Raw genomic sequence first — 230,686 nt, 5'->3', positions numbered from 1 at the left:
CGCAGATATTATTGTCACAGACGATGGTATATACGCACCATTAATCAGGGGTTTGGTGGGGCAATTAAATCGAGCCTGTTATTACCGCTATATCAATGAATACTTATATTTTGACTAAAAGAGCTTTTCTTAACGTATAGAGATGGTAATCTAAAATCTGTTCAAGTGTAGTTTAACTGCTGTGTAGGCATAAGTATTCGTCTTAACACAGTCAATTTATCTCACTGACGATGTAGGAGGTATCATTTGAAACGCTTTGAAAGTTTAAGTTACCTGATTTCCCATCTTAATATTGCCTTGCAGCAACAGCTTGATGTGCGTTTAAAGCGCTACGAGTTAGACAGTAAACTTTGGCCGGTGCTATTTACCTTGTGGCAAGAGGAAGGCTTAAGTCAAACTGAGTTGTCTAAGCGTTGTGATGTGGCCAACTACACCATGACGCGGCTGCTGGATAATTTACAAGTTCAAGGATTTATTACCCGTCATCAAGAAGCGGACAACCGCCGCGCATTTCAAATCTTTTTAACTGATAATGGTAAAGCACTCGAACAAGACTTAATTCATGAAGCCGAGTGGGTTAACCAACACTTTTTAGCCGCATTAACAGTCAGTGAGCAAGATGAATTTATGCGTTTGTTGAATAAAGTAAATCAGTTTAGCCAATAAATAGAGTCGATAAGGTTAATTAGTCAGTTGAGTTAATCATATCTCAGGGCTGTAGCCGCTTTTTATTGTTTATAGCCTACGACCATTAACGTCTTGGCCCTTGCTACATTTGATGTACAGATCAAAAGGGACGTTATCCCCCTCGTTACTTAAACAACAGATACGAAAGTTTCGCGATGGAATTAGTTAGCACTTTTACCCTCATTTTTAATATCCTCGGGTCATCTTATTTGTAAAGCGTTAAAATGCTAACGCTTGTGCTGATGCATGTTGTACTGAATGAATCTTATTGATTAAAACTAAACTTCTTAAAAGTCATTACTTATTAAAATCTATCTTTTCGGCCTAAAAATCATCATAAAAAGCTTATGTCATCTAGGCTGCAGGTTTCTATATTGACTACCCTAGTACAGCTAGTTAAATGGGAGCATATTAAACAGTATGGCTTCAAATATTGCCCAAGGTATTAGGTTGCCAAATTACCCAGAAATAGTAGACATCTCACCACAAATTGATGAGGGTTTTACTATACTTATCAAGACAAAAGATTATAGGACTATTTATTATGGTTAACGTCAAAAGGATTGTTCTGGATGTGCTTAAACCTCATCAACCTAATGCACTTGATTTTGCACGAACCATTGCAGAAACAGGTGTCGATTATCGAGTTAAACTGATTGTTCTTGAGATAGATGAAAATACCGAAACGGTTCAAATACAGCTGTTTGGGAGCGAAATCGATTTTAATACCATTCAATCTGCCATTACCAATATGGGAGGGTCTCTTCACAGTATTGATGAGGTTGAAGTACATAATGAAACGGTTGCTGGTTAATATATTATGAGTCTGTTAACGCAGGCCAATTTTTTATTAGATATCACTCGTACTCGGGGTATTGTGCGTCGTTATTTTGTGGTCAACGGTTTTGATGGTGCACTTACCATGCTAGGGCTGATAATGGGTTTTATTGTCAGTGCACCAACGGATTTATCAATGGTTGTTGGTGTCTGTCTGGGGGCGGCGATTGCGCTAAGCATGAGTGGTATTAGCAGTGCTTACATCAGTGAATCTGCCGAGCGAAAGTATGCTTTGGGGGAGCTGGAGAAGGCAATGATTAGTGATCTCCATAATAGTGCGCATGGCGTCGCCTCGCGGTGGGTACCCTTGTTGATTGCATTGGTGAATGGCTTAGCCCCGCTGGTCATTTCACTGTTAATATTGTCACCACTATGGCTATCTATTGCCGGCATCAACCTTCCTGTTCCACCTCTTTATGCTGCCATCTTAGTGGCACTGCTACTCACTTTTTTATTGGGGGTATTTCTTGGCCGGATATCAGGGGTCACATGGTTACGCAGTGGCATACAAGCTTCGCTAGTTGCGGTAATAACCGCCTCGCTTATTTACTTCTTTGTCGGAAACTAGAATGTCCTCAGCAAAGTGGCACAGTTTACAATCTGCAGATGTTCTACAGCGGCTTGATTCTTCGCTAACGGGCCTGACTACGGAACAAGCAAAAAAACGCCTGATTGAATATGGTCATAATACTATTATCCAAAAAACCCGACGTTCTTTGCTGTTCATTTTACTCGGGCAGTTTTCTGATTTCATGATAGTTGTGTTGTTGGTAGCAGCGGTGATTTCGGGTTTTCTTGGTGAGCCACAAGATACCATTGCTATTATGGTGATCGTATTACTTAATGCAATTATCGGCACAGTACAGGAATTTAGGGCAGAGCGCGCTGTGGCGGCACTGCGAAAAATGGCAGCGCCAGATGCTTATGTATTTCGCGATGCACTTGAAGTGACTATTGACGCAACAGCATTAGTGCCGGGTGATGTTGTTATGCTTGAAGCCGGAAATCTTGTGCCTGCTGATGTGCGCTTACTGGAAGGGGAAGAACTGCTGGTCGATGAATCAACCCTGACTGGTGAATCACATGCAATAGAAAAGCAAACAGAACCGCTAGCTGATAAAGAATTAGCCATTGGTGATCGTTTGAATCTAGTTTTTAAGAACAGCATGATTATTCGTGGACGTGGTAAAGGTGTGGTAGTTGCCAGCGGCATGGAAACCGAGATAGGCCAAATAGCTGGACTGCTACAAGATGAAACGAGTGTAAAAACCCCCTTGCAAACACGATTGTCTCGTTTTGGCCGATACCTTGCCTTGACTGTACTGGCAATATGTATAGTGGTGTTTGTTGTCGGCTTGCTGCAAGGACAGTCAATATTATTGATGTTTTTAACCTCGGTGAGCTTGGGTGTAGCTGCGATACCGGAAGCACTCCCTGCGGTGGTGACCATTTCACTTGCTTTGGGTGCACGTAAGCTGATCCGACATAATGTGCTCGTGCGTAACTTACCCTCTGTCGAAACCCTAGGTTCAGTTACCTATATATGTACAGACAAGACCGGTACCCTGACACAAAATCTCATGACAGCGGAGTTATTTTTTGTGGCTGGAGAACTGCGACAATCAATGCCTGAGTCAGAAGCCAGTATTCCATGGACAGAGCTTGGCCAAGCCATGGCACTAAACAATGACATCATGGATAAAGACGGCAAACCTGCAGGTGAGCCGACCGAGCTAGCACTTTTCGAAGCCGCTCACATGGTCGGTTTTGATAAGTCCATCTTAGAGCAGGCAAAGCCTCGTATAGCCGTTATTGCGTTTGATAGCGAACGAAAACAGATGACAACCTTGCATCAAACATCCAATGTTGTGACTGCGTACATCAAAGGCGCGCCAGAGCAGGTACTACAGCAATGTATTCAGACATTAAATACTGATGGGGTTACAGCATTTGAATTAGCGGCCGTGTTGGCTGAAGCGGCACAGTTAGCGAATAAAGGTTACCGCGTACTTGCATTTGCAAAACGTGAATTTAGCCGTTTACCTGAGCTGTTAGACGCAGACATTGTAGAGAGAGAACTCACTTTTTTGGGGCTAGTGGCGCTGATAGATCCGCCGCGGTCTGAAGTCCCTCAGGCCGTAAAAGATTGTCTTACAGCGGGAGTTATTCCGGTAATGATCACTGGCGATCATCCGGGTACCGCGTTTGCGATAGCACAACGTTTGGGAATTATAGATAACGATAGGGCGATGCTAAGTGGTGATCAACTCGCTAAAATATCCGATGACGAATTCTCTCGCCTAGTAGACTCGATACGGGTGTACGCAAGGGTGACGCCGGAACAAAAATTACGTATCGTTAAAGCATTACAAGACAAAGGCGAATTTGTCGCTATGACCGGCGATGGCGTCAACGATGCACCGGCATTAAAGCATGCCAGTATTGGTGTTGCCATGGGGCAGAAGGGAACCGATGTGGCCCGCGAAGCTGCGGATATGGTGTTATTGGACGATGACTTTTCTTCTATCGTGCGAGCGATATGGTCGGGGCGCCGTACCTTTGATAATATTCGCAAATTTATCAAATATACTTTGAGTTCCAATACTGGTGAAATCTGGACCTTATTCCTAGCACCGTTTATCGGGTTGCCTATTCCTTTACTGCCGATTCATATCCTGTGGATTAACCTAGTGACCGATGGACTGCCGGGTCTTGCATTAACCACCGAGCCAGCCGAACCGAATATAATGAGTCGTGCGCCCAGCCCTCCAAAGGAAAGTATTTTTTCTCATGGTATGTGGCAACATATTATCTGGGTAGGATTGTTTATTGGTGGAATATCCATTGCGACTATGGCGTGGGCTATTTCCCGTGACGTTGTTTATTGGCAGACAATGGTGTTTACGGTATTAACGGTATCGCAGTTGTTTCATGCCCTAGCGGTCCGCAGCGAGAGTACTTCATTATTGCGCATTGGTTTATTCAGTAATTTACCGATGTTAGGGGCATTTCTGCTGACGTTGTTATTACAGATGGTCGTGATTTATACACCTGCGTTAAACACCATTTTCCATACACAGCCTCTGCCAATGGTCGATCTTATTGTCTGTCTGTTGCTGTCTTCACTTATTTTGTTTGCCGTCGAGATTGAAAAATGGTTAATGCGCCGTGGTGTTATTTACGCATAGTGTTATATATGGATAGTGCGTTACCGCAATGGTCTGCGGCCACTAACGTCGTGGCGCTTTGCCACACCAGAACAAGAGGAAATCAACGGATGTTTCCTCTTAACTCTTCTAAAAAAATTGGCTCAGCCGCCCTGCAACATTTTTCTATTTTCTTCAACGGCCTCAATTTAAATATTGAATTTGTCCAAAATATGTCAGCTAATTAGATTGGAGCTTTTCCTATTTGGCTTTTCCCTGTGATCGCTACATTTACAACGTCCTGTAGCTCACATGTTGCAGGCAATAAGTTCAAATGAAGCTACGTTATAAATCAAGCTAAACCAATACCAAGTAAGCTGGGTTAATCAATACCTCAAACACACTTTTTTCCATCTCTCTGCTAGCTGGCATGGCTAGCCAAGATCCGCCTCAAAGCAATTTAGAGCGACTATTCATTCACAATAAACTTATATCGGTTGGCCATACATTTACTCATGCTAGGAATGGGATTGGTTTCAATATCAATTAATTTACAAGAATGAATCTAATAAAATGACTAACCTTACTTAGCTTATAAAGTAAGGTTAGTACCAAAGGTAAAACGGATATAAGTGGCTAGTTCATTTTGAGAGAGTCGCTAGAAAATGGCATCTTTTTCTACGTTTCAGCACCATAAAACCTTCCCATAGAGTGTTATGTTTATTTGTACTGTTATAAATTGATTTGTGCTAAAAATCCGCCTAAGTTTATCGTTATGAAAACACAGAAATGTTAGTAATGGCATGTTTAACCCTAGCCTTCAGCCCCCACAATACCCATCTTCAACGCGTGTAAGCGTCACTATCTGATCTGAAAAATTACTATGCCAAATGGAGTCAAGTGAAAAATTTGTTCCCAGTGCTGCTAAAGGTAGTACAACAACACGTAGGCTGATAGCAACCCAGCGATCCAAAGCACAGTGGTGCCCACGGGCCAAGAGCGCGCGAACACGCCGCGCTCTTGGCTATCTGCTGTATGCGGTTGGCCAAGATAACGCACTGCCATACGTTGTAAGAATTTCTGCAAGCGGTTTCGTTGTTGCGTAACCATGTCACCTAGTGAGCTAAGCGCTCGTTCGATCAACTTAACCAATGAAAAGGCCGCACGTCGCCAAAGCCAATCTGTGTCGAGGCTAATCGTCATGGTACGTTTCATTAGTGGCAATAATACGAAGAAAGCCAATCCTGAAAATAGCAGCAACTGCAGGTAGAACAGCACTTTACCAATAGAGTACGGTTGGTAGTCAACAGGGTAGGGTAATAGGGCATAAAGCGTTTCTGGGAATACACCCAGTAAAATGCACATGCTAGCAAAAATGATCATCGCCAACCCCATATTCCATGGCGCATCTTTTGGCCTTAAACCTGAGTCTTTTTGGAAAAACACAAACCATGGGAATTTGATACCAGCATGAAGAAATACACCGGCCGACGCGGCGGTTAACGCCATATAAACCCAAACTAAATCCCCATCGACAGCTGCCTGGGAAATCATGCTCTTTGTGGTAAAACCTGAAGTCAGTGGAAAACCTGAAATGGCTAGCGCGCCAATAATACCGCAGACGCAGGTAAGTGGCATGGTGCGAAATAGACCACCCAGCTCCATACATTTATTTTTCCCCGTGCGGTATATAACAACCCCAGCACTCATAAACAGTAGCGCTTTATATATAATATGTGCAAAAGCATGAGCCGTAGCCCCATTAAGTGCCATTTCGGTACCAATACCTACGGCAACAACCATAAAACCGACTTGGTTAACCACGGAGTAGGAAAGGATACGTCGCACATCATTTTCCAATAATGCGAAAATAATACCGTACATAACCATAAATAGACCTATGCCAATCAGCACTGGTTCGCCTGGGAATAATAATATCAGTGCCAATACAGCTGTTTTAGTTGTAAATGCCGACAGAAATACTGAACCAGTGGGTGTGGTTTCTGGGTATGCATCAGCTAGCCAAGCTGACACTGGTGGTGCCGCGGCGTTTATCAATATGCCAATAAGTATCATCCATGTACTGAAATCTGTTGCCAGCATAGGTTGGATTTTGATAGAACCAGTCCCAAGTACAACACCTACAATTCCAACTTTAAGTATTACGCCACCGAGAAAATGCATGATGGCATACCGTATTCCAGCAGCGCGTGAATCGGGCGTACCACCACACCAAACCACAATAGTAGAGAATATCGCCATTAGTTCCCAGTAGACGAACATGGTAATAAGATCGCCGGCAAAACAGACTCCTATAGCACCTGCAGCGTATGTAAAGGCTGCGGCAAGTTCATACCAACGTGCTATACGGAAAGAAAAGAGACCTCCAACAAAGACCATTATTGTAAAAATAGTCGCAAACAATCGCCTTAGCGGACTACCTTCGACAGGTTCAATGTTGTAAGTAAGAAATTTTACCGTACTCTGGACTCCGTCAGGGATCTGCCATATGGCCAACAGGGTAATAATTGGGGCGATTAATATGACCGCTGTTCGTGCGTGCCCTTTAACCAAACATATCAGTACAGCAGCAATTAGCAGGATAAATGCTGGAGAGAAAAATTCAAACCCCATTGCTATTCTCCTTTACCTTGTCATGACTAGGTTCTGAGGTTTTTATTTGCTCTGGTTCATCATAATAATCCAGTGGACGTTTTAGAAACAGACCTAATAATTTTGCTATTAATACCATCACCAGGCAACTGACAAATCCGTAAATGGCACCGAACCCAAACCAGGCATCAAAGCCGAAATAACCCTTAACGTATATTACTGTCTGCGCAAGAACCACCAAGGTCAGTACAACACTGAAACCAATCCAGAGCTTACGAATAGTTGACGGCCGTACTAACCAGTGTAATTGTTTTTCGTCATTCATTTTAACTGAGCCCCTTAACAACTTGGCTTGCCAATTCAATTACTGGACCGTTAAACAAAAAGAAAGCGAGTGTCAGTATGGCGGTCAGAGTCAATGCCAACACAGCTAAAAACGGTGCTTCACCGTGTTCCTTGTCACCTTCTTTTTCGTGCTCAAACCAAACTATGTATAAAATAGGCAAAAAGTAAGCTGCATTAAGAAGGGTACTGACAATTATGGTGAATACTGCCACTAGATTGTTTGCTTCGAAAGCTCCTGCCAAAATGTACCATTTGGAGACGAACCCCGCAGTGGGAGGGACACCAATCATACTTAATGCACCAATTGTAAACGCCGCCATTGTCCATGGCATACGTCTACCAATACCACGTAATTGATGAATTTCGGTCTTTTTAGAGGCAACATAAATTGCGCCAGCAGCAAAGAACAATGTGATCTTACCAAAAGCATGAGCGACCATATGTAAGGCGGCGCCAACCTCAGCGAGTGGTTTGAGAATGGCTGAGGCCATGACTACATACGATAATTGGGCAATAGTGGAGTAGGCTAGCAGGCGTTTGATGTTGGTTTGGCGCATTGCAACAAGACTAGCAACAATGATCGTAAATGCCGCAACATATAACAGCCAACCTGAGCTGGGTGATTCAAATAGATATTCAATCCCAAATATATAAATGATTATCTTAGTGATAGCAAAAACACCGGATTTAACTACCGCAACGGCATGTAGTAAGGCACTCACTGGGGTGGGGGCTACCATAGCCGCGGGTAGCCATTTATGCATCGGCATGACAGCCGCTTTACCGATACCAAATACAAATAGTGCCAGAAGTAACCCTATTTCTGGGTCATTCAACTTACCAGCGAGGATCCCACCGGTAGTAAAATCACCTGTACCTGCCACTGTATAAGTCCAGATGATAGCAGGAAGGAACAAACCAATAGATGTACTCAGTAAAACACCCAGATAAATCCTTGCCGAACGTATCGTAGCTGCATCGCCTTTATGTGCTACCAGGGGGTATGTCGAGAGTGTTAATAATTCGTAGCATAAAAATAGAGTGAATAGATTGCCAGCGAAAGCAACACCAACAGTGGCTGAAAGAGCTAACGCGAAGCATACAAAAAATCGAGTTTGGTTTTTCTCTTTATTACCGCGCATGTAGCCAACGGAATATATCGAGTTGATCAGCCAAAGCCCAGATGCTAATGCCGCAAATAGCATGCCCAGAGGTTCAACAGTAAACGCAATACTTAGCCCAGGCATCACCTCGCTTACTTCTATTGAGGGTCTCCCGCCTTCCATAAGAGTAGGAATGAGTCCCCATACCACCCAGATTAATGAAACAGACGTAATAGCCGTTGCAGCTTCGCGAATATTAGGACCTATACGCCCAGCAAGAGAAATAGCCAGAGCTCCTACTATTGGAAGACCAATGGCGACTAATATGGTAGTTTCTGGTGTCATTGTGAACCCTCCAATAGAAGGGCTGCAGCACTATTTGCGAGTTCTAATGGAACCTGTGGAAACAGTCCGAAGTATATATTGAGTAGTGCAACAAAACCGGTAACTAATAACATTTGTATTGGTGCTTCAGATGTTGGGCCTTCTCCTTCGACAGGAGCCTGGAAGTAAAGCGCCTCAACGATGCGCCAAACATAAACCACCGCCATCAAGGAACTGACTAGGATAATTGCTACTAGCGCACCCCCCCAAGGACCGCTTTCCAAAGCTGCGGTGATAAGGAGCCATTTACTAATAAACCCTGCAGTACCAGGCACGCCGATTAAGCTCAAACCACACACAACAAAAGCAGCACAAGTCCAGGGCATACGAGCTGCAGCACCACCGAGTTGATCTAGGCGCAAGTCACGATACTGATAAGCTAGGCAAGCAACTGCCAGGAACAACCCACCTTTCGCTAGCGCATGGTTGAACATATGCATTGCGCTGGCGCTTAGTCCAGCCATGCTTACAAAGCTAACACCAAGCAAAATATAGCCTATTTGTGCTATAGATGATGAAGCAAGCCGCCTTTTAAGATGTCCTTCGAACATCGCAACGGCAGAAGCAATAAGTATTCCGAGAATTGACAATGGCATCGCAAACAATGCGAACTGAACTTCGTGATCCTCAAGCGTGGCTTGAAATACCATATAGTCAAATCGGATAAGTACATACAGTGCAACCTTGGTCGCGCAAGCAGCGAGAAACACGGTCACCATGTGCGGAGCATGTGTATAAGCGTTTGGCACCCATACATGCAAAGGAAACACAGCAGCTTTAAGGGCCAACCCAATAGTGATGAATCCAGCTGCAACTAGAACTGGATTTATATCGGTCACATCACCGAGGCGATCTTGAATATCGGCTAAGTTAAGCGTGCCGGTCATCATGTAGATTAGACCTACACCAATTAGATAAAAGGTTGCGCCAATAGTGCCCATCATTAGATATTTGAAAACGGCTGGAAGAGCCCGACGGTCTGGACCTCCAGCTATTAATATGTAGCTGGCAAGAGATGAAATTTCCATGAAAACAAAAATATTGAAGGCATCTGCTGATACGACAATACCCACCAGTCCAGATAAAACCAAAAGCCAGGCCGCATAGAAAAGTGGTTGGCGTTCTAATTCTATTTGCTGATCAATACTTGGTTTGGCAGCGAGTAAGGCAGCAGTGCAGGCTCCCGTGATCACCAGCAAAATAATGGCACTAAACGTATCAACCGACAGTGCTATGCCATAAGGTGCCGGCCAGCCCCCCATAGCGTATTGGAGGGTTTGTCCGTCTAAAACAGCCAAAGTAAGCGCAACGGCGATGGAAAAACTAACTAGTGCAGCAGCAGTTGCTCCGGCCCAAGCTAAACCTCGCGGTTGTAACATGACGATAAGTGGTGCCGACAACATCGGTATCACAACTTGCAAAGCAGGAAGGTGTGCTAATAAATCCATAGTAGTCAGTCGGCATCCAAAATTTCGTTTTCTTCGATCGTGCCATAACATTCCTTGATACGTACAACCATGGCCAGTCCCAATGCGAGGGTCGATACTCCCACAACGATGGCTGTTAGTATCAGTACCTGTGGTACTGGGTTTGAAAATATTTGATCTTCTACACCGCTTTGTATGATGGGGGCTGTCCCGCCTTCTACCTTGTCCATAGTAATATACATAAGGAATACAGCAGATTGAAAAATGGATAATCCAATGAGTTTTTTAATCAAATTGGTTTTGCTAATCACGGCATACAGTCCCACCGTTAAAATGATAGCGAATACCCAATAATTGAAGTAGCCCAGCAGTTCTAATAGTTTCATGACAATCTCTCACGGGCAGCGAACGCATGGAAAATGGCCAAAAGTGCACCACATACCGCCATGCCAACGCCAGCCTCGATAATTAAAATACCCAGCTGTTGCCCAAACACAGGGTCAGCGGCTAGTACTGAATAATCTAGAAATGTTCCTCCCATCAACATGCAAGCCACACCCACGCCGCCATATAACAATGCACCGCCTATAACCATACCCAACAGCACCCCGCGAGGTATTGCTCGCAACGCTTCGGATTCGCCTTCGAGCAGTGCGTAAAGGATTATGCCTGTGGCAATAATTGCACCAGCTTGGAATCCTCCGCCCGGGCCATATTCGCCATGGAATTGTACATAAAGACCAAATAACACGATAAATGGTATCAGCAGCCGGCCGACTACTTGGGGGATAAGATGGTGGCGTAGACCACTACTTTTTTTAATCACTGGCTGATTTTTTCGTGAAGGGCTCACACCAAGGATGAATAAAACCCCGATACAAGCAGCGAAAACAACAAACACTTCGCCCAGTGTGTCATAGCCTCGAAAGCTGCCAAGAATTGCGGTGACCACATTGGGAATATCAATATACTCAGGCGTTTTTTCTAGATACCAAGGCGCAAGATGCTGATGCACTGGGGCATCAGGGTCGCCGAGCCGTGGTTTGTCGAAAGTGGCGTATATTATTAGCAATGCCAGAATGCCCACAGTACTTAGAGCTATCCACCGACCTCCAACTCGAGCTTTTTCCCGGTCACCAGTCAGCTCCAATGCACAGAGGAAGATTACCGTTGTCACTCCAGCACCCACCGCGGCTTCTGTTAGTGCTACATCAGCAGCGTCCAAAATAAAAAAGTTGGCCGCCATTAGTAAACTGAAAATAGAGGTCAGCATTACCGCGACAAACAGGTCGTCGGTGCGCACTATAGCAATAGCGGTAATGACGAGAAGGGTCAGTAGGAATAGCGCAAAAATTAAGATCATTCTCCAGCCCCCTCTTTGGGTAAGTTGTTAGCCTTGGGTGCGTCGCTAGCGCTTCCATCGTCTGGCTTGAGACCGGATAATAGCGCGGCATTGGCCAACGCATAGGTAGCAGTTGGGCCAGTCAGCAGCAAAAACAGCATAATAGCAAACAGTTTAATAGCGGCTAGAGACAAACCTGCTTGTAGGATCATACCAACAAAAATTAAGATAGTCGCCATGGTATCAGTAAGACTGGCGGCATGAATTCTGGTGTAAAAGTTTGGCAGGCGCAGGCCGCCTATACCGCCGATTAACACGCAGGCACCACCTAGAACGAGTAAAATCCAACTCAGAATATCTAGCGCGACATCAATCATTTTCTGCCTCGGAATCAGATTTTCTACGGGAACGATTTTGGAAAAAATTTAATACTGCAAGAATCCCGACCATATTGACCAGAGCGTAGGCCAACGCAAGATCAAGAAAATCAGGCCGACCGTAAAGAAATGCAATGACGGACAGTAATAATACGGTCTTGGTACCAAACACATTGACTGCCAGTACGCGATCGTAAACGCTTGGTCCTTTAAGAGCTCTCACTAGGGCCAATACCATGGTCACCAAAATGGCTATAGAGACAACAATATACATAATTAGCGGGGCTCCAGAGCTGCTACTCGACGATTCGCTTCGCCTTTTTGTAATTCTTTTGCGCTTTCACTGGTTAGGCAATGAATCAATACTTTCCCCTCGTGTAAATCCAACGTGACGGTTCCCGGAGATAGGGTAATGGAATTGCCAAGAATTACTTGGCCCACGTCCGTTTTGGCTTCCGCTTCAAGTACAACAACGGTGGGGCTTATAGGCATAGAGGGTTTCAGGATTAGCTTGGCTACGTCCAGACTCGAAATAATAATCTCTCGCAACAGCCACAACCAATAGCCAGGCAGGCGAGGCATAAGTCTAAGCAAATTTGTATGATGCCGGAAAAAGCCCATACGATGTGCTAAGAAAACGCTGAGCAAGCAGGACAAAGCCCCCAAACTCATGACGAGTGGTTTGTAGAGTCCCGACCAGAGAAGCCAAGAGATTGCTAAAATAAACAGAAGTAGCAAAACAGACGAGAGTCTTGTTTCGCCGCGTTGAAACGTATGCTGGGCTAGAGTTAAGCTCATAGTTTGCAGGGGTAGTTTTTCAGTAATGATTTATAGACGACTTCCATCGCCGGTTCATTTTCTTCGCTGTTATCTGTTTGGGCTGTTAGATCGGCGACGATAACGTTAACAACATCGCGCAATGGCAGCGGATCTCCGAGGCAAAAACCGGCTAGGCCTGCTGCTCTGGAACGGTCTAAACGGTTTGGCATACGAGTGCGAATCGCGCGTTCCGTGAAAGTCTCTTTACTTGCAAGGGCACTTTCCGCATTTAGCATGACTCTTGCATCGGTCGCTATTGCACCATCTATAAAGCCTTGAATATAGCGGACACAATACTGACCATCAACGCTTTCTGGTTCAGAGTTAAACAGTGCGCAGTGCGATGAAAGTTCTTGAGCCGTCAGTACCTCTACAGCCTTAGCTGGTGGTACTGACAATAATTGAACGGCCAAGAAAGCGAAAACCATTAAGGGGAAACTACTTTTTGACATATAAATCCTTTTTCTCTAATGACTTAACTTTATACAATTAATCATAGTACTAAAAGTCTATTTTAGTTTTTTTTTCATCAATAAAAAATTGATAATGTGTTTTGAGAAAATAAACATTAGATGAGAGAAAGTACATTAGGGAATCATATGGTAAGTTCAATTATCATTCCTTGCAGTCTTTTCATATGATAGCGACATATGGGGGTATCGCTCAGGCATCAAAAGTCATGCATATTTCGCCACAAACGCTTAGTGCTCAGTTAAACTTATTAGAAGTTCAATTAGGATATTAGTGGCCGCAGGCCATATCTTAAACCAACGCCGATATTTTCACTGCGTAGTTCTATATGGTCACTGAATAATGGGAGGTCACAAATGAGCTACCATCAAGGCACGTTATGCAAACCATTTAAAAGTCATCGCGAATAAGCGACTAATGTTGAACTCGGTTTTGCTTCGCTACATATGCTAACAGACTAACTATTAAATACTCCATAGCGGAGCAAGTGCCAAAAGGATTTTGAATGCAAAGGAATGGTTTACTCGTTATTGCTGGCTGCTTAAGCATCTTTGCTGCCTTGCTACATATCAGTTGTATATTTGGCGGCCCAGACTGGTACCACTTTTTTGGTGCTGGTGAACAAATGGCTAAAATGGCTGCTGCCGGTGATATTTATCCTACCATTGTCACATTAATTATCGCTGCTGTTCTTTGTGTTTGGGGGCTTTACGCATTTTCGGGCGCGGGCTTAATTGTTAAGTTACCGTTTCTAAAAACATGTTTAGTGTTAATCACTGCTGTATACTTAATTCGTGGAGTGGCGGGGTTAATTGTGCCTTTTTTCACGTCATCACCCGATATCCATCAAAATTCTATGGCTTTTTGGTTAGTGAACTCAACAGTTTGTTGCATCTATGGTATTTACTATTTACTTGGAACAAAGCAGTTATGGCGCTAGTTTTTTAAGAGTACATAACAAGCCTCTATTTATAACAGGAAAACCATCATGGCTTTTAATGACTTATTTAGATTGAGTTCTCACGCGGTCATAACCAATACAGTAGGGGAAGTCTTGCTGTTAAAAGCCACTTATGGTGACAAACATTGGGGCTTGCCGGGTGGTGGGCTTGACCCTAATGAAACGATTCATCAGGCATTACAACGTGAATGTTTTGAAGAGTTGGGCTGTGAGGTGGATGTGCAATATCTGTCTGGAGTGTATTTTCACAGTGCGTATCAATCGCAAGCGTTTATCTTTCGCTGCGAGTTACCCAAAGGTGCCCAAATAAGTTTAAGCGATGAACACAGCGAGTACGCTTTCGTTGCTGTTACTGAATTATCTAACATTCAGCAACAGCGAGTAAGCGAATGTTTAGCGTTCAGTGGTGTGGTTCGCAGCGCGGCTTTCTAAGGCGGCTTTATGCCATGTGGTTAACATTTGCATAATATCAACAGAGTCACTGACCTGTACCAAAGGTCTAGGTACTGTGTATTGCTTAGTGTCTAATGCGTTAAGCACCGCTTCTACTTGATAGTAAAACCCATTGCCTTTAGCTTCAACGTTTACTACTTCAACATCTATCACTTCAGCTTCTTGTTCATATAATCTAACGGTAAAATGATTACCCTGAGATTCTGGTAACCAAGGGTTTGAGGTGAACTCAATACTTCCTAAGCTGCCTAAAATAGTAAAGCCTGCGTGCAGACCATAGTCTTCAGCGGTATGCAGATGACATTGCACGTCGTTGCTGTAACTGACAATGGCGGTTGATTCGCAAATATTACCGTCTTGGCCGCGTCTACCGGTCGCTTCAATTTGGTATTGTTGGCTTTGCTCGGTACCAAATTGTTGTTGCATGACTAACTGCATTAATGATGCAGGGTAGCAACCTAAGTTAAATAATGCACCAAGGCTGGCAGGGTTAACAAACTGGCTAATGGATGCACAGTATTGGCCGCGAATACTTTTTACTTCACCAATCACACCAGTGGCTAATGTTTTACTTAGCTGTTTCATAAAGGGGTGAGCTAAATACATTAATCCTTCAAGGAAAAACACCTTATTTTGCGTTACAGCATCAAGGCTTTCGATGGTTTTTGGCATGTCTACGGACAATGATTTTTCACATAAAATGGCTTTGCCAGCATTAGCCGCTTTGATTATGTATTCATGATGTAGATGATTTGGCAGAGCAATGTAGATAACATCGACTTCAGGGCTGTTGATTAACGCATCAAAATCCGTAAATTGATGTGGAATTTGATACTGATTGGCAAACTCTGCCAATGTTGTGGTGTTGCGTCCGGCAACACCATAAATTGTGCTTTGACCTTGTGCTTTAATCGCATCAGCCATTACCCCAGAGATAAAACTGGTGCCTAATATGGCCCATTTAATCGATCCAGACATTAATTATCCCTCAGTGGTTAATTTTTGATAGTCAAACGCTTGCTTTAGATCGGTTAACGCCGATTTGATAAAGGCTTGAGTATGATCAGCTGCAAAGTGGGCATCAAATGCCGCTTGGTCGTTATAACGTTCCCAAAACACAAATTGTTTAGGATTGGTTTTATTTTGCAGAGCTATTGCAAGTGAACAGCCTGGTTCGCTATTCATATCTGCACAGAATTGACGGACAGCTGCGATTCCTTGTGCCAAAGGCACTTGGTCTTTAATGTGAATTTCAGCGGTGATAAACACGCCTTGTTGATCCAGTTTGTTATCCATATCAACCCCTTAATAATAATGGGGCATCGTAAACCAGTTAGGCGCAAGGCAAAATGGCCTACTGGTGTTTACAGAAAACACCATAGGTTTATAATCAACACTGGTTTGATGCTGTATTAAGGATATTCGGTGGATAAATTAACTGCGATGCAGGTGTTTAGTCATGTGGCTGAGCAGGGCAACTACGGCACAGCTGCGCATAAATTTAATATCAGCCGGACTATGGTGAGTAAACACATTAATCAGTTAGAGGCCTACCTTGGGGTTAAGCTCATTAACCGTACTACTCGTCAACAAGAATTAACGGAATCGGGCCACGTTTATTACCAAGAATGCCAGATAATCTTGATGGCTATTGAGCAAGCTGAAAACACGCTGCAGTCGATGAGTTCGACGCCAAAAGGCACCATTAGAATTAATGCTCCAGTGAGTTTTGGCAATATTGTGCTGGCACCGATAGTGAATCAATTTTTACTGCAATATCCGCAAATTGATGTAGAGCTGCGACTTGATAATAATCTAATCGATCCCATGGTCGATCATGCTGATGTGGTGGTCAGAATTGGCAATCTTGATGACTCTGCGTTAATTGGCAGGCATATTATGAATTATGAAATGTTATTTTGTGCTTCGCCTCACTATTTAGCTCAACATTCGCCAATAGAGTCAATTAGCGATTTACCTCGGCATGATTGTTTAGGCTTTCGCTATTCGAAAAGTGCTTCATTAGCGGTTGCCCATAGCCAGTTGTTTGGTAAACGCAGCTTTAGATTGTTGTCCAATAGTGGCTTGGTATTAATCCAAGCCGCGATAGATGGACTGGGCATTATTTTACAGCCACAGATTGTGGTGCAAGAGGCAATTCAAGCTGGATTGTTAATAAATGTCAGCGCATTAATACCTCCAGATGCGATGCCAATACACTTATTATATAAAGACAAAAATCTGCCATTAAAAACACGAACCTTGATTGATTTTATTATTCGCCAGCTCGAATAACCACATGTGCATAATATAGTAGATGCATATTATGACTTTGCTATCATGCCCTTAAGCACAATATTGTCATAGGTGACAAAACCTAAAATCTCACCTGCTTCAATCACGGGGGCCTTATTGATATTAAAGCGCTCAAAAAGCCGTGCGGTATAGCGAACATCCATGTCAGCAGACAATGAAAGTACTGGCTTTATCATAACTTCGTAAATGTTGGTGCGCTCAGGTGACTTGTCTTTGGCTAACACTTTGCGAGCTATATCGCTCATGAGAACCATGCCGTATTCGTCATGTTCATTGCGTTTATTAACGACTAATATATTGACGTTATTGCTAATGGCTTCTTGGATCGCTTCGGCCACAGTGTGCATTCCATCAACCATGACGTAATGGTTATTCATGACGTCACGATTACAAATAGGGGTTGTGCTACTCATATTTGATCCTCAATGTCTTTACTCAATTTTTGAACTTGATGGGCCACTCCAACGGCATCTTCAACATCAATTTGAATCGCAATACCTTTGCCTGAATTGGTGTCAAATTCACCTACGTTAGATATGGTTTCGAGAATGTTGCGGCTCATGTGTTCTTCTACCAACCACAAAATCACATCACGCTGAACATCTAGGGTAAGCCCCATAAAGGTTTTCTTTTTTTCTAGCCCTTCACCGCGAGCATGATTAATCACAGTGGCACCCGTTGCGCCTGCAACACGCGCTGCATCAAGTACCTTATCGGTACAGTCATCGTCGACAAAGGCGACAATTAATTTAAAGCGCATAGGTTACTCCTTAGTGGCTTTTCGTTTGGATAAATAGTCAACCGCTTGGGCGTAACCCATAACGGTGATCATCGGAAATAAACTGGCAAAGGCAATCAAGCCAAAGCCATCAATTAATGGATTACGGCCTTCAACATTGGTGGCCAGTCCAAGTCCTAATGCCGCAACTAATGGCACTGTTACGGTTGAGGTGGTTACGCCACCAGAGTCATAGGCTAGAGGTACAATCATTTTTGGGGCATAAAAGGTTTGAATGACCACCACTACATAGCCGGCCATAATGTAATAGTGAATGGGATCGCCAACCACAATACGAAAACAACCCAACGTAATACCAATCGCGACGCCAAACGCCACTGACATTCGAAGGCCTTGGATACCAATGGTGCCACCCGAGACTTGGTTGGCTTTGATGGCCACAGCAATTAATGACGGTTCTGCAATTGTGGTACTAAAACCGATTGCGGCAGCAAACACATAAACCCAAAAATAATCTTGCCAAATAAACGGCTCGTTGCCACCATCTGGGTGTAAAAACTCGCTGGTGGTCAGTTGATTTGCCATGCTCTCACCAATAGGGAATAGCGCTAATTGCAAACCAACAAGAAAAAAAGTGAGGCCGATAATGACATAAACAAATCCGAGCAATACTTTACGCCATTGGTTGATAGGGCGTTTAAGCACGCCCAGCTGAAAGCCAAATAGAATTATCGCGATAGGAATGACATCACGAGCAGTCAGAAATAAAGTGCTAATCAGTTCATTGAGCAAAACAACTCCTCATTTTATTGGCGATATCGATCACTGTAAAAACACCATGCCGTACAGTAGTACAAAAATCATTGGGCTTAGGCTGGCAAATGCAATTAATCCAAAGCCATCAATCATAGGGTTGCGGCCTTTAATAACACTTGCTAGGCCAACCCCTAGGGCTGTTACTAAAGGCACTGTAATGGTCGATGTGGTGACGCCGCCAGAATCATAAGCAATGCCGATAATGTTGGCGGGTGCAAAGCTGGTGAGGATCATCACCAACACGTAACCACCAATAATAAGGTAGTGGATTGGCCATCCTTTAAGAATGCGGATCACACCGAGTAAAATAGCCAAACCAACCGAAATGGCGACGGTTAATCGTAAGCCCATCGCATAAGAACTCATGGATTGTTGGTTTGACTCTATCGCACCAGCGTTTGCGGCAACTTGTGCCGCTTCGTTTGCCACAGCCGTAAGAGCAGGCTCTGCTAATGTGGTGCCAAAACCTAATGAGAATGAGAAAATAACTAACCAAAACACACTGCCTTTTCGTGCTAATGCTTCAGCAAGTGATTCGCCGATGGGAAATAAACCCATTTCCAAACCAAATACAAAAAAGGTCAGCCCTAATACAATAAACACTACACCCACAAGAATAGATCCAAGTTCTGCAGGCGCTTGATGAAGCACAAATATTTCAAAAAAACTGACCACTAAGATAATCGGAATAAGGTCTTTGAAGCTACTTAACATCGCTTGGAGCAATTTGGTGATGGCAGACATCTTGGCTCCTGTATTATTTTGCGCTGAGATAAATAACAAGCGGGATAATTTAGTGTGCCTATGGGACAATATTTCGCAACATATTGTTTACAATGATTTTCATTAAGTTGACCTAAGTCATAAAAATGGGTAAAAGTAGGGGGTATTTACTTCAATATTACTCGACCAGTATTTTGCGCAGTGCGAGAAAAGGTTAAGGATAAAATTAAAAAGGATTTAGAACGTTATGAAGACACTTTTACGCTTATCGATAGCGGCGGCTTTTGTTAGCCACGTAGCTTATGCTGAACCAACCGATGTAGAGGATTTTTCACAAGCTTATCAACAGTACAATGCTTCTGTTGAAAGTAATAACAACCAAGATACGCTGAAATATGCGCAGCAAGCCTATGAGTTAGGTCAAATTAAATTCGGTCAAGACAGCTTTGATAGCGCTAAGTTAGCCATCAATTATGCAAATGCGGTAATGGTTGAACCTAAGAAAAAGAATCAAGGCCGTGTTATTGAAGATGAAGCGACGCTTAAGGCGCATCAATTATTTACTTCTGCATTAGCTGTATACCGTGAAAACGTGACCGATAATGGTATCGAGTTAATCGATCCTTTGATTGGGTTAGCTGAATCGACAACAGATGATAAATACGCGAAAATGTTATTATTTGAAGCAATAGAGATTGCAGAAAAAGCTGACAATGAGTTAACGGTTGCAGAAGTAAAACTCATTACGTTTCACCGATTATCGCGCACCGAGTATTATACCCGCACAGTGAGAACTTTGGCGTTTGACGCTTACGATATTTATACCAGTAAGTTGCCAGAGGATGCCATTAAACGAGTTGATGCTACTTATCTAGTGGGTGCGTTATATGAGACTATGGGTAAGCCAACTCAAGCTATTACAAATTTAGTTGAAGTTATCAAACAATATCGGGCATTACCTTATAGCCATCCGTATGAGCTTCGTGCGCATGCCTTGTTAGTGAAACTGTATGAGCAAAAAGGCCTAGGCGATAAAGCCACTGAGCATTGCATTGCGATTGGTAAAATGACGCCATGGAGTGACCAACAAGAACAAACCCCGTTATTTAGAAAACCACCAAAATACCCGCAATCATATGCTCAAAGAAGAAAATCTGGTTGGGTGCAAGTTGAGTTTACGGTAGATGAAAATGGTTTTGTTAAATCACCTGAGATCATTGACTCTAAAGGTGGCACCCAGTTTGAAAAAGAATCGATAGAAGCGCTCAGTCAATGGCGTTATGCACCTAAATTTGTTGATGGTAAGCCAACAGAAGCAAAGTCTACCGTTCAGCTTGATTTCACCATAGGTTAATACCCAAGTCTGCTTGTGTTATACCAATCTCATTGGTTATGTTTAACTTAACCAAAACAAGCTGAGCATGCCGACACATGCAACAACGAAGCTAGTTTCGATAAGGAACTGGCTTTTTTGTAGCTGTTTTTTACCTTGATTTAAAATAGTCACTAATTGGTTTTGTTTGTAAATACGGCAAGAGACTAATTCTGTTTGTGGATCGAGAACTAATTGAAAACGACACTTTTTACCATTATTGAGTAATACATCATGCATGCTTTGTAAACCAAAATTGAACTTGCGTGACACCACTTTACCATTAATAAATACCCGTTCTAGTCCGCACCAATTACTCGCTTGCAACTCAATATTGTCTTGATTGAGGTGGTATGTAAACTTAATCATAATGCTGTCCTTATCACATGATAGCCACGAGCCCTGTGTCTAATAAAAGCAGAGTAATGTGACATTTTCCAGCATATAAATATGAACAATTTACGAAATGAAGCTATCTAGTTGGCAGGCTTAGTAATATTTATTTTTTGAAAAGGCTATTGCCAAAATTTGTTTTTTCGGCACTTCAACATTAGCGGTTGATGATAAATAAAGCAGCAGATTGTATGTCAGATTATACGGTCAATATACGGAACTTATACGATGAGTATTCGATCTAAAGGACTGCTTAAAAGGGCCGTTCAAAAATACTGTAGTAACAGGCAGGCTATTTTTTTGTTAACGATTAAATAGATGAAAAGCTAACCATTTACTTAACGTAATAGGCATTCAATAGATCTTTCCAAGTAATAATGCCCACGATAATATTGTTGTCTAATACCGGTAAACATCCTATATCGTGGTCTAAAATAAGCCTGGTTGCTTGATTGATATCGCAATGAGGGGCGATGGTGAATGGATTGTGAGTCATGACTTGATGAACTCTTTTTTGCAGGGTTTCAGTGTCTCGCATTAATTCAGCAGCGGTACCGATATTAGGACTGAGCGCTCGTAGAAAGTCCCGATGAGACAATATTCCACTCAGTTGCTCGTTATCAACCACTAATAAATGATGGAAGCTGACGTTGTCGAAAATTTCTTTTGCCAGTATTAACCGATCATCCATTTCAATGGTAACCACTCGCGTAGTCATGATGTCCGCGACACAGAGATGTTTAGTCGGGGTATCAGGTAATGTCTCAGCTAACATTTCAGTAGAAGTTGTCATAAGCGATTCTCCACGTATTTATACTTTTATATCAGATAAACATCAGTGTAACAATCATTTAACGCCTAATGACAACCTCTTATTAAGCTTAGCAGCTTGTATTTGGTCAAGATGCAATTTTGTTTTCGGGTAAATGTCCCGCCAAGTATTTTTGATATTTAATCGGCTTTAACTCGTGAATGTCGACTAATACTAAACCATCGATACAGTCGCCAAACTCTGCATCAATACCAAAATCGAGAAACTGTACGCCATTGTTGTCGCACAATTCGCCATACTGCTTAAATAACGTCGGTACTGATACACCCATATTCGATAGCGTCCGTTTGAGTATTTTAAAATTATCAGCATAGTCATTGCCATTGAATAACTGGTGTAATTGATGCTGACGTTCGTCGGTGAATTGATATGAATTAAATGAAGTCGCTAAAACGTGTTTAGTAGCGAAGTGATGTTGGTAAAAAAACACTAACATCTCTTTGGCTGGTACCGGCAGGCTATCGCTTAGCGACACGGGCCCAAAGAGGTAACGATACTGCGGGTTTTTAATCAAAAACGCACCAATACCTTGCCACAAATATTCTAAACTCCGGCGGCCCCAATATTTAGGTTGGACAAAGCTGCGGCCAAGTTCGAGCCCCTGGTCAAAATAAGGGGCAAAAGCATCGTGGTATTCAAAAAGTGATTGGCTATACAGCGCATTTTCACCAATAGATTCGTGGAGCATTTTGGCACTGGCAAAACGATAAGCACCTACAATCTCTAATTCGTCTTTATCCCATAACACTAAATGAAAATAGTGATTATCATATTTATCGGTATCGCGACGTTTACCGGTACCTTCACCCACGGCTCTGAATGCGATTTCACGAAGTCGGCCAATCTCACGCATAATCGCACTGCTGTGGGTATGCTTGTATAAATAGATTTGTTTATTGTCTTGGGTTTTACCGAGCAATTCGCATTGTTGTAATGCTTGTTGTAGCTCACTGCGTTTTTCAGGATGAGCAATGGCATTTTGGGTAATGAATAACGGACTGCGATTTTTACCAATGCGGTATAAATGATTTTTAAGCAGATTCACTTTGGTTTTAAGTGGGAAATCTTGAGTGCTGACGACTTCTTTTGCAATCAATTGGCCAATCCGTACTGGCATGACATGATCCATTTGTTTAAACATTTCTTTGACCAGCAATAACGTCGCTAATGGTTTGTAAATCATTGAAGCGCCATAAAATGTAGCTGAGTTCTTCGCATCTACATACATGGGTAAAAGCGGCGCATTACAGGCGCGAGCCATTTTTAAAAATCCGCTGTGCCAATGTAAATCTGTGACGCCAGTAGGGCGTAAACGCGACACTTCACCCGAGGGGAAAATCAATACCGCACCTTCACGTTTAAGGTGATGATGAATTTCATTTAAATGTTGTTTCGGTGTTCCACCAGTCATGTTACGTACAGGCAATAAAATGGAGTGAAGCGGTTTAATGGCCATAAGTAATTCATTGGCAACGACCTTTATGTCTGGTCTCACTTGGCTAATCAATTTGATTAATGCCAGCGCATCAAGCGAACCAATAGGGTGATTAGCGTAGATCACCACTCTGCCTTCAATGGGTATATTTTCAATTTCGTTATTGGGGACGCTGTAGCTGAAATTTAAACAGGCAAGAATTTGTTCAACAAAATCGACCCCGGATAAATGCGCGTGTTCGTTCGCAATGTCATTACACTGCTTTTCATGAAGTAAGTAGCGCAACATGGCTTTAGTCGGCACGGCTAACCAAGGCTTGTTATGCACATTTGGCAGGTTTTTTTCAACCACATTATCGACAGTAAATATCATATTTTAGCCTTATTTATGCAACGTGCTGTTTTTGGGGCGTGATGATTGATGTCGCCTCTGAACTGCCGAAGTCAATCGTGTTTACTGCGGTAGCTTGTAACGTTTGTTCATCCCATTTGAGTAACTGCACATCTCCAGATTCTGTTTCTGCAATGAGAGTACAATTTTCAACCCAATCACCATCATTAGCGTAAGTGATGACGCGATCATTAATTGTATGCTGTGATAATTCTGGCTGATGGATATGGCCACATATCACCATGTCGACTTGTTTTTTAATGGCATAGCGCAGTACGGCATCTCGGTATTGGTTAATGGCTTGCTGAGCTTTGTTGACGCGAAGTTTGATGTAGCTCGCTAATGACCAGTACGGATAGCCAAGACGGCTTCTTACTACATGCAATAGCCGGTTTAACCACAGTAAGACATCATATAAATGGTCACCTAATTTTGCGTAGGTACGGCTAACACACACTTGTGAATCAAATTGATCGCCATGTAACATTAAAAAGCGTTTACCGCTAAGGGATTGATGAATATGCTGCTTGGCAAGGGTAATGCCTCTGAAATTACTGTCGGCATAAGCTTTGAAAGCCTCATCATGATTACCTGGTATATAAAATACTTGGGTGCCATTACTGGCCAGTTCGAGGATTTTTTGTATCACTTTATTGTGGCTATCGGGCCAATAAACACGTTTTTTCAACGCCCATATATCAACAATATCGCCGACCAGATATAAGTATTGGCTTTGGCTGTGATTGAGAAAATGTAATAAAAAGTCGGCTTTACAATCAATGCTGCCTAGATGAACATCCGATATCCACAATGCATGAAAATGCTGAATTTTGTCACTGTGAGTTAAGTGCGATAAAGGTTGCCGTTGTTGATTGCTTTTTTTGCTGTGTGAGATCATCCGTCATTCACCCTAATACACAGATTGCGTCAGTGTTGATTTAGAGTAGGGCAGCTATTTGACGATAAGGTGAACGATTTGTTGCAACTTGATGAACCAGTCACCAACAATATCTGGAGAGATGGGTAATAAAAAAGGAAATGCATAGGCATTTCCTTTTTAGCTTTTTTTATAATTCATGTTTATAAAATCATGTTTATAAAATCATATTAAGGGATTCAAGATCCTTAATATCAAGCTGATTAACTATCTTGCGGCATCAATAATTGCTTTAGCCATTTCATCGGCTACTGAACCGGTAGTGCGGTTCTCGCTATCAGCACGTTCAAAAATAGTCAGCAGTGTATTGTAAATCTGCTCAACCTTGGCAGTGGAAGCCGCAGCATCATAGTTTTTCTCAAATGACACATTGATAATGCCGCCAGCATTAATCACGTAATCTGGCGCATATAAAATACCCATTTGCTTGAGTTTTTCACCGTGACGAACCTCTGCTAACTGGTTATTAGCACAACCGGCAACGATGGTGGCTTTTAATAATGGCAAGGTTGTGTCGTTAAGTGTTGCACCTAATGCGCAAGGTGCATAGACATCAACATCCTGGGTATAGATATCTTGCGGAGCAACAACGGTTGCGCCAAATTCGGTTGCAATACGGTCAAGCGAGGCTTGATGAATGTCGGTAACAATCAGTTCAGCGCCAGCATCATGTAAATGCTTACATAAGTAATAACCAACGTGTCCCACGCCTTGCACAGAGACTTTAATTCCCTTAAGGCTATCAACACCACGTTGATGCTTTACGGCAGCTTTAATACCAAGATAAGTGCCTAAGGCGGTAAGTGGTGATGGATCGCCTGATTTACCTTCAAGACCGGCAACAAATTCAGTTTCACGGCTGGCTATCATAATGTCTGATGTCGATACGCCAACGTCTTCAGCAGAATAATATTTACCACCTAAACTGTTCACAAAGCGTCCGAATGCAAGAAATAACGCTTCGCGGTCGGTTGTTTTAGGATCGGCGATGATCACTGCTTTACCGCCACCCATGGTGAGACCCGCTAACGCATTTTTATAAGTCATTCCACGAGAAAGACGTAATACGTCTGTTAAGGCTTCATCATCCGATTGATAGTTCCACATACGACAACCACCTACGGCAGGGCCTAGGTTAGTGTTATGGACCGCAATAATGGCTTTTAAACCACTTTGTTTATCATGACAAAAGACCACTTGTTCGTGTTCATCGAACGAAACATGATTAAAAACTGCCACGTGATATCTCCGCTTGCTAGCTTGTTGAAGTAAAGTTCTCACACCTTCTGTTAATTGAGTACAAAAGGCGCAAACGACTGCTTGTTATATTTATTGCAGCACGATAGCATTTAGCGATACTCTCAACAAAGCATGATTTAGTTATTTTTGTCATTGATGTGGAAATTTAGCTTGCCACTTTACGTAAACGTAAAGTAACGTATGTTGCATCAGTGTTTTTGAGATTGAATATCAGGTTGCATTTTTGTTCTAACCTGCAATATAACAATAAGATAGGAAGTATTATGACTGAAGAAGTAGCAGAGTCGGTTGCACAGCCAACACCAGACCCAGAGGCATTAAGACAAGAGTGGGTTCGTACTCAATTTCAAAAGGCGAACCGTTTTTTGGCTGAGAAAGGGGTGATCCCAAGCAAAGTACTTGCTGACGAAAGCCGTTATCTTGCTCCTTATTTAGCCATTTGGAAGATGGAATCGAAGCAACCTAAAAAACAAACATTTTGGGTAATGTCAGGTGATTTACCTTCTGATTATGTTGATGTTAAAGTCGCGGCGACGGCTCGTGATGCGATTAGACATTTTTCTATGATGTGGCAACTTAAAGCTGAGAACTTGCATAAGTCGGGTGTCACCAAAGATCCTACTCAACTTAAGTTTGCGCAATTATTGGTGTCGCGTGCAGAAAGCTTATATAAAATGAATCAAGATGAGAAACTGTGGGGGTAATGCCCTAAGCCAGTGAGTAACTTGACGTAATAAACATAAAAAGGCACTCATAGTGCCTTTTTTGTTATCTTGAGCTTGATGGATCATATTGATGAGATATTGTTGAAAGCGGCCATCAAGCTCAGTGACTTATATGCTAACGATTATTCGTAATCGTCTTCGGCTAAGTAGAATAACCCTTGATTGAGTAATCCAGTCAGAATATCCAATGCCGCAGCGTTGGCTGTGAATACACTTGCCTCTTCAGGCGTGATCCTTACCTGGTTAGCCAATAGCTGTAACATGTCATTTGTGACATTAGCAAAGGTGTACACTTCGCCATTGATAAACAAACGCTGCTCGTTATCATTTTCTAACTGCAATACTTTCAAACCACCAATACGTTGAATTATCGCGCCTTGCTCAATCGCTTCCAATAACTCATCGGCTGTTAATGGTTCTTCGCCTTCACAGATATCAAGTTCGAAACGATTTTGACTCAGTAGTTTACCTAGCATGGTTTGATAGCTGGCCGGATCTTGAGCCAATTGGGTCAATAAATCCATAATACCTTGCTGGTGAGATTGGCTAATCATCCCTGGTGTTGCTGGCTCATCCACAGAATTAAAGCGTTTGTGGCCTTGACTGCTGTCGATTAAACTATCCGCGAGTTCAGTTAATAATTCTTGCTGGCTAGGGGCTCTAAAACCAATCGAATATGACAAGGCGAGCGATAATGTTTCGCCGCAGTGTGGGTATCCTGGTGGAATGTAGAGCACATCGCCTTTTTGTAATACCACATCGATGATAGGTTCGAAGTCGTCAACTAGCGGTGAGTTAGGGTTATCACCACGACGCTTATGTTGACCTTTGTCGCCCACTTTCCAACGACGTTCGCCATCACCTTGAATGATAAACACATCGTAGTTATCAATATGCGGCCCAACACCACCACCTGGCGTGGCAAATGATGCCATTAAGTCATCAAAACGCCAGTCTGGTAAAAATCGAAATGCTTCGACTAAAGCCTGTGAGTCAGGGTACCAATGGTTGACGGCTTGAACTAATAGCTGCCAGTTGTCTTCACCAAATTGGTCGTAGTCTTCAAATGGACCTTGGACTACGTCCCAGTCATCACCTTTTGTGACCACAACGCGTGATGATATTTCTTCTTCACAGGCTAGGCCTGCAAGTTCATCTGCGGCGATAGGATCTTCAAAGTCGATAAAAGCCTGTTTGATAACAAGTGGTTTTTGCTGCCAATGCTGTTTAATAAAGGCTTGGGTATCAATATTTAATGTGTACATCATTGACCTCAGGTCGAGATAATTAACGAGTGGTAATACAATAAAAAAGCGGCCACATATGCGACCGCTAATGTTATGTATAAGCTTATAAGACTATTTTAGCTCATCAACAAAGGCTTCTGCGCGGCCAATGTAGTTTGCTGGGGTCATCTTTTTCAATTCAACTTTTACGTGTTCTGGTAATTCAAGACCATCGATGAATACTGCAAGTTGTGCTGCATCAATACGTTTGCCACGCGTCAGTTCTTTTAACTTCTCATACGGTTTTTCAATACCGTAACGACGCATTACGGTTTGCACTGGCTCGGCCAATACTTCCCAGTTTTTGTCTAGTTCTGCTAAAAGTTGTGCTTCATTCACTTCTAACTTGCTAATGCCTTTCAAGGTTGCTTGATATGCAATTAACGAGTGAGCCATACCGACACCTAAGTTACGCAATACGGTTGAGTCAGTTAGGTCACGTTGCCATCTTGAAACGGGTAATTTAGCAGCTAAGTGCTGCATTAGCGCGTTAGCGATACCTAAGTTACCTTCAGAGTTTTCAAAATCAATTGGATTGACTTTGTGCGGCATCGTTGATGAACCTATTTCGCCTGCGATAGTACGCTGCTTAAAGTGGCCTAGTGCAACATAACCCCAAATATCACGATCAAAATCGATTAGGATGGTGTTGAAACGAGCAATGGCATCGAACAATTCAGCAATGTAATCATGCGGCTCAATCTGAGTGGTATATGCGTTCCAATTAATGCCAAGGCTGGTGACAAAACGCTGTGACAACTCATGCCAATTTACTTCTGGGTATGCAGAAATGTGTGCGTTGTAGTTACCGACTGCACCGTTAATTTTACCCATAATTTCAACAGCGTTGATTTGGTTTAATTGACGCTCTAAACGTACCGCAACGTTAGCCATTTCTTTGCCTAACGTTGATGGCGATGCTGGCTGACCATGAGTACGTGACATTAATGGCACGCTTTTATTGTCATGCGCTAACTTTTTGATGGCATCAATAATTTGCTGACAATGCGGCACTAACACTTGTTCACGCGCTTCTTTTAACATTAAGCCATGAGATAAGTTGTTAATGTCTTCAGAGGTACAGGCAAAATGGACAAATTCATCAATGGCGACTAACTCGGCATTATTGGCAATTTGTTCTTTAATAAAATACTCAACCGCTTTAACGTCGTGATTGGTGGTGCTTTCAATCGCTTTAACGCGTAGAGCGTCTTGTTCGCTAAAGTTGTCCTTAATGCTGTCTAGCACGGCAAGGGCAGTTTCGCTAAAAGGGGGAACTTCTTCAATCTCTGGGCAGCTAGATAATAGCTTTAACCAGTTGATTTCAACTTGAACACGGTACTTAGTAAGACCGAACTCGCTGAAAATCCCTCTTAATGAGGCGGTTTTACTACCATAACGACCGTCTACCGGAGAGATAGCAGTTAGTGCGGAAAGATCCATTTGAAGCTCCTTGATGAACTTTGTTGTAGGGTGATTCGATTAATTGTTATTTTGGCTTTGTTTTGCTGTATCAAATATGGCCTTACGGGCAAACACTAAATGGCGGCGTTTGCCACCTAATTGGCGCCATAATACCGCACTGCGCATTGCCGCAAGTAGTAACGCACGAATTTTGTTTTGCACCTGAGGCTGCTTTAAGCAATCGGGATTACCTGATATTTGTAATTTAGGGCCTAACTCACTGATGATATCACTGTAAATACTAGCAAAATTGGCAAGTACTTGTTCATCGGTAATCGCAAAATGTGCCAGTTGGCGATGCACTTGATTGATGCGCTCTGCCAGCATACCCAAACCATTGGGCGAGCGGGCAAGCTTACGTTCAAGCGCTAATACGCCAACTAAGTAACGAGTGGTTTCGACATCTTTGTTACTGCCATCGCCGAGCTGATTTTGAATCAGTTGGTAGCCATTATCTAAAATGGCTTTATCTTGATAGACCTCAACTGTCGATTCAGGCTCTGTGACTAAAATAGTATTAAGCGTAGCAGCTAAGGCGTCTTTGTCACTTTCGCCGTGGCGTGCTAAATACTGCACTTGGCCAATCGCTTGTAAAATACCCGCGAAGGCCATAGTGCGTTCAAACAAGATGTTGTCTGGAGTTTGGCTCACGGATTATCCTCGAATTAAAGTATCGATTATGCCGCCACCTAAACAGATGTCACCATCATAAAACACGGCTGATTGCCCAGGGGTCACTGCGGCAACCGCCTCATCAAACATCACCGTAATATTGTCTGCGTCATCATAGGTGAGGGTACATAAAACATCACGTTGACGATAACGGGTCTTTACTGTAATCGTGCTGTTATTGGCTGGCCCCGTACGATCAACCCAATGGAGTTGATTGACGGTCATACCTGTTGACATTAGGCGAGGGTGATTACCGCCTTGCGCCACAATAAGCACATTACGGACTAAATCTTTTTCAACCACATACCATGGGTCTTCATTGCTGTTTTTCAGTCCACCAATGCCAAGGCCTTTGCGTTGCCCAAGCGTGTGGTACATCAACCCTTGATGTGTACCAATTACTTCACCTTCTGATGTTTCGATATCACCAGGCTGAGCAGGTAAATAAGTTGCTAAGAAGTCAGTAAACTTACGCTCACCAATAAAACAGATGCCGGTGCTGTCTTTTTTGTCGTGAGTAATGAGTCCCAATTTTTGGGCTATTTCGCGTACTTGATGTTTTTCAAGTTCACCGACAGGGAACAAACTACGGGCAACTTGTTCGTGGCTTAACGTGTATAAGAAGTAACTTTGATCTTTATTGCCATCAACCCCGCGGAGCATTTCAACGCTGCCATCGCTATTATCACGACGACGAACATAATGGCCCATGGCGATATAGTCGGCGTCTAAAATGTCGTCGGCAAATTCAAGAAATGCTTTAAATTTGATTTCTTTATTACACATGATATCGGGGTTGGGCGTTCGACCGGCCTTGTATTCTGCTAAAAAGTATTCGAATACGTTATCCCAGTATTCGGCAGCAAAATTGACGGTGTGCATTTTTATACCTAGCTTGTCGCAAACCGCTTGAGCATCTTTTAAATCATCTGCTGCAGCGCAATATTCATCAGTATCGTCTTCTTCCCAGTTCTTCATAAATAGACCTTCAACTTCGTAGCCTTGCTGCATTAACAAGTAAGCTGATACTGAAGAGTCCACACCGCCGGACATGCCGACAATGACTTTTTTACCGTTTGAAGTAGGGCTGAGTGATGTCATAAATCCTAAAAACCTTGAAGAAAGATAATGTATATATTGTGCCGCAATGCCGATGTTTCAAGGCGATTGTGCTAGATTTTTGCTAGTAGTGAATCTGAATACTATTAATTGCGAATATCGCAGAGATTATAGTTGCACATATCGAAGAAATTAATTGGTAAACGGCCAATAAATACGACATTTGTGCGGCGCGTATTCTATCACGCATTCACTTAATGGGCTATCTTGAGGCGCATACAAATAGCCTAAGACAAGCCATTAAAAATAATCGACATTGAGCAACGATAATGGTGTGTGCTGTGCGGGATGGTTTTTATCTGATTGTTGTAAAAAATCTTCAATACTTTTTAGCACTAATGGGCTACGAAGCTGGTTGCCAAGGGCGGTGATGTCTGCAAGATTAAGCCAATGGGTAGCGGTAATGGCATTATCACCGGGTGTGGCGTGTTGTTGCTCGGCCAGCTCAATACAAAATGTATAACGAACAAAGGCTAAATCTGTAGCTGCCCGAAATTGATAGATCCCTACTAAGGCTTGTGGTGTGAGCTCAAGCCCCGTTTCTTCAACAATTTCACGAGCGCATGCTGCAATAATCGATTCATTGGCCTCTAAATGCCCCGCTGGTTGGTTAAATTTAACCTCACCGTTGATGCATTCTTCAACCAATAAAAATTTACCTTGGCAGTGGATCACGCAAGCTACAGTAGTATTAGGTTTATAGCGTTCGGTCATATTTCCCTCTTGTATAAAGCGTCTGCCAGCGATTACTTTGCCGTGCTGATCACTTTGTATTCACCATTAGGTAAATCATCTAGACACCATTGACCTATTTTATAACGGATTAATCTTAAGGTTGGATGACCCACATGTGCGGTCATTCTTCTGACTTGGCGATTTCGACCTTCACAAATTTGCACTTCAAGCCAGGTTGTTGGAATGGCTTTACGTTCTCGTACTGGCGGGGTTCTTGGCCAAATATCAGGAGATGACATTACGCAAACTTTAGCCGGTAATGTCATACCGTCTTTTAATTCAACCCCATTACATAAGGCATTGATTGCTTCATCCGACGGTTCGCCTTCCACCTGAACCCAATAGGTTTTAAAGGTTTTTTGCGATGGTTGGGTAAGCTTTGCCTGCAATTGTCCGTCGTTGGTAAGCAATAGCAATCCTTCACTATCACGGTCTAAACGTCCTGCTGCGTAGACATCGGCTACAGGAATAAAGTCTTTTAATGTTTGTCGGCCTGCTTCATCGGTAAATTGGCACAACACGTCAAATGGCTTGTTGAATAATACAATGACGGGATTTTCAGGCCGTGGTTTTTGTGGGGGACGCGATTTTGCCCTGCTACGATTGGCTGTCGCACTTGTTGCCTCTGAATTAACTGGTTTTGTAGACGCGCCAGTTCTGTAAGTAGATGTTTTTTTAAATGAACTGAATTTACCGATTTTTGACATAAAGGTATGGTTAACATCCTTTGCTAATACAAGTGAGTAAAAAGTGAACGAATATAAATCTATTTATGGTAGTTTACTGCGTATTCGCCCTTAGTGGAATTTGAAAATTACTAAGAATGATCTATGATGTCCGCCTAAAAATTGTGATCTGTACCTAATTTATCATTCTGAGATATCGGCTTTAACCGCCAAATCTCAGAGGTTTGAGAACAAAATATAATAATAAATGGGATAGGGGATTTCACATACTTGGCTTATAAAAAAGTGTGCCATGGTCATTGATCACGGTCCACTTGTGCGAGTGTTATCCACCAAAACCCGTCAAAAGCTTACGCAATTTATTCTAATAAATTATTAATTTACAATAATGTAGGAAATAAAATGAAAGATAACACTCCAACGATCATATACACAGAAACCGACGAAGCACCGGCACTTGCCACGCTGTCTTTATTACCGATTATCCGTACCTTCACTAACGCTGCAGGCGTAAAAGTTGAAACGCGCGATATCTCTTTGTCAGGTCGTGTTATTGCTAACTTCCCTGAAAAATTAACTGCAGAGCAAAAAATTGCTGATGCGCTAACCGAATTAGGCGAATTGGCTAATAAGCCAGAAGCTAACATCATTAAATTACCTAACGTTAGTGCGTCAATTCCGCAGTTAAAAGCCTGTATTACTGAACTTCAAGCAAAAGGTTATGACATTCCTAACTATCCTGATGAGCCTAAAAATGACGCAGAAGTTGAAGCTCAATCGCGTTATGACAAAATTAAAGGCAGTGCGGTAAACCCAGTATTACGTGAAGGTAACTCAGATCGTCGTGCACCGACTTCAGTGAAAAACTACGCCAAGAAAAACCCACATTCAATGGGTAAATGGGCCAGCGACTCTAAGTCTCACGTTGCTCACATGAATGAAGGCGACTTCTACGGTAGTGAACAGTCTGTCACTCTAGCGGCAGCTGATAAAGTCAATATCGTGTTGACTCAACAAGACGGCAAAGACGTTGTATTGAAAAGTGGCTTAGCGTTATTAGCTGACGAAATTATTGACTCAGCAGTGATGAGCAAAAAAGCATTAGTGGATTTTTATGCTCGTGAAATTGAAGCGGCAAAATCTGAAGATGTTTTATTATCTTTGCACCTTAAAGCGACCATGATGAAAGTGTCAGACCCAATATTATTTGGTCTTGCAGTTAAAGTGTTCTTTAAAGATGTGTTCGATAAGCACGGTAAATTATTTGCTGAGCTAGGCGTTGATGTAAATAATGGCTTTGGTGATGTTTATGCCAAAATCAGTACGCTGCCAGAAGCTAAACGTAACGAAATTGAAGCTGATATTGCTGCTGTTTATGCTGCTCGTCCAGCACTTGCAATGGTCGACTCAGATAAAGGTATCACTAACTTACACGTACCTAGTGACATTATTATTGATGCATCAATGCCAGCAGCAATTCGTTCTTCGGGGAAAATGTGGGGCCCTGACGGCCAGTTACAAGACACTAAAGCGATGATCCCAGATCGTTGTTACGCTGGTGTTTATCAAGAAACCATTTCGTTCTGTAAAAAGCACGGCGCATTTGACCCAACGACTATGGGCAGCGTGCCTAACGTGGGCTTAATGGCTCAAAAAGCAGAAGAATACGGTAGCCACGATAAAACGTTTGAAATTAAAGCTGCTGGTACGGTTAACGTGATTAACCAAGCTGGCGATGTGTTAATGAGCCATAACGTTGAAGCTGGCGATATCTATCGTATGTGCCAAGTCAAAGATGCACCAATTCGTGACTGGGTTAAACTTGCGGTTAAGCGTTCACGCTTAAGCAATACGCCTGCGGTATTCTGGTTAGATAGCAACCGTGCTCACGATGCTGAGTTAATTAAAAAAGTCACTCAATATTTAGCTGAACAAGATACTGCTGGTTTAGACATACAAGTGATGTCACCAGAAGATGCAACTCGCTTTACGTTAGAGCGCATCATCAAAGGTGAAGACACTATTTCGGTAACGGGTAACGTGTTACGCGACTACTTAACCGATTTATTCCCAATTCTTGAACTGGGAACAAGTGCGAAAATGTTGTCTATCGTGCCGTTAATGAATGGTGGCGGCTTATTTGAAACTGGTGCCGGTGGTTCAGCGCCTAAGCACGTGCAACAAGTCGAAAAAGAAGGTCATTTACGTTGGGATTCATTAGGGGAGTTTTTAGCTCTTGCTGCGTCTTTAGAGCATTTAAGTCAAACGACCAACAATGCTAAAGCACAAGTATTAGCAGATACCTTAGATGTTGCTATTGGTGTGTTTCTTGATACCAATAAATCACCGTCTCGTCGTGTAGGTGAACTCGATAACCGCGGTAGTCACTTTTACCTAGCGATGTATTGGGCACAAGCATTAACTGAGCAAACGGCTGATCCCGAGCTTGCTGCACACTTTGCACCTTTAGCTAAGTCATTGGCTGCAAATGAAACCGTTATTCTTGCTGAATTGAACGGTGCTCAAGGCCCTGCAGTTGATTTAGGCGGTTATTACCGTTTAGATGCTGCTAAAGCCGAACAAGCAATGCGCCCTAGTGCAACTTTAAACCAGTTTGTAATTGGTTAATCTGCACAAAAACTTTCCTAACTAGGTGTGAGTTATTCTATTAATGAATACATCTTCAAGTGAAGGTGTATTAAATTGATTGAGGCGATATTTTTTTAGGCAATAAAAAAGACAGGGATTAAAATCCCTGTCTTTTTGTTTTATAGTCTCACCAATTAAATTGTTGGCGAGATGGCTGAAGCATGCATTCCTTTAGGGCCTTCTTCAACTTCGAAGCACACAGGTTGACCTGCTTTTAAGGTACGATAACCTTCCATTTCGATAGTTGAATAGTGCGCAAATACATCTTCGCCACCCTGATCAGGGCAAATAAACCCGAATCCTTTGGCGTTGTTGAACCATTTAACAGTTCCGTTTGCCATACTTCCACTTCCTTCTGTTGTCTACTTACCAGTAAGATAGTAAAACTTATTATCCAGCGGTCTAGTATTCGCCGCCTAACAAACAGAATGAAATTTGTACGAAAATATGTCAAGTAGTAATTAACAAAAAACCAACATTTAATTAATTTAATGATATCAAGTGGTCGGGAACCAAACGAGAGGCTAGTATTAAACAATGGCTAAATTAGGCAATGTAGAACATATTGAAGAAAAGGTTGAATCTGAACTACAACCACCCCATATGTATAAAGTGGTGCTAAACAATGATGATTACACCCCGATGGACTTTGTGGTAGAAGTATTACAACGTTTCTTTGAGAAAAATGAACAGCAAGCTGTAGATATTATGTTAGCGATCCATAACCAAGGCAAAGGATTGTGTGGTGTATTTCCATTTGGGATTGCAGAAACAAAAGTTTTTCAAGTAAATCAGTTTGCAAGAGAAAACCAACATCCGTTACTGTGTACTTTAGAGAAAGTATAAAATCGATATCTCACAGTCTGTGGTTAAATTTAGGGGGTGCTTATGCTGAACAAAGACCTGGAAGTCACCTTGAACCTAGCGTTTCAGCAAGCTAGAGATTCACGTCATGAATACATGACGGTAGAACATTTATTATTAGCGCTGATTGATAATCCTTCGGCCTATGAAGCATTAATTACTTGTGGGGCGGATGTTAATCGTTTACGAGAAGAAGTGGCTAATTTCATTCAACAAACCACGCCCATTATTGCAGAATCAACCGAAGAACGTGAAACCCAACCCACCTTGGGATTTCAACGTGTTTTGCAAAGAGCCGTGTTCCATGTGCAATCGTCTGGTCGTAACGAAGTTTCTGGTGCCAATGTACTCGTTGCTATTTTTAGTGAACAAGAGTCGCAAGCGGTATATTTACTGCGTCGTTGTGATATTACCCGTTTAGATGTGGTTAATTTTATTTCTCATGGCATGTCAAAAGAAGATGATTCTGGCGAACCACAAGATCAAGAGCGCATTGACGATCAATCTGAAAATGTCGAAGACCGCAGCATGTTGGCGCAGTTTGCTGCCAATTTAAACCAATTAGCCCAAGACGGCAGTATCGACCCATTAATTGGTCGTGATGCTGAAATTGAGCGTGCAATTCAAACTTTGTGTCGTCGACGTAAGAATAACCCATTACTTGTGGGTGAAGCTGGCGTGGGAAAAACGGCTATCGCAGAAGGTTTGGCTTATCGTATCGTCAATAAGCAAGTGCCTGATGTTATGGCCAACGCGACGGTGTATTCGTTAGACTTAGGCTCATTATTAGCGGGCACTAAATACCGTGGTGATTTTGAAAAGCGTTTTAAAAGCTTATTAAAAGAACTCGCAGCTGATGAGCATGCCATTTTATTTATTGATGAAATTCATACCATTATTGGTGCTGGTGCCGCTTCTGGCGGTGTGATGGATGCATCTAACTTGCTTAAGCCATTGCTATCGAGTGGTAAGTTACGTTGCATGGGGTCAACCACGTTCCAAGAATATCAAAGCATTTTTGAGAAAGACCGTGCTTTAGCGCGTCGCTTCCAAAAAATTGATATTAATGAGCCTTCAGTTGCCGAAACCACCAAAATTTTAATGGGACTTAAATCTAAGTACGAAGAATACCATGGGGTGCGTTATACCCAAGCTGCCATCAGCAGTGCAGCCAGCCTTTCGGCAAAACACATTAATGATCGCCATTTACCTGACAAAGCGATTGATGTGATTGATGAAGCGGGCGCTCGAATGGTGATGATGCCGCAAAGTAAACGCAAGAAAACCATTGGCCAAGCTGAAATTGAAGCAATCATTGCTAAATTGGCTCGCATCCCTGAGAAGTCGGTATCGTCGACTGACAAGGATATGTTACGCAACCTTGAACGCAACCTAAAGATGGTAGTGTTTGGGCAGGACAAGGCGATTGAGAGCCTTAGCGCGGCTATACGCTTGTCGCGCAGTGGTTTAGGTTCAGAAAAGAAACCTGTTGGTAGCTTTATGTTTGCTGGCCCAACTGGGGTAGGTAAAACCGAAGTAACCAATCAATTGGCTAATTGTCTCAACCTCAAACTCATTCGCTTTGATATGTCTGAGTATATGGAGCGTCACACCGTATCGCGTTTAATCGGTGCTCCTCCAGGTTATGTGGGTTATGACCAAGGTGGTTTGCTTACCGATGCAGTGATTAAAAACCCACATTGTGTGGTGCTACTTGATGAAATCGAAAAGGCGCACCCAGATGTATTCAACTTGCTATTGCAAGTTATGGATCACGGTACATTGACCGACAATAACGGCCGAAAAGCTGATTTTAGAAATGTAACCTTGGTGATGACAACCAACGCTGGCGTACAAGAAACAATTCGTAAATCGATTGGTTTTAGACAGCAAGATCACACTCAAGATGCCTTAGCTGAAATTAATAAAGTCTTTTCACCTGAGTTCCGCAATCGATTGGATTCGATCGTATGGTTTAATCATTTGGATATGACCGTTATCGCCAAAGTGGTTGATAAGTTCTTAGTTGAATTACAGGCACAACTTGATGATAAACATGTCACGCTGGATGTCAGTGATGAAGCGCGGACCTTGTTAGCTGAGAAAGGCTATGACAAATCGATGGGCGCGCGCCCAATGTCACGTGTTGTAACGGAATTGATTAAACGTCCGTTAGCAGATGAGATTCTGTTTGGTGTGCTTGAACGAGGTGGTATTGCGCATATTGACGTTAAAGAAGGTGAGATCAATATTGATTGCGAGTCGTTAGAAAAAGTCTCGTAATAATCAATTCATATGCTTGAAAATATACCATTAAAAAAGATGACCCATAGGTCATCTTTTTTTATGTTTGTTAATTGCGCCCAATACCATTAATTATAAATAAGCCTTCAACTCAAAGCATTTCTTACTGTTCAATTCAATGGGTATTGATAGCAAAATGGGTATTCCCTTTTTAAATCAATAAACATAGTAGTGGATCGTATGAGGTGCTTCTGCAAAACGGATTACAACCATCGCGATGCTTGGTTGAATGCTCTGATAAAGGGATACCCATTACGTTGAACATTCGTCTTGTTTGATGCGTGTTGCTTTACGTTGAATACACTTTATTTATGCAGTTTGGTATAACAACAAAAAAACCGACAGGCAGTCGGTTTTTACATTGTTGAGGCTAGCGATTAACGTGCGCGGAAGACGATACGACCTTTTGATAGGTCATAAGGAGTCAACTGTACAGTGACTTTGTCACCCGTTAAAATACGGATGTAGTTTTTGCGCATTTTGCCAGAGATGTGGGCTATCACCACATGTCCATTTTCAAGCTCTACGCGGAACATTGTATTTGGCAAGGTCTCAAGGATAGTGCCCTGCATTTCAATGTTGTCTTCTTTCGCCATTAATTAGTTATCCCATTAGCCTTCAAATATGAAAAAATCGGGCGTATCATGCCCCAAAAACACTGAACTGTAAAGGGCGTTAACGAGAAAGAGCTGTAAGATTTTCACCAACTTGCCAACCGAGTGCTGTTAAAATTTGATATGGGCGATATTGGCGTTTGTAGTTCATTTTCCGATTTTGATCAATTTGATAGCCCAAATATAAAAAACGTTTACCCAATGATTTTGCTAATTGGCATTGGATTAAAATCATCAGCGAACCTAATGAACGGTCGGCATAATCAGGATCAAAATAACTGTAAATTGCCGAGAAGCTGCTCATCATTTCATCGGTTACGGCAACCCCAATTAATCGGTCTTGATCAAACACCTCAATAAACATGGGCGGTAACCAATCCGATAATAAAAAATCATCATATTGGGTTGGCGATGCAGGAAACATTGGCCCATCATTGTGACGTTCATTGATATAACGTTGATACAAATCATAGTGCTCAGGCCGTGAGGTATGAGTGACTTTCCAATGCAAATCTTGATTGTTTTTTAAGGTTCGTTTTTGTCGTTTTGATAATATAAAATCATTAACATTCAATCTAATAGACTGACAAGCTTGGCAGCTCGGACAACGAGGTTTGTAAATAGCATTGCCGTTACGACGAAACCCCATCGTTAGAAGTTGTTCAAACAGCGCCGCGTCTATTTGCGGTTCTTGGATCACCAGCAATTGCTCTTTATTACCTTCAATATAATTGCAATCAAAAGGCTGGCTTATTCCTACGCTGACAGATTTAGAATTCAATAAACACCTCTTGTTTGTTCCACATTGACGCTGAAGTTGCACGATCTCTGTACTGATGAAGTATCGTTAAAAACTCGCTTCTAGGTAAGGCTTTAGCCCCAAGGCTCACTAAATGAGGATTCATTACTTGCGCATCAATCAATTGAAAATCGTGTTTGACCAAGTGTTGATTCAGTATAGCAAAGGCTGCTTTTGATGCATTTGTTTGACGGTGAAACATCGATTCACCGCAAAAAATACCGCCCACCGGAATACCATACAATCCACCCACTAGCTGTTCGCCATCCCATACTTCAATAGAATGAGCATGCCCTTGAAGATGCAGTTCATAGTAGGCCATTTGTATTTCGGCCGAAATCCAAGTGCCATCTTGGGTGTTACGGGGCCCAGCACAACCGGCAACAACATCTAAAAATGCCTGATTAATGGTAAAACGCCATGCAGACTTTTTAAGAAATTTTATTAAGCTTTTACTGCCAAAAGGATGGCTCGGTGTGAACACCGCTCGAGGATCGGGTGACCACCATAAAATGGGGTCATTAGCGTTAAACCAAGGAAAAATACCTTGGTAATAGGCTTGTGCTAGGCGATCTGGATGTAGGTCTCCTCCGATGGCTAATAAACCATTCGGATCGGTAAGAGCTTGCTCTGGCGGCGGGAAGCCGATGGATTGATTTAAATAAGACAGTGAGTTCACAATTGAGTATATTATTTGTAATACCTTATCGTTAACTTAGCGGAAAATGGCCATGTTTAAAATCATAACTGTAAGTGTGAAGAGTATTTTTGCAGTATTGCTGACTATTTGTTTGTTTTGTGGTCAAAGCCAAGCTGCTTACGAGCGTAATCAAGCCGTTCCAGTTGAAAAAGTGTTATATGGACACATTGAATCTGTGAAACATGTAACAGAGAAACAGTTAGTAGAAGACAGTCGAAGTGGTTGGAAAACCTTTGGCGGTGCTTTAATTGGTGGTGTTATCGGTCATCAATTTGGTGGAGGTTCAGGTCAAGATGTTGCCACTGTCTTGGGGGCGTTGATTGGCGGTGGAATTGGCAGCCAGCACGGTAACCAACAATATTATCTTGAAACTAAGTTAGTTGAACTAATGATAAAGCAAGAAGATGGTAGCCAAGTTATGGTGATCCAAGATGCGGATCCAGGCATGAGTTTTACTGCCGGAGATGAGGTTAGGGTGGTTTACTTAACCGGTTATGTCAGGGTCGACCTCGCGATGTGATTATTTACGGTGTGATTATACAGCTAAAACAAAAGGAGCCTAGGCTCCTTTTGTTTACACACTGTGGTCAATATTCGCTAACGATACAGTTTGATCTGTTCTCGTTAATTAGAAATTAGAAACCACGAGGCAAAGTTTGATTACCCGCTGTGCTTTCGAGTTTTTTACGCCATAACTGCTTAGGCGTTAATCCGCCTGAGTTTGACTGTGCTTTTTTACTCGGTTGTTTATTCGGTGCAGTTTTTGCGGTTGCCTTTGCTGCAGGCTTAATAACTGCTTTGCTCGCAGTAGGTGCTTTTTTTACTGACGATGCAGTTAGTTCAGCATGCATGGATTCAAGTTCGCTAAAGCGCACTGATTTACCGCCGTCAATTTTGTACCAGCTACCAGCTTGCTCAATAGAAACTGCTTGTCCAGACTGCTTTTCAAGAGCCATTTGTAGTTGGCTGATGACCTCTTCTTTAGTCAATGTTGTCATAGTTAATAACCTATTTGTTATCATGTTAAATTAAGGTTGTTACTAATTTTAATGTGTTAAGGCTACAAAAGTCCAATTAGTGGCGCAAATTGTCGATTTCTCACTCATAAAGACCGATTTATCAGCATTTATGACTGCTATTGTTGAAATTTTTGAGCATGAGTTACCCTAAATTATTAAGTTCATCTCTAGTGAAGGTATTGAATAAATAAGCTAAAATTAGCTCGATACCGTTTATAATCCAGATCTGAGGTTGATGAGTATCACCCCCTAAAAAAGCGTTCAACTCAGTGGTTAATTCGCTTGCAGTTCAACATCGGATTGTAAGTAATAAACGGTCCGTTATTTCCGGAGTTAGTTTCAGAGGCTTTTATCCATTTTTGTTAGGAAAATACTATGTCAACACATCATCAAGGCTCTTCTACCATTACTCGCCAAGCGTTAAGCTCATATTTAGACAGTTTTTTAAATGTGTCAGCCTTTAAAGACTACGCTCCTAATGGATTACAAGTTGAAGGTAAGTCTGATATCCGCACGATTGTGACGGGTGTAACTGCATGCCAAGCATTAATTGAGCAAGCGGCGGCTGTTAATGCCGATGCAATTCTTGTTCATCATGGATTTTTTTGGAAAAACGAGCCAGAAATTATCACCGGGATGAAGTATCGCCGAATTAAAGCGTTAATGGACCATGATATGAGTTTATTCGGCTACCACTTACCACTTGATGCCCATCACGGAATTGGAAACAATGCTCAACTAGCTTACCAATTAGGTGTTATTAGCCCTCGAGTATATGAACCAGTCGCACAAGATTTACTGTGGCATGGTCATTTAGAACATCCTTTAAGCGCCAGCGAATTGAGTCAATTACTGACTAAGGTGCTTAAACGTGAACCATTACATATTGGCGATAACAGTAAGCCTATCTCAACCCTTGCTTGGTGTACTGGTGGTGCTCAAGATTATATTGATTATGCAGCCCAAATGGGTGTAGATGCGTTTATAAGTGGTGAGGTGTCTGAACGTACTTATCATGCAGCAACGGAACAAGGGCTGCACTATTTTGCCGCAGGGCATCATGCTACTGAACAATTTGGTATTCAGGCATTAGGGCAGCATTTAGCCAGTAAGTTTGATTTAACCCATCATTTCATTGATATCGTTAATCCAGTTTAATGGATTAAAGGCCTCGTTAAATATTGGCGTGCACTTGCACTTGTAATGGCAGTGTAAAAGTCGATATTAATTTTTTCACCCGATAAGGACCCTCAATGACAGAGTACTTTTTACAGGCTTTTATTTATCTCACCGCTGCAGTCATTGCTGTTCCGTTAGCGAATAAATTGGGCTTGGGTTCCGTGCTGGGGTATTTGATTGCGGGTGTCGTCATTGGCCCCATTGTGGGTTTAGTGGGCAGTGAAACCAACACCATTCAACACTTCGCCGAATTTGGTGTGGTGATGATGCTATTTTTGGTCGGCTTAGAGCTGGAACCTAAAATGTTGTGGGCGATGCGTAATCGTTTACTGGGGCTTGGTGGCTTACAAGTAGTGGGGTCGGTTGTAGCTGTGATGGCCTGTGCCATTTATGCTGGGTATCAACTGAGTATTGCATTAACAATTGGATTAATTTTTTCCCTTTCGTCTACCGCAATCGTGTTACAAACCTTATCTGAAAAACGCCTTAATAAAACCCATGCCGGACAAAATGCATTTTCGGTATTGTTGTTTCAAGACATTGCTGTTATTCCCATGTTGGCCTTTATTCCGTTATTAGCTTTACCTGAATTAGTTGATAAAGCCCAAGCTGCGGTGAGTAGTATGAGTGAGCAGTACGAGCAGTTAAGCCTCGTGGCCTCATTACCCGGTTGGGCATATGCCATTGTACTGGTATTAGCGATTGGTGCTGTTGTACTAGGGGGGCATTATCTCAGTAGACCTTTATTTAAAATGGTTGCCGAATCTGGTGCGCGTGAAATATCTACCGCCGCAGCACTTATGCTGGTTATCGGTATTGCAGCATTAATGAGTTTAGTGGGTATATCCCCCGCATTAGGTACCTTTTTAGCAGGTGTTGTACTGGCAAACAGTGAATTTAAGCATGAGCTTGAAGCCAATATTGGTCCATTTAAAGGTCTATTATTGGGATTGTTTTTTATCACTGTCGGCGCCGGAATTGACTTTACGGTACTGTTTGCTGATTTTGCTGAAATAATAGCTATCACCTTAAGCGTTATGTTGATTAAAGCGTTTGTGCTGTATTTATTAGCGTTGATTTTTAGAATTAAGGGCAGCGATCGTTGGCTGTTTGCATTATGTTTGGCTCAAGCGGGAGAGTTTGGTTTTGTACTGCTGAGTTTTAGTGTTCAACAGCATGTTATTCCAACTGATTTAGCGCAAACGTTATCAATCGTGGTCGCATTATCGATGTTTTTAACCCCAGGATTATTTATTTTATTTGATAAAGTCATTTATCCACGCTTTCAGGTAAAAACCAACCAGCGTGAACAAGATAGTATTGATGATGAAGGCACGGTGATTATTGCGGGTATTGGTCGTTTTGGCCAAGTGGTTAATCGCTTTTTAATTTCGAATAATATTAAAACGGTAGTGCTTGATTATCAGGTGTCACAGGTCGACACTATCAGGCGTATTAATACTAAGGCCTATTATGGTGATGCCACTCGTCCAGATTTATTAAAAACCGCTGGCATTGAACAAGCCTCGCTTTTTGTGGTGGCCATCGATAATAGAGAAAGTAGTGTGGAGTTAGTTAAATACTTACATAATACCTACCCCAAACTTAAGATTGTTGCCAGAGCATTTGACCGTGGTCATGGACATTTATTAAAAGAAGCAGGTGCAGACGTGGTTGAGTCGGAAACGCATCATTCAGCACTGGAATTGAGTTTGTCATCGTTACAGTTATTAGGTCATTCAGAAGAATATGTGTTGAGACGAAAGGCAACCTATAAACGGGTTGAAAAAGAAGCTTCAAAACGTTTATATGATTTTTGGTTGAAAGAATCAGCGGGTGAACGCTTTAGTAACGATTTTATTAAACTGTTTATGTTGTATGAAGAGCGATTAAAGCAAGCAATGGATGAAGATAATGCCGCTCACCAACAAGATATCGATAATCAAAACGATGCTAATGCCAAGCAAACAAATGATAGTAATAGTGATATCCAGAGCTAATGCTCGACTTACCACATGCTGGCTAACCACGTTTTAAATATCAGTCGCTTTGTTTGTTTGCAATCCGCTAGATTGAAAACTCAATAGAGATAAAAAGACCGCCGAAGCGGTCTTATTTTATGGTTTTAAAGCTAGATTACTTAACTCGCATGCCAGGCTGTGCACCTTCATGGGGTTCTAGTATAAACAAATCTTTACCGCCAGGACCGGCAGCTAATACCATACCTTCTGAATCACCAAACTTCATCGTGCGTGGGGCAAGGTTAGCCACCATTACGGTGAGTTTACCAACCAAATCTTCAGGCGCATAAGCTGATTTAATACCCGCAAATACTTGTTTGGTTTCGCCGCCTAAGTCTAATTCAAGACGCAGTAATTTATTGGCTTTTTCAATATGTTCCGCTTTGCTGATTCGAGCAATACGTAAATCAATTTTAGCAAAATCTTCAAAGCTTATTTCAGGGCTAATTGGATCGAGTTCTAATTGATTAACAGCTTGTGTCGGCGCTTCGGTTTTAGGTGCATCCGTATTAGTCGCTTGCAAGTTCTCTTTAGAGGCATCGATGATAGCTTCAATGCTCTTAGGTTCGATACGCTGCATTAATGCTTTGAATGTCGCGATTTCATGACCAGCAAGATCTTGACCTAAATTGTCCCACGTTAAGGTTAACTGTAAAAAACCTTCAACATTTTCGGCCAATTTAGGCAATACAGGCTTAAGGTAAGTGACCAAGATTCTGAACAAGTTTAATGCATTACTGCAAACCTGATGTGCTTCATCTTGTTTATCGTCTTGCTTCACTAATTGCCAAGGTGCTGCGTCGGCAACATAGGCGTTAGCAATATCAGCTAATGCCATAATTTCACGCATCGCTTTGCCAAATTCGCGAGTTTCATATAATTCGGCAATCACTTCGCTTTTAGCTAAGAATATGTCGGTTAAGCTGCTGTCTGTTACCTTGGCTAATTTGCCGTCAAAGCGTTTGCTGATAAAGCCAGCAGTTCGCGATGCAAGGTTTACCAGTTTACCGACCAAGTCTGAGTTAACTCGTTGGGCAAAATCTTCTAAATTTAAATCTAAATCATCAATACGACTGTTTAATTTAGCTGCGTAATAATAACGTAGGTATTCCGGATCTAAATTATCTAAATAGGTACGCGCTTTAATAAATGTGCCTTTAGACTTAGACATTTTTGAACCGTTTACGGTGACATAGCCGTGAGCATAAACACTGGTCGGTTTACGAATACCTGCGCCTTCAAGCATTGCTGGCCAGAATAAACTGTGGAAATAAACAATGTCTTTACCGATGAAGTGATAAACCTCTGCGGTTGAGTCTAGGCTCCAAAAATCGTCAAAGTTCAAATCATCACGCTTGTCACATAGGTTTTTAAATGAACCCATATAACCAATAGGCGCATCTAACCAAACATAGAAAAATTTACCGGGAGCATCAGGGATTTCAAAACCAAAGTAGGGTGCATCACGTGAGATGTCCCATTGTTTTAGCCCTTGCTCGAACCATTCGTTAAGCTTGTTGGCCATTTCTTGTTGTAAAGAGCCTGATTGGATCCACTCTTTTAACATGCCTTCAAATGCTGGCAAGTCAAAAAAGAAGTGTTCGGTATCTTTCATTATTGGTGTCGCACCAGAGACTGCCGATTTAGGATTTATCAAATCGGTCGTACTATAAGTTGCACCACAGTTGTCACAGTTATCGCCGTATTGATCTTCAGACTTACATTTTGGGCAGGTGCCTTTAACAAAACGGTCCGGTAAGAACATTAACTTTTCAGGATCATATAATTGTGAAATGGTTTTGGTTTTGATGTAACCACCATCACGGAGTTTTAGATAAATATCACTGGCTAAAATGCGGTTTTCTTCACTGTGAGTGCTGTGAAAGTTATCAAACTGGATATTGAAGTCAGCGAAATCTTGCTGGTGCTCTTTTTGCACTTGGGCAATCATTTCTTCTGGCGTAATGCCCATTTGCTGTGCTTTAAGCATAATCGGCGTGCCGTGAGCATCGTCGGCACAAATGTAGTGGCATTCATGTCCACGTAACTTTTGAAAACGTGACCAAATATCCGTTTGGATATATTCAAGCATGTGGCCTAGATGGATTGGGCCATTGGCATAAGGAAGGGCACTTGTGACCAGTATTTTACGCTGTGATTTTGTCATTTTGTCTCGATATCAAATTACACCAAAAATATTGCCTGATACTAACTGATTAGCAGACTTTTTTCACCAAAACATGACTTAAAAAGGCTTATTAGTCGCTATTTTTTTACCAAGTTCTGATACACTTGTGCAAATTTCTGGTTCGGAGTTGCCGTTTTGGTCAATACGCATACAAATTATCAATTAAGTGATGAATTATTGTCACCAGTGTTAGATATTTTAGAAGCATTTGAAGATCCTTATTTGCATAAAGGCTTAGTCAGTGCAGGATGTGTTACAGCATTGTCGATAGAAGGAAAACGCCTACAATTAGGCTTAGTTTATCCCTATCCATGTATGACACAATACCGCGACACCGTGATGGCTATCACCAATAAATTGGCTGTACTTGACGCCATTGATGAAGTGGAATGTGAAATCGATTTCCAACCACGGGTTTATTCCGCGCTGCCAGCAATTGCACCTATTCCTAACGTAAAACAAGTTATTGCTGTGGCTTCTGGTAAAGGCGGTGTGGGTAAATCAACCACCGCAGTAAATCTCGCATTAGCGTTGAAAGCTGAAGGCGCCGAAGTGGGTATTTTAGATGCCGACATTTATGGCCCGTCTATTCCATTGATGTTAGGAATTCCTAATTTTCGTCCACAATCGCCAGATGGCAAGCACATGACGCCGGCTTTAGTGCATGGTATTTCTGCGCAATCTATTGGCTTTATGCTAAGCGGTGATGAAGCCGCGGTGTGGCGAGGCCCTATGGCTGCGGGGGCTTTAGCACAGTTACTTAACGAAACTCAGTGGCCTGAATTAGACTATTTAATTATCGATATGCCACCTGGAACCGGTGACATTCAACTGACATTATCGCAAAAAGTACCCGTTAGCGGTGCCGTGATAGTGACAACGCCGCAAGATATTGCTTTAGCTGATGCCAAGAAAGGCATCACCATGTTCAACAAAGTTAACATTCCAGTGCTTGGGATTATCGAGAACATGAGTTTTCATCTTTGCCCTGAATGTGGTCATAAAGAACACCCATTTGGTACTCATGGTGGTAGTCAAATAGCGGAACGTTATAACGTGCCATTATTAGGATCATTACCATTACACATCAATATTCGTGAATCAATGGACAATGGTACGCCGAGCGTGATGAGCGAACCAGAAAGTGAAGTGTCAGGGATCTATCGCGAAATTGCCCGCAAACTTGGGGCAGAATTAGCACTTCAACAAGTACAATCAACCGTAAAAATTAGCATATCAGAAGACGAGTAAGGTTAAGAGATGAATTCTCAGCAGTGTGTCATTATTGGGATTGCCGGTGCGTCGGCTTCAGGTAAAAGTTTAATTGCTAAAACAATTTTTGAAGAATTGTGTCGTGATTTAGGTACAAATCAAATTGGTGTGATCAATGAGGATGCTTATTATCATGATCAAAGCCATTTGACGATGGAAGATCGTGTCAAAACTAATTACGACCATCCAAAAGCGTTAGACCATCAGTTATTAGCGTCTCATTTAACTCAGCTTAAACAAGGTGAGCCAGTTAGCATTCCATGTTACAGCTATACTGAGCATACTCGTATTAGCGACACGTTGACCATGCAACCTAAAAAAGTGATTATCTTAGAAGGCATTCTATTATTAACCAATCCTAAATTACGTGATTTAATGGATGCCAGTGTGTTTATGGATACGCCATTAGATATTTGCTTTTTACGTCGGTTAACTCGTGATGTTGCTGAACGTGGTAGAACAATGGAATCGGTTATTTCACAATATAAGCGAACCGTACGCCCGATGTTTTTACAGTTTATTGAACCGTCAAAACAATATGCCGATATTATCGTTCCCCGGGGCGGTAAAAACCGTATCGCAACTGATATTTTAAAAGCTAGAATTCAGCATTTATTGGCGAAGTAGCCTTATCTAAAAGAGAGTGCAGCATGCGTTTAACCGATATAGAAATTGAGCAATGTTTAGATAATGGCACCATTATTATCGATCCTCGTCCTGGTATTGAAGCCATTTCGGGAGTGAGCGTGGATGTACGTTTAGGCAGCCAATTTCGTGTATTTAAAGACCATACTGCACCTTACATCGATTTAAGTGGTCCTAGTGCAGAAATGCAAATAGCACTTGATCGGATCATGAGCGACAAAATTGAAATCGCTGATGATCAAGCTTTTTTCCTTCATCCTGGAGAATTAGCATTAGCCGTTACCTATGAAAGTGTAACCTTACCTGCTGATATAGTGGGTTGGTTAGATGGTCGCTCATCACTTGCTCGTTTAGGATTGATGGTACATGTGACCGCACATCGTATTGATCCAGGTTGGCAAGGCAAAATCGTACTTGAGTTCTTTAACAGTGGTAAATTGCCGTTGGCTCTTAGCCCTGGTATGACGATTGGTGCGCTAAATTTTGAGCGCTTAAGCTCTGCGGTTGCTCGTCCATATAACACGCGTAAAAGCTCGAAGTACAAAGATCAACAAGAGGCTGTAGCAAGCCGGATCAGCCAGGATAAATAATGGCTACGGTTTGGGTTAATTACGTTGAAAACGGACTAATAAGTCCATTTGATCGTGGTGTTGCTTATGGTGATGGTGTGTTTGCTACCATGCGCACAGCATCATCTGATATGCCTGCAGGGATCCTATTCCTTGACGGGCATATTTCTCGTTTGCTGCAAAGTTGCGAGCGCCTAAGTATTAAGTGGCATCCAAGCGACTTATTAATACAACAATTGATCCTACTCGCCCAACAATACCCACAACATTGTATAAAGCTATTGCTGACGCGTGGAGTCGGTGGCCGCGGTTATCAGGCTCCTTTGAGCTCAAACGTTACAGAAGTCGTGTCAGTGCATCCCATTCCTGAGCATTATCTTGATTGGCAGCAAAGCGGTATCTCGCTAGCATCATCACCCATATGTCTTGGCAGGCAACCACTTCTGGCTGGAATAAAACACCTTAATAGATTGGAACAGGTGCTCATAAAGTCACAACCGCTGCCTAGTACTCATCAAGATTGGTTAGTGTTTGACTGTGACGGTAATGTGATAGAGTCATCCATGGCCAACATTTTTGTAGTCAAAAATGGTCATGTGTTTACCCCAGCAATAACCCATGCAGGTGTAAGTGGTGTGATGCGTGAAACATTAATTGATACTCTGCTCTGTAAGGGCATATCTGTTATGGCTACACAATTAACACTTGGTGATATTCAGGCAGCGGACAATATATTTATAACAAACAGTTTATTTGGCATTGTTGATGTAACTGCCATTGACGATTTTCAATTTAGCCGTTGGACGCAAACATCGCGATTCAGGCACATTTTGAGTGTGAATTTATCATCATGATTAAAACCATAAAAACCTTTTTTTTAGCCAGTCTTATTCCTCTATTTACAGTCGTTTGTTTTGGAGGATATTGGCTTGTCTCTGGCTTAATCGCTTACCAAAAACAGCCACTACAGTTAACTGAAATTCAAACGTTAACGGTTGAACCTGGCACCAGTGTGATTAAGCTTGCGCAACAACTAGAACAACAATCATTGATTACTGATAGCTGGAAAGTTAAATATCTGGTCAAACTTGAACCTAAGCTTGCTCATATAAAAACCGGTCTGTATCAAATGATCCCTGGCGATACATTAGAAGCGTTATTAAAGCGATTATATTTAGGCCAACAAGTGGTTTTTAGCATCACCTTAATCGAAGGTAAAACTATTACCGAGTGGCAGCAAACATTGTCCACTACTGAGCATTTGGCAAAGAATACCGACGACTTTAATAAAGTGTTATTACAAAATGGTGATACTTCTGGTTTGCCTGAAGGTAAGTTCTATCCAGAAACATTCCATTATCATGCAGATGATAACTTACAGACGATTTTAAACCGCAGCTACACCATGATGCAGCTAAGCTTAGCGCAAGCATGGGAAGGGCGCGATCCTGATTTAGCCTTATCATCACCTTACGAATTATTGATTATTGCATCTATTATTGAAAAAGAAACGGGCAAACCTGAAGAGCGTGATTGGGTGTCTGCAGTGTTTAATAATAGACTTAAAAAAGGCATGCGTCTTCAGACCGACCCCACGGTAATTTATGGCATGGGTGAACGTTATAAAGGTAATATTACTCGTAAAGATTTACGCGAAGCAACGGCATTCAATACCTACAAAATTGATGGTTTACCGCCAACGCCTATCGCTGCACCCAGTCGCGCATCATTATTTGCCGCCGCTAATCCAGCTAAAGTAAATTACTTGTACTTTGTTTCACGCAATGATGGCAGTCATGTGTTTTCATCTACGTTGAAAGCCCATAATAATGCCGTAAACGAATTTCAGAGAAAAAGAAAATGAGTCAACAACAAGGCAAGTTTATTGTAATCGAAGGATTAGAAGGCGCGGGTAAATCAAGCGCGATAGCCCTCGTTAACGATATTATTAAGCAGCATATCGGTCAGGCTCCTGTATGTACTCGTGAGCCGGGCGGGACTCCTTTAGCAGAAAAAATGCGCGATTTAGTTAAAATTGCCGATGAGACAGATCCATTATGCGATGAAGCAGAATGCTTACTCATTTATGCAGCGCGAACACAATTAATCGCCAATGTTATTAAACCAGCGTTGTCTGCGGGTCAATGGGTACTTGGCGATAGACACAATCTGTCATCATTAGCTTACCAAGGTGGTGGCCGAGGGTTAATGCCATTAGTGAAAGCGGTCAGTGATGCTTGCTTACGAGGTTTTAAACCCGATCTCACTTTATATTTGGATATTGATCCTACGTTAGGCTTAAGCCGTGCTGCCAGTCGTGGCGAGCTTGATAGAATAGAGCAACAAGCGATTGAATTTTTTGAGCGAGCCAGACGAACCTACTTACAATTAGCGCATGAAGATGACAGCATTGTGGTGATTGATGCCAGTCAATCCATGGAACAAGTGCATAATGATATTGGTATACAATTACAACGCCACTTATCCACTCTGATGAGTGAGCTGTGATTGATATTAAAAGGGATAATGTGCCGACATGAGTGATTATCAGATTGACCAGCTACCTTGGTTAGCCGATCCACATCAACGTTTTGTTGACCAGCATTATCGTGGAAAGAGCAGTCATGCGCATTTGTTCAACATCGATAAAGCATTAGGGGGCGATAAGCTCGCTAAGGCGGCAGCGCAAACTGTGCTTTGCCAGCAACTCACTCCAGTTGGTGCCTGTGGCCAGTGTAAAAGCTGTTTGTTATTGGCTGCAGGTAATCACCCTGATTTATACATTATTGAGCCAGATGGCAATCAAATTAAAGTCGATCAAATTCGTCAGCTCTGCCAAGCATTAACTCAAACGGCTCAGCAAGGTGGTGCACGCGTAGCAATAATCGTTAATGCAGAGCGCTTAAATTTGGCGGCGGCTAATGCATTATTGAAAACCCTTGAAGAACCTGGTGATGATGTTGTGCTCATTTTACAAACCAATACATCTGCCCAGTTATTAGCGACTATCACCAGCCGCTGTCAAACGCTTAATTTTGTTGAGCTAACTAAGCATGAAATCCATCAATGGTTAGCGACGCAGCAGTTGTTACCGCCAGCCAACGCCGATGGCAAAATCCATGATGTTACATGGTGTCTTAGTGTTGTTGGTGGCCCTCTTGCGTTAGCAAACAGTTTAACCAGCCAGCATTATCAGCAACTGCTGACATTTCGCCAAGATTGGGCTCAAAGTTTACAAACGGGTCATTTAAGCAATAGTTTATTAAAGGTGTCTGAGCAACAAATTGTTGATGCACTTAATGTTTTGTATTTGTACTTGCGCCAATATGTGTTAAAAAGTAATAAGGTAAAAACTAAAAATACGAGTCGTCAGTCATTAAATCCACTTGTTCAATCGAAAGTCATTGAACTCGCTGGGCGGGTGATGACCATGTGCCATAGGCTTGAAACAATGCCGAGTGTGAACGCGCCTGCCTTGTGTCAACAATATGTGCTCACATTTAGACAGTTGACTCATTAAAAACGTTTGATATTGATTTTTAACCCGTTTATGGAAAGAAAATAATCATTTATGGTCGATCTTGTTGTTAATTACGATACATTACACAAACTTTACCGTGCTTATATGCCTTTTATTAAGCCTGCAGGTTTATTCGTGGCGACTACAGAAAGTCATTTCTTAGGCCAAGAGCTTACCATTGCTTATCGATTGCCTAATGCCACTCAAACTAATGAATTTAAAGGCTCTGTGGTATGGATTAACCCATTAGGCGCATCCGGTGGGCGCCCAGCAGGTATTGGGGTTAAAATTAAAACTGATGTTGAAAGTCATAAACATCATATTGAAAAGTTATTATCAAGCGAACTTGCCTCTAGCGATTTGACCTGCACTATGTAGCTAGGTATTCTTGCGCATCTGTTTTATTTGTTAATGTAGTTGCGAAAGAATTCTCATGCTAATTGATTCACATTGCCACCTTGACCGCTTAAAAGCGGCCCCAGACTCAGCCAGCTTACAATCCATTATGGACAATGCCAAAGCTCGAGGCGTTGACTATCTATTATGCGTCAACGTTCGTCAGCAAGGCTTTGAAGCCATGCGAGATAAAATGTCTGCCTTTAATAATGTTTTTTTATCTTCTGGCGTACATCCTCTAGATGTACAAGAAGGTTTGAACATCGAAGATATTAAACGTTTCGCAGAAGATCCTAGAGTGGTTGCCATTGGCGAGACAGGCTTAGATTACTTCTATTCAAATGATACTAAAACCTTGCAACAGCAGTGTTTCGAACAACAAATTGCGTTAGCTGTTGAGGTGAATAAACCATTAATTGTACATACTCGTGATGCCCGTGAAGATACCATTAATATGCTAAAAGCTGGACACGCCGACAAAGTGGGCGGAGTGTTACATTGTTTTACTGAAAACTGGGAAATGGCCAAAGCCGCCATTGATTTAGGCTTTTATATTTCTGTTTCAGGAATTGTAACGTTTAAAAATGCAGGTGAATTACGCAGTGTTATTCGCCAAGTACCTAAAGACAGATTACTGGTCGAAACCGATGCACCTTATTTAGCACCAGTACCGCATCGTGGCCAAGAAAATCAGCCTGCTTATGTACGTGATGTTGCCGAGTTTGTAGCAGAACTGCGCGGTGAAAAATTTGAAGAGTTAGCTCAATACACCACTGATAACTTTTTTAATTTATTTAAAGATGCCGCTAAGTTAGTTGGCCGCTAATTTAATTCTAAGACTAATAGCAAATTAACTTATTAGTGGTTTACCGCGTAGCAATTTAACCCTTCTAGGCAAACAAAATAACCGTAGGTGCAGTTGCATTAGGCAAATGCGCCTACGGTTACTCAAATACATTCATGCTAAATGATGGTTTAACATTATTTAACCTGAACTCGGGATAAGGGATTAACTGAGCTATTAAAAATCAGCATGTTAACCAAGCTCACTTTCAAGCTTGTCATTTGTTATGCTATCAAGGCGAATTGACGCGACAATAGCTAGTCTATTGTAAGTCGATTCAACACAGTTAGCAGGAAAAAGGGCTGTTTGAAAGGCGTTTATTATCCCGAGATCAGGTTATTTAAAGCCATTAAAAAAGCTTTCCCCCGCATTTTTTGTAGCACAATATATTCTACTGCGTTGGAAGCTTGTCTTTTAATACCGCACTTTTAGATTCGAATCAGGCCTGTTAACTGAACAGTTGATGTGGACAGTGAGTTAGAAATATAAATGTGTGGTTAATCTAGAATCTTCCATCTCTTATCTTGAATTCAGGTTAAATTGATAACCACATTTTAGGACTGGATCGTGGTTGAAAGATAAAAAAAGGCCCAAAACTATCCAATTGTTTTGGGCCTAGGGAAAGGGCTCGATTAAGAGCCTTGCGCTACTGTTGTGGCATCTTAAGATAGCTTAGGATGCCAAATACTGAATCGAACATAGATTAATTATAGGCACTCTAATTGTGTTGTGCATAAAATTTAATCAATAATATTGGTTCGGCACTCTGTTTTACAGTAATTCATTGATAAGAATGTTTTATATTCTTTATTTTTGCTCATCGAAATAGTGTTGCGTGTTATAGGCATAAGTTAACGTTATCGCGTACCAAATCACGCGGTAAATTGTTTTTCAGTCTATGACCTAAATGTTTTACGACCCCAAGCACGACTTTATGATAACTCACTAACATTTCGCCTTGTGGCATGATGGCTAACTGTTGCTGTGTCGGTTGATCAAAAGTACTTGTGGCAATATCACGACCCATTAAAAAATCTTGTGTCTGCGCCGCACTTAATTCCATGGTTTTTGCTGGATTATGCGCTGCTGCTGATAAAGCAATGACGGCTTCATGTTTAGCTTTGTAGCCTTTTTTCATCGTATCAGCGAGCTTAATACCAATACGCTGAAAGCGCATTTTGCCGATAAAAGGCATAAATTGGGCTGGAAACAACCAATATTCATCGTCACGCAACATGATGACGTCATCGCTAGGTAACTCGAGACAGAAGCTGTCGTAAAAGTATTGTGTTAATTCCGCTTTTTGCTTTTCATTTGCGAGATTAAAAGGAAAGTTTTTTTGTAATTTAGGCTGTTTTTTTACTCGTTCAACCGAGGCGGTTTTACGAATTTTGGCGACAAAAAAACCTTCACTGTCATAAATTTGTGGCCATACATGTAAAAAACCTTCTTCAGTGCACGCTTTGTCTGCACCATCGAATAATTCAGCCAGCGACTCAAACTCAACTGCATCGGGGTAAGTTTGCTGTAAGTGATAACAGATATGTTGGTTTTCTAACTGGCTCAGAGTACAAGTTGAATAGACTAAAATTCCGCCTGGCTTTAACGCTAAAAATGCAGATTCAATAAGATCTTTTTGAGTTTCACCAATCGCAGTAACATCATCAATATCCCAGTGTTTTAATGCCAAAGGATCTTTACGAACCGTACCTTCGCCGCCACAAGGAGCATCTAATAAAATAGCATCAAACGATTCATATAAATATTCACCAAAAACTCGACCATCAAAATGGGTTAGGGCGGTGTGGCTGGCTCCCATGCGCAATACGTTAGCGTGTAATACTTTAACGCGGCTGGCTGAATATTCATTAGCCACTAATAAGCCACTGTTATTCATTAAGGCTGCTATTTGAGTGGTCTTGGAACCTGGAGCTGAGGCGACATCCAAGACAATTTCAGCGGTGTTACCATTAGAAAATAATGCGGTCGGCGGCAGCATGGAACTGGCTTCTTGGATATAAAATAGCCCTTGAATATGTTCAATAGCATTACCCAGTTGGATATCATCTTTACCCTCAATCCAAAATCCGTCAGCACACCAAGGTACTGGAGACAGTTGCCAGCCTGCGCTAGTCATGATGTGGACAAATTGTGCGGTACTGATTTTAAGCGTATTGACCCGAATGGATTTACGAAGCGGTTTATCGCAATAGGCAATAAACTCTTGTAAAGATAAGTGAGCGGGTAACTCTTTCTCAATGTGATTGATAAAGTTTGTATTTAATTGGGCCATAATAATAAACGGTAGGTTATTTTTGCTGTAATTGAAGCGATCATATCACGGAATTGTACACCCTGATCGGCAATGATTACTGTATATTGACGTTAATAAAACCGACTGGCTAATGGAGTGGTGTGTGTTAAATAGAGTGTGGTTATTATTTTTTATCATTGCAGCGTTGTCTATCACGATTCAATTAGTGAATGGCAATGTCGATGTATTAAGCGAATCGGTGACGGCATTGTTTGCCAGTGCTAAGTTAGCCGCTGACATATCACTTGGCTTAATTGGTGTGTTAGCGTTATGGATGGGATTGATGCAAGTCGGTGAAAAGGCCGGTGTGGTAGGGTTGTTTGCCCGCATATTTGAACCTTTATTGTCGAAGTTGATGCCAGAAGTTCCTCGTGGACATGTCGCCTATGGCAGCATTAGCATGAATCTTACAGCTAACATGCTGGGACTGGACAATGCAGCAACACCTTTAGGCTTAAAAGCGATGCATGATCTGCAATCTCTTAACCCTGTAAAATCAGTAGCAACCAACGCCCAAATTTTATTTTTAGTGTTAAATACTTCATCAGTTACCTTAGTTCCTGTAACAGTATTTCTTTATCGTGCCCAACAAGGTGCGGCTAATCCTGCGGATATCTTTTTACCCATTTTATTAGCCACTAGTGTCTCCACCGTTGTGGGATTATTGGTTGTCGCGTTAGTGCAACGAATCTCGTTAATCAATAGTGTTATTTTGGCTTATGCTGCAACCATTATGAGTGTATTCATGGCTGGGATCGCTTATTTGGTGACATTATCCGCCGAGGCGATAGGCCAAGTGTCTATGGTGTTAGGTAACGGTATATTGTTGTTGCTGATTTTAAGTTTTATTCTAGTCGCGGGTTATCGCAAAATTGCTGTGTATGACGAGTTTGTTGATGGCGCTAAACAGGGCTTTAGCCAAGCAATTCAGCTAATCCCTTATTTGCTGGCGATGTTATTAGCCATTGGATTTCTTAGGGCTTCAGGGGCGCTAGATTATGCCTTACAGCTGTTAGCGAGTGGCGTGAGTGCATTAGGCGCAGATACGCGCTTTATTGATGCGATGCCAACCGCGTTCATGAAACCTTTTAGCGGCTCTGGTGCGCGTGCGATGATGTTAGAAACGATGAGCCATCACGGAGTTGATTCTTTTGCGGGCCGACTAGCGGCTATTTTACAAGGCAGTACCGAAACAACGTTTTATGTATTGGCTGTGTACTTTGGTTCGGTGGGGATCCGTAATGGACGTCATGCACTGGGATGTGGTTTAGCAGCAGATTTTGCAGGTATTAGTGCCGCCATCGGTGTGTGTTATTGGTTTTATGGTTAATCATCATTATCGAGATTAACCATAATATAAATAGAAAGGCCGATATATTTATCGGCCTTTGCTTTTGTACTAATTGTATTATCGCTAGATGAAATTACTTAGCTTGGGTAGGTCGCCATTGTGACCATTCTTCCTGCATGTTCTCCTGCAATGGGAAACGGTCGGTGGTGTTGATACGGTTACTGTCTGATGTGGTATCTTGGGTTGCAAATGCAATACCACCGGCGAGTATTGTTTCTAATGAGCCAGTTTCTAACTGTGCACCAGAAAATAAACCAACGTCTAACTTAATACCAGATGCATCCCAAAACTGGCTAGTCTGGTTAATTAAGTGACCATATTCAGCATTAACATGGGCAAACAACGTAATTTCTGTACCTGAGTCATCCAACCTATACCCATCAATTTGTCCTACTTTAATTCCACGGAAAAACAAGGGTGTACCGACCTTAATTGAACCTAGCTGGTCATCGACTAATTGGAATGCTAACGCATCTTTAGGTACGGTAGCCTCAAAGCTCGAGTGAGGTTGGGCAACAAAATTATCGATAATCTCTGTGCTGTTACCTGGAATAACTCCAATATAAGGACCCGTTAACAGTGTTTCGGGGGCATTAATACCCGCTAAAGAAATTTGGGCATCGACGATGAAGTATTCCGTATCGCTAGCACTAAAATGGTTTGCGTAATGACCATAAATATACGCTTGTGCATTAAGAGTGGTTAAATCTTGGTTTAGCTTAACCTGTGACACTTCACCAATTTTATGACCTTGATAACGAATAGCGGCTTTTTCTGCCACTTTTGTACTCACAGGCAGAGTGAGGTTAATGACCTTAGCCTGCATGAGTGCGAGAGACTTTGTATCATATAATCGTAGATTAGGTTGATTATTTGCAGTATCAACTTTGTCGTCAATATGACCAAGAGTAATGCTACCATTTATTGCACCTTTTAATGGAGCAACATTGATATCGACACCGGCTAAACTGGCATTGATGGCTACTGCATCATTACGCCAAAAAACCGTAGTCGGCTTAATTAACGGAACAAATTTATTGTCTATATTGATATCGATATTAAATTTGTCTGTTTTCGCTAACCAATTGACTTTATTCACTGAGCCTATTTGCATTTTTTTGTAATAAATTGGCGATCCTTCAGCTAAGTCCGCACCATCAATACTGGTTAAGGTAAAGGGGGTAAGCTGTTGTTGAGCGTAAAGCGTTTGGGCCGATTCAACTGATTCATGCAGCGTTAAGGGGCTGTTATCTGATATCAGTATTTTGCTGTTACCCGGAATGAGGCTAATAGCCCCTTCTAGCATTGTAGTGAGGTCGCGAGTTTTAATATTGACGCCTTCTAATGAAGCATTAATGGCTATGGCGCTTTCAGGAACAAAGAAACTACCTTTAGTTAGCAGACTTTTAAATTCTGGTTGAATTTCGATACTATATTCAACAGTTGAAAAGTCTTTACTTAAACCAATACTGGTTATCTGTCCGATTGGCAATTGCTTATATCGCACTTGCGCACCATTGCTGACTCCAGAGTGGGTAGTGGCAACTACAGTCAATTTCAGTTTGTCTTGACTGAGTAAATCAGGAGCATGTGATGCCAATTCAAATTGCATCGGATCTTCAGCTTTTTGAGTGCCAGGTAAGACATTAATAACACTTCCTGTAACCAGTCTACTGACGTTTTTGACACCTTTTAATGATAACTCAGCCCCGCTTATCCAAAATTGGCTATCACTGGTAATTAATGCTTTGTAATGATGCTCTACTCGAGCGATAAACTGCACCCCTGCATCAGTTAAGGTGACTTTTTCAATCTCACCGATAACAATACCGCGGTAGGTGATAGCGGTGCCTTCATTAACATCTTCACTGCTAGATGCGGTTAAACTAAACTGAACGCCTCCAATTGCGGTGAGCTCATCTTCATAAAGGTTGTAAATATCACCATTTTGGGCTTTTTCAGTGTAGCTGCCGGTATCAAAGCTGATACCGCCAGCCAAAATAGACGCGATACTTTCAGTGCTGACTTTTATCCCCGCTAAAGATGCATCAATTTTTAAGCCAGACACATTCCAAAAATGGGAGTCTTTATTGACTAAATGGGCATATTGTTCTTGAACAAATGCGCTGATAATAATTTGTTTATTTCCGTCGAGGCGATAACTCACAATGCTTCCGACAGGTGCTTGACGGTAAAAGACCGGTGAGCCAACATCAATCGAACCCAGTTTAGGGGATTTTAGTTCGATCATTAGCCCTTCACTGCCGGGGAGTATCGCAGGCGCTTCACGTTGTGCTTCAAATACGGTCGCCGAGCGGCCATCACCAGGTTGAAGGGCAATATAATTACCTGAAAATAATGTATCGAGTCCTTCAACACCGGTAATGCTGGCTTTAGGTTTTACTAACCAGAACAGGGTGTTTTTATTGAGAAATGGGTCGGCACGGTAATCCATAATAACTTTAACGTTAACCCCTTTAAGATCATCGTCTATACCAATATCAGTGACTTTACCAACAGTCAGCCCTTGGTATTTCACCAGCGTTTTACCGATATCAATACCTGTAGCGCTAGGAAAATGAATTAATATTTCAATGCCGGATTCTTTGATGCTTTTGACCCCTAACCAGGCACCTAATATCAAAGCAACAACCGGTAATAACCATATTGGCGAGAATAACTTTTTCTTCACAATTTTAGGCGATTCAATTTGTGTCATTAGTGTTTTCCAAGCGGTCCCAAAGTAATCGAGTATCTAACACTTTTGCCGCGAGTTGCGTTAGTAAGATAACTAGCGCAAATGCTGTCGCGGCAGGTGCAGGTTTTGCGTCTAATAATTGCCCCATATTAACTAAGGCAACGGTTAATGAAATAACAAATAAATCGAGCATTGACCAACGTCCAATCCATTCAATGATATGAAATCCAACCATTAATTTTCTTTTTGATATTGGTAAGTTAAAACTGATAGCCGTTAAATAAGTCGCTAAGCCAAATATTTTAAGCCAAGGTACTAAAATACTGGCAGTAAAAACAATAATAGCAATCGGGAACATACCGGTTTTGACTAAATGACTAATACCACTAAAAATGGTGTCATTGGTGACCACTCCACGATTAGTCAGCAAGGTAATAGGGTAGATGTTGGCGACCACAAGTAAAATAGTCGCTGTCACCAATAAAGCCCAACTTTGTTGGATACTGGCATAATTACGGCTACTCAATTGACTAAAACAACGTCGACAATGACTGTTGCTGGTGACATTCAGTTTGCGACAAACAGGGCATAAACATAAGCCAATTTTCTTGCCCTGAATATGAGGCAAAACCTCAGTTTTCGCCTCGTTATCGGTATTCGCCGTTTGCTTAGTGCTGTCCACTATATGTTCATTGGATGGTGTAATTGGAGTACTAGGCATCTACATAACTCCACATGTGTTCTAGATTATATTCACGTTGTAAAAATAATATGATGATAAACAACATCGTAAAACTGAATGTCCCCATACCAAAATACACATCTGAAAAGTCTGATAACTGAAAGGCCGACACGAGAAAACTGATGACATAAATTTCTAACATGGTCATTTGTGATATCAAACCATGATTTTTTAACAATGTAGTATAGGTTCTTTGCCAAAATGAGTTGTGCAGTTTTAATTTTACAATTACAACTTGAGCCATAATTGACAAAATCAATAACCCAGGCGCGATAACTGCAGCAACCATTACCGCTAGGCCTACAACCCAATATCCTTCGGCCCAAACCGTCACGGCAGCTTGCAGCACCGTAGTGGTTCGTACACTGCCAAGGAAGTGGATTTCGAGTACTGGCAATAAATTAGCAGGAATAAAAATAATTAACGCAGCAACGCATAATGCTAGCATGCCATTAATAGAGCAATAAGGAGAATCGTAGAGTGCCGTGTGGCAACGCGGACAAAGCGCGCGAGCGCTAGAAGGCAAAGCACGTTTTCTCACTGCCAAATCACATGATTGGCATAAAATTATCGAATCATGATCATCAAATTCATGCATGAAGAATTAATCTAATCCATAGTAAAACACATTATTGGGTAGCGAAGAGTCAAACCTCTTTGCTTGGCCTTATATTGGCAGACAAATGAGTTAATTGTTAAATAATCTCGATTTTGTTGTGTTTGATAATATCAGAATAATCAGAACACTTGCATCATAAGTTAACTATGTGAGATTCTATGCACTGTATATAAAAACAGTGAGGATTACATCATGGCAGTGATAACCCAATTTGTCGTGGTCAGAGAAGGGGTGGAAAAGATGACATTTATATCGAAGAAAGAGGCTGATGCCTACGATAAGATGCTTGATATTTCCGATAACCTAGTGCCATTTCTTATTAAGGCAGACCTCGGACTTGATGAAAATAAATGCGAACAACTAGCATTTTATCTAGCAAACAATAAAGATGAGCTTTCTAACTTGCTAAAAGGCATAGTACAGGTTAAAAACGCTCCTACAGCGAAAACTAAAAAGACTGCGGCTAAAAGTACATCAGTAGAATAGTCGTATTCATCACTCATTCTTGGAGTGGGTGTCAGCTTAAGGAATGAAAATGAAAACCGAATTTTACCAAACATTAAATCGTCAAGCACAAGCCTTACTTGAAGGCGAAGATGATTTAATTGCTGCCATGGCTAATTTTTCAGCGTTGTTAAATGACAGCCTAGAAGACCTAAACTGGGCTGGTTTTTATATCAAGCGTGGTGAACAATTAGTCCTTGGTCCATTCCAAGGTAAAGTGGCTTGCACCCGTATTAATATGGGCAAAGGTGTTTGTGGCACTGCCGCAGCAGAAAATAAAACCCAACGAGTTGCCGATGTTCATCAATTTGACGGCCATATTGCATGCGATTCTGCCAGCAATTCAGAAATTGTGATCCCTGTTAGGCAGGGCAATGAGGTTGTGGCAGTGTTAGATATTGACAGTCCATTACTGAATCGATTCGATCAAGATGATCAAATTGGTTTAGAAAACATGGTAAAAAGTTTCGAAACTTGCCTATTTGGTTAAATAGCGAACAAATTAGATTAAATCATGGTCGCATTCGCTGTCGCTGGCTTTATAATATGCCGCTATACGCATTTGTGCTGGATTTACTGATGAGCGATGATTAAGCTGAGAGTAAGTTTGGTTAAATTGTTAAGGTTTGTTTCAATGACTTTAGCAAACTGGCGGATAGTGATATTTTGTACGTTAAGCCTTAACAGTAAGGTTTAACGAAAGATGAACGACTGCATGGCAACTTTTATGCCGCATAATCAGTCCCTTTATTAACGTGGAAGTAAAAATGGAATCAACAGACAAGTTGACCGACACCAACGCAATTTTAGCGTATTTATATGAAACCTTTCCTTTATGCTTTATTGCAGAAGGTGAAACTAAGCCATTAAAAATTGGTTTGTTTCAAGATTTGGCTGAACGGTTAGCTGATGATTCTAAAGTCAGTAAAACACAATTACGTGTAGCGCTTCGTCGTTATACAAGCAGCTGGCGCTATTTGAAAGGCGTAAAAGCAGGTGCTAAACGTATAGATCTTGACGGTAATGAATGTGCTGAATTAGAACAAGAGCACATTGACCATGCTATTTTGACGCTTAAAGAAAGCCAAGATAAAGCCAAAGCAAAACGTCAAGCCTTAGCGCCTAAAAAGCCGGCGAAGAAAGTGGCACCTAAACGTGCTCCAGCCGTTAAAAAGGAACGTCCTGCACCGGTAGCAGCTCCTGTGATTAAACTTGTGCCTGCTAAGCTAGAAGATTTAAAACAAAAACAACGCGTTAATGTTAAATTAGGTGCCACACCTGTTCCTGGTGTTGTAACTGATATTAATAAAGAGGATGTGCTTGTTCAATTAGATTCTGGCTTATCCATCAAAGTACGTGCAGAGCACATACTATTATAGAAATTTAAGGAGTACTTGTTGATGCGAAAACTTACCTTGGCCGCGTCAATTGCCAGTTTATTTGTCGGCTTTTCGGCATGGGCAATTTCACCAACGATTCAAATCAGCGAGTTACCTAAACTAGCACAAGAGCCACAACATAAAGTGGCTAGCAAGCGAGTAACAACTTTGTTTACTCGCTCGCATTATCATCGTTTTGTACTTGATGATGCATTCTCTGAACAAATATATACCCGTTTTCTTGAGCAACTTGATTATCGTCGTAATGTGCTGACAGCGGCAGACATTGCGAGCTTTAGTCAATATCAAAACCAGTTTGATAACATGGTCGAATCAGGCGATATTAGCCCTGCATTTACCATGTACGATCTAGTACAAAAACGTCGTTATGAGCGTTTTGCTTATGCTTTGTCTTTGCTTGATAAAGAGTTCGACTTTACTCAAGCTGGCGATGCGTATGAATTTGATCGCAAAGATGCGCAGTGGCCAAAAGACGAAGCCGAAGTGAATGAACTTTGGCGTCAGCGCGTTAAATATGACGCACTAAATCTAAAGTTAACCGGTAAAAAGTGGCCTGAAATTGTTGAAGTGCTCGAGAAGCGTTATAACAATGCCATTAAGCGTTTAAGCCAAACACAAAGCGAAGACGTGTTTCAAACAGTCATGAATGCGTTTGCTCGTAGTGTTGAGCCTCATACCAGTTATTTATCACCTCGTAATGCAGAACGTTTCCAAATGGAAATGAATTTAAGTCTCGAGGGGATCGGTGCTGTGTTGCAAATGGATGATGACTACACTGTCATCAAAAGTTTAGTGGCCGGAGGGCCGGCGGCCAATAGCGAGAAATTATCACCAGAAGATAAAATTGTTGGTGTTGGTCAAAAAAACGGTGACATTGTTGACGTCATAGGTTGGCGTTTAGATGATGTTGTTGATTTGATCAAAGGGCCAAAAGGCAGCGAAGTCGTATTACAGATTTTGCCGAAAAAAGGCGGGGCGAATGCTAAACCTTTTGAAGTTGTCATTACCCGAGATAAAATTCGTTTAGAAGACCGTGCTGCGACGTCAAAAGTGGTTGAGCCTAAAGAAGGCCAGTATGCCAATCGTAAAGTCGGGGTGATTCAAATCCCTGGGTTTTATATGAATTTGTCACAAGATGTAGCTAAAGAAATCACTAAACTTGAAAAAGACAATGTTGAAGGGATTATTATTGACCTTCGTGGCAATGGCGGTGGGGCATTAACCGAAGCGACATTGCTCACTGGCTTGTTTATTGATATGGGTCCAGTTGTTCAAATCCGTGATGCTAATGGTGGCATTAATCAAAATCGTGATAATGATGGTGCCAGTGCTTACAATGGCCCACTTACTGTGATGGTTGATCGTTATAGTGCATCGGCTTCAGAGATTTTTGCTGCAGCTTTACAAGATTATGACCGTGCACTTATTGTCGGTGAATCGACCTTTGGTAAAGGGACTGTTCAGCAACATAAAAGCTTGGGTCGAATTTATGACATGTACGAAAAGCCAATCGGTCATGTACAGTATACCATTGCTAAGTTTTACCGTATTAATGGCGGCAGTACTCAGTTAAAAGGTGTCACACCTGATGTGCGCTTACCGAGTGCTTTAGAGCCTGGTGAATATGGTGAGTCGGAAGAAGAAAATGCATTACCATGGGATAAAGTACCTGTAGCGCAGTACACTACTTTAGGGAATATTACCCCTATGTTGATTAACAATCTTGATGTTAAACATAAAGAGCGTATCAGCAAAGATGTAGAGTTCAGTTATATTTACCAAGATATTAATGAGTTTAAAAAACATCATAAAGATAAAACAATATCGCTAGTAGAGAGTGAACGTATTGCTTCTCGTGAAGACGATGATAAGCGTGCTCTAGATCGAGCAAATGCGCGTCGAGTTCACGAAGGTTTAGCTGCTGTGAAGTCTTTAGACGATATTGAAAAAACAGATGATAGCAAATTACCTGATGCCTTTTTAGATGAAACGGCTTATATCACTCTAGATATGGCCGACGTAGAAAAAATAGCTAAAACTAACTCAAAGTAATTTTTTATTACTGTTAAAAAACGCGCTTAGGCGCGTTTTTTCTTAATCATAATAACTAAAAATAGTACCAATTCGATAAAGACTACACATTTAATCATATTGGCATTAGTACCGCTCAAAAGGATCATGTATGAACCAAGCGCAAGAAAAACACCTAAAAGATTATACCAAGCCTGCATTCACCATTTCTCATGTTGATTTGAACGTTATTCTGGATGGCAAAAACACTAAAGTTACTGCCGTCAGTAAGGTAATCCGTAATGGTGAGCATCTGCATGATTTAGTGCTTGATGGTGAGCAACTTTCGCTAAGTACAGTGAAACTTAATGGTGTAGCGGCTAATTATCGTCAACATGATAACCAATTGATGATTAGTACGGACCTAAATGAATTTGAATTAGAAGTGGTTACCTTGCTTGACCCTGAGGCAAATTCGAGTCTTGAAGGACTTTACATGTCAGACGGTGCTTATTGCACTCAATGTGAAGCTGAAGGATTTCGCCGGATTACTTATTTCTTAGACAGACCCGATGTTCTCGCTATTTATACTGTGCGTATCGAAGCGGATAAACAAGCATTTCCATTTTTGTTAAGTAACGGTAATTTAATTGAGAAAGGAGAAATGCCTCGTTCTGGTCGTCATTTTGTCAAATGGCATGATCCATTCCCTAAACCAAGTTACTTATTTGCCTTGGTTGCTGGTGACTTTGATTTACTTAATGACAGTTTTACCACTCAATCTGGTCGTGAAGTCAAATTGCAAGTATTTGTCGATAAAGGCAATTTACATAAAGCAGATCACGCAATGGCATCACTGAAAAAATCAATGAAATGGGATGAAACCCGTTTCGGTCTTGAATATGATCTTGATATTTATATGATTGTTGCGGTAGATTTTTTCAATATGGGTGCCATGGAAAATAAAGGCTTGAATGTCTTTAATACCAAATACGTGCTCGCAGACAAAGCCAGTGCAACAGATGATGATTATCATGGTATTGAGTCTGTCGTTGGCCATGAATACTTTCATAACTGGACTGGTAACCGAGTCACATGTCGTGATTGGTTTCAGTTGAGCTTAAAAGAAGGTTTAACGGTATTTCGTGACCAAGAATTTAGTTCCGATGTTGGGTCTCGCGCGGTTAACCGAATTCATGCTATCCGAGTGATGAAAAACCAACAGTTTGCTGAAGATGCTGGACCTATGTCTCATCCTATACGCCCAGAAAGTGTGATTGAAATGAACAATTTCTACACCGTGACGGTATATGACAAAGGTGCTGAAGTTATCCGTATGATGCACACCATTCTTGGTGAAGAAGGTTTTCAAGCTGGAATGAAGTGCTATTTTGAACGTCATGACGGGCAAGCGGTAACCTGCGATGATTTTGTAAACGCTATGCAAGATGCTAGCGGTAAAGATTTAACCTTATTCCGTCGTTGGTATAGCCAAGCAGGCACACCCGTTGTAACGGTTAAAGACAGTTTTGATGCGGATAAAGGCGAGTATCATTTAACGATTACTCAACAAGTGATGTCACAAGGTGTGAAGGGGCAAACACTGCATATACCGTTCAGTGTTGAGCTGTTAGACAGTGCAGGGCAATCAATTGTTAATAAAGTCCTAGATGTGACTAAAGCCAACCAAACTTTTGTGTTTGATGGACTAGAAAGTGCGCCTATAGCATCTTTACTGCAAGATTTTTCTGCACCCGTTAAATTGGTTTACGATTTTAGCATTGATCAACTTGTACATCTTATGCGCCATGCTTCTAGCGAAGTGGCCCGTTGGGAAGCATCAGTACAGTTAGTGAGCCACGCCATTTGGAATAACGTTGCACAGTTGCAAAAGCAACAAGTCATGATGGTTGATACTCGTGTTATTGAAGCATTCAGAGGTGTCATTTTAGATGCGAAAATAGACCAAGCATTAGTAGCTGAAATTTTGTCTATTCCAACTGCTTCAGCATTAATTGAGCAGGTAGATAACGTTGATTTAGATGCTTTAGCCAAAGCCAGAGAGTTTGTTGTTGAAGAACTCGCATCAGCTTGTGAAGATGAATTATTGGTACGTTATCGTGAGCTGATACTTCTAGATAATGCAGGTGCGCGTGCATTTAAAAACATTGCCTTGTCATTATTATGTCAAGTGACCGATACTCATGAATCATTAGTTGAAAAACAATATTATTCAGCAAAAAATATGACCGACAGTTTAGGGGCTTTGAAAGCGGCAGCTACAGCAAAATTAGCCTGTTTACCTATGTTATTAAGTGATTTTGAGTCTACGTGGGAATCAACGCCATTAGTGATGGATAAATGGCTGACATTACAAGCGTTAGTTAATAGCGATGAAGTGATAGAGCAAATTAAAACGCTGACAAAGCACAGCAGTTTTAGTTTTTCTAACCCGAACCGTGTACGTTCATTGATAGGGGCTTTTGCAGCTGCAAACACTTACCAATTCCATCGCGCTGATGGCGAAGGCTACCGTTATTTGACCAAAATTTTAGTCAAATTGAATAAGTCGAACCCACAAGTTGCATCGCGAATGATCACACCATTAATTCAGTTTGCCAAATTTGATCAACATCGCCAGCAATTAATGAAACAGTGTTTAGTCGAATTAAAATCTTTACCGGATTTATCGAAAGATTTATATGAAAAAGTCACTAAATCATTAGCAGAATAATGACAAAAATGGCTGCTCATCTAGTGTGAATAGGCAGACTGTTTAGTATGTTAAAAAGGAGAGCTTGCTCTCCTTTTTATGGAGTAAATGATGGAGTTTTTATTTTCTCTTAACGTAAGTTATGAAGCATTTCTACCGTATTACCAAGGACTTGCAGAGAAAGTGCAGGTCAGAGACCATCAAGGTCGCGTATTGCACATAAATGGTAAGTATTTTAGACCTTATTTAACCCCTCAAGGTATTCACGGACAGTTCAAATTAGTCCTAAATCGAGAAGGGAATTTCAAATCACTTAATAAATTATAGAGTATTTACTTCAAACGTTTGATTGATTAGTAGTGTGTGAAGTAGCAACTTGTGAATATTTATAAGTATATGAAAATAAACTTTTTTCGTTAATGGTTAAATGATTGTAAATATATCGTCTGTGTTAATTCAAATATAAGCTGGTTTTATTTCGTCATATTTAGCCAAACATCGTTAATTTTCTTAAACATTTTCTTTTTTTTGACCTTGCTCAATATAGTTAAATGCTGTAACAATGGTGTTGCCTGTGGGCTAACAAGATGTTGGTTAAATTCCTATAACAACTAATCCAACAGGTTACGGAGATGAACTAAAATGAATATTGTTAAAAAAAGATTTAACAAGTCGGCTCTCGCTTTGGGGGTGGTGTCGGCATTATGTTTGGGAATGAGCACTTCAGCCTCAGCTGTTTCTTTTGATTGGGGTGATGTACGAGGTACATTCGACTCTACATGGACTGCAGGCGCGAGTTGGCGTGTATCAGACCGTGATTGGAGTAACCAAATCGGTAAGGTGAACCAACCACAATTTGATTGGTCTGGTTATTCTGCATTTGGTGGTGCATTTGGCTCTACCAAATATACATCAGCGGAAATTTGGGCTCAGCCGGGTTCTTATTCAAGCAACAACGATTTAAGTAATTTGTTGTATGCGCAAGGTGATACTACTTCTGAGATTGTTAAAGGTCTTCACGAGTTATCACTGAAGTACGAAAATTACGGTATCTTTTTACGCGGTATGTATTTTTACGATCGCAAATTAAATGATGGTGATTATGGCTTTAACGATCCATTAACCGGAAAAGAATTCGATCCTTGTGAAGATAACAAAGCATCAGAAGTGCAATGTAAAGACATTCGCTTATTAGATGCATTTGTTTACGGTAACTGGGACTTAAATGACGGTGCTAACCCATTAAGTGTTCGCGTGGGTAACCAAGTAGTTTCATGGGGCGAAAGCACCCTGATCTCTCACGGTATTGCTGAAATCAATGCTGTCGATTTAAATATTCTTAATGCACCAGGTGCGGAGCTTAAAGAAGCATTTCGTCCGCAAGGCATGGTTTGGGCATCGTTAGGGTTAACTGAAAACCTAAACCTTGAAGCATTTTATCAATATGATTGGCAACCGATTTGGATCCCTACACCGGGTTCTAACTTTGCAACCAATGATTTTGCTGGGTATGGTGGTTACAACCAAAATGCACAATTAGGTTTCAACTCAAATCCGGATATCAACCAAGACTTCCTAATTTCAGAATACACACGTTTATATGAAGCTGCAGCTGCTACTGGGTTTAACCCGGCATATGCCGCTTACATGACTGCTTATTCAACTAAGGTTGCTTTAGTTCAAGATGCTGCAGATCCTAGTGACGATGGCCAGTTTGGTGTTAAATTAGGCTATTACTCTCCAGAACTAGGCGAAACAGAGTTCGGTCTTTATTACATGAATTACCATAGCCGTCGCCCAATCATCAGTGGTACTGCCTCTAACTTTAATGCAGATGCTATAGGTCGTGATTATGGACGTTTGGCGCAAAGTGGTGGCGTTATAGACCGTGAACTGTTGTTAAGCATGGAAACCTTTACCAAGTCGCAAATCGTATACCCTGAAGATATTCAGTTATATGGTTTTAGCTTTAACACATTAGTGGGTGACACATCTGTTGCTGGTGAAATTTCACACCGTGTTGATGAGCCATTACAAATTGATGACGTTGAATTACTTTTCTTAGCGATGCCTCAACAGCTTGCAAATGCAGGACTTCGTCCTGATTTAGATGGTATTTCACAAATGGATAATGTGGAACCTGGCTCAAACGCTGAGGGGTTTATACTTACCGATACGACTCAAGCACAGGTAACCTTTACTCATTTATTCGGTCCAACACTTGGTTTAGATAACTTAACCATGCTTGCTGAAGTGGGTGGTGTGTGGATCCATGATATGCCTGGTTTTGACGAATTACGTCTAAACGGTCCAGGAACCGCTCGTTCTGGCGGTAACCCAGAAATGACGGGTATTATTGCCGCTCTGCACAATGGTCCAGAAACCAATCCATTCCCAACAGATTTTGCGTGGGGTTATCGTTTAGTGGCTAAAGCTGACTTTAACAACGTGTTTGCTGGTGTGAACATGTACCCAAGAGTGATTTTCTCTCACGACGTTGATGGTATTACACCGGATCCAATGTTCTTATTCACCGAAGGCAGAAAATCTGTGGCTTTAGGTGTGAACTTTGATTATCAAAGTCGCTGGGGCGCAGACATTTCTTACAACAGCTTCTTTGGTGGCGTAGGAACAACAAATGCGATGACAGACAGAGATTACATCTCTTTCAACGTCAAGTATTCGATTTAGAAGGATATTTATAATGAAGAAACTGACGATATTATCGGCAGCAGTGATGCTAGCACTGAGTGCACCTGCTGCGCTGGCGAAAGTATCACAAGCTGATGCAGACAAATTGGGTACAACATTAACCCCTATGGGTGCAGAAAAAGCGGCTAATGCCGATGGTTCAATTCCAGCCTGGACTGGTGGTATTAGCAAGCCTATTGCAGGCTACACTAAGGGTATGCATCATCCCGATCCATTCCCAACTGATAAAGTGTTATTTACCATCACTAATGAAAATAAAGCCCAATACGCTGAGTTTTTAACTCCGGGTCAGAAACAGTTATTTGAAGTATATCCAGATACTTACAAAATGAATGTTTATGAAAGCCGTCGTACTGCAGCTGTACCTCAATATGTTTATGATGCGACTAAAGCCAATGCTGTTAGAGCTGAGTTAGTTTCACAAGGTAACGGTATTACTGGGGCGACCATTGGTGTGCCATTTCCAATCCCGGCTAACGGTTTAGAAGTGATTTGGAATCATATTTTACGTTATCGCGGTGTCGATGTAGAAACATATCGTAGCCAAGCCGCGCCTATGTCAAATGGTTCTTATACTCTGGTTGAAAACGCTGAGGAAATTCGTTTTGAATATTCTCGTCCAGAGGTGACCTTAGAGAAGCTTAAAGAAACAAATACGTTGTTTTACTTTAAACAAGTTGTTACTCAACCAGCGCGACTCGCAGGTACTGCACTACTTGTAAAAGAAACCATGGATCAAGAAGCGCTTCCACGCCAAGCTTGGACTTACAACACTGGACAGCGCCGCGTTCGTAAAGCTCCTAACGTAGCTTTTGATACTCCAGGTACTGTATCTGATGGGTTAAGAACAACAGATGATTTCGATATGTTTAACGGCTCTCCAATCCGTTATAACTGGGAATTAGTCGGTAAAAAAGAGATCTACATTCCTTACAATGATTATCGTTTACATTCAGATGCGTTGAAGTATGACCAAATTTTAAAACCTGGTCATATTAACCCTGAGTATCCACGTTATGAAAAACATCGTGTATGGGAAGTCAAAGCGACGTTAAAAGAAGGCATGCGTCATACTTATAAAAGTCGTGTTTTCTATATTGATGAAGATTCATGGCAAGTTGCGGTAACTGATATATATGATAACCGCGATGAGCTTTATCGTGTGGGTGTAGCTCACCTTATCAACTATTATGAAGTGCCTGCGCTTTGGAGTACATTGGAAGTGTTCCATGATCTTCAATCACGCCGTTATTTAGCGATGGGTTTAGACAACGAAGGCCGTATGTATAATTTTGATGCATCACTTTCAGAGTCTAACTTTACCCCAGACGCATTAAGACGTGCTGGTATTCGTTAATAAGCCATAGATAAAATGGGGCGCCGTAGCGCCCCTATAAATTTTAAAGGAAGTTTGTATGACGTTTAGCATGCTTCGCAGTGTAGTGGCGATTGGGATTAGTGCATGTTTATATACTACTTCAGTAGATGCTCAACTCGATCCACTCTCTGTTCAAATTCAACCCCGAGCTCAATCCTCTTTATTGCTTGATATTGCTAATGCGGGTGACAAACTTGTCGCGGTAGGTCAACGCGGTAATGTGTTGCTATTAGACGATAATCAATGGCACCAAGTTGCAACTCCTGTATTGTCTCAATTAACCAAAGTGTTTTTTTTCGATGACAAGCAAGGTTGGGCCGTCGGCCATGATGCAACCATTATCCATACTCAAGATGGTGGATTAACGTGGTCTGTGCAGATGCAATCTGCAGAAATTGAGAAACCGTTATTAGATATTCGTTTTTATAGCCCTGTCGATGGTATTGCGGTAGGTGCTTATGGATTATTTTATCGCACCGCAGATGGCGGAAAAACATGGCAACAAGAGTTTCATCAAGAATTATTATTTGAAGAAGACATCGCCTATTTAAATGAACTTAAAGCAGAAGATGAAGCATTATATTTGTCTGAACGAGCATCATTATTACCCCATTTTAATCGCTTAATTCGCCTCAAGGATAGACGCTTATTGCTTGTGGGTGAACTTGGCATGGTTGCGGTATCAAGTGATAACGGCCAAACATTCTCGAAAACTAACTTCGATTACGATGGTTCAATGTTTAATGCCATTGAAGTTGGTGAAGATGTTTATGTCATGGGATTACGCGGTCACGTGTTTAAATCAGACTTAACACTATCTTCATGGCAAGAGGTTGATTTACCTGTCCAATCATCAATTAATAGCGCACTGATTAACGCTAATAATGAGCTATACCTAGTCGGAAATGCTGGGATAGTGTTGTCAGTAGATGATGGTAAAGCAACAATTGTGGCCAGACGCCAAGGCGAGAATATAGTGGCAATAGCTAAAGACAGTAAAGGCCAGTTATGGTTTGCCGGTTCTAAGGGACTGTTCCAGCTTGACTAACCTTAAGGTTAGATTGGACAATTAAAACAACAATAATAGGGCCGAAAAGATGTTAGAAAAACTGGTCAATGGATTTGAATCTCATTTATTCCGTAATCGAAAATGGGTCATCATTTCGTTTATTTTTATTACCTTTTTCTTAGGGTATCAAGCCAGCCAATTAAAAATGGATGCCGCTTTTAGTAAAAATATCCCACTCAATCATTCGTACATGCAAACGTATACCAAACATCAAAAAGATTTTGGTGGTGCTAACAGTATTATGGTGGCGGTAGAAGATACCAGTGGCAATATATTTAACCCGGTATTTTTTGATGCGCTGAAAAATGTTCACGATCAATTATTTTTTATTCCAGGTGTAGAACGTTCTCAGGTTAAGTCGTTATTTTCACCTTCAACACGTTTTACCGAAGTTGTAGAAGATGGCTTTGCTGGCGGTCCGGTGATCCCCGCTGATTTTCGTAATGATGATTATGGACTTAAAATAGTTCGCGATAATATAGAAAAAGCGGGCATTGTAGGCCGACTTATCGGCAATGATTATACCTCTGCCATGGTGTCTGCGCAGTTAATGGAGTTTGACCCTCAAACGGGTGAGGCCATTGATACTATTGCGTTTGCAAATCAATTAGAACAAGAGCTTCGCGGCAAATTTGAAAACGATCAAATTAAAATTCACATCATCGGTTTTGCCAAAATGGCTGGCGATGTTGCCGAAGGTGCTAAAGGCGTATTGCTGTTCTTTTTAATCGCCATAGCCATTACTGCTGTGATGGTGTACTTATTTTCAAAATCGATAATGCTCACTATCTTGCCATTAATGTGTAGTTTGATTGCTGTTTTTTGGCAGTTAGGGCTATTAACTGTGGTCGGATTTGGTTTAGACCCCATGTCGATTTTAGTGCCATTTTTGGTGTTTGCTATTGGTGTGAGTCACGGAGTGCAGATGATCAATGCTGTACGTCGTCGGGTGCTTGATGGTCAAACAACTAAAGCCGCAGCAGCGTCAGCTTTTCGCAGTTTATTAGTACCCGGTGGTGTTGCTTTATTGTCTGATACGGTCGGTTTTTTAACCTTATTGGCCATTGATATTGGTATTATTCGTGAGTTGGCAATTTCTGCATCGCTAGGAGTTGCAGTCATTATTTTAACTAACCTTATATTACTACCATTGGTTATTTCATATTTTGAATTACCCAACAAGCAAGATGATCCTGAGAAACGCCAAAAAATTGAAAATATTTGGCGAGCATTGTCTAAGTTTGCGACGCCAAAATATGCCGTTGTAGTATTAATTTCGACAGTAATTCTTTATGTGGTTGGTTTTCAACAAGCTTCAAAAATGCAAATAGGTGATTTACAAGGTGGGGCACCAGCACTGCATCAAGATTCTCGTTATAACCAAGACACCTTCTTTATTACTGATCACTTTTCTATTACCACCGATGTGATGACAGTGATTGTCGAAGCAACACCAGAAGCTTGTACTTATCATTCTGTCCTAACACAAATAGACCAGTTTGAATGGATGATGGCCAATACTGTTGGTGTAGAGTCAACGGCGAGCTTGGCATCTATTGCTAAAAAAGTGAATGCAGGTTTTAACGAAGGTAACCCAAAATGGGAAATTTTACCTCGTACCACTGCCAGCTTAGTACAAGCCGTTGGTCAAGTACCGACAACGTCAGGTTTGCTCAATAGTAACTGTTCAGTGATGCCAGTGTACTTGTTCTTAAAGGATCACAAAGCTGAAACCATTGAGGTAGTTGTCGATAAAGTTAAAGCCGTTGCTGCGCAACTTAACTCGGACACTCTGCAATTTAAGTTAGCTTCAGGCCCAGTTGGTGTCATGGCAGCCACAAATGAAGCCGTGAGCGAAGCTCAGCTACCAATGATGTTATATGTTTATGGTGCAGTGTTTGTGTTGTGTTTAATTAGTTTTAAATCTCTGAAGGCGACTATTGCAGTCATTATACCGCTTTATGTGGTATCTACATTGGCGCAAGCATTAATGACCCTGCTTGATATTGGACTTGCGGTGAGTACCTTACCTGTTATTGCATTGGGTGTAGGTATTGGCGTCGATTACGGTATTTATATCTTGTCGACGATGTCTAATAAACTCAGTAATGGTATGCCGGTTCAACAAGCGTATTTTGAAGCTTTGGTTGAGCGCGGCAGCGCGGTTATCTTCACTGGCTTGACGTTAGCTATTGGGGTGAGTACTTGGTTCTTTTCAGATCTTAAATTCCAAATGGATATGGGTATTTTGCTTACATTTATGTTTTTAGTGAATATGTTGGGAGCAATTATTATTCTACCCGCACTATCAGCGATGTTTTGGCGAAAAAAGTAACTAAAACATGTAATTAAATAAAAAAGGGAGCTTAGCTCCCTTTTTTATTTTGCATAGTTACTCTATGCAAACGACTTAAATGTCATTTTAAACACTAATCTATGCTGTCGACTGGATTTATAGAGGATGTACCACTAAAATTTTCCTCGATATAGCAGCAATTTAGTAATAAACTTTGCACCAGATCTCAAATATGAGTTTCTATTGTTAAACGAAAAACAGTTATTTACGTGATAGACACAAAATGACTCGGACCGACTGAATCAACAAGCCGAAGCATCCATATAATGATAAGAGCGCTGCCATAGACGCTTAAGGAATCTGCAACATGGCCTTGAAAGATGCAATGCCTTCAGTACTACTGGAAAATGTAGTCAATTTAATTCACACAAAAATCCCTAATTCTCAAGCCAAACAAGTTGAGCAATTTGCTAATTGCCTCTATGCCCATATGTCAAAAGACGATCTCAATGCTCGTAATGACAGTGATTTATATGGTGCTGTAGTGAGCCTTTGGAATGCGCTGAATAAAACGGCCCAGGATGAAACCCACATCCGTGTATTTAATCCAAGCCAAGCAAAACATGGCTGGCAGTCAACTCACAGCATTATTGAGGTTATCCAACTTGATATGCCTTTCTTGGTTGACTCGCTCTCAATGGCGTTAAATCGAATGGGCATCACTGCTCATGTGATGTTGCACACGCCATTAGCCGTAGTACGCAGTAATAACAACAATGTGTCAGATGTGTCATTTGTTAATGACACGACAGACAGCAGCAATAATGTTGCTGTATTTTTAGTCGAAATTGACAAGCAAAATAGTGATGCTGACATTAAGGCGATTGAAAAAGAAATTCAATCTGTTCTTGCTGATGTCTCTGCGTCGGTCAATGATTGGCAATTAATGTCAGATACATTAACCGATACTATTAAACAATTACCTTCACGTCCTTTCCCGGGTGATAAAACGGAACTGAAAGAGTCAGTTGATTTCTTAAACTACTTGAACAACCATCATTTCACTTTGCTTGGCTATCGTTATTACGATCTAAAACGTGTTGAAGGTGATGTTGAGCTTGTTCCTAACATTGAATCTAGCTTAGGGCTAATGAACCGTTCAAAAACCTCCAATAGTGAGCGTGGTTTATTACTTTCAAGTTTATCTGATTCAGCCCGTAAAGAGGCGTTAGATGAAAGCTTACTCGTTCTCACCAAAAGCTCTGCTAAAAGCCGTGTACATCGTCCAGCTTATGTAGATTATATTGGTGTTAAACGTTTTGACAAAAAAGGCAACGTAATTGGTGAAGATCGTTTCATTGGTTTATATGCTTCTAATCTTTATAACCGTAGTCCACGCGAAATCCCATTATTGGGTGAAAAGGTTCAGCGCATTCTTGATAACTCAGGGCTAGCACCGCGCTCTCATGATTATAAAGCGTTAATGAATATTCTTGAGAACCTACCTCGTGATGAGCTAATTCAAGCTAAAGATCCTGAGCTATCAAACATCGCTCACGGTGTTTTAGAAATGCAAGATCGTGACAAGTTAAAGTTATTTGTGCGTAAAGACGGTTATGGCCGTTTCTTGTCGTGTTTAGTTTATGTGTCTAAAGACCGCTACAACACTAAATTACGTCAAGATACTCAACGCATTCTGGCACAACATTTTAAAAGTACAGAAGATGTTGAGTTCACCACGTACTTCTCAGAGTCTACATTGGCTCGAACTCACTATATTATCAAAGTTGATAATAACAATATGGATGTTGATGTGGCCGCCATTGAAAGAAATCTTATCGAAGCTGCTCGCTCATGGGACGACAAACTGCACACAGCATTAAACAATGCCGTTGGTGAGCAAGCTGGAACGGGACTGACAAAACGTTATTTAAATGCTTTCCCACCTAGTTATAAAGATGATGTGCTTCCAAGTTCAGCTGTTGTTGACATGCAGCACCTTGAAGCATTGGATGACGAACACAAATTAGGTATGTTGTTTTATCAACCGCAAGAAACTGCGTTGAATGACAATAAAGTCCGTTTGAAACTGTTCCATAAAGACGAGCCTATTCACTTGTCTGACGTACTACCAATGCTTGAAAACTTTGGTTTACGTGTGATTAATGAACGTCCATACGAAGTCAAAACTAATGATGGTGCGACATTCTGGATTTTAGACTTCTTAATGACAGTGCAGGGTGCAGCGACAGAAAACTTAGCTGATAGCCAAGACCGTTTCCAAACGGCTTTATTGCAAGTGTGGCAGAAGAAGTTAGAAGACGACGGCTTTAACCGTATGGTACTGTCAACAGGCCTCAGTGGTCGTGAAGTGTCTATTTTGCGTGCTTATGCTAAGTATATGCGCCAAATTGATGCAACATTCAGTCAGTCGTACATCGAAGAAACGTTTAGCCGTTATCCTAAATTAGCGGACTTATTGGTGAAAATGTTCATCCGTAAGTTTAACCCTAAACTAAAAACGCGCACCTTAAGTAAGTTCCTTGAACAGGTGAACATACAACTTGATGACGTTTCAAGCTTAGATGATGACCGTATTATTCGTCGTTACTTGGATTTAATTAACGCCACATTACGAACTAACTTCTATCAAACTGCCATTGGCGGAAAAGCGAAAGACTATATCTCGTTTAAGTTTGCACCGGGCTTAATTCCTGAAATGCCTAAGCCGTTACCGAAGTTTGAAATATTCGTGTATTCGCCTCGTGTTGAAGGTGTGCATTTACGTGGCGGTAAAGTGGCTCGCGGTGGTTTACGTTGGTCAGATCGTCGTGAAGACTTCCGTACCGAAGTATTAGGCTTAGTAAAAGCACAGCAAGTTAAAAACACCGTGATTGTGCCTGTGGGCGCAAAAGGTGGTTTTGTGTGTAAACAACTGCCGACAGAAGGTGGCCGCGAGGCATTATTTACGGAAGGACAAGAATGTTACCGTATCTTCATTCGTGCGTTATTAGATATTTCGGACAACATTGTTAATGGTGAAGTGGTTCCACCCGTAGATGTTGTACGTCATGATGAAGACGATCCATATTTGGTCGTTGCAGCTGATAAAGGCACGGCAACATTCTCAGACATTGCTAACGCTATTGCGATTGAATACAACTTCTGGTTAGGCGATGCATTTGCCTCTGGTGGTAGTAACGGCTATGACCATAAAAAAATGGGCATTACTGCCCGTGGTGCGTGGGAGTCTGTTAAACGTCATTTCCGCGAAATTGGTGTTGATTGTCAAACCACTCCATTTAGTTGTGTGGCTATTGGTGACATGGCTGGTGACGTATTTGGTAACGGTATGCTGCTATCTGAGCAAACTCAATTGGTTGCTGCATTTAACCATATGCACATCTTTATTGACCCTACGCCAAAAATTGCCGAAAGCTATGCTGAGCGTCAGCGTTTATTTGTACTGCCACGCTCAAGCTGGGAAGACTATAACGCCAAACTGATTTCTAAAGGCGGCGGGATATTCTTACGTTCTGCTAAGTCAATTAAATTGACTCCAGAAATCAAGCAGATGCTAGACACTGACAAAGACACCATGAACCCAACTGAACTGATGAAAGAACTACTGAAAATGCCAGTAGACTTGATTTGGAATGGTGGTATTGGTACCTACGTTAAGTCGAGCAAAGAATCGCATGCTGAAGTAGGTGACCGTGCAAACGATACCTTACGTGTAAATGGTAAAGAAGTACGTGCCAAAATCATTGGTGAAGGCGGTAACTTAGGTTGTACACAATTAGGCCGTATTGAATACTGTGCTAATGGTGGCCGTATGAATACTGACTTCGTCGATAACGTTGGCGGTGTTGATTGTTCAGACAACGAAGTTAACATCAAAATCTTCTTAAACACGTTAGTGGCAGAAGGTGAGTTAACGGTTAAACAGCGTAACCGTTTACTTGAAGATATGACTGACGAAGTCAGCGATATTGTGATTAAAGATTGTAAAGACCAAACCCGTACTATTTCGGTTACCCAAGTACACGGTGTGTCACAACTTAAAGAGCAAATTCGTTTTATTCAGTATCTTGAAAAAGACGGTAAACTTGACCGCGCACTTGAGTTCTTGCCAACTGATGACGATCTAGCAGAACGTTTAGCCAACGGCCGTGCATTAACTCGTCCAGAGCTATCGGTATTAGTTGCTTACGCTAAAATGGTGCTTAAAGAGCAACTAGTGACACCTGAAATCACTGAAGATGCATTTTTAAGCAAGCTATTAGTGGCTTATTTCCCTAAAAAGTTACAAGCAAAATACGCTGACAAAATGATCGCACATCCTCTACGTGGTGAAATTATTGCTACCTCATTAGCCAATGAATTGGTGAATGATATGGGCTTTAATTTTGTACAACGTATGCAAGATGAGACCGGTGCAACAGTTGCCGAAGCGGCTATTTGTTATACTATGGCCCGAGAAATCTTTGGTCTTGATGAGTTAACCGCTTCTATTACTGACTTAAACGGTGTTACTCCGGCACATGTGCAGGGTGAAATGCTACATCAGTTGCGTCGTAATATGCGTCGAGCATGTCGTTGGTTTATTCGTCATCGCAATCGTGCTCATGATATTGATCAAACAGTGGCATTCTTTAAGCCTGTATTTGAACAGCTTAAAGCCAATGTTGACCAGTATATGATTGCTGCTGAAGTGAAAGTGATTTCTGCTGAAATTACTGCACTAACGAAAGAGAATGTCCCTAAAGCAGTTGCACAAGTTGTCGCTAAAATGAGTACATTATTCTCTGCGTTAGACATTGCACAAATTGCTCAAATCGAGAATAAGTCAGTTGAGCTGGTATCAGAAACTTACTTCAAACTCGGTGCTAAAGTTGAATTACATTGGTTCTTAGAACAAATCAGTGCTCAACCTGTAGCTAACCATTGGCAAGCACTTGCTCGTGCTGCATTCAGAGAAGAACTTGATTGGCAACAACGTGCATTAAGTTCTGCAGTATTACGTACTTGTACAGATACTTGCGATGCAGATAGTGTTATTAATCAATGGATTACATTAAACAAACCATTGCTTGAAAGATGGTATCACATGTTAGCGGACTTCAAGGTTTCTCAAACCCATGAATTTGCTAAGTTCTCAGTCGCCTTAAGAGAACTGAACTTGCTGATTTTGCATTGCGAAGGTCAGAAGTAGTTTTTATAATGTGAATAAGCCCTGGCAATTGCTGGGGTTTTTTTTAGGTCTAGGAGAAAACATGTTTTACAAACTCGCGCAAAAAGTAATGTTTCAGATGGACCCTGAGTTAGCCCACAATATCGCGATTGGCAGTTTGAAAATGACCGGAAACAATCTGTTGAATTGTTTTTATCGTCAACAGGTTAAATCTTCCCCAGTAACCTGTATGGGACTGACGTTCCCCAATCCTGTCGGTTTAGCAGCAGGATTAGATAAAGACGGCGAGTCAATTGATGCTTTTCATGCGATGGGTTTTGGCCATGTTGAAGTAGGGACAGTAACACCACGCCCGCAAGCTGGTAACGATCAACCTCGTTTATTTCGATTAAAACCTGCCAAAGGCATTATTAATCGTATGGGCTTTAATAATAAAGGTGTCGATAATCTGGTTCGTAATTTAATGGCCAAAAAGTCTGACATTATGGTTGGCGTGAACATAGGTAAAAATAAAGACACTCCAGTAGAGCAGGGTAAAGATGACTACCTAATTTGTATGGAAAAGGTTTATCAATATGCGAGCTATATTGCAGTTAATATTTCCTCTCCTAACACTCCTGGTTTACGTTCAATGCAATACGGTGAGTTACTTGATGACTTACTTAGCTCAATTAAAGCCAAACAAACTGAATTAGCCGCTAAACATGGTAAATATGTCCCTGTTGCGCTAAAAATTGCTCCTGATTTAACCTCAGAAGAAATCAGCGCGATAGCTGACTCATTGATGAGTAATCAGTTTGATGGTGTTATCGCGACCAACACCACCTTAAGCCGAGATACTGTTACTGGTTTAAAACATGCCGAAGAAATGGGTGGCTTAAGTGGCAAACCATTGGCTGATTTATCAACACAAGTGATCAAACAATTAGCGATCTGCTTACAAGGCAAGATCCCGATCATTGGTGTGGGTGGGATCAATAGTGCAGCTGATGCTTTGGCTAAATTTGACGCTGGCTCAACCATGGTGCAGATTTACTCTGGTTTTATCTACCAAGGACCTAAACTGGTTGATCAGATCGCTAGAGCTTATTGTGCAAAATAACGACTAAAACATAATATTATCGATCAAAAATCATGCCGCGATCGAATTTCAGATCGTTCGATCGCGCTAACACTATGAAATTTATGTTATAATTTATAATTAAATTTTGATATTGGGTGAAAAATAAACTATTATGCACAAGTGTTCAACATTTAGGTGCAAATTGCCATGTTATTAATGCCAAACAAGGACTGGCATTGGGAATACAATGAGACTTGCAAGCAGCTAAGTATTTCATTGGGTTCCGAGATGGAGTTCTTGACCCCATACAAGACAAAACTATTAATTCCAGATGCATTAAGCGCAACTGAATTTAATCTTGAACACGCAAAATTCTACATTAAAATGCTTGAAACACTTCCTAAGGTTTTACATATCTCTGATGCCGGTATTGTTCAAACTGCTTTGAATGCCACCGCCGCCCATTTTTTATTACAATCACAAATGCCGAAGTCTTGGTTTTTTGATGTGAGTGATGAGTGTGTTTATTGCGAAGTCGGTAAATTATTTCAACTTAATTGCGGCTATTCAAAAGTATTAGCATTAGTCGTTGATAATGGCTTACAAGCTGCCACAGTGATGATTTTATCGCAATACTGTCAGTTATCAGACAGCAAGTCGCTAGTACAATTCGACACCATTAAAGTGATGCATAATCGTTTGCACCCATTGCGTAAAGCCAGACAAGTCGTGGCAGCTTAATATCGCTTAAGTTAATGTGCGTAATAAAAGAATGCCAAACATAGAGTTTGGCATTTTTGTTTTAGCTCATTTTCTTAAAAACATTTAGCTCATTTTACGGATCACACTAAGCGGGGCTATACGTAATACCCAATGTAAAATAGCCCATGGATAACTCGGTACATAAGCATTATCTTTCTCTTTTTGAATCGCTTTCACCATCGCTTTACAACCTGTCTCGGTGTCGACGATAAACGGAACCGTTTTCACTTTTTCATTAATCTCACTGCGAATGAAGCCAGGGTGTATACAGGTCACTTTTATTGGTGTGTTCATCATATCGATACGGATACCTTCAGATAACGACGTTAAGGCGGCTTTAGTCGCCGCATAAACCGTCATGGCTCGTCTAAACCCACGCACAGCACTAATGGATGAAATGGTAACTAAATGACCACTATTTTGTTCACGAAAAATAGCCATCGCAGCTTCACACTGGGCTATTGCAGCAATAAAGTTGGTTTGCGCCGTTTGTAAGTTAGCTTCAAAAAAACCAGTACCGATAGAGGCACCTTTACCCATGCCTGCGTTGACAATGACGCGGTCAAGTTGACCGAACTCTTGTTTGAATTGACTGAAAACGTCGAAAACTTGCGGATGGTCATTAACATCCAATGATTTAATCAATACTTGGATATTGGGATTAATCACTAGTAACTCTTGCTTTAATGCTTCAAGACGGTCTATTCGTCTCGCGCACAAAGCAAGATTATGATTTTGCTTAGCAAACTCAATTGCCATACCGCGGCCTAAACCTGAACTCGCCCCTGTGATTAATATGTTTGTCCGTTTCATAATGTGCTCTTTATTTTTGTTTTAATTGTTTTAATTGTTTTGCTAAACGTGTTGAACATCGTCACTTAACGATACTCACAAAGTGAATATAACTTAAATTAAGCTGTGTAAATGGCGTTGTGATCCATCAAAAAAGCTATGCTCATTTAAGGTGATTAAACTCAATCGTTGCCGTTTCAACTGTAACTGGGTCACGCCGCAATTAACTAGCTGTTTATTGATATTAAAAAATTGACCTTCTGGCACTGTTAATATTTGCATCATCGCGGCACTAATGACGCCACCAGAGGTGAATACAAACACAGTGTCATTGTCATTTGTCTGCTCGATGAGTTGTTGTAACCCTTGGTTGACTCGTTGAGTAAAGTGTTGCCAAGATTCGTTGTAGTTACTGTTATCGTTAGCGGAATTTGATTGTTGTTGCCATTGTTCAATGGCTTGACTGAATAATTCGATAAAGGCTCTTGTGGGTGAAGCTTGTTGTTGGAGGTAGTACTTCATTGCATCTGGGGTTGCCAAGTCTGGTCGATAAACCGCAATCACATTTTCATGATCAAACTCATTCCAAGGGGTACTTATCTGTAATGACTCATGCAATAAAGGCGGTGACAACGTCGATAAACAGGCATCTCGTGTTTGTTGATGTCGAGTCATGTTGCCGCAAATAACATGGCTAGGTTGAATTAAGCGCAGGTTAAAATACTCACCTAAATGCCTTGCTTGACTATGGCCTAAACTTGATAAGTTGTCATAGTTATTAGCGCCAAAGCTGGCTTGCCCATGACGGATTAAATAGATATTCGCCATGGTTATCCTTTTTGCTTCATTGTTTGATGACAACGCCACAATAAATAATGTGAAAAAATCCAAAATTGTTTGAATGCAGGATTGCGTGTTTGTTTATGGTGATAGCGATAATAAATTTGCTGCACTATGCCTGCTAAACGGAATAAACCGAACACCTCATAAAAATGAAAATCATCAATGGTGATATTCATTTTATCGCAATAATATTCAACAACTTGTTGTCGAGTTAGCATACCGGCAAGGTGTGTGGGTTGGCGGCGAGTCATTTGTGCTAAAAAGTCATCATCTGCTTCAACCCAATAGGCGAGGGTATTACCCAAATCCATTAATGGGTTCCCCAGCGTCGCCAGTTCCCAGTCGAGTATTCCATTGACCTTACTGATGTCATTTGGATCTAACACTACGTTATCAAACCGAAAGTCATTGTGGGTTAGGCAAATGCTTTCTTGTGCTGGTTTATGTTGTTGTAGCCAAGCCATCACTTTTTTGCCAGAGGGCACATTCCAGGTTTTAGCTTGAGTGTAGCGTTGGCTCCAGCCATCAATCTGGCGTTGCGTATATCCTTCGCCTTTGCCGATATGGTTAAGATTAGCGGCATCTACATCCACTTTATGTAATTCGATTAAACAATCAATTACATTAGTGCAAAGCGTTCTGGCTTGCGTCTTATCGACTTTTAAGCCTTTAGGGAGGTTTTGTCTTGGGATAATGCCATTGAGCTTTTCCATGACATAAAATTCAGTTCCTAATACATTTTCATCTTCACAATGTGCCAGCATTGCAGGTACATAAAGGTAAACAGGTTTAAGTGCTTGTTGTAATCGATACTCGCGCCCCATGTCGTGAGCACCTTTAGCTTTAGTGCCTTTGGGCGCGCGGCGTAAAATAAGCTCGCGATTGGCGTAACTTAAGCAGTAAGTCAAATTGGATGCACCTCCAGTGTACTGGGTTATGGTTAAGTCTCCCTCAAGTCCGTCGATATGTTGTTTTAACCACGGGTCAATTATCGCAGCATCAAGCTCCTCGCCGGTACGAACCGCTTTGGCTTTATCCAGATATTGTTGGTTCATTAAGCTTATTCCTCCCTTAACAATTGCCTAAGACGATGTGTTTGTTTCAATACTAATTTAAAATACCAATGCAAAGGCAATAAGCGTTTTAACTGATAAAGCCGTTTGCCTTGTTGATGTGTCAGTAAGAGGAATTGTTTTTTACTTTCACCTTGATAAGCAATGTCGGCGACTTGCGTTGCATTTATGGGTGACTTATCAAATAGCTTACCCAGCAGCTTTTCCATTGTGGGCAGTTGAGTACGCAGACTGCTGCCTAAGTTGGTTTTAAAGAAGCCTGGGCATAACACGCTAACATTGATATTGTCATCGGCAAGTTCTAAGCGCAAGGTTTCTGACAACGACACCACAGCCGCTTTTGATGCGTTGTAACTAGACATAAATGGGATTGGAGTCAGTCCAGCTTGTGATGCGACATTGACAATACTGCCAACGCCTTGCTGTTTAAAAATGGGAACAAACTGTTGGCACATATTCACAATACCAAACAGGTTGATTTCCATTACCCAGCGCCATTGCAAAATAGATTCAACTTCAATTTTATCTGCTGACGCAACGCCGGCATTATTGATTAAGACATCGATATGTTGCCAACGCTCATTCAGTACTTGTACGAGCGCTGTAATGCTGTCTGTGTTGGTAATATCGCAAGGTACGAAAAATGCCTTACCTCCTAACGCTTGGATTTCTTGACACACCTGTTCTCCAGCTGGTTGATTAATATCTGCAACGCACACTTCGGCGTGCTGACTCGCCCATTTTAGTGCCAGTGCTTTACCTAAACCCGATGCCGCGCCAGTGATCACTACATTTTGTGATTGTGTTATTGGTTTCATAGTCATCACCATTACTTGTACTTAGCTAACTCAAGACGTGACACCATGGCCATATGCACTTCATCCGGTCCATCAGCTAAACGTAAACTGCGGGCCATTGCTGCAAACCCTGCTAATGGTGTGTCATGGTTAATCCCTGCGCCACCATACATTTGAATCGCCATGTCGACGACTTGGGTCAGCATATTTGGGACAACCACTTTAATTGCCGAAATATCGGTCATGGCGTGCTTGACGCCTAAGTTATCGATTTTCCATGCGGCATTCAGTGTCAGTAATCGTGCTTGTTCTATTGCCATGCGCGCTTGGGCAATACGTTCAAGATTGCCACCGAGCTTGATAATAGGTTGACCAAAGGCAACTCTAGATTGTCCGCGCTCAATCGCTAATGATAAGGCGCGTTCTGCTGCGCCAATAGCCCGCATGCAATGATGAATACGACCGGGGCCTAATCGACCTTGAGCTATTTCAAAGCCTTTACCTAAACCCATAATGACATTACTTTTAGGTACACATACATTAACGAGTTCCATTTCTCCATGGCCATAAGGGGCATCATAATCACCATAGGCGGTTAACATACGTGTGATGCTGACCCCAGGCGCGTCCATCGGCACTAATACCATACTATGACGTTGATGTTTAGGTGCATCGTTATGTGACAAGCCCATAAAGATCATTACTTTACAGTTTGGATGACCTAAACCCGTTGACCACCATTTACGGCCATTAATCACTACATCATCACCGTCTTCAATGATGGTAGCTTGCATATTAGTGGCATCCGATGAGGCGACATCAGGTTCTGTCATCGCAAATACTGAGCGTATTTCACCAGCAAGTAGCGGCGTTAACCATTGTTGCTGCTGTTGCTTATCACCAAAGTGATAAAGCACCTCCATGTTGCCGGTATCGGGTGCATTACAGTTAAAAATTTCGGGTGCTAAAATTGAGCGTCCCATTTCTTCAGCCAAAGGGGCATATTCAACACAGGTTAACCCTTTACCTAATTCGGCATCAGGCAGAAATAAATTCCATAACCCCTCTGCTTTTGCTTGTGCTTTAAGCGCTTCTATTTGCGGTAATAATTGCCATTGAGTCCAGTCGCTACTGTGATTAAGGCGTCTATTTTCTGCAAACAATTCTGCTTCAATGGGTAAAATTTTGTCATTAATAAATGAGGTTACTTTCGCTAAATATTGTTGTGATTTTTCTGTAGCGTAGATATTCATGTAAGCATCCTGCGTGACGTAAACCACAATTATTGTGATTACGTGACCGAGCTATTATTTGTGTGGTTAGCATATCGCAGTAATATAAGTGAATAAAATGAAATAACATGTTAGGTTGCAATGAATACTATTCATAGTTGTGTGTTGCAAATTCATTTAACAATAGAGACCAAAATGGCAGATACCAAAGCAATTCAGCAACTTGACCTTAATTTGTTAAAAATATTTGAAGCTCTTTATTTGGAGCAAAACATGACTTTAGCGTCAAAGTCGTTGTTTATAACGCCTTCAGCAGTGAGCCATGCGATAAAACGATTACGTTTAGTGTTAAACGACCCGCTGTTTGTACGCCAAGGTCTGCAAATGCAACCAACAGCAGCTTGTCAACGTATGGCTCCGCAACTTATTAGTGCGCTAAATCGAATAAGGCAAGTACTGCAGCAATGTGGTGAATTTGACCCGCTTACTACGGAGCAAACTTTTAAAATAGCCATTCATGAAGCGCTAGAAAGCCAAATAATGCCAACGCTGATTAAGCAAGTTGTGAAGTTAATTCCGCATGCGAAAATAGCCAGTATGTCATTATCTCGGGAAAATATAGCGCGTCAGTTAGCCAATGGGGAGGTGGATTTAGCCATTGATGTTGCGCGAGCGGTGAATGCCCCTTTAGCTCACAAAACCCTATTGTCAGATCCATTTTGTGTGTTGATAGACCGTCGACAACATGCAATGTATTTAGAGCCTAGTACCAAATTGACTCCGACTGATTATGCTAATGCTGAACATGTAGCCGTATCAAGCAGACCTATTGGTCGAGTGATGGAAGATATATTGTTACAACAACAAGGTGTAAATCGGCACATTAAATACCGATGCCAGAGTTACCAAACCGCTGCTAAAATTGTCATCGGGTCGCCTTTAATGTTGACTTTACCGCGCTCTATAGCGGAGCAGTTTATACATCCAGATTTACATGTGTGCACCATGCCATTTGAACTACCGGACATTGATACTCATTTATACTGGCACATGAATACTGAAACGGATCCCGCTTTTGTTTGGTTAAGAGCACAAATCGAGCAGGCTATTATTGCGAAGTAATAAGCTTTATTACGGCATAGGAATGCTATAGAGCAGAAATATCGCTTGGCATATTGAACCGGATCAAGCTGCATTATTACAATAGATTCAGCATGAAAAAACTAAATGGCCATTTTTAACAATTATAACAAAGTCTACTATATTTACCGGTAGTAAAGCACTATCGTTAACAACTTCTAAACAAAACACCTCAGTGATAAAACAGTTCTATTACTGATCATATTTTATACTATAACTAACATTGCTGAGTTCGTGTCAGTTTTCATCTCATAACCATTTTAATAATAATCATAATGTCATGGTGCCTGTATGAACCCAATTAATATGTTTTTTCGTAAAACGACAATTGCAAACCGTTTATTAGGAATGTTGGCATTAGCGATCATTGCTACTGTTATCGTGTTCTGGTTTTCATTAACACGAGTTGAAAACGTGTTAATTAATGAGAAAGAAGCCAAACTGAATGCTTTGGTAGACATCGCTACCACCATCGCGGATAAATATTATCAAGATGCTCAGTCTGGAAGCCTGAGCGAAGATGAGGCCAAAGTCATGGCTTTGGCGGCAATTGATAAATTACGCTATTCAGGCAATGAGTATTATTTCAGTATTGATACTCAAGGGACGATGATCCAACATGCTTTTGCTAAGCAATTAGTGAATACCAAGGTATTAGCAATGCAAGATCCAAATGGCGTTAAGCTGTTTGAACAAATGATCCTACGTACCGAACAGCAGGATTCGGCACGAGTAGATTATATGTGGAACAAACCACAACAGGAACAACCCAGTCCAAAAATGTCAGTGGTCAAGCGTTTTAGACCCTGGGGATGGATTATCGGGACGGGTATCTATGTCGATGACATTCAAAATGATAAAAACCAATTTATTACGCAATACTTATTGTTATTGGCACTGGTTTGGCTGCCAGTCATCTTACTGCTGTTTTTTATCATTCGCAGTATTTCAGGGCCAATGATTGAAACCATTAGTGCGTTTAAAAACATTGCCAAGGGCGAGGGGGACTTGACCTTACGTTTGTCTGAAGAGGGTAATGATGAACTCAAACAAATCGCACATCATTTCAATGCCTTTATTGATAAAATCCAGAAAGTCATTATTTCTGTCAGCCATTCGGTTGATGAATCGAGTCGCTTAGCACAAAATATGTCGACGATTGCACAACAGGCCAATCAAATTTCATCCAATGTGCAAGCCGAAACTGAGAATGTGGCAACCGCGATAAATGAAATGTCGATGACCGCATCAGAAGTGGCTTCTAATGCGCAACTGGCAGCAGACAGTACCCACCATGCTGATAAAGAGGCAGACAAATCTGCTAACGTTGTTGATAATGCAATGAAAAAAATATCTGAATTATCCAGTGAATTAGCCGCGACAGAAGAGGTTGCTAAAGGCTTACAAGTAAGTTCAAGTAAGATTGGTCAAATTCTGGATGTGATTGTGGGAATAGCAGATCAAACTAATTTGTTAGCGTTGAATGCTGCCATCGAAGCCGCTAGAGCAGGTGAGGCTGGTCGTGGTTTTGCTGTTGTTGCTGATGAAGTTCGAACGCTTGCTAGCCGAACTCAAGCTTCAACAAGTGAAATTAATCTTATCATCGACGCAATCAGAAGTGCCATTGACAGTGTTAATGCTTCTGTTGCTAGGGCTAAAGTTAAATCATCTGAAACGGTCAATGAAACTCAACAAGTTGTAGTTGCGCTTGAAAATATTAAGTCTTCAATTGAGCAAATATCGCAAATGAATGTTCAAATAGCAGCAGCCACAGACGAGCAAAGCACTGTTATTGGCGAACTGAATATGAATATTACTCGCATCAATGATATGTCGTTAGAAAACCGAACTCAGAATGAGCTCATTAATAAAGGCAGTATAGGTATCGAACAAGGTGCAATTCAGTTACATCAACTTGTGGATCAATTTAAAGTAAAATAGCCCACTGATAGTCAGGTTGATTAATTCAATTAGCCTGACTAGCTTCCGTTAGCGATAATCAACGATGTCTAAATGTTCTCTATCTCACTGAATCTCTCATTTACTATCTACAGTATTTTTAGTTAAATTAAGACTGTTACTCGTATGACAAGCACCAAGCGAAAACACCTTGTGAGCAAATCACATAACAAGTTTAATATTGCAGAATGAGAATAAATTCATTTTCTTTACGAAGTTGATTCAATTAGTTAATCGTTATTAACGTGATATTTGCACCATTATATTGATGACATCTTGATATGAGATATTGTACTGGCGTGAGAGGTTAATAATTTTAGTTTTATAAGTTTGAATATGCTCTTGTTTAAGCAGGTTTACTTGTTTTTGCTCAACAATGGTATTTACCGTGTCTTGCAAAATTAATAAACGGCGCAGGCTAAAATCTAACGACTCAATATACGCTGTCATTTGCTGCTTATTACGGGCATTTTCAAGGTTTGTGGTTGTGCGTTGTTCGAAATCTAGCTCATCAAACGCATCCATCATTTTCTGTAAATTTAAATCTTCACTCATAAGTATGATTTTCTACGTTATTTTTAGAAATTATATTCATTTTTATTGAATAAGTCACTCTTTTACTTGATTTGTGGATGTGTTGATATACTAAGTTAACGATACTTTCTGAGTGTAATAATATATCGTTAACAATACTTTCTGAGTGTAATAATATATCGTTAACAATACTTGTTGAATATACTCATTCTCGGTAACCTAAGATTTTGATCTACAAGGAGGAGTCATGTTAGATCTATTGCCAGACTTATTTGATCACTACCCTGAACAATTGACGTTGTTGTCAAATCCATGGAAAGCATTTGGTGCAAAATCGATATTCTACGGTGAAGTCGTGACCGTTAAATGTTTTGAAGACAATTCAAAAGTAAAATCTGAATTAGCCAAAAAGGGTCACGGTAAAGTATTAGTTGTTGACGGTGGTGGCTCAACAAGACGAGCATTGCTTGGTGACATGATAGCCTTAAATGCATGCGATAATGGTTGGGAAGGTATTATCATCAATGGTTGTATTCGCGACGCTGGAACCATCAACACTATGCTAATTGGTGTGCAAGCTTTAGGCACTAATCCCATTAAAACAGACAAAAAAGACGTAGGTGAGGTCAATGTCACAATCGAGATTGCTGGCATCAGTATTTTTCCTGGAATGATGATCTACGCTGATTTAAATGGTGTTGCTGTCAGTAGGCAGGCACTGGATTTAGCTATTTTAGCTTAAAGTAGCGACAGACAAGGAAGCAAAAATGAAAGTAGTAAAGTGGTTGTTAGCGATAGTGCTAACCATAGTGGTCGGTATAACCGTCTACCTCACAATGTTTTTCGATTTAAATAATTTTAAACCGCAAATTGTTGATGCGGTAAAAAAACAAACTGGCCGTGACTTACAAATCAGCCAAGATTTAAGCTGGAGCGTGTTTCCATCTTTAGGCATCAAGCTCGGGGGCATTTCGTTATCGAACCCAAATGGGTTTACGCCCGCTTCGATGCTTGATGTTAATGAGGCCGTGGCCAATGTGGCGTTGATGCCATTGTTTAGCCAACAAATTGAAGTTGATTTATTAAAGCTAGATGGCTTAACACTTAACTTAGTCACTCAAAAAGACGGCAAGACTAGTTTTGATGGTTTGACTGCTGAAACATCGGCAGAAAAACCACAATCAACCTCAAGCAATTCAGAGGCAATGTCTTTACAGACGTTAGATATTGGCGGTATTGAACTTACCAATACGAATATCAATATTATTGATATGGCCAGCAATACGACTCAAACTTTCAGTCTAAAAAGTTTTACTTTAGGACAGTTCAGCCTAGGACAATTCGCTGATTTTGCTTACGAGTTTTCAGCGACACTGCCTGATATGCAGTTAGCGTCATCTGGACAAGGCAAAATTAAAGTCGACCAAGCATTACAGAATGTCACGATTAATGATTTTGACATGGTGCATAAAGCCCAAGGCGATAGTTTGCCAGGCAAAGCGATTACCGCTGAGCTGAGTACACAAATGAAGATGGCATTAGATGCAAAAACCATTGAGCTGCAATTGACTAAAATGTCAGCTATGGACTTAGCCGCCACTGGCGATATTAAGATCAACTATGGTAATAGCATTCCTAAAATTGCGATGAATCTTGATGTTGGTGATATTGATGTCGATGCATTACTGCCAAAGCAAGAAGGCGATGCCAAAGAAAATGAGGCAACTCCCGAAACTTCACCAAGCAAAGAACCTGATTTGTCGGGATTAAAGAGTGTCGATTTAACCCTAAACTTAACCGCTAAATCAATTAAAGTCAGTAATATGCTAACGCAAAATTGGCAAATGAAAATGGCCGTTAATAAAGGCGTATTAACGTTGTCGTCGCTGACTGCCGATTTATATGAAGGTAAGCTAGCACTTAGCGCTAAGCTTGATGGTCGTAAAGCGGTACCAACTTATGTGTTTGATAAAAAGTTGACTGGGGTGCAAATTCGTCCGTTATTAACCGATGCCGCTGAAGTAGATTTGCTTTCTGGAACAGCGAGTTTTGAAGTTAAAGGTAGTGGTGCCAGTTTGATTGTCGATAATCTTAAAAACAATCTTAATGCCGTGGGTAAGTTTGAAGTAGCAGATGGATCATTGTATGGAGTTAACATTCCACAGATGATCCGTAGCGCACAGCAAAAGCTGAAAGGTGATTTATCGGCGGATAAGAAAGAAGAGTTGAAAACCGATTTTACCAGTTTAACGGGAAGTTTCACCATGAAAGATGCTGTTGTAACTAACCCTGATTTAGCGATGGCTTCACCGTTAATTCGCTTAAATGGTAAAGGTACGGCAAACATTGCTACTGAAGCGTTAGATTACACCTTAACAACCAGTGTCGTTGGGTCATTATCAGGACAAGGCGAAGCTGCTGATGAGTCTCTTAAAGGTATCGACATTCCGTTAACTATTAAAGGTACTTTCCAAGAGCCTAAGTTTGGCATTGATACCAAAGCGTTATTGGAAGGCCAATTTAAAGATGAAGCAGATAAAGCCAAAGAAAAGCTAAAAGAAGGATTGTTTAAGAAGCTTGGAATTTAAATCATCCATTAATAACAAAGGCTGTAGATGATTCGATATGAGGACTACAGCCTTGTCCAAAGCGGCTTTTGTTACTGCTATATGGTATGCAGTTAACTAACCTCAACTCGTGTTAAGAAGTGGGATATGTGAGTCGAAATGACAATATTCGGCCTATTTTATATCAAACTTGTCTTTTGTTTTGCTAATAAGGCAAATTGGTACGTCAATAGCTAGCCTATTGCAAGTCAATGCAACACAGTTAGCGATACAAAGGACTGTTTGATAAACGTTTATTATCCCAGTTGAGGTTAACTAGGTTAAAAATGGATAGTAATGTGCTGTAATGGCAGTATGGTTAGCCTAATCAAATTATTGAACACTGCGAAACAGTTGATTTATTAATGTTATGCCATAAAAAACGGACAAGTAATAACTTGTCCGTTTTTTATGGCTGAATTTAACTGAGTATTTAATTCATACCAATAGCGATTCTAATACCAATAACCTTTGTTGAGTTACAGTCCCTTATAGGCAAAGCTAACTAGCTATTGGTCACAATCAGTTTCAGTATCTGTCCAGGTTGGATCAATTTACTATTTTGTAAACTGTTCCATTCGATTAACTCTGCAACGGTAACCTTATATTTAAGTGCTATACGCGCTAAAGAGTCACCTGATTGGACGCGATAGCTAACCGTTTTATCATTGCTTGCAGTGTTAATGGCGACTTCATTAGGAAAAATAACTAATGATTTACCGATGGCTAACGTGGATTGTTTTTTAAGATTATTCCATTTCATTAATTGTGCGACAGTCACTTGCTGTGACTGCGCTATCTTCCATAATGAATCACCAGATTTAATGATATAAGCTTGCTTGTTTGGGCTTGATTTGACCACCGTTTTGCGTGCCAGTACTTGGTCTGCGGTCATGGTGGCTAAATCTGGATCTTTTGCCGCAACAGGAATAATTAAAAATCGACCAGCAATAATATTATTGCCTTTAATACCGTTACTGCTTCTTATTAATGTAGCCGTGGTTTCAAATTGGTCGGCAATTTCACTGATGCTATCACCAGACTTAATTTTATAACGAACCCAGTTAATACGGGAGTTTGGTTCAATAGTGGCTAATGCTCGTTTAAAGGATGCCGCTTTATCACTAGGCACAATCAATTGATGTGGACCTTGTGGGGCTGTTGCCCAGCGCTTTAAACCTGGATTAATCGCTTTTAAATCATTTATGTCAATTTGAGCCAAATCAGCCGCTAAATTAATGTCGAGTTGGCTTTCAATATCGACTACCTCTATTTGAGGTGAGTTATCTATAGGCGTTAAATTGATGCCGTACTTATCTGCATGTTTAATGACATCTGCCAATGCTAATAACTGGGGGACATAGTGAGCGGTTTCTCTTGGCAGCGATAATGACCAGAAATCTGTCGATTTTCCGCGGGCTTGGTTATGTTTTATGGCATTGAATATTCGACCTTCACCAGAGTTATAAGCGGCAATGGTATATAACCAATTGTGATCCATTTTGGCGTAAAGGTATTCCATTAAATCTAAAGCTGCTTTTGTCGATGAGGCAACATCACGGCGTCCGTCATACCACCAATTTGTCTTTACGCCAAACGACATGGCCGTTGGTGAGGTTAATTGCCATAAACCCGATGCATCACTTGGTGAATGGGCTAGTGGGTCAAAACCACTTTCAACAATAGGCAGCAATGCTAGCTCTAAAGGTAAATTGCGTTTTTTTAACTGTTCAACAATGTAATACAGATATGGCTGAGCACGTTGAGTCACGATTTCTAAATGCATAGGATTATCGATGTACCATTGGCGGTACTGAGCAACCAAAGCATTATCGACAACAGGAAAGCGCATTTGGTTGCTGATCCTGAGCCATAAATCGTTAACTTGAGCAACTTGTTCTTCAATTTGCTCAAGGGTTACGGTCGCTGATTTTTTGTTTTTAGCGTTAGCTGTAACAGTCTGGGTTGTACTATCAGAACTTGGCTCTGCAGTATGGAGTGTCTGGCACCCCGTTATAGCCAGCATACTGCCAGCTATAATAATCAAGTTTGCTTTCATTTGAAGATACACTTCCTCAAGTTCTCAGGGCGTAAAAAAAAGGGCGAACATACCAAATGCCTATGAGACTCTTTTGGACATGCTTTAGTTCAGTTTGGCATTGTAGATTAAATTATTTGGCATGTCTTATTAAAGTGTTTTCATGTTAATCTAAAATTGATTTTTCCATTCCCTTAATAATGTAAATGTCTGAATATCATCTATATTCGCTATTTTGTATTCTGTTGATATTGCGACTTGAGTCTCATTTATATGACAACGTAGGAACGGGTTTATGGCTTTTTCTGTCGCGATTGTGCTAGGGATGGTTGGTATGTTTTGTGAGCGTAATTGATTAACTTTATGGGCATAATCAATCAACTGTAAATTATTGGGTGTGACATGTAAGGCGAAATTAAGGTTGGATTGTGTGTATTCATGAGCACAGAAAACTTGGGTTTGGTCGGGTAAGTTTGCCAACACGGTCAACGATTGCAGCATTTGCGTCGGAGTGCCTTCGAATAACCGTCCACATCCGCCACTGAATAAGGTGTCGCCACAAAATAATTTATCATCAATATAGTAGGCAATATGACCTAAAGTATGTCCTGGTACGGCTATCACCTGAGTAAGCCCTAAATGAGGTATCTCAATATTTATATCCGATGTAACTGTTAATGGGTGGGTTAAACCATCGATACGTTCGTTACTCGGACCATAAACAATAAGACTATTGTTGAAGTGCTGTTGCAGTTGTTTTATACCGCCAGTGTGGTCGCTGTGGTGGTGGGTAATGAGAATACCGACTAAGTTAAGTTCTGTGGTGGCTAAATAATCGATAACACTTTGGCCACAGCCTGGATCAACTACGTAAGCATCAAGGCTACTTGTTTGATGAATTAACCAAAGGTAGTTGTCATTAAAAGCTGGAATGGCGTGAACGTTAAGCATAATCTGACTCGAGTGATGATTGACTATCTGTTAGGGTAACGGATATCGTTAAATAACTTCAAGTGAAGTTATTCTGAAAGTATCAATGATGGTTAGCTGAACATCAAACAAGCTATGGTAAAGTTGATGGGTTGAGAAAATATGACATTTTTGCAAAGTATTAGTTGGCGGGCTCCATGTTAAAACCCCTTATTTGGCAAGATTTGCCTTTTGGTGAATTATTGCAAGCTGAGATTGAAGCTAAATTAGCCCCTTGGTGGCCGCGAATATTTGGCTATCATTTTCTTAAAGCCGGGGCGTTAAGTAGCCAGTTAAACAGTTTACATTGCAACATCGCACGACATTTTTCTGTCTATGACGGCTCAGATGCGAATATTCAGGCTGATCCGCATCATTTACCCGTACAACAAAGTGCAATTGATGCGGTGTTAAGTTGTTTTCTATTAGAATTTGAATCTGATCCTTATCAAATTTTACGAGAGTTCGACCGAGTGCTCATCAGCAGTGGTTATATTTTTATTGTCGGCTTTAATCCCATCAGTCCAGCTTTTATAGGCAAAATCTTGCCAAAATATCAAACTAAATTACCTTGGAACGGGCAGTTTTTTATGCCATCAAGGGTAAAAGATTGGCTTGGGTTACTGGGATATAAAGTATTAGCAGATGAACGGTTAATGTACCATTCGTTATTAGGCCAACGCGGGGTCAGCACACCTAATCAACCGAGCAAGCCTCAACAAGCACCATTGTGGCAAAAAAGTATCGCTAACTGGCTACCTAGTACCGGCAGTGTTTACTTAATTGTGGCTCGCAAAATGACGACTCCACTTACACCGATTAAAGATAAGTCGAAGGTAAAAGCACCCAACTGGTCAACGGCGCCATCGGCTGGCCGTAACGGATTAACTCATACTCCGAGTATTGAGACCCAGACATTGAACCGTTCAAAATCATAAAAATAACCTCCGCTCGGTTTAAGATATGAAGTCCGAAAGCCAACACCTGAATATTTGAACTATTTTCATATCAATATGCCATTTTGTACTAACAGGGCTGATTGACGAGTCAATATCTAGCTTATTGCAGGTCAGTGCAACCCTGTTAGCATGGCAAAGAACAGTTTGATAACTGTGATCATCCAGCGCGAAGGTTAAATAACTAAAACCGAATTATTCAGGATTATAACCAGTATCAACTTGTTGAGGTTTAGCTTCGGCTGCTTTGCGTGCCAATACGTCGCAACGTTCATTTTCAATATGGCCTGCATGGCCTTTTACCCAGTGCCAGTCAATCTTGTGTAATTGACTTACCGCATCTAGACGCTTCCATAAATCGACGTTTTTGACCGGTTGTTTAGTTGAGGTTATCCAGCCTTTTTTCTTCCAACCATGGATCCAAGTCATAATACCTTGGCGCATATACTGGCTATCGCTGGTTAAAATAATATTACAGGGTTCGTATAACGTTTCTAACGCGATAATTGGGGCTAAAAGTTCCATACGATTATTGGTTGTTAATGAGAATCCATCGGCGATTTCATGTTGCTGATGTTTATATTTCATTACCACGCCATAACCGCCAGGTCCTGGATTTCCTAAGCAAGAGCCATCAGTAAAAATATACAGCTGTTTGAGTTCGGCCATCAAGTTGTTACCATAGCGAAATATTCGCGCCAGTATACTCAATTTATACAAAGGCGAGGGCTGAATGAGTAAAAAATATGAACATTATTTCTAGTGCAAGTCGTCAAGTGATCCTCGATACCGAAACTACCGGTATGAACCAAGCGGGTGGACCTATTTATGTGGGCCATCGCATTATTGAAATTGGTTGTGTTGAAGTGATTAATCGTCGCTTAACAGGTCGAACGTATCACCAATATATTAATCCTGGTCAAGCGATTGATGAAGAGGCAATTCAAGTTCACGGTATTACCAATGACCGTGTGGCCAACGAACCGCGTTTTCATCAAATAGCCAAAGATTTTATCGATTTTATCGATGGTGCTGAAATTGTCGCTCATAACGCCAACTTCGATGTGAGCTTTATGGACCATGAGTTTTCAAAACTCAATCCAATTGGGCCTAAAACCAAAGAAATTTGCAGTATTCTCGACAGTTTGGCCATTGCCAAACGTCTGCATCCAGGCCAAAAAAACAATCTAGATGCATTGTGTCGACGTTATGGTATCGATAATGGCCGCCGCACTTATCACGGCGCATTACTCGATGCGGAAATTCTTGCTGATGTTTATTTAATCATGACTGGTGGACAAATTAAGTTTAATTTGTCTAATGAAAAAGCGGGTCAAGAAGGTGGCGGAATTAAAAATATCGATCCTTCGGCGTTTAATCTTAAAGTCGTTGGTGCATCTGCCGATGAAATACTATTACACGAACAACGACTTGACCTCATTGCGAAGTCAGGTAAATGTCTCTGGAGAGGGTAAACCAACCTTTATGAGTGCTACTCGCGCCGGTTATCTTGCTATTCTTTGTTTATTGTTGCTGAGTCTTATCTTAGCGTGGCAACCTAATGCCCAGGCTGCAGTGGTCAATGCATCGCAAGCAGCAGAACTTAAAAATCGTTTTCGAATCGATCACATGGTCGATCATTTAACGTTGGTTATCCAACGAAGCTATGGTTCCGCCCCTGTCGTGGTCATTTTACCTGATGGCAGTAAATGGTACTCAAATCGTCATCCTCAAACGGTAAAATGGGTAGACGGTATTGCTGCTGATATGATTTATATCGAAAAACCAATGCCAGGGCCTTGGCAGTTATTGGGAAGTGTGGTTGAAGGGTCGACAATAAAAAAAATATCTGCATTAGACATTGCAGTGCAACCGTTACCGCAACCACTTTATCAGGGCGAAAGGTTGAAAGTAACAGCAAGACTCTTGGGTGATAATTTAACCATGAGAATGCCGGGTTTGGAGTATATGGTTGAATGGACTGCTCGGTTTGCGAGTGAGCATCTTCCTACTGACGATAACTTTGCAACGGGCACTATTATTGTCGGTGCCTATAAAGACAATGGTGAATTGTTAGACGAAGCCCCTGATGATGGCATCTTTACCGGAAACCATAATTTACAACAACCTACCGGTCATTATGTACTGAATGTTACTGCCCGAAATAATATATTTGAGCGTGAATATGTGATGCCGTTTGCTTTATCGCCACAACCAATTACAGTCAAAATGGTGCCTAATAGTGATCCATTAAAAGGCATATGGCAGATACAATTAACCGTTGATGAATCTGTGGTGAAATTAGCAGAAACGCATTTTGAGTTTGATTTAGTCGGCCCTGCAGGATTGTTGCTGCCTATCACCTTGCAAACCATGACCAGTGCAGATCAAATATTATACTTACCTAAAGTGACTGAGTTTGGCAGTTATCGTGTTAAAGGCAGTGCGGTTTCTACGACGGTTGATGGCCGAGAAATTGTGCTCAATTTACCTGAAATGTTTTTTAATTTAGTAGAGCCGCCAGCTCCACCTCCATCAGTTGAAGAACTTGCTGAAAAAGCGGCCATTCAAGCAGAAATTGAAGAGAAAGTAGCTAAAGACGATGCAATGTTCTGGATTATTACCATTAATGGCGTACTCTTTTTTGTTGGTATTATCGGTTTGGTTATATGGCGTAAAAAACAAACGCTGGCAAAGGCGATGGCTGCGGCGGAAGAAAGGTTAAAGCAAAACCCCGTTAATGAGGATAAACCTAAAGACAGTATTCTAGAAAGCGTCGACCTAGATGATATTGATTTAAGTATGCCTGATGACAAAAACTAACCCACGGAAGTGAGTGCTTTTTGTACTAAAACTTGATAGTTGTACGTTTTTTAACTAAATGAGCAAAAACAATTAAAAAACTGTTGACGATTAATTATCACAACTTTATTATTCATCGCACTTGTGTGGAGCGGTAGTTCAGTTGGTTAGAATACCGGCCTGTCACGCCGGGGGTCGCGGGTTCGAGTCCCGTCCGCTCCGCCATTCAAGTGACTGTTTACACTTAATAAAACAGATAATATTTATACTATTGTTAGTTTTATTAAGTGTATACAAACCGTTTTGGAGCGGTAGTTCAGTTGGTTAGAATACCGGCCTGTCACGCCGGGGGTCGCGGGTTCGAGTCCCGTCCGCTCCGCCAAATAAGAAAAAAGCCTCTACAGTAATGTAGGGGCTTTTTTATTATGAAAAATCAAAAGATTTGGTTTTTTTACTTAGCCAGAAACCAGCCATATGAGCTAATGTTAGTGTATTTATGTAATTCCATCGCAGATCAATAGAATCCGGCCAATCACGCCGTAGGTCGCGGGTTCACAGTTTCAACATTAGCGTCCGCTCCGCCAAATAAGATGAAAGCCTCTACAGCAATGTAGGGACTTTTTTCTGTTCAAAAATTAACAGAATTGGTTATTCAGACTAGGATGCAATACCTACTAGATTATCAAATGTCAGCGCATTAATGTTATTCCATCGCAGAACAATGGAAACCGGTCTGTCACGCCGGAGGTCGCGGGTTCACTGTTTCAACATCAGCGTCTGCTTCGCCAAATAAGACAAAAGCCTCTACAGCAATGTAGAGGCTTTTGTCTATCTTAACATCAGCAGAACTGCCGTTTCAGGTTAGCCAATAATGTGGTAATTATTACAGGGCATCGGCTTATTACTTATAGCTGGTTAACTAGAATACGTAACTGACATTGAGCTCCAGTGAGCGACCCGAACCGGCTATTTGTTGAAAACCGTTACTGCTGTCAGCCTTATATTCAGCGATACTGACACCCCCCAGAGGCAGTTGATAATACTCATCCAGTAGATTTTTCACTGCAATGGTCATTGTGGCATCATGCCATTGGATACTACTGCTTAAATTAAGCAGTGAATAACTATCAGTTGTGTTTTCTAAACGCTGTTCATCAACGCGATCTTTACTTGCAACCCATTGCCAACTGAACCTATTTTGCCAATCACCTAGCTGTTGTTGTAAAGCTAGCTCTGTTTGCAAAGGTTTTATTTGATACAGCGGTTGGTCATTGTCATCTCTTTCGCCGCGAGTTGCGTTGATGTTAGCGTTAAAGAGCCATTTACCAGTGTCATTGTCTGCTAGTTGATATTCAGCATCTATGCGTGCACCAAACAAGTTAGCGTCCACATTTGTAAACTGTAAAATATGACGACTATTACTATCGATGCTTGTGCGATTAAAACTGCTGACCACATTGGCATCAATAAAATCGTTAATGCTGCTGTACCAAGCTGTTGCACTAAATGCTAAATCATCTTGTACTAGCTTGTAAGCCATACTCAATGTATGTGCAGTTTCTGCACTAAGGTCTGGGTTGCCTATATAGCCGTTTGCATCGCCATACCAGCCAATCATCGTTGTGGCCATGGTGCTTTGGCCCCAACTGTATCGCTCATATAAATTGGGTGCGCGGTTCTTTTGGGCTAAACCAAGCTCTATCACTTCAGTATCGCTGAGTTGATAGCGAGCAAGAAGGGTCGCATCGATGTTATTGTCATTGCGCTTTCGATATAGGCTATTAAATTCATCTGCGGCTATGGCATTAACATTGGTCATGCCCATCATGCTCATGGTGTTATAAGGCTGAACCTCACCTGTGCTGGTTGATACGTATTCATAACGAACACCTGCAGACAGCCACCAACCTGTATTAAGTGCTTGTTGCCACTCGCCATAAAGAGCTGCACGTTGGCGTTCGCCACCATTAATATTGACATAGTCATTGGGACCCATCATGGCTGAACCTTCAATCGCAGGCCATGTATCATCAAGTTGATAAACATAATATTCTTGGCCAATTAATAAGGTGCTGTCTGAGCTCATTGGTAGCTGCCAATGCAGTTGGTAACTGTAATCTTTACCCTTAGTTTTCATTGGCATCATGCCGGTTTTTTCATCGGTAAAGAAGCCCATTTGATGCTCTACATTGTGCCAGTTTGCTTGGGCTGTGAACTCGCCTTCGTTTTCAAGTGTTCGTTGATAACGTACTAATGCGCCATAACTGTCATTATTCGTCATGTCCATATACTGGTTTGCAAAACCTTGAAAGGGGATATGTTGATGAGTCAGTTTGACAGCAACTTGTTGAATGTCATCTTGCCAAGCAGCGGTTAATGCATGATTTTGTGATTGGTATAAAGTGTCTAGTACTTTATCACCATGGGCATCTGTATAGCTGTTTGCATCTTCAAATGATCCTTGGTAATTAAAGCTTAATGTTTTACTAGCAACAGTGGCATTTACACCTGCGAGAATGGCGTCATTGGTGCTTCGATAACCGCTAGATATGTTACCACTTTGCCATGTCACTGTGTCGCTATCGGTAAATACAGGGGTTAAGCTAGTGACGTTAATTACGCCTGCAATGTTATCGCCACCGGCGCTCACCGGAGAGACTCCAGCAACCACTTGGGTCGAACTAATTTGATTGGCTGACACATATGAAAGTGGCGGGTTCATCTGGTTTGCACATGATGAGGTAATGTCGCTGCCATCAATGAGCACTTTGATCCGATCACCCATCATGCCATTTAAAATCGGTAATGCAGATACGCCACCCGCTTCAGAAAAATCTACACCTTGTTTATTTAATAAGTTTTGGGCAGAACCGAGTAAATCGTTATTGGCCGCTTGTCCATGTACTTCAACCCGCTCAATGCCTTCACTATTTCGCTTATCATACTGTTCAGCCATCACTGGTTGCGTAATAGCAAACATTATAGCCAATGCAATTGATGAGTAAACCCATGGGGAATTAGTATTTAATTTAATGGTTTGCATTACTTTATTTGTCAATGTCATCACCTTTATTGTTATTTTATCAACCTTTGATGAATATATTTCAAAGGTGTTTATTAGTCTGTTAAATTATAACCTGCTAATAAATATGATGAATGCGACATAGTGTCGCACCTTGATGAATAGCTGTCTGTGGTGATGAATGAATCATGGAGATATCAATGACACTGCATCAGTTTCTGACATGTGGATTGATGACTTTTGTATGAAATGATTATTTTAGTGCTTGTTATTTAGCGACAAGCTTGCTTATACTGCGTGACATCTTGTCGGAGTGCCATTATGGCTGAGACCGTTTATTCGGGATCCGTTGAACCTGATCAGGCTAGAACCTGCGAAGGAAACAAGCGTAATAATCATGATTATTGGGACTATAAATAACGTATTAACACGATTGTAATTGGACGTTTACCTCCGAGTTTTTTATCGGTTTATATTCCAGTTACGTTATTACATTAGTATTTTTCTATGTGATTATTGACGTAAGCAATAGCTTTTTTATTGTTTACTGCTGCTATCAACACCTCTCCAGACAAGCAACTCTACTCTTAATATTGAGGTTGCTAATGTCAAATCCAAACCGTCGTCAAACTCGAGCTAACGCTCAACAATTTATTGATACCCTTAAACCGTTACAACATCCTAACTCGGAAAAAGTCTATTTAGCGGGTAGTCGTGCTGATATCAACGTCGCTATGCGTCAAGTTAATCAAACTGATACCGTTATTGGTGGTACCGACGCTGCACCCATTAAACAAGCCAATCCACCAATCATGGTTTATGACTGCGCGGGTGCTTATTCTGATCCCCTTGCCGATATTAATGTGCGTGAAGGCTTACCTAAAATCCGTCAAGCATGGATTGATGAGCGACAAGATACTGAGCAATTAACGGGTGCAAGTTCGGGTTTTACCCAACAGCGGCTGGCCGACGATGGACTCGATCATTTACGCTTTGACGCCTTAGTCGCGCCTAAACGTGCCAAGAAGGGCAAATGCGTGACCCAAATGTATTATGCACGCCAAGGTATTATTACCCCTGAAATGGAATACATTGCCATTCGTGAAAACATGGCTCGCGCTGAAGTAACCGATAGCGTGTTGACTCAAAAAGCCCCTGGTGAGGATTTTGGTGCGCATATTGGGCAACTTATCACTCCTGAGTTTGTCCGCGATGAAGTCGCCCGAGGTCGAGCGATTATTCCGCTGAATATTAACCATCCTGAAACTGAACCTATGATTATTGGGCGTAATTTTTTAGTGAAGGTGAATGCCAATATTGGTAATTCGGCGGTGACATCTTCGATTGAAGAAGAAGTTGAAAAACTGGTGTGGTCAACCCGTTGGGGCGCCGATACGGTCATGGATTTGTCGACTGGACGTTATATTCATGAAACGCGTGAGTGGCTTATCCGTAATTCGCCTGTGCCAATTGGTACCGTGCCTATTTATCAAGCATTAGAAAAGGTTAATGGCGTTGCCGAAGACCTCAGTTGGGCGGTATTTAGAGATACATTGATTGAACAAGCCGAGCAGGGCGTAGACTATTTTACGATTCATGCTGGGGTGTTATTGCGTTATGTCCCCATGACAGCCAAACGCCTTACCGGTATTGTGTCGCGTGGCGGTTCAATTATGGCTAAGTGGTGTTTAAGTCACCATCAAGAAAGTTTCTTATATGAACACTTTCGCGATATTTGCCAAATTTGCGCCCAATACGATGTGTCGTTGTCGTTAGGGGATGGTATGCGCCCAGGTTCAATTGCCGATGCCAATGATGAAGCGCAATTTGCGGAATTAGAAACCTTAGGTGAATTGGTCAAAATTGCATGGGAATACGATGTGCAGACCATCATCGAAGGCCCAGGTCATGTGCCAATGCAATTGATTAAAGTCAATATGGAAAAGCAATTGGCCCTTTGTGATGAAGCGCCATTTTATACCTTAGGCCCACAAACAACCGATATTGCCCCAGGTTATGATCACTTCACTTCAGGTATCGGTGCAGCCATGATGGCTTGGTACGGCGTGGCGATGTTGTGTTACGTCACCCCTAAAGAACACTTAGGTTTGCCTAACAAAGAAGATGTAAAACAAGGCTTAATTGCTTACAAGATTGCTGCCCATGCTGCTGATGTCGCTAAAGGTCATCCTGGTGCACAAGTACGTGATAATGCATTATCAAAAGCCCGCTTTGAATTCCGTTGGGAAGATCAATATAACCTAGGTCTTGATCCTGATACGGCTCGTGCTTACCACGATGAGTCGTTACCACAAGAATCAGCCAAAGTGGCTCATTTTTGTTCAATGTGTGGGCCTAAATTCTGTTCGATGAAAATAACCCACGAAGTGCGTGAATATGCCGCGAATCTTGAACAAGCTGAAGCACTTAAGATTGAAGTCTCTTCCGTTAGTGCTTATCAAGCTCTACATACGACTCAAGCCATAAATCCGTCCGAAGCGATGGCGCAAAAGTCGGCAGAGTTCAAAGCGTCGGGCTCGGCGCTTTATCACGACGTCAAACCAGCAGCACAAGTTGATACCAACTTAGCGGTAGAGGTTGAATAATCGCCATGAATTCATCGACATTTGTCAGTGAATCCATAACGCAAATCCCACCCATTGTCTGGACCATAGCCGGTTCAGACAGTGGTGGTGGTGCGGGGATTCAAGCTGATTTATTAACTATGCAAGACTTGTCGTGTCACGGGTGTAGCGTAATAACCACAGTAACTGCGCAAAACTCAGTCAGTGTGAGTCTTGTAGAAACCGTTTCTGAATCCATGTTGTTGGCTCAGTTCAGCAGTTTACTTGCCGATCTGCCGCCAGTGGCGATTAAAATTGGCCTGTTGGCATCCCAAGCACAGGTGGACATATTAGCTGGCTGTTTAGCTCAAATGCGTGTTATTCAGATGATGGTACCTTTTGTGGTGCTTGATCCTGTCATGGTCGCCAGTAGTGGTGCGCACTTTAATCCTATCGATCTCGATTTTAGCCCTCTCATTGGTTTAATTGATTTACTAACGCCTAATCAGCACGAATTGAAACGTTTATGTTCTCAGTATGCGTTAGCGCAAGATTGTGCTGATGTCGGCAGCAATGGTTCTCAGCAACAGCAAATGATCCGCGATGCCAAATTGTTATCCGATACATTTAAATGTCATGTGCTCGCTAAAGGCGGTGATGCTCAGTGGCAGCAACAGCAGGCGATAGATGTATATGTGAGTAAAAGCGTTAAAGGCGCCAGCCTTGCACACAGTCATGCGGTGTTTACGTTAAGTAGCCCGCGGATAGCAACGGCTAATAATCATGGCAGTGGTTGCACATTATCATCTGCAATAGCGTGTTTTATTGCCCATGAGTTCGTGATCCATGATGCTATTGTGCTGGCAAAAGCCTATGTCAATAAGGGACTCACTTTAGGTGTAAGCCTTGGCCAAGGACCTGGTGTATTAGCCCGTACTGGTTGGCCTGCTGATTTAGAAATGATGCCATCAATCAAGTTAGTCTCTTCTGACTATCGCGCTCAAGATCGGTTTAAGCCAGCTCCACTGAATGGTTTTAAAGCGCTGCATCAATCCTTGGGGATTTATCCTGTTTTAGATGATCTTGGAATATTAAAAAATGTCTTAAAAGCGGGCTGCAAGACGGTCCAATATCGTGCCAAGCTAGCGACTAATACCGATACCGATAATCGGCAACGATTAACACTCGAAGCGAATATCATTGAGGCCATCAAACTCGGTCGCGAATATCATGCTCAGTTGTTTATTAATGATCATTGGCAACTGGCGATTAAACACGGTGCTTTTGGGGTTCATTTAGGCCAAGAGGATTTGGTCATTGCAGATTTAACCGCGATAGCGGCAACAGGAATGGCGTTAGGGTTATCGAGTCACAGTTATTTTGAAGCCTTGTTAGCCCACCAATGTTCGCCTTCATATATTGCTCTTGGGCATATTTTTGCTACCACGACCAAGCAAATGCCTTCCGCGCCTCAAGGGCTCAGCAAACTTAAACGTTATGCCAGTTTATTTGCGCGCCATTATCCTACTGTTGCAATTGGCGGGATAAATCTAAATAACCTTGAGTTGATCGCTGAAACCGGCGTTGGTGATGCTGCTGTTGTTAGAGCGGTAACTATGGCTGACGATCCTGCAAAAGCGTATCGAGCCTTGCATCATAAATGGTTGCAGCTTACGCGGCCTTTAGCAAAAGCCTGTTCACCTCAGGAGGGAGTATGAATTCTCTATCTAGTCTGGATTACATTCAGTATTCACGCACCATGCTACTGGGTGATATTGGAGAAGCAGGGCAGCTTGCCATTATGAATAGCCCTGTAGTGATCATCGGTGTAGGAGGCTTAGGAAATGTAGTGGCGCATTATTTAGCTGCTGCGGGTGTTCAGCAAATACTGTTAATTGATCATGATGTGGTGGAATTATCCAATTTACCAAGGCAACTCCTGTTCAGGGCATCTGATATTGGCCAAGCAAAAGTCAACATTGCAAAAAGTGCACTGAGTGATGCTTACCCTCAAATCAATATCGACGTGTTAGCACAACCCATTACCTCAGCGCATTTTAATCAGCTTGTTAAACGATTTACGGTAAAACCTGTAGTGTTCGATTGCACAGATAATGTCAGTGCGAGGCAATTGATAAACCAACTGTGTGTACAGCATCAGTTAACCTTGGTTAGTGGTGCTATCAGTGCATATCAGGGGCAATTATTTTGTATTGATTTTTCCCACTCACATTCGCATTCATACAGCGGTTGCTATTGTTGTTTATATCCACTTGATACCCCCATTATGCAAAATTGTACTCAAGCAGGCGTGTTTGGGCCCGCCGTGGGCATTATAGCCAGTATGCAAGCGCTGGTGGGCCTGCAGCACATCTGCAATACCTTTACGAAATACGGTGTTTTACATCGATTTAATGCTCAGGATTTACGTTGGCAGTATGCCAACATGAGTCAAGACCCACAGTGTGAAGTGTGTCATCAATATCCATTTACTGATCATCAGGAGCGGTCTAATGACACAAACTGATCCCCATGGGGTAATAACTCTGCACCTCAATGGTGTCGAGCAACAAGTTCGGGCTAATTTAAACTTGGCTGAACTACTTATACTGAGTGATTTGCCCACTCAAGGAGTGGCCATTGTGGTCAACGATACTGTTGTGCCTCGAAGTCGTTGGATGCATGCAGTGTGTCAAGCCGATGACAATATCACCGTCTTTTCTGCCGTTGCTGGAGGTTAATGATGTTAACTATAGCCGATCATCAATTTTCGTCTCGGTTACTCACTGGAACGGGAAAATTTTCAAATCACAATACAATGTTACAAGCGATAGCAAGTTCTGGGTCGCAGTTAGTTACTTTAGCGATGAAGCGGATTGATTTAACTCGCGGCCATGACAACTTACTCGGTCCTTTGCAAAGTATGGGGGTTAAATTATTACCTAATACCGCTGGTGCGCGTAATGCCAAAGAAGCTATTTTTGCCGCTGAACTCGCTTATGAAATGTTGGGCACTAAATGGATTAAACTTGAAATTCATCCCGATCCTAAATACCTCATGCCCGATCCTATTGAAACATTAATAGCGGCTCAACACTTATGCGAACAAGGCTATGTTGTCATGCCTTATGTGCATGCCGATCCAGTCTTGTGCATGCGTTTAGAAGAAGTCGGTTGCGCTGCGGTGATGCCACTCGGCAGTCCAATAGGCAGTAATCAAGGATTAGCAACGGAAACATTCTTAAGCATTATTATCGAACAGGCTAATATTCCGGTAATAGTGGATGCCGGCATTGGTGCACCTTCACAAGCTTGCAGAGCTATGGAAATGGGCGCAGCTGCAGTATTGGTGAATACCGCGATTGCAAGTAGTGCCAATCCTCAGCAAATGGCTAAATGTTTTGCTGATGCTGTTGCCACTGGAAGACAAGCTTATCTTGCTGGATTAGGGGCCGTGAACAACCATGCTCACGCGACTAGTCCTTTGACCGGATTCTTGTCAGAACCAACAATCAATTCACTTGCAAAGTCTGTGAATAGTAAGGGGGGCTAGCATGACTTATTCAAGTGTATTTGCGCAATTAGCCCCCGATGCGTTATCGATGAAGTTGTATTCAACAACCGCCAAAGACGTAGAGCTGGCTTTGAAAAATCCAAGCGGTAATCTTGATAGCTTGTTGGCATTATTATCTCCTGCCGCAATGCCATACATTGAACCGATGGCGCAGCAAGCTGCTCAGCTGACTCGGCAGCGATTTGGTGCCAATATCGGCCTTTTCTTACCCTTATATTTATCAAACTTGTGCGCCAATGAGTGCGATTATTGTGGATTTAGTATGAGCAATAAGGTCAAGCGCAAAACTCTTACTCGTGATGAACTAGCAGCGGAAATGGCTATCATTAAACAACGTGGTTTTGATTCGATATTATTGGTGTCTGGCGAACACGAAACTAAAGTTGGAATGGAGTATTTTGAGTCGGTGCTACCGTTAGTTAGCAGGGCTTTTAATTACGTGGCAATGGAAGTTCAACCATTGGAGACTGATCAGTATCAGCGTCTTGGCAAACTAGGTGTTGATGCCGTTATGGTATACCAAGAAACCTATCGTGCTCATACTTATGCTCAGCATCATACTCGCGGTAAAAAACAAGATTTTATCTATCGCTTAGATACCCCTGATCGAGTGGCAAAATCGGGTATCGATAAAATTGGCCTCGGGGTATTACTTGGGTTAGATGATTGGCGCTTAGATGCATTACTTATGGGCTTTCATCTAGATTACTTGGAAAATACCTACTGGCGCAGTCGCTACAGTATTTCACTACCTCGTTTACGTCCATGTACTGGCGGCATTACACCGAAAGTTGAATTAACCGATGCAGGATTAGTACAAATGATCTGTGCATTTAGGTTGTTTAACCCCCAGCTTGAAATCAGTTTATCCACGCGAGAGTTACCATCATTAAGGGATAATTTACTCCCTTTAGGAATTACCCACATGAGTGCTGGAAGCTCTACTCAACCAGGCGGTTATATGGCGCCAGACAGCCAACTTGATCAATTTGAAATCAGTGATAACCGTCCAGTAGAGCAAGTTGTTGAACAAATGAAGCGACGAGGAATTAATCCAGTATGGAAAGATTGGGAGATGGGTTGGGTTAACAGCTAACTTTTGTTTGAAAACTGTACATATTAGTCGGTTTAGGCCATAATAAATCGACTTTTTTAAAATCAGGAGCAGTATTATGCAAGTTCAATCAGCCTATGCGTCAGGTATGCAGGGATTGCAGAGTGCTCAACAAGGTTTAGCGCAAGCAACAACATCTGTTGCCACTCCAGATCAACAAAAACCTGCGGTGCCAAATACATCGGCACAAGATACTGTGACCTTAAGTTCTCGTGCTGTTGGGCAAACTGACACCACATCTGCTTTAGTGTCTGCGACTGAATCATCCAACCAAGCTCAAGCATCTGCTAAAGTGATTGAAGTGGCTTCTGAGACTGTTGGTAGCTTGATTGATATTGAAGTGTAATCATGAATGCGGCGATGGTTTCTGCTAACACTGGGTCTGTTAATAATACTGCCCAACTTAACCACCGCAATTCTTTATCTGCACCACAAGCTCAACCGGCATCTGCTAAAGTGATAGATGCTCGGCCTGAAATCATCCATTCAAATCAAGTTAGAAACAGTTCATTAAAAAGCAGTTCGCTCAAATCTAGCCCAATTCAAACTACAGTCACATCAGCTTTTAAAGCATCAGTCGACTTTAACCCCAATTTAAGTACGGATACTCATCAGAACGCTCCGTCAAATTCTGTTTCTGCAAATACAAATGGGGTTAAGCCGCCACAAATAGTTGCTGCAGATCCCTTCAATAGTTACAGCTTGAAAAGTGGTCCGCTCAATCTTACTGGTGTATTGAATCGTTCAGCTATTCAAACCCAGGCTACTGATGTCGCTGCTGGAACATTTGTGAGCACAGCTAAACCCACAAGAACGAGTAATGGTGAAGTTGTTAATGCTCAACAGCCTATAGTTAATATCTTTAATCAACCCTCGGATGCTTCAGCGACAGAAACAAATACTTCAGCAGTAGCGACAAATAGGACGGAAGAAAATTCATCCGTAGACGAATCGTCAGTTAATACAGAACCTCAAACGTCAAACAGTCAGGATGATTCAGCAGAGCAGCAAGTTGAGCAGCAGGTAAAAGACAAGCAACAGCAAATAGAACAAGCTGAAATTAAGCAGATTGATCAACTTGCACAGCGAGATACCGAAGTTAAAACTCACGAGCAAGCACATGCTGCAGTCGGTGGAAGTTTAGCGCAAAGCCCGAGTTATCAATATGAAAAAGGCCCTGATGGACGTCGTTATGCTGTGGATGGTGAGGTTAATATCGATGTGTCTACTGTTGATGGTGACGCCCAAGCGACCCTAACTAAAATGCAGAAAGTGTATGCAGCAGCAATGGCTCCTGTGCAACCGTCTATGGCGGATATTCGCGTCGCGGCGCAAGCATTACAAAACATGAATGAAGCAAAGAAAGAGTTAATAACAAATAATTCAGATTCTGTGTCATCTACAAAAATGAATAATTCTAGAGCTCAAAACAGTCAAACTTTAACCAATGATCCCCTTAATGCCGATGATTCAAACATAAGTCTATTGTCTCCTAATCATTCAGTATCAACAGAACAGAGTCATTCTACTATTGCAAACGACACAACAGCAGTTAACGATTCAACTAGTCAATCTCTACCTTCCCCAGAACGTTATTCACAACAACATCAATCCATCGAAATCTACGTATAATATTTTCTATGTCTCTACAGTATTCATACAACACTGATTAAGTTCGATAATTTAGCGCTGCTATATAATCTGACTCAAGATAACAAACGCCAATAAACAGCCCTTTGCCTTGCAGACTGCATTGAATTGACTGTAATAGAACAGTCATTTAGTTATCTATTTACTCTGTTATTCGCTTGTAAGCGACTCGTCTTGCCTGAATTCGGGTTTGAGTAAAATGCCCAGTTTGAAAGTGGTTAATAACTAAGTTTTGATATTTCTCACCTATTATTCCAAGTTCTGATCAAGTCGTTAAGCAGAGCTTGGCTGAAAGCATCCTAGTAGCGCAAACCAAATCATAATGGCCTATGTTTTTTTTTGCCAAATGAACTAATTTATATGGATGACAAGATGCTTAATTGGAAGTGCAGGGCACAGGGATTGACAGAGACGTGCAGAAAGAGAAGGATTCACGAACATGACAAAAATCATGTGTTATGTAGAAGCTGACTTGAATAAGTCGCCATATTGATTAAATATCTACAACACCAAATCTAAGTAAACTTTTTTTGCTGATAATTAACCATTAAAAGGTAAGTTATGCTGTTTTAACATTAAGCTTTCTAATAATTTACAGGCAGGGCCTTGCTGATCTCTATTAGGGACAACCAGATTCAATATTGCTTTTCGATTATTACCTCCACGTAAATGCAGGCGGATGAGTTGTTTATTTTGCAATTCTTGCTGCACAACAAAGTTCGGGATCCAACAAAAACCGATGTTGCGCGCTAAAATGGATTTTGCTTCATGAAAGTTCGATACTGTCCAACGTTGTTCCGCTTTAAGCCAACCAATATCATTGATTGCATTTATTCCCGTATCTTTAATCACAATTTGTAAATGTTGGGCTAATTGCTTGTCATCATCTATGCGTTCTAATTGCGCAAGCGGATGGTCTGGATGGCACACAAGTTCAAAATTTGATTCACATAATGGCTCTGCAATATGACCTTTAGGTGGTGTAGCACAAATAGCAATGTCTACTTCATTATTAAGCACAAGTTCATGAGTACCGGTGATCACCGAGTCGATAATCGTTACCCTTGTACCACGACTTAGTGGTAAAAATTCGTTTAGAGCTGCCACTAGCGTGTCCATAGGATAAATGATTTCTCTGGCGATCGTTAGGTTAGGTTCCCAGCCTTGACCTAAATTATTGGCGAGTTGTTCAAGCTCTTCAACCGATTGGGTTAAATGACGAGAACGACGTAATAACACTTCACCTTGCTCGGTTAAATAGGCTTTGCGACCTTTGACTTCGAGTAAGTTTATACCCAGTTGATGCTGCAGTTTGGCCACTGCATGGTTTAGCGATGATTGACTCTTATTGAGTTTTTCTGCTGCCTGAGCATAACCTCCAAAATCAACGACAGCTTGGACAATTCGCCATTGTTCTAGGGTTGATTTGGCTCTGCTCATTAAGTGTTCTCTTTATTATTGTGTAAAAATGACGAAAAATAATATCATTTTTTGAAATAAAAAAGGCAAATGCACTGCATTTGCCCCAACTTTTCACTGTTAACATTTAGTGTGATTTGGCATCGTTCATAGACGCTTTAGGCTTAACCAGTTTAGGTAAGTATTTCTTAGTACTAGGAATATTATTTAAATATGGTCCTTTATGTAACGTTTCAGGCCAATCTAGTAACATCATTGCTAATACGTTTCTGTGTTCACCAGAAGATAATTCAGCTTTGCCATGTGGTGACGGGATCATCATCAGTTTAGGATCGTAAGCTGCAATCACATGCTTTTTAACTTTATCTACCACTGGGTTATCACCGTTGCCAGTAATTAAGAAACTAATACCTACTTCAGTAATAATATCTTCGGTAGTATCGGTCAAAATGCGATCAATGTTTTTTTCAAAGTAATTTAAAATCCACTGATATTCTTTTGGGTCAACCGAATGTTGATAATACTCGCTAGCTGAAAAAATAAAGTGAGTCATACCATAAACTTTGTTTTTATATTGACTCTTTTTGAGCTTAGCATCATTGCTGTCAGGATAAGTGTTAATGAAGGCTTTTTTGTAAGCTTCATAATAATCACCGACACCAACTTGCTTAGCCCAGTACACATAGTTAATTAGCTGTGCCGCCCAAGCTCTGATCATCTTCTTATCTGTTAAAGCGGGTTCTAAGTTGGCATTTTTTAACGTTTTAATCATTAAATCATGACACGGTCCGGTAAAACCAAACTCGTCTACACGACTGGCGTAACGTAATAAAACATCGCTATATAACATAAAATTCGGGTAAGGGGCGATGGCTTCTTTACGCGCGATACCGCGAGGACCTTTGCCTAACTTATCCACTTCAATTTGTGATTCGCTTTTAATAAAACCGGGTTTATCAAGATTACAAGAATAGTAAGCTTGGCGCTCTGCAATGGTTAGTAAATCGATTAATGAGCCATTAGCGTATTTGGTTTCGCCCGTCATACGAAATTGACGAATAGCATAATGCCCTTGCACACGCGGAGGTAATGAATAAAGGTTGGTTTCTAAATTGGTTTTAATTCCTTGATAAACTTGATCAGCCGTTAAATTATGTGATGTTTTTTCAACTGACTCTTTAGCGAACGCCACACTACTAAACAACGTAGCTGACAATAGTAAATACGAGAGTGTTTTACTCTTGCGTAGTTCCAGCATGTTTAAATCTCCTGATAAGTGAATGTGGGTCAATTGGTAGGCCAATAAGCCGCTCAAGTTGATCGTTTAAGGTTAAATGTGTTTCGTTTACAACCAATAAATCAAATATCTCATTAGGCGATATTTGGGCTGGTGTCTTTGCAATGATTAATTGAGCCAATGCCGTTTGCCATAAAGGAAGATAATGATTAATACCTTGATTAGCAATAGCTTGATAACTAAATATTGCATCCGTTGCGTTTGGCCATGGTAAGCCAAAGCTTTGTTCAAAAGCTGTAGACAGAGATTGATTATGGCTTAACCAAACCTCCTGCTGCGCACCTTTGAAATCACCTTTATATTGATAAAAAGCTAGCGAAACCTTTGCTCTAAATACCCATAATTGTTGTTGATATTGCGCCACTAATCGATGACGTTTAGACAATTTTGGTAGGTTTAGCTGCTGCTCAAGGTAGTATGCGAGCCATTGCGTGGCAATCGCATGGGCCTCAGTGTTTTGTGCTCTATTGGTGAGGAAATAAAACTGACGACCTTGCGCCAAGGATACTATTGCTCGACTTAATGCGTTAATTAATTTTTGTTGTTGTTTTACGTGGGTTAATTGTGATGGAAAGTTTAGCGAATATTGACCGAATTGATGACCTATAACAGTTTGTTTTATCAATTGACTATCTACGTTTAAAGGATCGTGTTGTTCATCTTGTGTATATGTAAAAATTTCTCCCATTAATCGCTGTTGGTGCCAAACGCGGATGAGTTGCGTATCACTAAGGCTGTTTTGTTGACTATCACTAGGCGACGTCGTTTTGTCTATTTTAGAATGATCAACTCTAGCATCACCTACTGTGATGAATTCAAACTTGAGATCTAAAGCTTTTAGGCTTTCGAAGATTTTCTGTAAAAATGCATCCGTAGCAATCGGCTTTATGGTCGATGAATTACTGACTCGGCTAAGAGCATTGGCGATATTCCATGGCGCAATATCAAGGTTAATTGTTTGGCTTGCTAAGAATTGCGTTAACAACTGTGGCGTTAGGTCATGTAATGAGAGTTGTGCCTGTGCGCTATTATCATAGTCTTGAGCAATAGCATGCTGTTGTTGTAATTGATGGATTAATGCAAGCGCTGAAGCTTGTTTGTCTTTCGCTCGAATTTGATAGGCAAGCCAAGCCTGTTTTCTACAATGTTCATTGGGCTGTTTAAGTAAATATTTGGCAATACGAATTTCAATATTGGTATTGTTGCTATCCGCATTCAGTTCATTAGTTAATGCACAGTCCGGCTGATTAAACTGCATGGTAAATTGCTGCTGTGATAATGCTTGATTATTGCTTGCCTGGGCGCTGTGCAGTTTTGACTTTTGGATTAACTCCCACTGCGATTCTCTTATGGCGACTAAGCGTTGTCCTAATTGATCATAAGGTGGTCGAAGCTGTAGCAACTGATCAATTAAGCGTTGGGTATTGGTTGCTGTAGCTAGCGCATAAAGTTCATCGGCAAGGTGTAATTGACACCATAATAAGCCTTGTCTATTTAGGCTGTCGTTGGCGAAAGGGCGGTAATATTGAATTCTGTCGTTGATATTATTTAACGCAAGTGTGCGTTTTTCAAATTCAACAGCTTGTTGTTCAACAGACTGAAAAGAAACAAGCTTGTCTTGTCCTAAATCAGGTTGATATTGTAAGCACTGTTCGACGAACAGTGCTAAGGGATTAGCCACAGCGCTTGCTGTGGCCAAAATATTAAAAAATAGGGTTGCTACAAAAATGCTTTTTAGCATAAGCCACGCGTTCCTCAACTGACATTGTTGAGCTTTTCATCGCTTCGACATGCTTAAGTCGAGGTAAAATCCCTCTACCGTTGGCAATTTGAATTGTTAGACCTGGTCGTGCATTCAATTCAAGTAGCAGTGGGCCTTTGTTTTTATCTAACACCATGTCAGTACCTAAATACCCTAACTCGCACATTTCGTAGGCACTCGATGCTGTGTGGAGTAAGGTTTCCCAATGAGGAACTTTGATGTTCGACAGTGGAAAATGAGTATCAGGATGCTTATCAACGGGTAAATCAAATTGCACAGCATGCAAACTGCTTCCGGTAGCGATATCCAAACCCACACCTACAGCGCCTTGGTGTAAATTTGCTTTACCATCAGATGCAGCAGTTGATAAACGTAACATTCCCATGACAGGAAAGCCTTTAAACACAATTAAGCGGATGTCAGGGACACCTTCATAACTTAAGCCTTCAAAAACTGGATCAAATTCAATTAGTCCTTCAACAATCGCGACATCAGGCTTACCGCCGAGTGAGAATAAACCACTTAAAATGTTAGATACATGACGATAAATTTCACTATGAGTCACTTCGTGGCCATTGGGCTTGTAATAACAGCCATTGCTCACTCTGGTGATTACCATAATGCCTTTACCGCCAGAACCTTTTGCCGGTTTTATGACAAAACCGCTACGGTCAAGAACCATAGCTGGAATTTCTTGGATTTTATGTTGTTCATGAACAACCCCAATTAAATCGGGAACCGCAATGCCATTAGCAAGCGCAAGTTGCTTAGTAATTAGTTTGTCATCAACGCGTTTATAAAACTTACGCTGATTATAACGACCAATATAGCTAATATTGCGCCTGTTCATGTTGAGTACACCGCTACGGCTCAATTCCCAGGGCCAGGCGTACTTCATTATTGCTCTCCAACTAATGGTTTAAAGCGTTTTAGCTCAGTTAAACGGTAACCAGTGTACTGTCCCATCACTAATACCAAGGCTAAAATCACTAAATGAATGCCTAAGAAGTTGAATACCCAATGTTGAACTAATTGGTTGTCCATAGCTAAGTACGCCAATGTCGCCACAAATAAGCTACCGCCACCCGATACAAAGACTTTTTTAGGACCTTCTTCTTCCCACAGAATAGACATACGTTCAATAGTCCAGGCAAGAATGATCATCGGGAAGAAGGTAATGGTTAATCCTTCACTTAAACCTAACTTGAATGAAATTAAGGTAAACAAGCCGATAATAAAAATCACCACTATAATGACCGCCGATATTCGGGATATGAGCAGTAAGTTGAGTGTGGACAGATAGGAGCGGATCATTAAACCAAAGGCAACAATCAATAAGAAACCGATTAAGCCAGTTAATAGGGTAGTTTGGATGAACGCTAGCGCAATCAAAACAGGCATAAAGGTACCTGATGTTTTGATGCCAACAATGACACGTAAAAACACCACGACTAATACGCCGATTGGGATTAATAGAATGCCTTTAAAGGTGCTTTGTTCTTCAAGTGGTAACTGATATAGGGAGAAATCCCATGCATCGTCATTCATCATCATGTCGATAGATGTTGCTAATGCTGAACGAGTATCTTGTAGCATTGAGAAATTAACTAATGAATTATTTCCTCCCATGACATCTAGCACAGAGTGACCAGTATATTCCCATAGCACTAGGGTATTATCACGGCCTTTTTTGTTGTTTGGGACGTCAAAAAGCTCCCATGCTCCATCGTTATAAACTTGCACATATGATGTAAGCTGTTGACGACGTCGCTGATCTTCAAGTTGCAAACCATTAACGATACGTGCAGGGACACCTTTTGAATGCAGCATGCGTACAAACAAATTGGTTGAAGTATTAGCAGATAATAACAACGCCATATTCTGGCTTTGATCGTTATCGTTAATCAAATTCATCAATTGTTGAGCAAACGATAAATTAGTCGCACTGCGAGCCCATACTTCTTCAATGACTTGCTCTGCTGCTGATTTTTCTGTTGCAGGCCATGAATATAATTCTGGCGTGGCAGGTTCTTCGACAGCTTCAATATTAAGCTTGCCTGTCGGTACTAAAGTCACTCGGTAATATAATGCTTGTGAGCCAGAAGCATCACGTATTGACCATACTGCGCGACGATTATGGGCATCAGCTGAAATATTTAAGCCATAACCTGGTGATGATGCATTTTCAACTAAGATGTCAAATGCAGGATCGTTCGGTAATGAGAAATTGACCTCAGCAGGTTGATTCGTTCCATTAAAACTGATTTTGGCATCCACAGCCCAGCTTTGTACCTGTTCACCAGGTAAAAAAGGCACATTGTGTTCAACACCACGATATATGCTGGTGCTAATACCAATGATAAATAGCAACGCAACGAATATGTAAAACGGTTTACGAGAATGCATTACGGATCCTACTTAATTAACGTGGTAATTTGGTTTTTGGCTTTACCATGAACGTAGATTTGGCCTACATCAACAATGGCAATATCTTTCATAAACTTACGACCTAGTAACAAAGGATAATCTAGGTGGCTTCGATCCGTAAGGTTTAAATCCGTTTCGGCTGCATATTTACCTATTTTTAAATGGGCGTGGATAACTGGGCGGCGATCATCACCTGTATCAGCATCTTGTTTTATACGGACAAAGCGCTCAACTTTAGATTCAAATGTATTGACGGGTTGGTCTATTCCATTAGTCATCACGTCATAGCGAACCCATTGTTCGCCTTCTCGTTCAAACAATACGATATTGCGCGCATCTAAAGATGATGACTCAGCACCAGTATCGATGCGAGTCGCAAACTTGGCTTTGACTTCATCAACAAATACACTCTCGACTTCACCAAGTAAAAACTTCTCGCCAATCATAGCTTCCGGACATTGTTGTGGAACCGAGACTGGTTTTGGCATTGGTGGTTGAACAATGATGGTTTTTGGTTTTTGACTCATCGCGGTGCTTATCTGAGTCTTCAACTTACGCATTTCCTCAGAAAGAGCGCTTATGTCGCTTGCTTGCTGACTATTCTGTGAATTAATTGCATCAATAATGACGGTTTGCGAAACTTGCAAACTGCTATTCAAGTCAGCATTTGTCAGCGGAGGTGTTATTGGTTTTTGGATGGTTGTACAACCCGATATTAGGGCCGCTGCAACGGATAGAGCAATTACCTGCTTTAACATGTCAATTCCTGTTGAATAGTAATATTTATACTAGATCGTGATTCGGTTGGTTCTTTGTTGCAATAATGATGGCCCTCTTGGGCGCGGGATAACCTTCTACGGTTAAACTCACATCATTAGGATCGAGATAATCGACTAGAGATTCATTTTTCATCCAGTGGGTGCTGCGTTGTTCTGCCAGTGAGGTGATATCGATGTCAACACAACGAATATCAATAAACTCACATTTCTTTAACCATAACATTAAGGCAGCAACAGATGGTATAAACCAAACGTTGTTCATTTTGCCATATCTATCTTGTGGAACAAGTACTGCATTTTCATCGCCATCAATCACCAGTGTTTCAAGTACCAGTTCACCACCGACTCTTAATTGGTCGCGTAATTGTAGTAAATGGTCTATCGGTGAGCGACGATGGTAGAGCACGCCCATAGAAAACACCGTATCAAAGGCATCTAATGGAGGTAATTCTTCTATGCCCAGAGGCAACAAATATACTGGGTGCTGATTGCCGGCCACTCGTTTGATTGCTTCAAATTGGCATAAAAATAACGGTGAAGGATCAATGCCTACAACGCGAGTTGCACCATCACCTAACATCCGCCACATGTGGTAGCCACTACCACAACCCACATCTAACACAGTGCGATTTTTTAATGGCGAAATAAAATTTTTGACTCGATCCCATTTCCAATCACTGCGCCATTCAGTATCAATTTGAATACCATGAACGGAAAATGGACCTTTACGCCATGGTTGAAACACCGCCAGTAAATTAGTGAGTTTTTCAACTTGTCCGGGGCTGAGTTGTTCTCCTGTTCCAATCGTTACACTGCTACTAAAATCGATATTATCCGGTTGAGGATAATGTAATTTATTGAGCACTTTTTCCCATTTAGGTAAATTACCGTGTTTATGATCTCGTTGCCATTTACCTAAAATTGCCGGTAAAGTTTCTAACCAGTGTTGTAGGTTCGAATCAGCAATGTCTTTATAAAAAGAGCTAAAATTGATCATTTAATCGCTACCATAGATGCAAAGTTAAAACATTGAAACCAAACTGAGAAGTGACTAAAGCCGTTTTCGGTTAAGCGTTGTTGGTGTACATTTAAGCTGTCTGGACGCATAACGTTCTCTAATGCACTGCGTTTCTGACTTATCTCGAGCTCACTATACCCATTTGAGCGCTTAAAATCTAAATGCTGTTCATCTAGTAATTGTTGGATATGGTTATCTTCAAAGAATAATTTTTCTGAAATGACTAAAATTCCACCCGGTAACATACCATCGTAAATACGTTTAATTAAAGCATCCCGATCATGAGTGGGTAGAAATTGTAGGGTAAAGTTTAACACCACCATAGAGGCATTCTTGATGTCGATATCTCTGATATCAGCACACAATAAATTGACTTTGATGTCGCTGACATACGCTGCAAGATTTTCAGTGCAACGTTCAATCATCGACTGACTGTTGTCTACCGCATAAATTTGACATCCGCGCCCTTCAATTTGGCGACGAATGCTTAACGTAGCTGAGCCTAATGAACTGCCAAGATCGTATATATTGCTTTGGGGTGTGACAAAACGGTTAGCAAAATCACCAATGGTATTGATGATTTGTGCGTAGCCAGGAACGGAGCGACGGATCATGTCATTAAATACACCGGCAACACGTTGATCAAATTGAAAATCTGTAATTTGGTCGGTCACATGAGCGTATATCGTATCTTGTTGAGAGTTCATCAGCTGTAATGTGGAAAAGTTAGAAATGTATTTTAGCTAATCATGGTGAACTGCAGCAAGTATCTAGCTGGTAATTTGTGAGTTTTTTTTCAATTTGTTGACAATCATGTTAATGAGGCTGGTTTTGAATGCTCATGAATGCTGGTATTATGTACATAAGCTTCAGATTATTAATTTCTATTCATAAAATTAGCATGACTCAAGACTGAATAATGATATTATTTATCATTGTTACAAAATAGCAACAAAAGATGTTTGCTATGCCTTTCAAGCATTTTACGCTCCTTCATGATTCATATCGTGCCTAAGGGGTAAGTAAATTCACCTGAAAATGGCAATGACTAAGCTTATTAAATAAATAAGTATAAAAAGTGAAAGTATTAGGGAAAAAACTTGAAATTTATACCTTGGATATTAGCAATGTTATTTGCGTGGATATCATTACCCGCGCAGGCAATACATTCAGATAAAACCGAACTGTCAGTAGATCATGTACCCTTAGTCATCGTGATGGGTGAAGATACTTATCCATTTGAATATTTGGATGAGAAGGGCACTCCAGCAGGGATTTTGGTCGATTTATGGCGCGAGTGGTCCATCATTACTGATACTAAGGTACAATTTGTGTCTCGGCATTGGCAACAGTCACTTGATCAGCTGGAACAGAAAAAAGCTGACATACATATTGGTATGTCTCAAAACCAAGCACGGTTGAAAAAGTTCGATTTTGCAAAACCATTTACTTCCTTAAATACCTATTTATACATTCATAAGTCGCTGAGTAGTAAAAAACAAATTAGCGATTTGGTTCCCTATCAAGTCGGTATCGTCAGTGGATCATCCCATGAAGCAACATTACTAGCGCTAGAACCTAAGCTTAGTTTTAAGCGTTATCAAAATCGTGAACAATTATTACAAGCCGCCGTAAAAGGTGAGCTATTTGTTTTTGCCGGTATTGAAGGATACCAGCGCAATTTGGCGCTTGAACAAGACATAGCCGCCAACTTTTACAGTTCATCGCGTATTCTCATCAAAAAAATCAACCTAGCCCCTGCGGTGGTAAAAGGGGATTTGGATCTTCTCAACAAGATTAACCAGGGCTTTAAATTAATACCTGCAAAAGTTATTCAGCAAATAGAGCGGCGGTGGTTAGGTTATCATCGACAAACTACAGGGGTGATTATCGCGATGCAAAACGGTGTCGAACCTTATGCGGATATCGGTGCTGATGGATTACCACATGGAATGTTGGTGGATTTGTGGACTTTATGGTCTGAAAAAACCGGTATCAATATTGATTTTGTCGCTGGTGACATGAGCAGTACAATTGATGATGTTAAACGTGGTGTCGCAGATGTTCATATTGGTTACCCTGAAAGCCAAGATATGCGCACTGGTTTGAAACAAGCGTGGCATATTATTTCGGTTAAAAGCCGTTTTTTTAGCTCAAACTTAACATTAAATAACATTGAAGACATTGCGATGCGGATTGGCGTTTATCCTACCGCGCCTTATATCAGTGATATTAAAAAAGCTTTTCCTAAGGCGCAATTACGCTTTTATGATTCATTAGATGCCATGGTTAAAGCCGCACGTAACGATGAAATCAGCGGTTTTGTTTCATCTGCAGCAATGACGTCTCATTATTTATTGGCTAATAAGTTGTGGGCAGAATTTCGTCAATATACTGATATCGAATTTTCGACAGATATGTATGTATTAACCCGTATTGACGACAGTGGTTTAGCCGATCGGATTCAAGCTGGATTTAATTTAATTTCTGTTGAAGAACAAGTTCAGGTTGAGCGTAAATGGTTAATTAATCCAGATGACCGCTTTTTTGCGAATTCTGCCAATAAAATAAAATTAACAACGCAACAAAAGCAATATGTTAGTAGTTTAGGAGCCATTAAAATGGGTTACCTGAAAAATTGGGCCCCTATGGAATTCCAGGGCAAAAATGGTGAGTTTTTAGGGGTGAATGCAGACATTAAAAACTTACTAGTCAAGCAACTCAATTTAACTATTATCCCAGTGGCTTACGATGATTTTGGTAACATGATGAATGACCTAATTAAAGGTGAAATTCATTTAGTGGCCAGTATGGCTAAAACGGTTGAGCGCGAAAACAAACTAGCATTCTCTTTAGCATATTGGCCATCACCTTGGGCGATAGTCACGTCGCTAAGCCAACCTCCCATTTTTAATATTTCACAGGTCACAGGTAAACGTCTGGCTGTTGTTGACGGTTACCATATTGTCGATCAGCTTCGCCAACAATACCCAGGTATAAAATTAGTGCCCGTTGCAGACACTAAACAAGGTATGGAAGCCGTTATCACCGGTAGCGCGGATATGTTTGTTGAACAAGTTGCAACATTGGCGACTACGTTAAAAGGTGGCCAATATCCGAGTTTGAAAATGTCTTTATTAGCAGAGTTAACCGAGCAGCACAGCCACATAGGGTTATTCCCAGGCGTGAAAAATTTAGTGCCTTTGATTGATAGAGTAATTGCGACTATCGATGAAACCGAACAACAGAACATGTACCAAAAATGGGTCTCGCTAGATCTTAATAGTGACACATTACGCTATCAACGGTGGTTGAAAATATTAGTGATTGGTTTGTTAATTATCACCCTAATAGCCATTGTAATATTAATGTCGAATCGGCGCCTAAATGTCGAAATTCAAAAACGCCTTAAAGCTGAAGAAAATCTTCGATTTATGGCCAATCATGATAATTTAACCGCATTGCCAAATCGCAGTTTACTTGACGATAGATTAGCGCAAGCCACATTGACTCATCATCGAGATAAATCAAAATTTGCACTGTTGTTTATTGATTTAGATGGTTTTAAAGCAATAAATGATCAATATGGTCATCATGTTGGGGATAAGTTATTACAGCGTATCGCCCTATTATTAGGCAAGCATGTAAGAGAATCTGACACGGTTGCTCGCTTTGGTGGCGATGAGTTTGTGGTGTTATTAAATCATATCGAAGCCAAAGAAAATGCCCGTCAAGTGGCTGAAAATATCTTATTAGGATTAAAGAAACCGTTATTAATCGATGATATTAATGTCTCTATTTCGGCCAGTATTGGTATCGCTATTTTTCCTAATGATGCCGATACCGCTGCTTCATTATTGAAAAAATCAGATCAGTTAATGTATCAAGCTAAAAAGGTGGGCGGTCATCAATATAAAATGAGCTGATTTTAGTTGCTGATTTTTCCGTCAGTTGATCCAGTTTATTCGCTATAGGTCTGGTTAATTGATGCAATCTGCCTGATACTTCAATGCATAAGTTTGAGTCACGGTATATAATGCCGTTTTTATCGTTTTCGATTTCCAAAATACCGCTTTGTGGATAAAGGATAGAGTTCAATGCGCAGTCATTATTGTGGAGACATTAATCAGTCTCATCTAGGTCAAGAAGTTACTTTAGTCGGTTGGGTCAACCGTAGTCGAGATTTAGGCGGAGTTGTATTTTTAGACTTACGCGATAGAGAAGGGCTAGTACAAGTTGTTTATGACCCAGATCTAAAAGATGTTTTTGAAATGGCAAGCACATTGCGCAGTGAATTTTGTGTTCAAATAAAAGGTGTTGTTCGCGCTCGTCCACAAAGCCAAATCAATTCACAAATGAAAACCGGTGAAATTGAGATTTTGGGTAAGCAACTGACCATTATTAATGCGTCAGCTCCTTTACCATTAAGCATGGATAACTATCAAAACAATAGTGAAGAACAACGTTTAAAATACCGTTATTTAGATTTACGTCGTCCAGAAATGGCCGAGCGCCTTATTTTTCGTGCAAAAGTGACCAGCTCAGTACGTCGCTTTTTAGACGGCAATGGCTTTTTAGATATCGAAACGCCTATTTTGACTAAAGCCACTCCAGAAGGTGCGCGTGACTATTTAGTGCCAAGTCGAACTTATAAAGGTCAATTTTTTGCTTTGCCTCAATCACCACAGTTGTTCAAACAGTTGTTGATGATGTCTGGTTTTGATCGCTATTATCAAATCGTAAAATGCTTCCGTGATGAAGATTTACGTGCAGATCGTCAGCCTGAATTTACTCAAATCGATATTGAAACCTCATTCATGTCTGCCGAACAAGTCATGGAAAAAACTGAACAAATGATGCGCGGTTTATTTCAAGATTTATTGAATGTAGATTTAGGTGATTTTCCTCGTATGACCTACGCCGAAGCAATGAAGCGTTATGGTTCAGATAAACCTGATTTACGTAATCCACTTGAATTAGTTGATATTGCTGATTTGGTTAAAGATGTTGAATTTGCGGTATTTAATGGCCCTGCAAATGATGTTGAAGGTCGCGTTGCGGCACTTCGTATTCCAACTGGTGCATCTTTATCTCGTAAGCAAATTGACGATTACACTAAATTTGCCGGCATTTATGGTGCTAAAGGCTTAGCGTGGATGAAAATAAATGACTTAGCTGCAGGCATGGATGGTATTCAGTCGCCTGTACTTAAGTTTTTAACAGAATCTATTGTTAACGACATTATTAGTCGTACAGGTGCACAAACCGGCGATATCATTCTATTTGGCGCAGATAAAGCCAATGTCGTGGCAGAAGCTTTGGGCGCATTGCGCTTAAAAGCCGGTGAAGATTTCAAGTTACTTGAAGGTGAGTGGCGCCCAATGTGGGTTGTCGACTTCCCGATGTTTGAGAAAATTAACGGTGGATTCCACGCTGTTCATCATCCATTCACTGCGCCTCGCGGTATTAGCCCAGCAGAATTAGCAGCAGATCCAGCAGCAGCTATTTCAGATGCCTACGACATGGTATTAAATGGTTGTGAATTAGGTGGCGGTTCAGTGCGTATTCATAACGCCGAAATGCAAAGTACTGTATTCAGTATTTTAGGTATTGAAGCTGAAGAAGCACAAGAAAAATTTGGTTTCTTGCTTGAAGCATTACGCTACGGAACCCCACCACACGCTGGTTTAGCATTTGGTTTGGATCGTATTATTATGTTGATGACCGGCGCAAGCTCAATTCGTGACGTAATGGCATTCCCTAAAACAACTACCGCAGCATGTCCATTAACTAACGCTCCTGGTTTTGCAAACCCAGTGCAGTTAACTGAATTGGGTATAGCGGTGATTGAAAAGGTTAAAACTGAAGAATAAACATTATTGTTCAGCGTAATAGGCTCTTAAAAGAGCACCACATACCGAGGCTGCTGCCTCGGTATGTTTTTAACAGGTATGGTTTTCTACTTGAATGATCCAATTGGATAACAGGAGTTTAAGATGGCAGGACACAGTAAATGGGCCAATATAAAACATCGTAAAGCCGCACAAGATGCTAAACGCGGTAAGCTGTTTACCAAATTTATTCGAGAGCTTACCGTCGCCGCTCGTGAAGGCGGTTCAGATGTTGATGCCAACCCCAGATTACGCGCTGCAGTTGATAAAGCCTTATCCAATAATATGACCCGTGACACCGTTGAACGAGCAATCAAACGCGGTGCCGGTGAAATGGATGGTCAGCAATTAGAAACCATTATTTATGAAGGCTATGGTCCTGGTGGTACAGCGGTCATGGTTGAAACGATGACCGATAATCGAAATCGCACCGTTTCTGGTGTGCGCAATGCTTTTAATAAGTCGGGTGGTAATTTAGGTACCGATGGCTCAGTGGCGTATTTGTTTACAAAATCTGGCATTATTTCCTATGACACCGATATTGATGAAGATAGCTTAATCGACAGTGCATTAGACGCTGGTGCCGAAGATGTCATCACGCATGATGATGGCTCAATCGATGTATTCACCACTCCAGAGACTTTTGGCAAAGTCAAAGATGCACTTGATAGTGCTAGTTTTGGATCTGTTCATGCTGAAGTGACTATGGTTGCATCATTAAAAGCTGAACTTGATGCTGATACCGCCGAAAAATTTTTACGTTTAATCGATATCTTAGAAGACCATGATGATGTACAAGAGGTATATCATAATGCTGAGATATCAGATGACGTTATGCAAGCGTTAGACAACGCATGAGGCATGAATGGCCATTATTTTAGGAGTCGATCCCGGCTCCCGCATTACAGGCTACGGTGTGATCCAATGCCAAGGCCGTCAACAGATTTACCTTGGTAGTGGCTGTATTCGTACCTCTGCTGATGATTTACCACAACGATTACAACAAATTTATGCAGGCTTATGCGAAATCATTACCCAATATAAACCAGATGAGTTTGCTATTGAGCGGGTATTTATGGCTAAAAATGCTGATTCAGCCTTAAAGCTTGGTCAAGCCAGAGGCGCGGCAATTGTTGCAGCTACTTGTGCTGGACTGCCCGTTGCGGAATATAGCGCAACTCAGATTAAAAGTGCTGTAGTGGGGACCGGCCGAGCTCAAAAAACGCAAGTTCAACATATGATTAAGCAATTACTTAAACTACCTGCTTCTCCTCAAGCTGACGCGGCTGATGCATTAGGGGTAGCAATATGCCATTTTCATACTTATCAAAGCCTTATCGCTATGGGCGGTAAAGCTAGCAGCAGAACATATGGAAGATACAAATGATAGGTCGTCTAAGCGGAATATTAGTAGAAAAACAAGCGCCTGAAGTGGTGCTTGATGTCAATGGCGTCGGTTATGAGTTACAAGTGCCGATGACCAGCTTTTATGAATTACCAGCGTTAAACCAAGCTGCTATGTTATTTACTCATTTTGTGGTGCGTGAAGATGCTCAGCTACTTTACGGTTTTATCACTAAACAAGAACGTGCATTATTCCGTTTATTGATTAAAACCAATGGCGTTGGGCCTAAACTGGCATTAACTATTTTGTCGGGTATGACAGCGTCTGAGTTCGTGTCATGTGTTGAACGTGATGATATTGCGACTTTAGTAAAACTGCCTGGCGTTGGTAAGAAAACCGCAGAGCGTTTGGTGATTGAAATGCGTGATAAACTTAAAAGCTTACTTGAAGCTTCTGCAGGTTCAGAGCGCGAGTTTATGCTGCAAAGTAATTATACTCCAGCAGCGGCTGTTGATAGTGCAGAAGAAGATGCCATTTCAGCTTTATTGTCGTTAGGTTATAAACCAGCTCAGGCCAGCAAGTCAGTTTCTGCGGCTTTTAAAGAAGGCATGAGTTCAGAAACGCTAATTAAAGCTGCATTAAAATCAATGCTATAAATATGATATGCATAAACAGGGTACGTAAAAATGATTGAAGCTGATCGACTAATCCAACCGCAGGTACAAGGTCAAGATGAACTGATTGATCGTGCTATGCGCCCTAAAATGTTGGATGAGTATACCGGTCAAGATGATACTCGAGCTCAGCTTAAGGTTTTTATTCAAGCCGCGATAAATCGTCGTGAAGCCCTCGATCACATGCTGATTTTTGGTCCTCCAGGTTTGGGGAAAACAACGTTAGCCATGATTGTGGCTAATGAAATGGGCGTGAATATCAAATCCACTTCTGGCCCTGTGCTTGAAAAAGCGGGTGATTTAGCTGCATTATTAACCAATCTTGAAGAAGGTGATGTGCTGTTTATCGATGAAATCCATCGCTTAAGTCCTGTAGTGGAAGAAATTCTTTATCCAGCAATGGAAGATTACCAACTGGATATTATGATTGGTGATGGTCCAGCCGCGCGTTCAATTAAATTAGATTTACCGCCATTTACTCTTATCGGCGCCACGACTCGTGCTGGTGCATTAACCTCGCCATTGCGGGCTCGTTTTGGTATTCCATTACGTTTAGAGTTTTATAACGTCGCAGACTTAACCACAATTGTAACTCGTTCAGCCAACGTAATGAATCTTGATATAGATGAACAAGGGGCTATTGAAATTGCTAAACGTTCACGCGGAACTCCGCGAATTGCCAATCGATTATTACGTCGAGTACGCGATTATGCCGAAGTAAAACATGACGGTAAAGTGTCTCAAACAGTGGCTGAATATGCATTGGATTTATTGGATGTAGATGACCAAGGTTTTGATTACTTAGACCGTAAATTATTATTGGCCATTATTGATAAATTTATGGGTGGCCCTGTTGGATTGGACAATCTAGCGGCAGCCATCGGTGAAGACCGCGAAACAATTGAAGATGTATTGGAGCCTTTTTTAATTCAACAAGGGTTTATACAACGCACGCCAAGAGGGCGTATCGCTTCTCAAAGAGCCTATGATCATTTTAGTTTGGTTAGACCTGAAAAAGCTTAACCTGTTTATTTCTATTTTAGCCATACATTAATGACGTTCAGGTATACCGTCATTAACAGTGATGTGTTGGTACAAAATCTCGGTCATCAAAATAATAAAACCAGCTTATGCTGGTTTTATTATATCTAGCGTTTCTAAAGCGTACTTTAAGCAAAACTAATGCTGCAGCAAGGCAATATTAACCAAGTGCTTTGGTCGCCGATTTCTTTTGAATTAATTCGATTTTGTATCCGTCAGGGTCTTCTACAAAGGCTATTTCAGTTTTACCGCCAGCTACTGGGCCTGGGGCTCGAGTGATTTTACCGCCAGCAGCAGCGATGGCTTCACAGCGCGCATAAATATCGTCTTCGCCAATGGCTAAATGTCCAAAACCATTACCTAAATCGTAACTATCGACATCCCAGTTATAGGTTAATTCGATAACGGCCTGGCCTGTGGTTTCTTCACCAAAACCAACAAAGGCGAGGGTGTACTTATATTCTGAGTTTTCAGATTGACGCAGTAGCTTCATGCCCATCACTTGGGTATAAAATTGAATGCTGCGTTCTAGGTTGCCTACTCGGATCATCGTATGAAGTAATTGCGACATGATATGCTCTCTTATAAAAATTTATCTAAGTTTAACAAGCTCGGATGACAATGAAAATATTAGCGGTTGATACCAATAAAATTTTGCTTTAGCTCACATTTGTGAGGATATTTTTTGGGTTAAACGCTAAAAAGCGTTATTGTTGCCATATACACATTTGGAGGCAAGACAATGAATACAGAATTGAAAATGGCATTAGGTACTACTGTTGTTATTGCGATTTGTTTTAGTGCATTTTTTGTGTCGTTGTTTTAAGCGTCAGCAAAAAATAGATAGTCCCATTTGCGCCATCACGAAAGATGTATTGGATATTAATTGATGAGTTAATATCCAATATATTGATACAAAACCCTCAAAGTGCCTTCGGTGCTTTGAGGGTTATTCTTCTGGGTATACCTTGTCTTTAAACTCGCATAAATCTTCAATTATACAGCTGCCGCATCGTGGTTTTCGTGCTAAACAAGTATAACGTCCGTGTAGAATAAACCAATGATGCACATCTATTTTAAACTCGCTCGGCACCACTTTAAGCATATTCAATTCAACTTGGTCGACATTTTTGCCAGGGGCAAACTTAGTTCGATTTGCTAACCTAAAAATATGAGTATCGACGGCAATAGTTGGCCAGCCAAAGGCGGTATTGAGGACCACATTTGCTGTTTTACGTCCTACGCCTGGTAAAGCCTCTAATGCTTCACGATTCTCTGGTACTTCACCAGCATGTAAATCAATCAACATTTTACAAGCGTTAATCACGTTAACAGCTTTGTTATTGTATAAGCCTATGGTTTTGATGTATTGCTTAAGCCCGTCAATCCCTAAGTCATATATTGCTTGAGGCGTATTGGCAACCGGAAACAACTTATCAGTTGCTTTGTTGACACTCACATCGGTTGCTTGTGCTGATAGCGTGACCGCAACGAGTAGCTCAAATGGACTCGAAAAGTTCAATTCAGTTTCAGGCTTAGGGTTATTGTCTCTTAATCTGCTAAGTATCTGGTATCGCTTATCTTTATTCATAATAATCGGTCATTTATCGTTAAGTTTACGGCCGCTCCAGATTAACTGTGCAGTCGTGTTAGTTGACTTTAGTGATCCGCGCACGCGTTACGCTAACACTTTCAACTTTAGGTTGCATGGCGTTAACTCGGCTATCGATGACATTTTTAAGGGCTATTAATAATCCCATGCCAATAAATGCTCCCGGCGGCAACATAGCCAATAAAAATGGCGTGTCCACATGCCATACATGAATGGTTAACACACTTGCCCAATCACCTAATAGTAAATCTGCACCGCCAAATAACGTTCCTTGGCCGAGCAATTCGCGGCTAGCACCTAAAACAACCAGTACAGCGGTAAAGCCTAAGCCCATCATTAATCCATCGAATGCCGAATGCGCTAATGAGTTACGCGAGGCAAATGCTTCTGCGCGGCCGATAATGACGCAGTTGGTTACAATCAAAGGTAAGAAAATACCTAATGACAAATATAAATTATAGGCATAAGCGTTGATCAGTAATTGCACGCAAGTAACAAGTGCGGCAATGATCATGACAAATACTGGTATACGAATTTCTTTAGGTACAAAATCGCGAACCAAAGAGACCAAAACATTGGAGCCAATTAATACCAACAATGTAGCGACGCCCAAACCTAATGCATTGGTGATGGTAGCCGTAACAGCTAGTAGCGGACACAACCCTAATAGTTGCACTAAACCGGGGTTATTTTTCCATAGCCCCTGAGCTGCAATTTCACTGTATTTACTCATGGTTGGCCTCACAGGCATAATGACTTTGATAAAGTGCTTGGCGATGTTGTTCGACAAATGTCAGTGCATTGGCGATCGCTTTAACATAAGCACGCGGAGTAATCGTGGCACCCGTAAATTGATCGAATTGGCCACCATCTTTTTTTACTTTCCACATGTTGGTGTTGTCTTTAAATAATTTACCACTGAAATGAGTGACCCAATCAGATTTTCGAAGGTCAATTTTATCACCAAGCCCTGGTGTTTCTTGATGGGAGAGGGTACGGACACCTAATATTTCTCCCTGATTATTCACGCCAACAATGAGTTTTATTTCACCGTTATAACCATCTGGTGCAATAGCTTCTATCGCGATGGCTACGGGCAGTTCATTTTTATAGGCAAGATATGCCGGTAAGTCTGCTTTAGTGCCTAAAAGCTCCGGAGAGTTAACCAAAATGCATTGCTCACTGAGTACATTGTCGTGTAATTCAGTTGGAATAATTTGGTTCAGCGTTAAGGTTAATTGTTTTTGCTGTTGCAATAATATGGTGTCACTGGTTAGCGCATTGACTAATGCAACTAGGCCTGTGCAACATAAGGCAAACAGGCCCAGTAACAGACCATTTTTAATCATCGGGTTAGTTGTTAAAATAGACATTATTAATTTCCTACTCGATGACCATAACTGCGTGGGCGCACATAATAATCAATAAATGGTGCGCACATATTGGCTAATAACACCGCGAATGCGACAGCATCAGGATAGCCACCAAATGTTCGTATTAAGTATATGAGTAAGCCGATCATGGCACCAAAAATAAGTCGACCTCTAGGGCTTGTTGCAGCGGTAACGGGATCTGTGGCTATGAAAAATGCCGCCAGCATGGTTCCTCCCGAAAATAAATGCATTATCGGGCTAACGAAGGTATCTGGGCTTATCAAAAAACCAATACTGGCACAGACAAATAATGTCAGCACAATAGCGCCGCTAATGTGCCAGCGTATCACCTTAAGCTTTAGCATCACCAGGCCACCCACAAGATAGGCCATATTGACCCAAAACCAACCTTCGCCAACACTGCCAGAGAAGATGGTTTTAGTCATACTTTCTGTTGTGGTAAGCCCCATAGAAAGGTCTGTTTTTAATGTGTCTAGCGGCGTTGCCATGGTGGTGCCATCAATCGCCAAATGGAAAAAATCTGCTGCATAACCTGCATTTAATTGAAAAATACTGTTGAAGGTATGCAACATATCAGCGTAATTGACCGTTAAGGTTTGAGGGGCAACCCAAGACGTCATTTGTACCGGAAATGAAATCAGTAACAGGACGTAAGCGGCCATAGCCGGATTAAAGACATTATTACCCAACCCACCGTAAAGTTGTTTAACAATAACGATAGCAAATAATGTTCCTATGACAATTAACCACCAAGGCGCTAATGGCGGGATTGCAACCGCAAGTAAGCTTGCGGTAACCAATGCGCTGTTATCCTTTAAGGTGGCGGTAATATTTCTATTGCGTAGTTTCATTACCGCCGCTTCCGCTAAATAAGCCACCGTAATTGCGAGTAATAATTGAACTAACGTGCCATAACCAAAATAATAGCTTTGTACTGCAATACCTGGAATAAGGCATAGCGCCACACGCTTCATTACCGTATTGGTGTGTAACGTTGTGCTGACATGTGGAGATGAGGCAATTTTAAATGCCATAGTTATAGTTCCTCTTGCTTAGCACTGTTAGCGAGTTTCTTGGCTTTCGCTTTAGCAACCGCGGCAGCAATTCTAGCCTTTTTGTCATCAACTGGGATTGCTGCAATTGTTGTATCCATTTCGATTGCTGGGTTCACTTCGTTTACCGTATCGCGAGTCTGAACGCCGTCTACGTCATTTGTCGCGCTAGAATCACTAGCTAATGCCGCTTTCTTGGCTTTAGCTCTGGCAATGGCAGCTGCAATTTGTGCTTTTTTGTCATTGGCGCGATCGATGGTGTCGACAGGCATATCAGTTGTTACCGTAGCAACATCACTTTGATTATCTTTCTGAGACTGAGTAGCCAAGGCGGCTTTTTTAGCTTTCGCGCGTTCAATCGCAGCATTAACCGCTGTTTTCTTCGCGCTGGTAGCGTCTATTGCTGCTTTTGTTGTAGTGGTATCAGGTGTTGTTGCCGCAGGATCAGCAGTGATGCCTTCTGCTGCTTGTGCTTTTTTAGCAGCGATGCGTGCCATTGCAGCCGCTACCGCATCTTTATCACCGGATTTCATATTCGCTTGACGTTTAGCGGCTGCTTGTTTTGACTTTTCTTCGCGAGCATTTTTTTCATCTTCAAGTCGTTGCAAGCGTGTTTCGAAGCGAATTTTTGCTTGTTCAGCTTGTAGCTTTTCTTCAGCAGCATTTTTCAATGCTGATTTTGCGACACGATAATATTCAACTAAAGGAATGTCACTTGGGCATACGTAGCTGCAACAACCGCATTCAATACAATCTTTTAAATTGAAACTAGCAGCTTTGTCGTATTCTTCGGCTTTTGCGTGCCAGAATAGTTGTTGCGGTAATAATAATGCGGGGCAAGCGACTGCACACTCACCACAACGAATGCAGGCTTTTTCATCTGGATCTGGGGCTATTTCTGCTTGGCTTGGTGTTAATAAACAGTTGGTGCCTTTTAATATAGGTACATTAAGATCGGCTAATGCGAATCCCATCATGGGGCCGCCAACGATAACTTTTTGTGAACTTTCTGGCTGGAAGCTGACTTGACTAAGGGCATCTTCAACTGTTGTGCCTATTCTAAGCCAATAGTTTCCGGGTTTACCGATGGATTCACCGGTTAACGTCACCACTCGTTCAATGAGTGGTTTGCCTTGTAATACCGCTTCTTGAATGGCATAGGCTGTGCCGACGTTATGCACCACAATACCAAGTTGAGCAGGAATGGCGCCACTGGGTACTTCTTTGCCAGTAATAATTTGAATAAGTTGCTTTTCGCCACCAGAAGGGTACTTAGTCGGAATAACGGTGACACGGATCATGTCGTTAGGCAATGAACTGCGACGAATAGCAGACTCTATTGCTCGGGCCGCTTCAGGTTTATTATCTTCAATAGCGATGATAATACGCTGTGGGTTAAGCAAATGATGAATAATACTAATACCCGTTAATATTTCATCACTGAATTCACGCATTAATCGATCGTCAGCACTAATGTAGGGTTCGCACTCTACTCCATTAATAATGACTAAATCGATTTCACTCGCTGGATTGAGTTTGACATGGCTTGGAAACGCCGCGCCGCCCATTCCTGCAATACCTGCTTGCTTTATTTTGGCTAAAATATCGGCTTTGGACAGTTGTTCAATTTTACTTGAGGTAAGTTCACACCAAGTATCAAGACCATCAGCTTCGATAATGCAACTCAACACGGGCAATGATGAGGCATGGTTGCTACCATGTTGCTCAATCGCGACAACGGTCCCTGAAGTAGGAGCATGAACGGGTAAATAAATAAAACCAGCACCTTCAGTGAGTGGTTGTCCTTTTAAGACCGAGTCGCCGACCTTGACACTCAAGGTCGCTTGTTGACCAACAAGAGGAACCGGTATCACAAATCGCGATTGCAGTGGCAAAGATGCGATGGTGCTTTGATTGGAAAGTGATTTAAGTTCAGGTGGATGGATCCCGCCAGGAGAGCGCCACAAAGTACCTTTATCTAATTGCTCTAATAACGTTAGCACCGTTTGTCCTCTTGCTCAGGATTAATCACGTTGACAGGGATAGCACGTAACTTCCAATCCCAATTTTGTATTGTGGTTTCAACTGGGATCATATCAATACAATCGACAGGACAAGGCTCAACACATAAGTCACAGCCAGTACAATCTTTGGCAATAACGGTGTGCATTAATTTACCGGCGCCTAAAATAGCATCAACCGGACAGGCTTGAATACATTTGGTACAACCAATACATTCATCTTCACGGATGTAAGCGACTTTTTTTACACTGGCTTGCGCCTCTTCGCCTAATGCTTCAGGTTCAACCCCCATAAGCTCAGCAATCTTTTCCATGGTAGCAGTACCACCTGGAGGGCATTTATTGATTTTATCGCCATTCGCTATTGCCTCAGCATAAGGGCGGCAACCTGGGTAACCACACTGGCCGCATTGAGTTTGCGGTAACAGGGTTTCAACTTGATCAATAATAGGATTTCCTTCAACTTTGAATTTCTTTGAGGCAAAACCTAAAATGACGCCAAACACTAATGCTAAAACGCTTAATACAGCAACAGCAATCAATATACTCGATATCATTAGTTAACTAGCCCCGCAAATCCCATAAAGGCTAATGACATTAAACCGGCAGTGATCATGGCAATAGCGCCACCTTTAAAAGGTAAGGGCACATCTGCAGCGGCTAATCGCTCACGCATGGCCGAAAATAAAATTAATACTAAGGAGAATCCAACCGCCGCACCAAAACCATAAATAGCAGATTGAATAAAGTTATGGTCTTCATTGACGTTAAGTAAAGCTACACCTAATACCGCGCAGTTAGTCGTGATCAGCGGCAAGTAAATGCCCAAAGCACGATGTAAAGATGCACTAGTCTTTTGCACAACCATCTCAGTAAATTGCACTACGACTGCAATAACCAAAATAAAGCTCATTGTACGTAAGTAGTTGAGGTCAAATGGTTGCAGTAGAAATTCATTGGTGAGATAACTCAGAATAGAGGCCAGGGTCAACACAAACGTGGTTGCCATCGACATGCCAATTGCTGACGCCAATTTGCTCGACACCCCCATAAAAGGGCATAGACCTAAGAATTTTACCAGAACGAAGTTATTCACCAGCACTGTGCCGATCAACAGGAGAAGATACTCTGACATTGCTACAATTTTTTGACCAATAGATCCCAGTATTATCTTAGGTTTGGCGCCGATAAACAACGGATAAAAAATAAGGTTAAACATAAAATGTTTAACCTTGGAATAAAATGGCTATTTTTACCGTCTATTAACGACTTTTTTACTGTTTAATTAACAATGCTTCAGGTTTAGCAATATAATATCCCTGTAGACCATCCACTAATAGTTTTTCTAGGACAAGCTTTTCATCTTGTTTTTCAACTCCGGTGGCAATGACACGAATACTGATGCGTTTAGCGATATCAACAATCATCCGTATAAAGAATTTATTGTTGTTATCCTGTTCAATATTATCACTATAACTGCTGTCCAATTTGATAAAGTCAGGACGGACCTCGCGGAAAAATTTAAATGAGGTAAAACCTAAACCAAAGCGTTCGACAGCGACTTTAGCGCCAACTTTATGGATCTCAGTAACAAATTTATGGCTAGACTCTAAGTTAGCTTGCATTCCAGACTCATTGAGTTCAAATACTAAGCGGGCAGCAGTACCACGGTGTTTAGATAATATATCCTTCAACCACACGGTAAAACTGTCTTGTAGTGCTGAGGATGCACTAATATTCACCCCCATTTTTCCTGAAATACTCGGATTTTCACTTAACACTTTAATGGTTTGAGTGACTATCATTTTATCGAGTTCTACACTCATTCCATAACGCTCAGCCATTGCAATCACTGTGGTTGTGGGTAAATGTTCACCTTCGGAGTTATAAAACCGAGCCAAAAGCTCACGGTAAACTTCGGTGTCATTATTACAGGGCTGAATAGGTTGTTGATAGAATTTGATACTTCGACGGTTAATCAAGTCGTCAATGGTGACTTTCCAATGGTCATTACCGAATTGCTCATTAGCGGATAATTTTTCCAATTGATAGTAGCGATTGGGTCCTAGTGTTTGTGCCACGCTGACGGCTGTATCAGCTAAAGTCATCAATGCTACTGGTTCAATTCCTTGTTCGTACGGAACCATACCGGCATGTGCAACAGAGTCACTTTTTGTGCTTTGAGCATATTCATCAAGATGGCGCTTAAGTTGCTCTAAAAATCGTTCACCCTCTTTAAGAGTAATACTTTCAATGAAAACAGCAAAATCACCGCTAGATACCCGAAAACATTCACTCAATCCGAGGTTTGTAACTGATTTTCGAATACAAGTAGCCAGTTTAGCTAAATAATCATCACCAGCAGCACGGCCATGAAGTTCGTTAATCGTTGCCAGTTCTGCGGCCTTAATAACAACCAGAACACCATACTGTTGCTTATCTTTTTTGCTAATGGCTTCAATATGTTGTGTAAAGCGTTGTCGAGTAGAAAAGCCACTCACGGGATCTTGATAAGCCGCTTTAGTTAATTGTTCATTTTCTTTGCGTACGCGATCTAGACTGAGTTTTAATTGACTACGACATATTTCTAATGCTTTGCCGATGGGGTGTAGCACCCCTGGGAAGCGAGATTTTTCAATGGCTAGGAATGATAAGTCTGGAATATGAGTAATGTATTCGGCGGCATAGTTAATTCTTTTACGATGTAATTGCATTAACACTGCAAATAACAACATCAAAGCGATATAAGCGGTAATCAATAATGTTGCCGTTTGTTCTAAGTCATTAAAACTAGGTGACAACACACTCGCAGTGTCTAATCTAACTTGTAAGCGCCCGTCAGGAAAATCTTGCACATGACCTAATTCAACATTAAAAATCTCGCTGGCAAAATCGTCAGCAGGACGAAGTAAGCTGCCATGAGTAAAATTTTCATTGCTGTCAGTATTATGGATATATTGGAAAAATTGAAAAGAAAACACTTTAGACATACGTTGGTATAGCGCTTCTCCACTACCATGCCATTGATCTATGGTTTGCACATATTGCTGGTAATTAGCACGTGCTATTTCACCTTGTTCTTGTACTTCGTTGTTTTCCACCGTGTAAATTCGGTAAATTAATAAACCGAAAACGATAAAAAGGACAAGCTGAAAGGATTTCGATAAGCCCATAAAACAACCATTCCCATGAGTGTGTGGCTAAACTTTCTCGGCCTTGCACAGATATTGTGCAATAGATGTTCGACCGTGTTGTCTAGCCAATAATATAATGCTTTAAATAATAATGCTTTAAATAATAATGCTTTAAATAATAATGCTTTGAATAGTTTATATAATAACCAATATCATTATAGCAGAAATGAGAATAAATAATTACTAATCTAAGGTATTATTAATAATAGAAAAACTAGCAATATAGTACTAATCAATACCGTTAAATTAACGGTTACAGAGACGGTAAATTAAACTATTGATTAAGATATTGAAATTATAGGGTAGGTTAGGCTGTTTTGTGCTTTAGTAGGGAATGTTGCGGGATTATTGTGGATAATGTTGCGTTTAATAATGGCTCCCCAGACTGGACTCGAACCAGTGACATACGGATTAACAGTCCGCCGTTCTACCAACTGAACTACTGGGGAAACGTATTATTACTATTGACACTTATGTTGAAATGGCTCCCCAAACTGGACTCGAACCAGTGACATACGGATTAACAGTCCGCCGTTCTACCAACTGAACTATTGGGGAAGCGTAATATTTCAAATGTGTTATCTCGATGGCTCCCCAAACTGGACTTGAACCAGTGACATACGGATTAACAGTCCGCCGTTCTACCAACTGAACTATTGGGGAATTATTTCGATAACGGTAAACGTTGGCTCCCCAAACTGGACTCGAACCAGTGACATACGGATTAACAGTCCGCCGTTCTACCAACTGAACTATTGGGGAATTACGCTTACTTCTCAACTCTTAACACTAAATTGGCTCCCCAGACTGGACTCGAACCAGTGACATACGGATTAACAGTCCGCCGTTCTACCAACTGAACTACTGGGGAAACGTTTTTAGCAATGTATTGCTGAGAACGGAGCGCATAGTAAAACGCTCTGGTAACTGAGTCAACTCGAGTTATAAAAAAAAACGCATTTATGTGACTAATTGGTTACCAAACACACATCGTGAACGACTTTTGGGCATTTGTGTCGATTTTTAAACAATGAAAACAAAATGAATCACTTACTCTAAACATTCGTTTTCATGATTTTAACGGCAATATTTTGCGCATATCATGTTTTTGGTGTCAATTTTTGCGTTTGTAGGTTCATCCGCTGTAGCTCGATGTGATTTTATTTTGGAACTTAACACTTTATCAGTACAACTTGGTCTAGGGAGATAGAGTAAATCGGATTAATGACTAGTCAGTAATATCAACTTACCAATTGTTGGTACTTATTAAGCCGAATTTAAATGCGAGCAAGGGCCTTATTGCAACCCAATGTCGTTTTAAACAAACTGATAGCCGCATACCTTGCTATTTGATAATTGTTTTATTTTCCTGAACAGGGATTGATTTGATGAAGCTTGATAGATGTTGTTATCGACGGTTTCTTAAGGAAAGGTACGTTAATGATATTTTAGTTAGTGAAGGAATGGATACATTTAGCTAGTAAGCTTCGTCACCGAGTATTACATTGTTTTTGTTGATGAGATTACACGGCTATTACTGGTGACATTACTCATCTATCGTCACATACGGGATGAATACTATTGTACTGCTACGACTACATACGAAGTTGTGACTGAAAGATAACTGTTTGAGTATGGATATTATCGATGAGACGGAGTGTGTAGTTAGTCAATGATGTTTAGCGATACGGGGGAGTTGAATGTGTAGGGTAATTGGTCAAAGATCGCCAAGTTGATCGGTCCTCAATGCGTTGCTAAAATATGAGCTGACAACAATTTTAAAATAATAGCTGAACTATTGTCGCTATCTTTCGTATTAATGCGCAAATGTAATTAAATTTCATCACAACTTTCTTACGTTTTTATGAAACTCACTCTGGCGCTACCCCGCAGTAGTATTGGGCTTTAGTGACTTATCCACTAAATCTGTGGATAAACTTGTGGACTTCTACTGTAAATGAGCTGCTAACCCTTGTAGTGCTTGAGTTGGACTTAAATTGGTACAATTATTTAGCGATAAGTTAAGTTGTTTATTATCAGTTAGATACTAAAATCAACTACTTTATTTATTCACTGTTCTCTCAAATGCAAAATTGTAATCTCTTTGGATAGCCGATTGTGTATTAAATTGTGGTTTAAGCTCGGTTTTTAGCGCATTTATGGCCTTGTATACTGATCTAATCGATTTGTTGATAACTTTCATATTACGATCATTTTGTTGTCATATTGATGAACTAAGTGACGGATGTTGATCTGAATAAAGCCGGTCGAAATTAAAAAATGTGATGTATTTTTTTCACCAATAGAGTCATTATTTTAAACTAGGTCAGAAGATGTTCAGTGCTATTATGTATCGCCATTAACCTGTGTTTAGGTATATGATAAATGGTTAAATAGAATAGGAAATCATGTTGTGTCAGAGTCAGTATTTTCCCTTGAGTCCAAATTCGAACCCGCCGGCGATCAACCTACAGCGATAAAAAAATTAGTAGATGGCTTAGAATCTGGCGTTGCTAGCCAAACGTTATTAGGCGTAACAGGGTCAGGTAAAACTTACACTATCGCGAATGTGATTAAGCAAATGGGCAGGCCAACTATCATTATGGCGCCCAACAAAACACTTGCTGCGCAACTTTATGGTGAGATGAAAGAATTTTTTCCGCATAACGCGGTTGAATACTTTGTTTCTTATTATGATTACTATCAACCAGAAGCTTATGTACCCGCTTCTAATACCTTTATAGAAAAAGATGCATCGGTGAATGCCCATATCGAACAAATGCGTTTATCGGCCACTAAAGCGCTATTAGAGCGTAAAGATGTGGTGCTTATTGCCTCAGTGTCTGCCATATATGGTTTGGGCGATCCAGATTCTTATATGAAGATGTTATTGCATTTGCGCCAAGGTGATTTTATGGGCCAACGTGACATCCTCATTCGGCTTAGTGAATTACAATACAAACGTAATGATATTGAGTTACAACGCGGAACATATCGTGTTCGCGGTGAAGTGATAGACATTTTTCCGGCAGAATCTGAACGCGAAGCTATTCGAATAGAATTATTTGACGACGAAATAGAACGCTTAAGTGAATTTGATCCTTTGACCGGGCAGATTAACAAACGAATAGCACGCGCCACCATTTATCCCAAAACGCATTATGTAACGCCAAGAGAGAAAATATTAGCGGCAACTGAAGAGATCAAAGAAGAACTCAGAGAACGTCGTCAATATTTACTCGATAACAACAAATTAATTGAAGCTCAACGGATCACCGAGCGCGTTCAATACGACATTGAAATGATGGTCGAGCTAGGATATTGCTCAGGGATTGAAAACTACTCTCGATATTTATCAGGCAGATCCTCTGGAGATGGGCCACCAACATTATTAGATTACTTACCTGCCGATGGTTTGCTGATTATTGATGAGTCACATGTGACAGTACCGCAAATAGGGGCGATGTACAAAGGCGATAGAAGCCGGAAAATGAACTTAGTGGAGTATGGGTTTCGATTACCATCAGCATTGGATAACCGGCCGTTAATGTTTGAGGAGTTTGAACGGTTGATGCCGCAAACTATTTTTGTTTCAGCAACACCCAGCTTATATGAGCTTGAAAAAAGTACCGGCGAGATAGCAGAGCAGGTGGTAAGGCCAACTGGGTTACTCGATCCTGTGCTGGAAGTTCGGCCCGTGGGCATTCAAGTTGACGATTTGTTGTCTGAGATCCACAAACGCGTGGCGGTTAATGAACGTGTGCTGGTAACTACATTAACCAAACGGATGTCTGAAGATCTGAGTGAATACCTTGATGAACATGGGGTTAAAGTTCGTTATTTACATTCGGATATTGATACTGTTGAGCGCGTAGAAATTATTCGTGATTTACGCTTGGGGCGTTTTGACGTACTGATTGGCATTAACTTATTACGTGAAGGTTTAGATCTACCTGAAGTGTCATTAGTGTGTATTTTAGATGCCGACAAAGAAGGCTTTTTACGTTCAGAGCGCTCACTTATTCAGACCATCGGCCGCGCTGCTCGTAACGTTAACGGTAAAGTCATTCTGTATGCGGACCGAATAACAAACTCAATGGCTAAAGCCATGGGAGAAACTGAGCGTCGCCGTGAAAAGCAGCATCAACACAACCTTAAACTGGGTATTGTGCCTCGTGGAGTAGTGAAAAGTATTACCGATGTAATGGATGTGGGTGATACTAACTTCAGTAAAGGTACCCGTAAAAATCACTCTAAATTTGCTGAAGTGGCAGAAGAACGCGCGAAATACACCAGTATTGCCGACTTGAGTCATCAAATTGATAAACTGGAAAAACAAATGCATGAACATGCTAAAAACCTAGAGTTTGAGCAAGCTGCCGCAGTGCGTGATGACGTCAAACATTTACGCGACCTGATCATTGTAAATAGTTAACCGACTGAAAAAGTGTAGTTTAAGGTAAAAAGATGGCCAGTTTATCAATTAAAATCTGAAAAACTGGCCGAAAATGTTATTTAAAATGACAATACAATATCAGCTAATTTATCTTGAATTGACCAATTTGAGCTCGTTACTGTTGCGATAACAGACCGACTTGGATACTGGCAGTATTTGATTGCTGGAAATTCTAGGCAGAATGTATTATGGAAACTGTGAACTAGATAATACATTTTGAACAAACAAGATAAATTTTGTTCATAAAAAAACGCGCCAATTGGCGCGTTGATATGGTTCTATTTTATGGAGATAATTAGAAACTGGCTGAGCGTGGGGCGCGTGGGAATGGGATAACATCACGAATGTTGTTAACGCCAGTCACATACGACACTAAACGCTCAAAACCTAAACCAAAACCTGAATGAGGTACGGTGCCATAACGACGTAGGTCACGATACCACCAGTAATCTTCTTGGCTTAAATCCATTTCAGCTAAACGTGCATCTAACACGTCTAAACGCTCTTCACGCTGTGCGCCACCGATAATTTCACCAATACCTGGTGCTAACACGTCCATTGCGGCAACGGTCTTACCATCATCGTTTAAGCGCATGTAGAAAGCTTTAATGTCTTTCGGGTAGTTCTTAACTACAACAGGCGCTTTAAAATGCTCTTCAGCTAAGTAGCGTTCATGCTCAGATTGTAAATCAATACCCCATTCAACTGCGAATTCAAACTTCTTACCACAGTTTTTAAGGATTTCAACTGCATCAGTGTAATCCACTTGAGCAAAATCACTGCTTACGAATGCTTGTAAACGTTCGATAACGGTTTTATCAACACGTTCGTTAAAGAAGTTTAAATCATCCATGCGTTCTTCAAGCACTGCGCTAAACGCGAATTTAAGCATTTTTTCTGCTAACTCAGCCGCATCATCTAACGTTGCGAATGCCACTTCAGGCTCAACCATCCAGAATTCTGCAAGGTGGCGAGTGGTGTTCGAGTTTTCAGCACGAAACGTTGGGCCAAAGGTATATACTTTAGATAATGCACAAGCATACGTTTCAGCGTTTAACTGACCCGACACGGTTAAGAATGATTCTTTACCGAAGAAATCTTTATCGTAATCGACTTTACCTTCAGCTGTGCGAGGTAGATTTTCCATGTCTAAAGTAGACACACGGAACATTTCGCCAGCACCTTCACAGTCAGAAGCCGTAATTAACGGGGTAGATACCCAGATAAAACCTTCTTGATGATAGAAGCGGTGAATCGCTTGCGATAAACAGTTACGTACACGAGCTACGGCACCAATAATGTTGGTACGTGGGCGTAAATGGGCAAGTTCACGTAAATGCTCAATAGAGTGGCGTTTGGCCGACATTGGGTAAGTATCTGGATCGTCAACAAAACCTGTGACCACAATTTCAGTGACTTGTAATTCAAATGCTTGACCAGCGCCTGGAGAGGCAACTACTTCACCCGTCATTACGACAGAGCAGCCAGCAGTCAATTTCAATACATCGTCATTGTAATTGGCTAGGCTATTAGGCAAGACACCTTGAATAGGGTCGAAACATGAACCGTCATACACGGCCAAGAAAGAGATACCCGCTTTTGAATCACGACGAGTTCTTACCCAGCCACGGACAGTGACTTGCGAACCAACGGCGTGTTCACCTTTAAATACAGAAGCGACAGATGCAATGCTCATTGTTGCTTTATTCTCCAACGTATCGAATATAAATATAAAATTGGGGTTTATCTTACCTTGCTGGTGGCTTTTCTCAAGCTGAAAACGCTATTCTAGGGTGATTAATGTGATACTTTTGAGTAAGTCGGTTAAATATATGGCTAATTAGCCTTTATATTCTCTCGTAAACCAAGGAAAGGCCATGTCTCGTTTAGGAATTATACAGGTTGTATTGACCGTTTTGTCGTTATTAGGCTGGAGCTTAGCCATTTATGCTTTGATTATTTTTGGAGAAGCCAGACCTGATCGCGCGGTAGGTTATTTTTTGAGTAAAGGTGCATCGGTACGATTAAACTGGGATCCTGAGTTAACCATTAAATTAGAGTATTTAATATGGTGGTGTGCTGGGGTTAGCTTTTTGAATCTGCTGGTAAACTTTTATGCAAAAGCCACCACTCGAATTGGTTTTTGGGTCAATATTCCGTTGTTGTTTTTGGTATCACTCGCAGCAGGTTTGTATATTCGCTATGTGGTGTAACATCACTCTGTGGATGCTTGGAACAATAGAACTAAGCTGAATAGATAAAAGTTGATTATTTCAACTATCAATCTCAATCATCAATTGGGTATTACATCATGCGTGTGGTGTGATTAATTATCTTCTATGTGATAACACAGCAAATCGATAATGGCTGCCGTTACTCCCCAAATAAATTTGTCTTCAAATGGCATAAAGTGAACTTGATAATGTTCGCCGTGGCGATAATGAAATATTTTGTGACGGTTACTTCGCTCAATAAAAAAATTCAATGGTACTGAGAAACAATCATCCACTTCACCGGGGTCGAGCACCAATTCAAATGGCTGCTTTACCATCGCCACGACAGGGGTGATCTCAAAACCGGTAAAGGTTTTATGGGCTGGAAACACGCCTAAAACATCAACATTTTCTGACAATAAGCCAATTTCTTCGTGAGCTTCGCGCAACGCAGTGTGGATGGCATTAATATCATCAGGCTCAACTTTGCCGCCAGGAAAACTAATTTGCCCTGGATGGTGACGTAAATGCATTGGGCGTAGGGTTAAAATTAGATGTAATTGTTGCTCTATTTCAATAACAGGGATTAACACCGCAGCTTTGCGGCCAAGGTATGATGGGGGCGCAGAAGGGATGATTGAACCCAGACGATGTAAATTATAGCGTAAGGTAAATTCGTGTTTATTCATTGATGTTTTTAAATCCAATTAATAGCCTATTCGGTGTCATACCTATTCGATTAATTATGTGCTCAATCAGAGTCACTCAGTTTTTCAGTTTGAAACGCATTGTTGAAAGAATGGTTGTTTCCTTGTAAAACAATTCAACAAAGAAATGGAAAGCCTCTGTGGCTCTCAAGGGCGGGTTTCTGCACCTCCTATGCTGCTTAATATGCTTTTGACGTACGATTACATGGTCTATTTTTTGCCATAAAAATAAGACATTTCCACCATCCATGGCGGTCAGATGCAGGAGATAGAGCAACGCAGCAGCAGTTGCCCAGAACAACGATGCCTAGCAATCCTATTATTTACCTAGAAGCCACAGAATTCCCACTGAATGACCTGATAGTTAATCGAATTGGTATAAACATCCTGCAATGAGTAGCGCCCAGCAACTCATTGGATAACGATTTAATAAGCCTATCAGAATGCTCAATAGTTTGTGTAATTTGTTTGCTGCACGATTAACCGCTCCTACTTGATATCAGCCGTCTACACAACAATCCGAGTAACAATAATAATAGTGACATTGATTGCTTAATTGCGCCATTTTGTGACGCGCGCCCGATTATCGTGCATTTAATAGTCCTAAAATGATTGTGTGTGTAAACATTTGAATGTCAACATCGATTGGTAAGTCACTGATTTTTAGTTAGTAATCGTTGTCATTTTATTGCCATTAATCTGTCTTCAATTTGTTATGATGAACTGGCATGGTAACTGCTGGAATTAATGCAGTTAATTATCGCGAGGGAGACAAATATGGGACTAGAGAAGTTGCTATATTTGCAAGGCGTTGGGGCAGAGTTTATCGATTGTTTCGGTAATATTGTTCACATACCCGCTAGGGACAGGCAGGGGATTTTAACCACGATGTTATTGCAATCATCGTTTCATCAACATGAACATCTTCATGATGAGTCCGACCCGCAATCATTTGATGTACAGGATTTTACTCAGCAGCAATTATCACAACCAAGGATAGACGCACGAATAGAGCTACTCGATGTACAGCCTTGGTTGCTTCCGCTACATACTTTTCAATGGTGTACTATTGATAAGCCTCATGTTGATGTCTATCTGCCAGAGAATTATGCATCTGGGTTTGTGGTGACTATCAGCGGTGAAAATATTGACACAATCTCGGTGAGTGCCAATGTATGTGATTGTGTTATTGCTGGCGAATATCATATTAATGATCAACGTTATTGCCAATATCGCTTAATGCTTGATAACGCTACATTGCATTTAGGTTATCACCAAGTTGATTTAGCGTTTAATCATGATCCTCAGCGTAAAGACACCTTACATGGACAGTTGATGGTTGCACCGTCTTCGGCTTATCAAGGTCGTTCAGCGCAACCATTTAACAACAATAAGGAATCATGGGGACTTAATGCGCAACTGTATGCTTTACGTAATGAGGCGCAATGGGGCATTGGTGATTTTGGCAATTTAGCTGAACTTATAGAGTATGCTGCCAATGCCGGTGCGGATTTTATCCTTCTTAATCCACTACATGCTGTAGACATCAGCCAGCCAGATAACCCTAGTCCATACAGTCCAACGGACCGCCGTCGATTAAACCCTTTATACATACAAATTGAAGCCGTTGATGAATATAAGGCCCTCAATGGGGAATTATTATCACAGAAGTGGCAGCAAAAAAGGTTAGTGCTGAATCAAGCGCATCTTATTAATTACGATGAAGTGCATAGCCTGAAATACGCAGCCTTCGAGAAAATGTATCAAATATTTTGTTCTCACCACGTCAAGCTCGAAACGCCACGGTACAAAGCCTATAAGGCGTTTTTAGCACATGATGAAGCTGCACTGATGCAGTTTGTTACCGTTGAAGTGGAATTGGTATCTAAATATTTCACTCAAGATGTTGGCTTTTATTTGTATCTACAATTTGTCGCTAATGAGCAATTACAAGCTTGCCAGTTGAATGCAAAACAATGTGGTATGAGTATTGGGCTTATTCGTGATTTGGCTGTCGGGGCGGTGAGTCATGGCGCCGAAATTAGTGCCAATGCCGATTTGTTTTGTGACAACGCCAGTATTGGTGCACCGCCAGATCCTTTTGCTGAACATGGCCAAAATTGGGGTTTAACCCCATTCGATCCGGTTAAATTAAAACAGCATGATTATAGTCATTTTATCCAGTTGGTTCGCAGTAATATGCAAAGTTGTGGGGCATTGAGAATTGATCATGTCATGGGATTACTGCGTTTGTGGTGGTGGCCACTACATGAAGAACTCGGTAATGGTTGTTATGTCTATTATCCGTTAGAAACCTTGTTAGCCATTGTTTGTTTAGAAAGTCAGCGCGCTCGTTGTATCGTGATTGGCGAAGATTTAGGCATAGTACCACCGGAAATTGTGGCGTGTTTGCAGGAAGCAGGCATTTTATCCAATGAATTATTTTATTTTTGTAAAGACCACAATCGCTTCAAATCACCACAAAACTATAAGCGTCAAAGCCTGATGATGCTGGCTAATCATGATGTACCAACGCTTTCTGCGTGGTGGTTTGGTGCTGACTTACGTCTACGACGTCAGCTCGAATTGATTGAAACCGATGACAAATTACAACAGGCCATAGACCAGCGTCAGCAAGAGAAACTGCAATTGATTGACTTGCTTATCCGCGAACAGGAATTTGAACTACCAACCTCCATTACATCGGTTGAACAATTAGATTTTGACAGTGTGTTATTGGCCTGGATACGTGTTGCCGCAAATGGCAATGCACAACTGTTTAGTGTGCAATTAAGTGATTTAGTCGCCGATAAACATGGGGTAAATATTCCCGGCACCTGGAAAGCATTCCCTAATTGGCAGCGTCGATTACCCCTTTCAATCAAACAAATGTCCCAAAGCCCTAAAGTACAGCAACGTCTAGAAGCGATAGCATCAGCCCGAAAGTCCCGAACTCAAGCCAGTGCAGTTAACACAAGTGCAGTAAATACAAGAACAGTAAACACATCGTCATCCGATAAACTTGCCTATTAATGGATCATTGAATATGACTGTAGCGACCCCGTATTTTCAACAAGGTAGTGAAATAGCCTTATTAAATGGTGAGTACACAGATGTGTTTTCACTGCTTGGCATGCACAGTGTTAATGATGGTAAAGCGCTGGTTGTCCGTTGCTTAATACCTGGTGCGATCAGTGTTGATGTGTTGAGCGCTAAGGATGGACGTAAAGTGGCAACACTTGAGCAAGTGAACGATCACGGTTTATTTGCCGGTAAAATGGGCCGCAGAGTGAAATCTTTCGCTTATTTATTACGGGTACAATATCCCTTGTGTGAGCAACTTATTAACGACCCATATCAATTTGACAGCTTACTCAACCCTGATGACGTGTATTTATTTGGCGAAGGAAGCCAGTTGCAAACATACCATTTTCAGGGGGCTAATTGGCGCGAGCATCACGGTGTGAAAGGGGTTCATTTTTGTGTTTGGGCGCCTAATGCTAAGCAAGTTGCGGTGATGGGTGATTTTAATTTATGGGACAATAAGCGCCATATATTGCGTCACCATCCAGCCAGTGGGCTGTGGGATATTTTCATTGCTGAGGTTGAGCCCGAACAACACTATAAATACGCCATTAGCGATATGCATGGCAATCAAGTTATTAAGTCCGATCCTTACGCGGTCGCCATGCAACCATCACCTCATAATGCCTCGAAAATCCCTCATGCCGAACGTTATGACTGGCAAGATAGTCAATGGTTAGCAGATCGGGTAAGTCATCAGCCACACGTACAACCTATGTCTATCTATGAGGTGCAATTAGCATCGTGGCGACGCAAGGGGGATGACGGCCAGGAATATACTGATTACTCGCAGTTAATTGCCGAGTTAGTGCCTTATATCAAAGAGATGGGTTTTACCCATTTACAGTTAATGCCAATCAGTGAATATCCGTTTGATGGCTCTTGGGGATATCAACCCGTAGGGTTATTTGCCCCTACGTATCGCTTTGGTGATGCCAATGGCCTTAGAGCTTTTATTGATGAATGCCACCAGCAAGGCATTGCGGTGTTACTCGATTGGGTGCCAGCACATTTTCCTCGCGATCCTCATGGCTTGGTGCGATTTGACGGTAGTTGCTTGTATGAACATGATGATCCCCGCAAAGGCGAACAACCGGATTGGGACACACTAATTTATAATTATGGCCGCGCAGAAGTACGCAGTTTTTTATACAGTAATGCCCATTACTGGTTAGATGAATTTCATTTTGATGGCTTAAGGCTTGATGCTGTGTCGTCTATGCTTTACCTCGATTACAGCAGAAGAGCCGATCAATGGATCCCAAATAAATTTGGCGGCCGTGAAAACCTTGAAGCTATCAGCTTTCTACAAGAATTAAATGCGCGCATGTACCAATGCTTCCCAGGCATTAACATGATTGCTGAAGAGTCCACCGCATGGCCAGGTGTGACGCAAGCCACCAGCAATAATGGCTTAGGATTCGGTTTTAAGTGGAATATGGGCTGGATGAACGACACTCTGCGATATATCAGTTGCGATCCCCTTTTTAGGCGTTATCACCATGGTGAACTTACTTTTAGCTTGGTGTATGCCTTTACGGAACAATTTATTTTGTCACTCAGTCACGATGAAGTGGTTCACGGCAAGGGGTCGTTACTGCATAAAATTCCGGGTGATGACTGGCAGAAGTTCGCCACATTACGTGCTTATTATGGCTTTATGTGGACTCATCCTGGCAAAAAATTATTGTTTATGGGTAACGAATTTGCCCAGCGCAACGAATGGAACCATAACCAGAGCCTAGACTGGCATTTATTAACCTATGCACCACATCAAGGTGTGCAAGATTGGGTGCGCGATCTCAATCAATGCTATCAACAATATCCTGCATTATATCAACGCGATCATCATAGCGACGGTTTCCAATGGCTCGACTGCAACAATGCTGACAATAACATTTTGGTGTTTTGTCGTTTTGGAATGGACAAGCAACAACATGTCGTGATTGTGGTCAACATGTCTCCACAGGTTTATTACGGCTTCAGAGTGGGTGTACCCACGGCGCAAAACTACCGCGAATTGCTCAACAGCGACCATCGCCACTATGGTGGCGGTGATGTCGTCAATGATAATTCCTGTGAAGCTCAGGCTACTCCATGGCAGGGCATGTCACACAGTATTGTTATCACAGTACCACCGTTGGGTTGCAGTATTTGGGTTCCAGAACTAGACGTACAAGATCAGCCTACGCAATAAGTGGGTGACGAAATAATGGTTTCAACTTTACAAGGGCATGTTATATGGATATGACCAGCGGTTATCCTTATCCACTTGGGGCAACACTCGATGATAACGGGGTGAATTTTTCGTTATTTTCGGCGCATGCAACAAAAGTAGTGCTGTGTATTTTTGACTCCACAGGCTGTGTTGAAATAGCGCAATACATTATGCAGCATCAAACACGACAAATTTGGCATTGCCACTTATCGGGTGCTAAAGCGGGACTGCTTTATGGCTATCGAGTTTTTGGGCCTTACCAGCCTGAACTCGGGCACCGTTTTAATCATCATAAATTTCTGCTCGATCCTTACGCCAAAAGATTAGTCGGGGAAGTGACATACCACCCTGCGATTTATGGTTATGACATTGATGCCTTAAATGAAGATTTGTCATTTGATACTCAAGACAGCGCACCATACATGCCCAAATGTATGGTGTCAGACAGTCGATTTGTAAACGATATTCCAATTGCACCCCTTAATATTAGTCTCGCTAGAAGCATCATATTCGAGACTCATGTAAAGGGTTTTACTCAACAGCACCCCAATATTCAATTGTCCCAACAAGGGACGTTTGCTGGGTTAGCTAGCCAACCGATAATCGACTATTTACAAAACTTAGGGATTACCTGCATAGAGTTGTTACCCGTGCATGGCTTTTTTGATGAACCCTTTTTGGTGCAAAAAGGCCTGACTAATTACTGGGGTTACAACAGCATTGCTTTTATGGCTCCACATTCTGCTTATTTATCGGATGAGGGAGATATTGGCGAATTCAGACGAATGGTTTCTACACTTCATCTTGCTGGGATTGAAGTGATCCTCGATGTGGTTTTTAACCATACCGCCGAAGGAAACCATTTGGGACCCACTTTCAGTTTTCGTGGTATCGATAATGCTAGCTACTATCGGTTATTACCCAATGAAAAACGTTTCAACATTAACGATACTGGCTGCGGTAATACTTTCAACCTTAATCATCCCCAAGTGCTGATGCTGGTCATGGATTCGCTGCGCTACTGGGTAGAAGTGATGGGAGTGGATGGGTTTAGATTTGATTTAGCCAGTTGCCTTGGACGAGAAGCTTATGGTTTTGATCGTGGAAGTGGCTTTTTTGATGCCATCACTCAAGATCCTGTGTTGTGCAAAGTCAAATTGATTGCTGAGCCGTGGGACATTGGCCCAGGGGGGTATCAGTTAGGCAATTACCCAGTGGCATTCAGTGAGTGGAATGACCGTTATAGAGATGCTATGCGCAAATTCTGGCGTGGCGACAGTGGTTTATCACCTGAGTTTGCCAAGCGGTTCCACGGTTCAAGCGATTTTTTCGAACATAACGGTCGTGGCCCTGCCGCCAGCATCAATTTTATTACTAGCCATGATGGTTTTAGTTTGCATGATTTGGTCAGTTACCGTGATCGTCATAACTTGGCCAACGGTGAAGAAAATCGCGATGGTCATCAAGAAAACTGTAGCAGCAATTACGGCATAGAAGGTGAGTGCGACGATGTCGATATTAATGCAATCCGCAGCCGACAAAAACGTAACTTATTAACGTGTTTGTTGCTGTCTCAGGGGGTGCCAATGTTGTTGGCCGGCGATGAATCTAGCCAAACTCAGCAAGGTAATAACAATGCCTATTGCCAAGACAATCCTATTGGTTGGTTCGATTGGCAACAAATAGATTGGTCATTGGTGAATTTTACCGCTCAGTTGATCACCTTACGTAAACGCTTTCCTATGTTATGTCATCAAGCATTTATTCATAAACCTGAAGCACTATTCGATAATGGTCTAGCGTGGTTTAACCGCCAGGGTGAGGTGATGAACAAATGCCATTGGGGTGAGTATCAAATCCGGACTTTGAGTGTCATCTTAACGGGAAATTTAGCTCATGCTGATGTTGGCGCTGTCGCTGAGAGTACAGAAGCATTGTTATTGATGATTAATACAGACGAGTTAGCACATACCTTTACTCTGCCCCAATTACCTCATCTTCGATATTGGCATTGTTTATTACATACCCAAGAAAGTGAGCCTTCAGTGGATGAGGATCAGCAAGTCAGTTTAATGAGTCGTAGTTTAATCCTATTCCATACCGAGTTTACAAGGAGCAATTGATGACCACAGCGAAAGATAACGCCAGTGATAATATCAGTAAAACCAATAGTAAAGTTGAAGTCACTGCCGAGATATTAATAGACGAACAAGATTGTTCTCACGAAGAACCTTGCGATAGCTTAAAAGCCTTATTAGCAAGACATATGCGCTACGAGTTATGTAGAGACGATCACGATAAACATGAATTGTTTAATGCCTTAGCACAAAGCGTTAAGGAACAAATGCTTGATGACTGGCGACAAACACGGCTCAAGGATAATCAATATCAACAAAAACAAGTGGCCTATTTGTCATTAGAGTTTCTGATGGGCCGAGCATTAGGCAATGCATTATTAAGTTTAGACATTACCGAGGATGCTCAACAAGTACTCACAGAGTACGCCACTAATTTAGAACATATTGAACAAGTTGAGCATGATGCAGGGTTAGGAAATGGTGGACTTGGACGCTTAGCGGCTTGTTTTCTCGACAGTTGTGCTAGTTTGGATTTACCCGTTACAGGTTATGGTATCCGATATCAATACGGCATGTTTGTACAAAAAATAATAGATGGCTATCAGGTAGAGCGACCCGATCGTTGGTTACGAAATGGTAATCCCTGGGAAGTCCGAATTTCTAATCATATTGTTTCTGTCCCTTTTTATGGCCATACCGAAACCCATTCTTTTAAGCAGGGACATCGGCATCATGTTTTGGTTAACACTCAAAAAGTATTAGCTATTCCATATGATATGCCTATTCCTGGTTATAAAAATAATCGTATTAACACCTTACGTTTGTGGAAAGCGGAAGCCAATGATGATTTCGATTTAACAGAGTTTAACGAAGGTGATTATGCAGAAGCGGTAGCGACTAAAAACTTGGCTGAACAAATTACCATGGTGTTGTATCCCAATGACGCTAGCGTTAATGGTAAAGAGTTACGGCTGAAGCAACAATATTTTTTATCTTCAGCCAGTTTACAGGACCTATTAATCCGTTATGTGAACAAGTTTGGTGAAGATTTTAGCCACTTCAGTGAGCTTAACGTAATGCAGCTTAATGATACTCATCCTAGCATTGCGGTGCCTGAATTGATGCGATTGTTGCTTGATCAATATGGCTTAAGTTGGAACGCAGCGTGGGCAATTACAAGTCAGTCGATGGCATATACCAATCATACTTTATTGCCAGAGGCATTAGAGCGTTGGTCAGTTCCTATGATGAAAAATATGCTTCCTCGTATTGTCGAAATCATCTTTGAGATTAATGCACGGTATTTAGAGTTGGTGGCACATCATTGGCCTGGTGACATTCAAAAGCTAACTGAGATGTCAATTATTGAAGAGGGCGGAGAACAGCAAGTTCGTATGGCCTACTTAGCCATCGTTGCCAGTTTCTCTGTTAATGGTGTGGCAGGGTTACATACTCAGTTACTCAAAGAGGGGTTATTTAATAACTTCTATCAATTATGGCCTAACAAGTTTAATAACAAAACTAACGGTGTAACCCCTAGACGTTGGCTAGCATTTTGTAACCCTAAATTATCTTCGTTGATTTGCAGTCGTTTAGGCAATGATTGGATTAAGGATTTGTCACGCCTTAAGGGGCTAAATGACTGTATCAGTGACAAAGCATTTGTTGAAGAATGGGCCCTGGTAAAATTTGAGAATAAACAATCATTAACTCAATTTGTGAAACAGCAGTGTGGCGTCGAATTTGATTCAAAGATGATGTTCGATGTGCAAGTTAAGCGTATTCACGAATACAAACGCCAATTGATGAATATTCTACATGTTATCCATTTATATCGCCGTATTCTTAATGGCGACACGCAGGATATGGTGCCACGTTGCGTGTTAATTGGTGGAAAAGCAGCCCCTGGATATGCCATGGCAAAACAGATTATTAAGTTGGCCAATAATGTAGCCCATATGGTGAATTCAGATCCTCTTGTTACGCCATATTTACGCATGGCATTTATACCTAACTACAACGTCAGTGCGATGGAGAAAATTTGTCCGGGCACTGATTTATCTGAGCAAATATCAACAGCGGGTAAAGAAGCTTCAGGTACAGGCAACATGAAATTCATGATGAATGGTGCCTTGACTATTGGCACATTAGATGGCGCCAATATTGAAATGCTTGAAGAGGTTGGCCATGAAAACTTCTTCTTATTTGGCTTAAATGCTAGTCAAGTAACGCAAGCTCGTATGGATTACCAACCTCAGCACATTATTGAACATTCGCCAGCCTTTCAAGGGGTGATGAATATGTTAAAAAGTGGTCATTTTAATTTGGTCGAACCGGGGATTTTCGACAGCATTATTGCCTCGATTATCGACCCTAATGATCAATGGATGACGGCCGCTGATTTTGACAGTTATTGCCAAGCACAAGCGCTGGTGGCAAAAACCTATCTTGATCAAGATAGTTGGCAAGAAATGAGTATTAAAAATACCGCTGCAAGCGGGCGTTTTTCAAGCGACAACACCATAGCGGGCTACCGCGACGAAATTTGGATGAAAAAGTAAAACAGGGAAAGTGATGTGATGCCACAAATAAGATAAATCATGTATCAATGTTTATTTATTAATGGCTATATTAGATAGCAAAATGGAGTCTGCTTATGAGTAATATTCGTTATATTAGTAATTTAACCCGTGATACCTATGCGTTGATTTTAGCGGGTGGACGTGGTTCTCGCTTGTACGAATTAACCGATTGGCGCGCTAAGCCCGCACTCTATTTTGGGGGTAAATATCGGATTATTGATTTTCCATTATCAAACTGTATTAACTCCGGAATACGCCGCGTGGGGGTGGTGACACAATATAAGTCGCATTCATTAATTCGTCATGTTACTCGTGGCTGGGGACATTTTAAAAAAGAGCTAGGGGAGTCGGTTGAAATACTACCGGCTTCTCAACAAACATCAGGTAACTGGTATCAAGGTACTGCAGATGCCGTATTCCAAAATATTGATATTATTAGACAGGAAATTCCGAAATATGTGATGATCCTATCTGGTGACCATATATATCGTATGGACTATGCCGGCTTGTTAGCTGCCCATGCAGAATCAGGTGCTGAAATGACGGTGTGCTGTTTAGAAACACCTATTGATGAAGCCGCTGGAGCTTTTGGGGTGATGGAAGTTGATAGCGAGCATCGGGTGATTGGCTTTGAAGAAAAACCAGCTGAGCCTAAACCGATACCAAGCGATCCAACAATGTGTTTAGCTTCTATGGGCAACTATGTATTCAACACTAAGTTTTTATTTGAACAGTTAAAAAAAGATGCCAATAACGAAAAATCAGATCGTGACTTTGGCAAAGACATCATTCCAGCCATTATTGAAAATCACAAAGTGTTTGCATTTCCATTTTCCAGTGCGGTTGCTGGACAGCCTTCATATTGGCGTGATGTTGGGACATTAGATTCGTTTTTTCAAGCAAACATGGAACTGTTATTACCCACACCGCCACTCAACCTTTATGATGCAAAGTGGCCAATTTGGACCTATCAAGAGCAGTTACCACCCGCTAAATTTGTGTTTGATGATGATGATAGGCGCGGTATGGCTGTGGACTCTATCGTTTCCGGTGGCTGTATTATTTCAGGTGCTAAAGTTAAACGTTGTGTGTTGTTTGATGAAGTGAGGGTATGTTCTTATTCGTTTGTAAAAGACTCGGTTTTATTACCCGATGTGGTGGTATTGAAGAACTGTAAAATCCAAAATGCCATTTTAGATCGAGGTTGTATCATCCCTGAAGGAATGGTGATTGGTTATAATCATGATCACGATAGGGCTAAGGGTTTTAGGGTATCCGAAAAAGGCGTTACTTTAGTAACACGGAAAATGTTGGGTTTACCTGTTGGCTACGAATAAGGACTGTAAATGACTCAAGATAGTGTAAAGCGAGTACTGCTGGTGGCAGCAGAAAACGATGCACTGCACGGCGTTAAGGTGGGTGGCATGGCGGATGTTATCCGCGATTTGCCCCCTGCATTAGCCATATTTGAAGTGATAGCCGATGTTGCTATGCCAAATTATGGTTTTTTGGCCCAGCGATATCATGCTATGCATATGGTTGATATTGAGGTGTGCTTTGCTGGTGAACACCACACTGTAGCTGTGTATCGAATGCCTAGGCCGCAAAACAAAGATGACATAGCAGCGGTCAGCCAAACTGATGCTGACGATTCAATAGCGCAAATTTATTTATTTGATCATCCATTATTTAACCATCACGGTAAAGTCTATTGTGACGGTTCCGCCGACAGACCTTTTGCCGAAGACGCGACAAAGTTTGCCTTGTTTTCACTCTGTGTTGCCACTAGTTTAGTGCAAGGAGTATTACCGCGTGTTGATGTGTTACACCTTCACGACTGGCACACCGCCATGGTGGCAATGCTTCGCAGTTGTGTTGATGAATTTGCAGTCTTAAAGGCTTTACCTTGTGTATTTACGATTCACAACTTGGCATTACAAGGGATCCGCCCCTTTACCGGAGATGATTCTTCATTCGGCCATTGGTTTCCGCAATATATGGGTAAGTTAAATCCAATTGCGGATAACAGCTTGTTTGATCCTCGTTATGACAATTGCATCAATCCCATGAGAATGGGGATTGTACTGAGTGACAAAGTGCATTTGGTGTCACCGACCTATGCTCGAGAAGTGCTAATACCATCTGACTATATTAAAGGTTTTTTTGGTGGAGAAGGTTTAGAGAACGACTTAAATGCTAAATGTCAGCAAGGCAAGTTAGTCGGGATCATTAATGGTTGCGTTTATGATGAGGTTAATAACACCGATGAACCTCATCATCATGATTATGCGGCATTATTACTTAAAGCTGAAAATACCCTTATTAAATGGCAAGCTAAGGTTGCTAATGTCAACGTGATAGATTCGATTGCGCTCACCCGTATTAGCCAATATAAACATGCACTATTGGCCAACACCCAGTTGCTAAAAAACAGTCAGGTTGTTCCCGATACAGACCGTTTTCTGTTGACTTTTGTTGGACGTTTAACCGAACAAAAAATGTTAATTTTATTACAACCATTTATTGATGCAGAAGGTCAAACCACCACAAAAACCGTGCTAGATGTGATAGTAGAATCGCTTAAGCGACATCAACCGAGTGGGGTGTTTATGTTGCTTGGTAGCGGTGATCTGCATATTGCTAAGGCACTGCAGGCTACAGCGGCGCGTTATGATAACTTTTTGTTTTTACACGGTTATGATGAAGCATTGTCTGAGCAACTTTATCAATCGGGCAGTTTATTTTTAATGCCAAGTTCATTTGAGCCATGCGGAATAAGTCAAATGCTGGCAATGCGGGAAGGGCAGCCTTGTTTGGTTCATGGCGTGGGTGGATTGAACGACACGATTATAGATAATGTCAGTGGTTGGGTGTTTAATGGTGAAACGCTAGCAGCGCAAGCGCAAGCTCTGGTTGAACGCGTTAATCAAGTGTTCGAGTTATATGGCAGCGATACTTGGCAACAGGTGAAGCACAATGCCGCCAAACAGCGATTTAGCTGGGACGATGTCGCGAAGCAGTATCTTGCAAAGCTCTATGTCACGAATGCTAATGATCATTAAACATCGTCAGTAAACACGATCAATAAGCATTAGTCCGTTAGCAAGACAACTCAAGCCAATGTTATTAACCAATCGTTCTCTGTTCAGCTTGAGGTAATAAAAAAGCCAATCAAACATGATTGGCCTTTTTGTTTTCAGCGCAGTTATCGGCTGATTAATGCTTACTAATAACGATTATTTAGTAGGTGTAGCGTAGATCTAAGTAATAGTAGCCACCGTTAAAACCAAATGGAGTATTAGTCAGTGGGTATACAAATATGCCGTTAAAATTATTATCCTCAGGGCGTTTCTCTGGATAAGTATCAAACAGGTTTTGTACCCCTAACGTAACAGCAAGATTATCTGTTGCACGGTAGCGAGTACTTAAATCAGTGGTCCATCTTGCACCATATTCCACTTCACTAGATGAATAACCCACGGTATATTCACCGAAATAACTGAAACGTAAGTTAGTGGTGAAGTCATCATATTGATGAGTAAAACCGATGTTAGCGGTATTTTTCGGATTAGCTTCCGTCATGCGAACGACTTCAATATTATCAAATAGTTCGTCTTCTAATCCGTTGAGGATCGAAGGCAAAGAAATTGACTCAATTTCAGTTTCTTTGTATGAGTAAGCAAGGTTTGCTTTTAAATCGCCGTATTCACCAAGGTCAAAACCTTGAGTGATAACTAAGTCTACACCTTGAGTTTTAGTATCAACCGCATTCATAAAGAAACGAGCCGAGTCGGCATTGGTGCCTTCAAGAATGGCAGCAATGGCAGGTGAGCTTTCTTTGTCGATAGAGCCTGACAAAATGATTCTGTCATCAACATTGATTTCATAAGCATCTAATGTCACTGCAAAGCCATTGTCGCCAGTGTAAACAATACCTGCACTATAAGAGTGTGATACTTCAGCTTTAAGATCAGGAATTCCTAGCTCTGCTCTAACCGGTGATAACTGGTTAAAAGTACCTGACTCTCTAGGAATAAACTCACCAGTGACCGGATCTGGATCAAAGAAAGTTGATACGTTGGTAAAATAAAGCTGCTGTACACTTGGCGCGCGGAAACCAGTGTCGGTGGTTAAACGAAGTGCCACACTGTCTGTTAGCTCATATCGACCAGACAATTTCCAACTGGTATTGCCACCGAAATCTGAATAGTCTTCATAACGAACGGCTGCCGCCCAATAAAAGTCATCGGTAAGTTGGTTTTCAAGTTCGATATACAAACCAAGGTTTGTGCGGTCTTCATCTACTTCAGATTCTTTAGTGAAACCACCAAATCCCTGACTACCACCAGATTTATCTTGGTAATCGCCTTGGATATACGATTCTTCTTGGCCAGCTTCAATTTGATAGCCACTTTCGCGCCATGTGATGCCCATTGCTACGAGTAAGTCTGAGTCATTGGCAAAATCGTAGTAGGTTGAAGCATCTAAGTTTAGATTCAGCTCACTGGTTGACAATGTACCAGCATCAAAGTTTGTTGGGCTGTTAGGGCCAAGCGAAGCATTAATACTGTTTTCAACATTGTATTCAAAGCTGTTACTGCCAAAACCAACAGAAGAATCAATTTCCCACTGACCCAGCTCAAACTCATAACCAGTGACTAAAGAGTAATCGATAATTTCTGGGCTTATTTGTGGTAAAAAGCCATCTGGATACACTTCAATAACGTTACGAGAATCCAACGCACGACGATAAAAAGCGCCTGAAGTTGAGCTGCGTTTGCTAATACCACCAAAGGCATAAAGCTTACCGTTGGTATCTAATCCTTGCTGAGCATTTAAAAATAAACCGTAGTTGTCATAATCACTGTCGCCAACATGATGATTTTTACGATCGAATGTGGCTTCACGTGGATCAAGGCTACCGTCTGCTAGGGTCGGGTATTGCTGACGTGGATCAAAACCGGCACGATTAGTTGAATTTTTCTGATGTGCTTCTAAAGACACATTCACAAAGCCGTCTTGGCTAAAACTAAAGCCTTGATTAATGCCTAGGCGTACTTGTTCACCGTCGCCTTCGTAGGTTTGGCCAACCTGGGCGGCAATGCTGCCACCTTCGTCGCTGTCTTTCAGCACGACGTTGATGACACCCGCAATCGCATCAGAGCCGTATAGCGCTGATGCACCGTCGCGTAAAATTTCAATCCGTTTAATTGAAGTCATTGGAATGGCGTTAAGGTCAACGTTTGATGAACCTTTGCCTAAAGTACCGGCTAAGTGAACCAATGCTGAACCATGGCGGCGCTTACCATTAACCAACACTAAAGTGTGATCAGGTGACATGCCTCGCAAGCTTGCAGGGCGAACCGCGTCGCTGCCATCGGTAATTGACGAGAATGGAAAGCTGTAGCTGGGCGCAGCAAACTGCAATGCCTTAGCGGTTTCGGTTATACCTGTTGCTTCAAGTTGTTCTGAGGTAATAATATCGATAGGGGTTGCACTGTCTGTGGCGGTACGAAGGGCAATACGCGATCCAATAACTTGAATGCGCTCTAGGTTTTCACCTTCTTCTGCAGCGATTGCTACTGGGGCTGAAATACTGGCAATAACGGCCAAAGATACGAGACTTTTATACATTAGCAATCCTGCGATAACGTTATGATTAATTTTGTAACATTATAGATCATTTTCGCTGGTACATAGGTCGCTTTAATATAGGCTTGGTTAGTTCAATCAGGCATATCTCATGACACTCTGATCTAGTAAAACGCTATAACTCATCCATTGTGATTACAATTGCTTATAAGCATAAACAAACGCCTGTTAATAATAACAGGCGTTTAACATTCTTTTGTTAATGAGACTTAATCGCTTTATGAGCCGCTAGCTGGGTAAGCTCGTTTGGTGAGATGTAATGAAGCTCGCCATGGCATCCTCTGCACGAGTTTGTGCCGATGCCCAGGTGTCCGAGCTTGTCATGGTTTCAACCACTTCGTAATAACATTTAATTTTTGGCTCAGTACCCGACGGGCGAACAATGACTCTAGCGCCACCGTCTAAGGCATAAATCAACACATCGCTACTAGGTAAATCAATGGCTTGTTTGCTGCCATCAGCGGCAGTGCGCTGTAGACTTTTTAAATCGTCGGTTGAGATCACCGCATACTCACCAATTTTCACGGGTGGATGTTCGCGTAAATAGGCACCAATATTTGGCGTGTCAGCATTAAGGGCAATACTCACTTGTTTATTAAGGTGAAATCCATGTTGGCGATAAATCTGCTCGAGTTTATCCCAAATGGTTTGTCCATTATCTGCAAGTTCTGCAGTCAGTTGGGCAAAGGCCAATAATGCCGATAATCCATCTTTATCCCACACTAAGTTACCAATGGTGTAGCCGAGCGCTTCTTCATAAGCGAATAAGAACTGATTGTCAGCTTGGTGCTTGGCAATACCGACATTCATTAACCACTTAAAGCCGGTAAGAGTGGTATAGCTTTGGCTACCAAACTCAGTGGCAATTTTAGACAACAGGCTTGAGGACACGATAGTGGTGCCAGTGAGTTGCTGATTTTTAGGTGCATGGCTGAGTAAGTAATGACCAAATAACACTCCAACTTGATCGCCTGTCAACATTTGGTAGTCGCCATTTTCAGTGCGAGCGGCAACAGCAAAGCGGTCAGCATCAGGGTCGTTGGCACAAGCGAGTGTAGCATGGTGCTTTTTGGCTTCTGCAATCACCAAATCCATTGCTCCTTTTTCTTCAGGATTTGGAAAGTTTACCGTAGGAAAGTCGCCATCAGGTTCACGTTGAGCCGCCACTGAATACACTTGGGTAAAACCAGCATCATTTAATACCGTTTCAGCCATGTCGGCACCAACACCGTGCATTGCGGTGTAAGCTAAACTGACCTTGTCCTGTCCGCTGTGGTATTGCAGCTCTTTAGCTTCATGAATTCCTTGGCGATAGGCTTGATAGAAATCGTCTTGTAACCAAGTAAGCTTATCTTGTGATATTGCGTCATCTAAGGCTAAAAAGGGAATCGCCTGAGTGGCAGCCCGAGTAATTTGGGCGGCTATGCCTGTGTCGTGAGGAGGAATAATTTGTGCGCCATTTTCCCAATAGACTTTATAGCCATTGTATTGTGGTGGGTTATGGCTTGCGGTAACCACAATGCCAGCTGCAGCGTTAAGATGTTTTACCCCAAAAGCGACTAACGGCGTGGCGGCAACCTTGTAGGTTAAATGCACGTTAATGCCCATAGCGGTTAATACACTTGCGGCATCATGGGCAAAGGTAAAGGAATCATGACGACCATCGTAACCTATCACGACACCACGCTCGGCAGCATTGTCGATTTGCTCGAGTAAGTAAGCCCCCAGACCGGCAGTAGTTTGGCGGATAACCAAACGGTTCATTGCCATAGGGCCAACACCCACTTCGCCTCTTAGCCCTGCTGTGCCAAATGCTAAACGACCCGCAAAGCGTGCCGCTAGTTCTGTTTCATTGCCGTTATCAATTAACGTTTGCAGTTGTGAGCGGGTGTGTGGGTCGGGATCGTTATTCAGCCATTGGTTGATTTGATGTTGAAGATGGGTATTCATGAGTAACCTCATTGATAATCATTTTCAATAACAGTAGGAAAATACCGCCGCAAGAACAAGTAAATTCGTGTCAAAGTGGATAAAAATAACAAATTGTATTCATGATTTATACGCTTAATCTACATGCATAAACGCGAACATTAGCTTATAAACAACCAGTTGCAGCTAAATATCAAACCTAAAAACCGTGTAAATCAACTTTAAAGCTTTATATATAAACTTAAAAACATTGTATAGATAGAAACCTATAGCGTGCACAGTGGCGTTACAGCAATAGTGGCGTTACAGCATGAGTGGGGCTACATAGGCAATACAAAAAAGGCTTATGGATATCATCCACAAGCCTTTTATAACGCGATTAAAATAACGCGATTAAAATCTATTTTGCTTAGATAACATAATTTTGTGGGAAAAACGCACGTTTTGCGTCTTCATCAAATTCTGCTTTAAATTGAATGTCTTTACCCATGTTTCTGGCGCGTTCAACTGCAGGACGGTTGTTGATGCTGTTAAACCAGCGTTGAACATTCGGGTAAGTGGCAAGGGCATCTTGGCCTAATACATAGCCGACTTTATCAACCCAACCCCATGCAGCAATATCGACAATGCTCAATTCATCACCCACGATAAACTCACGGTTATCAAGATGTGCGTCAAGTACTTGGTAATGGCGCTGAGTTTCACGTTGATAACGGTTTGTTGCGTAATCTATTTTCTCTGGTGCATGGTGAGTGAAATGGACACATTGACCAGAATAAGGGCCTAAACCAGTGGCGACAAACATTAACCACGACAGAAGCTCACCACGATTTTCCGGGGTTGCAGCTAATTGACCTGTTTTGTCAGCAAGGTATAAAAGAATGGCATTAGAATCGAATACACGCACGCCGTTGTCTTCAATGGCGGGTGTTTTACTGTTTGGGTTAATCGCTTTAAATTCAGCGCTATGTTGCTCACCTTTTAAGGTATCCACAGGTACGAGTTCAAACTCAAGGCCTGTTTCTTCGAGGAACAAGGCAATTTTCATTGGGTTAGGGCCTGGATGGAAATAAAATTTAATCATGTGAACTCCTTAATAAGTAAGAAGCGTATTTAAACAGAATTTGAACGAATGCTCAATATGTATTTGAGCGATCGTTCATGGTTGAAGGTAGTTTGAGTGAATATCATGAGTAATAGTTTAAAACTTGTAATGAAAATGACTTGAAACCTAAAGTTACACCTGAAAAATCATGAGTCGCTCAGTCAGTATTAAAGGGTGTGTATTGAAAGATAATTAGGTTTTAAGAAAACCAACAGATGTAAATAAACTCACATGAATACTGACGCTAATACTGGTTTGGCGAGTAGGGAAATACCTTAGGAATAATGTTAGTTACCATCAGTTGTTATCAATATTAGCGTAAACTTGGTTTCGAGATTATTCGTTATCAAGTTCACGAGTACAGAGAAATCAAGCATCAGCTGATCATCTTGGTATACATCGATTGAAAGTAGTTTTATGCTTTATGTATCTTGCTAGACACGAGTTCATTTTTAAACTAATCAAGCCATTACAATGTGCACCCTTGGGTCATTTATATTCCCGTACTTTGACAATTTGACGATTCGATAAGTCAAGAATAACCGTCATTCATGCAAATCGGTATTGTCTGTCTACTTAATGTCTATCGATAGCTGTTTATTACTGATTCAAACTCGCTAACAAAGGTAATATTTTACTAACCTTATCAAAGCTTTCTTGATACTCCGCGGCACCATTAGAGTCGGCAACAATACCACCACCTGCCCAGCAGTAAATGTGATTATTTTCAGTGACCAAAGTACGAATAGTAATACTGGTGTCCATGTTTCCATTTTGGCTTATATAGCCGATGCTGCCGCAATAAAGGTTACGTCTGGACGGTTCTAGTTCTTCAATGATTTCCATTGCGCGGATTTTTGGTGCTCCGGTAATTGATCCTCCAGGAAAGGCGGCGTTAAGTAAATCGAATGCTGTTTTGTATTGTGCAAGTGTGGCGGTAACCGTACTAACTAGATGATGCACGGCAGGGAAGCTTTCAATGGCGAATAACCTAGGCACCTTAACTGAGCCTGGGGCGGCTACTTTACCGATATCGTTTCTTAGCAGGTCAACAATCATCACATTTTCGGCACGATCTTTCTCGGAAGTGATTAATGCGCTAGCGGCTTGTTGATCCAAAATGGGATCATGATGGCGCGGCATGGTACCTTTAATGGGTTTAGTTTCGATATATTGATCGTTAAGTTTAATAAAACGTTCTGGTGAGATAGATAACATGCAGTGGTTATCAACTCGCATAAATGCCGAAAAAGGCGCTTGGTTTGCAAGGGATAAAGCACAATAAGCTTGCCATTCATCTCCTTGATATTGAGCTTCAAATCGTTGGGTTAAATTGATTTGATAACAATCACCACTCAATAAATACTGCTGCACTTGAGCAAATTTATGTTGATACTGCTGACTGTCTATCTGATTACTCCAAGCCGTAGTTAATCTGAAAGGCCTTGATGTTATCGCGTTACTGGCTGATTTTTGTATTTTAGATTCAATTAAATTCAACTCAACTTTTAACGCGTAAGAACCACAGTAATGGTAAGCATACCAAGATTTATCAACGTAACTGTAGACGAGTGAAAAATCATAAAAACCAATATTCATATCATCAAGATGAATATCTTTAATGGAAATTTGTGGCAGCTTTTCAATATTTCGGCCCAGGTCATAGCCAAATGCGCCCAGGGCTCCGACACTAAATGGATGTTGGCTGTCTTGCGCTGAAGGATATAACCGCGCTTGCAGTTCAGCTAATGTGTTAAAGGGGTTGGCGTGGCGATCTATTTTAATATTGAGTGCTTTGATGGCCGAGTCTTTGGCACTAAATCGACTGATGCCATCGCTGCTGGTTAACGTTGCAATAGGATTAAAACCGATGATGTCGAATTTGGCATCTTGGTGCGGAGCATTGGCTGAGTCGAGTAATATCGCCCATGGCTGGTGGCTTACCAGTGAAAATAGCTGCTTTGTGTCTATTTTCCAGTCCAGTTTTTGCATGAAGAGTGCGTTTTTTGCCCGCGCAGACATCGATAACCCTTATCTAAAATGTGATGTAGCCCAAAAAGGATGGAAAGAGTATCATATTGGTCTTAATAGTTAATATTAAATCGATTCTAATAAAAACGATAACCATGTTAGGCCGCAATGGCTGCTGGAGCACCCCATATGTCGACGAATACCACATCTCACTCTACAACTCATTCAACTATATCTAGTCAAGCTGTCGTGATTAAACAAGCTGACTTTATTGAAAGTATTGCTGATTCTCTGCAATACATTTCGTATTACCATCCCAAAGACTTTGTTGATGCGATGACCAAAGCTTACGAGCGTGAAGAAAGCGCTGCCGCTAAAGACGCCATTGCTCAAATTCTGATTAACTCCCGCATGTCAGCCGAAGGCAAACGCCCTTTATGCCAAGACACTGGAATTGTCACCACCTTTGTTAAAATTGGTATGTCTGTTCAGTGGGATAAAACTGACATGACAGTTCAAGAAATGGTCGATGAAGGTGTACGTCGTGCTTATACCAATCCAGATAATCCATTACGTGCATCAATAGTGTCAGACCCTGCCGGTGCGCGTAAAAATACCAAAGACAACACACCATCAGTGGTTCATATTGACATGGTTGCTGGTAATCAAATAGAAGTGATGATTGCAGCCAAAGGTGGTGGGTCGGAAAATAAATCCAAAATGGCCATGCTTAATCCGTCAGACGATATCGCCGCTTGGGTAGAAAAAACATTACCAACAATGGGCGCGGGCTGGTGTCCACCGGGTATGTTAGGCATAGGTATCGGTGGTACTGCTGAGAAAGCGGCCGTTCTGGCCAAAGAATCATTAATGGACCCTGTTGATATTCATGAGTTGATGGCTCGTGGTGCAGAGACCACAGAAGAAAAGCTTCGTTTAGACATTTTTGAACGCGCAAATAATTTAGGCATAGGCGCTCAAGGGTTGGGCGGACTCACTACAGTATTAGATGTTAAAATTAAATCTGTACCGACTCATGCAGCGTCTAAACCAGTAGTGATGATCCCTAACTGCGCAGCAACGCGCCATGTGCATTTTCATTTAGATGGCACTGGTCCAGTCGATTTAGTACCACCATCGTTGTCTGATTGGCCTGAAATTACTCGTGAAGCGGGAGAAAACACTCACCGTGTCAATTTAGATACGGTCACTCAAGCTGAAATCGAAACTTGGAAGAGTGGTGATACCTTATTACTCAACGGTAAAATGCTGACTGGCCGCGATGCAGCTCATAAACGGATTCAAATGTTGCTTGAATCTGGTGAAGGTTTACCAGCAGGTGTCGATTTTACCGGTAAGTTTATTTATTACGTTGGCCCAGTCGATCCAGTCGGTGATGAAGTGGTTGGCCCTGCAGGCCCAACAACGGCAACCCGTATGGATAAGTTCACTGACATGATGTTAGACCAAACAGGCCTAATGGGCATGATTGGTAAGTCTGAGCGTGGTCCTGAAACGGTTGCTTCAATTAAAAAGCACAAAGCAGTCTATTTAATGGCTGTTGGCGGCGCTGCATACCTAGTGTCGAAAGCGATTAAGAAATCACGTGTTGTCGCATTTGAAGATTTAGGCATGGAAGCGATTTACGAATTTGATGTGCAAGACATGCCAGTGACCGTGGCGGTTGATACCAATGGTGTTAATGCGCACGAAACTGGCCCAGCGATTTGGAAAATTAACATCGCTAACAGTAAAGCTAATAAGTAAGCCATCGATAACATTGTGCTTAGACATAAGCGATAAGTGTCAATGTGATTAAACGCTCGGGTTTACAGCTTTTTACAAAAGGCTTGTTGCCTGAGCGTTTTGCTTTGGTTAGTCTGCAATATACATTTTATGATTACGTTTGATATTGGCTGTTTTTGCGGCCTAAACGTAATACGTTTTACTTAAATAACTGAGACATGATAACAATGAAAAAGTCTTCTGTATTATTCGCACTGATTGCTGCTGGCATGGCAACATCAGTGTCTGCGGCTGAGCCCGCAGCTTTTAATGTTCAACAACTGGTTAACTTAAATAAGTTGCATTCAGCAGCCGTATCAAATGATGGTAAGACCATGGTATACGGCGTAAAAGTGGTTGATGATAAAGGCGAGGGCAGCTCAGATCTTTATCTTCTCGACTTGAACGATAAAAATGCTAAGCCAAAGCAACTTACTTCGGCTGCAGGCACTGAACACGATGTCAGCTTTTCGCCAGATGGAAAATCGATTTATTTCCTCGCCAGTCGTTCTGGCACCAGTCAATTGTATCAATTGGCCCTTGATGGTGGAGAGGCTATTGCGGTTACTGATTTACCGTTAGATATCAATGGCTACAAATTGTCTAACGACGGTAAGCAAGTCGTTATGACGTTGCGGGTATTTCCAGAGTGTAAAGACTTAGCGTGTTCAAAAGACAAGTTTACTGCCGAAGCTGAACGTAAAAGCACTGGCCGCGAATACAAGCAGTTGATGGTACGCCATTGGGACACTTGGGAAGATAACGCACGTAACCATTTGTTTGTTGCCTCGCTTAATGGCAACAAAATTACCACCGCGACAAACGTTACAGCGGGCCGTGACACTGAAACACCGCCTAAACCATTTTCTGGCATGGAAGAAGTCACCTTTACTGCAGACGGTAAGTACGTTGTTTATAGCGCTAAAGCGCCGAGCCGCGATCAAGCTTGGACAACTAATTACGATTTATGGCAAGTGCCTGTAGCTGGCGGTGAAACGGTTAACTTAACCCCAGATAACCAAGCATGGGATGCTCAGCCTACGTTCTCTGCCGATGGCCGTTATCTTGCCTATTTAGCCATGACCAAGGCGGGTTACGAAGCTGATCGCTCCCGCATTATGTTACGTGACAATGTTACAGGTCAGGAAAAAGAAGTCGCACCATTATGGGATCGCAGTGCTAGTTCATTGAACTTTAGTGCCGATGGCCGTACTTTGTATGTGACAGCACAAGATCTTGGGCAAGTGACCATTTTTGAAGTGAACACACAGTTTGGTGATGTTCGCCCTATTTACAACCAAGGTAGTAACAGCCTAGTGGCTGTGACCAGTAATCGTCTTATTTTCAAGAAGTCATCATTAGTTGAACCTGGCGATTTATTCAGTGTGTCACTTGAAGGTGAACAACTGAAACAGCTAACCAACGTCAACAGTGAAAAATTAGCTGACATTAAGTTTGGTGATTTTGAACAGTTCAACTTTAAAGGTTGGAATGACGAAACCGTTCATGGCTATTGGATCAAACCCGTTAACTATGAAGAAGGTAAAAAATACCCAATTGCTTACCTTGTACACGGTGGCCCACAAGGCTCATTTGGTAACAGTTTCAGCAGTCGCTGGAATGCTCAGTTATGGGCTGGTGCAGGCTATGGCGTAGTGATGGTCGACTTCCATGGTTCTACTGGTTATGGCCAAGCGTTTACTGACTCTATTGGCAAGGATTGGGGCGGAAAACCGCTTGAAGATCTTAAAAAAGGCATGGCAGCGGTTACCGCGCAGCAACCTTGGTTAGATGCTAACAATGCATGTGCACTAGGTGGTTCTTACGGTGGCTATATGATGAACTGGTTCCAAGGTAAATGGAACGATGGCTTCAAGTGTTTAGTCGACCATGCTGGTTTGTTTGATATGCGTTCTATGTATTACGTCACAGAGGAATTGTGGTTCCCTGAATATGAATTCGGTGGCCCATACGATCAAAACAAAGAACTATATGAAAAGTTTAACCCAGTTAACTATGTTGAAAACTGGAAAACACCAATGCTCGTCATCCATGGTGAAAAAGACTACCGTGTTCCTTATGGTCAAGGCCTTGCTGCATTTACCTTTATGCAGCGTAAAGGTATTCCTTCTGAGCTATTGGTATTTCCTGATGAGAATCACTGGATTTTAAATCAAGATAACTTACAGCTATGGTACAAGAATGTATTAGGCTGGATGGATCGTTGGACAGCGCAATAGTGTTTGTACTTTCTCTGTAGAAGACATGTTAAAGCCAGTACTAAAAAAATGGCGTAGTCCTCAACACAGATTTACCTTCATAAGTTAATTAAAAGAGATGTTGCTACTGGCAACATCTCTTTTTTGTTCCTAAGCTATTGTAGCTTCGGATATTGTGGCTCAAGCCAATCGCAGTTTTACCAGAGGCAATGAGTTATTCATTAATCAAGATGATACTCAAGTCAATATCTACATCTACACTGTTTACTCATAAAAATAAAATTACATTCTGTTGAAAATAAACTGACCAGTAAAACGAGCACTTTTGTGAGAAATAAAAAATCCGCTATCGTTAGTATTTTTCATCATAAGGCTATTCTTATTTTGTTGATTAATATGTAGGTTAACCACAGGAAAACAATATTTCAAGTCCTGCTGTAGGTTAAATCATCATATTGATGCTAATTAGAACAGTCTGGTGAAATAAAATAACTAAAAATGCGTGTTTACGTAAACTGTCAATATGATATCAAAACATAAATAATAGACGTGACATTAGTTTTTGTATGGTAAAAAGGTCTATCAAATATAAAAAATTTCATTTGGGGAATGGCAATGTTTCAGCTACATTAGCGCCCTCAGAATCGAGCTTCAAATCAGGTAATATCAAGAGGGTGTAGTTAGTGGATTTTATGCTTTATATCAAGTTCTTTCTAGGACTGTTAGCCATCATTAACCCAGTAGGGTTATTGCCTGTATTTGTGAGCTTAACCAGCCATCAAACTGAAGCTGATCGCCAAAATACTAATCGTGATGCAAATATGGCCGTAGTGATCATTCTATTGGTGACGGCAATAGCAGGTCATTACATTCTTAGTATGTTCAGTATTTCATTATCGGCTTTTCGTATTGCCGGTGGTAGCTTGATTTGTATTATTGCGATGTCGATGTTGCAAGGTAAAATCAGTGAAGTGAAACGTAACCAAGAAGAAGACCGTGAGTCTTCAGGAATGGAATCTGTTGCAGTTGTGCCATTAGCTTTGCCATTAATGGCTGGTCCTGGTGCCATTAGTGCGGTGATAGTGTTTGCGGCGGAGCATCACCAAATAACCAACTACATTGGTATGTTTTTAACCATTATGACCTTAGGCCTTGTTAGTTGGGGTTTATTTCGTATGGCGCCAATGCTGTTTAAACTATTAGGTAAAACTGGCATTAACGTTATTACCCGTCTAATGGGTCTACTGATGTTGTCTTTAGGCATTGAAGTGATTGCCGCGGGTGTTAAAGGACTTTTCCCTACCTTAATAGGTTAGTTAGCTTGTTAGTTGCTGTGCATTTGTGCAAACGCTTGATAGTGGGGTTTTTTAGCTTGACCCGCTATCATCATTTGCGTAAAGTACGCCTCGATTAGCACTGCCGCGGTTAGTATTAAGTGGTTTTGTATTATTGAGAGGTCATTATTCCACTCAATAGAATCAAATATTAAGTACTGCCTTTTTATCTGATGTCTTTTAATGGTATGGATAAAAAGTCAGTCACAAATTGGTGAGCTGGCTGAGTGGCTGAAGGCGCACGCCTGGAAAGTGTGTTTAGGTTTATCCCTAACGAGAGTTCGAATCTCTCGCTCACCGCCATATTATGAAAAAAGACGTCTTCGGACGTCTTTTTTCATTTGTGTTTTAATACAATACTGACAATTTGAGTGATGCTTCGTCTCGCCGTTGTCTAATATGACTTTATATTAACGAGGTGTTAGCGCTTGTTATGCGTAGCCTCTATAATGCTTTATTCTTGTTTTACTACTGAGACCCACTTTCATGCCTTTTTCGACACTTGGATTACGCGACACGATTGTCAATGCCCTACATGAAGTGGGATACAGTCAGCCGACACCTATTCAACAACAGACTATTCCGGTTATTTTAAAGGGTAAGAACCTGCTCGCCGCTGCGCAAACTGGTACCGGTAAAACCGCAAGTTTTGTATTACCAATATTAGAACGCTTAGCCGACACTGAAATCCAGCGTGCAAAACGTATTCGAGCGTTGATTTTAACCCCAACTCGCGAACTCGCAGTGCAAGTTCACGCCAACGTAGTGCAGTACGCCAAGCATTTATCGTTAACCTCTATCGCCATTTATGGTGGGGTTGATGAAAAGCCGCAAAAACAAGCCTTAATTGATGGTGTGGATATTTTGGTGGCAACACCTGGACGTTTACTCGACTTATATACTCAACGTGCCGTGCACTTTGATGAAGTTGAAGTGTTGGTGCTTGATGAAGCCGATAGAATGCTCGACATGGGCTTTATCGAAGACATTAATAAAATCATCGACAAATTACCTTCTGAACGTCAGAGTTTATTGTTTTCTGCGACGTTATCAAACCAAGTGCGTGCGTTAGCGAAAACGGCCATTAAACGTCCTGTAGAAATTTCAGTGATTGCTGATCGCGATTCAGCACCGAAAATCGAGCAGTGGTTAACGACGGTTGATAAAGATAAAAAATCAGCTTTATTAAGTCATTTAATTAAAACCGAAGAGTGGAACCAAGCACTCATCTTTATCGAAACCAAACAAGGTGCCGCCAAATTGGTGAGTCAGCTTGAAAAGCGTGATATTGCTGCAGAGTGTATTCACAGTGGCCGAAGCCAGCCGGTGCGTGAACAAATTTTAGCTGATTTTAAATCGGGTAACATTAAATACCTTGTGGCTACTGGCATTGCGGCGCGCGGTATTGATATTGACGATTTATCTCGTGTTGTTAATTATGACTTACCTTATCCGGCCGATGACTATATTCATCGTATTGGTCGTACCGGTCGTGCGGGCGCTGCTGGTGTTGCTATTTCTTTTGTGTCCAATGATGACTTTAAAAACCTGTGTATGATTGAAAGCCGTTTAGGGCATTTAATTGAACGTAAAGAAATAGCGGGGTTTGAACCCTCGAAGCCAATTCCTATTTCAGTGTTGAATTTTATTCCTAAAAATCGTCAGCATAAATCAACATCAGCGACAGACCGACCAACGCTGAGTTTGGGCAAGTCGAAAACAGCTTCTGCTGATTTTAGAAAAACCAAACCATCTAAAGCGTCAACTACGCCTAAGGGTAACAAACCTAATCCCTGGAACATTTAAGTTGATTAGGTAAACGATTAACTCAGTTATCGTATTGGTGATTAAAGCGGAATTTATATTCCGCTTTTTTGTGTGGATTGTTCAAGGCAAGGGCAGTTTGGCGGCAATACAAACTGAATGGCTTTTGGGAGAACTTCAAAACGCATTTTTTTGGTTGGATAAGGTTCGCCATCTAAATTAAGCGGTAACTTGATAGGAAAATCAATTTCTAACCAACGGGTTTGAAAGTGATAACAAAACTTAGCTTCATGACTCATGGCTTGTATTTCATCTAACACCACCGGGATATCAAAGGTTGAAAATGACTTCAACAGGGTAATATCCATCAAACCGTCATCAATTAATGCATTGGGTGCCAGCATTTGCCCACCGCCAGCTTGCTTATTATTGCAAATGGCGCCCACCACAATATCACCATTGAACGTTCCTTTATCGGTGGTAATACTGCCTTGATAAGGCTTAAAGCCTAATGCTTTAGCCAATCCGACTAAGGTATAAGCTCCACCGCCAAGAAAGTCTTTTAATTCTGTTGGGGTTTCTGCGGTGACTTGCGCGCCAAACCCGGCGACTGCCGCATTAATAAAATAATTATTGTTGGCCCGGATGATATCAATAGGGTAGCTGTCACCATGAATTGCCAGTTCCAGAGTGGATTGAATAATATTGCTAATACCGCACGCTGTGGCGAAGTCATTTGCAGTGCCTAATGGCAGCACGGCTATTTCGAGCTTATGATCCTGTTGTGGTTGTTGCATCAGGGCATTTACTGCCTCATTAAGCGAGCCATCACCGCCGCCAATCACGACTCTGCCGACATTATCGGCTATGGCTTCTGTTATAAAACGCAACATATCAGCGCTTTCCCAAGAGACTCGCACGTCAATCGTATGGCCCTGCTCGCGCAAAGCGATAACCGATTGTCTTATGTCGACATTGGTGGCCTTTTTACCATTAAGTAGTAGTCGGAGATGTGTTAAGGGCATCGTTAAGTTCTCTGTTAGTTATTTTGGAACGGTCACCAGACAAAAAATACGTTTTTAAGTCACAAGTAGTTGGCCTATTCACGATTTTTCTGTCACAAAAGATGTCTGCTTGATGCAAAACAATGACGAACATGATTAACTCATTATAATTGTCGTAAGATGAATTTTTATTCATATCTTCGCAACAAAAATCTTTGTGCACGAAAGCGATATGCATCAAAAAATAAGTTTATATACACTAAAAAATAATAACAATGTAAGGGATAACTAATGAAAAAATCTTTACTTGCTTTGGCGGTTTCTTTTGCCTTGGCTGGATTGGTAGGTTGTAGCGATGACTCGGTTAAGCAAAGTCCACAAACCAAGGCCGTTACTGCTGAGGCTAGCACAACTAGTGCTGCGGCAGCATTAAACTTTAACGAATATTCACAACAGTTTATTGATGAGCTGTGGGCATTATCACCAACCTGGGCGCTGTACAGTGGCAAACATGTTAATGATGGCTATTTAGATATCCCAAATCAAGCAAGCCGCAACAAAACGTTGGCATTTGTTAAACAACAGCAAACGGCGCTAGCCCAATTTGATCCGCAGTCACTAACGGCTAACGAGTTAATTGATTATAAATTACTGAGTAATTTAGTGGAGTCAATGCAATGGGAAATTACACGCTTTAAAGGTTGGCAATGGGACCCGTCAAATTACAATGTTGCCGGTGGTTTTGCGCAAATTATCAATGAAGACTTTGCGCCGTTAGATGAACGCTTAACCTCTGTGATTGCACGTCTTGAAAATGTGCCAGCCTATTATGAGGCCGCGCGAAATAATATTAGTGAGCCGACACTTGAGCATACCCAATTAGCCATTATGCAGAATCAAGGCGCATTTTCGGTATTGTCTGCCGAGTTAGCCCAGCAAGTCACTGATTCAGGCTTAAGCGCAGAGCAGAAAGCGTTATTTGCTGAGCGTTTTGATGCCGCTACTGCAGCAATTAAACAGCACATTGAGTGGTTAACCGCGCTTGAAACTAAGCTAACCGAAAATGGAGGCCGCGATTTCCGTATTGGTGAAACCTTATACGAAGAAAAGTTCGCCTTTGATATTCAGTCTGGTATGACGGCTAAACAGTTATATGACAAAGCTGTGGCAGATAAAAATCATGTTCAGCAAGAAATGGCTAAGATCACCGATACCATTTGGTCAAAATATATCGATACCCCAAAACCAGACGATGAGAGACAAGCAATTCGCCAGTTGATTGATGTGTTATCAACCAAACATGTTAAACGAGAAAACTTTGTAGCCGAAGTGCGAAAGCAAATTCCAGAGCTGATTAAGTTTGTCAATGACAAACAACTGGTAACGCTTGATCCTAAAAAGCCGTTAATTGTTCGTGAAACGCCTGAATACATGCGCGGTTTTGCCGGAGCGTCTATCAGTGCACCAGGACCTTATGACAAAGGCGGTAATACTTACTACAACGTTTCACCCCTTGATGACATGAGTGATGAGTCTGCAGAGAGCTATTTACGTGAATACAATCACTGGATTTTACAGGTTCTGAATATTCATGAGGCTATCCCAGGGCATTACACGCAATTAGTCTTTTCTAACCAATCTCCTAGTTTAGTGAAAAGCTTATTTGGTAATGGTGCCATGATTGAAGGTTGGGCTGTGTATACCGAACGAATGATGTTGGAAGAAGGCTATAGTAATTTTGAACCTGAAATGTGGCTGATGTATTACAAATGGAATTTACGGGTTATTTGTAACACTATTTTAGATTACAGCATTCAAGTCAATGGAATGGGCGAGCAAGAGGTGATTGACTTGCTCGAGAATGAAGCATTCCAACAACGTGCTGAAGCTGAAGGAAAGTGGCGCAGAGCCACGTTAAGTCAAGTTCAACTGACGAGTTATTACGCCGGTTACCGTGAGATTTATGATTTCCGCGAACAACTTAAAGCTAAACAAGGTGAGAGCTTTGATTTGAAACAGTTCCATGAACAGTTTTTAAGTTACGGTAGTGCGCCAGTTAAGTTCATTAAGCAGTTGATGACAGATAAATAGACCTATGACGTCTCACTCATAATTGTGACAAATGTCTCAAGGCCTGAAGTTTCAGGCCTTTTTTGTTAATGAAAAGGGTCACAGGGTGGATTAAATCTGGTTTTGGGTAAATCAATATGATAATCTTAATGGTAATCGTTATCATTAAGTAGCTGAGCATGAAGAATATCCTATTCATTGAACATACCCTTTCCGATAAAAGTGACGTAGGTCGACAGTTAAATGAGCAGGGCTACAGTGTTCATCGGGTTAATAATGCCTTTGATGCGTTGATCCAAATGGAGACTCTGCAGCTTGAAGCCATATTATTAGATTTTTCGGTGCCCAAAATGGATTCATTTTGGTTGCTGGTCGCACGACAAAGCCGAACCCCTATTATTGTATTAGCAGAAAGTAACAGCGAGCTTGAGCGTATTAATGCGTTAGAGTTAGGCGCCGACGATTACCTCACTAGACCGATTAATATCCGCGAATTGCAGTTACGTCTTAATGTACTCCATCGACGCACCCAAGCACCGATTAACGATGCTGTTAATGGCAGCATTGGTTTTGATGATACCTCCTATACCATTAGCTTTGCCGATAAGTCGCTCGTGTTGACGCAAACAGAATATCGATTATTCAAATATTTATTTGATAGGCAAGGCGAAGTGGTTACTAAAGAAGAATTACAACTTCGAGTGCTGCATAAAGAACTTGGACGTTTTGACCGTAATTTAGACATGCATATCAGTAATACTCGCCGTAAATTAGTCAAACGTAATTTACCACGCGAACTAATTAATACCGTTCGCGGTCAAGGTTACAGCTTTAGCTTTTAATGGTTCACACCAATTGCCGCATTTGATAAGCTATGGCGCATAAAATAAGGCTAATACAAATCGTTATTAAGCCCAAAATAAGCGCAAGCAATAAAGGATAATCTAATGCGGATTACAGCAAACTTTGACGGCGGCAATATTGACGTCATTAATCTAGACAAACATGATGATATACAACTCGCCATTCGTCCCGATTTTGGTGGTGAGTTTTATCAATGGTTTAACTTTCGTTTAGAAGGGGAAGTCGGTCAGACATATACCCTTAATATTCTCAATGCCGGTAGTGCATCTTACCCAAAAGGTTGGGAAGAGTATCAAGCCGTTGCCAGTTATGATCGCCAAACATGGTTCCGATTACCTACTCAGTATGTCGATGGCAAATTAACGATCCAAGCTGAGCTTGATTGTGAAGCCATTCAAATTGCTTATTTTGCACCGTACAGCTACGAACGTCATTTAGATTTAATCAGTGAAGTGCAATTACATCCAGCAGTGAGTCTTGAACATCTTGGGTTAACGCTTGATGGTCGCGACATGACTTTGCTTAAAATTGGTGATGCTAACCCAGATAAAAAGAATATTTGGATCACTGCACGTCAACACCCTGGCGAAACCATGGCTGAATGGTTAGTCGAAGGCTTGCTAAATCAATTACTCGATAGTGATTGTCCAACTTCTAAAGCCTTATTAGACAAAGCCAATTTCTATATTGTGCCTAATATGAATCCAGATGGCAGCGCACGCGGCCATTTACGTACTAATGCTGTAGGTACTAACTTAAATCGCGAATGGCAAACACCGTGCTTAGAAAAAAGCCCTGAAGTGTATTATGTCGTTAATAAAATGCATCAAACTGGTGTCGATTTATTTTACGATGTACACGGTGATGAAGGTCTTCCTTATGTGTTCCTTGCCGGTTGTGAAGGGGTACCAAGCTACAACGATAAAATGGCCCAATTACAACAGCAATTTCTCAGTGCATTGACCATTGCCAGTGCTGATTTTCAAACAGAGTTTGGTTACGATAAAGATGAGCCAGGTAAAGCGAATTTAACCGTGGGTTCTAACTGGGTAGCCAATACGTTCAGTTGTTTATCGAACACGTTAGAAATGCCATTTAAAGATAACGCCAATTTAGCCGACCCATTTGTGGGCTGGTCTCCAGAACGTTGCGTATATTTAGGTGAAGCGTCTTTAGTTGCGATGCTAGCAGTGGTTGATAATTTATAATCGCGACCGTAAGCGGTAATTTTTATCTTCAGATGATCAAGCAGGTAGAATGAATTATGGCCTTAGTTGCATGTCCTAAATGTCAAAAGCGTATTTCAAGTCTGGCTAAGCAATGTGAGCATTGTAAGACAGACTTGAGCGGTAATACTGAGTCATTAACGATTATCAGTCACATTGAGCGTTCAAATAGCTTAATGACCCAAAGCTTTATTTTTTTGACATTGTTTATAGCAGGGGTTGTAGTGTGGTTTTGGGGAGGAGAGCCTGCACAAGGGCTAACTTCTTATATCGCGATTGCAAGTTTTGTTATTGGCTTTACGGGTTATCTTGTTACCAGAGTTAGAATAGTGTTACATAAACGGAAATCAGTATGAACGATATCAATAAAGTCATTGATGAAATGCCTGAAGAAGTATACCTACGCTTGTTGTCTGCAACGGAGCTTGGTAAGTGGGATGACGGCACAGTATTAACAGAACCACAGCGTGAGTCGACCTTACAAGTGGTGATGTTGTATCAAGCGCGTAAGTTACATCAAACTGAACATTTTACTATCGCAGCGGGTGGTAATATTAATGAGCTGTCCAAATCTGAGCTGAAAAAACAATTTAAAGGCGATCCTATCGCCGAGTTTAAAGAAGCTGATTTATAATCATCTGAAATTGAATAATATGTGTTATCAGTAATGGATATTATAAGACAAAAAATGCGAGCTAATGAGCTCGCATTTTTATTCAGCTTTTATGTGGTTAAGATAATAACCACATAAAATATCAATAACGTAATCTAGTCCGTCGTCAGTTCACCAATCAGATTTTCCTGCATACGTTGCTTAATTTGCGCTGGGGTTAATCCTATAGACAACAAATAATGCAATTTGGCTAATGCCGCTTCAATGGTCATATCAGCACCACTTATTACCCCAGCTTGAGCTAAAGCATTACCTGTAGCATAACCGCCCATATTGACTTTACCCTGGAAACACTGGGTTAAGTTCACCAAGATAATACCGCGTTCATCGGCTTGTTTAAGTGTATCCAGTAGTTTCTTATCTTGTGGAGCATTTCCCACACCGAAGGTCAATAAAATTAGCGCCTTTACGGGTTGCTGTAAAATATTATTGAAAATATCTGTGGAGATCCCAGGGTAAAGCGTTACCACACCTACAGGTTGCGGACTGATGGTAACAACCTCTAACGGGGCACCCGTTGGCTGCGTTATTTTACCCGCTTTGAGGTTAATTTTAATGCCGGCTTCTAGCAACATCGGGAAGTTAGGCGATGCAAACGCATCGAATCCGTCAGCATGGGCTTTGGTTGAGCGATTACCACGAAACAGTTTGTTATTAAAAAATAAACAGACTTCTGCAACTGGGTAGTTGGCCGCAATATAAAGCGAATTGAGCAAGTTGGTTTGACCGTCTGAACGTAACTGCGCCAACGGAATTTGTGAACCTGTTACGATAACTGGCTTGGATAAACCTTGCAGCATAAATGACAAGGCCGATGCGGTATAAGCCATGGTGTCTGTACCATGTAAAATGACGAAACCGTCGTATTTTTCATAGTTGGCTTGAATATCATTAGCTATCATTTGCCAGTCTGTCGGCGCCATATTGGATGAGTCGATTAATGGGCTGTATTCATGAATCACAAACTCTGGCATTTCAGTATGGTAAAACTCGGGCATTGACTGAACACAATCGGTTAAGAACCCTGATACTGGCACAAAACCATTAGCGGTCTTTTGCATCCCGATGGTACCGCCAGTATAGGCAACGTAAATTGAACGTTTTGTCATGTATGTAGGCTCTTCTTTAACAGCGATTGCAGATTGCGCAAATATACCAATTCCAATAATTATCTGGTCATTCAGCGGGAGTTCTGCGCCTTTTAGGCAAGTAATAGGATTGCCGACATAGTTGTTCTACGTCAAAATCATATTGAGCAGCATAAAAGGTGCAGAAACCCGCCCTTGGGAGCCACTCAGGCTTTCCATTTATTTGTTGCATTGTTTTACAAGGGAACAACCATTCTTTCAACAATGCGCCTCAAGCTGAAAAACCTGAGTTACTCTGATTGAGCACATAATTAATGAAATTGGTATTATACGAGTTTATTTATCGATCCCCAATAAAAAAGCCTGCTAAGCAGGCTTTTTTTGAATAATCTTCATATTGCGGTCATTTGAGTGATTAGTAATTACAGTTTTCGCAATACATATAGACATGATTAGGGTCATCAAACATCGACAATGTTTCAAATGCACCAGCCCACTGCTTGGCAAAGCGCTCAATGAAACTGGTTTGACGAACACTGTCTGGAACATAAGCCACAGTAGCGCCCATAATTTGCTGCATCAGTTGTTGTTCAGCGCTAAGCTCTTGCTCAATCACTTTAACGTCGAACTTGTCCATTTTCGCTAAATCAGCAGCTTTGGCTAATGCCACATCCATATCACCCAGTTCATCAACTAGGCCTAAGGTGAGTGCGCGTTTACCTGTCCATACACGGCCTTGAGCAATATTATCTACTTGCTCTAGCGTCATATGACGCTCTTTTGCTACCAGAGAAATAAACTCATGGTAACCCCGTTCAATATGACGTTGTACTACCGCGGCAACTTGTGGGTTTAATTCACGTGCAGGCGATAAACCTGCCCAATCAGATGTAGCTACACCATCAGAGGTTACACCAAAATGATTAAGTGCTTGCTCAAACGTAGCGAACATACCGAAAATACCGATTGAACCTGTTAGGGTTGTTGGCGTAGCCACAATATAGTCGGCACTGGCTGATATCCAATATCCGCCTGATGCAGCAAGGCTACCCATACTAACAACCACAGGCTTACCTGCAGCTTTTAGCGCTAACACTTCTTGACGAATTTGCTCTGATGCAAATGCACTACCACCAGGGCTGTCAACACGAAGTACGACGGCTTTCACTTTATCGTCAAAGCGTGCTTTCATGAGTAATGCAGAGGTACTTTCGCCACCAATTTGTCCGGCAGGTTGTTTACCGTTAAGAATCGTGCCTTTAGCAACGATAACGGCCACTGCGTCTTGTTGAACAAATTTAGGCATTGGTGCGGTTAACGCTCGGTAATCATTAAAGCTAATTTGCTTAAAGTTTTTACCTTCTTTATCACTGCCTACACGTTCAATCATAGCGACACGGAATGCATCAGCCGAAGCGAGTTCGTCAACCCATTTCATGTTTACAGCCATTTGAGCACTGTCACCTTCAGCTTTATCAAGCTGAGCGAGATACTCATCTGTACTTAACACTAATTGATCAGGACCGATTTGACGGTTGCTGGCAACAATAGTCGAATAGCTTTGCCAAATATCATTTAACAATTCTTTACTGGCGACTTTGTCGGCATCAGACATATCGTCACGAATAAAGGGCTCTACAGCTGACTTAAACGTTCCCACTCGAAATACGTGAGTGGTGATTTTGAGTTTTTCAAGTGCTGCTTTGTAATATAAGCGGTAACGGCTTAAGCCATCAAGCGCTACCATACCTTGGTTATTAAGGTATATTTTGTCTGCAAAGCTGGCTAAAAAATATTGATTTTGATCATAACCATTGGCCATTGCGATAACTGACTTATTGGCGGCTTTAAACTGAGTTAATGCTTCACCAATGGCGGTCATTTTACTAATGCCGGCATCACGAAGATCAGCTAAGTCCAATACGATACTGGTAATGCGGGCGTCTTGAGTCGCATTATTAATCGTATAAAGTACGTCAGCTAATAGAATTTCACCTTCTGGATCATTCGCTTGCCCTTGGCTAAGTGCCATTTCTATTGGGTCTACATAATGTTTTTGGTCCACTATGCTCCCAGACAAATTCAGCACTAATGCTGATTGATCTTCGACGACAATTTCATCTTCGCTGTTGAGAACTACCACAGCGATGACAGCCAACAAACCAAAAAATATTACGTTGATGATGAACTTACGGATACCGTTTACTGTATTCCATAACAGTAAAAACATCCTTTTTAAAAACGAGGGTTTAGCGGACATTTGCCACTCCTTTATCAGTCTAATGTAGTCATCCTAACTGAAAATCAATAAAAATGTGAAATTCAATTGTAAAGGTTTTTAACAAACGAGCGTTTAAATGATTGAGCAAACTTTACTGTCGGGGTATGCTGGTTTAAATCACTTGTTTAAAAAGGATGTTTGAATGTCGTTTCCACACTTATTAGAACCTTTAGATCTAGGCTTTACACAGCTGAAAAACCGCGTGTTGATGGGCTCCATGCACACGGGTTTAGAAGAAGAAAAAGGCGGATTTGAGAAACTGGCAGCATTTTATAAAGAACGTGCTCAAGGTGGCGTAGGGTTAATTGTTACCGGCGGTATCGCCCCTAATTTACGCGGCCGTTTAGCGCCGCACGCCTGTCAATTAAGCTTTTCTTGGCAGGTGGGTAAACATAAAATTGTTACCGATGCCGTGCATGAAGCGGGCGGTAAAATCTGTATGCAAATCTTACACGCTGGCCGTTATAGTTATCATCCTTTTAGCCTAGCGCCGAGCAAAGTAAAATCGCCCATTACCCCGTTCACTCCCTCTGCGATGTCTGCTCGTCAAGTACGCTCGACGATAAAAGACTACGCTACCAGCGCGGCATTGGCGAAAACAGCCGGCTATGATGGCGTTGAAGTCATGGGGTCTGAAGGCTATTTGATTAATCAATTCATCAGTTCGCGCACCAATAAACGTAACGATGAATGGGGCGGAAGTTATGAAAATCGGGTTAAATTCCCGATTGAAATCGTTAATGCTATTCGTCAGAAGGTCGGCAGTGACTTTATTATTGTGTTCCGTTTATCGATGCTCGATTTAGTCGATAATGGTTCAACGTGGGACGAAGTCGTACAGCTGGCAAAATCGCTTGAGCAAGCTGGTGTAAGTATTATTAATACCGGTATTGGTTGGCATGAAGCCCGTGTACCGACGATTTCGACCAGTGTACCGCGTGGGGCATTTTCTTGGGTAACCGAAAAACTCAAAAAAGAAGTCAAGGTGCCGTTAATTGCTACAAACCGGATTAATACTCCAGAAATTGGCGAGTCGATTATTGCATCAGGTCAAGCTGATATGGTGTCAATGGCCCGGCCATTTCTTGCCGACGCTGAGTTTGTGAATAAAGCGGCAGCTAATACTCCTGAATTGATTAATACCTGTATTGGTTGTAATCAAGCTTGTTTGGACCACACCTTTTCGATGAAGCGGGCAACCTGTTTGGTTAATCCCCGAGCTTGTTATGAAACCGAAATTAATTTTACCCCAACAACCAGTAAAAAACGTATCGCTGTTATGGGCGCCGGTCCTGCGGGAATGGCGTTCTCTGTATATGCAGCATCCCGTGGTCATGAAGTGGTATTGTTTGAAGCCAAGTCAGAAGTGGGTGGTCAGTTCAATTTAGCGCGTAAAATTCCGGGTAAAGAAGAGTTCAATGAAACTATTCGATATTTCATTAACCAAATTAAGCTACATAACGTTGAACTGCGCCTAAACACTAAATTGGATGCGGCAGTGTTAGCTAATGAGAAATTTGATGAAGTGGTCATCGCCGCGGGTGTGGTGCCACGAGCGCTGGAATTACCGGGTTTTGATAATCCTAAAGTGGTCGATTACCAACAAGTATTAACAGGCCAAGTTGAAATAGGTAAAACGGTAGCATTGATTGGTGCTGGCGGTATTGGTTTTGATATGGCGCATTTCTTATGCGAATTAGAATCGAGCACTTTGCAACCCGATAAATGGTTAAAACAGTGGGGCATTGATAAAACCTATCAGAATGCTGGCGGGTTAACTGTAGAAGCCGAACATATTCCAGGTCGTGAAGTGTATTTACTGCAACGTAAAACCACCAAAATGGGCAAAGGTTTAGGTAAAACTACTGGCTGGATCCATCGCAGTGTGTTGAAGCAACATCAAGTTCATATGAAAACTGGCGTAAGCTACGAAAAGTTTGATGAACAAGGTCTGCACATTAAAATCGGTGAGCAATCTGAAATTCTTGCTGTAGATAACGTGGTGTTGTGTGCCGGACAAACGTCGAATCGCAGTTTGGTTGATGAAATGAAAGCCAGTGGATTACCTGTACATTTAATTGGTGGAGTAGATGTGGCGGCTGAATTAGATGCTAAACGCGCTATCCGTCAGGGTGCAGAACTTGCGATGAGTATTTAATTGTCACAGACGTCTGGCTTGACATAACGTTCACAATTTTCGTTGTTTCGGCCTCTGATACGTCAATATAAAAAGCCTTCTGTAATGCAGAAGGCTTTTTAGTATCCCAATAAAATAAGTCAGGATACAATCGCGTCAAACTTTAGCGGCTGACTTATTTTACTGTGCTAGGACGCAACTTAAGCACCTTATCAATATCTTCTGCGCAATGACGCTCAGGAACTTGTTCCCATTCTTCGCCCCAAGAGCGATTGATGATACGACCACGTTGAACCCCTTCACGAGTTTCAAGCAATTTAGCCCAACGAACAACATTGGTATATGACTCTACTTCCAGGAATTCGGCTGCATCGTATAAATTGCCCAAGACTAAGTTGCCATACCAAGGCCAAATAGCAATATCTGCAATGCTATATTCTTCACCAGCAATAAAGGTGTTTTTTGCCAGTTGTTTATCTAACACATCTAACTGACGTTTAACTTCCATAGCAAAGCGATTAATTGGATATTCCTGTTTTTCATCGGCATAAGCATAGAAATGACCGAAGCCACCACCGAGGAACGGCGCTGAACCTTGAGCCCAGAACAACCAGTTAAATGTTTGTGTTCTAGCTTTGCCATCTTTAGGGAGGAATTGGTTAAACTTCTCTGCTAGATGAACCAAAATTGAGGCAGATTCAAATACGGTTTCGTCTTCACCAGCTGACTTATCCAATAAAGCGGGTATTTTTGAGTTTGGATTGACTGCAACGAACCCCGACGAAAATTGATCCTTTTCCCCGATGTTAATCAGATAAGCATCGTATTCAGCTTCTTTAATGCCTAAGGCCAGTAGCTCTTCTAACAGAATCGTCACTTTTTGCCCGTTTGGTGTGCCAAGGGAGTAGAGTTGCAAAGCATGCTTTCCAACAGGCAGCTCTTTATCAAATCTTGCACCTGACTCTGGGCTATTAATGTTTGCCCACTTATTCGCGCCATTGGTATTATTTTGCCAAACTTTAGGTGGGGTATATTGGTTAGTCATGAAATATCCTCGTGCAACCTGTTAGCAGGTTAAGTAAATTGATAATGCGCTTAGCACAATGTTGTTAGTGTAGCGTGTAAAGTTTTAATGTATTAGCATCAACGCGTATGAGTTATGCTTTTATTGTTTAAATGCAGCATGTTAGTTATTACAGGGAATCGAGCTGTTCACTTAATTCGATTAAATTACCGACGGTGATGTCAGGCTCAATGCCCCAAGGATCAAAAATTTTTTTACTGTCTCTTTGGATCCAAGCAGTATTCAGTCCGGCGGCTTTTGCACCAATGACATCCCATGGATTGCTCGACACCATCCAACAATGATTGAGCTCAGATTGAGTACGAGTCATTAAATAATCGTAAACAGCAGGGTTAGGTTTAAATGTCTTTAGATCATCGACACTGATAACGTCATGTAGTTGAGGTAAAACGCCCGAGTTTTGCATAAGTGTACGAACCGCAACTTCAGGTCCATTGGAAAAAGCGGCCAAGGTATGACCTTGATTACGCAGTAATGCTAGTCCAGGAATGACATCATCAAAAGCCTTGAGTTGACCAAATTTAGCCAGTAAATCTTGTTGTTCGCTGTTTGACAGTGTGACGTTGAAAACAGATAAACAATATTGCAGAGCTTGTTGAGTACACACACCGAAATCTTCATATTGTTGCATTAAGCCACGACGAAATGCATATTCGACTTTTTTATCGTGCCATAATTGACCAAATTCTTGTGCCTTGTCGCCAATCAATTGTTGCAGATGCTGGCCCATATCCACAGGATCCACTAATGTGCCGTAAACATCAAATCCAATCATTTTTTGCATGTTCATTGTTCCATTTGGGTTGTGAGCCAAGTGCTTAAGCTCTTTGTCATTTGATATACTTGTCGATAAGCTTTATCTGTAGTGATTTTGCGCGCTCATAATGTGAGCCATGAGTTACTATAAACTAACTATAACATTCGTTCAATTATTATTTTGAGCGAGCGTTCCAAATTATGTAAGCGATTAAATGGCATTAGCTTGAACTGCTGTATTGGCGTTCAAGGAAAACTTTGATGCAGAGTTAATTCATTGTATTATATTGATTAAAAATTATTGAAGGTAATGTTAAATGGAGTGTCCTCGTTGTAAGGGTATCTTTGCTCGTAAAGCGCTTAAACAAGTCCGTAAAGGTAAACATGGGGTTGAAACACAGTGCCCTAAATGTGAGCGATGGTTGATGTTCGAGCCTAAAATGATGATGACCAAAAATATTGGCTTATTCATTTTGTTGGTATTCAGTGTGGCTAACTTCTTCATCGACAACACTGATTATCGCTTAATATGCTCGTTTTTAGGTTTTGCGGGTGCTTGTATTGCTTTTTATGGCGTATTTAAAAGTAAGCTTATTGCAGCGCAGGAGTAATGGGTAATGGGTAATGGGTAATGAGTAATGAGTAATGAGTAATGAGTAATTTTAGCGATGGTGTTGAAATATGGCGCTATACTTTGCTGGTGTAGATACAACTAAGTCGTTTGCTATGCTATAGCGTATTTAAAAGAGAGGTGATGCTGATTACCTCTCTATGGCGATGTTGATTATTACCCCGTTCAGAGGTTATGTAGATATTCCAAACTGAGATTATTTAGAATTTCTCATCATTTCCCGATGAGATTGAAATTCTTCAGCATCAATAAACTTATTGTGATCCAAATCGATACGCTCAAACATTTCATCACAATACGATGAGTTTTTTAACAGACGACCTTCAGATTCACGCAATGCTTGCCTGGCTTTTTGAAAGCGCTCAAACTCTTCTTCAGATATCAATTTGTCTTGATTAGTATCAAAATCAGAAAATGCAGGCATCTGAGACATTCTCATCATTCCATTTTCATTTCCGATAGCATTAGCTGACATAGAAATAGTAAGACAAACTAGTAATACCGATAGAACATAGCTACTCATAATATTCTCCTTGTTAACGTTTCAATATCATTATACGCCTATTTACCCATGCAAAAAACAAGGTTATATAAAGTATGTAAATTGATCATATTACTTTTTAGCAAACATAACGGTTTACTCATGGCTATGTGGAAAAAGGAACAAATTGACGTTTAGCCAGTAATGAGAGTGCTTTTGCACACGATAGCGTTAACAAGCGTCGCATAAAAGTGCAGTGTTTAGGCGGCTAGCGGTTATGGTTAACCAACTTGCTTAGTTGAGATGAGCGTCTTAATTTGGTACTAATTTGGTATTCACTAGGGGGGAATTAGCTGTCAACTCGGGTTAGCTTGGCGTTAATTAAAGGAGAAGGGCTAATTAAATAGGGAGACATTAATCTGACAATTTATTCGATAGTATATTCGATCACTTATTCGATAATTTGTCGGTAAGCCTCCCTAGGTGTTCACATGAGGATATAAACGATCGATTTAATACTCGTCGTTGTTTGCATCACTCATGCGCTCGCGTCTTTCTTGCGCTTCTTCAAATGCAGCGTTGATTTCTTCTAATACAGAATCGACGTCAGCCGCTGTTGTGTCTTCTTCAAATAAACCGGTCAATTGTGTTTCCGGCGTTAATTCACCTTGTTCATACAAGGCCCACATTTCTTTAGCATATTTTGTTGCGGCTAATTCTGGGGCAAATTGAGAATAATAGTCTGTCATATTATTCACATCACGAAATAACATCGCTTTGGCATTATTGTTTGCTGATGCATCAACAGCTTGGGGCAGGTCAATGATAACCGGTCCATTCTGATCTACGAGCACGTTAAACTCTGATAAATCGCCATGAACAATACCTGCACATAACATTCGTACGACATAACCCATCATAACGTAATGCTGCGTTTGCGCTTGTTCAGCACTCATCTGAGTAACATCATTTAATCGAGGTGCAACATCACCATGAATATTGGTGATCAACTCCATCAATAGCACTCCATCAAAGCAGCCATAAGGTACTGGTACTCTAATTTTAGCGGCGGCGCATTTATATAACGCGTCGACCTCGGCATTCTGCCAAGCTTTTTCTTGTTCTTCACGACCGTATTTAGAACCTTTTTCCATGGCTCTACCACGACGACTGTTTTTGGTTTTTCGACCTTCTTGATATTGTGCTGCTTTTTTAAAACTGCGCTTAGTGGCTTCCTTATACACTTTGGCGCAGCGAATCGCATCGCCACATCTGATCATATAGACCGTAGCTTCTTTGCCACTCATGAGTTGGCTTATCACTTCATCGACGAGACCATCGTCAACCAGTGGTTGTAATCGTATAGGCGTTTTCATAGCGTCGTTATACCTTACTTGCGCGCTGGATGATATATCTAAGGAAATAATTTTTACTTGCTGATGGGCTACTGATTAAATGAGGCTCAATAGTACTGAATTTGTGCTTTGTAGACTCTTGTTTATTAGATGAAAATGCTGTAGCCATTCAGCTAAATATAGTCGATTCTGATCCTTTTACCGAAAGATATCGATGGGGTGAATGTTGAGTTATCACTAAAAAGAGCTGCCAAACGTGTTATATTAGCGGCCGTCATTTAGCGTAATGATATCAGTTGCGCCTATAGATTAAAATATTGCTGATGGTACGCCTAAACTAACGTTAGGTATAAAGGCCATCATTTAACGCAGTATAATATCTTGTATTTAATGATGAAGAACTTCAGCAAGACTTAAGTTCTTCTTCAGTCAGTATTGAGTGATGAGTAGGATAATCTTTTTTGATTTAGTTATTATTTGATTTTTATCTGAATCGGCTATTATTTGAAGCGATTATTGTCGATAACAACCATTTATACTGAACGCTATGGCGTTAACACATTGAACAGTGATTCCAAATTTGGCATGGAAGTCATCATGCGCACCTATTTTTTTAACATTTTAATAGAGTTTTTATGAAACGGACCTTACTTTTAACACTATTTGTTTTTTCTAACGCCGCAACCGCAGTTGAACCTTTATTTGAAACCCCCAAAGATATGCAACCAACATGGATTGATGACATCTTGTCGGTTTTTGGCGCGGATGGTGAATTCGATGATACTAAAGCTATTGATATGAGTTATTTACCTACGGCTTATTACACCCCAGAGAAAAAGTTTGGTGTGGGTTTACTTATGGTGGGGTTATACAAAACAGATAACGCATCAAGTGAACAACAGCCTTCATCATTGGTGTTGAATTCATTTGCTTCTGTGAACAATTCTTATGGCGTCACGGTAGAAAATATGACGTTTTTAAATCAAGGTAAACAGCGTTTGTTGCTTGACTTAGAACTGCATAATGAAGCTGCTGTTTATTATGGAATAGGGATTGAACAAGGCGACCAAGACCTTAATCATCATGAGTTCAAAGAACAACTGTATAGTTTTAAGCCGCGTTGGATGACCGAAGTTGCCAGTAACTATTTTATTGGTGTGGGTGCTGACTTTATTTATACCACGGCCGACAGCTTAGAATTAGTCGCAACAGAAGCTCCTGTGGATTCAAGTACGCTTCTGCCAGACAACTTTAGCTCAGGTGTTGTAGTAACCAGTATTTATGATTCAAGAGATTACCGTTTAAACGCAACAAAAGGCTGGTTATTTCAGGTTGATGCTGGATTATACCAAAATGACCAGTTCGATTCGTTTTCTACTTATAATATTGAATTAGCGAACTATATAGATTTAGGCTCGACACCGGGTTTAATCGCATGGCAAGTGCAAGGTCATCTAACCAGTGGCGATGTACCTTGGAATCTATTACCTGATCTTGGTGGCTCCGACGCGATGCGAGGTTACATTAGAGGCCGATATCGTGACGAGCAAATGATGATGGGGCAAGTTGAATATCGCTTACCAGTGTTCCAACGTTATGGCATGGTATTTTGGGGCGCTGTTGGTAGTGTGGCACCTAAAGTGAGTGAGCTAACCGATACGCTATTAACGGCCTATGGCACAGGATTTCGATTCAAAATTAAAGACAATATTAATTTACGATTTGATGTAGGGGTCGGTGAAAATGAAACTAACTTCTACCTAAATGTGAATGAAGTCTTTTAAGGCGATACTATTGAATATATTAACGTCGCGAATAAAACTTATGATGACAGGGTGTCGTAACAACAGATCGTTGGCGGTAGCTGGTTTCCTAGTCCCGAGAATACTGATAAGTGTGTGTCTGGTTAGTGGCTTATTGCAAAGTAATAGAGTCTTGGCCAATGACATCCCACAAAGTTGCCAGCGAAGCTTCAATTACTCTATTTATCTCAGTGGACTTCACACAGGTGAGATGAGTCGTACTGAGAACTGGCAGGGTAAGTCTGCTGTTATCATCTCTAAGAGTGAAGCCAGTATTTTAGGAATTGGTACTCAATATCAACAACGTACTGAGTTATCGTGGTCAAATAACAGTAATGAATGGTTAACTGATAGTTTTCATCAACAGGTAACTGGTTTTCGTTCTCGAGACATGCAAGCCACTTTTTACAATAATGGCCTCGAGTCACGCGTGGATATTGATGGCGATATTGAGAATTATACCTCAAGCCAAATTCCATTAAGGGATGTGGACACCTTAGCGATTCAAATCCGCGAAAACTTGCTCGGCGGCCGACGTCAATTTGCGTTAATTAGGCAAGCTTCAGATGCAATTGAACCTTATCAGTTTTATGTGAAGGACAAATTAATCACCACTATCGGCTCTTGGGGGGAGATACAGCTTATTCCGGTAGAGCAAACTGGGGCCGAAGAGGTGACGTATTACTTTGCACCAAGTATGAATTATCAACTGGTAAAAGCCCATTATCATGGGATGATTTTGCAAGGGGTTATTGAGCTTGAACGTTATGTTTCATCTTGCGATACCATGTCTGAGAGTTAACCTTAACTCGTGATAAGCAGCAAGTTCAGTAGCCGTTTAATTCACTAGCCTCATTGACGCGTCAATGAGGCTAGTTTACACAATATGATTACAATGAATGAATAGATACAATAGTGAATTCATTTACTCGTTATGGGCGGCTGACTCATCATTATTTATGCTAGTTATTTTAGCATTAGCCATTATCCACACTAGTCAATAATGACTAAATAATTGCTCCCGATACCTTTCTATTAGCCCTGTAAGCTCATCAATAGACTTCATTTTTTACAACCTATCTAACGATACCTCTGCGACATAAGCTCGATGGCTAACATGATGGAATCTTGTCGTCTATATTATATGATTTTGGCTGGTGAATATGCCCACAAATTTATATCGAATAGGTATAATTTGCTGCTGATGTTCCCATTGGAGATACCATGGCCAAGGTAATCAATAAAGCCATTTTTAGCAGTCGGATATTGTCGATAAACCTGGTAACTTATCATACTCATCACCGAGTGATGGCCCATATCGATCCGGTACAACAAGGCCGCTATTACAAACTCAATTTTGTCCTTGTGCAACCTAAAGTCGGTGGGGTGTTTCTGTGTGCGAAATGCATCATGAACTTATGGGGGCGAGTGTATTTATTTCGTCCTGATAAATATGAGCATAGCGTGACTAAGATTGAGACGGGTAAACGCGTGTTGTTAAGTATTGCTTTGAATATCTAGAAGGGTGTTAACGGGACGATAAGTTAACGTTCGTGGGCAAGTTTAGGGCTGTTAGTCTGTAATTGTTGGGTTAACGCAGTTGTTTGCTTATGAGTGTCATTGGTTGAGGCATATTGACGTTTAGCCACCACTTGCACACCTTCAGTTGATAGTTTGAGATTTAAATCACCCTCAGGCACACAACAACAGGGCAGACATTCATCTGATTTAAGTTCAGCTAGTGGCTCGGAGAAGTATTTAACTTCTCCTGATATCACTGTGGTTTTACACGCGCCGCAAAATCCATTACGACACTCTGAAAACACTTTCACTTTTTTCGACTCAAGCGCTTCTAATAAGCTTGAATGTTGGCCGTCAAATAAAATAACCGGCTGTCCTTTCAAGCTTACAATTGGGGCTTTTTTGAAAAGTTTTTTATAGGTCAAAATCTAAAAACTCATCGCCATCAACAGAAGAATCAATTTGACCAACAAGATAAGATGATACTTCTACTTCTTGTGGGGCAACTTGTACTGCATCACTTTCTAACCAGTTTTTCATCCACGGTAGTGGATTCGATTGTTCATCATAAGGTTGAGGTAAGTGAACTGACTTCATCCGTTGGTTAGTAATAAACTCAACGTACTGGCATAAAATCTGTTCATTTAAGCCAATCATCGAACCGTCTTTGAATAAGTACTTGGCCCATTCTTTTTCTTGTTCCGCCGCTTTGACGAATAAGTCATAAGCTTCTTGCTTACACTCCGCAGCAATTTCTCCCATTTCTGGATCGTCTTTACCACCCTGCATCAGAGCTAAAATGTGTTGTGTACTATTGAGGTGTAATGCTTCATCACGGGCAATTAAGCGAATGATTTTAGCATTACCCTCCATGACACGGCGCTCTGCAAAGGCAAACGAACAGGCAAAACTGACATAGAAGCGAATCGCTTCTAAGGCATTAACTGACATCATGCACAAATATAATGACTTTTTAAGAATACGTGAATTAACGGTGATTTCTTTACCGTTAATAATGTGCGTTCCTTCACCTAACAAGTTATTAATCTGGGTGAGGTTAATCAAGTCATCGTAATAAGCGGCAATATCACCGGCACGCTTTAAAATTTCGTCATTTTGAACAATATCGTCAAAGACCACAGACGGGTTATTAACAATATTACGAATAATGTGAGTGTACGAACGCGAGTGAATGGTTTCAGAAAATGACCATGTTTCAATCCACGTTTCCAATTCAGGTAGCGATACCAAAGGCAAAAATGCCACATTCGGCGAGCGGCCTTGAATTGAGTCTAGCAAGGTTTGGTATTTCAGATTTGATAAGAAAATATGTTGTTCATGTTCAGGTAAATTACCGAAATCAATTTTGTCACGGCTGACATCAACTTCTTCTGGACGCCAGAAAAACGATAATTGCTTTTCAATTAGTTTTTCAAAGACTTCATATTTCTGTTGATCGTAGCGTGCCACATTAACCGATTGACCGAAAAACATCGGTTCTTTAGTCGAATCGTTAGGTGTTTGACAAAATGTTGAGTAAGCCATTATTTAGGTGTCCTGAAAACGCATTTTTCAAAAAGCGGGGAAGGCCCCCGCTAAATATACATAAAGTGATGATTATATCTTACACGCACCGCCACCACAGCCATCGTCTTCTTCTTCGACAGCAATAATGTCGTCAAACTGATCCGAAGCACCGTCGCGAGTATTATGATAATACAATGTTTTAATGCCCAGTTTGTATACGCTTAACAAGTCTTTTAACAACGTTTGCATCGGTACACGACCGCCTTCAAAACGGCTAGGATCATAATTGGTGTTGGCCGAAATAGCTTGGTCGATAAACTTCTGCATTAAACCAACAAGTTGGATATAACCATCGTTGTTTGGCATATTCCACAGTAGTTCATACTTATCTTTGAGCAATTCAAAATCAGGAACGACTTGCTTTAACTGACCATCTTTACTGGCTTTAACGCTGATTAAGCCGCGTGGAGGCTCGATACCATTGGTCGCATTTGAAATTTGCGATGAGGTTTCAGACGGCATTAGCGCAGACAAGGTTGAGTTACGTAAACCGTACTGCTTAATGTCGCTACGCAAGCTTTCCCAATCCATGTGCAATGGCTCGTCGCAAATCTTGTCTAAATCACGCTTGTAAGTATCGATAGGTAAAATACCTTTCGAATACGTAGTCTCGTGGAATAACGGACATGCACCTTGCTCTTTAGCTAAGTTCATTGACGCTTTCAGTAAATAAAACTGAATTGCTTCAAAGGTCTTATGAGTTAGGTTATTGGCTGAACCGTCTGAATACTTTTTACCGTTTTTAGCTAAATAGTTAGCAAAGTTAATCACACCAATACCTAAGGTACGACGGTTCATTGAACTCGTTTGTGCGGCTTTGATTGGGTAATCTTGGTAATCAAGTAAGTTATCGAGTGCACGTACGGCTAAATCAGCTAATGGCTCAAGTTCAGATAAATCTTTAATTGCGCCTAAGTTAAGTGCTGACAAGGTACATAACGCGATTTCACCGTCTGGATCATCGATATTAGTCAGTGGCTTAGTTGGCAAAGCAATTTCTAAACATAAGTTAGATTGCTTAATTGGCGCAACTTTAGAGTCAAACGGGCTGTGAGTATTACAGTGATCGACGTTTTGAATGTAGATACGGCCAGTGGAAGCACGTTCTTGCATCATCAATGAAAACAGTTCAACCGCTTTAATTTGTTTTTTGCGGACATTGCTGTCTTGCTCATACTGAAGGTATAAACGTTCAAACTCAGCTTGATCTTCAAAGAATGCATCGTAAAGACCTGGCACGTCTGATGGGCTGAATAAACTGATGTATTCGCCTTTAATCAAACGTTGGTACATTAATTTGTTTAACTGCACACCGTAGTCAAGATGACGTACACGGTTGTCGTCAACACCACGGTTGTTTTTAAGGACTAGTAGCGATTCAACTTCTAGATGCCATAAAGGATAGAAAAGGGTTGCTGCGCCGCCACGTACGCCGCCTTGAGAACAAGACTTCACCGCAGTTTGGAAATACTTATAAAAAGGTAAACAACCAGTGTGGAAAGCTTCACCGCCACGAATAGGGCTACCAAGGGCTCGAATACGACCAGCGTTAATACCAATACCAGCACGTTGGCTAACGTATTTAACGATAGACGATGCCGTCGCATTGATTGAATCCAAGCTGTCATCACACTCAATCAACACACATGAGCTGAACTGACGTGTAGGTGTACGCACACCGGCCATGATTGGCGTTGGTAAAGAAATCTTAAACAGAGACGTCGCGTCATAGAAGTCTTTAATGTACTTCAAACGGATTTCTTTTGGGTAACGGGCAAACAAACATGCAGCCACTAAAATATATAAAAACTGGGCGCTTTCGTACACTTCATGCGTTACACGGTTTTGAACTAGGTATTTACCTTCAAGTTGCTTTACCGCGGCATAAGAGAAGTTCAAGTCACGCCAGTGATCGATATAGGTGTCGAGGATGTCTAATTCTTCACGGCTGTAGTCAGCCATGATATGCATGTCATATTTACCAATTTCAACTAACTTGGTGACATGGTCATATAACGTTGGTGGCTCAAATTGACCAAATGCTTTTTTACGTAAATGGAACACCGCTAAGCGGGCAGCCACAAATTGGTAATCAGGTGACTCAGGAGAGATCAAGTCAGCCGCGGCTTTAATGATCGTTTCATGAATGGCTTCTGTTGGAATACCATCAAAAAACTGCAGATGAGATCGAAGTTCTACTTCAGATACTGAGACGTTTTTTAATCCCTTGGCTGCCCAAGTGATCACGCGATGAATTTTATCTAAATCGATAGATTCACGTTCGCCACTGCGTTTAGTGACTGTCATATTGCTATTCATTGAAGAGAGGCCTTGGTTCTATATCTAATCATGTGATCTGTTGTTGGATGCAGTGCTGCTTGATTCGATCCGAACCAGTTACAAAACAATTCCATGTTAAAACAATCAACCTGATGTACTCACAACGTGGTAGTTAAACACCAGTACGTTCAGTTAGCAGCTACATCCTTTGGAACGTCGTGGAGTAGTGTTTTGATTGTTAGCCACACACAAGATATGGTGTTATTTAAAATCTAAGATACAAGATAGTGAGGTTTGAGGTTTATTGCAAGCCACAATTTCATTAACTTCTTGTGGATAACTTGAGGATAAACGGCAGGGTTAGTGACAACTAACCCTAGAGCCCAAATTCATAAAGAGTTTTTGATAAATGATATTTTTTAATCCATCAAATGAGAAAGATTTGATCGCTAAAATAAACAGCGATCAAAAAAAATGCACTGTTTATTGGTTGATCTTTTGTTGGTTTTGATCGGGTGGAAATTGGTGCTGGTTAACTGCTCATTTAAGCCGAATAAGACCCGTTAAACTTCACTCATGCTTTGTTCATTTACCCAAAATATCCCGCTAACTTGATGCCCAAATAGTGTCATTATTCAGTGAAGAATTGCTTTAGTGAGGCGCCATGTTCAAATTGTCTGCCTGCAGGCCATGTGTCAGGTTTATCTGTCGCAGATAAATAACCCCATAAAGCAACGCCACCTAACATACTGGCATTATGGGCGGCGACTAAGTCGCGTTCGGCATCGCCTAGATATAAGATACTTTGAGGAGCAATGGCAATTTGTTGTGCTGCTAACAGCATTGGTGCGGTATGAGGTTTAGAGTGGCGGGTGCTATCACCACTGATCATGGTTTTCAATTTATGAGTTAAACCAAGCTTTTCCACTAATGGCCTGGCAAATCGAGCTGGCTTATTGGTCACTACACCATAAGGAATCGATTGGGCATCAAATAAAGACAACAGTTCAGGTAAGTCATCAAATAAACGGCTGTTGTCACCATTAATACGGGCATAATGCTGAAGTAGCGCTTGCTGGATGGTGATTTGTACTTGTTCATCGGCATCTGGAATGGCCGTTTTGACTAAATATAAGCTGCCATGTGATGCTGCATGGCGCATCAAATCAAGCGGTTGGACGTTAAAACCGGCTTCATCCAAGCTGAGGTTCAATGCCTGCACTAAATCTGGGGCTGTATCGGCTAAGGTACCGTCTAAATCGAACAGCACTCCTTTTATATCTTGTTTATGCAAGGGCTAGCTCCTAACGAGATAAAATAACAATAGACAGTGCAAGCCCTTTATAGCGTTATTAGTACAACATAACGCTATTGTGCTGCATTCACGTTGAAATGTTGAAAAGAATCACCTGGATGATCAATCAATTTTTTGAGTGGCTATCATATAGTTTACATCGACACTTTTAGTGTACATAAACACACCTGACAATGGATTGTAGGTAATTCCCAGCGCATCTTTACACAATAAGTCGGTGTTATCGACCAATGCCATCAGTTCCGATGGGCGAATAAATTTGCTGTGATCGTGAGTGCCAACTGGCAGCATTTTTAATAAATACTCTGCGCCGATAATCGTCTGTAAATACGACATCATATTACGGTTTATGGTTGAGAAAAACACAAAACCGTTAGGTTTAACCATGTCACAACAGGCTTGAATCACCGATTGTGGATCGGGTACATGTTCGAGCATTTCCATGCAAGTAACCACATCATAATATTCTCGGTGATTATCACGATGTGCTTCGGCTGTTGTTTTGAGGTAATTAACCGTAACACCAGACTCTAAGGCATGTAGTTTTGCCACTTCAAGAGGTTCGTTGCCCATATCAATACCGTCAACGTTAGCACCTAGGCGCGCCATACTTTCTGACAAAATGCCGCCACCACAGCCAACATCAAGTACTTTCTTGTCAAAAATACCATTAGCGGTTTGGTCGATGTAGTTTAAGCGCAGTGGATTAAGTAAATGTAATGGCTTGAACTCGCCATTGAGATCCCACCAAGTTTGCGCCATGGCTTCAAATTTTGCGATCTCTAGCGGATCAACATTGGGTGTCGATTGTTCAGCGTGTGACATAACTTAACCTAAGTGTGTAATAAAGTATGGTCGCTATTATAGCGATAACCTTTGCGAATAGTAGTCAACAATGGCTTTTGCGGTTCACGCTTGCTCATAAAACATCCATTTAAGCGAGGTGAATTGTCATTTTGTGCTATCAACTGCTTAAAGCATCAGCAAGTTAACGGTTATTGTTGCTTAAATTTAGTCATATATTAGCCAATGAATAAACTAAATTAGCTGAAAATATTAGCTTTTTTATAATTTTTAAGAGTGATAGAGCATTTGGCTGGTCTTTGCTCTGGCGACATTAAATATCTGTGTTAGAATGCCAAATCACGTTTTTAAGCTAGATAATAATATGGAAGTTTTATTGTCAGCTCACTTTAGGGGAACGCGCAGTTTATGACTGATCTGGCATCATCTATTTCGCCAATTAACATCGAAGACGAACTTAAGAATTCTTACCTTGATTACGCAATGAGTGTAATTGTAGGTCGTGCTTTACCTGACGTCCGTGACGGTTTAAAACCAGTTCACCGTCGAGTATTGTTCGCAATGAGCGAATTAAAAAACGATTGGAACAAACCATATAAGAAATCCGCTCGTGTCGTTGGTGACGTAATTGGTAAATATCACCCACACGGTGATACAGCTGTATACGATACAATTGTACGTATGGCGCAACCGTTCTCGCTACGCTACACATTGATTGACGGACAAGGAAACTTTGGTTCGGTCGACGGTGACTCGGCAGCGGCGATGCGTTATACCGAAATCCGCATGCAAAAGTTGGCGCATTCATTATTAGCCGACCTTGAAAAAGAAACTGTGGATTTTGTGCCTAACTACGATGGCACCGAAATGATCCCTGCGGTGTTACCAACACGTGTACCGAACTTATTAATCAATGGTTCATCTGGTATTGCGGTTGGTATGGCCACTAACATTCCACCTCACAACTTAACAGAAGTAGTGAAAGGCTGTTTGGCGTTAATCGAAGATCCAAGTTTATCGATTGAACAGTTAATGGAATACATTCCAGGTCCAGATTTTCCAACGGCAGCTTCAATAAACGGTCGCAAAGGCATTATCGATGCTTATAACACTGGCCGTGGACGCGCTATCATGCGCTCTAAAGCGGAAATTGAAACTGAAGAGAATGGTCGTGAACGTATTATTGTTCATGAAATTCCATATCAAGTTAACAAAGCCCGTTTGATTGAAAAAATTGCCGAGCTTGTTAAAGATAAAAAATTAGAAGGTATCAGTGGCCTACGCGATGAGTCTGATAAAGACGGTATGCGTATTGTTATTGAAATCAAACGTGGTGAAGTGGGTGAGGTTGTACTAAACAACTTATATTCTCAAACACAAATGCAGTGTTCTTTTGGTATCAACATGGTGGCATTGACTAACGGTCAGCCTAAATTGTTTAACCTTAAAGAAATGCTTGAGTGTTTTATTCTTCACCGTCGTGAAGTGGTCACGCGCCGTACTGTATTTGAACTGCGTAAAGCCCGCGAACGTGCTCATGTTCTTGAAGCACTTGCCATTGCATTGGCTAACATCGACCCGATTATTGCGCTTATTAAAGCCTCTCCTACACCTGCTGAAGCCAAAGCAAAATTGGTTGCACAAGGTTGGGAATTAGGTCATGTACAAGGCATGCTTGAAAAAGCTGGTGATGACGCTGCACGCCCTGAATGGTTAGAGCCTGAGTTCGGTATCCGTGACGGTCAGTACTATTTAACTGAGCAACAAGCACAAGCGATTTTGGAATTACGTCTGCACCGTTTAACCGGTCTAGAACATGACAAGATTTTAGCTGAATATGAAGAGCTTTTAGTTCTGATTGCAGGTTTGTTATTCATTCTTCGTACTCCATCTCGTTTGATGGAAGTGATTAAAGAAGAACTTGAAGAAATACTTGAGCAATACGGTGATGAACGTCGCACTATTATTAACGCTAACGAAATTGATATGAGTCTTGAAGACTTAATCAATGAAGAAGACGTTGTAGTGACCTTGTCTCACTTAGGTTATGCGAAATACCAAGTACTGTCTGATTACCAAGCGCAGCGTCGTGGTGGTAAAGGTAAAGCCGCAACTAAAGTAAAAGATGAAGACTTTGTAGAAAAGTTATTGGTGGCAAACACCCATGACACCATCTTGTGTTTCTCTGACTTTGGTAAGATGTACTGGCTAAAAGTGTATCAATTACCATTGGCAAGTCGTACTGCCCGTGGTCGTCCAATTGTTAACTTATTACCACTATCTGACGGTGAGCACATTACTGCCATTCTACCGGTACGTGAGTATGCAGATGATAAATATATCATCATGGCAACAGCACACGGTACCGTGAAGAAAACAGCATTAACAGCATATAGTAACCCTCGTGCAAACGGCATTATTGCTGTGAACCTAAAAGACGGCGACCAATTAATTGGCGTTGATATTACTGAAGGTAGTGACGACATTATGTTGTTCTCTAACGAAGGTAAAGTGGTTCGCTTCAATGAGAAAGCGCGTGATTCTGAAACCGGTGAAGTGAAGATAGATGCTGAAACTGGCGAAGAAATCATTGCACTGCGCCCTATGGGTCGTACTGCTACCGGTGTTCGTGGTATTAAGCTTGATGCGGGCCAAAAAGTGGTGTCGTTAATTGTGCCTAAAGGTGACGGTGCTATTTTAACCGTAACTGAAAATGGTTACGGTAAACGTACAGAGCTAAGTGAATACCCAGCGAAGAGCCGCGGTACTAAAGGCGTTGTGTCGATTAAAGTCAGTGAACGTAACGGTGAAGTAGTCGGTGCTGTTCAAGTGGGTACTTTTGACGAAATCATGTTGATCAGTAATAAAGGCACCTTAGTGCGTACTCCTGCTGAAGGCGTATCCATTATTGGTCGTAACACTCAAGGTGTGACTATCATCCGTACCGCAGAAGACGAGAAAGTCGTTGGTTTGCAGCGTATTGAAGAAATTCAAACTGAAGAGCTGTTAGACGAAGAAGGCAATGTTATTCCAGTAAGCGATATTATCGATGCTGAAGTGACAGATGCTGAGTCAACTGACGATGTTGAAGCAACAGATCCAGATGAAGCCAAAACCGGAGATGACGAACAAGAGTAGTAGATTACTTTTGTTGTCGATATCCTCGAACGGGCGCCTTAATGGCGCCCGTTTTATTTTACGGAATAAATTTCATCAAAATAGGTAAATAAAGGCCTATTCATCAACCCGTAAAATACTTACTATTACGGTTAAATTGTTATTGTCTATATTGATTATTTGTCAAAGGAGTTGTCTGTGAGCGCGATTTATAATTTCTGTGCTGGACCTGCCATGTTACCTCAAGCTGTAATGCAAAAAGCACAACAGGAATTAATTGATTGGAATGGCCTAGGCGTCTCCGTGATGGAAATCAGTCATCGCAGTAAAGAGTTTATTGCGTTGACCGATCAAGCAGAGGTGACATTACGCAAGTTGATGAACATTCCTGCTAATTACCACGTGTTATTTATGCACGGTGGTGGCCGGGCTCAATTTTCTAACGTGGTGAATAACTTTCTTGGCGATAATGGTCAGGCACTTTATTTGGTCAGTGGTCAGTGGTCATCGGCTGCAGTAACTGAAGCGAAGAAATTGGTAAGCGAGCACAATATTGACAGTATCAATATTGTTGAGCAGATCAATGGGCTTTATCAAGTTAAATTACCAGACTTAACGGCAATCGATAAAGATTATCGTTATGTGCATTACTGTTCAAATGAAACCGTAGATGGCATCGAGATTTTTGAAGAGCTAGACAGCCCATGGCCAATTGTTGCTGATTTATCATCGACCATCATGTCGCACGAAATTGATGTCAGCAAATACGGTCTTATTTATGCTGGCGCACAAAAGAACATTGGCCCGTCAGGCTTGTCGATTGTCATTGTGCGTGACGATATGCTTAAACTACCAAGTCTGCCGCAATCATCAGTAATGGATTATCGCGTTGCCGTTGAGCATGGCTCTATGTTTAATACACCGCCAACGTTTGCTTGGTATCTAGCCTCGGAAGTGTTTGCATGGTTAGCCGCAAAGGGGGGGGTAAGTGCGATGGCTGAAGTGAACCAACAAAAAGCTGCGTTACTGTATGATTGTATCGACAGTAATCCGTTTTATAAAAACGGTGTGGCTCCTCATAACCGCTCACGCATGAATGTCACCTTTCAACTAGTGAATGACGCCCTAGACAGTGAGTTTTTAGCACAAGCAGAGCAGGCGGGTTTAGTCGCGTTAAAAGGTCATCGTATTGTCGGTGGAATGCGTGCCAGTATTTATAACGCCATGCCACTTGCGGGTGTACAAGTGTTAGTAGACTTTATGAATAACTTTGCCGTAAACCACAGTTAATTTAAAAAGCTTATTTATTTAACGTAAGATCGGCTTAATAAAAACAAAGCGAATGCCGAGCAGCATTCGCTTTTTTATGTCATCAATAAATGTGTATTTCATCGCTATATTACTGAACGCACATCTCATGCCACTGGTTATTGCGGAATTGCCGTTCTGTTAATTCATCGGCTTTAATTTACAGCGGAGTAAAGTATGGCCTAGGCCAATGTTGTCGATGTCTTCATCAACATACAAGCCTGCCTCATTGATCATTTTAAGCATATCTTTACTGTGATACATCCTGCTATTGCCATTGGCAATCGCGGTAAAATACAAAGAGGTTGCGTTAACGCAATAGGCACCAGCTTCGTGAGGCTGTCGGTCCCAATACGTCTCTAAAATACACAGTTCACTGTCAGGTTTCATTGCAGCCACTGTGCGCTGGAGAATAGTGATGATTTGTTGTTTAGAAAAACAATCTAAAAATTGACTCATCCAATACAAATCACCTCCTTGGTAAAAAGGCTTGTTGTTATCAAGTAAATCTGTTTCAAACGGATGAACTCGGTCCGCAACCAAACATGCTTGGGCATTTTTCATTGCCACAGCAAGTTGACCGGGTAAATCCATAATGGTGACGTTGACGTTTTTATTATAGCGGGTGCAGGCAAATGCCCATTTACCGGTATTACCGCCTACATCAATAATATGAGCGGGATCTGACTTGAAAATCAAAGGTAATAAACTGTCAAAGGCATGATCTGAATAGTAATGATCGAACTCAAACCAGCTTTTTTTAGTTTGTTCAGGTAGCTGACTTAGCCCAGGGTAAATTGTGTCCCAATCGCCAAAGTGTTTAAGTCCTATTGCTTTGCCTTGCTTAAGTGAATCGTCAAGGTCAAACAAGCCTTGATAGCAAACATCATGGATGAAGTTTAGATTTTTTGCGGCCATATCATCATGGAGTAAGAAATAACCCGTTTTATCGAGTCGATAACGATCATCTTTACACCAAAAAATGCCCATACTTAATCCCATATCGAGCAATACGTGAATGGCATATTCAGACAATTCAACATGTTGAATCAGTTGAATTAAGCTAATACCTTCGTCTCCGGCGCCATCAATCTTTGTGAGTATGCCAAATTGACTTAAGCAACGAGCGACTTGAAAGCTTACCGGTGCGAAGGCTATTTTTTGTGCTTCAAACTTAGCATCAAATGCAGACATTTTTTTTGGGGATTGGTAAAAAGACATTAACTGAATTAACTCAAAGGAAGGAGGTGATATAGCTTCAATAGTAACAAGATAATACTAGTAAGGTTTTGAGCTACTTCTAGTTTTTGTTTTTTGATAAATGTATAACTGTAGAAGTTGAAGCATAACACTACATTTTGAGTGAGTTCTTTATGCAAAACTCTGCCTCAATGAATCATTCGAGCGGGTGTGAGCCCGCTCGAATTATCTTATTTAACTCAGTAAGCCGAATAGAATGGCTGTCATAGATAATAAACCGGTAATGACGACGAATATGTTACTAACTCGACCGCGGTAGGCTTTCAGTGCCGGTACTTTGTATATCGCATACATTGGCATGAGATATAAAATAGCCGCAATCACCGGGCCACCAAGCGCCTCAATCATACCCAGAATACTTGGGTTCATAACCGCCACGCCCCAAGTAGTCATAAACATAAATCCTAAGATAAATTTATCCAGTTTTTTGCTATTTTCTGGCTTACTGCTGTCGGGTAATTGCTTGATAATGATGCCTTTCAAACCTTCTGTTGCCCCCATGTAGTGACCGAAGAAAGATGAAATAATGGCGATGAAAGCAATGACAGGGGCAAAGTAGCTGATAAAGCCACTTTCATGCACGTTGGCTAGATAAGACAATATCGGTAAGTTATCGGCTTTAGCTTCTAATAACTGCGCCGGTGTTAGTGACAGAACACAGGAGAACACAAACAACATCACAAATCCGACTAACATAATGGCTGTATTGCGGAGGATGACATCGGCTTTATGGGAAGCATTAGCGCCATGTTCTTTTTTGAGAGAAACCGAGAATTGTGAGATAGCGGGTGAATGGTTAAAGGCAAATACCAACACTGGAATGGTTAACCAAACAGTACCAAGAAAATTGGTTGTTGAAGGCACAACCATTAGCGCATCAAACTTCCAGTCTGGTATAAGGTACAAGGACATAAAAGCAAGGATTGCGACGAGCGGATAGACTAATAACCGCGTCACGGAGAGCATAAATTTTTCACCCGCAACCATCACCGACATCATGCCTAAAATTAACATACCCGAAAGTAGCCAACGTGGAATACCACTGACTTTATCGATGATTTGCCCGCCAGCTTCTGTCAGTGCAGGCGTACCGTCGAGTAACATTCTTGGGACGTCGGTAAACATGCCTAATTGATTAATAATGAAACTGTCGACGGTATTGGTTATCCCAACGCCATAGATTAATACAATGGGATATATGGCTAAAAAATACAGCCAAGTAATCGCTTTACCGGCTCCAGCACCAAAATGTTCTTCAACTACCTGAGTGATGTCACTGCCAGGAATAGCAGATGAGCATAGGAAGCGAGATAATCCACGGTGAGCAAGATAGGTCATTGGGCCTATCATGAGTGCCATTAACACTAATGGCCAAAAACCTCCCATTCCGGCATTGATCGGTAAAAATAAAATTCCAGCGCCAACTGCGGTGCCAAACAAGCTCAACATCCAGGTGGTATCCTGACGTGTCCAGCCAGTAGCTGAAACAACGATTGACTCGGGGACCTCTTGTACACTTATGGCTTCATTTTGCATGGCTAATTCACTTTGTTGATATATTAATTTCAGCGTCAGGCTATCTCTTTTTATGAAAATTTAAACAGCTACAGAGCCATTATGTTAATAATGTTCATGCTATGGGAGCTGTATCCCGATGAGCGTAAATTAAAAACTACAAGCGGCTTCAATTCGTATACAACCATCACCTATATATTTAACAGTGCGATTACTTTAATAGATACCCGAGAAATAACAGTATTATGCATTAGCAATATTGGCTCAATTCGATAAATTGCATCGCTTAGATTTGGCTGCACTTAACGCTGTTATTTGCAAAGGCAGATAAGTTCACCTAACTCGAATTGTGGTATTTGGGCGTTAAGATGGAATAACAAACGGCTATTTTTGATAACTGATTATTATGTCATTTTGAGGGGGGCTAAGTAGACAATTTTTTAGACTTAACATAAACAAGGCCGCATTAAGCGACCTTGTTTATAGCGTAATATTACCAGCTACCCATAAATCAAAATGGTATCGGTTATAGCACTGCCGCAATTGATTTAGCTAAATAATCAACATTAGTTTCACTAATACCAGCAATACTGATACGGCTTGAGCCGACCATGTACACACTGTATTGCTGTTTAAGGATTGCCACTTGTTCTGGGTTAACACCTAAAAATGAGAACATCCCTTTTTGACGGGCGATAAAACTAAAGTCACGGTCAACACCATTGGCTGTTAATTGATTGACCAACATTGCCCGGTTACCATTAATTCGGTCACGCATCACTTTAAGCTCGTCTAACCATTGTTGTTTGAGGGCTGGGGTACCTAAAATGGTCTCAACAATCGCAGCACCGTGTGCTGGCGGCATAGAATAAATGCAGCGCACTACATATAACAATACCGATTGGGCAACATCAACAGTTGCGCTATCTTTAGCAACAATTGAGCAAGCGCCAATACGTTCGCGGTATAAACCAAAGTTTTTCGAGCAAGAGCTGCATAAAATCATGCTTTCAACTGCTGCAGCCATCTGACGAACGCCATAAGCATCTTCATCTACGCCGTCACCAAAACCTTGGTAAGCCATATCAATTAATGGTGTAAAGCCTTGCTTCACCGTAACCTTAACCACTTCATCCCATTGCTCAGTGGTTAAATCCATACCGCTTGGGTTATGACAACAAGCATGTAAAAGCACTACGTCATCTTTACCAATGGTATTTAAGGTTGCCAGCATTTGGTCAAACTTAAGTGTTTTGCTGTCATAGTCATAATACGGATAGGTTTTAACCGTAATACCTGCAGCTTCAAATAACCCTGTGTGGTTTGCCCATGTTGGGTCACTTACCCATAGCACCGCATTAGGATTACAACGTTTAATAAAGTCTGCCGCCACGCGCAGGGCGCCAGTTCCGCCAGGGGTTGACACTGTACGAACTCGGTTAGCCAGTAATGCACTGTGGCTAGCACCAAAAGCTAATTCACCCATAAGTTGGTTAAATGACGCTGAGCCAGTCGGGCCGATGTACACCTTGGTTGTTTCGGTGTCTAAACGAATTTTTTCGGCGGCTTTAACACAATCTAAAATTGGCGTATGACCTACAGGGTCTTTATAAACGCCCACACCTAAGTCAACTTTATTTGCGTGGCTGTCTTCGCGGTATTGAGTTAGCAGGCCTAAAATAGGATCTGCTGGTAAGGCTTTTAGGGTATCGAACATGAATAGAACCTTATATTAGCTATTTGCACTAAGCATAACGCGCTTTAAACTAAGAGTTAAAGCCATAATTGCTCCCAATCTCAATTAATATCTTATTGAGATTTTTTCATTTGGAAAGTTAACGTAACAAGCAAATAATACTGTCATATCGTAAGATTATCTGATGTAATGGACCTCCATTACAGTGTTAAGTATTATTGTTGGCAATCTCGTAAGACTGTTGCCGTATTTAAAGGCCAAATAATGGTCGTGAGTTGTTGATATTAGCGCTGTAATCCGTATTTTATCAGCTTGTAATGGTTTTTGTTTAGTGACGATAAACTCTTTCATTCTGTAATGAATTTGTTCCACTTGATTTACGCTGTCTGGCAATAAATGAGTGATGTTTTCCATCAAGATTAACTTGAACTTAATCTTTAGCAAAAAAGAAGAAAGCGAATGAAGCAACTGCGTCTTAATCCTATTAATTGCATCAACGGCGAAATTAATATTCCAGGGTCTAAAAGTATTTCAAACCGTGTATTACTTTTAGCCACGCTTGCCAGAGGCTGCACTACACTTACAAACTTGTTAGATTCTGACGATATTCGCTATATGCTGGCATCGCTTAAACAATTGGGTATTCAATACACATTAAGTGAAGACAAAACCGAATGCGTTGTTGAAGGAAACGAAGGTCCAATTTCATCCGCTAGCGCTCAAAGCCTCTTTTTAGGTAATGCTGGTACGGCAATGCGTCCTTTATGCGCAGCATTAACATTAGGCCAAGGCGAGTTTACCTTAACGGGTGAGCCACGAATGGAAGAGCGACCAATTGGTGATTTAGTTGATGCGCTGCGTCAGCTCGGTGCAGATGTCACTTACCTTAAAAACGATGGTTTTCCACCGTTAACGATAAATGCCACAGGGCTAAACGGCGGCGATGTTGAAATTGCCGGTGATTTATCAAGCCAGTTTTTGACGGCACTGCTAATGGTCGCGCCGCTGACTAAAGACAGCGTTAATATTAAAATTAAAGGTGAGTTAGTTTCAAAACCTTATATCGATATTACCATCGCACTGATGAAGCAATTCGGCGTTGAGGTGATTAACCACCAATATCAACGTTTCGAAATTAAAGCCGGTCAGCACTATGTCTCTCCGGGTAAAGTTTTAGTTGAAGGTGACGCTTCATCTGCATCGTACTTTTTAGCCGCGGGTGCCATTAAAGGTGGTGAAGTTAAAGTCACTGGTGTTGGCCGCTTAAGTATTCAAGGCGATGTAAAATTTGCTGATGCATTAGCCCAAATGGGCGCAAACATAGAGTGGGGCGATGATTACATTATTGCCAGAAAGTCTACGTTAACAGCCATCGAAATGGACATGAATCATATTCCCGATGCTGCAATGACCATTGCTACAGCTGCTTTATTTGCAACAGGCACCACAAAACTGACTAACATCTACAACTGGCGCATTAAAGAAACAGACCGCTTAGCCGCAATGGCCACCGAGTTACGTAAAGTGGGCGCAATAGTTGAAGAAGGTCATGACTATATTACGATCACACCACCTGCAGAACTCAATACTGCAGCAATTGATACCTATAATGATCATCGTATGGCAATGTGTTTTTCAATGATGGCCTTTGCTGATTGTGGGATCACCATTAACGATCCAGACTGCACATCTAAGACCTTTCCAGATTACTTTGCACAATTTACACAATTGGCAAAATAATCTTATATCGTGAAATTAAAACGAACCCTTTAGTGCATCAGGTATGCACTAAAGGGCGATCTTGGTTTTAATAACCGAAAATTCATCAGTAATTAACATTTTTTTGTTATACAATGCGCGCGCTTATTTTGATGAACCCTTTATCTTTTCAAGGAAGATAGATTATTTTCGGAGGAAATTATGTCTGAACGATCTCCAGTGATCACAGTAGATGGCCCAAGCGGTGCAGGGAAAGGGACTATATGCCAATTGTTGGCACAACATTTAGGGTGGCATTTGTTAGACAGTGGTGCGATTTATCGTGTTTTAGCCTTAGCCGCTATTCATCATGATGTTGAGCTAGAAAACGAAGAAGCACTGACCTTATTGGCTGCACACCTTGATGTTCAATTTTTAACGGGCACCGAGGCCGATGCCATTAAAGTGATTCTCGAAGGTGAAGATGTTACCACCACCATTCGCACACAAGAATGCTCAAATGCTGCCTCAAAAGTGGCGGCATTACCACGCGTACGTGAGGCATTATTACGTCGTCAACGTGCATTTAGCGCCGCTCCAGGACTTGTTGCCGATGGACGCGACATGGGCACAGTGGTTTTTTCTAAAGCACCAGTAAAAATATTTTTAACTGCGTCTGCTGAAGAACGTGCGCAAAGACGCTATAATCAGTTGCAGGACAAGGGCTTCGATGTTAAAATCGATCGCCTTTTAGCTGAAATTATTGAACGAGACGACCGTGATACCAATCGCGCCGCTTCGCCACTAGTCCCAGCTGATGATGCACTTGTTATTGATACAAGCGGCATAGGCATTGAAGATGTATTGAAGCAAGTGCTTGAATATGTTGGACAAAAAATTACTGTTACATAATCGAATGGTCGATTATTGTGCAGTAGGTATTCGTGTTAAGGATGACACGAATAATATTACTAGACTCCACATCTAGGATGGATGGTGGTTTATTTAATGAAAGTAACCTAAAACATGACTGAATCTTTTGCTGATCTATTTGAACAATCCCTTCAAACCCTAGAGTTCCGTCCAGGTTCTATCGTCCGTGGTACAGTTGTTGCCATCGAAAACGGTATGGTACTTGTTGACGCTGGTCTTAAGTCTGAAAGCCCAATCAATGCTGACGAATTCAAAAACGCACAAGGCGTTTTAGAAATCCAAGTAGGTGATGAAGTTGACGTAGCCCTTGACTCTGTTGAAGATGGTTTCGGTGAGACTCAATTGTCTCGCGAAAAAGCTAAGCGTCATGAAGCTTGGATCGTTCTAGAAAAAGCGTACGAAGATGCTGAAACTGTAATCGGTATCATCAATGGTAAAGTTAAAGGTGGTTTCACTGTTGAATTAAACGGTATCCGTGCCTTCTTACCAGGTTCTCTAGTTGACGTGCGCCCAGTTCGCGACACAGCTCACTTAGAGTACAAAGAATTAGAATTCAAAGTTATCAAGCTTGACCAGAAGCGCAACAACGTTGTTGTTTCTCGTCGTGCAGTTATCGAATCTGAAAGCAGTGCTGAACGTGATACTCTTCTTGAGAATCTACAAGAAGGTCAAGCTGTTAAAGGTATCGTTAAAAACCTTACTGACTACGGTGCATTCGTAGACTTAGGTGGTGTTGACGGTCTTTTACATATCACTGATATGGCTTGGAAACGTGTTAAGCACCCATCTGAAATCGTTAATGTTGGTGACGAAATCAACGTTAAAGTTCTTAAGTATGACCGTGAGCGTACTCGCGTATCACTAGGTCTTAAGCAACTTGGCGAAGATCCATGGTTAGAAATCAGCAAGCGCTACCCAGAAAGCACTAAGCTTACTGGTCGCGTAACTAACTTAACTGACTACGGTTGCTTCGTCGAAATCGAAGAAGGCGTTGAAGGTTTAGTACACGTTTCTGAAATGGATTGGACTAACAAGAACATTCACCCATCTAAAGTTGTTAACTTAGGTGATGAAGTTGAAGTGTTAGTATTAGACATCGATGAAGAACGTCGTCGTATTTCTCTAGGCCTTAAACAGTGTAAAGTTAACCCATGGGATGACTTCGCAACTCGTTACAACAAAGGCGACAAAGTATCTGGTAAGATCAAGTCAATCACTGACTTCGGTATCTTTATCGGTCTTGACGGTGGAATCGATGGTCTTGTTCACTTATCTGACATTTCTTGGAACGGTACTGGCGAAGACGCAGTTTCTGAATACAAGAAAGGCGATGAGATCCACGCTGTAGTTCTTTCAGTAGACCCAGAGCGTGAGCGCATCAGCCTAGGTGTTAAGCAAACTGAAGATGATCCATTCAACGCATACTTAGCTGACAAGAAGAAAGGCACCGTAGTTCACGGTACTGTTTCTGCTGTTGACGCAAAAGGTGTTACAGTTGAATTAGCAGAAACAGTTGAAGGTTACATTCGTGTAGCTGACATCTCTGCAGACCGCATCGAAGACGCATCTACTGTATACTCAGTTGGTGATGCAATCGAAGCTAAGTTCATGGGTGTAGATCGTAAGAACCGTTCTATCAGCTTATCTATCAAAGCGAAAGATGAAGCTGAACAGAAAGAAGCGATCGCTACTTTGAACAAGCAAGACGATGTTGTAATGAGCAGCGCAATGGCTGAAGCCTTCAAAGCAGCTCGTAAGTAATCGAAAATCGTCTGTTGTATGGGGACCTTGTCCCCATTAGGCGACTGTGTTTGGCTTGATAATATGGGATAGCTAAGATGACAAAATCTGAACTTATCGAAAAACTCGCCACTAGGCAGTCGCAACTGTCGGCGAAAGAAGTGGAAAGTGCAATCAAAGAAATGTTGGAGCAAATGGCAACAACATTAGAAACCGGTGATCGTATAGAAATCCGTGGATTTGGTAGTTTTTCACTTCACTATCGTGCGCCTCGTACGGGTCGTAATCCAAAAACAGGAACCTCTGTTGACTTGGAAGGCAAGTATGTACCGCACTTTAAGCCGGGAAAAGAGCTGCGCGAACGTGTCGATGCTGTTAATCCTTGATTAACGCTTGAATAAAAAGCCTCCTATTGGAGGCTTTTTTGTATCTAATGGCAGTCAATGCTGGTCAGCCCAGTAAATTTCTTGGATAATCATTATATTGATGCACCTTCATGGAGAATAGCGTGAGATCATTTATTATCGTTGTACTGGTTGGATTGATGTTTGTTCTAGCATTATTATTTGGCGCTAAAAATGAACAAGTCGTAACCTTAAGTTACTTTATTGCTGAAGGGCAATATCGATTGCCTATGGTGCTTGCTGTGGTATTTTTCAGCGGCTTTATCATCAGTTGGATATTTGCAAGTTACCACATCGTGAAGTTAAAACTCGCGTTACGTAAAAGTAACAAAGCGCTTAAAAAGTTCGCCGCTGCGGATGCAATCAGTGTTGTTGTAACGCCTAAGGATCAAGCCGCCTAGTATGCTAGAAATCTTGTTCTTGTTATTGCCTATCGCTGCCGGTTATGGATGGTACATGGGACGACGCAGTATTCGTCATAGCGATAGCCAGCAGACTAAAAAACTAAGCCGAGATTACTTTACTGGGCTTAACTTTTTACTGTCTAACGAGTCTGACAAAGCGGTTGATTTATTCATCAGCATGCTCGATGTTGATGACGAAACTATCGACACCCATCTATCGTTAGGTTCGTTATTTCGTAAACGTGGTGAAGTGGATCGTTCTATTCGCATCCATCAAAATTTGATTGCTAGGCCTAGCTTAACCAATGAGCAGCGTGACATTGCGATGATGGAGTTAGGTAAAGATTATATGGCTGCAGGTTTTTATGACCGCGCTGAAGAAATCTTTATAAACTTAGTCAGCCAAGATGACCACAGTGAAGAAGCTGAAACACAACTGCTGCTAATCTACCAAGTGACCAAAGAGTGGCAAAATGCCATCGACATCACTAAACGCTTACCTCGTAAACGTCAGCAAGTGCTTAAATGCACCACGGCCCATTTTTATTGTCAGTTAGCTGATGAAGCCAATAATGACGCTGATAAAATCAAAAAATTACAACAAGCAATTAAACAAGACGCCCAATGCGGTCGAGCTTGGTTAACCTTAGCAAAAATGTATCTTGATGCTGGCCAATTTGAGTTATGTAAGCAGGCGCTACAAGAGCTAAAAGTGGCAGATATTAATTTATTTACCGATGGTGTTTCAATTGCAAAGCAAGTTTATCGAGACACCCAAGATCCAAACGGTTTTCATGAGTTGCTTGCCAAAGCGATTGCTGATGGCGCGGGTGCCAGTGTGGTTGTTGCATTAGCCGAACACAAAATTAGCCTCGGCCAGCATCAAAGTGCTGAAACCATGATGCTCGATAATTTATATCGTCATCCGACCATGAAAGGCTTTCAGCATTTAATGAAATTACACATTAAACAAGCTGAAGATGGTCAAGCCAAACAAAGTTTGTCTATGCTTGAGCAACTTGTTGAACAACAAATTAAATTCCGCCCTAGTTATCGCTGTACCGCCTGTGGTTTTCCATCTCACGGTTTATATTGGCATTGTCCATCGTGTAAACAGTGGGGCAGTATCAAGCGTATCAAAGGCCTCGATGGTGAATAACGTCGCCATCACAAGATAGAATCCTTATAATAAATGCATTAACACAAGCTATTGCCGCTGGAGTCCTAATGACTGATAAATCCATTGTAGTCGCCCTCGACTATGACAATAAAAACGACGCATTAACCTTTATTGATAAACTTGACCCAGAGATGTGTCGTTTAAAAATCGGCAAAGAGATGTTTACGTTATTCGGACCCGATCTGGTTAAAGACATCCACAGTCGTGATTTTGATTTATTTCTCGATTTGAAATTTCATGATATCCCCAATACCGTTGCAAAAGCCGTTGCCGCCGCCGCTGATTTAGGTGTGTGGATGACTAACGTGCATGCCAGTGGCGGCTTAGCCATGATGCAGGCAGCCAAAAAAGCATTGATTCCCTTTGGTGACGATGCACCATTATTGATTGCCGTCACCGTATTAACATCGATGTCAGATGAAGATTTAGTGTTGCTTGGTATTAATGTGCCTGCGTTTGAACATGTGCTGCGCTTAGCCAAATTGACTCATCAAGCAGGATTAGACGGGGTTGTGTGTTCGGCTCAAGAAGCTAAATTGCTTAAATCATCATTTGGACAAGACTTCACCCTAGTTACACCGGGTATTAGACCCGCAGGAAGTGATGCCGGTGATCAACATCGTGTCATGACTCCACCCCAGGCTATTGCGGCAGGATCAGATTATTTAGTGATTGGTCGACCAATTACTCAAGCTGCCGACCCATTAGCAGCACTTAAAGCTATTTATCAATCACTGCATGTTTGATTTGTTATATCGCTAACGGTTAGGTTGACTGCGTCACTGTATTTAGTCAATCTAGTGGGTAAAGATACCTTATCTACATTAACCAAATCACACAGAAATAAGGGATGACTATGTTTGATGACAAAGGGTTTGATGGCAAAGGATTTGATTACACCGGTAAAAATGTTGTTGTGGTTGGCGGTACATCTGGAATAAACCTTCAAGTTGCGATTCAATTTGCTAGCGCTGGAGCCAATGTTGCGGTCGCGAGTCGCAGTATTGATAAGGTTAATGCCGCGGTAGAATTACTGAACCAAGCTAACCCAAACGCCAAGCATTTAGGCGTCAGTTTTGATGTACGTGACAATGATGCATTAACGGTTGGTTTTGCAAAAATTGCAGATCTCTACGGTCATATCGATGTGTTAGTGAGTGGGGCTGCGGGTAACTTTCCGGCCAGTGCGGCAAAGCTTTCGAACAATGGTTTTAAATCGGTTATTGATATTGATTTAATTGGCAGTTTTCAAGTATTAAAACAAGCTTACCCATTATTATCACGTCCGAATGCCAGCATTATTCAAATTTCAGCACCACAAGCGTATATCGCGATGCCATTACAAGTGCATGTTTGCGCCGCTAAAGCCGGCGTCGATATGTTAACTCGTACATTAGCACTAGAGTGGGGTGTTGAGGGGATACGAATTAACTCTATTGTCCCAGGTCCAATTGCAGATACCGAAGGCTTTAACCGCTTAGCCCCCAGTGATGAACTGCAACAGCGAGTGGCCAATAGTGTGCCGCTAAAACGCAATGGTAAAGGTCAAGATATTGCCAATGCAGCTTTGTTTCTTGCATCCGATATGGCGTCATACATTACGGGTGTTGTATTACCTGTAGATGGTGGTTGGTCATTGGGTGGTGCCAGTATTGCGATGACAGAATTAGGCGACATAGCCGCCAAGCACGGTTTATAAAAATCGATAAATTTAAAGGTAAATTCCATGGCTAATGCATTACAAGACCAACTGCTTAAAGCAGGTCTTGCCAGTAAACAAAAAGTACGTGACGCAAAAACACAAAAGCGTCGTGACAAAAAAGCCAAAGTTGACGACGGCAGCTCAGAGCTTAAGCAACAAATTGCTGAGCAAAAATTATTGCAAGCGAAAAAAGATAAAGCATTGAATGAAAAGCGCTTTGCTGCAGCAGCTGAAAAAGGTCAAGTGCGTGGTTTAATCAGCGAGTTTTCTAAGTTTGCTATTACCGTAGCGCGTGATGCTGAACTTAAGTTTAACTTCACGTTAGAAAACAAGATTTATTCGGTTTATATTACCGATAAAATCCAAGCTGATTTACTCAATGGCAGTTTAGGCATCGTCCGTTATGAAGATAAAACCTACATCGTACCGCATAAGCTCGCAGAGCGAGTGAAGTTACTTGTTCCACAATGGTGTGGTTACTTGTGGGATAAAGCCGCTAAAGATTCTGTTGCGCAAGTGAGCGGAGCCGATGACCCATATGCAGATTATGCAATTCCAGATGATTTAATGTGGTAAGTGTTACCATTAACCGTTAATCATTAACAAAAAACGCCTCTAAATAGAGGCGTTTTTGTTTGGTGTTAATCAATATTTTACGAGTCTGCATTAGCCTGTTTTGCCGTTAACGCAATGACTTGCTGACAATAAGCAAGGTGATGGCGGATTGTGTCTAAGTATTGTGATGCTTGATTATCAATAAGGTACCAATAACTGGCTGTTTGTGGATACTGATTGTAAAACAACGACTCGGCCATAATTAGGTCGCTTTGGTTAGCATAGGTTAACCATTGCACGCTTGGTAAGTTACTCAAGGCGGCTAACAACGCATATTGTACTTCAAGATTATCAGGTTGTTCGGTCGTTACTTGCAAGGCTAAACGCTGGGCGATTTTAAATTGCGGATCAGCGTTGTCTGGGGTCAATATATCATTTTGGCGTCGACGAACCGCATCGCTCAACAGTACTTCAAACGGATTAATATCAACAGGTTCAACATCGTGTAGCAATAGGGTAGATGCATCATCTACAAACAATTCGGGCCACTGAATATTATTATTGGTGAGTTGCAAACCTAATGCAATACGGCGCTCACCTAACCAATTATGCACCATGCAAGGCAAATGTTCTGAAGCGGGCATATCGTTGGGTCTAGCTAAAGACGGTAATAAAGACATACGTTGTACATTGACCTGTGTTGCCATCAACGACATCAATAGAATGGTCGCCAATCCCGAAGATGGCCAGCAGTTAAGTTGTCCTTCGAGTTTTTCACCCACTTCGGTTAGTAATGAAACTAACTGATTGTCATCTAGACTATTACTGACAACGAAGGCTTGATGCGAACCGGCATAAGGGCCATTACAAATGTTAATAACGTTATCGGCATCATGTTCAGTCCCATTAAAAATGAAAGTATGTCCAATGTCGGCAGGTTGCCAATCGCCATGTGCATTGCCAATGACGGTGATCTGCTGATAGTGCCCAGATAGGGAAGATGATGAAGGGATCTGCTCAGTACGTGTATGCATATAAGTGCCGTTCGCTATGGTTTATTACTAGAGTTTAATACTCGGGCTTAATACTAAGGTTTAATACTGTGGCTTAATACTTGGGTTTGGAACTATTGGGTCATAAAATAAAGTTCAAAAAAACCACAGATCTCAATCAAATAAGCTGCTAACTCAAGGATCGTACGGGTAATTGTAACTCATTGGAACCCTATTGGGCTGAGAAACATAAACTATCGAGATAAAGGCTGGTATGAGTCGACATTCGTCAAATTATGGTTAGATAATTGCTAAAAAGCTTTTCTTTTTGTGACGCTTTAGTATAAATTAAAACAACTGTTTTAATTATTTGTTTAAGAGACTCTTATGAACCCATACCAAGCCCCGTTGAAGGACATGCAATTCTTGTTGGAACAGGTATTTGATGCCCAAGCTACGTGGGAACAACTTCCTGCTATGGCAGATGTTGTCGACATGGATACCGCATTAGCCATTCTAGATGAAGCGAATAAGATCAGCCGTGATCTGCTTCACCCTTTAAATCGCAGTGGTGATGAGCAAGGTGTGGTTCATAAAGGTAATGACATTATTACTCCAGATGGCTTTAAAGAAGTGTATCAACAGTTTTCTGAAGGTGGCTGGGTAGGGCTTTGCGGCGAGTCAGATTTTGGTGGCATGGGGATGCCGAAAATGCTTGGCGTGTTAGTTGATGAAATGAATTATAGCTCGTGTAATTCATTTACGTTATACAACTCCCTAACAGCCGGTGCAGCATTATGTATCAACGCACATGCAAATGATCAATTAAAACAAACTTATTTACCTAATTTATATTCTGGCCAATGGGCTGGCGCAATGGACATGACCGAGCCACATGCAGGTTCTGACTTAAAAGGTATTCGTACTAAAGCTGAACCACTTGATGATGGCAGTTATTCTATTACCGGTAACAAGATTTTTATTACTGGCGGCGATCATGACTTAACTGAAAACGTGATTCATTTAGTATTAGCAAAACTGCCCGGTTCGAAAGGCATATCATTGTTTATCGTACCTAAAATCAGCGTCAATGCCGATGGTAGCTTAGGCGAATCTAATGGTGTTACGGTGGGTTCTATTGAACACAAAATGGGTCTTAAAGCGTCTGCTACCTGTGTGATGAACTACGATAATGCCAAAGGCTTTTTAGTTGGTGAGCCTGACCGCGGTTTAGTGTGTATGTTCACTATGATGAACTACGAACGTTTAGCCATTGGTTTACAAGGTTTAGGTAACGCACAAGCGGCTTATCAAATGGCCAGTGATTATGCTAAAGAACGCCTACAGGGTGTTGCTGCAGCAGGTTCTGCAACGGGTGCAACGTCTGATCCGATTATTGTGCATGGCGATGTACGTCGCATGTTATTAACTATCCGTGCGATGACAGAAGCAGGCCGTGCATTATCGGTTTATACCGGTAAGCAGCTAGATTTAGCAAAATATGCCAGCGGCGATGTGCAAGCTAAAGCGGCTAGGTACGTTGGTTTGCTCACACCTGTTTCAAAAGCATTTTTAACCGACCGCGGTTTAGATGCCACAGTTATGGGCCAACAAGTGTTTGGCGGTCATGGTTATATTCGTGAAACCGGAATCGAGCAATTTGTTCGTGATACCCGTATTGCACAAATATACGAAGGCACTAACGGTATTCAAGCAATCGACTTTTTAGGCCGTAAAATTACTTACGACAATGTGGTCACTTTGACTGAATTTGTTGCTGAAGTGAATGCAAGTCTTGCACAATTAACTCAAGCTAATGCTGAACATAAAGCCATGGTAAGCCAAGTGTTTGCTGAGTTGCTCACGACAGCTAACTACGTCAATGACAACAAGAAAACTCAACCAGCATTAGTCAATTCTTGTGCGGTCGACTTCTTAGATGCCTTTGGTTATGCCCTATACGGTTACTTCTGGCTATTGATGGCCGACAAAGCGTCAAGCCATGAAGATAAAACCTTTGCTGCCCAAAAGCAGTTTGTGGCTGACTTCTATATGGATAAGCTGTTATCAAAATCTCAGTATCATTTATCACAAGTTAATCAAGGTGATAAATCGATAATGGCAATGCCTGCTGAAATGTTCTAAGCCTGTTTGTAATGCAACAAGATAATAAGCCTTCCGATGGAAGGCTTATTTGTTTGGGAGCATCATATTCTCAACGTTTAAAGCAATGTGTTAACCAATGTTTAATCGCGTTGATCTAGCAAACCATTTTAGCTTTGCTCCACAGTACGTGTTGACTACAGGTTAGGCAATTACTTAGTGCGCTTCCAATAGATAAACGCCACAATGGCCACAAGAGCAATGGCGGGTGTTAATTGAATAAAATGGTGAAACAGTCCAACACCACCATGGCCCTCATGTGCCATAGCAATAGATGGAATAGTGGCAAGGATAAAGGCAATTGATAAGTATTTCATGGTGTTGTCCTTCTATTTTAAGGTTACTCTGGTTATTAGGTTAGGGTATTTCAATATAACGCTTTGATAAAAACTCGTGCTACGTATCCATCACAAGCTGCATTAACATCATGTCTTCACCGTCAATCACGGTGGTTTTATTAGACTGGCAAATAGGGCAAACAATGGTTCGTTCATCTACTTGCGATTGTTGTTCGCAGTGATTGCACTGCAACACTAATGGCTGCACATTAATAACTAATCTTGCCTCATGACAAACACTGTCTAATTTAAAGGTTTCAAACGCTTTCGACAGTAGGGCAGGCTCAACGCCACTTAACACCCCAATTTTCAGTTCAACTTGCTCAATTCGTGTGGCTTTATGCTGCTGTGCAAGTGCTTCACATTGTTCCATTAATGACATTACAATCGAGTATTCGTGCATTAACAAATCCTTGGTAGTAATTCACCTTGTGGTAAATCTAAATAGCGACTGCTGCCCCAAGGTGTTTGTAGCACCACTTTGCCAGGGTGACGCTCGGTAACGTGGCCAATAATTGCTGCGTGTTCACAATGTCCATAGCGCTGCATCACCTCAATTGCACCTTCGGCTAAATCCATAGGCAATGCCATAATAAAGGTGCCTTCATTGGCTAAATCAAAAGGTTCAAAGCCAAATAACTCACATAAGCCTTTTACTTCATCACAAATTGGAATGCTGGCTTCTTCGACATCAATGCCAATGTTCGATGCTTTCGCCCACTCATTGAGTACTGCAGATAAGCCACCGCGGGTCGCATCTCGCATGGCATGAATATCGATATTTGCCACCAGCAGTTGTTCAATAATCGGCCATAGCGTATCGCAGTCACTGCGTAACTCAGATTCCAGCGTTAAGCCATCACGGGCCATTAAAATTGCCGCCCCATGACAACCAATGTCACGAGAGACAATAATGGCATCACCCACTTGTAAATTACGAACTGAAATATCAGGATGCAAAATACGCCCTACACCAGAGGTATTAATAAATAGCCCATCAGCACAGCCTTTGGGCACCACTTTAGTGTCGCCGCAAACTATCCGCGCGCCTGATTTGTGTAATTCAGCTGCCATGCTATTCACAATAGTGGTTAAGTCATCCAATGGAAAACCTTCTTCAATAATAAAACTACAGCTTAAATATTCGGGTTGTGCAGCCATCATGGCTAAATCGTTTACTGTGCCTGCAATCGCGAGTTTACCGATATCGCCACCAGCGAAAAATAACGGTGAGACGGTAAAAGAGTCGGTGGTAAAAGCAATATGGCCACACATATTCAATTTGGCCGCGTCTTCTTGCGAAGTTAAAATAGGATTATCAAAGGCTTTAAAAAACAAATCGTGGATCAATTGATCCATTTCTTTACCGCCACCACCGTGGCTAAGTTGAATCGTCTTTTTAGATGTCATGATTAACTTCTCCATAGCGGTAATAAGCATTACACGCGCCTTCTGAGCTAACCATGCAGCTGCCTAGCGGTGTTTGTGGTGAGCAACCTCTGCCAAACACTTTGCAGTCTTTAGGATTGGCTAAGCCTCGCAAAATATCGCCACACATACAGGCTTTATGGTCGTCAATTTCGGTTGTCGGTAATACTTTTGCATAAATGCGTTCAGCATCGCGATGATGATATTCAGGCCGTAATGTTAGAGCTGACTTGGCAATAGGGCCTAGTCCGCGCCAGCGAAAGCTGTCGCGGACCATAAAATATTTGTCGACCAGCTGTTGAGCGGCAATGTTGCCCTCGTAACTCACTGAGCGACTGTATTGGTTATCTAGCTCTGCTTTGCCTGCCACTTTTTGACGTGTAATACGTAAAATTGATTCCATTACATCTACCGGTTCAAACCCAGACACCACAACAGGTGTTTTGTATTGGTCGACTGTAGATTGGTAGATTTGAGCACCACTAATCACGCTTACGTGTGCCGGACCGATAAAAGCGTTTACTTTACTGCGACTATCAGACATCACAGCATCAATGGCGGGTGGAACCAGCACATGGTTTATATGAAACAAGATATTATCTATTTTCAGCGCTTCAGCCTGCGCCAGTAAAGCGGCAGTCATGGGCGTAGAGGTTTCAAAACCAATAGCGAAAAAAATCACTGTTTTGTCAGGATTATCCTGGGCAATTTTTAAGGTATCTAATGGGTCATATATTGGCCTAATATCGCAGCCATTAGCCCGAAACTGCGCCAAGCTCCCCATTGAACCCGGCACTCTAATCATGTCGCCTAGGGTGACTAAAATGGTATCGGCTTGTGAGGCAAGGGTGGCTGCATGGTCAATTCGTTCTTTAGGCATAACGCACACTGGACAGCCTGGGCCATGAATAAAGTGAATATTGTCGGGTAATAGCTGTAATAAACCGTACTTCATAATGGTATGGGTATGGCCACCACACACTTCCATAATGTTAATTTGCTCAGTCGTTTTAGCCGCTTGTTGAGCTATCAATTGCGCTAAATGACGAATAGTCTGAGGATCTCGAAACCCTTGATAAAAGTCATTGAGGCTAATCATTGCTCAGACTCCAATTCCATCTCAGCGACAATTTGTTGATATAAATCGAGGCTTTCTTGCGCATCATTGTGGTCAATTTTATTCATCACAAAACCGATGTGAATCAATACGAAGTCGCCTAACGCCAACGGATCGCATATCAAATGACAACTCACACGACGTTTAACACCAAGCGTATCAACAGTGACTGTTTCATCGTCATGAATTTCAACTACTTTTGATGGTACTGATAAGCACATAGTTAATATTCCTTATGTTCATCAAACCATGTTGCCAATACTTTCATTGAATCAGGATTTTTCACTGACACGACGAGCAATTCGACATCTGGATTCAATTTACTTAACTGTGCTTTGGCTTCGTCAATACTAAAGTCAAAGTAAGGAAGTAGGTCAGATTTAGTGATAACCACTAAGTCAGCTCGGCGGAACATCACCGGATACTTCTCAATTTTATCGTCACCTTCAGGCACAGATAACAACACAATATTTTTATGGGTGCCAACATCATAACTGGCAGGACACACAAGATTTCCCACGTTCTCAACGAAGCAAATATCAACATTATCTAAATTAATGTGATGCAGGGCGCCGTGAACCATAAATGCATCAAGGTGACAGGCAGAGCCAGTTTGAATTTGATAGGCGTTGATACCCTTGGCAATTAAACGGTCGGCATCGCGTGAGGTTTCAAGGTCGCCTTCGATCACGGCATAGCGAGCATCAAGGTATTCATGTAAACATTCTAAAAGACTGGTTTTACCGCTGCCAGGGCTACTCATTAGATTAAAGGCGCTGACCTGATGAGCCGCAAAATGATCACGATTATGCTGTGCTTCGACATCATTTTTATCCAATATTTTATGGATAACCGCTAAGGTCTTTTTATCGTTAAGCTGAGGATTACTATGAAGAGTATGGTCATGATCATGGGTAATTGAACAGCCGCAATCTTTACACATGTTATGTTCCTTAACCTTGTTGTTATTCTTATTAACTAGTGTCGGTTAAGTGGATAAAGGATTCTTTGATACACATCAGTTTTTGCAATAAACACTGTGAACAACAGTGTTATTGCGTTAATTATGTGACAGATGCCACAATTATCTGAAGGTCAATTTTGATGCTGCATGACAGCTTTAGCGATTCTGGTTGTTAACCCAATTACGATAAAAATGCATATATAAAAGTTACTTAAGTGACTTACATTGGTTAAGATATTATTAGGACTCGATACACTTACGCCATGTGATGTATGCCATACCACAATTGGCCTAATGCAATACCACCGTCATTAATGGGAATATGGCCACTGGGTAAAATTTGCCGTTGGCCACGTTTACAATCATCAATACACTGGCTGAGTAAGGTTTTGTTTTGAAATACACCACCACAAAATACCTGTGGTAATTGGGGATATTGTTGACCAACTCTATCCAATTGCTGACTAATCATATTGATAAAATGCCAACATATTTGTTTTTTAATTAAAGGGTTATGTGAGTATTCCACCGCGCAGTTAACCAATTGAGTAATAAAGTCGCTACTGTGCCATTGAATAGGTAACGACTCTTGGTCGCTTAAGGTGTTGAGCGTTACAGATAAAGGCTCAATATTTGATTCGGTATAATAGGCATTGGCTGCTGTTTCAATCATCATGCCCGCTTGACCTTCGTACTGCGAGCTACCAATAAAACCTAACGCTACAGCAAGAGCATCAAATAAACGCCCAACAGATCGACATTCAATACAATGGCTATTGTTACGCCACAGCTGATATAAATTAGTGACAGTTTTGCTGCCTAAGTCGGCGATAGCGGCAATGGGGAGTGAAAGTACTTGTTCAAGCGACATTTGTTCAAACAATAATGCCAGCAGAATTCTAACTGGGTGTTTAATCGCTTGCTCACCGCCAATTAACTTAAACGAACTAAAGTGGGCCACCGTGGTAAAACCGTGCACATCAGCCAGCATTACCTCGCTGCCCCATAATGTGCCGTCATCACCTAGGCCTGTGCCATCAAAACTGAATCCTAATACTTGCTCAGTGCGTTGGTGCATCGCCATAACAGACAAAACATGGGCGTAGTGGTGTTGTATGCCAATGCAATGAGATGGCAAAAGGCGATGTTCAGATTGGTAGTTTACTGCCCATTGTGTCGGCGCATATTGCGGGTGATTATCGTGCACTATATGACTCGGAATAAAGTCATACAAACGCTTAAATGTTGCTAAGCTTCGGCTAAAATACTGCTCTGTTTCTAGAGTGAATAAATCCCCAATGTGCGGCGATACGATCAGATTATCGGCAAAACCGAATGCGACCGTATTTTTCTGTTGTGCGCCAACAGCCAATACGCTGTTTTTACTGTTTGATAGCATCGGTGAGTGCAAATTAATGGTTAACGGCGCATAACCGCGAGCTAATCGAATGACTTGCAGCTGCCCGTCAATCACTTGTACCACGCTGTCATCACAGGCATTAATAATCGGCCGATTATGGTCGAGGATCCCATCGACTACATGGCTTAAATGCTGCTCAATCTCAGCTTGATTACCAATAATTGGTTCTCCGCTGCGATTGGCACTGGTAGCCACAATGGGTTTGTGTAATCGCTGCATCAATAAATGATGTAATGGTGTGTAGGGTAAAAATACTCCAAGGCGATCAATACCCGGCGCTAGCAATGGACTCAGTGCGATAGGGTGAATATTTCCGCAATTATCTCTACCATTATCTTTACCATCAACACTAGCAACACGTTTGGTCATCAAGGTAATCGGCTTCTCAGGGCTGGTTAATACTTGCCATTCCGTTTCAGTACCGCTGACACATAATTTCGCCTGGGCCAAGTTAGTCACCATTATCGCTAATGGCTTGGCGAGGCGTTGTTTACGTTGACGCAGGGCTGCAACCGCTTCGTTATTGGTGGCATCACACACCAAATGAAAACCGCCTAAACCTTTAATGGCCACTATGCCACCACGGTTTATCATTTCGACGGCTTGCTCTAATGCCATCAACATCGATGAATCATAAAGACATTCAGCACGAGCATTGATAACGCTAAAGGTTAATTGTGGACCACAATGTGGGCAACTCACTGGTTGTGCATGGTAGCGTCGATTCATTGGATTGATATAAGCGGCGTGGCAATCATCGCACATTTCAAAATCAGCCATGGCAGTGTTGCATCGGTCATAAGGCAGGGCGTTGATAATGGTGTAGCGCGGACCGCAATTGGTGCAATTGGTAAATGGATATTGATAGTGGCGATTTTGAGGGTCATTAATGTCGTTAAGACAATCTCGGCAAATACTCATGTCGGCCGAAATAGCCACATTTGCATGTTCGTCAGTAGCGGCATGGCTATCAATAATACTAAATTGGTCAAATAAACTTAATTGAGCTTGATGAGTAACCTCAATGGCATCAATGCGCGCTAATGGCGGCGGAGATTTAGCTAATTTATCGATAAACTGTTCAATCAGTTCGCTATTACCTTGTAAAACAATCGTCACCCCAAGGTGATTATTTAGCACGCTACCGACTAAATTTAACTGATGTGCCAAACGAAAAACAAAGGGGCGAAAACCAACCCCTTGCACAATACCTTTAACAATAATGGTAACTTGCTGTAATGGTTTCATAAGGACTCAATCTCATACAAGGATAAGCGATAACTGATATACTTTAAGATACCTTTTATCTACGTCTTTGTTTGAGATATAGCCCACCAATTGCGATATTAACGCCATCTAAATCCAATAATGGATTGACCACCAGTGGAAAGTTTTTACCAATACGTAATTGCACCCGTTCAGTTAGCACTGGATTAGCAAATTCGCTTCCAGCAATCACTAATTGTTTTACGCCAATATTTTGATCTAAATGTTCTACCCAATGGCTTAAGTAGTCGGCAAACGAGTCATGAAATGCAAAAGCAAGTTTTGCTAAGTTAGTCTCGCCTGCCAACTTGAAACTCATTAATGTGCCCAAGGTTTTACACCAATTGAGGCTACGATGCGCGGCGCCTTTGGTGAGAGGAAAATCAATGCGTGGTGCATTATTGCCATGATGAGACATCGCCAAAGCAATAAATTTATCGGCAAGTTCGGTTACGGTCACTCGTTGAGCAGTTTCTACCGGATAAGCGCCAATAATTAGGGTTGCAACAGCCATTAGCTGAGACAATGCACCATCGTCGGCTTGAATGTGAAGATCCAATAATTGATTATATTCGGCTGGAAATAACTGTTTAAACTTATCTAACAGACTTTTTTGCGGCGACTCAGACAAACTATGACAAATCTCATAACCTGATGTCGGCAACGTCGGTAATTGGAAAAATAATTCAGGGTTACTTTGGCTGTCGAGTGTGACAATTTGGCAAGCATTTTGTTGGCTGAAATACAATACCGCAGCATGTTTCACAAATTGCGCTTTATGATGATTTTTATTGGGATCACAACGTAATACCGCAGCATTCAATGCACATAAGCTGGTAGTAATATTGTCAGTTATTGTGCTTGAGTCTTCTGCACAAGAGCTGGCTAAAACAGGTGGCAAAGTTATCGGTGAAGCTGACGCTGAAGTAGACGATTTAGCACCGTTGTCACTCACTTGCCAATTAATATCAGTTTTAGTGCTTTGAACTTTGAACGTATGTTGGTCATCTTGGTAATGATGCTCATCATGCAAACAGGTCACATTAGTCGGTAACGGTATGCTGCCATCGCTTAGGGTGGTGATCGGTAACCAATGTTGATTAATACTGGCTAAACGCAACGGCTTATTGAGCAGGGCTTCTTGGCTAGTATGTGGTTCAATATCACTAGTGACATGCAACCAATTAATGCCTTTTTGGCGCAGTACTTCAGTGAGTATCACTAATAAACGATTTTCAGCAAATTGAATATCATACAGCGGCGCTAATAAGCTGGGATGCTCGCTACTTGGTCGTACTCTTAGCAAGGGTTTTTCGATGCTAGATAATGCCAACACTTGGCTGTCATTGACAATAAAATGACTGTTTAAAGAATTGGGATTACAGACTAATATTCGAGGCCGTTGATATTTTATTGTTTTGGTCATTGACGCATTGGTCTGTGATGAGTTTGTCAGTTGTTCATCTGCATTTTGCGATATGGTTGAGGGTTGTATGGTTGAGGAGAATATGGCCGCTGGTGGGGTTAACCATAACGTGATCCCAAGAATAGGTAAGGGCAGAGACTTATGGCTGAGTAAGCGGTTTTCCATTGCGGCGATATCGGTCTGAGTTAACGATTTTTCATCACGACTGAGTTTTTCATGCCCCATACAATGATGACATTGTAGATTAATATTACCAAAAGAGGGATGTTGATTATCGCCAAATTTTGGCTGGCAATGTTGGCAAAAATTCAGCGGTAAACCAGAGTGAAGCGGCTTAATGTTAAATGGTTTTCGCTGCCCGCTGTGCTGCTCTATACGCTGAATGTGGGTGTCAAGCAACCAAACAGATAACAAGAAATCACTGGCGATCTCATCGGCTAACGATTCAAGCTGCGCTTGAGGAGCAAAGGCCTCAATAAAGTAACGTATTTTACTGGTTTGAGGCTCGGATTCAGCACCAATACTGATATTAAATTCGCTGCGTTCAAGGTATTGATTGCACAAGTGCTCATATAACGGCACATGGCGTTGGCATACAAAATCAAATCGAATGTTATGCATCGACATAGCAACCTCGCTTATAAGCGTCAGGAATCACCTGATCAACCGTTATTTCATTCACAATCTGCTGGCTAAACCCTAAGTCGGTTAAATGGGTTAACAGGGCGTGTTCCATTAGCGGAATGGCGGCATGTAAATGTGGCGTAAGCCCCAAAGTCATTGGCTCAATCACCGTAGGGGTAACACCTAATACAAACGTGTGTGGCCTATCACCCACAATGTCCATCATGTTGAGTGTTTGCAGCATTTCCACTTCATGAGCACTACCTTGCCAATCGATTTCAGCAGGGGCGTGATCAAAATCGAAAAAGTACACTTCACCAGGCTCCACGCCAACACTGTTCACCGTATCGACCACAATTAAATGGTCGTACTGGCTTATCATCGGAATAAGGCCTTGAGCTAAGGTGCCACCGTCGACAATATCTATGCTGTCAGTTTGGTGGCTAAATTGGTATTTCTCTTTGATATAATTGACAAAATGCACGCCGACTCCTTCATCGGCGTACAATACATTGCCTATACCTAACAGCAATATTTTTTTCACAATAATAGATTCACCTTATTTATGATCTTTGTGATAGTCATAGCCAGACACAATTGAGTCGACTGAATTATGTTTAAAGCGAATACCCGACCACACCGCCATATACACATGGATCACCACAAAAATAATGAAGGCCCAAGTTAAATAATGGTGAAAGGTTCTAAGTGGTGCTAAGCCGCCACAAAGTGCGGTTAACCATGCAGATACATCGCCTAGTAACCCGCCTAAACCTAAGTGGTACACATTGGCGTACAGTACTAAACCCGTGATACACACAATCAAGGCAACAAACGAAATTGCCACATAAGTCATAAACTGTAACGGTCCGTAAACCCCAGCTTTATGCAAATTACCCATCCATAAATAGGATTTTAATTGTGTTATCCAGCTTTTCACACTCAGCACATCTTTAAACGAACGTCTTTCAATGTTGTTGCGACTGAAGAAAAACAAATAAAAACGCACCAAAGTGATACTGGTGAGCACAAATCCAAAAATGATATGTGCAAACCGGATCCAACCTTGTACCAATACATCAGTGCTGGCAGGCGCCACTAAAAATGGCCACGAGATATAAAATCCGGTGATCACTAATACCAAAATGGCCAGAGCGCGTAACCAGTGAAATATTCGAATCGCTGGAGTAAATATTAGCTGCCGATTATGGGTTGCAATATGTTCCATACTTTTATCCTCCTACTCCATTACCTCTGATTAAAACCCATTTGGATCAATTTTAAATTGACCTAGGGTATGTTTCTTGTAATCCATCACGTGAACGGAACAGGCCATACAAGGATCAAAGGAATGAATAATGCGAATGACTTCTAACGGCTTAGTTGGGTCTTCAAGTTTCAAACCAATCAACGAAGCTTCGTATGGGCCCATTTTACCGTTAGCATCCACAGGGCCTGCGTTCCAGGTAGTAGGAACCACAGCTTGGTAGTTTTCGACTTTGGCATCTTTAATCCG

193 protein-coding genes, 8 tRNA genes and 1 riboswitch (2 of these 202 only partly in view) are annotated in these 230,686 nt (G+C 41.4%); of the genes, 99 read left to right on the top strand and 102 right to left on the bottom strand.

From position 1 onward, the window contains the following. The 6 genes from EGC86_RS11750 to EGC86_RS11725 form a co-directional block, all read left to right on the top strand. Positions 1-118: the 3' portion of a DUF1285 domain-containing protein gene (locus tag EGC86_RS11750; RefSeq protein ID WP_123777686.1), read on the top strand. 338 nt of this gene lie to the left of the window's left edge; only the last 118 of its 456 coding nucleotides appear in the window; its start codon lies off the left edge, out of view; its stop codon occupies positions 116-118. 128 nt (positions 119-246) lie between these two features. Continuing rightward, positions 247-666 carry a MarR family winged helix-turn-helix transcriptional regulator gene (locus EGC86_RS11745; protein ID WP_011637749.1) on the top strand — a complete coding sequence of 140 codons (420 nt, stop codon included), beginning with the start codon at positions 247-249 and terminating at the stop codon, positions 664-666. A 565-nt stretch (positions 667-1,231) separates the two neighbouring features. Then, on the top strand, positions 1,232-1,501 hold the full coding sequence (locus EGC86_RS11740; protein ID WP_011637748.1) for a DUF211 domain-containing protein: 270 nt from the start codon (positions 1,232-1,234) through the stop codon (positions 1,499-1,501). Between the two features lie 6 nt (positions 1,502-1,507). Next, positions 1,508-2,092 (top strand): VIT1/CCC1 transporter family protein, encoded by a 585-nt coding sequence (locus tag EGC86_RS11735; RefSeq protein WP_123777685.1) that lies wholly within the window; start codon positions 1,508-1,510, stop codon positions 2,090-2,092. Position 2,093: 1 nt separating this feature from the next. Next, entirely contained in the window at positions 2,094-4,712 is a 2,619-nt protein-coding gene (locus EGC86_RS11730) for a cation-translocating P-type ATPase (protein WP_123777684.1), read from the top strand. An 8-nt stretch (positions 4,713-4,720) separates the two neighbouring features. Next, on the top strand, positions 4,721-4,918 hold the full coding sequence (locus EGC86_RS11725) for a hypothetical protein (RefSeq protein ID WP_123777683.1): 198 nt from the start codon (positions 4,721-4,723) through the stop codon (positions 4,916-4,918). Positions 4,919-5,594: 676 nt separating this feature from the next. On the opposite strand, the gene EGC86_RS11720 is transcribed toward EGC86_RS11725, so the two are convergent. Genes EGC86_RS11720 through EGC86_RS11675 form a run of 10 tightly spaced genes read right to left on the bottom strand, consistent with a single transcriptional unit; the run spans position 5,595 to position 13,493 of the window. Next, a complete protein-coding gene (locus EGC86_RS11720; RefSeq protein WP_123777682.1) occupies positions 5,595-7,304 on the bottom strand; it encodes a Na(+)/H(+) antiporter subunit D in 1,710 nt (569 codons plus the stop codon). Then, a complete protein-coding gene (locus EGC86_RS11715) occupies positions 7,294-7,608 on the bottom strand; it encodes a hypothetical protein (RefSeq protein WP_123777681.1) in 315 nt (104 codons plus the stop codon). Before EGC86_RS11715 ends, EGC86_RS11720 begins: the two co-directional genes overlap by 11 nt. A gap of 1 nt (position 7,609) precedes the next feature. After that, entirely contained in the window at positions 7,610-9,076 is a 1,467-nt protein-coding gene (locus EGC86_RS11710) for a monovalent cation/H+ antiporter subunit D family protein (protein WP_123777680.1), read from the bottom strand. Beyond that, entirely contained in the window at positions 9,073-10,563 is a 1,491-nt protein-coding gene (locus EGC86_RS11705) for a monovalent cation/H+ antiporter subunit D family protein (RefSeq protein ID WP_123777679.1), read from the bottom strand. Before EGC86_RS11705 ends, EGC86_RS11710 begins: the two co-directional genes overlap by 4 nt. 5 nt (positions 10,564-10,568) lie before the next feature. After that, a complete protein-coding gene (locus EGC86_RS11700) occupies positions 10,569-10,928 on the bottom strand; it encodes a cation:proton antiporter subunit C (RefSeq protein ID WP_011637740.1) in 360 nt (119 codons plus the stop codon). Continuing rightward, positions 10,925-11,905 (bottom strand): DUF4040 domain-containing protein, encoded by a 981-nt coding sequence (locus EGC86_RS11695; protein ID WP_123777678.1) that lies wholly within the window; start codon positions 11,903-11,905, stop codon positions 10,925-10,927. The genes EGC86_RS11700 and EGC86_RS11695 overlap by 4 nt, the downstream gene beginning before the upstream one ends. Beyond that, positions 11,902-12,261 (bottom strand): monovalent cation/H(+) antiporter subunit G, encoded by a 360-nt coding sequence (mnhG, locus tag EGC86_RS11690; RefSeq protein ID WP_011637738.1) that lies wholly within the window; start codon positions 12,259-12,261, stop codon positions 11,902-11,904. Before mnhG ends, EGC86_RS11695 begins: the two co-directional genes overlap by 4 nt. Continuing rightward, positions 12,254-12,535: an MrpF/PhaF family protein gene (locus tag EGC86_RS11685; RefSeq protein WP_011637737.1), complete on the bottom strand. Its 282-nt coding sequence runs from the start codon at positions 12,533-12,535 to the stop codon at positions 12,254-12,256. Before EGC86_RS11685 ends, mnhG begins: the two co-directional genes overlap by 8 nt. A gap of 2 nt (positions 12,536-12,537) precedes the next feature. Next, positions 12,538-13,059 (bottom strand): Na+/H+ antiporter subunit E, encoded by a 522-nt coding sequence (locus tag EGC86_RS11680; protein ID WP_245423145.1) that lies wholly within the window; start codon positions 13,057-13,059, stop codon positions 12,538-12,540. Then, positions 13,056-13,493: a Rap1a/Tai family immunity protein gene (locus EGC86_RS11675; protein WP_245423144.1), complete on the bottom strand. Its 438-nt coding sequence runs from the start codon at positions 13,491-13,493 to the stop codon at positions 13,056-13,058. Before EGC86_RS11675 ends, EGC86_RS11680 begins: the two co-directional genes overlap by 4 nt. Before the next feature lie 209 nt (positions 13,494-13,702). Here EGC86_RS11675 and EGC86_RS21230 point away from each other — a divergent pair, with 209 nt between their 5' ends. The 3 genes from EGC86_RS21230 to EGC86_RS11660 all read left to right on the top strand — a co-directional run bounded on the left by EGC86_RS21230 (position 13,703) and on the right by EGC86_RS11660 (position 14,944). Then, a complete protein-coding gene (locus EGC86_RS21230; RefSeq protein WP_425376028.1) occupies positions 13,703-13,825 on the top strand; it encodes a helix-turn-helix domain-containing protein in 123 nt (40 codons plus the stop codon). A gap of 231 nt (positions 13,826-14,056) precedes the next feature. Continuing rightward, positions 14,057-14,491, top strand: coding sequence for a hypothetical protein (locus tag EGC86_RS11665; protein ID WP_123777675.1), 435 nt, complete (start codon positions 14,057-14,059; stop codon positions 14,489-14,491). Positions 14,492-14,539: 48 nt separating this feature from the next. Then, on the top strand, positions 14,540-14,944 hold the full coding sequence (locus EGC86_RS11660) for an NUDIX hydrolase (RefSeq protein ID WP_011637733.1): 405 nt from the start codon (positions 14,540-14,542) through the stop codon (positions 14,942-14,944). On the opposite strand, the gene EGC86_RS11655 is transcribed toward EGC86_RS11660, so the two are convergent. Both EGC86_RS11655 and EGC86_RS11650 read right to left on the bottom strand, forming a co-directional pair. Beyond that, the gene (locus EGC86_RS11655) at positions 14,906-15,943 is read right to left on the bottom strand and encodes a Gfo/Idh/MocA family protein (protein ID WP_123777674.1); all 1,038 of its coding nucleotides are present in this window, start codon (positions 15,941-15,943) and stop codon (positions 14,906-14,908) included. The genes EGC86_RS11660 and EGC86_RS11655 overlap by 39 nt on opposite strands. 3 nt (positions 15,944-15,946) lie before the next feature. Next, positions 15,947-16,261 carry a putative quinol monooxygenase gene (locus tag EGC86_RS11650; RefSeq protein WP_245423143.1) on the bottom strand — a complete coding sequence of 105 codons (315 nt, stop codon included), beginning with the start codon at positions 16,259-16,261 and terminating at the stop codon, positions 15,947-15,949. Positions 16,262-16,390: 129 nt separating this feature from the next. Between EGC86_RS11650 and EGC86_RS11645 the strand changes: the two genes are divergently transcribed. Next, the gene (locus tag EGC86_RS11645; protein ID WP_123777673.1) at positions 16,391-17,260 is read left to right on the top strand and encodes a LysR family transcriptional regulator; all 870 of its coding nucleotides are present in this window, start codon (positions 16,391-16,393) and stop codon (positions 17,258-17,260) included. Between the two features lie 29 nt (positions 17,261-17,289). Here EGC86_RS11645 and EGC86_RS11640 read toward each other — a convergent pair whose 3' ends face one another. From EGC86_RS11640 to EGC86_RS11625, 4 genes are read right to left on the bottom strand one after another with little or no spacing between them, the layout of a single operon-like run. Continuing rightward, a complete protein-coding gene (locus EGC86_RS11640) occupies positions 17,290-17,694 on the bottom strand; it encodes a CBS domain-containing protein (RefSeq protein ID WP_123777672.1) in 405 nt (134 codons plus the stop codon). After that, the gene (locus tag EGC86_RS11635) at positions 17,691-18,041 is read right to left on the bottom strand and encodes a P-II family nitrogen regulator (protein WP_011637728.1); all 351 of its coding nucleotides are present in this window, start codon (positions 18,039-18,041) and stop codon (positions 17,691-17,693) included. The genes EGC86_RS11640 and EGC86_RS11635 overlap by 4 nt, the downstream gene beginning before the upstream one ends. A 3-nt stretch (positions 18,042-18,044) precedes the next feature. Next, positions 18,045-18,812, bottom strand: a complete 768-nt coding sequence (locus tag EGC86_RS11630; RefSeq protein WP_123777671.1) for a DUF1538 domain-containing protein — start codon at positions 18,810-18,812, stop codon at positions 18,045-18,047. 30 nt (positions 18,813-18,842) lie between these two features. Continuing rightward, positions 18,843-19,580 (bottom strand): DUF1538 domain-containing protein, encoded by a 738-nt coding sequence (locus EGC86_RS11625; RefSeq protein ID WP_123777670.1) that lies wholly within the window; start codon positions 19,578-19,580, stop codon positions 18,843-18,845. A gap of 226 nt (positions 19,581-19,806) precedes the next feature. Between EGC86_RS11625 and EGC86_RS11620 the strand changes: the two genes are divergently transcribed. Further along, positions 19,807-20,913, top strand: coding sequence for an energy transducer TonB (locus EGC86_RS11620; RefSeq protein WP_123777669.1), 1,107 nt, complete (start codon positions 19,807-19,809; stop codon positions 20,911-20,913). A 42-nt stretch (positions 20,914-20,955) separates the two neighbouring features. Here the strand turns inward: EGC86_RS11620 and EGC86_RS11615 are convergent, their stop codons facing one another. The 5 genes from EGC86_RS11615 to EGC86_RS11595 all read right to left on the bottom strand — a co-directional run bounded on the left by EGC86_RS11615 (position 20,956) and on the right by EGC86_RS11595 (position 26,157). Beyond that, on the bottom strand, positions 20,956-21,300 hold the full coding sequence (locus tag EGC86_RS11615; RefSeq protein WP_011637724.1) for a hypothetical protein: 345 nt from the start codon (positions 21,298-21,300) through the stop codon (positions 20,956-20,958). 358 nt (positions 21,301-21,658) lie between these two features. Then, positions 21,659-22,099 carry a CBS domain-containing protein gene (locus tag EGC86_RS11610; protein WP_165872420.1) on the bottom strand — a complete coding sequence of 147 codons (441 nt, stop codon included), beginning with the start codon at positions 22,097-22,099 and terminating at the stop codon, positions 21,659-21,661. Between the two features lie 124 nt (positions 22,100-22,223). After that, the gene (gene olsF / locus EGC86_RS11605; protein WP_123777667.1) at positions 22,224-23,963 is read right to left on the bottom strand and encodes a bifunctional ornithine lipid synthase OlsF; all 1,740 of its coding nucleotides are present in this window, start codon (positions 23,961-23,963) and stop codon (positions 22,224-22,226) included. Between the two features lie 13 nt (positions 23,964-23,976). Further along, entirely contained in the window at positions 23,977-24,879 is a 903-nt protein-coding gene (locus tag EGC86_RS11600) for a UDP-2,3-diacylglucosamine diphosphatase (protein WP_123777666.1), read from the bottom strand. A gap of 246 nt (positions 24,880-25,125) precedes the next feature. Next, positions 25,126-26,157, bottom strand: coding sequence for a Glu/Leu/Phe/Val dehydrogenase dimerization domain-containing protein (locus tag EGC86_RS11595; protein ID WP_011637720.1), 1,032 nt, complete (start codon positions 26,155-26,157; stop codon positions 25,126-25,128). A 284-nt stretch (positions 26,158-26,441) separates the two neighbouring features. Between EGC86_RS11595 and EGC86_RS11590 the strand changes: the two genes are divergently transcribed. Next, positions 26,442-26,882: a DUF4826 family protein gene (locus EGC86_RS11590; protein ID WP_011637719.1), complete on the top strand. Its 441-nt coding sequence runs from the start codon at positions 26,442-26,444 to the stop codon at positions 26,880-26,882. 143 nt (positions 26,883-27,025) lie between these two features. Here EGC86_RS11590 and EGC86_RS11585 read toward each other — a convergent pair whose 3' ends face one another. From EGC86_RS11585 to EGC86_RS11560, 6 genes are all read right to left on the bottom strand, one after another. Next, complete coding sequence (locus EGC86_RS11585; RefSeq protein WP_123777926.1) at positions 27,026-28,168, bottom strand: ribosomal protein uL16 3-hydroxylase; 1,143 nt, start codon at positions 28,166-28,168, stop codon at positions 27,026-27,028. A gap of 93 nt (positions 28,169-28,261) precedes the next feature. Continuing rightward, a complete protein-coding gene (gene purB, locus EGC86_RS11580) occupies positions 28,262-29,632 on the bottom strand; it encodes an adenylosuccinate lyase (RefSeq protein ID WP_123777665.1) in 1,371 nt (456 codons plus the stop codon). A gap of 39 nt (positions 29,633-29,671) precedes the next feature. Continuing rightward, on the bottom strand, positions 29,672-30,304 hold the full coding sequence (hflD, locus tag EGC86_RS11575; protein ID WP_281047853.1) for a high frequency lysogenization protein HflD: 633 nt from the start codon (positions 30,302-30,304) through the stop codon (positions 29,672-29,674). Between the two features lie 3 nt (positions 30,305-30,307). Then, positions 30,308-31,426: a tRNA 2-thiouridine(34) synthase MnmA gene (gene mnmA, locus EGC86_RS11570; protein WP_123777664.1), complete on the bottom strand. Its 1,119-nt coding sequence runs from the start codon at positions 31,424-31,426 to the stop codon at positions 30,308-30,310. Positions 31,427-31,684: 258 nt separating this feature from the next. Beyond that, the gene (locus EGC86_RS11565) at positions 31,685-32,158 is read right to left on the bottom strand and encodes an NUDIX hydrolase (RefSeq protein ID WP_123777663.1); all 474 of its coding nucleotides are present in this window, start codon (positions 32,156-32,158) and stop codon (positions 31,685-31,687) included. Positions 32,159-32,190: 32 nt separating this feature from the next. After that, positions 32,191-32,886 carry a pseudouridine synthase gene (locus EGC86_RS11560; protein ID WP_123777662.1) on the bottom strand — a complete coding sequence of 232 codons (696 nt, stop codon included), beginning with the start codon at positions 32,884-32,886 and terminating at the stop codon, positions 32,191-32,193. 381 nt (positions 32,887-33,267) lie between these two features. Here EGC86_RS11560 and EGC86_RS11555 point away from each other — a divergent pair, with 381 nt between their 5' ends. After that, entirely contained in the window at positions 33,268-35,493 is a 2,226-nt protein-coding gene (locus EGC86_RS11555; RefSeq protein ID WP_123777661.1) for an NADP-dependent isocitrate dehydrogenase, read from the top strand. 155 nt (positions 35,494-35,648) lie between these two features. On the opposite strand, the gene cspD is transcribed toward EGC86_RS11555, so the two are convergent. After that, entirely contained in the window at positions 35,649-35,855 is a 207-nt protein-coding gene (cspD, locus tag EGC86_RS11550) for a cold shock domain-containing protein CspD (RefSeq protein WP_011637711.1), read from the bottom strand. Between the two features lie 196 nt (positions 35,856-36,051). Between cspD and clpS the strand changes: the two genes are divergently transcribed. Together clpS and clpA are read left to right on the top strand one after the other, a co-directional pair. Further along, complete coding sequence (gene clpS / locus EGC86_RS11545) at positions 36,052-36,360, top strand: ATP-dependent Clp protease adapter ClpS (protein WP_011637710.1); 309 nt, start codon at positions 36,052-36,054, stop codon at positions 36,358-36,360. A gap of 42 nt (positions 36,361-36,402) precedes the next feature. Beyond that, on the top strand, positions 36,403-38,661 hold the full coding sequence (gene clpA, locus EGC86_RS11540) for an ATP-dependent Clp protease ATP-binding subunit ClpA (protein WP_123777660.1): 2,259 nt from the start codon (positions 36,403-36,405) through the stop codon (positions 38,659-38,661). Positions 38,662-39,059: 398 nt separating this feature from the next. Here clpA and infA read toward each other — a convergent pair whose 3' ends face one another. From infA to aat, 3 genes are all read right to left on the bottom strand, one after another. Further along, positions 39,060-39,278: a translation initiation factor IF-1 gene (gene infA / locus EGC86_RS11535; RefSeq protein WP_011496276.1), complete on the bottom strand. Its 219-nt coding sequence runs from the start codon at positions 39,276-39,278 to the stop codon at positions 39,060-39,062. 79 nt (positions 39,279-39,357) lie between these two features. Beyond that, on the bottom strand, positions 39,358-40,077 hold the full coding sequence (locus EGC86_RS11530; protein ID WP_011637708.1) for an arginyltransferase: 720 nt from the start codon (positions 40,075-40,077) through the stop codon (positions 39,358-39,360). Beyond that, positions 40,067-40,774 carry a leucyl/phenylalanyl-tRNA--protein transferase gene (gene aat / locus EGC86_RS11525; RefSeq protein WP_123777659.1) on the bottom strand — a complete coding sequence of 236 codons (708 nt, stop codon included), beginning with the start codon at positions 40,772-40,774 and terminating at the stop codon, positions 40,067-40,069. The genes EGC86_RS11530 and aat overlap by 11 nt, the downstream gene beginning before the upstream one ends. Before the next feature lie 52 nt (positions 40,775-40,826). Between aat and EGC86_RS11520 the strand changes: the two genes are divergently transcribed. Continuing rightward, a complete protein-coding gene (locus EGC86_RS11520) occupies positions 40,827-41,315 on the top strand; it encodes an outer membrane lipoprotein (protein ID WP_081430136.1) in 489 nt (162 codons plus the stop codon). A 115-nt stretch (positions 41,316-41,430) separates the two neighbouring features. On the opposite strand, the gene EGC86_RS11515 is transcribed toward EGC86_RS11520, so the two are convergent. Further along, complete coding sequence (locus tag EGC86_RS11515; protein WP_123777658.1) at positions 41,431-41,793, bottom strand: hypothetical protein; 363 nt, start codon at positions 41,791-41,793, stop codon at positions 41,431-41,433. 426 nt (positions 41,794-42,219) lie between these two features. Between EGC86_RS11515 and EGC86_RS11510 the strand changes: the two genes are divergently transcribed. Continuing rightward, positions 42,220-42,972, top strand: coding sequence for a Nif3-like dinuclear metal center hexameric protein (locus EGC86_RS11510; protein WP_165872419.1), 753 nt, complete (start codon positions 42,220-42,222; stop codon positions 42,970-42,972). 95 nt (positions 42,973-43,067) lie between these two features. After that, positions 43,068-44,993 (top strand): monovalent cation:proton antiporter-2 (CPA2) family protein, encoded by a 1,926-nt coding sequence (locus tag EGC86_RS11505; RefSeq protein WP_123777656.1) that lies wholly within the window; start codon positions 43,068-43,070, stop codon positions 44,991-44,993. A 136-nt stretch (positions 44,994-45,129) separates the two neighbouring features. On the opposite strand, the gene metG is transcribed toward EGC86_RS11505, so the two are convergent. Then, entirely contained in the window at positions 45,130-47,181 is a 2,052-nt protein-coding gene (metG, locus tag EGC86_RS11500) for a methionine--tRNA ligase (protein ID WP_123777655.1), read from the bottom strand. A 156-nt stretch (positions 47,182-47,337) separates the two neighbouring features. On the opposite strand from metG, the gene apbC reads away from it, so the two are divergent. Genes apbC through EGC86_RS11455 form a run of 9 tightly spaced genes read left to right on the top strand, consistent with a single transcriptional unit; the run spans position 47,338 to position 54,430 of the window. Next, on the top strand, positions 47,338-48,453 hold the full coding sequence (gene apbC, locus EGC86_RS11495) for an iron-sulfur cluster carrier protein ApbC (protein ID WP_011637701.1): 1,116 nt from the start codon (positions 47,338-47,340) through the stop codon (positions 48,451-48,453). A gap of 9 nt (positions 48,454-48,462) precedes the next feature. After that, the gene (udk, locus tag EGC86_RS11490) at positions 48,463-49,101 is read left to right on the top strand and encodes a uridine kinase (RefSeq protein ID WP_011637700.1); all 639 of its coding nucleotides are present in this window, start codon (positions 48,463-48,465) and stop codon (positions 49,099-49,101) included. Between the two features lie 23 nt (positions 49,102-49,124). Beyond that, entirely contained in the window at positions 49,125-49,709 is a 585-nt protein-coding gene (gene dcd, locus EGC86_RS11485; protein ID WP_123777654.1) for a dCTP deaminase, read from the top strand. Continuing rightward, positions 49,709-50,542, top strand: coding sequence for an aminodeoxychorismate lyase (gene pabC / locus EGC86_RS11480; protein WP_123777653.1), 834 nt, complete (start codon positions 49,709-49,711; stop codon positions 50,540-50,542). Before dcd ends, pabC begins: the two co-directional genes overlap by 1 nt. Beyond that, complete coding sequence (gene mltG, locus EGC86_RS11475) at positions 50,542-51,552, top strand: endolytic transglycosylase MltG (protein ID WP_425376039.1); 1,011 nt, start codon at positions 50,542-50,544, stop codon at positions 51,550-51,552. Before pabC ends, mltG begins: the two co-directional genes overlap by 1 nt. Continuing rightward, positions 51,549-52,196: a dTMP kinase gene (gene tmk / locus EGC86_RS11470; protein ID WP_123777651.1), complete on the top strand. Its 648-nt coding sequence runs from the start codon at positions 51,549-51,551 to the stop codon at positions 52,194-52,196. The genes mltG and tmk overlap by 4 nt, the downstream gene beginning before the upstream one ends. Positions 52,197-52,224: 28 nt before the next feature. Continuing rightward, positions 52,225-53,208, top strand: coding sequence for a DNA polymerase III subunit delta' (holB, locus tag EGC86_RS11465; protein WP_123777650.1), 984 nt, complete (start codon positions 52,225-52,227; stop codon positions 53,206-53,208). Positions 53,209-53,259: 51 nt separating this feature from the next. Beyond that, complete coding sequence (locus EGC86_RS11460) at positions 53,260-53,586, top strand: PilZ domain-containing protein (protein WP_011637694.1); 327 nt, start codon at positions 53,260-53,262, stop codon at positions 53,584-53,586. Positions 53,587-53,641: 55 nt separating this feature from the next. Beyond that, positions 53,642-54,430 (top strand): TatD family hydrolase, encoded by a 789-nt coding sequence (locus EGC86_RS11455; RefSeq protein ID WP_011637693.1) that lies wholly within the window; start codon positions 53,642-53,644, stop codon positions 54,428-54,430. A gap of 856 nt (positions 54,431-55,286) precedes the next feature. On the opposite strand, the gene rsmF is transcribed toward EGC86_RS11455, so the two are convergent. Next, positions 55,287-56,741, bottom strand: a complete 1,455-nt coding sequence (gene rsmF, locus EGC86_RS11450) for a 16S rRNA (cytosine(1407)-C(5))-methyltransferase RsmF (protein ID WP_123777649.1) — start codon at positions 56,739-56,741, stop codon at positions 55,287-55,289. A gap of 124 nt (positions 56,742-56,865) precedes the next feature. Here rsmF and EGC86_RS11445 point away from each other — a divergent pair, with 124 nt between their 5' ends. Further along, a complete protein-coding gene (locus EGC86_RS11445) occupies positions 56,866-58,092 on the top strand; it encodes a nucleoside recognition domain-containing protein (protein ID WP_041413009.1) in 1,227 nt (408 codons plus the stop codon). 94 nt (positions 58,093-58,186) lie between these two features. On the opposite strand, the gene EGC86_RS11440 is transcribed toward EGC86_RS11445, so the two are convergent. From EGC86_RS11440 to EGC86_RS11430, 3 genes are read right to left on the bottom strand one after another with little or no spacing between them, the layout of a single operon-like run. Continuing rightward, positions 58,187-60,832: a PqiB family protein gene (locus tag EGC86_RS11440; protein ID WP_123777648.1), complete on the bottom strand. Its 2,646-nt coding sequence runs from the start codon at positions 60,830-60,832 to the stop codon at positions 58,187-58,189. Then, positions 60,819-61,532 carry a paraquat-inducible protein A gene (locus EGC86_RS11435; protein ID WP_011637689.1) on the bottom strand — a complete coding sequence of 238 codons (714 nt, stop codon included), beginning with the start codon at positions 61,530-61,532 and terminating at the stop codon, positions 60,819-60,821. Before EGC86_RS11435 ends, EGC86_RS11440 begins: the two co-directional genes overlap by 14 nt. Next, positions 61,525-62,151: a paraquat-inducible protein A gene (locus tag EGC86_RS11430; protein ID WP_011637688.1), complete on the bottom strand. Its 627-nt coding sequence runs from the start codon at positions 62,149-62,151 to the stop codon at positions 61,525-61,527. Before EGC86_RS11430 ends, EGC86_RS11435 begins: the two co-directional genes overlap by 8 nt. A 213-nt stretch (positions 62,152-62,364) precedes the next feature. On the opposite strand from EGC86_RS11430, the gene EGC86_RS11425 reads away from it, so the two are divergent. The 13 genes from EGC86_RS11425 (at position 62,365) to EGC86_RS11365 (ending at position 83,252) form a co-directional block, all read left to right on the top strand. After that, positions 62,365-62,658, top strand: a complete 294-nt coding sequence (locus tag EGC86_RS11425; RefSeq protein ID WP_011637687.1) for a YebG family protein — start codon at positions 62,365-62,367, stop codon at positions 62,656-62,658. A gap of 49 nt (positions 62,659-62,707) precedes the next feature. Then, the gene (locus EGC86_RS11420; protein ID WP_041413006.1) at positions 62,708-63,166 is read left to right on the top strand and encodes a GAF domain-containing protein; all 459 of its coding nucleotides are present in this window, start codon (positions 62,708-62,710) and stop codon (positions 63,164-63,166) included. A gap of 277 nt (positions 63,167-63,443) precedes the next feature. Further along, on the top strand, positions 63,444-64,055 hold the full coding sequence (gene proQ, locus EGC86_RS11415) for an RNA chaperone ProQ (RefSeq protein ID WP_011637685.1): 612 nt from the start codon (positions 63,444-63,446) through the stop codon (positions 64,053-64,055). 21 nt (positions 64,056-64,076) lie between these two features. Then, positions 64,077-66,128 carry a carboxy terminal-processing peptidase gene (gene prc / locus EGC86_RS11410; RefSeq protein WP_165872403.1) on the top strand — a complete coding sequence of 684 codons (2,052 nt, stop codon included), beginning with the start codon at positions 64,077-64,079 and terminating at the stop codon, positions 66,126-66,128. A gap of 130 nt (positions 66,129-66,258) precedes the next feature. Next, positions 66,259-68,820: an aminopeptidase N gene (gene pepN / locus EGC86_RS11405; RefSeq protein ID WP_123777646.1), complete on the top strand. Its 2,562-nt coding sequence runs from the start codon at positions 66,259-66,261 to the stop codon at positions 68,818-68,820. 90 nt (positions 68,821-68,910) lie between these two features. Continuing rightward, positions 68,911-69,126, top strand: a complete 216-nt coding sequence (locus EGC86_RS11400; RefSeq protein ID WP_041413003.1) for a DUF2835 domain-containing protein — start codon at positions 68,911-68,913, stop codon at positions 69,124-69,126. Between the two features lie 315 nt (positions 69,127-69,441). Continuing rightward, the gene (locus tag EGC86_RS11395; RefSeq protein ID WP_123777645.1) at positions 69,442-71,490 is read left to right on the top strand and encodes a DUF1302 domain-containing protein; all 2,049 of its coding nucleotides are present in this window, start codon (positions 69,442-69,444) and stop codon (positions 71,488-71,490) included. A gap of 13 nt (positions 71,491-71,503) precedes the next feature. Further along, on the top strand, positions 71,504-72,868 hold the full coding sequence (locus EGC86_RS11390) for a DUF1329 domain-containing protein (protein ID WP_123777644.1): 1,365 nt from the start codon (positions 71,504-71,506) through the stop codon (positions 72,866-72,868). Between the two features lie 58 nt (positions 72,869-72,926). Then, on the top strand, positions 72,927-73,937 hold the full coding sequence (locus EGC86_RS11385) for a WD40/YVTN/BNR-like repeat-containing protein (protein WP_011637679.1): 1,011 nt from the start codon (positions 72,927-72,929) through the stop codon (positions 73,935-73,937). 49 nt (positions 73,938-73,986) lie between these two features. Next, positions 73,987-76,293 (top strand): efflux RND transporter permease subunit, encoded by a 2,307-nt coding sequence (locus tag EGC86_RS11380; protein ID WP_123777643.1) that lies wholly within the window; start codon positions 73,987-73,989, stop codon positions 76,291-76,293. A 328-nt stretch (positions 76,294-76,621) separates the two neighbouring features. Continuing rightward, positions 76,622-81,469, top strand: a complete 4,848-nt coding sequence (locus EGC86_RS11375; RefSeq protein WP_123777642.1) for an NAD-glutamate dehydrogenase — start codon at positions 76,622-76,624, stop codon at positions 81,467-81,469. 61 nt (positions 81,470-81,530) lie between these two features. Then, the gene (gene pyrD, locus EGC86_RS11370; RefSeq protein WP_123777641.1) at positions 81,531-82,550 is read left to right on the top strand and encodes a quinone-dependent dihydroorotate dehydrogenase; all 1,020 of its coding nucleotides are present in this window, start codon (positions 81,531-81,533) and stop codon (positions 82,548-82,550) included. Positions 82,551-82,718: 168 nt separating this feature from the next. Then, complete coding sequence (locus tag EGC86_RS11365; RefSeq protein ID WP_123777640.1) at positions 82,719-83,252, top strand: cell division protein ZapC; 534 nt, start codon at positions 82,719-82,721, stop codon at positions 83,250-83,252. An 84-nt stretch (positions 83,253-83,336) separates the two neighbouring features. Here the strand turns inward: EGC86_RS11365 and EGC86_RS11360 are convergent, their stop codons facing one another. The 5 genes from EGC86_RS11360 to EGC86_RS11340 all read right to left on the bottom strand — a co-directional run bounded on the left by EGC86_RS11360 (position 83,337) and on the right by EGC86_RS11340 (position 88,031). Then, on the bottom strand, positions 83,337-84,086 hold the full coding sequence (locus EGC86_RS11360) for an SDR family oxidoreductase (RefSeq protein ID WP_123777639.1): 750 nt from the start codon (positions 84,084-84,086) through the stop codon (positions 83,337-83,339). A 93-nt stretch (positions 84,087-84,179) separates the two neighbouring features. Then, positions 84,180-84,893 carry a histidine phosphatase family protein gene (locus EGC86_RS11355; protein WP_123777638.1) on the bottom strand — a complete coding sequence of 238 codons (714 nt, stop codon included), beginning with the start codon at positions 84,891-84,893 and terminating at the stop codon, positions 84,180-84,182. Positions 84,894-84,895: 2 nt separating this feature from the next. Then, positions 84,896-85,963, bottom strand: a complete 1,068-nt coding sequence (locus tag EGC86_RS11350) for a phosphotransferase family protein (protein ID WP_123777637.1) — start codon at positions 85,961-85,963, stop codon at positions 84,896-84,898. A gap of 5 nt (positions 85,964-85,968) precedes the next feature. Continuing rightward, positions 85,969-86,799 carry an SDR family oxidoreductase gene (locus tag EGC86_RS11345; RefSeq protein WP_123777636.1) on the bottom strand — a complete coding sequence of 277 codons (831 nt, stop codon included), beginning with the start codon at positions 86,797-86,799 and terminating at the stop codon, positions 85,969-85,971. A gap of 11 nt (positions 86,800-86,810) precedes the next feature. Next, complete coding sequence (locus EGC86_RS11340; protein WP_123777635.1) at positions 86,811-88,031, bottom strand: acyl-CoA dehydrogenase family protein; 1,221 nt, start codon at positions 88,029-88,031, stop codon at positions 86,811-86,813. A gap of 174 nt (positions 88,032-88,205) precedes the next feature. Here EGC86_RS11340 and EGC86_RS11335 point away from each other — a divergent pair, with 174 nt between their 5' ends. Both EGC86_RS11335 and EGC86_RS11330 read left to right on the top strand, forming a co-directional pair. After that, positions 88,206-89,132, top strand: coding sequence for a LysR family transcriptional regulator (locus tag EGC86_RS11335; protein WP_165870995.1), 927 nt, complete (start codon positions 88,206-88,208; stop codon positions 89,130-89,132). Positions 89,133-89,441: 309 nt separating this feature from the next. Then, a complete protein-coding gene (locus EGC86_RS11330; protein WP_123777634.1) occupies positions 89,442-91,091 on the top strand; it encodes a methyl-accepting chemotaxis protein in 1,650 nt (549 codons plus the stop codon). A 258-nt stretch (positions 91,092-91,349) separates the two neighbouring features. Here EGC86_RS11330 and EGC86_RS11325 read toward each other — a convergent pair whose 3' ends face one another. After that, positions 91,350-91,664 (bottom strand): hypothetical protein, encoded by a 315-nt coding sequence (locus EGC86_RS11325; RefSeq protein WP_011637667.1) that lies wholly within the window; start codon positions 91,662-91,664, stop codon positions 91,350-91,352. Between the two features lie 226 nt (positions 91,665-91,890). Here EGC86_RS11325 and EGC86_RS11320 point away from each other — a divergent pair, with 226 nt between their 5' ends. Both EGC86_RS11320 and EGC86_RS11315 read left to right on the top strand, forming a co-directional pair. Then, positions 91,891-92,385 (top strand): putative 4-hydroxy-4-methyl-2-oxoglutarate aldolase, encoded by a 495-nt coding sequence (locus tag EGC86_RS11320; protein ID WP_123777633.1) that lies wholly within the window; start codon positions 91,891-91,893, stop codon positions 92,383-92,385. 25 nt (positions 92,386-92,410) lie between these two features. Next, complete coding sequence (locus EGC86_RS11315; RefSeq protein WP_123777632.1) at positions 92,411-94,231, top strand: AsmA family protein; 1,821 nt, start codon at positions 92,411-92,413, stop codon at positions 94,229-94,231. Between the two features lie 523 nt (positions 94,232-94,754). On the opposite strand, the gene EGC86_RS11310 is transcribed toward EGC86_RS11315, so the two are convergent. Together EGC86_RS11310 and gloB are read right to left on the bottom strand one after the other, a co-directional pair. Beyond that, positions 94,755-96,308 (bottom strand): lytic transglycosylase, encoded by a 1,554-nt coding sequence (locus EGC86_RS11310; RefSeq protein WP_123777631.1) that lies wholly within the window; start codon positions 96,306-96,308, stop codon positions 94,755-94,757. A 150-nt stretch (positions 96,309-96,458) separates the two neighbouring features. Then, positions 96,459-97,238, bottom strand: coding sequence for a hydroxyacylglutathione hydrolase (gene gloB, locus EGC86_RS11305; RefSeq protein WP_123777630.1), 780 nt, complete (start codon positions 97,236-97,238; stop codon positions 96,459-96,461). 176 nt (positions 97,239-97,414) lie between these two features. Between gloB and EGC86_RS11300 the strand changes: the two genes are divergently transcribed. After that, a complete protein-coding gene (locus EGC86_RS11300) occupies positions 97,415-98,194 on the top strand; it encodes a methyltransferase domain-containing protein (protein WP_123777629.1) in 780 nt (259 codons plus the stop codon). 213 nt (positions 98,195-98,407) lie between these two features. On the opposite strand, the gene rnhA is transcribed toward EGC86_RS11300, so the two are convergent. Then, a complete protein-coding gene (gene rnhA / locus EGC86_RS11295; protein WP_011637661.1) occupies positions 98,408-98,881 on the bottom strand; it encodes a ribonuclease HI in 474 nt (157 codons plus the stop codon). Between the two features lie 77 nt (positions 98,882-98,958). Between rnhA and dnaQ the strand changes: the two genes are divergently transcribed. The 4 genes from dnaQ (at position 98,959) to EGC86_RS11275 (ending at position 101,396) form a co-directional block, all read left to right on the top strand. Then, a complete protein-coding gene (gene dnaQ / locus EGC86_RS11290) occupies positions 98,959-99,687 on the top strand; it encodes a DNA polymerase III subunit epsilon (RefSeq protein ID WP_059743812.1) in 729 nt (242 codons plus the stop codon). A gap of 10 nt (positions 99,688-99,697) precedes the next feature. After that, on the top strand, positions 99,698-101,035 hold the full coding sequence (locus EGC86_RS11285; protein WP_123777628.1) for a TIGR03503 family protein: 1,338 nt from the start codon (positions 99,698-99,700) through the stop codon (positions 101,033-101,035). A gap of 127 nt (positions 101,036-101,162) precedes the next feature. Beyond that, positions 101,163-101,239: transfer RNA gene (locus EGC86_RS11280), tRNA-Asp, on the top strand. An 80-nt stretch (positions 101,240-101,319) separates the two neighbouring features. Beyond that, positions 101,320-101,396: transfer RNA gene (locus EGC86_RS11275), tRNA-Asp, on the top strand. A 537-nt stretch (positions 101,397-101,933) separates the two neighbouring features. On the opposite strand, the gene EGC86_RS11270 is transcribed toward EGC86_RS11275, so the two are convergent. Then, on the bottom strand, positions 101,934-104,078 hold the full coding sequence (locus EGC86_RS11270; RefSeq protein WP_123777627.1) for a TonB-dependent receptor plug domain-containing protein: 2,145 nt from the start codon (positions 104,076-104,078) through the stop codon (positions 101,934-101,936). 257 nt (positions 104,079-104,335) lie between these two features. Continuing rightward, positions 104,336-104,435, top strand: a riboswitch (TPP riboswitch). Positions 104,436-104,641: 206 nt separating this feature from the next. On the opposite strand from EGC86_RS11270, the gene thiC reads away from it, so the two are divergent. The 8 genes from thiC (at position 104,642) to EGC86_RS11230 (ending at position 112,920) form a co-directional block, all read left to right on the top strand. After that, positions 104,642-106,642, top strand: coding sequence for a phosphomethylpyrimidine synthase ThiC (gene thiC, locus EGC86_RS11265; protein WP_123777626.1), 2,001 nt, complete (start codon positions 104,642-104,644; stop codon positions 106,640-106,642). 5 nt (positions 106,643-106,647) lie between these two features. Beyond that, positions 106,648-108,318 carry a thiamine phosphate synthase gene (gene thiE / locus EGC86_RS11260; protein WP_123777625.1) on the top strand — a complete coding sequence of 557 codons (1,671 nt, stop codon included), beginning with the start codon at positions 106,648-106,650 and terminating at the stop codon, positions 108,316-108,318. Continuing rightward, complete coding sequence (locus EGC86_RS11255; RefSeq protein ID WP_165872402.1) at positions 108,315-109,127, top strand: HesA/MoeB/ThiF family protein; 813 nt, start codon at positions 108,315-108,317, stop codon at positions 109,125-109,127. Before thiE ends, EGC86_RS11255 begins: the two co-directional genes overlap by 4 nt. Then, complete coding sequence (thiS, locus tag EGC86_RS11250) at positions 109,114-109,341, top strand: sulfur carrier protein ThiS (RefSeq protein ID WP_102036851.1); 228 nt, start codon at positions 109,114-109,116, stop codon at positions 109,339-109,341. The genes EGC86_RS11255 and thiS overlap by 14 nt, the downstream gene beginning before the upstream one ends. Positions 109,342-109,343: 2 nt before the next feature. Next, entirely contained in the window at positions 109,344-110,153 is an 810-nt protein-coding gene (locus tag EGC86_RS11245) for a thiazole synthase (RefSeq protein WP_123777924.1), read from the top strand. 1 nt (position 110,154) lies between these two features. Continuing rightward, positions 110,155-111,270, top strand: a complete 1,116-nt coding sequence (gene thiH, locus EGC86_RS11240) for a 2-iminoacetate synthase ThiH (protein ID WP_123777623.1) — start codon at positions 110,155-110,157, stop codon at positions 111,268-111,270. 76 nt (positions 111,271-111,346) lie between these two features. Further along, complete coding sequence (locus EGC86_RS11235; protein WP_011637651.1) at positions 111,347-111,634, top strand: hypothetical protein; 288 nt, start codon at positions 111,347-111,349, stop codon at positions 111,632-111,634. A 2-nt stretch (positions 111,635-111,636) separates the two neighbouring features. Beyond that, positions 111,637-112,920, top strand: a complete 1,284-nt coding sequence (locus EGC86_RS11230) for a putative metalloprotease CJM1_0395 family protein (RefSeq protein ID WP_123777622.1) — start codon at positions 111,637-111,639, stop codon at positions 112,918-112,920. 558 nt (positions 112,921-113,478) lie between these two features. Here the strand turns inward: EGC86_RS11230 and EGC86_RS11225 are convergent. The 8 genes from EGC86_RS11225 to cmoA all read right to left on the bottom strand — a co-directional run bounded on the left by EGC86_RS11225 (position 113,479) and on the right by cmoA (position 122,347). Further along, a complete protein-coding gene (locus EGC86_RS11225; RefSeq protein WP_123777621.1) occupies positions 113,479-114,378 on the bottom strand; it encodes a LysR family transcriptional regulator in 900 nt (299 codons plus the stop codon). A gap of 106 nt (positions 114,379-114,484) precedes the next feature. Beyond that, positions 114,485-115,615 (bottom strand): DUF3541 domain-containing protein, encoded by a 1,131-nt coding sequence (locus EGC86_RS11220; protein WP_123777620.1) that lies wholly within the window; start codon positions 115,613-115,615, stop codon positions 114,485-114,487. Beyond that, positions 115,593-117,395 carry a hypothetical protein gene (locus tag EGC86_RS11215; protein ID WP_123777619.1) on the bottom strand — a complete coding sequence of 601 codons (1,803 nt, stop codon included), beginning with the start codon at positions 117,393-117,395 and terminating at the stop codon, positions 115,593-115,595. Before EGC86_RS11215 ends, EGC86_RS11220 begins: the two co-directional genes overlap by 23 nt. After that, positions 117,358-118,314, bottom strand: a complete 957-nt coding sequence (locus tag EGC86_RS11210) for an alpha-L-glutamate ligase-like protein (protein ID WP_011637646.1) — start codon at positions 118,312-118,314, stop codon at positions 117,358-117,360. Before EGC86_RS11210 ends, EGC86_RS11215 begins: the two co-directional genes overlap by 38 nt. Then, the gene (locus EGC86_RS11205) at positions 118,314-119,822 is read right to left on the bottom strand and encodes a UUP1 family membrane protein (RefSeq protein WP_011637645.1); all 1,509 of its coding nucleotides are present in this window, start codon (positions 119,820-119,822) and stop codon (positions 118,314-118,316) included. Before EGC86_RS11205 ends, EGC86_RS11210 begins: the two co-directional genes overlap by 1 nt. 8 nt (positions 119,823-119,830) lie before the next feature. After that, positions 119,831-120,601, bottom strand: a complete 771-nt coding sequence (locus tag EGC86_RS11200; RefSeq protein WP_011637644.1) for an ATP-dependent zinc protease family protein — start codon at positions 120,599-120,601, stop codon at positions 119,831-119,833. 25 nt (positions 120,602-120,626) lie between these two features. Beyond that, entirely contained in the window at positions 120,627-121,619 is a 993-nt protein-coding gene (gene cmoB, locus EGC86_RS11195) for a tRNA 5-methoxyuridine(34)/uridine 5-oxyacetic acid(34) synthase CmoB (RefSeq protein ID WP_059743780.1), read from the bottom strand. Continuing rightward, positions 121,616-122,347, bottom strand: coding sequence for a carboxy-S-adenosyl-L-methionine synthase CmoA (gene cmoA, locus EGC86_RS11190; protein WP_123777618.1), 732 nt, complete (start codon positions 122,345-122,347; stop codon positions 121,616-121,618). Before cmoA ends, cmoB begins: the two co-directional genes overlap by 4 nt. A 393-nt stretch (positions 122,348-122,740) precedes the next feature. Between cmoA and EGC86_RS11185 the strand changes: the two genes are divergently transcribed. The 6 genes from EGC86_RS11185 to ruvB all read left to right on the top strand — a co-directional run bounded on the left by EGC86_RS11185 (position 122,741) and on the right by ruvB (position 130,573). Then, positions 122,741-125,566: a diguanylate cyclase domain-containing protein gene (locus EGC86_RS11185; protein ID WP_123777617.1), complete on the top strand. Its 2,826-nt coding sequence runs from the start codon at positions 122,741-122,743 to the stop codon at positions 125,564-125,566. Positions 125,567-125,737: 171 nt separating this feature from the next. Further along, positions 125,738-127,513, top strand: coding sequence for an aspartate--tRNA ligase (gene aspS / locus EGC86_RS11180; protein ID WP_123777616.1), 1,776 nt, complete (start codon positions 125,738-125,740; stop codon positions 127,511-127,513). 123 nt (positions 127,514-127,636) lie between these two features. Further along, positions 127,637-128,389, top strand: a complete 753-nt coding sequence (locus tag EGC86_RS11175; RefSeq protein ID WP_059743773.1) for a YebC/PmpR family DNA-binding transcriptional regulator — start codon at positions 127,637-127,639, stop codon at positions 128,387-128,389. Between the two features lie 7 nt (positions 128,390-128,396). Then, positions 128,397-128,918 carry a crossover junction endodeoxyribonuclease RuvC gene (ruvC, locus tag EGC86_RS11170; protein ID WP_011637638.1) on the top strand — a complete coding sequence of 174 codons (522 nt, stop codon included), beginning with the start codon at positions 128,397-128,399 and terminating at the stop codon, positions 128,916-128,918. Continuing rightward, on the top strand, positions 128,915-129,532 hold the full coding sequence (gene ruvA / locus EGC86_RS11165; RefSeq protein ID WP_011637637.1) for a Holliday junction branch migration protein RuvA: 618 nt from the start codon (positions 128,915-128,917) through the stop codon (positions 129,530-129,532). The genes ruvC and ruvA overlap by 4 nt, the downstream gene beginning before the upstream one ends. A gap of 30 nt (positions 129,533-129,562) precedes the next feature. Then, positions 129,563-130,573 (top strand): Holliday junction branch migration DNA helicase RuvB, encoded by a 1,011-nt coding sequence (gene ruvB, locus EGC86_RS11160; RefSeq protein ID WP_123777615.1) that lies wholly within the window; start codon positions 129,563-129,565, stop codon positions 130,571-130,573. A 178-nt stretch (positions 130,574-130,751) separates the two neighbouring features. Here the strand turns inward: ruvB and gloA are convergent, their stop codons facing one another. The 14 genes from gloA to EGC86_RS11090 form a co-directional block, all read right to left on the bottom strand. Then, a complete protein-coding gene (gene gloA / locus EGC86_RS11155) occupies positions 130,752-131,162 on the bottom strand; it encodes a lactoylglutathione lyase (protein ID WP_123777614.1) in 411 nt (136 codons plus the stop codon). A gap of 378 nt (positions 131,163-131,540) precedes the next feature. Continuing rightward, positions 131,541-132,182, bottom strand: a complete 642-nt coding sequence (gene nth / locus EGC86_RS11150; protein WP_123777613.1) for an endonuclease III — start codon at positions 132,180-132,182, stop codon at positions 131,541-131,543. A 58-nt stretch (positions 132,183-132,240) separates the two neighbouring features. After that, positions 132,241-132,936, bottom strand: a complete 696-nt coding sequence (locus tag EGC86_RS11145; protein WP_011637633.1) for an electron transport complex subunit E — start codon at positions 132,934-132,936, stop codon at positions 132,241-132,243. After that, a complete protein-coding gene (rsxG, locus tag EGC86_RS11140) occupies positions 132,929-133,552 on the bottom strand; it encodes an electron transport complex subunit RsxG (RefSeq protein ID WP_041413580.1) in 624 nt (207 codons plus the stop codon). The genes EGC86_RS11145 and rsxG overlap by 8 nt, the downstream gene beginning before the upstream one ends. A gap of 26 nt (positions 133,553-133,578) precedes the next feature. Beyond that, positions 133,579-134,631, bottom strand: a complete 1,053-nt coding sequence (gene rsxD / locus EGC86_RS11135) for an electron transport complex subunit RsxD (protein WP_123777612.1) — start codon at positions 134,629-134,631, stop codon at positions 133,579-133,581. 2 nt (positions 134,632-134,633) lie between these two features. Beyond that, complete coding sequence (rsxC, locus tag EGC86_RS11130) at positions 134,634-136,652, bottom strand: electron transport complex subunit RsxC (RefSeq protein ID WP_123777611.1); 2,019 nt, start codon at positions 136,650-136,652, stop codon at positions 134,634-134,636. After that, a complete protein-coding gene (rsxB, locus tag EGC86_RS11125; RefSeq protein ID WP_041413579.1) occupies positions 136,646-137,224 on the bottom strand; it encodes an electron transport complex subunit RsxB in 579 nt (192 codons plus the stop codon). The genes rsxC and rsxB overlap by 7 nt, the downstream gene beginning before the upstream one ends. 2 nt (positions 137,225-137,226) lie before the next feature. Continuing rightward, a complete protein-coding gene (gene rsxA / locus EGC86_RS11120) occupies positions 137,227-137,805 on the bottom strand; it encodes an electron transport complex subunit RsxA (protein ID WP_041413578.1) in 579 nt (192 codons plus the stop codon). 139 nt (positions 137,806-137,944) lie between these two features. After that, positions 137,945-139,843, bottom strand: coding sequence for an EAL domain-containing protein (locus EGC86_RS11115; protein WP_011637627.1), 1,899 nt, complete (start codon positions 139,841-139,843; stop codon positions 137,945-137,947). Positions 139,844-140,237: 394 nt separating this feature from the next. Then, a tRNA-Asn gene (locus EGC86_RS11110) sits at positions 140,238-140,313 on the bottom strand. A gap of 33 nt (positions 140,314-140,346) precedes the next feature. Continuing rightward, positions 140,347-140,422: transfer RNA gene (locus tag EGC86_RS11105), tRNA-Asn, on the bottom strand. Between the two features lie 29 nt (positions 140,423-140,451). Further along, positions 140,452-140,527, bottom strand: a tRNA-Asn gene (locus tag EGC86_RS11100). 23 nt (positions 140,528-140,550) lie between these two features. Then, a tRNA-Asn gene (locus EGC86_RS11095) sits at positions 140,551-140,626 on the bottom strand. Positions 140,627-140,659: 33 nt separating this feature from the next. Next, a tRNA-Asn gene (locus tag EGC86_RS11090) sits at positions 140,660-140,735 on the bottom strand. 1,542 nt (positions 140,736-142,277) lie between these two features. Here EGC86_RS11090 and uvrB point away from each other — a divergent pair. After that, entirely contained in the window at positions 142,278-144,299 is a 2,022-nt protein-coding gene (uvrB, locus tag EGC86_RS11085) for an excinuclease ABC subunit UvrB (protein ID WP_011637626.1), read from the top strand. A 316-nt stretch (positions 144,300-144,615) separates the two neighbouring features. Here the strand turns inward: uvrB and asnS are convergent, their stop codons facing one another. Continuing rightward, positions 144,616-146,016 (bottom strand): asparagine--tRNA ligase, encoded by a 1,401-nt coding sequence (gene asnS / locus EGC86_RS11080; protein WP_011637625.1) that lies wholly within the window; start codon positions 146,014-146,016, stop codon positions 144,616-144,618. Between the two features lie 181 nt (positions 146,017-146,197). On the opposite strand from asnS, the gene EGC86_RS11075 reads away from it, so the two are divergent. Further along, positions 146,198-146,533 (top strand): hypothetical protein, encoded by a 336-nt coding sequence (locus EGC86_RS11075; RefSeq protein ID WP_011637624.1) that lies wholly within the window; start codon positions 146,198-146,200, stop codon positions 146,531-146,533. A gap of 113 nt (positions 146,534-146,646) precedes the next feature. Here the strand turns inward: EGC86_RS11075 and EGC86_RS11070 are convergent, their stop codons facing one another. After that, on the bottom strand, positions 146,647-147,222 hold the full coding sequence (locus tag EGC86_RS11070) for a CoA pyrophosphatase (RefSeq protein WP_123777610.1): 576 nt from the start codon (positions 147,220-147,222) through the stop codon (positions 146,647-146,649). A 795-nt stretch (positions 147,223-148,017) separates the two neighbouring features. On the opposite strand from EGC86_RS11070, the gene malQ reads away from it, so the two are divergent. The 6 genes from malQ (at position 148,018) to EGC86_RS11040 (ending at position 160,264) form a co-directional block, all read left to right on the top strand. Beyond that, positions 148,018-150,273, top strand: a complete 2,256-nt coding sequence (malQ, locus tag EGC86_RS11065) for a 4-alpha-glucanotransferase (protein WP_123777609.1) — start codon at positions 148,018-148,020, stop codon at positions 150,271-150,273. Between the two features lie 13 nt (positions 150,274-150,286). Continuing rightward, positions 150,287-152,521 carry a 1,4-alpha-glucan branching protein GlgB gene (gene glgB / locus EGC86_RS11060; RefSeq protein ID WP_123777608.1) on the top strand — a complete coding sequence of 745 codons (2,235 nt, stop codon included), beginning with the start codon at positions 150,287-150,289 and terminating at the stop codon, positions 152,519-152,521. 44 nt (positions 152,522-152,565) lie between these two features. Next, positions 152,566-154,665 carry a glycogen debranching protein GlgX gene (gene glgX / locus EGC86_RS11055; protein ID WP_123777607.1) on the top strand — a complete coding sequence of 700 codons (2,100 nt, stop codon included), beginning with the start codon at positions 152,566-152,568 and terminating at the stop codon, positions 154,663-154,665. Further along, a complete protein-coding gene (locus EGC86_RS11050) occupies positions 154,665-157,181 on the top strand; it encodes a glycogen/starch/alpha-glucan phosphorylase (protein WP_123777606.1) in 2,517 nt (838 codons plus the stop codon). Before glgX ends, EGC86_RS11050 begins: the two co-directional genes overlap by 1 nt. 95 nt (positions 157,182-157,276) lie before the next feature. Then, entirely contained in the window at positions 157,277-158,539 is a 1,263-nt protein-coding gene (glgC, locus tag EGC86_RS11045; RefSeq protein ID WP_123777605.1) for a glucose-1-phosphate adenylyltransferase, read from the top strand. A 9-nt stretch (positions 158,540-158,548) separates the two neighbouring features. Next, positions 158,549-160,264, top strand: coding sequence for a glycogen synthase (locus EGC86_RS11040; protein ID WP_123777604.1), 1,716 nt, complete (start codon positions 158,549-158,551; stop codon positions 160,262-160,264). A 178-nt stretch (positions 160,265-160,442) separates the two neighbouring features. Here the strand turns inward: EGC86_RS11040 and EGC86_RS11035 are convergent, their stop codons facing one another. The 4 genes from EGC86_RS11035 to pabB form a co-directional block, all read right to left on the bottom strand. After that, positions 160,443-162,836, bottom strand: a complete 2,394-nt coding sequence (locus tag EGC86_RS11035; protein WP_123777603.1) for a TonB-dependent receptor plug domain-containing protein — start codon at positions 162,834-162,836, stop codon at positions 160,443-160,445. 246 nt (positions 162,837-163,082) lie between these two features. Further along, the gene (locus EGC86_RS11030; RefSeq protein WP_123777602.1) at positions 163,083-164,804 is read right to left on the bottom strand and encodes a phospho-sugar mutase; all 1,722 of its coding nucleotides are present in this window, start codon (positions 164,802-164,804) and stop codon (positions 163,083-163,085) included. A gap of 388 nt (positions 164,805-165,192) precedes the next feature. Next, positions 165,193-165,867 carry a glutathione S-transferase family protein gene (locus EGC86_RS11025; protein ID WP_101087054.1) on the bottom strand — a complete coding sequence of 225 codons (675 nt, stop codon included), beginning with the start codon at positions 165,865-165,867 and terminating at the stop codon, positions 165,193-165,195. Between the two features lie 621 nt (positions 165,868-166,488). Further along, positions 166,489-167,910 (bottom strand): aminodeoxychorismate synthase component I, encoded by a 1,422-nt coding sequence (gene pabB, locus EGC86_RS11020; protein WP_123777601.1) that lies wholly within the window; start codon positions 167,908-167,910, stop codon positions 166,489-166,491. Between the two features lie 138 nt (positions 167,911-168,048). Between pabB and EGC86_RS11015 the strand changes: the two genes are divergently transcribed. From EGC86_RS11015 to EGC86_RS10995, 5 genes are all read left to right on the top strand, one after another. Then, a complete protein-coding gene (locus EGC86_RS11015) occupies positions 168,049-169,626 on the top strand; it encodes a fumarate hydratase (RefSeq protein WP_011637612.1) in 1,578 nt (525 codons plus the stop codon). Positions 169,627-169,823: 197 nt separating this feature from the next. Further along, the gene (locus EGC86_RS11010) at positions 169,824-171,884 is read left to right on the top strand and encodes a dipeptidyl-peptidase 5 (protein ID WP_425376027.1); all 2,061 of its coding nucleotides are present in this window, start codon (positions 169,824-169,826) and stop codon (positions 171,882-171,884) included. A 671-nt stretch (positions 171,885-172,555) separates the two neighbouring features. Next, entirely contained in the window at positions 172,556-173,179 is a 624-nt protein-coding gene (locus tag EGC86_RS11005) for a YchE family NAAT transporter (RefSeq protein ID WP_412457740.1), read from the top strand. A 231-nt stretch (positions 173,180-173,410) separates the two neighbouring features. Next, positions 173,411-173,500: transfer RNA gene (locus tag EGC86_RS11000), tRNA-Ser, on the top strand. Positions 173,501-173,683: 183 nt separating this feature from the next. Further along, the gene (locus EGC86_RS10995; RefSeq protein WP_059743683.1) at positions 173,684-175,003 is read left to right on the top strand and encodes a DEAD/DEAH box helicase; all 1,320 of its coding nucleotides are present in this window, start codon (positions 173,684-173,686) and stop codon (positions 175,001-175,003) included. Between the two features lie 53 nt (positions 175,004-175,056). On the opposite strand, the gene yegS is transcribed toward EGC86_RS10995, so the two are convergent. Further along, positions 175,057-175,986 carry a lipid kinase YegS gene (gene yegS, locus EGC86_RS10990; protein WP_123777599.1) on the bottom strand — a complete coding sequence of 310 codons (930 nt, stop codon included), beginning with the start codon at positions 175,984-175,986 and terminating at the stop codon, positions 175,057-175,059. Between the two features lie 270 nt (positions 175,987-176,256). On the opposite strand from yegS, the gene EGC86_RS10985 reads away from it, so the two are divergent. From EGC86_RS10985 to EGC86_RS10965, 5 genes are all read left to right on the top strand, one after another. Next, entirely contained in the window at positions 176,257-178,056 is a 1,800-nt protein-coding gene (locus EGC86_RS10985) for a DUF885 domain-containing protein (protein ID WP_123777598.1), read from the top strand. A gap of 158 nt (positions 178,057-178,214) precedes the next feature. Continuing rightward, on the top strand, positions 178,215-178,877 hold the full coding sequence (locus EGC86_RS10980; protein WP_123777597.1) for a response regulator transcription factor: 663 nt from the start codon (positions 178,215-178,217) through the stop codon (positions 178,875-178,877). Between the two features lie 105 nt (positions 178,878-178,982). Next, complete coding sequence (locus tag EGC86_RS10975; RefSeq protein WP_123777596.1) at positions 178,983-180,107, top strand: M14 family metallopeptidase; 1,125 nt, start codon at positions 178,983-178,985, stop codon at positions 180,105-180,107. 56 nt (positions 180,108-180,163) lie between these two features. Next, a complete protein-coding gene (locus EGC86_RS10970) occupies positions 180,164-180,481 on the top strand; it encodes a zinc ribbon domain-containing protein (RefSeq protein ID WP_123777595.1) in 318 nt (105 codons plus the stop codon). Further along, a complete protein-coding gene (locus EGC86_RS10965; protein WP_102037777.1) occupies positions 180,478-180,759 on the top strand; it encodes a YeaC family protein in 282 nt (93 codons plus the stop codon). Before EGC86_RS10970 ends, EGC86_RS10965 begins: the two co-directional genes overlap by 4 nt. Before the next feature lie 134 nt (positions 180,760-180,893). Here the strand turns inward: EGC86_RS10965 and ansA are convergent, their stop codons facing one another. Next, positions 180,894-181,907 (bottom strand): asparaginase, encoded by a 1,014-nt coding sequence (gene ansA, locus EGC86_RS10960; RefSeq protein ID WP_059743669.1) that lies wholly within the window; start codon positions 181,905-181,907, stop codon positions 180,894-180,896. A gap of 394 nt (positions 181,908-182,301) precedes the next feature. After that, positions 182,302-184,146 carry a signal peptide peptidase SppA gene (sppA, locus tag EGC86_RS10955; protein ID WP_123777594.1) on the bottom strand — a complete coding sequence of 615 codons (1,845 nt, stop codon included), beginning with the start codon at positions 184,144-184,146 and terminating at the stop codon, positions 182,302-182,304. 163 nt (positions 184,147-184,309) lie between these two features. On the opposite strand from sppA, the gene EGC86_RS10950 reads away from it, so the two are divergent. Next, positions 184,310-186,325 carry an oxidoreductase gene (locus tag EGC86_RS10950; RefSeq protein ID WP_123777593.1) on the top strand — a complete coding sequence of 672 codons (2,016 nt, stop codon included), beginning with the start codon at positions 184,310-184,312 and terminating at the stop codon, positions 186,323-186,325. A 154-nt stretch (positions 186,326-186,479) separates the two neighbouring features. Here EGC86_RS10950 and yghU read toward each other — a convergent pair whose 3' ends face one another. Continuing rightward, positions 186,480-187,349, bottom strand: a complete 870-nt coding sequence (yghU, locus tag EGC86_RS10945) for a glutathione-dependent disulfide-bond oxidoreductase (RefSeq protein WP_123777592.1) — start codon at positions 187,347-187,349, stop codon at positions 186,480-186,482. 148 nt (positions 187,350-187,497) lie between these two features. After that, positions 187,498-188,172 carry a haloacid dehalogenase type II gene (locus tag EGC86_RS10940; RefSeq protein WP_245423142.1) on the bottom strand — a complete coding sequence of 225 codons (675 nt, stop codon included), beginning with the start codon at positions 188,170-188,172 and terminating at the stop codon, positions 187,498-187,500. 289 nt (positions 188,173-188,461) lie between these two features. Here EGC86_RS10940 and EGC86_RS10935 point away from each other — a divergent pair, with 289 nt between their 5' ends. Continuing rightward, positions 188,462-188,755 (top strand): hypothetical protein, encoded by a 294-nt coding sequence (locus tag EGC86_RS10935; RefSeq protein ID WP_123777591.1) that lies wholly within the window; start codon positions 188,462-188,464, stop codon positions 188,753-188,755. A 216-nt stretch (positions 188,756-188,971) separates the two neighbouring features. Here EGC86_RS10935 and EGC86_RS10930 read toward each other — a convergent pair whose 3' ends face one another. Together EGC86_RS10930 and EGC86_RS10925 are read right to left on the bottom strand one after the other, a co-directional pair. Continuing rightward, positions 188,972-189,298 carry an EF-hand domain-containing protein gene (locus EGC86_RS10930; RefSeq protein ID WP_123777590.1) on the bottom strand — a complete coding sequence of 109 codons (327 nt, stop codon included), beginning with the start codon at positions 189,296-189,298 and terminating at the stop codon, positions 188,972-188,974. Positions 189,299-189,768: 470 nt separating this feature from the next. Beyond that, positions 189,769-190,632, bottom strand: a complete 864-nt coding sequence (locus tag EGC86_RS10925) for a PA4780 family RIO1-like protein kinase (RefSeq protein ID WP_123777589.1) — start codon at positions 190,630-190,632, stop codon at positions 189,769-189,771. A gap of 614 nt (positions 190,633-191,246) precedes the next feature. Between EGC86_RS10925 and EGC86_RS10920 the strand changes: the two genes are divergently transcribed. From EGC86_RS10920 to EGC86_RS10910, 3 genes are all read left to right on the top strand, one after another. Further along, entirely contained in the window at positions 191,247-192,395 is a 1,149-nt protein-coding gene (locus EGC86_RS10920; RefSeq protein ID WP_101087074.1) for a BamA/TamA family outer membrane protein, read from the top strand. Continuing rightward, positions 192,382-193,215, top strand: a complete 834-nt coding sequence (locus EGC86_RS10915; protein ID WP_245423141.1) for a hypothetical protein — start codon at positions 192,382-192,384, stop codon at positions 193,213-193,215. The genes EGC86_RS10920 and EGC86_RS10915 overlap by 14 nt, the downstream gene beginning before the upstream one ends. Before the next feature lie 422 nt (positions 193,216-193,637). Continuing rightward, complete coding sequence (locus EGC86_RS10910; RefSeq protein WP_102035939.1) at positions 193,638-193,934, top strand: hypothetical protein; 297 nt, start codon at positions 193,638-193,640, stop codon at positions 193,932-193,934. Between the two features lie 23 nt (positions 193,935-193,957). Here EGC86_RS10910 and yfaE read toward each other — a convergent pair whose 3' ends face one another. The 5 genes from yfaE to ubiG form a co-directional block, all read right to left on the bottom strand. Then, positions 193,958-194,359, bottom strand: coding sequence for a class I ribonucleotide reductase maintenance protein YfaE (gene yfaE / locus EGC86_RS10905; RefSeq protein WP_102035938.1), 402 nt, complete (start codon positions 194,357-194,359; stop codon positions 193,958-193,960). Further along, on the bottom strand, positions 194,349-195,479 hold the full coding sequence (gene nrdB / locus EGC86_RS10900; protein WP_101087077.1) for a class Ia ribonucleoside-diphosphate reductase subunit beta: 1,131 nt from the start codon (positions 195,477-195,479) through the stop codon (positions 194,349-194,351). Before nrdB ends, yfaE begins: the two co-directional genes overlap by 11 nt. Positions 195,480-195,551: 72 nt before the next feature. Continuing rightward, positions 195,552-197,840 carry a class 1a ribonucleoside-diphosphate reductase subunit alpha gene (gene nrdA, locus EGC86_RS10895; RefSeq protein WP_059743649.1) on the bottom strand — a complete coding sequence of 763 codons (2,289 nt, stop codon included), beginning with the start codon at positions 197,838-197,840 and terminating at the stop codon, positions 195,552-195,554. A gap of 592 nt (positions 197,841-198,432) precedes the next feature. Next, on the bottom strand, positions 198,433-199,095 hold the full coding sequence (locus EGC86_RS10890) for an HAD family hydrolase (RefSeq protein ID WP_123777588.1): 663 nt from the start codon (positions 199,093-199,095) through the stop codon (positions 198,433-198,435). 123 nt (positions 199,096-199,218) lie between these two features. Continuing rightward, entirely contained in the window at positions 199,219-199,941 is a 723-nt protein-coding gene (ubiG, locus tag EGC86_RS10885) for a bifunctional 2-polyprenyl-6-hydroxyphenol methylase/3-demethylubiquinol 3-O-methyltransferase UbiG (protein ID WP_123777587.1), read from the bottom strand. Between the two features lie 387 nt (positions 199,942-200,328). Here ubiG and gyrA point away from each other — a divergent pair, with 387 nt between their 5' ends. Both gyrA and serC read left to right on the top strand, forming a co-directional pair. Continuing rightward, positions 200,329-203,058 (top strand): DNA gyrase subunit A, encoded by a 2,730-nt coding sequence (gene gyrA, locus EGC86_RS10880; protein ID WP_059743645.1) that lies wholly within the window; start codon positions 200,329-200,331, stop codon positions 203,056-203,058. A gap of 177 nt (positions 203,059-203,235) precedes the next feature. After that, positions 203,236-204,327 (top strand): 3-phosphoserine/phosphohydroxythreonine transaminase, encoded by a 1,092-nt coding sequence (serC, locus tag EGC86_RS10875; protein ID WP_123777586.1) that lies wholly within the window; start codon positions 203,236-203,238, stop codon positions 204,325-204,327. A 159-nt stretch (positions 204,328-204,486) separates the two neighbouring features. On the opposite strand, the gene EGC86_RS10870 is transcribed toward serC, so the two are convergent. From EGC86_RS10870 to EGC86_RS10860, 3 genes are all read right to left on the bottom strand, one after another. Next, the gene (locus tag EGC86_RS10870) at positions 204,487-205,566 is read right to left on the bottom strand and encodes a methyltransferase (protein WP_123777585.1); all 1,080 of its coding nucleotides are present in this window, start codon (positions 205,564-205,566) and stop codon (positions 204,487-204,489) included. Positions 205,567-205,779: 213 nt separating this feature from the next. After that, positions 205,780-207,141 (bottom strand): SLC5/6 family protein, encoded by a 1,362-nt coding sequence (locus EGC86_RS10865; protein ID WP_102036523.1) that lies wholly within the window; start codon positions 207,139-207,141, stop codon positions 205,780-205,782. A 505-nt stretch (positions 207,142-207,646) separates the two neighbouring features. Continuing rightward, entirely contained in the window at positions 207,647-208,837 is a 1,191-nt protein-coding gene (locus EGC86_RS10860) for an amino acid aminotransferase (protein ID WP_011637582.1), read from the bottom strand. Positions 208,838-209,275: 438 nt separating this feature from the next. Here EGC86_RS10860 and aroA point away from each other — a divergent pair, with 438 nt between their 5' ends. From aroA to EGC86_RS10815, 9 genes are all read left to right on the top strand, one after another. Beyond that, entirely contained in the window at positions 209,276-210,556 is a 1,281-nt protein-coding gene (gene aroA, locus EGC86_RS10855; RefSeq protein WP_123777584.1) for a 3-phosphoshikimate 1-carboxyvinyltransferase, read from the top strand. Positions 210,557-210,736: 180 nt separating this feature from the next. Beyond that, positions 210,737-211,426, top strand: coding sequence for a (d)CMP kinase (gene cmk / locus EGC86_RS10850; protein WP_011637580.1), 690 nt, complete (start codon positions 210,737-210,739; stop codon positions 211,424-211,426). A 114-nt stretch (positions 211,427-211,540) separates the two neighbouring features. Next, on the top strand, positions 211,541-213,208 hold the full coding sequence (gene rpsA, locus EGC86_RS10845; protein ID WP_011637579.1) for a 30S ribosomal protein S1: 1,668 nt from the start codon (positions 211,541-211,543) through the stop codon (positions 213,206-213,208). Positions 213,209-213,285: 77 nt separating this feature from the next. After that, positions 213,286-213,573 (top strand): integration host factor subunit beta, encoded by a 288-nt coding sequence (ihfB, locus tag EGC86_RS10840; protein ID WP_011637578.1) that lies wholly within the window; start codon positions 213,286-213,288, stop codon positions 213,571-213,573. A gap of 122 nt (positions 213,574-213,695) precedes the next feature. Then, entirely contained in the window at positions 213,696-213,992 is a 297-nt protein-coding gene (locus tag EGC86_RS10835; protein WP_049763537.1) for a LapA family protein, read from the top strand. A 1-nt stretch (position 213,993) separates the two neighbouring features. Next, positions 213,994-215,154 carry a lipopolysaccharide assembly protein LapB gene (gene lapB, locus EGC86_RS10830; RefSeq protein ID WP_123777583.1) on the top strand — a complete coding sequence of 387 codons (1,161 nt, stop codon included), beginning with the start codon at positions 213,994-213,996 and terminating at the stop codon, positions 215,152-215,154. Positions 215,155-215,222: 68 nt separating this feature from the next. Continuing rightward, positions 215,223-215,921 carry an orotidine-5'-phosphate decarboxylase gene (gene pyrF, locus EGC86_RS10825; protein ID WP_011637575.1) on the top strand — a complete coding sequence of 233 codons (699 nt, stop codon included), beginning with the start codon at positions 215,223-215,225 and terminating at the stop codon, positions 215,919-215,921. A 110-nt stretch (positions 215,922-216,031) separates the two neighbouring features. After that, positions 216,032-216,874, top strand: a complete 843-nt coding sequence (locus EGC86_RS10820; protein ID WP_123777582.1) for an SDR family oxidoreductase — start codon at positions 216,032-216,034, stop codon at positions 216,872-216,874. Between the two features lie 27 nt (positions 216,875-216,901). Beyond that, positions 216,902-217,453 carry a DUF2058 domain-containing protein gene (locus EGC86_RS10815; RefSeq protein ID WP_123777581.1) on the top strand — a complete coding sequence of 184 codons (552 nt, stop codon included), beginning with the start codon at positions 216,902-216,904 and terminating at the stop codon, positions 217,451-217,453. Positions 217,454-217,530: 77 nt separating this feature from the next. On the opposite strand, the gene EGC86_RS10810 is transcribed toward EGC86_RS10815, so the two are convergent. Then, positions 217,531-218,466 (bottom strand): hypothetical protein, encoded by a 936-nt coding sequence (locus tag EGC86_RS10810; protein ID WP_123777580.1) that lies wholly within the window; start codon positions 218,464-218,466, stop codon positions 217,531-217,533. Positions 218,467-218,811: 345 nt separating this feature from the next. Here EGC86_RS10810 and EGC86_RS10805 point away from each other — a divergent pair, with 345 nt between their 5' ends. Continuing rightward, positions 218,812-220,569, top strand: coding sequence for an acyl-CoA dehydrogenase (locus tag EGC86_RS10805; protein WP_123777579.1), 1,758 nt, complete (start codon positions 218,812-218,814; stop codon positions 220,567-220,569). A 170-nt stretch (positions 220,570-220,739) separates the two neighbouring features. Here the strand turns inward: EGC86_RS10805 and EGC86_RS20880 are convergent, their stop codons facing one another. The 11 genes from EGC86_RS20880 to hyaB all read right to left on the bottom strand — a co-directional run. Beyond that, a complete protein-coding gene (locus EGC86_RS20880; protein WP_011637570.1) occupies positions 220,740-220,904 on the bottom strand; it encodes a hypothetical protein in 165 nt (54 codons plus the stop codon). A gap of 79 nt (positions 220,905-220,983) precedes the next feature. Further along, entirely contained in the window at positions 220,984-221,328 is a 345-nt protein-coding gene (hypA, locus tag EGC86_RS10800; RefSeq protein ID WP_123777578.1) for a hydrogenase maturation nickel metallochaperone HypA, read from the bottom strand. Then, the gene (gene hypE, locus EGC86_RS10795; RefSeq protein WP_011637568.1) at positions 221,328-222,335 is read right to left on the bottom strand and encodes a hydrogenase expression/formation protein HypE; all 1,008 of its coding nucleotides are present in this window, start codon (positions 222,333-222,335) and stop codon (positions 221,328-221,330) included. Before hypE ends, hypA begins: the two co-directional genes overlap by 1 nt. Beyond that, positions 222,325-223,452, bottom strand: a complete 1,128-nt coding sequence (gene hypD / locus EGC86_RS10790) for a hydrogenase formation protein HypD (protein ID WP_059743618.1) — start codon at positions 223,450-223,452, stop codon at positions 222,325-222,327. The genes hypE and hypD overlap by 11 nt, the downstream gene beginning before the upstream one ends. Continuing rightward, positions 223,449-223,691: a HypC/HybG/HupF family hydrogenase formation chaperone gene (locus EGC86_RS10785; RefSeq protein ID WP_123777577.1), complete on the bottom strand. Its 243-nt coding sequence runs from the start codon at positions 223,689-223,691 to the stop codon at positions 223,449-223,451. The genes hypD and EGC86_RS10785 overlap by 4 nt, the downstream gene beginning before the upstream one ends. A 2-nt stretch (positions 223,692-223,693) precedes the next feature. Continuing rightward, positions 223,694-224,413: a hydrogenase nickel incorporation protein HypB gene (gene hypB, locus EGC86_RS10780; protein ID WP_011637565.1), complete on the bottom strand. Its 720-nt coding sequence runs from the start codon at positions 224,411-224,413 to the stop codon at positions 223,694-223,696. A 277-nt stretch (positions 224,414-224,690) separates the two neighbouring features. Further along, positions 224,691-227,102 carry a carbamoyltransferase HypF gene (gene hypF, locus EGC86_RS10775; protein ID WP_123777576.1) on the bottom strand — a complete coding sequence of 804 codons (2,412 nt, stop codon included), beginning with the start codon at positions 227,100-227,102 and terminating at the stop codon, positions 224,691-224,693. Positions 227,103-227,157: 55 nt separating this feature from the next. Continuing rightward, positions 227,158-229,173, bottom strand: a complete 2,016-nt coding sequence (locus tag EGC86_RS10770) for a NiFe hydrogenase (protein ID WP_123777575.1) — start codon at positions 229,171-229,173, stop codon at positions 227,158-227,160. Beyond that, positions 229,160-229,714: a HyaD/HybD family hydrogenase maturation endopeptidase gene (locus EGC86_RS10765; protein WP_011637562.1), complete on the bottom strand. Its 555-nt coding sequence runs from the start codon at positions 229,712-229,714 to the stop codon at positions 229,160-229,162. The genes EGC86_RS10770 and EGC86_RS10765 overlap by 14 nt, the downstream gene beginning before the upstream one ends. Positions 229,715-229,729: 15 nt before the next feature. Beyond that, on the bottom strand, positions 229,730-230,398 hold the full coding sequence (cybH, locus tag EGC86_RS10760) for a Ni/Fe-hydrogenase, b-type cytochrome subunit (RefSeq protein ID WP_123777574.1): 669 nt from the start codon (positions 230,396-230,398) through the stop codon (positions 229,730-229,732). A gap of 30 nt (positions 230,399-230,428) precedes the next feature. Beyond that, positions 230,429-230,686 carry the 3' end of a nickel-dependent hydrogenase large subunit gene (hyaB, locus tag EGC86_RS10755; protein ID WP_123777572.1) on the bottom strand. The gene runs 1,446 nt beyond the window's last position, so only the last 258 of its 1,704 coding nucleotides appear in the window; its start codon lies off the right edge, out of view; its stop codon occupies positions 230,429-230,431.

The sequence above is a fragment of the Shewanella frigidimarina genome, assembly GCF_003797125.1.
Lineage (GTDB): Bacteria > Pseudomonadota > Gammaproteobacteria > Enterobacterales > Shewanellaceae > Shewanella > Shewanella frigidimarina.
This window is presented reverse-complemented; position numbering and strand designations above follow the sequence as displayed.

Bases quoted from the DNA above. Each gene is read 5' to 3' on its own strand.
- EGC86_RS11035 (WP_123777603.1), bottom strand. From the start codon at position 162,836: ATGTATAAAAGTCTCGTATCTTTGGCCGTTATTGCCAGTATTTCAGCC.
- ansA (WP_059743669.1), bottom strand. From the start codon at position 181,907: ATGACAAAACGTTCAATTTACGTTGCCTATACTGGCGGTACCATCGGG.
- EGC86_RS11735 (WP_123777685.1), top strand. From the start codon at position 1,508: ATGAGTCTGTTAACGCAGGCCAATTTTTTATTAGATATCACTCGTACT.
- EGC86_RS11115 (WP_011637627.1), bottom strand. From the start codon at position 139,843: ATGGGCTTATCGAAATCCTTTCAGCTTGTCCTTTTTATCGTTTTCGGT.
- EGC86_RS11010 (WP_425376027.1), top strand. From the start codon at position 169,824: ATGATAACAATGAAAAAGTCTTCTGTATTATTCGCACTGATTGCTGCT.
- EGC86_RS11655 (WP_123777674.1), bottom strand. From the start codon at position 15,943: ATGTCTGGATCGATTAAATGGGCCATATTAGGCACCAGTTTTATCTCT.
- nrdB (WP_101087077.1), bottom strand. From the start codon at position 195,479: ATGGCTTACTCAACATTTTGTCAAACACCTAACGATTCGACTAAAGAA.
- EGC86_RS11385 (WP_011637679.1), top strand. From the start codon at position 72,927: ATGACGTTTAGCATGCTTCGCAGTGTAGTGGCGATTGGGATTAGTGCA.
- ruvC (WP_011637638.1), top strand. From the start codon at position 128,397: ATGGCCATTATTTTAGGAGTCGATCCCGGCTCCCGCATTACAGGCTAC.
- EGC86_RS11680 (WP_245423145.1), bottom strand. From the start codon at position 13,059: ATGAGCTTAACTCTAGCCCAGCATACGTTTCAACGCGGCGAAACAAGA.
- cspD (WP_011637711.1), bottom strand. From the start codon at position 35,855: ATGGCAAACGGAACTGTTAAATGGTTCAACAACGCCAAAGGATTCGGG.
- dcd (WP_123777654.1), top strand. From the start codon at position 49,125: ATGCGTTTAACCGATATAGAAATTGAGCAATGTTTAGATAATGGCACC.
- clpA (WP_123777660.1), top strand. From the start codon at position 36,403: ATGCTGAACAAAGACCTGGAAGTCACCTTGAACCTAGCGTTTCAGCAA.
- rsmF (WP_123777649.1), bottom strand. From the start codon at position 56,741: ATGGCCCAATTAAATACAAACTTTATCAATCACATTGAGAAAGAGTTA.
- dnaQ (WP_059743812.1), top strand. From the start codon at position 98,959: ATGAACATTATTTCTAGTGCAAGTCGTCAAGTGATCCTCGATACCGAA.
- EGC86_RS11335 (WP_165870995.1), top strand. From the start codon at position 88,206: ATGGCAGATACCAAAGCAATTCAGCAACTTGACCTTAATTTGTTAAAA.
- EGC86_RS11440 (WP_123777648.1), bottom strand. From the start codon at position 60,832: ATGACACAAATTGAATCGCCTAAAATTGTGAAGAAAAAGTTATTCTCG.
- ihfB (WP_011637578.1), top strand. From the start codon at position 213,286: ATGACAAAATCTGAACTTATCGAAAAACTCGCCACTAGGCAGTCGCAA.
- EGC86_RS10865 (WP_102036523.1), bottom strand. From the start codon at position 207,141: ATGCAAAATGAAGCCATAAGTGTACAAGAGGTCCCCGAGTCAATCGTT.
- cybH (WP_123777574.1), bottom strand. From the start codon at position 230,398: ATGGAACATATTGCAACCCATAATCGGCAGCTAATATTTACTCCAGCG.
- purB (WP_123777665.1), bottom strand. From the start codon at position 29,632: ATGGATCTTTCCGCACTAACTGCTATCTCTCCGGTAGACGGTCGTTAT.
- EGC86_RS10925 (WP_123777589.1), bottom strand. From the start codon at position 190,632: ATGAAAACGCCTATACGATTACAACCACTGGTTGACGATGGTCTCGTC.
- udk (WP_011637700.1), top strand. From the start codon at position 48,463: ATGAATTCTCAGCAGTGTGTCATTATTGGGATTGCCGGTGCGTCGGCT.
- EGC86_RS11625 (WP_123777670.1), bottom strand. From the start codon at position 19,580: ATGTCTGCCATCACCAAATTGCTCCAAGCGATGTTAAGTAGCTTCAAA.
- EGC86_RS11025 (WP_101087054.1), bottom strand. From the start codon at position 165,867: ATGATTAAATTTTATTTCCATCCAGGCCCTAACCCAATGAAAATTGCC.
- thiC (WP_123777626.1), top strand. From the start codon at position 104,642: ATGTCAAATCCAAACCGTCGTCAAACTCGAGCTAACGCTCAACAATTT.
- EGC86_RS11720 (WP_123777682.1), bottom strand. From the start codon at position 7,304: ATGGGGTTTGAATTTTTCTCTCCAGCATTTATCCTGCTAATTGCTGCT.
- EGC86_RS11515 (WP_123777658.1), bottom strand. From the start codon at position 41,793: ATGACAACATTGACTAAAGAAGAGGTCATCAGCCAACTACAAATGGCT.
- rsxG (WP_041413580.1), bottom strand. From the start codon at position 133,552: ATGATTAAAAATGGTCTGTTACTGGGCCTGTTTGCCTTATGTTGCACA.
- EGC86_RS11695 (WP_123777678.1), bottom strand. From the start codon at position 11,905: ATGATCTTAATTTTTGCGCTATTCCTACTGACCCTTCTCGTCATTACC.
- EGC86_RS11710 (WP_123777680.1), bottom strand. From the start codon at position 9,076: ATGACACCAGAAACTACCATATTAGTCGCCATTGGTCTTCCAATAGTA.
- rpsA (WP_011637579.1), top strand. From the start codon at position 211,541: ATGACTGAATCTTTTGCTGATCTATTTGAACAATCCCTTCAAACCCTA.
- EGC86_RS11585 (WP_123777926.1), bottom strand. From the start codon at position 28,168: ATGTACACATTAAATATTGATACCCAAGCCTTTATTAAACAGCATTGG.
- EGC86_RS11320 (WP_123777633.1), top strand. From the start codon at position 91,891: ATGTTAGATCTATTGCCAGACTTATTTGATCACTACCCTGAACAATTG.
- pabB (WP_123777601.1), bottom strand. From the start codon at position 167,910: ATGTCTGCGCGGGCAAAAAACGCACTCTTCATGCAAAAACTGGACTGG.
- EGC86_RS11030 (WP_123777602.1), bottom strand. From the start codon at position 164,804: ATGAATACCCATCTTCAACATCAAATCAACCAATGGCTGAATAACGAT.
- EGC86_RS11685 (WP_011637737.1), bottom strand. From the start codon at position 12,535: ATGTATATTGTTGTCTCTATAGCCATTTTGGTGACCATGGTATTGGCC.
- EGC86_RS11340 (WP_123777635.1), bottom strand. From the start codon at position 88,031: ATGAATATCTACGCTACAGAAAAATCACAACAATATTTAGCGAAAGTA.
- EGC86_RS11635 (WP_011637728.1), bottom strand. From the start codon at position 18,041: ATGCGCTTTAAATTAATTGTCGCCTTTGTCGACGATGACTGTACCGAT.
- nth (WP_123777613.1), bottom strand. From the start codon at position 132,182: ATGAATAAAGATAAGCGATACCAGATACTTAGCAGATTAAGAGACAAT.
- EGC86_RS10930 (WP_123777590.1), bottom strand. From the start codon at position 189,298: ATGAGTAGCTATGTTCTATCGGTATTACTAGTTTGTCTTACTATTTCT.
- thiE (WP_123777625.1), top strand. From the start codon at position 106,648: ATGAATTCATCGACATTTGTCAGTGAATCCATAACGCAAATCCCACCC.
- pabC (WP_123777653.1), top strand. From the start codon at position 49,709: ATGGCTACGGTTTGGGTTAATTACGTTGAAAACGGACTAATAAGTCCA.
- EGC86_RS10995 (WP_059743683.1), top strand. From the start codon at position 173,684: ATGCCTTTTTCGACACTTGGATTACGCGACACGATTGTCAATGCCCTA.
- EGC86_RS11700 (WP_011637740.1), bottom strand. From the start codon at position 10,928: ATGAAACTATTAGAACTGCTGGGCTACTTCAATTATTGGGTATTCGCT.
- ruvA (WP_011637637.1), top strand. From the start codon at position 128,915: ATGATAGGTCGTCTAAGCGGAATATTAGTAGAAAAACAAGCGCCTGAA.
- metG (WP_123777655.1), bottom strand. From the start codon at position 47,181: ATGACAAAATCACAGCGTAAAATACTGGTCACAAGTGCCCTTCCTTAT.
- EGC86_RS11210 (WP_011637646.1), bottom strand. From the start codon at position 118,314: ATGAAGTACGCCTGGCCCTGGGAATTGAGCCGTAGCGGTGTACTCAAC.
- EGC86_RS11390 (WP_123777644.1), top strand. From the start codon at position 71,504: ATGAAGAAACTGACGATATTATCGGCAGCAGTGATGCTAGCACTGAGT.
- EGC86_RS11590 (WP_011637719.1), top strand. From the start codon at position 26,442: ATGACTGAAGAAGTAGCAGAGTCGGTTGCACAGCCAACACCAGACCCA.
- EGC86_RS11245 (WP_123777924.1), top strand. From the start codon at position 109,344: ATGTTAACTATAGCCGATCATCAATTTTCGTCTCGGTTACTCACTGGA.
- EGC86_RS11380 (WP_123777643.1), top strand. From the start codon at position 73,987: ATGTTAGAAAAACTGGTCAATGGATTTGAATCTCATTTATTCCGTAAT.
- EGC86_RS11560 (WP_123777662.1), bottom strand. From the start codon at position 32,886: ATGTCAAAAATCGGTAAATTCAGTTCATTTAAAAAAACATCTACTTAC.
- EGC86_RS10980 (WP_123777597.1), top strand. From the start codon at position 178,215: ATGAAGAATATCCTATTCATTGAACATACCCTTTCCGATAAAAGTGAC.
- pepN (WP_123777646.1), top strand. From the start codon at position 66,259: ATGAACCAAGCGCAAGAAAAACACCTAAAAGATTATACCAAGCCTGCA.
- EGC86_RS11310 (WP_123777631.1), bottom strand. From the start codon at position 96,308: ATGAAAGCAAACTTGATTATTATAGCTGGCAGTATGCTGGCTATAACG.
- EGC86_RS10975 (WP_123777596.1), top strand. From the start codon at position 178,983: ATGCGGATTACAGCAAACTTTGACGGCGGCAATATTGACGTCATTAAT.
- EGC86_RS11145 (WP_011637633.1), bottom strand. From the start codon at position 132,936: ATGAGTAAATACAGTGAAATTGCAGCTCAGGGGCTATGGAAAAATAAC.
- EGC86_RS11730 (WP_123777684.1), top strand. From the start codon at position 2,094: ATGTCCTCAGCAAAGTGGCACAGTTTACAATCTGCAGATGTTCTACAG.
- prc (WP_165872403.1), top strand. From the start codon at position 64,077: ATGCGAAAACTTACCTTGGCCGCGTCAATTGCCAGTTTATTTGTCGGC.
- EGC86_RS11395 (WP_123777645.1), top strand. From the start codon at position 69,442: ATGAATATTGTTAAAAAAAGATTTAACAAGTCGGCTCTCGCTTTGGGG.
- EGC86_RS11705 (WP_123777679.1), bottom strand. From the start codon at position 10,563: ATGGATTTATTAGCACACCTTCCTGCTTTGCAAGTTGTGATACCGATG.
- clpS (WP_011637710.1), top strand. From the start codon at position 36,052: ATGGCTAAATTAGGCAATGTAGAACATATTGAAGAAAAGGTTGAATCT.
- rsxA (WP_041413578.1), bottom strand. From the start codon at position 137,805: ATGTCAGAGTATCTTCTCCTGTTGATCGGCACAGTGCTGGTGAATAAC.
- EGC86_RS11230 (WP_123777622.1), top strand. From the start codon at position 111,637: ATGAATGCGGCGATGGTTTCTGCTAACACTGGGTCTGTTAATAATACT.
- glgC (WP_123777605.1), top strand. From the start codon at position 157,277: ATGAGTAATATTCGTTATATTAGTAATTTAACCCGTGATACCTATGCG.
- EGC86_RS11715 (WP_123777681.1), bottom strand. From the start codon at position 7,608: ATGAATGACGAAAAACAATTACACTGGTTAGTACGGCCGTCAACTATT.
- sppA (WP_123777594.1), bottom strand. From the start codon at position 184,146: ATGTCCGCTAAACCCTCGTTTTTAAAAAGGATGTTTTTACTGTTATGG.
- EGC86_RS11040 (WP_123777604.1), top strand. From the start codon at position 158,549: ATGACTCAAGATAGTGTAAAGCGAGTACTGCTGGTGGCAGCAGAAAAC.
- EGC86_RS10940 (WP_245423142.1), bottom strand. From the start codon at position 188,172: ATGCAAAAAATGATTGGATTTGATGTTTACGGCACATTAGTGGATCCT.
- EGC86_RS10815 (WP_123777581.1), top strand. From the start codon at position 216,902: ATGGCTAATGCATTACAAGACCAACTGCTTAAAGCAGGTCTTGCCAGT.
- hypE (WP_011637568.1), bottom strand. From the start codon at position 222,335: ATGACATCTAAAAAGACGATTCAACTTAGCCACGGTGGTGGCGGTAAA.
- ruvB (WP_123777615.1), top strand. From the start codon at position 129,563: ATGATTGAAGCTGATCGACTAATCCAACCGCAGGTACAAGGTCAAGAT.
- hypD (WP_059743618.1), bottom strand. From the start codon at position 223,452: ATGATTAGCCTCAATGACTTTTATCAAGGGTTTCGAGATCCTCAGACT.
- EGC86_RS11300 (WP_123777629.1), top strand. From the start codon at position 97,415: ATGTTAAAACCCCTTATTTGGCAAGATTTGCCTTTTGGTGAATTATTG.
- EGC86_RS11255 (WP_165872402.1), top strand. From the start codon at position 108,315: ATGAATTCTCTATCTAGTCTGGATTACATTCAGTATTCACGCACCATG.
- EGC86_RS11285 (WP_123777628.1), top strand. From the start codon at position 99,698: ATGAGTGCTACTCGCGCCGGTTATCTTGCTATTCTTTGTTTATTGTTG.
- nrdA (WP_059743649.1), bottom strand. From the start codon at position 197,840: ATGAATAGCAATATGACAGTCACTAAACGCAGTGGCGAACGTGAATCT.
- yghU (WP_123777592.1), bottom strand. From the start codon at position 187,349: ATGACTAACCAATATACCCCACCTAAAGTTTGGCAAAATAATACCAAT.
- thiS (WP_102036851.1), top strand. From the start codon at position 109,114: ATGACACAAACTGATCCCCATGGGGTAATAACTCTGCACCTCAATGGT.
- glgX (WP_123777607.1), top strand. From the start codon at position 152,566: ATGGATATGACCAGCGGTTATCCTTATCCACTTGGGGCAACACTCGAT.
- mnhG (WP_011637738.1), bottom strand. From the start codon at position 12,261: ATGATTGATGTCGCGCTAGATATTCTGAGTTGGATTTTACTCGTTCTA.
- hypF (WP_123777576.1), bottom strand. From the start codon at position 227,102: ATGAAACCATTACAGCAAGTTACCATTATTGTTAAAGGTATTGTGCAA.
- EGC86_RS11330 (WP_123777634.1), top strand. From the start codon at position 89,442: ATGAACCCAATTAATATGTTTTTTCGTAAAACGACAATTGCAAACCGT.
- EGC86_RS11050 (WP_123777606.1), top strand. From the start codon at position 154,665: ATGACCACAGCGAAAGATAACGCCAGTGATAATATCAGTAAAACCAAT.
- EGC86_RS11740 (WP_011637748.1), top strand. From the start codon at position 1,232: ATGGTTAACGTCAAAAGGATTGTTCTGGATGTGCTTAAACCTCATCAA.
- EGC86_RS10920 (WP_101087074.1), top strand. From the start codon at position 191,247: ATGAAACGGACCTTACTTTTAACACTATTTGTTTTTTCTAACGCCGCA.
- EGC86_RS10810 (WP_123777580.1), bottom strand. From the start codon at position 218,466: ATGCATACACGTACTGAGCAGATCCCTTCATCATCTTCCCTATCTGGG.
- EGC86_RS11665 (WP_123777675.1), top strand. From the start codon at position 14,057: ATGCAAAGGAATGGTTTACTCGTTATTGCTGGCTGCTTAAGCATCTTT.
- EGC86_RS11520 (WP_081430136.1), top strand. From the start codon at position 40,827: ATGTTTAAAATCATAACTGTAAGTGTGAAGAGTATTTTTGCAGTATTG.
- EGC86_RS10915 (WP_245423141.1), top strand. From the start codon at position 192,382: ATGAAGTCTTTTAAGGCGATACTATTGAATATATTAACGTCGCGAATA.
- EGC86_RS11350 (WP_123777637.1), bottom strand. From the start codon at position 85,963: ATGAACCAACAATATCTGGATAAAGCCAAAGCGGTTCGTACCGGCGAG.
- EGC86_RS11615 (WP_011637724.1), bottom strand. From the start codon at position 21,300: ATGATTAAGTTTACATACCACCTCAATCAAGACAATATTGAGTTGCAA.
- EGC86_RS11175 (WP_059743773.1), top strand. From the start codon at position 127,637: ATGGCAGGACACAGTAAATGGGCCAATATAAAACATCGTAAAGCCGCA.
- EGC86_RS11600 (WP_123777666.1), bottom strand. From the start codon at position 24,879: ATGATCTCACACAGCAAAAAAAGCAATCAACAACGGCAACCTTTATCG.
- EGC86_RS10870 (WP_123777585.1), bottom strand. From the start codon at position 205,566: ATGTCTTTTTACCAATCCCCAAAAAAAATGTCTGCATTTGATGCTAAG.
- EGC86_RS11200 (WP_011637644.1), bottom strand. From the start codon at position 120,601: ATGTTAAAGCAGGTAATTGCTCTATCCGTTGCAGCGGCCCTAATATCG.
- EGC86_RS11420 (WP_041413006.1), top strand. From the start codon at position 62,708: ATGAAAACCGAATTTTACCAAACATTAAATCGTCAAGCACAAGCCTTA.
- olsF (WP_123777667.1), bottom strand. From the start codon at position 23,963: ATGATATTTACTGTCGATAATGTGGTTGAAAAAAACCTGCCAAATGTG.
- EGC86_RS11620 (WP_123777669.1), top strand. From the start codon at position 19,807: ATGAAGACACTTTTACGCTTATCGATAGCGGCGGCTTTTGTTAGCCAC.
- EGC86_RS11365 (WP_123777640.1), top strand. From the start codon at position 82,719: ATGTTATTAATGCCAAACAAGGACTGGCATTGGGAATACAATGAGACT.
- EGC86_RS11725 (WP_123777683.1), top strand. From the start codon at position 4,721: ATGGATAGTGCGTTACCGCAATGGTCTGCGGCCACTAACGTCGTGGCG.
- EGC86_RS11070 (WP_123777610.1), bottom strand. From the start codon at position 147,222: ATGAATAAACACGAATTTACCTTACGCTATAATTTACATCGTCTGGGT.
- EGC86_RS11555 (WP_123777661.1), top strand. From the start codon at position 33,268: ATGAAAGATAACACTCCAACGATCATATACACAGAAACCGACGAAGCA.
- cmoB (WP_059743780.1), bottom strand. From the start codon at position 121,619: ATGATCAATTTTAGCTCTTTTTATAAAGACATTGCTGATTCGAACCTA.
- aroA (WP_123777584.1), top strand. From the start codon at position 209,276: ATGAAGCAACTGCGTCTTAATCCTATTAATTGCATCAACGGCGAAATT.
- EGC86_RS11325 (WP_011637667.1), bottom strand. From the start codon at position 91,664: ATGAGTGAAGATTTAAATTTACAGAAAATGATGGATGCGTTTGATGAG.
- EGC86_RS20880 (WP_011637570.1), bottom strand. From the start codon at position 220,904: ATGAAATACTTATCAATTGCCTTTATCCTTGCCACTATTCCATCTATT.
- EGC86_RS10770 (WP_123777575.1), bottom strand. From the start codon at position 229,173: ATGTCGATGCATAACATTCGATTTGATTTTGTATGCCAACGCCATGTG.
- aspS (WP_123777616.1), top strand. From the start codon at position 125,738: ATGCGCAGTCATTATTGTGGAGACATTAATCAGTCTCATCTAGGTCAA.
- glgB (WP_123777608.1), top strand. From the start codon at position 150,287: ATGACTGTAGCGACCCCGTATTTTCAACAAGGTAGTGAAATAGCCTTA.
- EGC86_RS11215 (WP_123777619.1), bottom strand. From the start codon at position 117,395: ATGCTAAAAAGCATTTTTGTAGCAACCCTATTTTTTAATATTTTGGCC.
- EGC86_RS11235 (WP_011637651.1), top strand. From the start codon at position 111,347: ATGCAAGTTCAATCAGCCTATGCGTCAGGTATGCAGGGATTGCAGAGT.
- EGC86_RS10805 (WP_123777579.1), top strand. From the start codon at position 218,812: ATGAACCCATACCAAGCCCCGTTGAAGGACATGCAATTCTTGTTGGAA.
- yegS (WP_123777599.1), bottom strand. From the start codon at position 175,986: ATGCCCTTAACACATCTCCGACTACTACTTAATGGTAAAAAGGCCACC.
- lapB (WP_123777583.1), top strand. From the start codon at position 213,994: ATGCTAGAAATCTTGTTCTTGTTATTGCCTATCGCTGCCGGTTATGGA.
- EGC86_RS11430 (WP_011637688.1), bottom strand. From the start codon at position 62,151: ATGCATGAATTTGATGATCATGATTCGATAATTTTATGCCAATCATGT.
- malQ (WP_123777609.1), top strand. From the start codon at position 148,018: ATGGGACTAGAGAAGTTGCTATATTTGCAAGGCGTTGGGGCAGAGTTT.
- mnmA (WP_123777664.1), bottom strand. From the start codon at position 31,426: ATGACATCACTCAGCCCTACTTCAAACGGTAAAAAAGTCATTGTCGGC.
- EGC86_RS11225 (WP_123777621.1), bottom strand. From the start codon at position 114,378: ATGAGCAGAGCCAAATCAACCCTAGAACAATGGCGAATTGTCCAAGCT.
- infA (WP_011496276.1), bottom strand. From the start codon at position 39,278: ATGGCGAAAGAAGACAACATTGAAATGCAGGGCACTATCCTTGAGACC.
- cmoA (WP_123777618.1), bottom strand. From the start codon at position 122,347: ATGAACTCTCAACAAGATACGATATACGCTCATGTGACCGACCAAATT.
- EGC86_RS11435 (WP_011637689.1), bottom strand. From the start codon at position 61,532: ATGCCTAGTACTCCAATTACACCATCCAATGAACATATAGTGGACAGC.
- EGC86_RS10785 (WP_123777577.1), bottom strand. From the start codon at position 223,691: ATGTGCTTATCAGTACCATCAAAAGTAGTTGAAATTCATGACGATGAA.
- gyrA (WP_059743645.1), top strand. From the start codon at position 200,329: ATGACTGATCTGGCATCATCTATTTCGCCAATTAACATCGAAGACGAA.
- gloB (WP_123777630.1), bottom strand. From the start codon at position 97,238: ATGCTTAACGTTCACGCCATTCCAGCTTTTAATGACAACTACCTTTGG.
- cmk (WP_011637580.1), top strand. From the start codon at position 210,737: ATGTCTGAACGATCTCCAGTGATCACAGTAGATGGCCCAAGCGGTGCA.
- holB (WP_123777650.1), top strand. From the start codon at position 52,225: ATGAGTGATTATCAGATTGACCAGCTACCTTGGTTAGCCGATCCACAT.
- EGC86_RS11220 (WP_123777620.1), bottom strand. From the start codon at position 115,615: ATGCTGGAACTACGCAAGAGTAAAACACTCTCGTATTTACTATTGTCA.
- EGC86_RS11075 (WP_011637624.1), top strand. From the start codon at position 146,198: ATGTCTCGTTTAGGAATTATACAGGTTGTATTGACCGTTTTGTCGTTA.
- EGC86_RS11460 (WP_011637694.1), top strand. From the start codon at position 53,260: ATGGTCGATCTTGTTGTTAATTACGATACATTACACAAACTTTACCGT.
- EGC86_RS11345 (WP_123777636.1), bottom strand. From the start codon at position 86,799: ATGAAACCAATAACACAATCACAAAATGTAGTGATCACTGGCGCGGCA.
- EGC86_RS10820 (WP_123777582.1), top strand. From the start codon at position 216,032: ATGTTTGATGACAAAGGGTTTGATGGCAAAGGATTTGATTACACCGGT.
- EGC86_RS11360 (WP_123777639.1), bottom strand. From the start codon at position 84,086: ATGAAACGGACAAACATATTAATCACAGGGGCGAGTTCAGGTTTAGGC.
- EGC86_RS11015 (WP_011637612.1), top strand. From the start codon at position 168,049: ATGTCGACGAATACCACATCTCACTCTACAACTCATTCAACTATATCT.
- pyrF (WP_011637575.1), top strand. From the start codon at position 215,223: ATGACTGATAAATCCATTGTAGTCGCCCTCGACTATGACAATAAAAAC.
- hypA (WP_123777578.1), bottom strand. From the start codon at position 221,328: ATGCACGAATACTCGATTGTAATGTCATTAATGGAACAATGTGAAGCA.
- EGC86_RS10965 (WP_102037777.1), top strand. From the start codon at position 180,478: ATGAACGATATCAATAAAGTCATTGATGAAATGCCTGAAGAAGTATAC.
- EGC86_RS11375 (WP_123777642.1), top strand. From the start codon at position 76,622: ATGGCCTTGAAAGATGCAATGCCTTCAGTACTACTGGAAAATGTAGTC.
- asnS (WP_011637625.1), bottom strand. From the start codon at position 146,016: ATGAGCATTGCATCTGTCGCTTCTGTATTTAAAGGTGAACACGCCGTT.
- EGC86_RS10985 (WP_123777598.1), top strand. From the start codon at position 176,257: ATGAAAAAATCTTTACTTGCTTTGGCGGTTTCTTTTGCCTTGGCTGGA.
- EGC86_RS10950 (WP_123777593.1), top strand. From the start codon at position 184,310: ATGTCGTTTCCACACTTATTAGAACCTTTAGATCTAGGCTTTACACAG.
- EGC86_RS11640 (WP_123777672.1), bottom strand. From the start codon at position 17,694: ATGAGTAGCACAACCCCTATTTGTAATCGTGACGTCATGAATAACCAT.
- pyrD (WP_123777641.1), top strand. From the start codon at position 81,531: ATGTTTTACAAACTCGCGCAAAAAGTAATGTTTCAGATGGACCCTGAG.
- rsxD (WP_123777612.1), bottom strand. From the start codon at position 134,631: ATGGCATTTAAAATTGCCTCATCTCCACATGTCAGCACAACGTTACAC.
- thiH (WP_123777623.1), top strand. From the start codon at position 110,155: ATGACTTATTCAAGTGTATTTGCGCAATTAGCCCCCGATGCGTTATCG.
- EGC86_RS11455 (WP_011637693.1), top strand. From the start codon at position 53,642: ATGCTAATTGATTCACATTGCCACCTTGACCGCTTAAAAGCGGCCCCA.
- EGC86_RS11400 (WP_041413003.1), top strand. From the start codon at position 68,911: ATGGAGTTTTTATTTTCTCTTAACGTAAGTTATGAAGCATTTCTACCG.
- EGC86_RS10910 (WP_102035939.1), top strand. From the start codon at position 193,638: ATGGCCAAGGTAATCAATAAAGCCATTTTTAGCAGTCGGATATTGTCG.
- EGC86_RS11610 (WP_165872420.1), bottom strand. From the start codon at position 22,099: ATGTTAGCTGAGACATTACCTGATACCCCGACTAAACATCTCTGTGTC.
- EGC86_RS10970 (WP_123777595.1), top strand. From the start codon at position 180,164: ATGGCCTTAGTTGCATGTCCTAAATGTCAAAAGCGTATTTCAAGTCTG.
- hypB (WP_011637565.1), bottom strand. From the start codon at position 224,413: ATGTGTAAAGATTGCGGCTGTTCAATTACCCATGATCATGACCATACT.
- EGC86_RS11355 (WP_123777638.1), bottom strand. From the start codon at position 84,893: ATGGCGAATATCTATTTAATCCGTCATGGGCAAGCCAGCTTTGGCGCT.
- EGC86_RS11270 (WP_123777627.1), bottom strand. From the start codon at position 104,078: ATGACATTGACAAATAAAGTAATGCAAACCATTAAATTAAATACTAAT.
- ubiG (WP_123777587.1), bottom strand. From the start codon at position 199,941: ATGTCACACGCTGAACAATCGACACCCAATGTTGATCCGCTAGAGATC.
- EGC86_RS11505 (WP_123777656.1), top strand. From the start codon at position 43,068: ATGACAGAGTACTTTTTACAGGCTTTTATTTATCTCACCGCTGCAGTC.
- EGC86_RS11565 (WP_123777663.1), bottom strand. From the start codon at position 32,158: ATGACCGAACGCTATAAACCTAATACTACTGTAGCTTGCGTGATCCAC.
- gloA (WP_123777614.1), bottom strand. From the start codon at position 131,162: ATGTCGCAATTACTTCATACGATGATCCGAGTAGGCAACCTAGAACGC.
- EGC86_RS11660 (WP_011637733.1), top strand. From the start codon at position 14,540: ATGGCTTTTAATGACTTATTTAGATTGAGTTCTCACGCGGTCATAACC.
- EGC86_RS11005 (WP_412457740.1), top strand. From the start codon at position 172,556: ATGCTTTATATCAAGTTCTTTCTAGGACTGTTAGCCATCATTAACCCA.
- EGC86_RS11315 (WP_123777632.1), top strand. From the start codon at position 92,411: ATGAAAGTAGTAAAGTGGTTGTTAGCGATAGTGCTAACCATAGTGGTC.
- EGC86_RS10935 (WP_123777591.1), top strand. From the start codon at position 188,462: ATGGAGTGTCCTCGTTGTAAGGGTATCTTTGCTCGTAAAGCGCTTAAA.
- EGC86_RS11650 (WP_245423143.1), bottom strand. From the start codon at position 16,261: ATGGATAACAAACTGGATCAACAAGGCGTGTTTATCACCGCTGAAATT.
- tmk (WP_123777651.1), top strand. From the start codon at position 51,549: ATGAGTCAACAACAAGGCAAGTTTATTGTAATCGAAGGATTAGAAGGC.
- proQ (WP_011637685.1), top strand. From the start codon at position 63,444: ATGGAATCAACAGACAAGTTGACCGACACCAACGCAATTTTAGCGTAT.
- EGC86_RS10860 (WP_011637582.1), bottom strand. From the start codon at position 208,837: ATGTTCGATACCCTAAAAGCCTTACCAGCAGATCCTATTTTAGGCCTG.
- EGC86_RS11205 (WP_011637645.1), bottom strand. From the start codon at position 119,822: ATGCATTCTCGTAAACCGTTTTACATATTCGTTGCGTTGCTATTTATC.
- rnhA (WP_011637661.1), bottom strand. From the start codon at position 98,881: ATGGCCGAACTCAAACAGCTGTATATTTTTACTGATGGCTCTTGCTTA.
- EGC86_RS11425 (WP_011637687.1), top strand. From the start codon at position 62,365: ATGGCAGTGATAACCCAATTTGTCGTGGTCAGAGAAGGGGTGGAAAAG.